221 protein-coding genes, 2 tRNA genes and 2 pseudogenes (1 of these 225 running past the window's edge) are annotated in these 223,874 nt (G+C 63.2%); 86 read left to right on the top strand and 139 right to left on the bottom strand.

Annotation, left to right across the window (positions count from 1 at the left end; all coding sequences use genetic code 11):
* Positions 1–354, top strand: the 3' end of a protein-coding gene (locus BLT50_RS01095) for a LysR family transcriptional regulator (protein WP_090025652.1). 552 nt of this gene lie to the left of the window's left edge; only the last 354 of its 906 coding nucleotides appear in the window; its start codon lies beyond the left edge, outside the window; it ends in the stop codon at positions 352–354.
* A gap of 179 nt (positions 355–533) precedes the next feature.
* Here the strand turns inward: BLT50_RS01095 and BLT50_RS01090 are convergent, their stop codons facing one another.
* Complete coding sequence (locus BLT50_RS01090) at positions 534–1,670, bottom strand: M24 family metallopeptidase (RefSeq protein ID WP_090025649.1); 1,137 nt, start codon at positions 1,668–1,670, stop codon at positions 534–536.
* Positions 1,667–2,680 carry a pyridoxal-phosphate dependent enzyme gene (locus BLT50_RS01085; protein WP_090025647.1) on the bottom strand — a complete coding sequence of 338 codons (1,014 nt, stop codon included), beginning with the start codon at positions 2,678–2,680 and terminating at the stop codon, positions 1,667–1,669. Before BLT50_RS01085 ends, BLT50_RS01090 begins: the two co-directional genes overlap by 4 nt.
* A gap of 153 nt (positions 2,681–2,833) precedes the next feature.
* On the opposite strand from BLT50_RS01085, the gene purL reads away from it, so the two are divergent.
* The 5 genes from purL to grxD all read left to right on the top strand — a co-directional run bounded on the left by purL (position 2,834) and on the right by grxD (position 6,349).
* On the top strand, positions 2,834–4,993 hold the full coding sequence (gene purL, locus BLT50_RS01080) for a phosphoribosylformylglycinamidine synthase subunit PurL (protein WP_090025645.1): 2,160 nt from the start codon (positions 2,834–2,836) through the stop codon (positions 4,991–4,993).
* Positions 4,994–5,066: 73 nt separating this feature from the next.
* A complete protein-coding gene (locus BLT50_RS01075) occupies positions 5,067–5,303 on the top strand; it encodes a BolA family protein (protein WP_090025643.1) in 237 nt (78 codons plus the stop codon).
* A 4-nt stretch (positions 5,304–5,307) separates the two neighbouring features.
* Positions 5,308–5,571, top strand: a complete 264-nt coding sequence (locus BLT50_RS01070) for a hypothetical protein (RefSeq protein ID WP_090025641.1) — start codon at positions 5,308–5,310, stop codon at positions 5,569–5,571.
* A gap of 117 nt (positions 5,572–5,688) precedes the next feature.
* Positions 5,689–5,946, top strand: coding sequence for a hypothetical protein (locus BLT50_RS01065; RefSeq protein ID WP_090025640.1), 258 nt, complete (start codon positions 5,689–5,691; stop codon positions 5,944–5,946).
* 40 nt (positions 5,947–5,986) lie between these two features.
* Positions 5,987–6,349 (top strand): Grx4 family monothiol glutaredoxin, encoded by a 363-nt coding sequence (gene grxD, locus BLT50_RS01060; RefSeq protein WP_090025638.1) that lies wholly within the window; start codon positions 5,987–5,989, stop codon positions 6,347–6,349.
* Between the two features lie 59 nt (positions 6,350–6,408).
* Here grxD and BLT50_RS01055 read toward each other — a convergent pair whose 3' ends face one another.
* The 3 genes from BLT50_RS01055 to BLT50_RS01045 all read right to left on the bottom strand — a co-directional run bounded on the left by BLT50_RS01055 (position 6,409) and on the right by BLT50_RS01045 (position 8,388).
* Complete coding sequence (locus BLT50_RS01055) at positions 6,409–7,434, bottom strand: NAD(P)H-dependent flavin oxidoreductase (RefSeq protein ID WP_217629216.1); 1,026 nt, start codon at positions 7,432–7,434, stop codon at positions 6,409–6,411.
* Between the two features lie 68 nt (positions 7,435–7,502).
* Complete coding sequence (locus tag BLT50_RS01050) at positions 7,503–7,898, bottom strand: cell division protein ZapA (RefSeq protein ID WP_090025633.1); 396 nt, start codon at positions 7,896–7,898, stop codon at positions 7,503–7,505.
* A complete protein-coding gene (locus tag BLT50_RS01045; protein ID WP_090025630.1) occupies positions 7,891–8,388 on the bottom strand; it encodes a hypothetical protein in 498 nt (165 codons plus the stop codon). The genes BLT50_RS01050 and BLT50_RS01045 overlap by 8 nt, the downstream gene beginning before the upstream one ends.
* Before the next feature lie 236 nt (positions 8,389–8,624).
* Between BLT50_RS01045 and tkt the strand changes: the two genes are divergently transcribed.
* Positions 8,625–10,646: a transketolase gene (tkt, locus tag BLT50_RS01040; RefSeq protein WP_090026959.1), complete on the top strand. Its 2,022-nt coding sequence runs from the start codon at positions 8,625–8,627 to the stop codon at positions 10,644–10,646.
* 92 nt (positions 10,647–10,738) lie between these two features.
* Here tkt and BLT50_RS01035 read toward each other — a convergent pair whose 3' ends face one another.
* Positions 10,739–11,710 carry a DUF808 domain-containing protein gene (locus BLT50_RS01035; protein WP_090025627.1) on the bottom strand — a complete coding sequence of 324 codons (972 nt, stop codon included), beginning with the start codon at positions 11,708–11,710 and terminating at the stop codon, positions 10,739–10,741.
* 199 nt (positions 11,711–11,909) lie between these two features.
* Between BLT50_RS01035 and gap the strand changes: the two genes are divergently transcribed.
* From gap to BLT50_RS01020, 3 genes are all read left to right on the top strand, one after another.
* Entirely contained in the window at positions 11,910–12,914 is a 1,005-nt protein-coding gene (gene gap / locus BLT50_RS01030) for a type I glyceraldehyde-3-phosphate dehydrogenase (RefSeq protein ID WP_090025624.1), read from the top strand.
* Between the two features lie 86 nt (positions 12,915–13,000).
* Positions 13,001–13,144 (top strand): hypothetical protein, encoded by a 144-nt coding sequence (locus BLT50_RS19535; protein WP_090026957.1) that lies wholly within the window; start codon positions 13,001–13,003, stop codon positions 13,142–13,144.
* A gap of 71 nt (positions 13,145–13,215) precedes the next feature.
* Positions 13,216–14,157, top strand: coding sequence for an alpha/beta fold hydrolase (locus BLT50_RS01020; protein WP_090025621.1), 942 nt, complete (start codon positions 13,216–13,218; stop codon positions 14,155–14,157).
* A gap of 68 nt (positions 14,158–14,225) precedes the next feature.
* Here BLT50_RS01020 and coaD read toward each other — a convergent pair whose 3' ends face one another.
* The 3 genes from coaD to BLT50_RS01005 all read right to left on the bottom strand — a co-directional run bounded on the left by coaD (position 14,226) and on the right by BLT50_RS01005 (position 16,221).
* Positions 14,226–14,723 (bottom strand): pantetheine-phosphate adenylyltransferase, encoded by a 498-nt coding sequence (coaD, locus tag BLT50_RS01015; RefSeq protein ID WP_090025618.1) that lies wholly within the window; start codon positions 14,721–14,723, stop codon positions 14,226–14,228.
* Positions 14,724–14,823: 100 nt separating this feature from the next.
* Complete coding sequence (locus tag BLT50_RS01010; RefSeq protein ID WP_090025615.1) at positions 14,824–15,258, bottom strand: CBS domain-containing protein; 435 nt, start codon at positions 15,256–15,258, stop codon at positions 14,824–14,826.
* 72 nt (positions 15,259–15,330) lie between these two features.
* Complete coding sequence (locus tag BLT50_RS01005; RefSeq protein ID WP_090026954.1) at positions 15,331–16,221, bottom strand: LysR family transcriptional regulator; 891 nt, start codon at positions 16,219–16,221, stop codon at positions 15,331–15,333.
* 125 nt (positions 16,222–16,346) lie between these two features.
* Here BLT50_RS01005 and BLT50_RS01000 point away from each other — a divergent pair, with 125 nt between their 5' ends.
* Positions 16,347–17,846 carry a CoA-acylating methylmalonate-semialdehyde dehydrogenase gene (locus BLT50_RS01000; protein ID WP_090025612.1) on the top strand — a complete coding sequence of 500 codons (1,500 nt, stop codon included), beginning with the start codon at positions 16,347–16,349 and terminating at the stop codon, positions 17,844–17,846.
* A 69-nt stretch (positions 17,847–17,915) separates the two neighbouring features.
* Here the strand turns inward: BLT50_RS01000 and BLT50_RS19755 are convergent, their stop codons facing one another.
* Together BLT50_RS19755 and BLT50_RS00990 are read right to left on the bottom strand one after the other, a co-directional pair.
* Positions 17,916–17,999: a VPLPA-CTERM sorting domain-containing protein gene (locus tag BLT50_RS19755; protein ID WP_425433931.1), complete on the bottom strand. Its 84-nt coding sequence runs from the start codon at positions 17,997–17,999 to the stop codon at positions 17,916–17,918.
* Positions 17,996–18,856 (bottom strand): hypothetical protein, encoded by an 861-nt coding sequence (locus BLT50_RS00990; protein WP_090025606.1) that lies wholly within the window; start codon positions 18,854–18,856, stop codon positions 17,996–17,998. The genes BLT50_RS19755 and BLT50_RS00990 overlap by 4 nt, the downstream gene beginning before the upstream one ends.
* Positions 18,857–19,043: 187 nt before the next feature.
* Here BLT50_RS00990 and BLT50_RS00985 point away from each other — a divergent pair, with 187 nt between their 5' ends.
* The 7 genes from BLT50_RS00985 (at position 19,044) to BLT50_RS00955 (ending at position 24,730) form a co-directional block, all read left to right on the top strand.
* The gene (locus BLT50_RS00985; RefSeq protein ID WP_090025603.1) at positions 19,044–20,177 is read left to right on the top strand and encodes a carboxylate-amine ligase; all 1,134 of its coding nucleotides are present in this window, start codon (positions 19,044–19,046) and stop codon (positions 20,175–20,177) included.
* Positions 20,178–20,259: 82 nt separating this feature from the next.
* Positions 20,260–21,405 carry an acyl-CoA dehydrogenase family protein gene (locus BLT50_RS00980; protein ID WP_090025600.1) on the top strand — a complete coding sequence of 382 codons (1,146 nt, stop codon included), beginning with the start codon at positions 20,260–20,262 and terminating at the stop codon, positions 21,403–21,405.
* Position 21,406: 1 nt separating this feature from the next.
* On the top strand, positions 21,407–22,447 hold the full coding sequence (locus BLT50_RS00975) for an enoyl-CoA hydratase/isomerase family protein (protein ID WP_090025598.1): 1,041 nt from the start codon (positions 21,407–21,409) through the stop codon (positions 22,445–22,447).
* 3 nt (positions 22,448–22,450) lie between these two features.
* On the top strand, positions 22,451–23,323 hold the full coding sequence (mmsB, locus tag BLT50_RS00970; RefSeq protein ID WP_090025595.1) for a 3-hydroxyisobutyrate dehydrogenase: 873 nt from the start codon (positions 22,451–22,453) through the stop codon (positions 23,321–23,323).
* A 39-nt stretch (positions 23,324–23,362) separates the two neighbouring features.
* A complete protein-coding gene (locus BLT50_RS00965; protein WP_090025593.1) occupies positions 23,363–24,019 on the top strand; it encodes a Crp/Fnr family transcriptional regulator in 657 nt (218 codons plus the stop codon).
* A 71-nt stretch (positions 24,020–24,090) separates the two neighbouring features.
* Complete coding sequence (locus BLT50_RS00960) at positions 24,091–24,288, top strand: YgaP family membrane protein (RefSeq protein ID WP_090025592.1); 198 nt, start codon at positions 24,091–24,093, stop codon at positions 24,286–24,288.
* Positions 24,289–24,409: 121 nt separating this feature from the next.
* Positions 24,410–24,730, top strand: a complete 321-nt coding sequence (locus tag BLT50_RS00955; protein WP_090025589.1) for an excinuclease ABC subunit A — start codon at positions 24,410–24,412, stop codon at positions 24,728–24,730.
* 7 nt (positions 24,731–24,737) lie between these two features.
* Here the strand turns inward: BLT50_RS00955 and uvrA are convergent, their stop codons facing one another.
* Positions 24,738–27,596 (bottom strand): excinuclease ABC subunit UvrA, encoded by a 2,859-nt coding sequence (gene uvrA, locus BLT50_RS00950; RefSeq protein WP_090025586.1) that lies wholly within the window; start codon positions 27,594–27,596, stop codon positions 24,738–24,740.
* A 252-nt stretch (positions 27,597–27,848) separates the two neighbouring features.
* On the opposite strand from uvrA, the gene BLT50_RS00945 reads away from it, so the two are divergent.
* The gene (locus tag BLT50_RS00945) at positions 27,849–28,202 is read left to right on the top strand and encodes a rhodanese-like domain-containing protein (RefSeq protein ID WP_090025583.1); all 354 of its coding nucleotides are present in this window, start codon (positions 27,849–27,851) and stop codon (positions 28,200–28,202) included.
* A gap of 15 nt (positions 28,203–28,217) precedes the next feature.
* On the opposite strand, the gene lpdA is transcribed toward BLT50_RS00945, so the two are convergent.
* From lpdA to BLT50_RS00920, 5 genes are all read right to left on the bottom strand, one after another.
* Positions 28,218–29,612, bottom strand: coding sequence for a dihydrolipoyl dehydrogenase (gene lpdA / locus BLT50_RS00940; RefSeq protein ID WP_090025581.1), 1,395 nt, complete (start codon positions 29,610–29,612; stop codon positions 28,218–28,220).
* 129 nt (positions 29,613–29,741) lie between these two features.
* Positions 29,742–30,329, bottom strand: a complete 588-nt coding sequence (locus BLT50_RS00935; RefSeq protein WP_090025578.1) for a DUF924 family protein — start codon at positions 30,327–30,329, stop codon at positions 29,742–29,744.
* A 95-nt stretch (positions 30,330–30,424) separates the two neighbouring features.
* The gene (locus BLT50_RS00930; protein ID WP_090025575.1) at positions 30,425–31,687 is read right to left on the bottom strand and encodes an MFS transporter; all 1,263 of its coding nucleotides are present in this window, start codon (positions 31,685–31,687) and stop codon (positions 30,425–30,427) included.
* 111 nt (positions 31,688–31,798) lie between these two features.
* The gene (queA, locus tag BLT50_RS00925) at positions 31,799–32,860 is read right to left on the bottom strand and encodes a tRNA preQ1(34) S-adenosylmethionine ribosyltransferase-isomerase QueA (protein WP_090025573.1); all 1,062 of its coding nucleotides are present in this window, start codon (positions 32,858–32,860) and stop codon (positions 31,799–31,801) included.
* Between the two features lie 3 nt (positions 32,861–32,863).
* The gene (locus tag BLT50_RS00920; protein ID WP_090025571.1) at positions 32,864–36,151 is read right to left on the bottom strand and encodes an AsmA-like C-terminal region-containing protein; all 3,288 of its coding nucleotides are present in this window, start codon (positions 36,149–36,151) and stop codon (positions 32,864–32,866) included.
* An 84-nt stretch (positions 36,152–36,235) separates the two neighbouring features.
* Between BLT50_RS00920 and BLT50_RS00915 the strand changes: the two genes are divergently transcribed.
* The 4 genes from BLT50_RS00915 to BLT50_RS00900 all read left to right on the top strand — a co-directional run bounded on the left by BLT50_RS00915 (position 36,236) and on the right by BLT50_RS00900 (position 39,532).
* Positions 36,236–36,697, top strand: coding sequence for a peroxiredoxin (locus BLT50_RS00915; protein ID WP_090025568.1), 462 nt, complete (start codon positions 36,236–36,238; stop codon positions 36,695–36,697).
* 17 nt (positions 36,698–36,714) lie between these two features.
* Positions 36,715–37,500, top strand: a complete 786-nt coding sequence (locus BLT50_RS00910) for a ferritin-like domain-containing protein (protein WP_090025565.1) — start codon at positions 36,715–36,717, stop codon at positions 37,498–37,500.
* 186 nt (positions 37,501–37,686) lie between these two features.
* Positions 37,687–39,027 (top strand): M23 family metallopeptidase, encoded by a 1,341-nt coding sequence (locus BLT50_RS00905; protein ID WP_090025563.1) that lies wholly within the window; start codon positions 37,687–37,689, stop codon positions 39,025–39,027.
* A complete protein-coding gene (locus tag BLT50_RS00900; RefSeq protein ID WP_090025560.1) occupies positions 39,017–39,532 on the top strand; it encodes a bactofilin family protein in 516 nt (171 codons plus the stop codon). The genes BLT50_RS00905 and BLT50_RS00900 overlap by 11 nt, the downstream gene beginning before the upstream one ends.
* A gap of 76 nt (positions 39,533–39,608) precedes the next feature.
* Here BLT50_RS00900 and BLT50_RS00895 read toward each other — a convergent pair whose 3' ends face one another.
* The 6 genes from BLT50_RS00895 to BLT50_RS00870 all read right to left on the bottom strand — a co-directional run bounded on the left by BLT50_RS00895 (position 39,609) and on the right by BLT50_RS00870 (position 43,591).
* Positions 39,609–40,193 carry an HNH endonuclease gene (locus BLT50_RS00895; protein WP_090025558.1) on the bottom strand — a complete coding sequence of 195 codons (585 nt, stop codon included), beginning with the start codon at positions 40,191–40,193 and terminating at the stop codon, positions 39,609–39,611.
* 295 nt (positions 40,194–40,488) lie between these two features.
* Complete coding sequence (locus tag BLT50_RS00890; RefSeq protein WP_090025555.1) at positions 40,489–41,154, bottom strand: alpha/beta hydrolase; 666 nt, start codon at positions 41,152–41,154, stop codon at positions 40,489–40,491.
* Positions 41,151–41,777 carry a DNA-3-methyladenine glycosylase family protein gene (locus BLT50_RS00885; RefSeq protein WP_245723246.1) on the bottom strand — a complete coding sequence of 209 codons (627 nt, stop codon included), beginning with the start codon at positions 41,775–41,777 and terminating at the stop codon, positions 41,151–41,153. The genes BLT50_RS00890 and BLT50_RS00885 overlap by 4 nt, the downstream gene beginning before the upstream one ends.
* A complete protein-coding gene (locus BLT50_RS00880) occupies positions 41,774–42,220 on the bottom strand; it encodes a YtoQ family protein (protein ID WP_090025553.1) in 447 nt (148 codons plus the stop codon). The genes BLT50_RS00885 and BLT50_RS00880 overlap by 4 nt, the downstream gene beginning before the upstream one ends.
* 13 nt (positions 42,221–42,233) lie before the next feature.
* Entirely contained in the window at positions 42,234–42,905 is a 672-nt protein-coding gene (locus BLT50_RS00875) for a phosphoribosyltransferase (protein ID WP_090026949.1), read from the bottom strand.
* A gap of 50 nt (positions 42,906–42,955) precedes the next feature.
* Positions 42,956–43,591 (bottom strand): class I SAM-dependent methyltransferase, encoded by a 636-nt coding sequence (locus BLT50_RS00870; RefSeq protein WP_090025550.1) that lies wholly within the window; start codon positions 43,589–43,591, stop codon positions 42,956–42,958.
* A gap of 85 nt (positions 43,592–43,676) precedes the next feature.
* On the opposite strand from BLT50_RS00870, the gene BLT50_RS00865 reads away from it, so the two are divergent.
* A complete protein-coding gene (locus BLT50_RS00865) occupies positions 43,677–44,561 on the top strand; it encodes a LysR family transcriptional regulator (protein ID WP_090026947.1) in 885 nt (294 codons plus the stop codon).
* Positions 44,562–44,567: 6 nt separating this feature from the next.
* Here the strand turns inward: BLT50_RS00865 and pheT are convergent, their stop codons facing one another.
* From pheT to pyk, 9 genes are all read right to left on the bottom strand, one after another.
* A complete protein-coding gene (pheT, locus tag BLT50_RS00860; RefSeq protein ID WP_090025547.1) occupies positions 44,568–46,967 on the bottom strand; it encodes a phenylalanine--tRNA ligase subunit beta in 2,400 nt (799 codons plus the stop codon).
* Entirely contained in the window at positions 46,912–47,811 is a 900-nt protein-coding gene (locus BLT50_RS00855; RefSeq protein WP_090025545.1) for a glutamine amidotransferase-related protein, read from the bottom strand. Before BLT50_RS00855 ends, pheT begins: the two co-directional genes overlap by 56 nt.
* Positions 47,812–47,913: 102 nt before the next feature.
* On the bottom strand, positions 47,914–48,195 hold the full coding sequence (locus BLT50_RS00850; protein ID WP_090025541.1) for a YrhK family protein: 282 nt from the start codon (positions 48,193–48,195) through the stop codon (positions 47,914–47,916).
* 64 nt (positions 48,196–48,259) lie between these two features.
* Entirely contained in the window at positions 48,260–49,330 is a 1,071-nt protein-coding gene (gene pheS / locus BLT50_RS00845; protein WP_090025538.1) for a phenylalanine--tRNA ligase subunit alpha, read from the bottom strand.
* A 68-nt stretch (positions 49,331–49,398) separates the two neighbouring features.
* Entirely contained in the window at positions 49,399–50,346 is a 948-nt protein-coding gene (locus tag BLT50_RS00840) for a 3-hydroxyacyl-CoA dehydrogenase NAD-binding domain-containing protein (protein ID WP_090026944.1), read from the bottom strand.
* A 136-nt stretch (positions 50,347–50,482) separates the two neighbouring features.
* Positions 50,483–50,848, bottom strand: a complete 366-nt coding sequence (rplT, locus tag BLT50_RS00835) for a 50S ribosomal protein L20 (RefSeq protein ID WP_090025535.1) — start codon at positions 50,846–50,848, stop codon at positions 50,483–50,485.
* A gap of 13 nt (positions 50,849–50,861) precedes the next feature.
* A complete protein-coding gene (gene rpmI, locus BLT50_RS00830; RefSeq protein ID WP_090025533.1) occupies positions 50,862–51,062 on the bottom strand; it encodes a 50S ribosomal protein L35 in 201 nt (66 codons plus the stop codon).
* A 118-nt stretch (positions 51,063–51,180) separates the two neighbouring features.
* Positions 51,181–51,408 carry a hypothetical protein gene (locus BLT50_RS00825; RefSeq protein ID WP_090025531.1) on the bottom strand — a complete coding sequence of 76 codons (228 nt, stop codon included), beginning with the start codon at positions 51,406–51,408 and terminating at the stop codon, positions 51,181–51,183.
* Between the two features lie 38 nt (positions 51,409–51,446).
* Complete coding sequence (pyk, locus tag BLT50_RS00820) at positions 51,447–52,892, bottom strand: pyruvate kinase (RefSeq protein WP_090026941.1); 1,446 nt, start codon at positions 52,890–52,892, stop codon at positions 51,447–51,449.
* 106 nt (positions 52,893–52,998) lie between these two features.
* Between pyk and BLT50_RS00815 the strand changes: the two genes are divergently transcribed.
* The 3 genes from BLT50_RS00815 (at position 52,999) to BLT50_RS00805 (ending at position 55,398) form a co-directional block, all read left to right on the top strand.
* Positions 52,999–53,739, top strand: coding sequence for an N-formylglutamate amidohydrolase (locus tag BLT50_RS00815; RefSeq protein WP_090025525.1), 741 nt, complete (start codon positions 52,999–53,001; stop codon positions 53,737–53,739).
* 50 nt (positions 53,740–53,789) lie between these two features.
* Positions 53,790–54,107, top strand: coding sequence for a DUF1244 domain-containing protein (locus tag BLT50_RS00810; protein WP_090025523.1), 318 nt, complete (start codon positions 53,790–53,792; stop codon positions 54,105–54,107).
* A 67-nt stretch (positions 54,108–54,174) separates the two neighbouring features.
* Complete coding sequence (locus BLT50_RS00805; protein WP_090025520.1) at positions 54,175–55,398, top strand: MFS transporter; 1,224 nt, start codon at positions 54,175–54,177, stop codon at positions 55,396–55,398.
* A 137-nt stretch (positions 55,399–55,535) separates the two neighbouring features.
* Here BLT50_RS00805 and BLT50_RS00800 read toward each other — a convergent pair whose 3' ends face one another.
* From BLT50_RS00800 to BLT50_RS00785, 4 genes are read right to left on the bottom strand one after another with little or no spacing between them, the layout of a single operon-like run.
* Positions 55,536–56,744 carry a beta-ketoacyl-[acyl-carrier-protein] synthase family protein gene (locus BLT50_RS00800; RefSeq protein WP_090025518.1) on the bottom strand — a complete coding sequence of 403 codons (1,209 nt, stop codon included), beginning with the start codon at positions 56,742–56,744 and terminating at the stop codon, positions 55,536–55,538.
* Positions 56,741–57,001, bottom strand: a complete 261-nt coding sequence (locus BLT50_RS00795; RefSeq protein ID WP_090025515.1) for an acyl carrier protein — start codon at positions 56,999–57,001, stop codon at positions 56,741–56,743. Before BLT50_RS00795 ends, BLT50_RS00800 begins: the two co-directional genes overlap by 4 nt.
* 30 nt (positions 57,002–57,031) lie before the next feature.
* Entirely contained in the window at positions 57,032–58,123 is a 1,092-nt protein-coding gene (gene lpxD / locus BLT50_RS00790) for a UDP-3-O-(3-hydroxymyristoyl)glucosamine N-acyltransferase (RefSeq protein ID WP_090025513.1), read from the bottom strand.
* A gap of 30 nt (positions 58,124–58,153) precedes the next feature.
* Positions 58,154–59,722 (bottom strand): L,D-transpeptidase family protein, encoded by a 1,569-nt coding sequence (locus BLT50_RS00785; protein ID WP_175491361.1) that lies wholly within the window; start codon positions 59,720–59,722, stop codon positions 58,154–58,156.
* A 371-nt stretch (positions 59,723–60,093) separates the two neighbouring features.
* Here BLT50_RS00785 and mepK point away from each other — a divergent pair, with 371 nt between their 5' ends.
* The 3 genes from mepK (at position 60,094) to BLT50_RS00770 (ending at position 63,109) form a co-directional block, all read left to right on the top strand.
* Positions 60,094–60,663 carry a peptidoglycan L,D-endopeptidase MepK gene (gene mepK / locus BLT50_RS00780; RefSeq protein ID WP_090025507.1) on the top strand — a complete coding sequence of 190 codons (570 nt, stop codon included), beginning with the start codon at positions 60,094–60,096 and terminating at the stop codon, positions 60,661–60,663.
* Between the two features lie 97 nt (positions 60,664–60,760).
* Positions 60,761–62,299: a fused MFS/spermidine synthase gene (locus BLT50_RS00775; protein WP_090025504.1), complete on the top strand. Its 1,539-nt coding sequence runs from the start codon at positions 60,761–60,763 to the stop codon at positions 62,297–62,299.
* A 72-nt stretch (positions 62,300–62,371) separates the two neighbouring features.
* Positions 62,372–63,109 carry a glutamine amidotransferase gene (locus BLT50_RS00770; RefSeq protein ID WP_090026938.1) on the top strand — a complete coding sequence of 246 codons (738 nt, stop codon included), beginning with the start codon at positions 62,372–62,374 and terminating at the stop codon, positions 63,107–63,109.
* A 3-nt stretch (positions 63,110–63,112) separates the two neighbouring features.
* Here the strand turns inward: BLT50_RS00770 and BLT50_RS00765 are convergent, their stop codons facing one another.
* The gene (locus BLT50_RS00765) at positions 63,113–64,279 is read right to left on the bottom strand and encodes a M20 aminoacylase family protein (RefSeq protein WP_090025501.1); all 1,167 of its coding nucleotides are present in this window, start codon (positions 64,277–64,279) and stop codon (positions 63,113–63,115) included.
* Between the two features lie 189 nt (positions 64,280–64,468).
* Between BLT50_RS00765 and BLT50_RS00760 the strand changes: the two genes are divergently transcribed.
* The gene (locus BLT50_RS00760; protein ID WP_090025499.1) at positions 64,469–65,866 is read left to right on the top strand and encodes an amidase; all 1,398 of its coding nucleotides are present in this window, start codon (positions 64,469–64,471) and stop codon (positions 65,864–65,866) included.
* A gap of 10 nt (positions 65,867–65,876) precedes the next feature.
* Here BLT50_RS00760 and BLT50_RS00755 read toward each other — a convergent pair whose 3' ends face one another.
* The 4 genes from BLT50_RS00755 to BLT50_RS00740 form a co-directional block, all read right to left on the bottom strand.
* A complete protein-coding gene (locus BLT50_RS00755) occupies positions 65,877–67,490 on the bottom strand; it encodes an ABC transporter ATP-binding protein (protein ID WP_090025496.1) in 1,614 nt (537 codons plus the stop codon).
* Positions 67,487–68,359 carry an ABC transporter permease gene (locus tag BLT50_RS00750; protein WP_090025493.1) on the bottom strand — a complete coding sequence of 291 codons (873 nt, stop codon included), beginning with the start codon at positions 68,357–68,359 and terminating at the stop codon, positions 67,487–67,489. Before BLT50_RS00750 ends, BLT50_RS00755 begins: the two co-directional genes overlap by 4 nt.
* Entirely contained in the window at positions 68,359–69,303 is a 945-nt protein-coding gene (locus BLT50_RS00745) for an ABC transporter permease (RefSeq protein WP_090025490.1), read from the bottom strand. The genes BLT50_RS00750 and BLT50_RS00745 overlap by 1 nt, the downstream gene beginning before the upstream one ends.
* A 73-nt stretch (positions 69,304–69,376) precedes the next feature.
* On the bottom strand, positions 69,377–70,951 hold the full coding sequence (locus tag BLT50_RS00740; protein WP_245723245.1) for an ABC transporter substrate-binding protein: 1,575 nt from the start codon (positions 70,949–70,951) through the stop codon (positions 69,377–69,379).
* A 311-nt stretch (positions 70,952–71,262) separates the two neighbouring features.
* On the opposite strand from BLT50_RS00740, the gene BLT50_RS00735 reads away from it, so the two are divergent.
* Entirely contained in the window at positions 71,263–72,702 is a 1,440-nt protein-coding gene (locus BLT50_RS00735; RefSeq protein ID WP_090025484.1) for a M81 family metallopeptidase, read from the top strand.
* A 26-nt stretch (positions 72,703–72,728) separates the two neighbouring features.
* Here BLT50_RS00735 and BLT50_RS00730 read toward each other — a convergent pair.
* From BLT50_RS00730 to iscR, 14 genes are all read right to left on the bottom strand, one after another.
* Positions 72,729–72,805: transfer RNA gene (locus BLT50_RS00730), tRNA-Arg, on the bottom strand.
* Between the two features lie 72 nt (positions 72,806–72,877).
* The gene (locus BLT50_RS00725) at positions 72,878–73,891 is read right to left on the bottom strand and encodes a methyltransferase (protein ID WP_090025481.1); all 1,014 of its coding nucleotides are present in this window, start codon (positions 73,889–73,891) and stop codon (positions 72,878–72,880) included.
* 125 nt (positions 73,892–74,016) lie between these two features.
* The gene (locus BLT50_RS19195; protein WP_175491360.1) at positions 74,017–74,157 is read right to left on the bottom strand and encodes a hypothetical protein; all 141 of its coding nucleotides are present in this window, start codon (positions 74,155–74,157) and stop codon (positions 74,017–74,019) included.
* 146 nt (positions 74,158–74,303) lie between these two features.
* On the bottom strand, positions 74,304–75,524 hold the full coding sequence (locus tag BLT50_RS00720) for a cysteine desulfurase (RefSeq protein WP_090025479.1): 1,221 nt from the start codon (positions 75,522–75,524) through the stop codon (positions 74,304–74,306).
* Positions 75,517–76,104 carry a Yip1 family protein gene (locus tag BLT50_RS00715; RefSeq protein ID WP_139170449.1) on the bottom strand — a complete coding sequence of 196 codons (588 nt, stop codon included), beginning with the start codon at positions 76,102–76,104 and terminating at the stop codon, positions 75,517–75,519. The genes BLT50_RS00720 and BLT50_RS00715 overlap by 8 nt, the downstream gene beginning before the upstream one ends.
* Positions 76,104–76,589: a YIP1 family protein gene (locus tag BLT50_RS00710; RefSeq protein WP_090025474.1), complete on the bottom strand. Its 486-nt coding sequence runs from the start codon at positions 76,587–76,589 to the stop codon at positions 76,104–76,106. The genes BLT50_RS00715 and BLT50_RS00710 overlap by 1 nt, the downstream gene beginning before the upstream one ends.
* Positions 76,589–77,875 (bottom strand): Fe-S cluster assembly protein SufD, encoded by a 1,287-nt coding sequence (sufD, locus tag BLT50_RS00705; RefSeq protein WP_090025471.1) that lies wholly within the window; start codon positions 77,873–77,875, stop codon positions 76,589–76,591. The genes BLT50_RS00710 and sufD overlap by 1 nt, the downstream gene beginning before the upstream one ends.
* Positions 77,875–78,630 (bottom strand): Fe-S cluster assembly ATPase SufC, encoded by a 756-nt coding sequence (gene sufC, locus BLT50_RS00700; protein WP_090025469.1) that lies wholly within the window; start codon positions 78,628–78,630, stop codon positions 77,875–77,877. Before sufC ends, sufD begins: the two co-directional genes overlap by 1 nt.
* 38 nt (positions 78,631–78,668) lie before the next feature.
* Entirely contained in the window at positions 78,669–79,205 is a 537-nt protein-coding gene (locus tag BLT50_RS00695) for a hypothetical protein (protein WP_245723277.1), read from the bottom strand.
* 59 nt (positions 79,206–79,264) lie between these two features.
* Complete coding sequence (locus tag BLT50_RS00690; RefSeq protein WP_090025467.1) at positions 79,265–79,579, bottom strand: heavy metal-binding domain-containing protein; 315 nt, start codon at positions 79,577–79,579, stop codon at positions 79,265–79,267.
* Positions 79,576–80,454 carry an FkbM family methyltransferase gene (locus BLT50_RS00685; RefSeq protein ID WP_090025464.1) on the bottom strand — a complete coding sequence of 293 codons (879 nt, stop codon included), beginning with the start codon at positions 80,452–80,454 and terminating at the stop codon, positions 79,576–79,578. The genes BLT50_RS00690 and BLT50_RS00685 overlap by 4 nt, the downstream gene beginning before the upstream one ends.
* A 21-nt stretch (positions 80,455–80,475) precedes the next feature.
* Positions 80,476–81,996 carry a Fe-S cluster assembly protein SufB gene (gene sufB / locus BLT50_RS00680; RefSeq protein WP_090025461.1) on the bottom strand — a complete coding sequence of 507 codons (1,521 nt, stop codon included), beginning with the start codon at positions 81,994–81,996 and terminating at the stop codon, positions 80,476–80,478.
* Positions 81,997–82,012: 16 nt separating this feature from the next.
* Positions 82,013–83,065, bottom strand: coding sequence for a cysteine desulfurase family protein (locus BLT50_RS00675; RefSeq protein WP_245723244.1), 1,053 nt, complete (start codon positions 83,063–83,065; stop codon positions 82,013–82,015).
* Between the two features lie 59 nt (positions 83,066–83,124).
* Positions 83,125–83,586 carry a Fe-S cluster assembly transcriptional regulator IscR gene (iscR, locus tag BLT50_RS00670; RefSeq protein WP_090025456.1) on the bottom strand — a complete coding sequence of 154 codons (462 nt, stop codon included), beginning with the start codon at positions 83,584–83,586 and terminating at the stop codon, positions 83,125–83,127.
* 154 nt (positions 83,587–83,740) lie between these two features.
* On the opposite strand from iscR, the gene BLT50_RS00665 reads away from it, so the two are divergent.
* From BLT50_RS00665 to BLT50_RS00655, 3 genes are read left to right on the top strand one after another with little or no spacing between them, the layout of a single operon-like run.
* The gene (locus BLT50_RS00665; RefSeq protein WP_090025454.1) at positions 83,741–84,394 is read left to right on the top strand and encodes an alpha/beta hydrolase; all 654 of its coding nucleotides are present in this window, start codon (positions 83,741–83,743) and stop codon (positions 84,392–84,394) included.
* A gap of 4 nt (positions 84,395–84,398) precedes the next feature.
* Positions 84,399–84,632: a hypothetical protein gene (locus tag BLT50_RS00660; protein WP_090025451.1), complete on the top strand. Its 234-nt coding sequence runs from the start codon at positions 84,399–84,401 to the stop codon at positions 84,630–84,632.
* Entirely contained in the window at positions 84,629–85,213 is a 585-nt protein-coding gene (locus BLT50_RS00655) for an HD domain-containing protein (protein ID WP_090025449.1), read from the top strand. Before BLT50_RS00660 ends, BLT50_RS00655 begins: the two co-directional genes overlap by 4 nt.
* Positions 85,214–85,226: 13 nt before the next feature.
* Here BLT50_RS00655 and mfd read toward each other — a convergent pair whose 3' ends face one another.
* Entirely contained in the window at positions 85,227–88,679 is a 3,453-nt protein-coding gene (mfd, locus tag BLT50_RS00650) for a transcription-repair coupling factor (protein WP_090025447.1), read from the bottom strand.
* Entirely contained in the window at positions 88,639–89,241 is a 603-nt protein-coding gene (locus BLT50_RS00645) for a component of SufBCD complex (protein ID WP_245723243.1), read from the bottom strand. Before BLT50_RS00645 ends, mfd begins: the two co-directional genes overlap by 41 nt.
* A 118-nt stretch (positions 89,242–89,359) precedes the next feature.
* Here BLT50_RS00645 and hemB point away from each other — a divergent pair, with 118 nt between their 5' ends.
* Positions 89,360–90,361, top strand: coding sequence for a porphobilinogen synthase (hemB, locus tag BLT50_RS00640; protein ID WP_090025444.1), 1,002 nt, complete (start codon positions 89,360–89,362; stop codon positions 90,359–90,361).
* A 246-nt stretch (positions 90,362–90,607) separates the two neighbouring features.
* Positions 90,608–91,168: a lipid-binding SYLF domain-containing protein gene (locus BLT50_RS00635; protein WP_090025438.1), complete on the top strand. Its 561-nt coding sequence runs from the start codon at positions 90,608–90,610 to the stop codon at positions 91,166–91,168.
* Between the two features lie 99 nt (positions 91,169–91,267).
* Here BLT50_RS00635 and BLT50_RS00630 read toward each other — a convergent pair whose 3' ends face one another.
* Entirely contained in the window at positions 91,268–91,537 is a 270-nt protein-coding gene (locus tag BLT50_RS00630) for an usg protein (RefSeq protein ID WP_090025436.1), read from the bottom strand.
* Between the two features lie 194 nt (positions 91,538–91,731).
* Here BLT50_RS00630 and gyrA point away from each other — a divergent pair, with 194 nt between their 5' ends.
* A complete protein-coding gene (gyrA, locus tag BLT50_RS00625; RefSeq protein WP_090025432.1) occupies positions 91,732–94,479 on the top strand; it encodes a DNA gyrase subunit A in 2,748 nt (915 codons plus the stop codon).
* A 127-nt stretch (positions 94,480–94,606) separates the two neighbouring features.
* Here the strand turns inward: gyrA and BLT50_RS00620 are convergent, their stop codons facing one another.
* The 3 genes from BLT50_RS00620 to BLT50_RS00610 form a co-directional block, all read right to left on the bottom strand.
* Positions 94,607–96,082 carry a carboxypeptidase M32 gene (locus BLT50_RS00620; protein WP_090025429.1) on the bottom strand — a complete coding sequence of 492 codons (1,476 nt, stop codon included), beginning with the start codon at positions 96,080–96,082 and terminating at the stop codon, positions 94,607–94,609.
* A gap of 6 nt (positions 96,083–96,088) precedes the next feature.
* Positions 96,089–97,228 (bottom strand): heme A synthase, encoded by a 1,140-nt coding sequence (ctaA, locus tag BLT50_RS00615; RefSeq protein WP_090025427.1) that lies wholly within the window; start codon positions 97,226–97,228, stop codon positions 96,089–96,091.
* 67 nt (positions 97,229–97,295) lie between these two features.
* Positions 97,296–98,039, bottom strand: a complete 744-nt coding sequence (locus BLT50_RS00610) for an RNA methyltransferase (RefSeq protein WP_090025425.1) — start codon at positions 98,037–98,039, stop codon at positions 97,296–97,298.
* Between the two features lie 155 nt (positions 98,040–98,194).
* Here BLT50_RS00610 and BLT50_RS00605 point away from each other — a divergent pair, with 155 nt between their 5' ends.
* Entirely contained in the window at positions 98,195–98,815 is a 621-nt protein-coding gene (locus BLT50_RS00605) for a thiamine phosphate synthase (protein WP_090026932.1), read from the top strand.
* A 182-nt stretch (positions 98,816–98,997) separates the two neighbouring features.
* On the opposite strand, the gene olsA is transcribed toward BLT50_RS00605, so the two are convergent.
* From olsA to BLT50_RS00590, 3 genes are all read right to left on the bottom strand, one after another.
* Complete coding sequence (gene olsA, locus BLT50_RS00600; protein WP_425433918.1) at positions 98,998–99,828, bottom strand: lyso-ornithine lipid O-acyltransferase; 831 nt, start codon at positions 99,826–99,828, stop codon at positions 98,998–99,000.
* The gene (gene olsB / locus BLT50_RS00595; protein WP_090025422.1) at positions 99,825–100,601 is read right to left on the bottom strand and encodes an L-ornithine N(alpha)-acyltransferase; all 777 of its coding nucleotides are present in this window, start codon (positions 100,599–100,601) and stop codon (positions 99,825–99,827) included. Before olsB ends, olsA begins: the two co-directional genes overlap by 4 nt.
* 119 nt (positions 100,602–100,720) lie before the next feature.
* Positions 100,721–100,903, bottom strand: coding sequence for a DUF3553 domain-containing protein (locus BLT50_RS00590; protein WP_090025420.1), 183 nt, complete (start codon positions 100,901–100,903; stop codon positions 100,721–100,723).
* On the opposite strand from BLT50_RS00590, the gene BLT50_RS00585 reads away from it, so the two are divergent.
* The gene (locus BLT50_RS00585) at positions 100,902–101,522 is read left to right on the top strand and encodes a histidine phosphotransferase family protein (protein ID WP_090025419.1); all 621 of its coding nucleotides are present in this window, start codon (positions 100,902–100,904) and stop codon (positions 101,520–101,522) included. The genes BLT50_RS00590 and BLT50_RS00585 overlap by 2 nt on opposite strands.
* A gap of 5 nt (positions 101,523–101,527) precedes the next feature.
* On the opposite strand, the gene BLT50_RS00580 is transcribed toward BLT50_RS00585, so the two are convergent.
* The 9 genes from BLT50_RS00580 to BLT50_RS00540 form a co-directional block, all read right to left on the bottom strand.
* Positions 101,528–102,784: a glutamate-5-semialdehyde dehydrogenase gene (locus tag BLT50_RS00580; protein ID WP_090025416.1), complete on the bottom strand. Its 1,257-nt coding sequence runs from the start codon at positions 102,782–102,784 to the stop codon at positions 101,528–101,530.
* Positions 102,785–102,836: 52 nt separating this feature from the next.
* Positions 102,837–103,943 carry a glutamate 5-kinase gene (gene proB / locus BLT50_RS00575; protein ID WP_090025413.1) on the bottom strand — a complete coding sequence of 369 codons (1,107 nt, stop codon included), beginning with the start codon at positions 103,941–103,943 and terminating at the stop codon, positions 102,837–102,839.
* On the bottom strand, positions 103,931–104,965 hold the full coding sequence (gene obgE, locus BLT50_RS00570; protein WP_090025411.1) for a GTPase ObgE: 1,035 nt from the start codon (positions 104,963–104,965) through the stop codon (positions 103,931–103,933). The genes proB and obgE overlap by 13 nt, the downstream gene beginning before the upstream one ends.
* A 47-nt stretch (positions 104,966–105,012) precedes the next feature.
* Positions 105,013–105,552 (bottom strand): GNAT family N-acetyltransferase, encoded by a 540-nt coding sequence (locus tag BLT50_RS00565; RefSeq protein ID WP_090025408.1) that lies wholly within the window; start codon positions 105,550–105,552, stop codon positions 105,013–105,015.
* Positions 105,549–106,154 (bottom strand): LysE family translocator, encoded by a 606-nt coding sequence (locus tag BLT50_RS00560; protein WP_090025404.1) that lies wholly within the window; start codon positions 106,152–106,154, stop codon positions 105,549–105,551. The genes BLT50_RS00565 and BLT50_RS00560 overlap by 4 nt, the downstream gene beginning before the upstream one ends.
* Before the next feature lie 79 nt (positions 106,155–106,233).
* On the bottom strand, positions 106,234–106,503 hold the full coding sequence (gene rpmA / locus BLT50_RS00555; protein ID WP_090025401.1) for a 50S ribosomal protein L27: 270 nt from the start codon (positions 106,501–106,503) through the stop codon (positions 106,234–106,236).
* A 12-nt stretch (positions 106,504–106,515) separates the two neighbouring features.
* Positions 106,516–107,160, bottom strand: coding sequence for a 50S ribosomal protein L21 (locus BLT50_RS00550; protein ID WP_090025398.1), 645 nt, complete (start codon positions 107,158–107,160; stop codon positions 106,516–106,518).
* A gap of 183 nt (positions 107,161–107,343) precedes the next feature.
* A complete protein-coding gene (locus BLT50_RS00545) occupies positions 107,344–108,165 on the bottom strand; it encodes a DUF2059 domain-containing protein (RefSeq protein ID WP_090025396.1) in 822 nt (273 codons plus the stop codon).
* Positions 108,165–109,010, bottom strand: coding sequence for a DUF2059 domain-containing protein (locus BLT50_RS00540; RefSeq protein WP_090025394.1), 846 nt, complete (start codon positions 109,008–109,010; stop codon positions 108,165–108,167). Before BLT50_RS00540 ends, BLT50_RS00545 begins: the two co-directional genes overlap by 1 nt.
* Positions 109,011–109,133: 123 nt before the next feature.
* On the opposite strand from BLT50_RS00540, the gene BLT50_RS00535 reads away from it, so the two are divergent.
* Together BLT50_RS00535 and BLT50_RS00530 are read left to right on the top strand one after the other, a co-directional pair.
* Positions 109,134–109,223 (top strand) — tRNA-Ser (locus BLT50_RS00535).
* Between the two features lie 278 nt (positions 109,224–109,501).
* Positions 109,502–110,416, top strand: coding sequence for a DUF2971 domain-containing protein (locus BLT50_RS00530; protein ID WP_090025392.1), 915 nt, complete (start codon positions 109,502–109,504; stop codon positions 110,414–110,416).
* Positions 110,417–110,618: 202 nt separating this feature from the next.
* On the opposite strand, the gene BLT50_RS19190 is transcribed toward BLT50_RS00530, so the two are convergent.
* Genes BLT50_RS19190 through BLT50_RS00520 form a run of 3 tightly spaced genes read right to left on the bottom strand, consistent with a single transcriptional unit; the run spans position 110,619 to position 113,916 of the window.
* On the bottom strand, positions 110,619–110,789 hold the full coding sequence (locus BLT50_RS19190; protein ID WP_175491359.1) for a hypothetical protein: 171 nt from the start codon (positions 110,787–110,789) through the stop codon (positions 110,619–110,621).
* A gap of 27 nt (positions 110,790–110,816) precedes the next feature.
* On the bottom strand, positions 110,817–113,324 hold the full coding sequence (locus BLT50_RS00525) for an ATP-binding protein (protein ID WP_175491358.1): 2,508 nt from the start codon (positions 113,322–113,324) through the stop codon (positions 110,817–110,819).
* Between the two features lie 19 nt (positions 113,325–113,343).
* Positions 113,344–113,916: a putative pterin-binding protein gene (locus tag BLT50_RS00520; protein ID WP_245723242.1), complete on the bottom strand. Its 573-nt coding sequence runs from the start codon at positions 113,914–113,916 to the stop codon at positions 113,344–113,346.
* A gap of 86 nt (positions 113,917–114,002) precedes the next feature.
* Between BLT50_RS00520 and BLT50_RS00515 the strand changes: the two genes are divergently transcribed.
* A complete protein-coding gene (locus BLT50_RS00515; protein WP_090025388.1) occupies positions 114,003–114,611 on the top strand; it encodes a response regulator transcription factor in 609 nt (202 codons plus the stop codon).
* A 16-nt stretch (positions 114,612–114,627) separates the two neighbouring features.
* Here BLT50_RS00515 and BLT50_RS00510 read toward each other — a convergent pair whose 3' ends face one another.
* From BLT50_RS00510 to BLT50_RS00495, 4 genes are all read right to left on the bottom strand, one after another.
* Positions 114,628–115,518, bottom strand: coding sequence for a glucokinase (locus tag BLT50_RS00510; protein WP_175491357.1), 891 nt, complete (start codon positions 115,516–115,518; stop codon positions 114,628–114,630).
* An 82-nt stretch (positions 115,519–115,600) separates the two neighbouring features.
* A complete protein-coding gene (locus tag BLT50_RS00505) occupies positions 115,601–116,659 on the bottom strand; it encodes a methyltetrahydrofolate cobalamin methyltransferase (RefSeq protein WP_090025386.1) in 1,059 nt (352 codons plus the stop codon).
* A 6-nt stretch (positions 116,660–116,665) separates the two neighbouring features.
* Positions 116,666–117,598 carry a methylenetetrahydrofolate reductase gene (locus tag BLT50_RS00500; RefSeq protein ID WP_090026922.1) on the bottom strand — a complete coding sequence of 311 codons (933 nt, stop codon included), beginning with the start codon at positions 117,596–117,598 and terminating at the stop codon, positions 116,666–116,668.
* 26 nt (positions 117,599–117,624) lie between these two features.
* On the bottom strand, positions 117,625–117,921 hold the full coding sequence (locus tag BLT50_RS00495; protein ID WP_090025384.1) for a virulence factor: 297 nt from the start codon (positions 117,919–117,921) through the stop codon (positions 117,625–117,627).
* Positions 117,922–118,162: 241 nt separating this feature from the next.
* Here BLT50_RS00495 and BLT50_RS00490 point away from each other — a divergent pair, with 241 nt between their 5' ends.
* On the top strand, positions 118,163–119,275 hold the full coding sequence (locus BLT50_RS00490; RefSeq protein WP_090025381.1) for a Ppx/GppA phosphatase family protein: 1,113 nt from the start codon (positions 118,163–118,165) through the stop codon (positions 119,273–119,275).
* A 15-nt stretch (positions 119,276–119,290) separates the two neighbouring features.
* Entirely contained in the window at positions 119,291–120,007 is a 717-nt protein-coding gene (locus BLT50_RS00485; RefSeq protein WP_090025378.1) for an RlmE family RNA methyltransferase, read from the top strand.
* 20 nt (positions 120,008–120,027) lie between these two features.
* On the opposite strand, the gene BLT50_RS18925 is transcribed toward BLT50_RS00485, so the two are convergent.
* Complete coding sequence (locus BLT50_RS18925) at positions 120,028–120,207, bottom strand: hypothetical protein (RefSeq protein ID WP_139170448.1); 180 nt, start codon at positions 120,205–120,207, stop codon at positions 120,028–120,030.
* Positions 120,208–120,373: 166 nt separating this feature from the next.
* Between BLT50_RS18925 and BLT50_RS00480 the strand changes: the two genes are divergently transcribed.
* Complete coding sequence (locus BLT50_RS00480) at positions 120,374–121,627, top strand: aminotransferase class V-fold PLP-dependent enzyme (RefSeq protein WP_090025375.1); 1,254 nt, start codon at positions 120,374–120,376, stop codon at positions 121,625–121,627.
* A 16-nt stretch (positions 121,628–121,643) separates the two neighbouring features.
* Here the strand turns inward: BLT50_RS00480 and BLT50_RS00475 are convergent, their stop codons facing one another.
* The 5 genes from BLT50_RS00475 to BLT50_RS00455 form a co-directional block, all read right to left on the bottom strand.
* Positions 121,644–122,609 carry an ABC transporter ATP-binding protein gene (locus tag BLT50_RS00475; protein WP_090025372.1) on the bottom strand — a complete coding sequence of 322 codons (966 nt, stop codon included), beginning with the start codon at positions 122,607–122,609 and terminating at the stop codon, positions 121,644–121,646.
* Entirely contained in the window at positions 122,606–123,601 is a 996-nt protein-coding gene (locus tag BLT50_RS00470) for an ABC transporter ATP-binding protein (RefSeq protein WP_090025370.1), read from the bottom strand. Before BLT50_RS00470 ends, BLT50_RS00475 begins: the two co-directional genes overlap by 4 nt.
* Positions 123,598–124,539: an ABC transporter permease gene (locus BLT50_RS00465; protein WP_090025368.1), complete on the bottom strand. Its 942-nt coding sequence runs from the start codon at positions 124,537–124,539 to the stop codon at positions 123,598–123,600. The genes BLT50_RS00470 and BLT50_RS00465 overlap by 4 nt, the downstream gene beginning before the upstream one ends.
* Before the next feature lies 1 nt (position 124,540).
* Complete coding sequence (locus BLT50_RS00460) at positions 124,541–125,524, bottom strand: ABC transporter permease (RefSeq protein WP_090025365.1); 984 nt, start codon at positions 125,522–125,524, stop codon at positions 124,541–124,543.
* An 87-nt stretch (positions 125,525–125,611) separates the two neighbouring features.
* A complete protein-coding gene (locus BLT50_RS00455; protein WP_090025363.1) occupies positions 125,612–127,189 on the bottom strand; it encodes an ABC transporter substrate-binding protein in 1,578 nt (525 codons plus the stop codon).
* A gap of 229 nt (positions 127,190–127,418) precedes the next feature.
* On the opposite strand from BLT50_RS00455, the gene BLT50_RS00450 reads away from it, so the two are divergent.
* The 3 genes from BLT50_RS00450 to BLT50_RS00440 all read left to right on the top strand — a co-directional run bounded on the left by BLT50_RS00450 (position 127,419) and on the right by BLT50_RS00440 (position 132,254).
* The gene (locus BLT50_RS00450; protein WP_090025360.1) at positions 127,419–129,677 is read left to right on the top strand and encodes a molybdopterin-dependent oxidoreductase; all 2,259 of its coding nucleotides are present in this window, start codon (positions 127,419–127,421) and stop codon (positions 129,675–129,677) included.
* Positions 129,678–129,743: 66 nt separating this feature from the next.
* Positions 129,744–131,063 carry a hydroxymethylglutaryl-CoA reductase, degradative gene (locus BLT50_RS00445; protein ID WP_090025356.1) on the top strand — a complete coding sequence of 440 codons (1,320 nt, stop codon included), beginning with the start codon at positions 129,744–129,746 and terminating at the stop codon, positions 131,061–131,063.
* A 12-nt stretch (positions 131,064–131,075) separates the two neighbouring features.
* Positions 131,076–132,254 carry a YbfB/YjiJ family MFS transporter gene (locus tag BLT50_RS00440; protein ID WP_090025353.1) on the top strand — a complete coding sequence of 393 codons (1,179 nt, stop codon included), beginning with the start codon at positions 131,076–131,078 and terminating at the stop codon, positions 132,252–132,254.
* A gap of 24 nt (positions 132,255–132,278) precedes the next feature.
* On the opposite strand, the gene BLT50_RS00435 is transcribed toward BLT50_RS00440, so the two are convergent.
* From BLT50_RS00435 to BLT50_RS00425, 3 genes are read right to left on the bottom strand one after another with little or no spacing between them, the layout of a single operon-like run.
* Positions 132,279–133,052, bottom strand: a complete 774-nt coding sequence (locus BLT50_RS00435) for an adenylate/guanylate cyclase domain-containing protein (protein WP_090025350.1) — start codon at positions 133,050–133,052, stop codon at positions 132,279–132,281.
* Positions 133,049–133,993 (bottom strand): hypothetical protein, encoded by a 945-nt coding sequence (locus BLT50_RS00430; protein ID WP_090025348.1) that lies wholly within the window; start codon positions 133,991–133,993, stop codon positions 133,049–133,051. Before BLT50_RS00430 ends, BLT50_RS00435 begins: the two co-directional genes overlap by 4 nt.
* A 2-nt stretch (positions 133,994–133,995) precedes the next feature.
* Positions 133,996–136,182 carry a pyridoxal phosphate-dependent decarboxylase family protein gene (locus BLT50_RS00425; protein WP_090025345.1) on the bottom strand — a complete coding sequence of 729 codons (2,187 nt, stop codon included), beginning with the start codon at positions 136,180–136,182 and terminating at the stop codon, positions 133,996–133,998.
* A gap of 117 nt (positions 136,183–136,299) precedes the next feature.
* Between BLT50_RS00425 and BLT50_RS00420 the strand changes: the two genes are divergently transcribed.
* On the top strand, positions 136,300–136,995 hold the full coding sequence (locus BLT50_RS00420) for a Crp/Fnr family transcriptional regulator (protein ID WP_175491356.1): 696 nt from the start codon (positions 136,300–136,302) through the stop codon (positions 136,993–136,995).
* On the opposite strand, the gene BLT50_RS00415 is transcribed toward BLT50_RS00420, so the two are convergent.
* The 8 genes from BLT50_RS00415 to dctP all read right to left on the bottom strand — a co-directional run bounded on the left by BLT50_RS00415 (position 136,992) and on the right by dctP (position 146,795).
* Positions 136,992–137,651, bottom strand: a complete 660-nt coding sequence (locus BLT50_RS00415; RefSeq protein WP_139170447.1) for a VPLPA-CTERM sorting domain-containing protein — start codon at positions 137,649–137,651, stop codon at positions 136,992–136,994. The two genes, BLT50_RS00420 and BLT50_RS00415, sit on opposite strands and share 4 nt — an antisense overlap.
* A 5-nt stretch (positions 137,652–137,656) precedes the next feature.
* Complete coding sequence (locus tag BLT50_RS00410) at positions 137,657–138,178, bottom strand: hypothetical protein (RefSeq protein ID WP_139170446.1); 522 nt, start codon at positions 138,176–138,178, stop codon at positions 137,657–137,659.
* The gene (locus tag BLT50_RS00405; RefSeq protein ID WP_090025335.1) at positions 138,165–139,451 is read right to left on the bottom strand and encodes a TULIP family P47-like protein; all 1,287 of its coding nucleotides are present in this window, start codon (positions 139,449–139,451) and stop codon (positions 138,165–138,167) included. The genes BLT50_RS00410 and BLT50_RS00405 overlap by 14 nt, the downstream gene beginning before the upstream one ends.
* Entirely contained in the window at positions 139,448–141,001 is a 1,554-nt protein-coding gene (locus BLT50_RS00400) for a TULIP family P47-like protein (protein WP_090025332.1), read from the bottom strand. The genes BLT50_RS00405 and BLT50_RS00400 overlap by 4 nt, the downstream gene beginning before the upstream one ends.
* A gap of 5 nt (positions 141,002–141,006) precedes the next feature.
* Positions 141,007–142,638 carry a TULIP family P47-like protein gene (locus BLT50_RS00395; RefSeq protein ID WP_175491355.1) on the bottom strand — a complete coding sequence of 544 codons (1,632 nt, stop codon included), beginning with the start codon at positions 142,636–142,638 and terminating at the stop codon, positions 141,007–141,009.
* A gap of 301 nt (positions 142,639–142,939) precedes the next feature.
* Positions 142,940–144,295, bottom strand: a complete 1,356-nt coding sequence (locus tag BLT50_RS00390) for a TRAP transporter large permease (RefSeq protein WP_090025327.1) — start codon at positions 144,293–144,295, stop codon at positions 142,940–142,942.
* A gap of 3 nt (positions 144,296–144,298) precedes the next feature.
* Positions 144,299–145,612 carry a TRAP transporter small permease subunit gene (locus BLT50_RS00385; RefSeq protein WP_090025325.1) on the bottom strand — a complete coding sequence of 438 codons (1,314 nt, stop codon included), beginning with the start codon at positions 145,610–145,612 and terminating at the stop codon, positions 144,299–144,301.
* Between the two features lie 82 nt (positions 145,613–145,694).
* Positions 145,695–146,795, bottom strand: a complete 1,101-nt coding sequence (gene dctP / locus BLT50_RS00380; protein WP_090025323.1) for a TRAP transporter substrate-binding protein DctP — start codon at positions 146,793–146,795, stop codon at positions 145,695–145,697.
* Between the two features lie 518 nt (positions 146,796–147,313).
* Here dctP and BLT50_RS00375 point away from each other — a divergent pair.
* Positions 147,314–147,862: a transglutaminase-like cysteine peptidase gene (locus BLT50_RS00375; RefSeq protein ID WP_245723241.1), complete on the top strand. Its 549-nt coding sequence runs from the start codon at positions 147,314–147,316 to the stop codon at positions 147,860–147,862.
* A gap of 66 nt (positions 147,863–147,928) precedes the next feature.
* Here BLT50_RS00375 and BLT50_RS00370 read toward each other — a convergent pair whose 3' ends face one another.
* From BLT50_RS00370 to BLT50_RS00365, 3 genes are all read right to left on the bottom strand, one after another.
* Positions 147,929–148,699, bottom strand: a complete 771-nt coding sequence (locus BLT50_RS00370) for a choice-of-anchor K domain-containing protein (protein ID WP_090025320.1) — start codon at positions 148,697–148,699, stop codon at positions 147,929–147,931.
* Between the two features lie 110 nt (positions 148,700–148,809).
* Entirely contained in the window at positions 148,810–149,397 is a 588-nt protein-coding gene (locus BLT50_RS18920) for a hypothetical protein (protein WP_139170445.1), read from the bottom strand.
* A 422-nt stretch (positions 149,398–149,819) separates the two neighbouring features.
* Positions 149,820–151,880 (bottom strand): TonB-dependent receptor domain-containing protein, encoded by a 2,061-nt coding sequence (locus BLT50_RS00365; protein ID WP_090025318.1) that lies wholly within the window; start codon positions 151,878–151,880, stop codon positions 149,820–149,822.
* 197 nt (positions 151,881–152,077) lie between these two features.
* Between BLT50_RS00365 and BLT50_RS00360 the strand changes: the two genes are divergently transcribed.
* From BLT50_RS00360 to BLT50_RS00315, 10 genes are all read left to right on the top strand, one after another.
* Entirely contained in the window at positions 152,078–153,130 is a 1,053-nt protein-coding gene (locus BLT50_RS00360) for a hemin-degrading factor (RefSeq protein WP_090025315.1), read from the top strand.
* Positions 153,127–154,032 carry a heme/hemin ABC transporter substrate-binding protein gene (locus tag BLT50_RS00355; RefSeq protein WP_090025312.1) on the top strand — a complete coding sequence of 302 codons (906 nt, stop codon included), beginning with the start codon at positions 153,127–153,129 and terminating at the stop codon, positions 154,030–154,032. Before BLT50_RS00360 ends, BLT50_RS00355 begins: the two co-directional genes overlap by 4 nt.
* A gap of 3 nt (positions 154,033–154,035) precedes the next feature.
* Positions 154,036–155,103: a FecCD family ABC transporter permease gene (locus BLT50_RS00350; RefSeq protein ID WP_090025310.1), complete on the top strand. Its 1,068-nt coding sequence runs from the start codon at positions 154,036–154,038 to the stop codon at positions 155,101–155,103.
* Positions 155,100–155,882, top strand: coding sequence for a heme ABC transporter ATP-binding protein (locus tag BLT50_RS00345; protein WP_090025308.1), 783 nt, complete (start codon positions 155,100–155,102; stop codon positions 155,880–155,882). The genes BLT50_RS00350 and BLT50_RS00345 overlap by 4 nt, the downstream gene beginning before the upstream one ends.
* Before the next feature lie 29 nt (positions 155,883–155,911).
* Positions 155,912–156,076 (top strand): hemin uptake protein HemP, encoded by a 165-nt coding sequence (gene hemP, locus BLT50_RS00340; protein WP_090025305.1) that lies wholly within the window; start codon positions 155,912–155,914, stop codon positions 156,074–156,076.
* Between the two features lie 132 nt (positions 156,077–156,208).
* On the top strand, positions 156,209–156,643 hold the full coding sequence (locus BLT50_RS00335; RefSeq protein ID WP_090025302.1) for a hypothetical protein: 435 nt from the start codon (positions 156,209–156,211) through the stop codon (positions 156,641–156,643).
* The gene (locus tag BLT50_RS00330; protein ID WP_090025300.1) at positions 156,640–157,290 is read left to right on the top strand and encodes a MotA/TolQ/ExbB proton channel family protein; all 651 of its coding nucleotides are present in this window, start codon (positions 156,640–156,642) and stop codon (positions 157,288–157,290) included. The genes BLT50_RS00335 and BLT50_RS00330 overlap by 4 nt, the downstream gene beginning before the upstream one ends.
* A 25-nt stretch (positions 157,291–157,315) precedes the next feature.
* On the top strand, positions 157,316–157,663 hold the full coding sequence (locus tag BLT50_RS00325; protein WP_090025298.1) for an ExbD/TolR family protein: 348 nt from the start codon (positions 157,316–157,318) through the stop codon (positions 157,661–157,663).
* Positions 157,660–158,046: an ExbD/TolR family protein gene (locus BLT50_RS00320; protein WP_090025295.1), complete on the top strand. Its 387-nt coding sequence runs from the start codon at positions 157,660–157,662 to the stop codon at positions 158,044–158,046. The genes BLT50_RS00325 and BLT50_RS00320 overlap by 4 nt, the downstream gene beginning before the upstream one ends.
* A complete protein-coding gene (locus tag BLT50_RS00315; RefSeq protein WP_090025293.1) occupies positions 158,043–158,969 on the top strand; it encodes an energy transducer TonB in 927 nt (308 codons plus the stop codon). Before BLT50_RS00320 ends, BLT50_RS00315 begins: the two co-directional genes overlap by 4 nt.
* 298 nt (positions 158,970–159,267) lie before the next feature.
* Here the strand turns inward: BLT50_RS00315 and BLT50_RS00310 are convergent, their stop codons facing one another.
* Genes BLT50_RS00310 through BLT50_RS00295 form a run of 4 tightly spaced genes read right to left on the bottom strand, consistent with a single transcriptional unit; the run spans position 159,268 to position 162,976 of the window.
* Positions 159,268–160,179, bottom strand: a complete 912-nt coding sequence (locus BLT50_RS00310; protein WP_090025290.1) for a LysR family transcriptional regulator — start codon at positions 160,177–160,179, stop codon at positions 159,268–159,270.
* Positions 160,180–160,183: 4 nt separating this feature from the next.
* The gene (locus tag BLT50_RS00305; RefSeq protein WP_090025287.1) at positions 160,184–161,464 is read right to left on the bottom strand and encodes a TRAP transporter large permease; all 1,281 of its coding nucleotides are present in this window, start codon (positions 161,462–161,464) and stop codon (positions 160,184–160,186) included.
* Positions 161,461–161,949, bottom strand: a complete 489-nt coding sequence (locus tag BLT50_RS00300) for a TRAP transporter small permease (RefSeq protein ID WP_245723240.1) — start codon at positions 161,947–161,949, stop codon at positions 161,461–161,463. Before BLT50_RS00300 ends, BLT50_RS00305 begins: the two co-directional genes overlap by 4 nt.
* 28 nt (positions 161,950–161,977) lie before the next feature.
* Positions 161,978–162,976: a TRAP transporter substrate-binding protein gene (locus BLT50_RS00295; RefSeq protein ID WP_090025282.1), complete on the bottom strand. Its 999-nt coding sequence runs from the start codon at positions 162,974–162,976 to the stop codon at positions 161,978–161,980.
* Positions 162,977–163,231: 255 nt separating this feature from the next.
* Here BLT50_RS00295 and BLT50_RS00290 point away from each other — a divergent pair, with 255 nt between their 5' ends.
* From BLT50_RS00290 to BLT50_RS00280, 3 genes are all read left to right on the top strand, one after another.
* Entirely contained in the window at positions 163,232–164,104 is an 873-nt protein-coding gene (locus BLT50_RS00290) for a polysaccharide deacetylase family protein (protein WP_090025279.1), read from the top strand.
* Between the two features lie 134 nt (positions 164,105–164,238).
* On the top strand, positions 164,239–165,222 hold the full coding sequence (locus BLT50_RS00285; protein WP_090025276.1) for an acetamidase/formamidase family protein: 984 nt from the start codon (positions 164,239–164,241) through the stop codon (positions 165,220–165,222).
* Positions 165,223–165,253: 31 nt separating this feature from the next.
* Positions 165,254–166,015, top strand: a complete 762-nt coding sequence (locus BLT50_RS00280; RefSeq protein ID WP_090025273.1) for an SDR family NAD(P)-dependent oxidoreductase — start codon at positions 165,254–165,256, stop codon at positions 166,013–166,015.
* A 4-nt stretch (positions 166,016–166,019) separates the two neighbouring features.
* On the opposite strand, the gene BLT50_RS00275 is transcribed toward BLT50_RS00280, so the two are convergent.
* The 11 genes from BLT50_RS00275 to BLT50_RS00225 form a co-directional block, all read right to left on the bottom strand.
* Positions 166,020–166,316, bottom strand: a complete 297-nt coding sequence (locus tag BLT50_RS00275; RefSeq protein WP_090025270.1) for a putative quinol monooxygenase — start codon at positions 166,314–166,316, stop codon at positions 166,020–166,022.
* Between the two features lie 21 nt (positions 166,317–166,337).
* Positions 166,338–168,050: an AMP-binding protein gene (locus BLT50_RS00270; protein WP_090025267.1), complete on the bottom strand. Its 1,713-nt coding sequence runs from the start codon at positions 168,048–168,050 to the stop codon at positions 166,338–166,340.
* Positions 168,051–168,073: 23 nt separating this feature from the next.
* A complete protein-coding gene (locus BLT50_RS00265; RefSeq protein WP_090025265.1) occupies positions 168,074–170,470 on the bottom strand; it encodes an amidase in 2,397 nt (798 codons plus the stop codon).
* Positions 170,467–171,195 (bottom strand): ATP-binding cassette domain-containing protein, encoded by a 729-nt coding sequence (locus BLT50_RS00260; protein WP_090025262.1) that lies wholly within the window; start codon positions 171,193–171,195, stop codon positions 170,467–170,469. The genes BLT50_RS00265 and BLT50_RS00260 overlap by 4 nt, the downstream gene beginning before the upstream one ends.
* Positions 171,192–172,238 (bottom strand): branched-chain amino acid ABC transporter permease, encoded by a 1,047-nt coding sequence (locus BLT50_RS00255; RefSeq protein ID WP_217629215.1) that lies wholly within the window; start codon positions 172,236–172,238, stop codon positions 171,192–171,194. The genes BLT50_RS00260 and BLT50_RS00255 overlap by 4 nt, the downstream gene beginning before the upstream one ends.
* The gene (locus tag BLT50_RS00250) at positions 172,235–173,104 is read right to left on the bottom strand and encodes a branched-chain amino acid ABC transporter permease (protein WP_090025260.1); all 870 of its coding nucleotides are present in this window, start codon (positions 173,102–173,104) and stop codon (positions 172,235–172,237) included. Before BLT50_RS00250 ends, BLT50_RS00255 begins: the two co-directional genes overlap by 4 nt.
* 53 nt (positions 173,105–173,157) lie before the next feature.
* Positions 173,158–174,405: an urea ABC transporter substrate-binding protein gene (locus BLT50_RS00245; protein WP_090025257.1), complete on the bottom strand. Its 1,248-nt coding sequence runs from the start codon at positions 174,403–174,405 to the stop codon at positions 173,158–173,160.
* A 59-nt stretch (positions 174,406–174,464) separates the two neighbouring features.
* The gene (locus BLT50_RS00240; RefSeq protein ID WP_090025255.1) at positions 174,465–176,102 is read right to left on the bottom strand and encodes a flotillin family protein; all 1,638 of its coding nucleotides are present in this window, start codon (positions 176,100–176,102) and stop codon (positions 174,465–174,467) included.
* Positions 176,103–176,394: 292 nt separating this feature from the next.
* Positions 176,395–177,048 (bottom strand): pyroglutamyl-peptidase I, encoded by a 654-nt coding sequence (locus BLT50_RS00235; protein ID WP_175491354.1) that lies wholly within the window; start codon positions 177,046–177,048, stop codon positions 176,395–176,397.
* Positions 177,049–177,297: 249 nt separating this feature from the next.
* The gene (locus tag BLT50_RS00230; RefSeq protein WP_090025250.1) at positions 177,298–178,107 is read right to left on the bottom strand and encodes a hypothetical protein; all 810 of its coding nucleotides are present in this window, start codon (positions 178,105–178,107) and stop codon (positions 177,298–177,300) included.
* A gap of 218 nt (positions 178,108–178,325) precedes the next feature.
* Positions 178,326–179,798: a ferredoxin reductase family protein gene (locus tag BLT50_RS00225; protein ID WP_090025248.1), complete on the bottom strand. Its 1,473-nt coding sequence runs from the start codon at positions 179,796–179,798 to the stop codon at positions 178,326–178,328.
* Between the two features lie 125 nt (positions 179,799–179,923).
* Between BLT50_RS00225 and BLT50_RS00220 the strand changes: the two genes are divergently transcribed.
* On the top strand, positions 179,924–181,006 hold the full coding sequence (locus BLT50_RS00220; RefSeq protein ID WP_090025245.1) for a polyheme membrane-associated cytochrome C: 1,083 nt from the start codon (positions 179,924–179,926) through the stop codon (positions 181,004–181,006).
* Positions 181,007–181,091: 85 nt separating this feature from the next.
* Here the strand turns inward: BLT50_RS00220 and kce are convergent, their stop codons facing one another.
* Entirely contained in the window at positions 181,092–182,024 is a 933-nt protein-coding gene (gene kce / locus BLT50_RS00215) for a 3,5-dioxohexanoate:acetyl-CoA acetone transferase (protein WP_090025243.1), read from the bottom strand.
* A 25-nt stretch (positions 182,025–182,049) separates the two neighbouring features.
* Positions 182,050–182,826 carry a transglutaminase-like domain-containing protein gene (locus tag BLT50_RS00210; RefSeq protein ID WP_090025241.1) on the bottom strand — a complete coding sequence of 259 codons (777 nt, stop codon included), beginning with the start codon at positions 182,824–182,826 and terminating at the stop codon, positions 182,050–182,052.
* 138 nt (positions 182,827–182,964) lie between these two features.
* Between BLT50_RS00210 and BLT50_RS00205 the strand changes: the two genes are divergently transcribed.
* Positions 182,965–183,252 carry a DUF1330 domain-containing protein gene (locus BLT50_RS00205; RefSeq protein WP_090025238.1) on the top strand — a complete coding sequence of 96 codons (288 nt, stop codon included), beginning with the start codon at positions 182,965–182,967 and terminating at the stop codon, positions 183,250–183,252.
* A gap of 48 nt (positions 183,253–183,300) precedes the next feature.
* On the opposite strand, the gene BLT50_RS00200 is transcribed toward BLT50_RS00205, so the two are convergent.
* The 6 genes from BLT50_RS00200 to BLT50_RS00175 all read right to left on the bottom strand — a co-directional run bounded on the left by BLT50_RS00200 (position 183,301) and on the right by BLT50_RS00175 (position 188,232).
* Positions 183,301–183,894 carry a hypothetical protein gene (locus BLT50_RS00200; protein WP_090025236.1) on the bottom strand — a complete coding sequence of 198 codons (594 nt, stop codon included), beginning with the start codon at positions 183,892–183,894 and terminating at the stop codon, positions 183,301–183,303.
* On the bottom strand, positions 183,894–184,232 hold the full coding sequence (locus BLT50_RS00195) for a hypothetical protein (protein ID WP_139170444.1): 339 nt from the start codon (positions 184,230–184,232) through the stop codon (positions 183,894–183,896). Before BLT50_RS00195 ends, BLT50_RS00200 begins: the two co-directional genes overlap by 1 nt.
* 303 nt (positions 184,233–184,535) lie before the next feature.
* A complete protein-coding gene (gene cynS, locus BLT50_RS00190) occupies positions 184,536–185,006 on the bottom strand; it encodes a cyanase (RefSeq protein ID WP_245723239.1) in 471 nt (156 codons plus the stop codon).
* A gap of 76 nt (positions 185,007–185,082) precedes the next feature.
* On the bottom strand, positions 185,083–185,991 hold the full coding sequence (locus tag BLT50_RS00185; protein WP_090025233.1) for an ABC transporter ATP-binding protein: 909 nt from the start codon (positions 185,989–185,991) through the stop codon (positions 185,083–185,085).
* A 12-nt stretch (positions 185,992–186,003) separates the two neighbouring features.
* Positions 186,004–186,840, bottom strand: coding sequence for a nitrate ABC transporter permease (ntrB, locus tag BLT50_RS00180; RefSeq protein ID WP_090025228.1), 837 nt, complete (start codon positions 186,838–186,840; stop codon positions 186,004–186,006).
* 3 nt (positions 186,841–186,843) lie between these two features.
* On the bottom strand, positions 186,844–188,232 hold the full coding sequence (locus tag BLT50_RS00175; RefSeq protein ID WP_090025224.1) for a CmpA/NrtA family ABC transporter substrate-binding protein: 1,389 nt from the start codon (positions 188,230–188,232) through the stop codon (positions 186,844–186,846).
* A gap of 202 nt (positions 188,233–188,434) precedes the next feature.
* On the opposite strand from BLT50_RS00175, the gene BLT50_RS00170 reads away from it, so the two are divergent.
* Together BLT50_RS00170 and BLT50_RS00165 are read left to right on the top strand one after the other, a co-directional pair.
* A complete protein-coding gene (locus tag BLT50_RS00170) occupies positions 188,435–190,324 on the top strand; it encodes a sigma 54-interacting transcriptional regulator (RefSeq protein WP_090025221.1) in 1,890 nt (629 codons plus the stop codon).
* Positions 190,325–190,431: 107 nt separating this feature from the next.
* Entirely contained in the window at positions 190,432–191,499 is a 1,068-nt protein-coding gene (locus BLT50_RS00165) for an LLM class flavin-dependent oxidoreductase (RefSeq protein ID WP_425433916.1), read from the top strand.
* A 29-nt stretch (positions 191,500–191,528) separates the two neighbouring features.
* Here the strand turns inward: BLT50_RS00165 and BLT50_RS00160 are convergent, their stop codons facing one another.
* On the bottom strand, positions 191,529–192,113 hold the full coding sequence (locus BLT50_RS00160; RefSeq protein ID WP_090025218.1) for a CIA30 family protein: 585 nt from the start codon (positions 192,111–192,113) through the stop codon (positions 191,529–191,531).
* 12 nt (positions 192,114–192,125) lie between these two features.
* The gene (locus BLT50_RS00155) at positions 192,126–193,187 is read right to left on the bottom strand and encodes a flavin monoamine oxidase family protein (RefSeq protein WP_245723276.1); all 1,062 of its coding nucleotides are present in this window, start codon (positions 193,185–193,187) and stop codon (positions 192,126–192,128) included.
* A gap of 216 nt (positions 193,188–193,403) precedes the next feature.
* Here BLT50_RS00155 and BLT50_RS00150 point away from each other — a divergent pair, with 216 nt between their 5' ends.
* A complete protein-coding gene (locus BLT50_RS00150; RefSeq protein ID WP_090025213.1) occupies positions 193,404–194,543 on the top strand; it encodes a M20/M25/M40 family metallo-hydrolase in 1,140 nt (379 codons plus the stop codon).
* A 78-nt stretch (positions 194,544–194,621) separates the two neighbouring features.
* Here the strand turns inward: BLT50_RS00150 and BLT50_RS00145 are convergent, their stop codons facing one another.
* Both BLT50_RS00145 and BLT50_RS18915 read right to left on the bottom strand, forming a co-directional pair.
* Positions 194,622–195,659 carry a sodium:calcium antiporter gene (locus tag BLT50_RS00145; RefSeq protein ID WP_090025210.1) on the bottom strand — a complete coding sequence of 346 codons (1,038 nt, stop codon included), beginning with the start codon at positions 195,657–195,659 and terminating at the stop codon, positions 194,622–194,624.
* 224 nt (positions 195,660–195,883) lie between these two features.
* The gene (locus BLT50_RS18915) at positions 195,884–196,300 is read right to left on the bottom strand and encodes a hypothetical protein (RefSeq protein ID WP_139170443.1); all 417 of its coding nucleotides are present in this window, start codon (positions 196,298–196,300) and stop codon (positions 195,884–195,886) included.
* A 22-nt stretch (positions 196,301–196,322) separates the two neighbouring features.
* On the opposite strand from BLT50_RS18915, the gene BLT50_RS00140 reads away from it, so the two are divergent.
* Together BLT50_RS00140 and BLT50_RS00135 are read left to right on the top strand one after the other, a co-directional pair.
* Positions 196,323–197,558 (top strand): sulfite oxidase, encoded by a 1,236-nt coding sequence (locus BLT50_RS00140; RefSeq protein WP_090025207.1) that lies wholly within the window; start codon positions 196,323–196,325, stop codon positions 197,556–197,558.
* 5 nt (positions 197,559–197,563) lie between these two features.
* A complete protein-coding gene (locus tag BLT50_RS00135) occupies positions 197,564–197,911 on the top strand; it encodes an aldehyde dehydrogenase (RefSeq protein ID WP_139170442.1) in 348 nt (115 codons plus the stop codon).
* 156 nt (positions 197,912–198,067) lie between these two features.
* On the opposite strand, the gene BLT50_RS00130 is transcribed toward BLT50_RS00135, so the two are convergent.
* On the bottom strand, positions 198,068–198,703 hold the full coding sequence (locus BLT50_RS00130) for a cytochrome b/b6 domain-containing protein (RefSeq protein ID WP_090025203.1): 636 nt from the start codon (positions 198,701–198,703) through the stop codon (positions 198,068–198,070).
* Positions 198,703–199,041, bottom strand: a complete 339-nt coding sequence (locus BLT50_RS00125; RefSeq protein ID WP_090025200.1) for a PepSY domain-containing protein — start codon at positions 199,039–199,041, stop codon at positions 198,703–198,705. The genes BLT50_RS00130 and BLT50_RS00125 overlap by 1 nt, the downstream gene beginning before the upstream one ends.
* Positions 199,042–199,169: 128 nt before the next feature.
* On the opposite strand from BLT50_RS00125, the gene BLT50_RS00120 reads away from it, so the two are divergent.
* From BLT50_RS00120 to BLT50_RS18910, 4 genes are read left to right on the top strand one after another with little or no spacing between them, the layout of a single operon-like run.
* Complete coding sequence (locus tag BLT50_RS00120) at positions 199,170–199,475, top strand: PepSY domain-containing protein (RefSeq protein ID WP_090025197.1); 306 nt, start codon at positions 199,170–199,172, stop codon at positions 199,473–199,475.
* Position 199,476: 1 nt separating this feature from the next.
* Positions 199,477–200,136, top strand: coding sequence for a response regulator transcription factor (locus BLT50_RS00115; protein ID WP_090025194.1), 660 nt, complete (start codon positions 199,477–199,479; stop codon positions 200,134–200,136).
* Complete coding sequence (locus BLT50_RS00110) at positions 200,133–201,485, top strand: sensor histidine kinase (protein WP_090025192.1); 1,353 nt, start codon at positions 200,133–200,135, stop codon at positions 201,483–201,485. Before BLT50_RS00115 ends, BLT50_RS00110 begins: the two co-directional genes overlap by 4 nt.
* Positions 201,482–202,078, top strand: a complete 597-nt coding sequence (locus tag BLT50_RS18910; protein WP_139170441.1) for a hypothetical protein — start codon at positions 201,482–201,484, stop codon at positions 202,076–202,078. The genes BLT50_RS00110 and BLT50_RS18910 overlap by 4 nt, the downstream gene beginning before the upstream one ends.
* 78 nt (positions 202,079–202,156) lie before the next feature.
* Here the strand turns inward: BLT50_RS18910 and BLT50_RS00100 are convergent, their stop codons facing one another.
* Positions 202,157–203,170, bottom strand: a complete 1,014-nt coding sequence (locus tag BLT50_RS00100) for a LysR substrate-binding domain-containing protein (protein ID WP_090025187.1) — start codon at positions 203,168–203,170, stop codon at positions 202,157–202,159.
* On the opposite strand from BLT50_RS00100, the gene BLT50_RS00095 reads away from it, so the two are divergent.
* Positions 203,169–203,675, top strand: coding sequence for a DUF6647 family protein (locus BLT50_RS00095; RefSeq protein ID WP_090025184.1), 507 nt, complete (start codon positions 203,169–203,171; stop codon positions 203,673–203,675). The genes BLT50_RS00100 and BLT50_RS00095 overlap by 2 nt on opposite strands.
* Before the next feature lie 31 nt (positions 203,676–203,706).
* On the opposite strand, the gene BLT50_RS00090 is transcribed toward BLT50_RS00095, so the two are convergent.
* From BLT50_RS00090 to BLT50_RS00065, 6 genes are all read right to left on the bottom strand, one after another.
* Positions 203,707–204,573, bottom strand: a complete 867-nt coding sequence (locus BLT50_RS00090) for a fumarylacetoacetate hydrolase family protein (protein WP_090025182.1) — start codon at positions 204,571–204,573, stop codon at positions 203,707–203,709.
* A 158-nt stretch (positions 204,574–204,731) separates the two neighbouring features.
* Positions 204,732–206,237 (bottom strand): sugar ABC transporter ATP-binding protein, encoded by a 1,506-nt coding sequence (locus BLT50_RS00085; RefSeq protein WP_090025180.1) that lies wholly within the window; start codon positions 206,235–206,237, stop codon positions 204,732–204,734.
* The gene (locus BLT50_RS00080; RefSeq protein WP_090025178.1) at positions 206,234–207,235 is read right to left on the bottom strand and encodes an ABC transporter permease; all 1,002 of its coding nucleotides are present in this window, start codon (positions 207,233–207,235) and stop codon (positions 206,234–206,236) included. The genes BLT50_RS00085 and BLT50_RS00080 overlap by 4 nt, the downstream gene beginning before the upstream one ends.
* Positions 207,236–207,248: 13 nt before the next feature.
* Positions 207,249–208,223 carry an ABC transporter permease gene (locus BLT50_RS00075; RefSeq protein WP_090025175.1) on the bottom strand — a complete coding sequence of 325 codons (975 nt, stop codon included), beginning with the start codon at positions 208,221–208,223 and terminating at the stop codon, positions 207,249–207,251.
* A 72-nt stretch (positions 208,224–208,295) separates the two neighbouring features.
* Complete coding sequence (locus BLT50_RS00070; protein WP_090025173.1) at positions 208,296–209,093, bottom strand: SDR family NAD(P)-dependent oxidoreductase; 798 nt, start codon at positions 209,091–209,093, stop codon at positions 208,296–208,298.
* A gap of 82 nt (positions 209,094–209,175) precedes the next feature.
* On the bottom strand, positions 209,176–210,123 hold the full coding sequence (locus BLT50_RS00065) for a sugar ABC transporter substrate-binding protein (protein WP_090025170.1): 948 nt from the start codon (positions 210,121–210,123) through the stop codon (positions 209,176–209,178).
* A gap of 302 nt (positions 210,124–210,425) precedes the next feature.
* Between BLT50_RS00065 and BLT50_RS00060 the strand changes: the two genes are divergently transcribed.
* The 6 genes from BLT50_RS00060 (at position 210,426) to BLT50_RS00035 (ending at position 217,025) form a co-directional block, all read left to right on the top strand.
* On the top strand, positions 210,426–212,171 hold the full coding sequence (locus BLT50_RS00060) for an ABC transporter substrate-binding protein (RefSeq protein WP_090025167.1): 1,746 nt from the start codon (positions 210,426–210,428) through the stop codon (positions 212,169–212,171).
* 20 nt (positions 212,172–212,191) lie between these two features.
* On the top strand, positions 212,192–213,001 hold the full coding sequence (locus BLT50_RS00055; protein ID WP_090025164.1) for an SDR family NAD(P)-dependent oxidoreductase: 810 nt from the start codon (positions 212,192–212,194) through the stop codon (positions 212,999–213,001).
* Positions 213,002–213,069: 68 nt separating this feature from the next.
* A complete protein-coding gene (locus BLT50_RS00050) occupies positions 213,070–214,368 on the top strand; it encodes a M24 family metallopeptidase (RefSeq protein WP_090025160.1) in 1,299 nt (432 codons plus the stop codon).
* A 3-nt stretch (positions 214,369–214,371) separates the two neighbouring features.
* Positions 214,372–215,136 carry a glucose 1-dehydrogenase gene (locus BLT50_RS00045; protein ID WP_090025158.1) on the top strand — a complete coding sequence of 255 codons (765 nt, stop codon included), beginning with the start codon at positions 214,372–214,374 and terminating at the stop codon, positions 215,134–215,136.
* A 12-nt stretch (positions 215,137–215,148) separates the two neighbouring features.
* A complete protein-coding gene (locus BLT50_RS00040; RefSeq protein ID WP_090025156.1) occupies positions 215,149–215,892 on the top strand; it encodes an SDR family oxidoreductase in 744 nt (247 codons plus the stop codon).
* Positions 215,892–217,025 carry an alpha-hydroxy acid oxidase gene (locus BLT50_RS00035; protein ID WP_245723238.1) on the top strand — a complete coding sequence of 378 codons (1,134 nt, stop codon included), beginning with the start codon at positions 215,892–215,894 and terminating at the stop codon, positions 217,023–217,025. The genes BLT50_RS00040 and BLT50_RS00035 overlap by 1 nt, the downstream gene beginning before the upstream one ends.
* Before the next feature lie 140 nt (positions 217,026–217,165).
* On the opposite strand, the gene BLT50_RS00030 is transcribed toward BLT50_RS00035, so the two are convergent.
* Entirely contained in the window at positions 217,166–218,164 is a 999-nt protein-coding gene (locus BLT50_RS00030; protein WP_090025149.1) for an AraC family transcriptional regulator, read from the bottom strand.
* A gap of 177 nt (positions 218,165–218,341) precedes the next feature.
* On the opposite strand from BLT50_RS00030, the gene BLT50_RS00025 reads away from it, so the two are divergent.
* A complete protein-coding gene (locus BLT50_RS00025; protein WP_090025147.1) occupies positions 218,342–219,169 on the top strand; it encodes a Rossmann-fold NAD(P)-binding domain-containing protein in 828 nt (275 codons plus the stop codon).
* 30 nt (positions 219,170–219,199) lie between these two features.
* On the top strand, positions 219,200–219,622 hold the full coding sequence (locus tag BLT50_RS00020) for a DUF4345 domain-containing protein (RefSeq protein WP_090025145.1): 423 nt from the start codon (positions 219,200–219,202) through the stop codon (positions 219,620–219,622).
* 131 nt (positions 219,623–219,753) lie between these two features.
* Here BLT50_RS00020 and BLT50_RS00015 read toward each other — a convergent pair.
* Together BLT50_RS00015 and BLT50_RS00010 are read right to left on the bottom strand one after the other, a co-directional pair.
* A pseudogene (locus tag BLT50_RS00015) lies at positions 219,754–220,458 on the bottom strand (IS6 family transposase); the annotation flags it as partial.
* A gap of 184 nt (positions 220,459–220,642) precedes the next feature.
* Complete coding sequence (locus BLT50_RS00010) at positions 220,643–222,229, bottom strand: ATP-grasp domain-containing protein (RefSeq protein WP_245723237.1); 1,587 nt, start codon at positions 222,227–222,229, stop codon at positions 220,643–220,645.
* A 405-nt stretch (positions 222,230–222,634) separates the two neighbouring features.
* On the opposite strand from BLT50_RS00010, the gene BLT50_RS00005 reads away from it, so the two are divergent.
* The gene (locus BLT50_RS00005; protein WP_245723236.1) at positions 222,635–223,525 is read left to right on the top strand and encodes a zinc-binding metallopeptidase family protein; all 891 of its coding nucleotides are present in this window, start codon (positions 222,635–222,637) and stop codon (positions 223,523–223,525) included.
* A gap of 101 nt (positions 223,526–223,626) precedes the next feature.
* Positions 223,627–223,707: pseudogene (locus BLT50_RS18905) on the top strand (IS6 family transposase); the annotation flags it as partial.
* Positions 223,708–223,874: the final 167 nt, after the last annotated feature.

Here is a 223,874-nt window from a genome sequence, read left to right as displayed (position 1 = left end):
GCGCATCGCCTGATCTGCCAGAACCCGTCATCGGCACAAGTCGGCGCGGGCGCCACGCTGGTGCAGGAACTGATGATGCAGGATCTTCGCTCGACCCTGACCGTAAACAACTATTTCGGCGTTCTGCAGGCGGTGCTGAACGATCTCGGAATCGGTGTGCTGCCCGACTACCTGACGCAGGACTTTCCGAATCTTGTGCGCGTGCTACCCGAGGTAGAATCAGTCGAAGTGCCGGTTTTCCTCGCCTACCCCGAAGAATTGCGCCATTCCAAGCGCGTCGCGGCCTTCCGGGATTTCGTTCAGGACGAGATCATAAGCTACCGCAAACAGCTTAGAGAACAGGCACTTAACTAACAAGTTAACCAAGCTATGCAGCGCACGCATAGCGGCCATGCTGCACATGCGGCATAATTATCCTTGATTGTACACAAACAGGTAATTAATTCCGCATTCGACGGTGATGACGATTAGTTTCTCATCATCTTCATACCTCCCTGTTGGACTTTGGCCGAGCTTAGTGCTCGGCCTTTTTTTTAGTCCAACACCGGAAGAGCGTCGGCCCAGGGTGACAATATCTCTGCCCTGCCCGGGCGGATCACGATATTCTCCTCATGGACGAGTATGCACCCATCGGCGGTGTCTATTCCCGGCTCCAACGTGATCACCATTCCCGGCACCAACTCGGTGCGGTCCTGCGCCGTCAGCGACAGCCCTTCGGTCAGTTGCATCCCCAGCCCATGGCCCAATCGCCCGGCCCCTTCGCCCGCACCGCAAATGTCGGCCATCGCGCGATGCACGTCACAGGCCATCGCACCGGGCCGTGCGGCTTCCAGTCCGGCTTGCGCGGCCTCGATCAGCCGCGTGTGCGATGCGGAAACACGCGGGTCGGGTGCGCCAATGGCGAAATTTCGGTCGTAGTCGCAAAAGTACCCGTCCCAAACCGCGCCGGTATCCAGCATCAGAACATCGCCCCGGGCCAGCGGCGTGTCGTCGGCGGGGGAAATCACGTCGGCATATCCCAGCGGACCGGCGCCACCGGCGAGATAGGGCACCCAGTCGGCGCCCTCATCCAGCAGCAAGGCCTGAAATCCACGGAACACCCGCGACAGCGGCACACCCGGTGCGGCGATCTCGGGCACGCGGGCAAAGGCGCGCGCGGCGATTTCGCAGGCGTGGCCGATCTTGGCGATCTCGACGTCGGACTTCACCGCCCTCAGTTGCGCCGTGATGCCCGCGTCATCGCGCAAGGACCGCGCGGTTTTGGCCTGAAACCGCGCGAAATCCGCCTGCGGCATGCGCAGGAAGGTTTCAGGCCCCGAAGGGATACCCACGGGCCCGTCCGCAACCTCGTCCAGCGTCGCGGCCAAGAGACTGATCCCGTCATCCTCGGGCCGTGGTGCGGGCCATGTGCGGATGTCGCTGATCCAGGTTTTCGCCATCAGCGCCGCGCCGATAGACGGGATCACCGCCACCGGCTGCCCCGATGCCGGCACGATCAGGAACCAGGGGCGCGACGGGCTTTCCCAGAACCGCGTCAGGAACCCCGTGAAATAGCGGATTTCAGGTTCTGTCGTCAGCAGCAGCGCGCCAAGGCCCGCGGCGTCCATCAATGCCTGCGCGCGTGCAAGCCGCCCCTCGTATTCGCTGCGTTCGAATCCGCGCGCGGTCATTCCGGCGCCTCGGACAGGAACGCCATGACACGCGCATCGCCCGGCAGCTCAAGCCCGGCCAGCAGGGCCGCCAGCCCCGCCCCGCCCGACGGCGTCGTTTCCAGCCCGGCCTGTGCCAGAACCGGCATGGCGTCCTGCGCCTCCGCCTCGGAGATCAGGGCAAAGGCATCCGCATCGCGCGACAGGCCGCGCAAAGCGATCCAACTTGCCGTCTTGCAATCGAGCCGCCCCATGCAGCTATCCGGCCCTTCGGTGTCCACGACCCCACCCGCCGCGATGGCGTGATGCAGCGCGGGCGCCGCGTCGGGTTCGACGACGATAATCTGCGGGTCATCGCCCCAAACGTGTCGCGCATAGGCCGCGACGGCGCCCGCCAACCCGCCAACACCGGCCTGCAACAGGATGTGGGTCGGCGGTTCGGGACTCTGCGCGGCAGCTTCGGCTGCGAGTTGCAGATACCCCTCCATCAGGCGGTGCGGGATGTCGGTGTAGCCCTGCCAGGAACTGTCGGACAGCAGTACCATGCATTCGTCTTGCGCGGCATGTTCAGCGGCGGCCATGCTGGCGGCGTAATCGGCCCCGGCGCGGCGCACCTCGGCGCCTTCGCCACGCAGGCGGGCGGCAAAGACCTCGGGAACCGTTTCGGCCAGATAGACGACCGCGCGCGCCCCGAACACCCGTGCACCAGCCGCCACGGACAGCCCGTGATTACCCGCGCTTGCGGTGACATAGCTGCGCCCGGCGGCCCGTCCGGCCTCGGCGTCGCAGGCGATCACATAGGCCGCACCAAGCGCCTTGAAGCTGCCCAGCCCCATCCGCCCGCCTTCGTCCTTGACCCAAAGCTTTGCGATGCCGCAGGTCCGTGCAAGGTCCGGCACGGACAGCAGCGGCGTTTCACCATGGGCGGGGCAACGCGCCAGCAGCGCGCCCGGGCGCGCGGCGTCGACGCTGGGAAAGGGCGCGTCGATCGTCAGCCCCGTGCCGCGATAGGGGTTTTGCAGGATATCCATGGCGCCTCCTTCGTGTCGCGCCCAGTCAAGTCGCTTGGGCCGTCCGGGTCAATGCCCGCACTGCGCCATACCGCCCCTTTCCCCTGCCCGCGCGATGCCGTAAAGGAGGCGCATCACAGACCAAGCCGCGCGCGACCCCGGGGGACATCGCAGATGGAAGAGCCAAAGATCACCCAAGACCTGATCGAAAGCCACGGGCTGAAGCCCGACGAATACGACCGCATTCTCGAAATCATCGGCCGCGAGCCGACATTCACCGAGCTTGGGATCTTTTCGGCGATGTGGAACGAGCATTGTTCCTACAAATCCTCGAAGAAATGGCTGCGCACGCTGCCAACGAGCGGCCCGCAGGTCATCTGCGGCCCCGGTGAAAACGCGGGCGTCGTGGATATCGGCGACGGCCAGGCGGTTGTCTTCAAGATGGAAAGCCATAACCACCCCAGCTACATCGAACCCTACCAGGGCGCGGCCACGGGCGTGGGCGGCATTCTGCGCGACGTGTTCACGATGGGCGCGCGCCCCATTGCCGCGATGAACAGCCTGTCCTTTGGCGAGGTGGGCCACCCCAAGACGCGCCAGCTGGTGCATGGTGTGGTCGAAGGGATCGGCGGCTATGGCAACTGTTTCGGCGTTCCCACCGTGGGCGGCGAGGTGCGGTTTCATCCCGCCTATAACGGCAACTGCCTGGTGAATGCCTTTGCGGCGGGCCTGGCCGATGCCGACAAGATTTTCTATTCCGCAGCGTCCGGCGTGGGCATGCCCGTCGTCTATCTGGGCGCCAAGACCGGCCGCGACGGCGTCGGCGGCGCGACCATGGCCAGCGCGGAATTCGACGAAACCATCGAGGAAAAGCGCCCAACCGTACAGGTCGGCGACCCGTTCACCGAAAAGCGCCTGATGGAAGCCTGTCTTGAGCTGATGCAGACCGGGGCGGTGATCTCGATTCAGGATATGGGTGCGGCGGGTCTGACATGTTCGGCGGTCGAAATGGGCGACAAGGGCGGTCTGGGCGTCAAGCTTCAGCTTGACGACGTGCCCCAGCGCGAGGCCGACATGACCGCCTACGAAATGATGCTGTCCGAAAGCCAGGAGCGTATGCTGATGGTGCTGCGCCCCGAAAAAGAGGCCGAGGCGCGCGCCGTTTTCGAAAAATGGGATCTCGATTTCGCCATCGTCGGCGAAACCATCGCGGATGACCGCTTTCTCATCCTGCATGGCAATGAGGTGAAGGCCGACCTGCCGCTGTCCAAGCTCAGTTCCTCGGCGCCCGAATACGACCGCCCATGGGTCGCGACGCCCGAGGCACAGGCGCTGGACGATCTGCCCGGCGTCGATCCGGTCGACGCGCTCAAGGCGCTGATCGGCAGCCCCAACTACGCCTCGAAGGCATGGGTATTCGAACAGTACGACACGATGGTCATGGCCGACACGGTGCAGACGCCGGGTCTGGGTGCGGGCGTGGTGCGCGTGCATGGCACCGACAAGCTGCTGGCCTTCACCTCGGACGTGACGCCGCGCTATGTCCGGGCCAACCCGGTCGAGGGCGGCAAGCAGGCCGTGGCCGAAGCGTTCCGCAACCTCTGCGCCGTGGGCGCGCGGCCGCTGGCCACGACCGACAACCTGAATTTCGGCAATCCCGAAAAGCCCGAGATCATGGGCCAGTTCGTGGGCGCGATCAAAGGCATCGGCGAGGCGTGCAGCGCGCTGGATACCCCGATCGTGTCGGGCAACGTGTCACTTTACAACGAAACCGACGGCCAGGCGATCCTGCCCACGCCGACGATCTGCGCGGTGGGCCTGATCGACACCGCCGAGCAGCTGATCGCGGGCCATGCCCGTGACGGGCATGTCGCGTTGCTGGTGGGGGAAACCGACGGCCATCTGGGCCAGTCCGCGCTGCTTTACGAGGTGTTCAACCGCGAAGACGGCGACGCGCCGCATGTCGATCTTGCCGCCGAGCGTCGCAACGGAGAATTCATCCGCGCCAACCACGAGATGATCAAGGCCTGCACCGACCTGTCGGATGGCGGGCTGGCGCTGGCCGCGTTCGAGATGGCCGAGGCCGGCGGCGTGGGTGTGCATATCGACGACGACGACATGGCGCAGTTGTTCGGCGAGGACCAGAGCCGCTACCTGATCGCGTGCAATTTCGACCAGGCCGAGGCGCTGATGATCGCGGCGGGCAAGGCCGGCGTTCCGATCCGAACAGTGGGCCGCTTTACCGGCGACACCGTGCGCTTTGGCGGTATCGAGGCACCCCTGGCCGAGCTTTCCGCCCTCTATCGCGGCAGCTTTGAAGAGGCGTTGGGCTAACCCCTTTCGATCCCTTGCGAAAATAGGGCATCGGGATTACATCTTTTACAGGCGACGACAGGAGAAGCAGCACATGCCGATGCATCCCCAGGAAATCGAGGACCTGCTGCGCGATACCTTCCCCAACGCCAAGATCATGGTCGAAGGGGACGACGGCGTGCACATGTCCGCCATGGTGATCGACGAAAGCTTTCGCGGGATGAACCGCGTGCAACAGCAGCGCGCCGTCTATGCCGCTCTCAAGGGCAAGATGGACGGGCCGAACGGCGAGTTGCATGCCCTTGCGCTGACCACGCGGGCCCCGGACTGAGTCGATGAGCGCAAGCCTGACCATACCGGTCCTGATCGTGCTGATCCTGGCGGTCGCACTCTTGATCGGTATACGTCGGCAGCGCGACTTCGAAGGCACCGAGCGCGGCAGCGAACCGGGCAAAGGGTATCACGAGCTGGAATCGAACTATTCATCGGGGCTTGGCGGTCACCAGACCACATGGCGCGTTCCGCGCGATCCGCAGGAATATGCCCGCCATTTCGTGCCAGCAGCCAAAAAGTCGAAAGATACCAGGCAACAAGACTAGGATCGTCCTGCGCCGCGCGTCCATGACGGGGCCGCCGCCCCCCTTGCGCAAGGTCTTGTCGGTGGCTACCTCTGGCGTGACAGGCATCGGCGCATATGCCGTTGCAAAGGAGGACTTATGGATGCCCGCCTACTTGCCTTTCTAATCCTGTTGCCCTTCGTGGTGGCATTCGTCTATGCCGGAATTCACGAGTATTTGCGTTACAAATCCCACGGCAAGTCCGACTACGGCTTGGCCTATGACGAGGAAACCGGCACAACGCATGTCAAGGCGCTGAGCGATGGAGAAGAGGTGTACGATCCCGAAGACTTCGACCCCAGCGACTACAACGACCCGGAATTGAAGGGTGAGTCCGAAGACACTCCAAAAGCCTGAACCACCCCAGATACCAAACCCGAACAGAAAGACGCAGCAGATGACCGACGCGAAAACCCAGATCGAAGACACCGTGAAATCCAACGACGTGGTGCTTTACATGAAAGGCACCAAAACCATGCCGCAATGCGGGTTCTCGCAGCGCGTGGCGGGCGTCCTGAATTACATGGGTGTCGATTATGCCGACGTGAACGTGCTGGCCGACGACGCGATCCGGCAGGGAATCAAGGATTACTCCGACTGGCCGACAATCCCCCAGCTTTACGTGAAGGGCGAATTCGTCGGCGGATGCGACATCATCACCGAGATGACGCTGTCGGGTGAGTTGGATCAGCTTTTCGACCAGCACGGCGTGGCCTACGACAAGGACGCCGCCGACAAGATCCGCGAAGCGAACGCCTGATCCTGACTGACGACCGAACCACGAAAGGCGGCTCTGAAGGGGCCGCCTTTTTCATTGGCCTATGCCAGGCCCGGCAGCACCTCCAGCGCCCCCGCCCAGATATCGCGCACGACCTGATCCGCAGATATCGCACGGGCGCGCCCTGCGGCCTGCCCGGCCCACATTTGCATAGCATCGGTATTTCCCGCAGCCGCAGCCGCATCGCGCATCGGCTGTGTCAGCGCCCGTTGCACGGGATAGGGCGCAGGCGCCGGCCCGGTTTGCGCGGCGATGACATAGGGGCTGGCGACCGCCCTGCCCGCGCGGCCGGAAAACGCGTGGGTCAGAACCGTGTTTTCCGGCGGCAGGCGGTCCAGCGTATCGGCCCATCCCGGGGCAAGGCCGGCTTCGGGTGTGCGCAACAGCGCCGTGCCTATCATGACGGCGCTTGCCCCCAGAACCAGGGCCGCCGCCATGGCGCGGCCATCCGCGATACCGCCCGCCGCGATCAGCGGCACGGTGGTCGCGTCGGCCACGGCCGGGATCAAGGCAAGGCCGCCAATCGCCCGCGCCTCGGCGCCTTCGGCGTCAAAGGCGCCCCGGTGCCCGCCCGCTTCGGCGCCCTGCACGATCAGCGCTTCGGCGCCCGCCGCTTCGGCGGCTCGGGCCTCGGCCAGGGTGGTCACGGTGGCGAACCAGCGGATACCGCGGGATTTCAGGGCGGCGGCCTGCTGCTGTGACAACAGGCCCATGATCGTCGAAAACACCGGCACACCCGCCGCCAGCACCGCCTCGAACTGGGCGTCGAAATCCTGCACGAACGGGCCGTCCCCAGGCAAGTCGGGCCCTGGTCCCCAGCCTGCCAGGAAACCGGCCAGCGCCGCCTCGTGCGCGGGGTCGCGCAGCGGGTCAGGGTCCGGCACCCAGAGGTTCATCTGAAAAGCGCCATTCGATTGCTTGCGAAATCCAGCAGCCCAGTCCGCGATCCCGTCCGGGCTCATCAGCAGCGCGCCACAGCCGCCCATCGCACCGGCATTCGCCACGGCAACCGACAGGCCGACCGGCGACGCGCCCGCCATGGGCGCCATCAGAACCGGCAGATCCAACCCATAATCAGAGCAAAAGGACCGTACGTTATCGGAGATCCCGGCCTGCCCCATCCGGCCGCCCAGCCCTAGCTTCCGGCCTGATCTTCAAGGCTGTCCGCGATCGACTCGGCGCGCGCGGCCAGTTCGGCAAGCGTTTCGGTCACCTGCGGCGGCACCACGGCGACCTCGATCCGCTCGGGTTCGGGTGCGGGGGCGCTGCGCATGCGGTCGAGTTCGGCCTGCAAGTTCGCCATTTTCGCTTCGGCTTCGCGCAGTCGGTCTTCGATACCGGCAGTCTTGTCGGCCAGCATGAGGCCGGCCATCAGCAGCATCCGCGCCTCTGGAAGGCGCCCGATCTGCTGGGTCAGAACGCTGGCTTCGGTGTCCAGCATGGCCGCAGCGGCCTGAAGATAATGCTCTTCGCCCTCCTGGCAGGACACTTCGAAGGCACGGCCGCCAATACGGATTTCCACCTCAGGCATCTTCGCCCTCCTCTTCGTTCGGGGCTTCGGCCAGAAGCGGCGCGATGGTCGCGATGATGGCATCCGCCTCGGCGACATCTGCCGCCCGTGCCGCGCGCAGAACCTCCAACTCGGCCAGCATGGCCTTGTTGATCAGGTGCGGTTCGGCCACGCCTTCGGCGTTGGCCTCGCGCAGTTTCGACACGGTGTCGCGCAACTGATCGCTGGCTTTGCGCAGCCGCTGCAATTCGCCGTCGAGCTGCGCCATGGCGGTGCGGGTCGTTTCCAATTCGGCCCTGATCGCGGCGGTTTCGTCTTCCTGACGCGCATGCAGCTTCTTGATCCGCTCTTCGAGCTGGGCGGTGACCAGCTTTTCATCCTCGAGCGCCTGCTTGAGCCCGGCCATCTCGTCCGGGTCCGCCGTTTTCGTGGCGCCGATGCCATCGACACCGCGCGCGATGCGGTCCATCGCAGCGGTCAGGCGCCGTTCAAGTTCAACGATATCGCTCATCGCCCCAAAGCCCCCATTTCTATCGGTGTGGGCCGCCTGTTGTCGTACCCGCACCTGCCTGCACATCGGCACGCCGGCGGAACGAATCGCTACGCGCCTGCTTTTGTCGCAGTTTAGCCAATGACCGGGGAAATTGCGCCCCCTTTGACCCCAAGCACTTAGCCCCCGCGCTTGATCTTGGCGGGTGGGCTGCTATTGAGCGCAGGAAGCTTGCTGCCATCGAAGGAATGCCACCCGTGGACATCTCAGCCCTCCGCACTGCCAACCCTGATCACTGGATGCGCGCCGCCGCGATCCGCGCCCTGACGCTCGATGCGGTGCATGCCGCCAATTCTGGCCATTCCGGTATGCCGATGGGTATGGCCGACGTCGCGACGGTGCTGTTCGAAAAGCACCTGAAATTCGATGCTTCAGCCCCGAAATGGCCAGATCGCGACCGATTCATCCTGTCGGCCGGGCATGGCTCGATGCTGATTTATTCGCTGCTCTACCTGACGGGATACGAGCAGGTCACGCTGGAAGAGCTGCGCAATTTCCGCCAGTGGGGCGCGCGCACGGCCGGGCACCCGGAAAACTTCCTGCTGGACGGCGTGGAAACAACGACCGGCCCGCTGGGCCAGGGCATCGCGAATTCCGTGGGCTTCGCAATGGCCGAGGAAATCCAGCGCGCCGAGTTCGGCCGCAAGATCGTCGATCACCACACCTATGTGATCGCAGGCGACGGCTGCCTGATGGAAGGTGTCAGCCAGGAAGCGATCACCCTGGCCGGGCGGCACAAGCTGGGCCGGCTGATCGTTTTCTGGGACAACAACAACATCACCATCGACGGCGAAGTCAGCCTGGCGGATTCGACCGACCAGGTGATGCGCTTCAAGTCGGCCGGCTGGCATGTCCAGGAAATCGACGGCCACGACCCGGCGGCCATCGACGCGGCGATCGAAGCCGCGAAAAAGACGGCCAAGCCGTCGATGATCGCCTGCAAGACGCATATCGCGCTGGGGCATGCGGCGCAGGACACCTCGAAGGGTCATGGCGCGCTGACCAACCCCGAACAACTGGCCGCAGCCAAGGCCGCCTATGGCTGGACCGGTGGTCCCTTCGACGTGCCCGCCGACATCAAGGCACAGTGGGAAGAGATCGGCCGCCGTGGCGCCACAGAACGCGCGGCGTGGGAAGAGCGGCTTGCCGCCCTGTCCGACCGCAAGCGCGCCGAGTTCGAACGCCGCTATGCCTTTGAAGCGCCCGCCAAGCTGTCTGCCGTGATCCGCGCCCTGAAAAAGCAGGTCAGCGAAAGCGCCCCTTCGGTCGCGACACGCAAATCCAGCGAAATGGTGCTGGAGGTCGTGAACCCGGTGATGGGCGAAACCGTGGGCGGCTCGGCCGACCTGTCGGGGTCGAACAACACCAAGACCGCCGATATGGGCGTGTTCGACGTGGACAACCGCAAGGGCCGGTACATCCACTGGGGCATCCGAGAACACGGCATGGCCGCGGCGATGAACGGCATGGCGCTGCATGGCGGCATCCGCCCCTATGGCGGCACCTTCATGGCCTTTACCGATTACGCCCGCCCCGCGATGCGCCTGGCCGCACTGATGAAGATCCCCAGCGTGTTCGTCATGACCCATGACAGCATCGGCCTGGGCGAGGACGGCCCGACCCACCAGCCGGTCGAACATCTTGCGATTTCGCGCGCGACGCCCAACACGATGGTGTTCCGCCCCTGCGACACGGTGGAAACCGCCGAAGCCTGGGAACTCGCGCTCAGCGCCAAGGCGACGCCCTCGGTCCTGTCGCTTACCCGGCAGAACCTGCCGACGCTGCGCACCGCGCACAAGACCAGGAACCTGACGGCGCAGGGCGCCTATGTGCTGGCCGATGCGCAGGCAGGCAAGCGCCAGGCGATCCTGATCGCCACCGGCTCGGAGGTCGAAATCGCGATGGCCGCGCGTGACATGCTCGAGGCCGAAGGCATCGGCACCCGTGTCGTTTCGATGCCCTGCATGGAGCTGTTCGCAGACCAGGACGAAGCGTATCGCCGCCGCGTGCTGCCCGCCGGCCCCGTGCGCGTGGGCGTCGAAGCCGCCGTGCGCCAGGGCTGGGACCGCTGGCTTCTGGGTGAGCGCGGCCGCGAGGCAAAGGCCGGGTTCGTGGGCATGTCGCGTTTTGGCGCCTCCGCCCCGGCCGAGGTGCTTTACGAGAAATTCGGCATAACCGCCGAGGCCGTCGCCGCCGAGGTCAAGCGCCTGCTGGGCTGATACGGATCGCAGGGCCGGCGCTGCGGCGTTCTACCCTGCCCGAATCCATCAAGACAAAGGGCCCCGCGGGGCCCTTTTTCATGGTCGCCGCGTCAATGCGCGGCCTTCTTGCCGGTGATGGCACCGATCAGCGGGCCGACGATCCGGGTGGCGATGGGGATCAGGATCATCCCCCAGACCAACCCCAGCACACCGTCGCAAAAGGCGGTCACGCCCCATTTAACCGCGCCAGACAAGCCGTCCTGAACCGACCCGGCGACGATTGCGGCCAGGTGCTTGATCTCTTCGTAAGGGGTGTGAACGCCCAGATCATGCAGCCCGTGCACCATGATCGACCCGCCCACCCAGAGCATCGCCGCAGTTCCGACAGTCGACAGTATCCTGAGCAGCACCGGCATGAATTTCACCATGCCGCGCCCGAACGCGCGCCCTGCGCCAGTGCGCCCGTTCTGCGCCACGTAAAGCCCGACATCGTCCATCTTCACGATCAGCCCGACCGAGCCGTAGACCGCGATCGTCACCATGACGCCCACCACGGCCAGCGTGGCCGCCTGCATCCAGACATTCGGCGCCTCGATCGCGGCCAGCGCGATTGTCATGATCTCGGCGGACAGGATGAAATCGGTCTTGATCGCGCCCTTGACCTTTTCCTCTTCGAGGTGGCCGGGATCCTTGACCGACATGTCCGCCTCGACATGCTTGTCGGCATGCGGGAAGAGCGCATGGAATATCTTTTCCGCCCCTTCGAAGCATAAGTACGAACCGCCCAGCATCAGCAGTGGCGTTATCATCCACGGCGCGAAATTGGCCAGCAGCATCGCAACCGGCAGCAGGATCACCAGCTTGTTGAAGAACGACCCGCGCGTGATCCGCCAGATGATCGGCAATTCGCGGGCCGGTGCAAAACCCTGGACGTATTTCGGGGTGACGGCCGCATCGTCGATGATGACGCCCGCGGTCTTGGTGCCGGCCTTGGTCGCGGCGGCGGCGATGTCATCCACGCTGGTCGCCGCGACCTTGGCAATCGCCGCAACATCATCGAGAAGCGCCAGAAGACCGCTCATTCACCCAACCTCCGGTTTACCGTCGTCGGCTCCACCCTAGCGGATGCGCGCACAGGGGCAAGCGCGCAGCACAGCGCATGTTAGCGCAACCGGCCCGCTTTTGCGCTAACAGGTAGATAAAACGCCGCTTTTGACCTTTCGGGCCCGAGTTGGGCACACTATACCGCGCGCAAATCCACTCGCGCAGGAGACCACGAACATGACCATCACGCTTGGCATCAACGGATTTGGCCGCATCGGGCGCTGCACCCTCATGCACATTGCTGAAACCGCACGCGAAGACGTGCGCGTGGTCAAGGTGAACGCCACCGGCCCGCTGGAAACCGCCGCGCACCTGATCCGCTATGACAGCGTGCATGGCCGTTTCCGCAACGAGGTCAAGATCGGCGACCGGATGATGGACCTGGGGCATGGCGAGATGGAGATGTTCTCGACCTACAACATGGACGAGTTGGACTGGTCCGGGGTCGATGTGGTTCTGGAATGCACCGGCAACTTCAACGATGGCGACAAATGCCAAAAGCATCTCGAGCGCGGCGCCAAGGCGGTTCTGATCTCGGCCCCCGCGAAGAACGTGCAAAAAACCATCGTGATGGGCGTGAATGACGACCAGCTGACCAAGGGCGACATCATGGTGTCCAACGGGTCGTGCACGACGAACTGCCTTGCCCCGCTGGCCAAGGTGCTGGACGCCGAGATCGGCATCGAGAGCGGCATCATGACCACGATCCACAGCTATACCGGCGACCAGCCGACGCTGGACCGCCGCCACAAGGATCTGTACCGCGCGCGCGCCGCAGCGATGAGCATGATTCCCACCTCGACCGGCGCCGCCAAGGCCCTGGGCGAGGTGCTGCCGCAGTTGAAGGGCAAGCTGGACGGTTCGGCCATCCGGGTGCCCACCCCGAACGTGTCCGCGGTTGACCTGACCTTTACCGCAGGCAAGGACGTAACGGTCGAGGACGTGAATGCCGTGGTGGCCGAAGCGGCCGCCGGCGCGCTGAAAGGCATCCTGGGCTATGACCCGGAGCCCAAGGTTTCGATCGATTTCAACCACACCGAAGAAAGCTCGATCTTCGCGCCGGACCAGACCAAGGTGATCGGCAAGCGCCTGGTGCGCGTGCTGGCATGGTACGACAACGAATGGGGCTTTTCCTGCCGGATGGCGGATGTGGCCGCCGCAATGGGACAGCGCGCCCTGTGAAAATGCCCGGGCGCGGCGGCTTGCGCTGCGCCCGCCGCTCGGCCATATCTGGGACAGCAGATCCCGAAACAGGCCGGACCTTGCCCATGACAAACCAGATCTCCATAGGCTTGGGAGTGGCCGTTCTTGTCGCTATCGGCATCGACGCCTACGCCATGGATGGCGCAAACCTGCTGTTTCTGGCCAAGAAAGGCATGGAATTGATCGAGTGGCTGGTATTCTGGCGGTGACGCCACGGATCTCTGGCCTGCACCGCGCGCCGCCCCTATCCTTCAGCCGCAAGGGATAGGAGAGTGTTACAATGATGACGATCATTTGGTTGTTGATCCTGCTGGTCGGCGCAACCATCGCGGGGCTGGTGTGGTTCACCTGGAAAACCAAGCGCCAGGTCGAAACCGCGGTGCCGCCACGCGGCCAGTTCATCGAGATCTCGACCGGACAGCTGCACTACGTCGACAAAGGGCATGGCCCTGCCATCGTCATGATCCACGGGCTGGGCGCGCAACTGGGCAATTTCGACTATGCGCTGGTCGACGCCCTGTCATCGACGCATCGCTGCATCGCCATAGACCGCCCCGGCATGGGCTATTCCGACCGTCCCGACGACGCGCCCGCCAACCCGCGCGCGCAGGCGGCCTATGTGGCCGAGGCGATCGACAAGCTGGGGCTGGACCGTCCGCTGATCGTCGGACACTCGCTCGGGGGCGCTATCGCGGTGTGCCTGGCGCGCGATTTTCCGCAGAAAACGCGCGGTCTTGCCCTGCTTGCACCTCTGACGCGCGGGGGCGATGCGCCCTCGCCCGCCTTTGCCAGTCTGGGCATCAAATCCGACATGATGCGCAAAGCGCTGGCCTGGACGCTGGCGACCCCCTTGGGGATGCGTAACGTGGACATGGTGTTCAACCTCGTCTTCGGCCCCGATCCGGTGCCGCGCGATTACAGCACCAGGGGCGGCGGATTGCTGGGGCTTCGGCCGGGATCGTTCTTCAACACCAGCCGGGATTACGTGTCGTCGATGGCCGATATCAAGTGGATGCGCGCAAGCTATGGCGAACTGCAGGTGCCTATGGCGGTGCTTTACGGGGAAGACGACCGCATCCTGTCGGTCGAAACGCAGGGGCGCAAGCTGGTGGCGGATCATCCCGAAATCGCGCTCGACGTCATCCCTGGCGGGCATATGCTGCCGCTGACGCATCCCGGCGCCTGCGTCGATTTCATCCGCCGGAACGATCCGGGGCTTTGATCGCCGCTCATTGGGCGCGATGCGCCCGCTTCGCGAAGAAAGCCCGGAGGGCTTGATAAGCGGATAGCCTAGGACTTTCCGAGCTTGGCGAGCAGCCGCTCCTTCACCATGGCAGGGACGAATTTCGTGACGTCGCCATCGAGCCGCGCGATTTCCTTGACCAGCTTGGAGGCGATCGCCTGGTGACGGGCATCCGCCATCAGGAACACGGTTTCGACCGAGCTGTCGAGCGCGCGGTTCATGCCGACCATCTGGAATTCGTATTCGAAGTCGGCAACAGCCCGCAGGCCGCGGACGATCACCTGGGCCCCCACATCGTGGGCGCAGTCGATCAACAGGTTCTCGAACGGATGCGCCACGATTTCGGTGCCGGTTTCCGAGCTGAGCATAGCGCATTCCGCCTCGATCATCTCGACCCGCTCTTCAAGCGAGAACAACGGCCCCTTGTCGCGGTTGATCGCGACGCCGATCACCAACCTGTCCACAAGGGTCGCAGCGCGACGGATGATATCTATATGCCCCAGGGTGATCGGATCGAACGTGCCGGGGTAAAGACCGATGCGCATGCTTGTCCCTCGCTTGACGGCTGTTTGGCTTTGAGCGCACGCAATAATATTGCGCCGCTGAATGCAACCCGATTTTCCGCTTGCTTTGCCAGACAGGCCGTCAATGGCCCATGATCATGCCTTCCAGGGCGTTGCGTTCCATCGCCAGCTCTTCGAGCCGCGCCTTGACCACGTCGCCGATGGTGACGATGCCGACCAGCTCGTTGTTTTCGGTCACTGGCATATGGCGAAAGCGCCCGTCCGTCATGCGTTGCAGCACGTCATCGGCGGTATCGTTGCGCCCGCAGCAGGACGGGTTGCGCGTCATCATGTCGTCGACCGCCTCGGACAGGCAGACCGCGCCCCGCAGGGCCAGGCTGCGCACGATGTCGCGTTCTGACAGGATGCCATCGACAGATTTTCCGTCCCGTGACACGACAAGGCCGCCGATCCTTCGTTCCGCCAGAACCTGCGCCGCATCGGAGACAAGCGTTCCGGGCTTGACCGTAAGAACGGCGCCATCGCCCTTGGATTTGAGGATCTGGTGGACCAGCATGACATGTCCCTCCCGTTGGGTATGCGTGGGATACCAGCGTCCACGGGATGCGACATTCTGTCAAGTCGCGCGTCAGCTTTGCGCTTCGAGCCGCTGAACTTCGGCTTTGAGCCCGTCGCACAGGGCAGCCGCAAACCTGTTGAGCCTCTCGAGCCGCCGGTCATCCGCGTGGCGGATCAGGTAGAAGCTGCGCGTCAGGCTGATCTTGTCGGGCAGCACCTTGCGGATGCCATGCCCCGACGGGATCGCAAAGTCATGCACCACCCCGATGCCCCCGGCCTGCCGGACCCAGTTGAACTGCACCGAAACCGAGTTCGACGCCATGGCGACACGCTCGACCCCGATTTCATGGAGATAGTCCAGTTCCTTGTCGAAAATCATGTCTGGGATGTACCCGATCACCCGGTGGCCGCGCAGATCGTCCAATTCGGTGATCGGCGGATGGTGTTTCAGATAGGCGCGCGAAGCGGCGAGATGCAGCCGGTAATCGGTGATCTTCTGAACCAGCAGCCGCCCGGCAGCCGGTGGGCTGACGGCGATGGCCATGTCGGCCTCGCGCTTGGACAGGTTCACGACGCGCGGCAGGGCGACGATCTGCAGCTCGAGGTCGGGATTGTCCTGCATGATCTGCGTGCACACCTGCGGCAACAGGTAATTCGCGCAGCCATCCGGCGCGCCGATGCGGATCTGGCCCGACAATGTGCCGGGCTGTCCCTGCACCTCTTCCAATGCGCCCGCCATCGCCTGTTCGGCGCGTTCGGCATGCGCCATGAGGCGCTGCCCCGCATCGGTCATGGCGTAGCCTTGCGGGGATTTGGCGAAAAGCGGCGTGCCAAGCCGTTCTTCCAGCCGGGCGATGCGGCGCCCGACGGTGGCCGGATCGACCCGCAGGATCTTGCCCGCGCCCGACAGGCTTTCGCTGCGCGCCACCGCCAGGAATATCCGCAGATCGTCCCAATGCATGTCATTGCTGGTCATGCGCGGCCCCTTCCCTGCATTTTCGCAATGCCTTTTTGGAAACTTGCCCCTATCGCCGGGAATTTTGCAAGCCTATCCTGCGCGCAATCTTTGAGAGGAGGAGTCCATCCATGCAGGAACTGACCCATTACATCAACGGCGCACATGTCAAAGGCACGTCCGGCCGTTTCACAGATGTCTATAACCCCGCGACCGGCGAAGTGCAGGCGAAATGCCCGCTGGCCAGCACCGAGGAACTGGCCCATGCGGTCGAGGTGGCCGCAGCGGCGCAACCCGCCTGGGGCGCCGTCAACCCGCAGCGCCGCGCGCGCGTGATGATGAAGTTCGTCGATCTGCTGAACCGCGACATGGACAAGCTGGCCGAGGCGCTGAGCCGCGAGCATGGCAAGACCTTCCCCGATGCCAAGGGCGACGTGCAGCGCGGGCTGGAAGTTGTCGAATACTGCATCGGTGCGCCGCAACTGCTGAAGGGCGAATTCACCGACAGCGCCGGCCCCGGCATCGACATGTATTCCATGCGCCAGCCGCTTGGCGTGACCGCGGGCATCACGCCCTTCAACTTCCCTGCCATGATCCCGATGTGGATGTTCGCGCCGGCCATCGCCTGCGGCAACGCCTTCATCCTCAAGCCGTCGGAGCGTGACCCGTCCGTGCCGCTGATGCTGGCCGAGCTGATGGAAGAGGCCGGTCTGCCCAAGGGCATCCTGCAGGTCGTCAACGGCGACAAGGAAGCGGTGGATGCGATCCTCGATCACCCGGTGATCCAGTCGATCGGCTTTGTCGGCTCGACCCCGATCGCCGAGTACATCTATGGCCGCGGCTGTTCCAACGGCAAGCGCGTGCAGTGTTTCGGCGGTGCCAAGAACCACATGATCATCATGCCCGACGCCGACATGGACCAGGCCGCCGACGCGCTGATCGGCGCTGGATACGGTGCGGCAGGCGAACGCTGCATGGCGATTTCGGTGGCTGTTCCGGTGGGCGACGAAACCGCCGACCGCCTGATCGAAAAGCTTGTGCCGCGCATCGAGGCGCTTAAGGTCGGTCCCTACACTGCGGGTGACGACGTGGATTACGGCCCCGTCGTGACGGCTGCCGCCAAGGAGAAAATCCTCGGCCTCGTGCAGTCGGGTGTCGATCAGGGCGCCGAACTGGTTGTCGACGGGCGCGATTTCAGCCTGCAGGGCTATGAGGACGGGTTCTTTGTCGGCCCGCATCTCTTTGACCGCGTGACGCCCGACATGGACATCTACAAGCAGGAAATCTTTGGCCCGGTGCTGTCCTGTGTCCGCGCCGCCAGCTACGAAGAGGCGATCGGCCTTGCGATGGACCACGAGTATGGCAACGGCACGGCGATCTTTACCCGTGACGGCGATGCCGCGCGCGACTTCGCCAACCGTATCAACATCGGCATGGTGGGCATCAACGTGCCGATCCCGGTGCCGCTGGCCTATCACACCTTCGGCGGCTGGAAGAAATCGGCCTTCGGCGACCTGAACCAGCATGGACCGGATGCGTTCAAGTTCTACACCCGCACCAAGACGGTGACTTCGCGTTGGCCGTCTGGGATCAAGGAAGGCGGCGAATTCAACTTCAAGGCCATGGATTGATCCAACACCAGGCAGAAACGAAAAAAGGCGCCGGAAACGGCGCCTTTTCATTTTGGGTTGTGGTCTGAGTCAGGCCGTTTTGCAGCGACGCAGGAACGCCAGGGCGCCAAGCCCGCCCAGCAGAAGCGGCGCGCCTGCCGGAACCGGGATCACGCCACCGGACCGATCTGCATCGCGTTTTCGATCATTTCGGCGACGGGACGCTGGAAATCCGCGTCTTTCCAGTAACCGTTATGTGACGCGGGGTTCCAGGACGTGAAGATATTGCCGGTGTTGATCCAGGCCTCACGCAGTTCCCCGGCCTCGTACAGCGCCTTGTAGCCGTCGCCCGCAAAACGCAGCGGCATGCCCAGCGGATCGTCGCGGTCATTGAAGCTCAGCCACCAGGGCGTCAATTCGCGCCCCTGCGGAATCCGCGCACCAGGACGGGCAATCGCTTTGATCGCATCGCGCGGATAGGCAAAGGTGAAGATCGGGATATTGCAGCCGAACGTGACCATGCCCGCCATGGTTTCGAGCCTTTGAAAGGGTGTCGGGGCGTCGGCGTGGCCGTGCTGAATGTCCCAGATGTAATTCGACATTATATGCCCGCCCAGCGAATGGGCCAGGACGATCAGGGGCGCCTCGCCGCCCGTCACGGTTTCCAGATGCGCGATGGCGGCGCGCACACGGGCATGGATCGCGGGATAGACAAAGGCGTTTGCGTTCGGCTCGAACCGGTACGCGGCGGCGTCGGCAAGGCGGTGCATCACGAATTCCCGCGTCTTCATCCAGCGCGCCTCGCCCGCAAGGGCATCGTCGATGTATTCCTGCTGGCGCGATTGCAGGATGTCGGCCCAGAAGATCTCGCGCCAGCCGACGAGGCGGTCGAACCGGGCCTCGCCGATGCGGCTGCGCAATCCGCGATAGAGATCGGCGGAAAAGCTGACTTCGTTCTCGCCCTGAGGCATGTCGCCCTGGCTGCCCATGCCATGGATGACCACCACGGCGACACTGTGTTCTTGGGGCATTTTCGTGCCCTCCCTTTGAAATGCATTCAACCAATGCAGAACAGATCAGCACGCGGCGTCCGATCCCGCAACCCTGACGTGCGCGCGGCCTTTGTTTTGGCGGTCTGCCGCCCGCTGCGCGGCTATTGTTTTTGCGGCCGATCCCTGTTGAACTGTCGGTCAATGCCGCCGCACGGAGGGACAGCCGATGGCCATCGCACAACCCGATTTCACCATCGGCGTGGAAGAGGAATACCTGCTCGTCGACCGTGACAGCCTGGCCCTGTCCCCTGCCCCGACCGAATTGATGGAGCGCTGCGCGGCCGCGCTGGAGGGCCAGTTCAGCCCCGAGTTCCTGGATTGCCAGGTGGAAATCGGCACCCGCGTCTGCGCCAATGTCGGCGAGGCGCGCGAAGATCTGCGCCGTCTGCGCAGCACGGTGGCGCGCATCGCGGCCGATTACAACCTGGCGCCCATCGCCGCGTCGTGCCATCCCTTTGCCGACTGGCGCGACCAGCATCACACCGACAAGGACCGTTACAACAACCTGCGGCAGGATCTTGCGGGGGTGGTGCGGCGGATGCTGATCTGCGGCATGCATGTGCATGTGGGCATCGAAGCGCAGGACCAGCGCGTCGACCTGATGAACCAGCTTGTCTATTTCCTGCCGCACCTGCTGGCGCTGTCGTGTTCGTCGCCTTACTGGCAGGGCGAGGACACGGGGCTGAGTTCCTACAGGCTGACCGTCTTCGACAACCTGCCGCGCACCGGGCTGCCGCCCCGGCTGGAGGGCTGGGGCAGTTTCGAACGCTCGGTTCAGGCGCTGACCGACCTTCAGGTGATCGAGGACGCCAGCAAGATCTGGTGGGATCTGCGCCCCTCGTCGCGGTTTCCAACGATCGAGGCACGTATTTGCGATGTCTCGCCCCGGCTGGAGACCACGCTGACGCTGGCCGCGCTTATCCAGTCGCTGACGCGGATGCTCTGGCGGCTGAGCCTGAAAAACCAGCGGTGGCGGATTTACGACGCGTTTCTGGTCAACGAAAACCGCTGGCGCGCGCAGCGTTACGGCATGACCGAGGGGCTGATAGATTTCGGCATCCGCGAAATCGTGCCCTATGAAACGCTTGCCGAGGAACTGATCGCGCTGGTTGCCGAGGATGCGCAGGCCTTGCAGGCGCTGGCCGAGGTGGAAAACATGCGCGGGATCGTGCAGACGGGCAATTCCGCCAGCCAGCAGCGCGGTGTCTATGCCCGCGCCCGCGAAACCGGACGCGACCACCAGGATGCGATGTGCGCGGTGGTGGCACATCTGATCGACGAGTTTCACGCCGATCTCTAGGCCGCTTTCCCCCCTTGCAAAACTGCTGTAAGGATTGGGAATTAAACAGTCGTTCAATTCGCCGCATGTCGGGAGGAGACAGATGGATTACGCGCTGAGCGAGGAACAGACCGCGATCTTCGATATGGCCTTTGCCTTTGGGCAGGAACATATCGCGCCCTACGCCCAGGACTGGGAAAAACAGGGCACGATCCCCAAGGATCTTTGGCCCAAGGTGGCCGAACTGGGGCTTGGCGGCATTTACGTGTCCGAGGATTGGGGCGGTTCGGGTCTCAGCCGTCTTGACGCCACGCTGGTGTTCGAGGCGTTGGCGATGGCCTGCCCGTCCGTCGGGTCGTTCCTGTCGATCCACAACATGTGCGGCGGCATGATCGACAAATTCGGCAGTGAAGAGACCAAGCAGAAATGGCTGCCTGACCTGTGTTCCATGTCCAAGGTGTTTTCCTACTGTCTGACCGAACCGGGGTCCGGTTCGGACGCGGCAGCGCTGCGCACGCGGGCGGAAAAGACCAACGAAGGCTACCGCCTGAACGGCACCAAGGCGTTCATCTCGGGCGGATCGTATTCGGATGCCTATGTCACCATGGTGCGCACGGGCGATGACGGACCCAAGGGCATTTCGACCGTGGTCGTGGAATCCGGCGCAGACGGGCTGAGCTATGGCGGGCTAGAAGACAAGATGGGCTGGCGCAGCCAACCCACCGCGCAGGTGCAATTCGACGACTGCATGGTGCCGCTCGACAATCTGATCGGCGAGGAAGGCCGCGGTTTCGCCTACGCGATGGCGGGCCTCGATGGCGGGCGCCTGAACATCGCGGCCAGCGCGCTCGGGGCCGCGCAGCAGGCGCTGAACCTGACGCTGGCCTATATGGGCGAGCGCAAGGCATTCGGCAAAACCATCGACCAGTTCCAGGCGCTGCAATTCCGCCTGGCCGAGATGGAGGTCAAGCTGGAATCGGCGCGCACCTTCCTGCGGCAGGCCGCGTGGAAGCTGGACAATGGTGCGCCCGACGCGACCAAGTTTTGCGCGATGGCGAAGCTGCTGGTCACGGACAACGCATTCGACGTGGCCAACCAGTGCCTTCAGCTTCATGGCGGCTATGGCTACCTGGCCGATTACGGCGTGGAAAAGATCGTGCGCGATCTGCGGGTGCACCAGATCCTGGAAGGCACGAACGAGATCATGCGCCTGATCGTCAGCCGTCAGATGCTGGCCGACCGGGGCTGACATGGCCGATATCGACATTCGCATCGAAGGCTGCGCCGGGCGCATCACACTGAACCGGCCCAAGGCGCTGAACGCGCTGACCTATGACATGGCGATGGGCATTCACGCCGCCCTGCGCGACTGGGCCGGGGGCGATGCCGTGCGCCTGATCGTGATCGACGCGGCGGGGGACAAGGCGTTTTGCGCGGGCGGCGACATTGCCGATCTGTATCGCACGGGGACCGAGGGCGATTTCGCCTATGGCCGCAAGTTCTGGGCCGACGAATACCGCATGAACGCGGCGTTGTTCGAGTTTCCCAAGCCCGTGGTCAGCCTGATGCAGGGGTTCACCATGGGCGGCGGCGTGGGCGTCGGCTGTCATGGCAGCCACCGGATCGTCGGAGACAGCAGCCGGATCGCCATGCCGGAATGCGGCATCGGGCTGGTGCCCGATGTGGGCGGTTCGATGATCCTGGCGCGGGCGCCGGGGCGGCTGGGTGAATACCTGGGCACCTCCGCCGCACGGCTGGGTGCGGCCGATGCGATCCTTGCGGGCTTTGCCGATACCTATGTCCCCGAGGGCGACTGGCCCGCCCTGATCGCCGAGCTGTGCCGGACAGGCGATGTCGCCGCGGTGGCGCGTGCCGCCCGATCGGCGCCCGACGGCGCCCTTGTCCCGCAGATGGCCGAAATCGACCGCCATTTCGCGGGCGCTTCGCTTAACGACGTCCTGGCCTCGCTGCGGAGAGAAGAGAGCGCATTCACCGCGGCCACGCTGAAATCGCTGTCGCGCAATTCGCCGCTGTCGATGGCCTGCACGGTCGCGATGGTGCAGCGCCTGCGCGGCACCGACGGGATTCGGCCAGCGCTGGACATGGAATACCGCTATACTTGGCGCGCGATGGAACAGGCCGATTTCTTGGAAGGCATCCGCGCCGCGATAATCGACAAAGACCGCAACCCGCGCTGGCGGCACGATCTGGACGGCGTGACACCCGCCGACGTTGACGCCATGCTTGCGCCGCTTGGGGCGGACGCCCTGACATTCGAGGAGGAGGAGTAAGCCATGAAGATCGGATTCATCGGACTGGGCAACATGGGCGCGCCGATGGCCGCCAACCTGGTGGCCGCCGGCCACGAGGTCACGGGGTTCGACACCGCCGGGGTCACGGTCGAGGGCGTGGCCCAGGCCAGCAGCGGCCCCGAGGCCGCCAAGGGCGCCGAGGTGGTGATCACCATGCTGCCCAACGGCCAGATCCTGCGCGCCGTCGCGGACGAGGTGATCCCCGCGATGGACAAGGGCGCGACGCTTGTCGATTGCTCGACCGTCGATGTTGAAAGCGCCCGCGCGGTGGCCGCTCAGGCGGCCGATGCCGGGCTGGGTTTCGTCGATGCGCCGGTTTCGGGCGGCGTCGGCGGCGCCACGGCCGGCACACTGACCTTCATGTGCGGCGGAACGGCGGATGCCTTTGCCAAGGCCGCGCCGCTGTTCGAGATCATGGGCCAGAAGGCCGTGCATTGCGGCGATGCCGGCGCGGGCCAGGCCGCCAAGATCTGCAACAACATGATCCTTGGCGTCACCATGATCGCCACCTGCGAGGCATTTGCCCTGGCCGACAAGCTGGGCCTCGACCGGCAAAAGATGTTCGACGTGGTCAGCACCTCGTCGGGCTATAGCTGGACGATGAACGCCTACTGCCCTGCGCCGGGCGTCGGGCCGCAATCGCCGGCGGACAACGATTACAAACCGGGATTCGCGGCAGAACTGATGCTCAAGGATCTGGGGTTGTCGCAACAGGCCGCCGAAGCCGCGGATGCCGACACGCCCATGGGCAAGGCCGCGCTGGACCTGTATCGCCGCTTTGTCGAGGACGAGGACGGACGCGGGCGCGACTTCTCGGCCATGCTGCCGCGGTTCGAAAAGCGCGGGCGCGGATAAACGCTTGGCCCCGCCCACGGGCGGGGCTATCCCTTGACCATGACATGGTCGCCCGAAACAACAGCGCTGGCTGCGCTGGATGACGCCGAAAAGGCCCGGCTGGGCGCCCTGCCCGCGCATCGTCTGCCCGCCGAAACGGTGCTGTTCCGCCCCGGAGACCCGGTTCAGGGCTATGCTTTCGTCCTGCAGGGCCGGATCGACGTCAGCCTGACAGGCGCGTCCGGGCGCGAGATGCTGCTCTATTCCGTCGAGCCGGGCCAATCCTGCGTGCAAACGACGATGGGCCTGCTGTCGGATGTGGATTACTCGGCCGAAGCGCAGACAACATGCCCGACCGACCTCGTGGTCATTCCGCGCGCGCTGTTTCTGGAACTGATGGACCGCTCGGCCCCGTTCCGGGCGCTGGTCTTCGGTGCCTTTGCGCAGCGGATGCAGACGATGATGACCCTGCTGGAAAAGGTGGCATTTACCCGTGTCGAATGCCGGTTGGCCGAACGGCTTCTGGTGCTGGCGGGCGATGGCGAAAGCGTGCAGGCGACGCAATCGGACCTGGCCACCCAGGTCGGCACCGCGCGCGAGGTGGTCACCCGGCGCCTTGACGCCTGGGCGCGGCGCGGGCTGGTCCAGACCGGGCGCGGCACCGTCACGCTCTGCGACAAACCCGCCCTGTCGGCCATCGCGTCGGGGCAATTGTGACGCCGTCACAGACAAGCCATTCGCAATGCTGTAGTTTTCTCCGTGATGATTGACGGGAAAGGAGTCGTCACATGACAAAGAACATCGGCAACATGGAGCGCGTTCTGCGCATCATCGTGGGTCTGGCCCTGATCGCGGGCTATTTCGTGAACGGCGATGGCGCCTATAGCTGGCTCTACCTGCTGGGCATCATCCCGCTGGCGACCGGCGTGATCGGCTGGTGCCCGCCCTACCAACTGCTGGGCATCAACACCTGCAAGACCAAGTAAGCGGCAAAGCGCCCAAAGCATTCCGGCAAGGCCGCCCATTGGGCGGCCTTTTGCCTGTCCCACTCTGCCCCGTGGCCCCAGGCCCTGCGATGCCCTAAATTTACTGGAAAAGGAGGCCACGATGACCCGCTTGACCTATCTCGCCGCCAGCGTTGCCGTCGCTATCGCGGCGGGCCTGCCCGCCGATGCCGCCGGACCCAAGGCCTGCCCGCCGGGACTGGCCAAGAAAAGCCCCGCCTGCATACCGCCGGGACAGGTCGGCAAGGCATACCGCGTGGGCGACCGTATCACCGGGGATTACGTCGTGATCCGCAATGCGGGCCGTTGGGGATTGGACCCCAACGAAACCTATTACCGCATCGGCGATCAGGTTCTTCGCGTGGACCGCGACACCAAGATGGTGCTGGACCTGATCGGGGCCGCGGCGGCGATTCTGAATTGAGACACGGCTATTCGGCGGCCACCTTGCCTGCCTGGAGCATCGGCTTGAGGTAACGGCCCGTGTGGCTGCGCTCGACCTCGGCCACATCCTCGGGGGTGCCGGTCGCCACGATCTCGCCGCCGCCATCTCCGCCTTCGGGGCCGATATCGATCAGCCAGTCGGCGGTCTTGATGACGTCGAGATTGTGTTCGATCACCACCACCGTGTTGCCCGCATCGACAAGTTCGTGCAGCACCTCGAGCAGCTTCCGCACGTCTTCGAAATGCAAACCTGTCGTCGGTTCATCCAGGATGTAAAGCGTGCGGCCCGTCGAGCGTTTGGCCAGTTCCTTCGACAGCTTGACGCGCTGCGCCTCGCCGCCCGACAGCGTCGTCGCCTGCTGGCCGACCTTGATATAGCCAAGCCCGACACGCACCAGCGCATCCATCTTTTCACGGATCGACGGCACGGCCTTGAAAAAGTCCTGCGCCTCTTCGACCGTCATATCAAGAACGTCCGCTATGCTTTTGCCCTTGAACCGAATTTCCAGGGTTTCGCGGTTATAGCGTGCGCCTTTGCAGGTTTCGCATTCGACATAGACGTCGGGCAGGAAATGCATCTCGATCTTGATGACCCCGTCGCCCTGGCAGGCCTCGCAGCGGCCGCCCTTGACGTTGAAGCTGAACCGCCCCGGCTTGTAGCCGCGCGCCTTGGCCTCGGGAAGGCCGGCGAACCAGTCGCGGATCGGTGTGAACGCGCCGGTATAGGTGGCCGGGTTAGACCGCGGCGTGCGGCCGATGGGGCGCTGGTCGATGTCGATCACCTTGTCGAGATGCTCCAATCCCTTGATCGTCTCGCAGGGCGCGGGTGTCTGCCGCGCGCCGTTCAGACGCATCGACGCGGTCTTGAACAGGGTCTCGATCGTCAGGGTCGACTTGCCGCCGCCCGACACGCCGGTGACGCAAACGAATTTGCCCAGCGGGAACTCGGCCGTCACGTCCTTGAGGTTGTTGCCCGTGGCCTTGACCACGGTCACCTTTTTCTTGTTGCCCTTGCGCCGGTCGGCAGGCACCGCGATCTCACGCGCGCCCGACAGGTATTGCCCCGTCAGGCTGGCGGCATCTGCCGCAACCTGCGAGGGCGTGCCCTGGCTGACGACCTGCCCGCCATGCACACCGGCGCCGGGGCCGATATCGAACACGTAGTCGGCCTCGCGGATCGCCTCTTCGTCATGTTCGACCACCAGCACCGTATTACCCTGGTCGCGCAGGTTTTTCAGCGTATCGAGCAGGCGCGAGTTGTCCCGCTGGTGCAGCCCGATGGAGGGTTCGTCCAGCACATAAAGGACGCCCGTCAGCCCGCTGCCGATCTGGCTGGCCAGGCGGATACGCTGGCTTTCGCCGCCCGACAACGTGCCCGCAGCACGGCTGAGCGTCAGGTATTCCAACCCTACATTGTTGAGAAAACCCAGCCGTTCACGAATTTCCTTGAGGATCGCGCGGGCGATCTCGTTTTTCTGGTTGGTCAGGTGCTCGGGCACCGAGGCGCACCAGTCATACGCATCCCGGATCGACATCTCGACCACCTGGCCCACATGCAGCCCCGCGATCTTGACGGCCAACGCCTCTTCGCGCAGGCGGTAGCCGCCACAGGCGCCACAGGGGCGGTTGTTCTGGTAGCGTTCGAATTCCTCGCGAATCCAGCTGCTGTCCGTTTCGCGATAGCGACGTTCCATGTTGGGGATCACGCCTTCGAAAACGCGGCTTACCTGGTAGACGCGCCCGCCTTCGTCATAGCGGAACTGGATTTCCTCGTCGCCCGAGCCGAACAGGAACACCTGCTGCACATGGGCCGGCAGATCCTTCCACTTGGCGTTCTTGTCGAATTCGTAGTGCTTGGCGATCGCCTCGATCGTCTGCAGGAAATACGGGCTCTTGCCCTTGCGCCACGGCGCCAGCGCACCATCGCTGATCTTCAGGTTCTGATCGGGCACGACAAGGCGTTCATCGAAGAACAGCTCCATCCCCAGACCGTCGCATTCCGGGCAGGCACCGAAGGGCGCGTTGAAGCTGAACAGCCGCGGTTCGATTTCGGGGATGGTAAAGCCGCTGACCGGACAGGCGAAATTCTCGCTGAAGGTGATGCGTTCGGGGTCGCCTTCGCGCGGCGCGGTTTCCAGCACCGCAATGCCGTCGGCCAGGTCCAGCGCCGTGCGGAAACTGTCGGCCAGACGCGTCTCGAGCCCCTCTTTCACCACGAGGCGGTCAACGACCACGTCGATGTCGTGGCGGAATTTCTTGTCCAAAGTGGGCGGCTCGTCCAATTCATAGAACTGGCCGTCGACCTTGACCCGCTGGAACCCCTGCTTGCGCAGCTCCAGGAACTCCTTGCGGTATTCGCCCTTGCGGTCGCGCACGATGGGCGCCAGCAGGTAGGCGCGCGTGCCTTCCTCCATCGCCATGACGCGGTCGACCATATCCTGCACCTGCTGCGCCTCGATCGGCAGGCCCGTGGCCGGGCTGTAGGGCGTGCCAACGCGCGCGAAAAGCAGGCGCATGTAGTCGTAGATTTCGGTGACAGTGCCGACGGTCGAGCGGGGGTTCTTGCTGGTCGTCTTCTGCTCGATCGAGATCGCCGGGCTGAGCCCCGAGATGTGATCGACATCGGGCTTTTCCATCATGTCGAGGAACTGCCGCGCATAGGCCGACAGGCTTTCGACATAGCGGCGCTGGCCTTCGGCATAGATCGTGTCGAAGGCGAGGCTGGACTTGCCAGACCCCGACAGCCCGGTGATCACCACCAGCTGGTCGCGCGGAATATCGACGTCGATATTCTTGAGATTGTGTTCGCGCGCGCCGCGCACTTCGATCTTCTTAAGCTCGGCCATCACCGCCCCCGGAAAAGCAACGGTTAACACATAGGCGAGCGGGGCCGAGTCTCCAACCAAAATTTAAGAACATTAACAGAACATTTCCGTCGGCACGCCATCCGTTTGCCCGGAAAACAGGCAAGATCAAAGGGTTTCGGCGGAAAACGGCATATAAACATTCACTTTATTGAATTTATCTGCCACAAGGGGCTTGATCCGGGGCGCAGGCCCCCCACATGCCTCGGCGTTACAGGCGAAAGGAATACACCCATGTTCGGTTTCATGCGCGCGGCCCCGGCTGCCGACTATTCCGATATCATGCCCCGCATCGCGGCAGGCGAAATCACCCTTGTCGACGTGCGCGAGCCCGACGAGCTGTCGATTACCGGCCGCGCGAAGGACGCGATCAATATCCCGCTGATGCGGCTGCAGATGATGGCCGACCCGCGCCACCCCGACTGCCATCCCGGGCTTGCCCCGGAAAAGCCCGTCGCGCTTTACTGCGCATCGGGCGCGCGGTCCGCACAGGGCAAGATGCTGCTGGAACGCCTTGGCTATTCCGAGGTGATGAACCTCGGCGGGCTGCATGACTGGGCCCGCGCAGGCGGCTCGCTGGAGCGATAACGCAGGCAGCGCGGTTCAGAAATGGATCGCGCGGCCCCAGGCGTCCAGAACGGATTCGTGCATCATCTCGGATAGCGTCGGATGCGGGAAGACGGTGTGCATCAGGTCTTCTTCGGTGGTTTCAAGCTGCCGGCCGACGACATAGCCCTGGATCAGCTCCGTCACCTCGGCGCCGACCATATGCGCACCAAGCAATTCGCCGGTCTTGGCGTCGAAGACGGTTTTTACCATGCCTTCGGGTTCGCCCAGGGCGATGGCCTTGCCATTGCCGATGAACGGGAAGCGGCCGACCTTGATGTCATACCCCGCCTCTTTTGCCTTGGCTTCGGTCAGGCCGACGCTGGCGACCTGCGGATGGCAGTATGTGCAGCCTGCGATGCTTTCGGGTTTGACCGGATGCACGTCCTGGCCGGCGATCATCTCGGCGACCATCACGCCCTCGTGGCTGGCCTTGTGCGCCAGCCACGGCGCCCCGGCGATGTCACCGATGGCATAAAGCCCGTCGACACCCGTGCGGCAATAGGCGTCCGTCACCACATGCGTGCGGTCGACCTTGACGCCCAGCTCTTCCAGGCCCAGCCCCTCGACATTGCCGACGATGCCAACGGCGGAAATCACGGTGTCGAACTCGACCTTTTCGATCTTGCCGTCCTGTTCGATATGCGCGGTGACCTTGCCCTTTGCCCGGTCAAGCTGTTTGACCATGGCCTTTTCGCGGATCTTCAGCCCCTGCTTTTCGAACTGCTTCTTGGCGAAGGCGCTGATTTCGGCGTCTTCGACCGGCAGGATGCGGTCCATCACCTCGACCACGGTCGTATCGGCCCCCAGCGTGTTGAAGAAGCTGGCGAACTCGATGCCGATCGCGCCCGAGCCGATCACCAGCAGTTTTTTCGGCATTCTGCCGGGCTGGAGTGCGTGCTTGTAGGTCCAGACCAGGTCGCCATCTGCCTCGAGCCCCGGCAGCTCGCGGGCGCGCGCGCCCGTCGCAAGGATGATGTGCTTGGCGGTCAGGTCTTCGGTGCCCTTGTCGGTCTTGACGCTCACCTTGCCCTTGGCCGGGATGGTCGCAGTCCCCATCACCACGGTGACCTTGTTCTTTTTCAGAAGATGCCCGACACCGCTGGTCAGTTGCTTGGCGACCCCACGCGAACGTTTCACCACAGCGTCGAGGTCGTATCCGATGCCTTCGGCCTTCAGCCCGAAATCCTTAGCGCGGTGCATCAGGTGGAACACCTCGGCCGAGCGCAACAGCGCCTTGGTCGGGATACAGCCCCAGTTCAGGCAGATGCCGCCAAGATGTTCGCGTTCGACCACGGCCACGCTCAGGCCCAGCTGCGCCGCGCGTATCGCGGCCACATATCCACCGGGGCCGGCCCCGATCACGACGACATCGAACGATTGTGCGGCCATTGCGCCCTCCGATTCCAGAATTAGTTAAACATTAAACTATTCCCCCGCACCTGACAACGGCGCAGGCACGTTTCCGCAGCCCGTGCGGAAACGCGGGATATCGGAGCGGCTTTCGCCCCGCGTCCGGGTTCAGCTGGCGCGCTGCAATTCCTGCATCTGCTGGACCGTGTGGCCATAGCCGCCGGCAGCCAGATACGCCTCTTCCGCCTGGTTGGTCGGCCTTTCCAGCGCCGCGCTGCGATACGGGAACCGGCCGAATTGGCGGATCACCTCGCGATGCGCCTTGGCATGCAGCAGGTTCGACGCACCGGATTCCGGCATGCGCTCGCACATGAGGCGAACGCAACGCTCCTGATCACACAGGTTTTCGGAATGCATCAGCGGCATGTAGAAAAACTGCCGCGCCGGTTCGTCTATGCGCAGATCCCACTTGCGGTCGATTGCCGTCTTGGCGGCGGCCAGGGCCACCGCATCCGTGGCGAAGCTCCTGGCGTCGCCGCGGAACATGTTACGCGGAAATTGATCAAGCAAAATGATATAAGCCAATGCGCCACTGGGATAGGTCAACCAAAGACCATATGCGCCTTCGTTCGCGTTCTCCCAGGCTCTGAGGAACCTGTCCCGGATTTCCTGGTCCAACGCTTCGCCACCTGCATACCAGCCGTCCGGTCCCACCTCGTCCAGCCAATAATTCAATACCTCGTCCACCGTTACCATAGGAGCCTCCTTACTCTCCTAATGCCCCTGCCGAAATCTTACACAGCAGGATTGCGAAATTAACAGTAAAGTTTTGCTTCAAATGCGACATTCCGTTACTGCCTGCCGTCGTTTTCAGCATCCTCGGCCATTTCCGCGCTGTATTCCTGCGCAGCCTCGACGGCCACGACGGATGCCGTCGGCATCACGGGGGTATAGGCGCTGGTTTCGTCCACGGTCGGCGACGGGCGCTGTGTCATGCGATATGCGGCATAGCCCGCAAGCGCCAGAAGAAGCGCCGCGATGATCGTGAAATAGCCGTAGGGGCCGATCACGCTCATCAGCCAACCGGTAACCAGCGGGCCCGCGATCGCGCCCAACCCGTTGACGAAGACCAGCCCGCCCGACGCCGCGGCCATGTCCTCGAAATCGAGGAAGTCGTTGGTATAGGCCAGGAGCAGCGAATAGAGCGGGTTCGACATGCCGCCGATCAGGAAGGCCCCGACCAGAAGAACGGTGAAATTCGTCCCGAAGGCAAAGGCCAGCAACGCCCCCGCCCCGCCAAGCGCGGAGGCCGCGCAGATCAGAACGCGCCGATCCATCCGGTCCGACAGCCAGCCCAGCGGGTATTGCAGCACGGTCGCGCCGATATAGAACGCCGAAACGAAGATCGAAATCTGCGCAAGGCTCAGCCCGGCTTCGGCGCCGAAAACCGCGGCCATCCCGAACTGGGCGGAAAACACGCTGCCCAACAGCAACATCCCCATGAATCCCAATGGGGAAATCTTGAATAGCTGGCGCAGCGTCAGCGGCTTGGTCGCCTCGAACGCGGGTGTGGGCGAGATCGACAAAAGGATAGGCGCAAAGGAAATCGACACCAGCACCGACGGGATGATGAACAGAAGAAACCCGCTGGCGTCGGGAATGTTCAGCAACCCCTGCGCCGCCACGATCCCGATCATCTGCACCATCATGTAAAGCGACAGCGCCTGACCGCGCTGGTCGTTGTTCACCGAATTGTTCAGCCAGCTCTCCGCGGTGACATACACGCCCGAGAAACAGAACCCGATCAGGACGCGGCCGGCGATCCACAGATACGGGTTCTGGAACGCCGGATAGAGGATCAGCACCGCCGAGATGAAACTGGCCAGCGCCGCAAAGACCCGCACATGCCCGACCCGGCGGATCAGTTCCGGGGTCAGGCGCGACCCGCCGAGAAAGCCTATGAAATAGGCCGACATGATCAGCGACAGCTCGAACGTGGTAAAGCCCGCGGCCTCGCCCCGGACACCCAGAAGCGAGCCCTGCAAGCCATTGCCCAGCATCAGGAGCGCCATGCCCAACAGCAACGCCCATGTATTCTTGAGAACCTGAAACACGTCACACTCCCTTGCCGCTCAACGCGTTTTTATCCGCTTTGGCCGCTGCCGGGTGGACCGATTGCGACTCATTCCAGTTGTTTAAACGCCTCTCACAGACAGGGGGGCGGATCAAGCTTGGGGATGCGGGAACAGAAGCGATGCGTCGCCGTAGGAAAAGAAACGATACTCTTCGCGGATCGCATGATCATAGATGCGGCTTATCCGGTCCTGCCCCATCAAGGCCGATACCAGCATCATCAGCGTCGATTTCGGCAGGTGGAAATTCGTCATCAGCGCGTCGGTCACACGGAAGGTGAAGCCGGGATAGATGAAGATGTCGGTATCGCCCTCCCAGGCGCGGATCGCCCCGGTATCACGCGCGGCGGTTTCGATCAGGCGCAGCGCCGTTGTCCCGACCGGTATGACACGGCCGCCGGCCGACTTGGTCGCGGCGATCTCGGACGCCGCCTCCGGGCTGACCTGCCCCCATTCCGAATGCATCTTGTGCGTGGTCACGTCATCGACCTTGACCGGCAAGAAGGTGCCCGCGCCGACGTGCAGGGTGACAAAGGTGAAGTCCACCCCACGCGCTTGCAACGCGTGCAGCAGCGGTTCGTCGAAATGCAACGACGCCGTGGGCGCCGCCACCGCCCCCGACCGCGCGGCCCAGACGGTCTGGTAATCGTTCTTGTCCTGCGCGTCGGCCGGGCGCTTGGCGGCGATGTAGGGCGGCAGCGGCATGGCGCCCGCCTGCGCAAGGGCCGCGTCGAAATCATCGCCCGTCAGGTTGAACCGCAAGACCCCCTGCCCGTCCTGCCGGGCCTCGAGGCGGGCCGACAGATCGGGCGAGAATACGATCTCTTCGCCCGGCTCGACCTTGCGCAGTGGTTTCAGGAGGGCCGTCCAGCCACCGTCGGCGCGCGGCTCCAGCAGCGTGACCTCGATCTTCGCCGACACTTGGCCCTGCGCGCTGTCGCGGTGCCGCTGGCCAGTCAGGCGCGCCGGGATCACCCGCGTGTCGTTCAGCACCAGCCGGTCGCCCGGGCGCAGGATGTCGGGCAGGTCGAACACATGCGCATCGCGGATCGTGTCGCCTTCGGCCACCAGCAACCGGGCAGAACTGCGCGGCCGCGCGGGCCGCGTCGCAATGAGGTTCTCGGGCAAATCGAAATCGAAATCGGCAAGTTTCATCGTCTACTGCGTCACCTTGGGTGCGGGCCTGCGGAATATTTCCCTGAACATGCCGGGCGTCAGGATCGACAGCGGGTTGACCTGGACGCGCGGCGCTTCGGCGGTTCCCGTAAGCAAGTAATTAAACCCGATCAACCCCTCGCCCTTGCGAGTCAGCACCGATCCGATCCCGTTTAGCAGGTAGAGCGGTGAAAACACGCCCTGCATGTCCATCTGGTCGCTCGCCATGTCATATGTGCCATCCATCGAGATGCCCAGCGATGCCCCGACAGCCGACGAACTTGTGACGATCACCCGGTCGGGGGTCAGGCGAAACTCGGCCTCGACCTCGTTGAACAGGATCCCGGTCCCGCTGAGCTGTTCCAGCAGGCCCACCACGCTGACGGCGTTCAGCAATTCGGCCAGCGCAGGCGCTTCGCGCAGGCGCACCTGGTTCACGGTCAGGAACCCGTCATAGCTGCCACTTTCGCCGGCGGGCAGCAGGGTCAAGTCCATCTTGCCTTGGCGCGCGCGTTTCAAAAGTCCGGCGGCGGCGAACACGGCGCCGGCATCGTCCGACAGGATGCGGAATGCGCTGCGCCCGTCGCGCGGCACCACCCGTCCGGTCACTTGCGCCGCGCCGTTGACCCGCCCGGTGAACGATCCGTCCATGCCGCGCGTGGCGCTGAACTCGCCCCGGAAATCGGTCAGCGCAATCCCTTGCGAGATTTGCAGGCGGTCCAGCGCAAGGGTGATCGGCCCGCCACCGCTGGCCCCTGACCCGCCACCCCCGACCGAGGTACGCCGCAAATCGACGGTGCCTCCGGTCACGGCAACGGCGGGCGGCGCACCGGCGCCGCGCCCCGTCAGCGTGACAGGTGCGTCCAGCCAATCACCGGCCTGGACACGGTCAAAGCGGGCTTCGGCCATCTGCCCATCCTCGGTCAGCCGGATCGTGCCGCCCGCACGCAGCCCCGGCGCGTCCAGAAACAGCCGGTCGACGCGCGGCGGCGTACCCAGCAGGCCCGCGACCTCCAGCGTGCCCGCGCGGTTCTGCGGCAGAGACCATCCGATCTGCGGCAATGCCAGGCCAAGCCCCTGCAAATCCGAGCGCAGCGAAAATACCGGTGCTTCGTCTTTCGGCAGTTCGATCGCAATGGTGGCGGGCGCCTGTCCCGAAAAGCTGCCATCGGGCAAGCCGATGTTGAATTCGTCGGCAAAGAGTTGCGACAGTTCGACCTCGCCGGTCACGCGGCTTCCGCCCGCATCCTTGCCCAGCGGGCTTTCCCATGCGGCGTCAAAGGGAACCTTGCCGATCCGCCCCGGCCCTTCGATCCGCAGCAGGTCGTTTTCAACCGTCACGTCCAGCGCCTTGGCCGCGATCACCCGGCCCGGAACGATCTTGTCGCTGCGGGTATCCAGAAGCCGCGCGCTTGCCGCCACCTGCACCTCGTCGGGCTTGAGCCCCTTTTTCAGGCGGATGTCGATCTTGCCGTCAATGTCGGCACGCCCGTCGGCCAGCGTCACCGGCTGGCCCGCGCGGGTCAGGAAATTGAACGGGTCGAGATCGAGCAGCGCAAGTGCGGCGGTGATCGTCGATTTCGCCCGCAGCATCACGGTGGCGGGGGCTTCGCGAATGCGCACATCGGGCACGACGAAGGTGGTGCCCGCAATATCGACGCGCCCGCCTTGCGGGGCGACCACCTGGCCGCCATCGGCAGTGACGACAAACCGGGAATCCCGCAGGCTTGCCTGCCCGGATGCGCCTGAGATGTGCGGAAATCCCTTGAGATACCTGAAATTTGCCTCTTCGAAACCCAGCCCGAGATACAGATCAGGGCCCTCACGCGGGACCGAACGATAGGCAAGTTCGATATCGCGCAGCGTGGCGCTGTCGATGTTTTCTGCAATCCAGCTTCGTGCCCGTGGGGCGGCCTCTTCGGGCCAGAGGGCAAGAACACGGTCCGGCTCGGCGGCGTCCATCGCACCACGCACCCCCAGAACCCAGCCGTCCGGGGTGGCTTGCAATCGGCCGCCAAGCTGCACGACATGTCCCTGATCGCGTACCGTCATTCGCCCGATCTCAAGATCGAAAGGATCCAGGCGCAGGCGCAGGTCGGCGTCAGCCCCTTCCAAGACCACGGCCTCGGGATATAGATCACCGGGATTTGCGCTGATTTCGGTCAGGGTCAGCTGGCTGATGAATTCGTTCGGCCAGCCGCTTTCGATCCCCTTCATGACCGACACGCCTTCGGCGCGGGCGGTGGCCCATTTGCTGACCAGCGTCAAATCGTCGAACACCAGCCGCTGCTCGGCAGGCACATAAGTCATGTAGGCGCGCAGGCTTTCGAACGGGATAGGGCGGGTTTCGTCGGTGGGCTGCAGTACACCGGCGTCGATCTGCAACGCGGCGCTGAGCGGGCCCAACTGGCCGTCGTCATCGACCGCGACGCGCATCGCGCCGGATATCGGCGCGCGCAGAACGTCCAGCCAGGCCAGGGCCGGAGAATGGACCGCGATATCCTGGGCCGACATGTCCGACACGTTCACGCCGAACTGCGCGGCGGTTTCACCGATCACGCTGTCGTAATTCAGCTCCAGCGTGGTCACGCTGTCGCCCCCGCCCAGCAGGGCGAAATCCGCGCTGAGATCCAGCACATCGCCCGAGCGTTGCAGTCTCAGCCGCCCGCCATCCACCGTCCACCCCCGGCCAAGGCGCATGTCCTCGTATCGCAGTGTCAGAGCCTCGGCTTCGATCCGCCGCAACGCCGCAAAGCCGGCGCGTTGCATCAGATCGTCGAGCCCCTTCATCAACTGGCCCAGCGTGGCACCCTGCCCGACCGGCGCCAGCGTGTCGCCGAACGCGATGTCGAAACTGCCATCCGCCTGGCGCCGCAGCCGCAGCGACGCCCCCGAAAACCGGATGCGCGCAGGCTGCACCTTGCCACGCAGGAGCGGCGCCATCGCAAGGCCCGCATCGACATTCGCCAGGCTGACAAGGGGCTGCCCGTCGGGCCGCGCGACATCCACGTCACGCAGGATCACGCGCGGGCGCCAACCTTCTTCGACACGGGCCACGATCTCGCCCACGCGCACCGACAGATCCCCGGCGCCCCGGTTGATCCGCGCCTCGGCCTCGTCCCGCAGCCAGGCAGGCGCCACGAAGTCGCGCCCGACCGACCATTGCAGCGCCCCCATCGTCGCGGCGAACAACACGAACGCCGCGCCCAGCGACCATAAAAGCCGGGGCAACCATTTGTGCCGGGGGCGCGCCCTTACCTGTGTGTCCGTTTGCGGCGTGTCGTCGTTCACGTGCTTTCTGCCTCACCGCCTTTATTCTTGCCTGCCCCGTCCTAATATGGAACTCACGATTTTCATACGAGGGAGAAATGGCCGATGGTCGCTGAAAACGATACCGCACCCGACTTTACACTGCCACGCGATGGCGGCGACAGCGTCAGCCTGTCGGCCCTGCGCCCGGCCCCGGTTGTCCTGTTTTTCTATCCGCGCGACGACACCTCGGGCTGCACCAAGGAAAACATCGCGTTTTCCGAACTTTACCAGCAGTTCCTGGATCTGGGCGTGCAGGTTTTCGGCATCTCCAAGGACAGCGTCGCCAGCCATGAGAAATTCATCGCCAAGAAGGATCTGACCGTGCCGCTGCTGTCGGACGAGAACGGCACCACATGCGAGGATTACGGCGTGTGGAAGGAAAAGAAGATGTATGGCAAGACCTTCATGGGGATCGAGCGGTCGACCTTCCTGATCGACAGCGCGGGCAAGATCGCCCGCGCCTGGCCCAAGGTAAAGGTCGACGGTCACGCCGAAGAGGTGCTGGAGGCCGCGAAAGCCCTGTGACCAAGACCCTGACTCAAATGGCCGTCGAGGTGCTGACCACCGCCGACGGACGCGAAAAGACTGCGCTGTCGCACGAACATGCGGCGGCGTGGTTCGCGGCGCGCAAGGCAGGCACGCCCATTCCCGTTGGCACGGCGACACCGCCGCTGCGCCCGGCGCGGCCAGAAAAACCCGAACTGCTCGACCCGCGCGACGTGCCGCGCCGCCGTCCCGGCAGCCCCGCGGGCCGTATCGCCATCCTGCACGCGGTCGCGCATATCGAACTGAACGCCGTCGATCTGCACTGGGACATCATTGCCCGCTTTGGCCATGTGCCCATGCCACCCGGCTTTTACGACGACTGGGTGAAATCGGCGGACGAAGAATCAAAGCATTTCAACCTGATATGCGACTGTCTTGAAGCGATGGGCAGCCATTACGGCGCCCTTCCCGCACACGCCGGGATGTGGCGTGCGGCCGAAGACACCCGCGACGACATCCTGGGGCGGCTCGCGGTCGTGCCCATGGTGCTCGAGGCGCGCGGGCTCGACGTGACGCCGGGGATGATCGACATCTTCGAAAAAGCGGGCGAGGACGGCGCGGTCGCCGCACTCAGGACCATCTATGCCGAAGAGGTCGGGCACGTCGCCTATGGCTCCAAGTGGTTCCACTTTCTGTGCGGCCGCGACAACCTCGATCCCAAGGACGTGTTCCACGACCTCGTGCGCACCTATTTCCACGGCGCGCTGAAGCCGCCTTTCAACGAGGAAAAGCGCGCCGAGGCCGGACTGCCGCCCGACTTCTACTGGCCGCTTGCCGATTAAACGCCGCCGCGCGCAATCTGACCCGAACGACCCAGCCTGTTGAATATCGGCGGTTTTCTGCCGAATCGGGAACCCTGCCCCCCATCCACCCCAAAGGTGTTGCGCCACGGTAAACCTCTGGTTAAGCACCTTCTGGGCGTCCCCGAAAGGGTGCGCCCTTACCGCAATGGGACAAGGGATGGTTTGTTGAGAACTCGGCTGGCTATACGCACCCACGCATTCCTGGAACGCTGGTTTCCCGAAAAACGGCTTTTCCTGCGTTCGGACAATGACACACGGTTCATTCGCCTGCGCCCGCACACCCAGCTTCTTGCCTTTTCCGGCAGCGCCCTGCTGGTGGCCTGGGCCACGATCGCGACAGCCATCCTGCTGATGGATTCGATCGGGGCCGGCAATTTCCGCGAACAGGCCAAGCGCGACCAGCGCATGTACGAAGAGCGCCTGAACGTCCTGGCCGAACAGCGTGACACACGCGCCAATGAGGCCCACGCCGCGCAAGAGCGGTTCAACTCGGCCCTGCAACAGATTTCCGTCATGCAGTCGCAACTGCTTGAGTCCGAGAACCGCCGCCGCGAACTGGAAACCGGCATCGAAGTGATCCAGACCACGCTGCGGCGCACCATGCGCGAACGCGACGCCGCGCGCACGGAACTGACGGCCCTCAAGAACGAAAGCGCCGATGACGCAACCGGCGGCAGCGTCCTGGCCAATGCCGGCCCGACCGCCGAAAGCACGCTCGACATGCTGTCGATGGCGCTGGCACAGACCGCCGCCGAACGCGACCAGATCGTGGCCGATGCACAGGACGCCCTGCTGCAGGCGGATGAACTGTCGCTCAAGCTCAAGCTGATGCAGGACCAGAACGACCAGATCTTCCGCCAGTTGGAAGAGGCGATGGCGATTTCGGTCAAGCCGCTGGACAAGATGTTCCGCGCGGCAGGCATGAACACCGACAGCCTGATCAACCAGGTGCGGCGCGGCTATTCCGGCCAGGGCGGCCCGCTGACGCCGATCAGCTTTTCGACCAAGGGCGAAATGCCCGCCTATGGCGCCGACCGCGCGAACCGCCTGCTCGACCAGATGGACCGGCTCAACCTCTATCGCATTGCCGCGGAATCGGCACCGTTCGCCATCCCGGTCAAGGCAGGATACCGTTTCACCAGCGGGTTCGGCTATCGCCGCGACCCCAAGACCGGCGGGCGCCGCCTGCACAAGGGCGTGGATTTCGCCGGGCCTGTCGGCACACCGCTTTATGCCACGGCCGATGGCGTCGTGACCCATGCCGGCTGGCTGTCCGGCTATGGCCGGCTGGTCAAGATCCAGCACCAGTTCGGGATCGAAACCCGCTACGCCCACATGTCCAGACTTAACGTTAAAGTTGGTCAAAGGGTCTCGCGCGGGGAACGTATTGGTGATATGGGGGCGTCTGGACGTGTGACCGGCCCCCACCTGCACTACGAAGTGCGCGTCGGCGGCAAGGCCGTCAATCCGATGATCTATATCAAGGCTGCAAACGATGTTTTCTAAAAGCAAAATCAACGAGCCCGGCCCCAAGGCCGCAGACGCTGCAAAACCCGCAGCCCCCGAAACTTCGGCGCCGAAACCGACCGCCGATTTCAAGTCGCAATCCGCGCCCAAGCCCAAGCCGCCGGCTTCGGTGCTGTCGGCCGACCTGCACATCACCGGCAACATCAAGACCACCGGTGACATCCAGGTCGAAGGCAATGTCGAAGGCGATATTCGCGCGCATCTGCTGACCATCGGCGAAACCGCGACGATCCGCGGCGAAGTGATCGCGGATGACGTGGTGATCAACGGCCGCATCGTGGGCCGTGTGCGCGGCCTCAAGGTGCGGCTCAGTTCGACCGCGCGGGTCGAAGGCGACATCATCCACAAGACCATCGCAATCGAAAGCGGTGCGCATTTCGAAGGTTCCGTGCAGCGCCAGGACGATCCGCTGTCCGGCAAGCCGGGCTCCAAGCCCGCGCCGGGTGCGGCGGCTGCAGCACCTGCCGACGACAGCAAGGCCTGATCGCCGCGCGACACATGAATCGGAACGGGCGCCCCGGAATACGGCGGCGCCCGTTTCTTTTTTCGGCCTGGTCCCGTCAGGTATCCAGTTCGGCATCCCAGTAAAGAAAATCGATCCAGCTTTCGTGCAGGTGCCCGGGCGGAAACTTGCGGCCAAGGTTGCGCAGTTCCTCGGCGCCGGGCGCGCGCGGCGGCTTGCGCAGGTGAAGCCCCGCCTGCCGCAGCGTCTTGGAGCCCTTACGCAGGTTGCAGGGCGCGCAGGCGGCCACCACGTTTTCCCAGCTTGTCACCCCGCCCGCCGCGCGCGGCACGACGTGGTCGAAGGTCAGTTCGCCCCTCGACCCGCAATACTGGCAGCGGAATTCGTCCCTCAGAAAAAGATTGAAGCGCGTGAATGCCACGCGCTTCTGGGGTTTGACGTAATCTTTCAGCACCACGACCGAGGGTATCCTGATCCGGGTCGACGGGCTGCGGACCACCTCGTCATACTCGGCCACGATATCCACCCGGTCCAGCCAGACCGCCTTGACCGCCTCCTGCCAAGGCCACAGCGACAGCGGATAGTAGGATAGCGGCCGGTAATCCGCGTTCAGCACAAGGGCCGGATGCCGCCTGAGCCCCGAAGGCTCCCTTACAAACTCGCTTCTGAAATCGCCATCCATGGGGACTCGTCCTCCACCCTGCCTGCCTCGATTCTCGGCACCAAGGCGGGACGACCCGCCCCAGCTTGTTTACACTATATATCGCGTTTCGCACCGGGCAAGCCCTACGATATAGAGTGTGTCACACAGCACCTAGCCTGCCTTTGAAACAGGCAAATGACAGCAGGCGGCCGCCGTTCACTCGACAAGACATAGCGTGATGGCTCAAATTTGCCCGGCCGGGGTCACGCAGGCCGCTTTTTCGCGGGCGACGACCAGGCTAAAGGCCACGGACAGCGGCGTTATCGTGCCCTGATCACAGCCCGCATTTGTCGCGCATGAAGGCCAGCGCCACCGACAGACCATCAGGGGCGATGCCATGCGCCGTGCCCTTCATGATATGGGCATAGACCTCCTGCCAGCCGGCCTTTTGCAAGGCTTCGGCCGCTTCGGGAAGGGATTGCACCGGCACCACGTCATCGGCGTCGCCATGCACCAGCAGAACCGGCGGACGGCTTTGGACCTCGTCGATCAGCAACTCGGGGTTCAGAAGACGGCCGGAAAACCCGACGACGCCCGCGATCTCGTCTTCGCGGCGCGGGGCGACATGCAGGCTCATCATCGTGCCCTGACTGAAGCCGAACAGAACCATCTGTTCCGGCAGCAAGTCCTCGTCCACCAGCAACGCATCGAGAAAGGCGTTCAGGTCATCGACAGCCGCCGCCATGCCTCGGGCGGCCTCTTCCTCGGACGAACCGTCCAGCCACGGGATCGGAAACCACTGGTAGCCGAAGGGCATGCCGGGGATCGATTCCGGCGCATCGGGCGCCACGAACAGCGTGTCGGGCAGATGATCGCCCAGCACGTCGGCCAGGCCCAGCAGATCGGCACCGTTCGCGCCATATCCATGCAGGAACACCACGACCGACCGTGTGCTGCCGGAAACCGGTTCCTTGCGCCCGGCTGTCAAAACCCGTGTCATCTGATCCCCTCGCGTTGTTTTCTGACATGGTAGTAGGCCCAAAGCATGCGCGCCGCAACAGAGCGCCAGGGCGACCACGCCTCGGCCATGCGGCGCACTTCGCGTTCGCCCGGGCGTTCTGGCAGGTCATAGAGCATCCGCGCCCCTTCCTGCAGGGCCAGGTCGCCTGCCGCGAACACGTCGGCATGACCCAGGCTGAACTTGGCATAGATCTCGGCCGTCCAGACGCCGATGCCCTTGACCGCGGTCAGGGTCTCGATCACCTCGGCGGTCGGCGCCTTGCGCAGTGCATCGTAGTCGATGCCCGCCCCCGCCAGCGCGCGGGCATAGGCGGCTTTCTGGCGGCTCAGCCCATGGGCCCGAAGCTCGTCCTCGGACAGCGCCAGGATCGACTGCGGATCGGTCAGACCCGCGTTTTCCAGTTTCGCCCAGATCGCGTTGGCCGAGGCGACGCTGACCTGCTGGCTGACGATCGCGCTCAGAAGCTGCGCGAACCCGTCGGGGCGGCGCCGCAACGGCAGCGGCGCACATAGTTCGTGGGCATGGGCCATGCGCGGACAACGCGCCGCAAGCCAGGCCGCACCCTCGGCCACATCCGCGTCGGTTTCGATGATCCGCGTCACGCGGGCAGCTTGCCGGTCAGCACGTATTGCAGAATCTGAACCACCTGCACGGGGTCGCGCGCCACGGCAAGCGCTGCGGCATCGACCTCTTTCAACGCGTGGTCATGCTCGGGCTGTTGCAGGATGATCAGCGATTTGCCCAACGCGGCGGCATAGCCCGCATCGAAGGCCGCGTTCCACTGCTTGTACTTCTCGCCAAAGCGGACGACCACGACATCGGCATCTGCAATACCCTTTCGGGTGCGGATCGCGTTGACCATCGCCCCCTTGTGGTCGTGCCAGTACTTGTTCTCTTCGCCCCCCAGGATCGCCACGCCGCAATCGTCGCTGGCCGCGTGGTCCGTAACGGGCGACGAAAATTCAACGTCCAGCCCCTTGGCGCCTTCGACGATCTGTTCGCGCCAGTCGGTATGGATTTCGCCTGACAGGTAAACCTTCAGCATGTGTCGCGCTCCCTTATCCTTTGTCGCGCTCAGGCTTACCTGTCCCGTCCCGGCCCTGCAACAGCGCCACCACCTCGTCATCCGGGGTCTGGCCGAAATCCTCGTATCCCTGCCCGACACCGAAAAAGGGCTGCGGATGCAGCAGGCAGATCACATGATCGGCCAGCCGCGCAAAATCCCGTGCCGTGTCGGGCGCGCCTACGGGCACCGCCACCGTCACGCTGTTTGGTGCCTGGTCGCGGACCGCCATCAAGGCCACGCGCATCGTGGCGCCGGTCGCGATGCCATCATCGACAACCACCACGTCCCGCCCGGTCAGGGCCACGGGCGCGCGGTTTTGCAGGTAAACCGCGCGGCGCTTGGCGATGACGGACAGCTCGTGCGCGATCGTCGGGGCTAGGTCATCCTCGGTCAACCGGGCCGATGCCATGATGCCGCGGTTGAAATGGGTGTAGGGCGCCGGTCCGTCGACCACCGCACCCGCCGCCAGTTCGGGATTTCCCGGCATCCCGATCTTGCGCACCATCACCAGATCCAGCGCCGCACCCAGCCTGTCGGCCACGGGCGCCGCGACCGGCACGCCCCCGCGCGGCAGCGCAAGGACAACCGGGGCAGGCAAATCCAGGGCAACCACAGCATCGGCCAATGCCTGGCCCGCCTCTTCTCGATTGCGAAACCGCGCCATGATCACCCCCAGTTTTCGCCGGGCAATGCTGGCAGGCGGCCCAGCAGCGGTCAAGCGATGCGGCGCGCGACGATGTAGCGGCTGGGCGGGTTTGCCGGATAGTTGCCGCTTTCGACGATTTCGAACCCGGCTTGCGTGATCATGGTTTCCAGCTCATCCACGGAAAGGAATCGCACCGCCGGCGCCTTGCCAACCATTTGCAGCAGCGGCAGCACCTTGAGCATAAGGCGGATTTTCAGGCTTATCCCGTTATGTCCAAGGCAGGGCGTCTTGGAAATGAAAAGCCCGCCCGGACGCACCCGGTCATGCAGCGCACCGATGGCGGCCTCGGTTTCCGGCACCAGGTGCAGAACGTTATGGGCCAGAACCGCATCGAACGGACCCACCGGCGATCCGGCAATGTCGGCGGCTTCGAAGGCCGCGTTCGCCACGCCTTCTTCGCCGCAGCGTTCCCGCGCGATGCGGATCATGGCGGGCGCGATATCGGTGCCGGTGATGTGGGTCAGGTGCGGGGCCAGCTTTCTTGCGGTCCCACCCGTGCCGCAGCCGACCTCCAGCGCGATGTCGGCCTGGCTCAGGTACGATCGTGTCCGCGCCAATGTGTATTCATAGGATTCGGTGTCGCGGATCGGCATTTTCGCATAGCGCGGGGCCGCTTTGTCCCAGAAATTTCTTGCAGATATCATGTGATGTCTCCTTTGCCCCTGCCTCTAGCCGCTGCCCGCAGGGTTGGAAATTGCCGAAACCCGCATCCATGATATACAAATTTGCATGAAACCTGCGCCCCCAAGTTTTGACTGGTCCCACGCCCGCGCCTTTCTGGCGACTGCGGACATGGGGACGTTCTCGGCCGCTGCCCGTCAGTTGGGACTGACCCAACCCACGCTCGGCCGCCAGGTGGCCGCGCTCGAGGACGAGTTGGGCGTGCTGCTTTTCGAACGGCTGGGCCGCTCTCTCGCCCTGACCGAGGCGGGGCGCGATCTTGCCGAACATATCCGCGACATGCAGGCCGCCGCAGATCGCGCCGCCCTGATGGCGCAGGGTCATTCGCAGGCAATCGAAGGAAATGTGCGCATCACCGCCAGCGACGTGATGTCGGCGTTCGTCCTGCCGCCGTTGCTTTCGGATTTGCGCAAACAGGCCCCGAAACTGGGCGTGGAGCTGATCGCGGCCAACGACATTCGCGACCTGATGCGCCGCGAGGCCGATATCGCGATCCGCCACGTTCAACCCGACCAGCCCGACCTGATCGCCCGAAAGCTGAAAGACGGGGCCGCCCGTTTCTATGCCTCCCGCGATTTCCTGGCATCAAGAGGACGACCCGAGGATGCCGCCGGGCTGACCGCATACGATCATATCCATTTCGGCCAGCCCGGCTGGATGGTCGATCACCTGCGGCCCCTGGGCATTCCCGTCGAAGACAGCAACTTTCCGTTCGGGTCCGAGAATGGGGTGGTCGCGTGGGAACTGGCCCGGCAGGGCCTTGGAATTGCGATCATGTGGGACAGGGTCGGCGATTCCTACGAGGACATGGAGCGCGTCTTGCCCGACATGGCCCCCCTCGCCTTTCCGGTCTGGCTGACGACGCACCGGGAACTGCACACCAGCCGGCGCATCCGGCTGGTGTTCGACGCACTGGCGGCGTTTCTGGCCTGACGGGCGTTACCCGCGCAACACGCCGCCCGTGGCCTTGGTCACCTTTTCCACGATCTTCTGGCTGACCGCTTCGATTTCAGCCTCTTTCAGCGTCTTGTCGGTCGGTTGCAGACGCACGGTGATGGCCAGCGATTTCTTGCCCTCGCCAAGGCTGCCGCCGATGAACTCGTCAAAGACGCGCACACTGTCGATCAGCGCCTTGTCGGCACCCGCAGCCGCATTCACCAGGGTCAGCGCCTCGACATCGGCATCGACGACAAACGCGAAGTCGCGTTCGACCGCCTGCAGGTCATGCAGGGTCAGCGCGCCACGGCTGGCTGTCTTGTTCTTGGGCTCGGGGATCTCGGCGGGCCAGATGGTAAAGGCCACGGCGGGGCCTTTGACATCCATCTCGCGCAGCACCTTGGGGTGCAGTTCGCCAAAGACGGCCAGTTGTTTCTTGGGTCCAAGGCAGATCACGCCGTGGCGGCCCGGGTGGAACCAATCCGGCCCGTTGCGCATGATCTGCGCCTTTTCCGGTGCGCCAAGCGCGGACAGGATCGCCTCGACATCGGCCTTGGCATCGTAAAGGTCCACCGCGCGCGCCGCACCATGCACATCCTTCGGTGCGGTCCGTCCGATCAGAACGCCGCTGACGGCAACCGCCTGTTCGCCCGGTTCGCCACCCGAAAAGGCGGGGCCGACCTCGAACAGGGCCAAATCCACGATCCCGCGCGCCTGGTTGCGTGCGGCGGCCTGCAAAAGGCCCGGCAACAGATCGGGGCGCATGTGGCTCATCTCCGAGCTGATCGGGTTGGCCAGCATGGTCGCGTCATCGCCGCCACCGAACAGCGTGGCCGACGCCTTGTCGATGAAGCTGTAGGTGACGCATTCGTTATACCCCAGCGCCGCCGCCGTGCGCCGCGCGATCTGTTCGCGCTTCTGGCTGCTTGTCATCACCGGCGCAGGCACGCCGACATTCGCCCGCGGCATCGGCTTGCCTTCCAGCTTGGTGAGGGACGCGACGCGCGCCACCTCTTCCACGAGGTCGGCCTCACCCATGACATCCGGCCGCCAGCTCGGCACCCAGGCCATGTTGCCCTCGAGCCGGAAACCAAGCGCCTCGAGCGTTGCACGCTGCTGCGCCTCGGGAATGTCCATGCCGACAAGGCTTTGCACACGGGCGGGTTTCAGTTCGTAGGCGCGCGCGGTGTCCGGCACCTCACCTGCGACGACAACCTCGGACGGCTCGCCGCCGCAGAGGTCCAGGATCATCGCAGTCGCGTCTTCGATGGCCTGCATGTTGTATTGCGGGTCGATGCCGCGTTCGTTGCGGTAGCGCGCATCGGAATTGATCTTGAGCGCGCGGCCGGTGTGGGCAATCTGCACGCGGTCCCAGACAGCGGCTTCGAGGAACACGTTCACCGTGCCTTCGGTGCAGCCGGTTTCCAGCCCGCCCATGATCCCGGCGATGGATTCGATGGCCTTGTCGTCGGAGATCACCACCTGGCCTTCGGAGAAGGTGTATTCCTTTTCATCCAGACCGATCAGCGTCTCGCCGCCCTTGGCGCGGTGAATGCGCAGGTTGCCCTGCACCTTGTCGGCGTCGAACACATGCAGCGGGCGGTTCCGGTCGAAGGTGAAATAGTTCGTCACGTCCACCAGCGCGCTGATCGGGCGCAGGCCGATGGCGCGCAGTTGATCCTGCAGCCATTTCGGGCTGGGGCCGTTCTTGACGCCCCGGATCAGGCGGCCGGCGAAAACCTCGCATCCGTTCTGCCGCGTGTCCTCGTCAATCGAGACAGTGATGGGCGACGGAAACGTGCCGGCGATCTTGTGCTCTTCGACGGGTTTCATTGTGCCAAGGCCACGGGCCGCCAGGTCACGCGCGATGCCGCGTACGCCCAGGGCATCCTGGCGGTTCGGCGTGATCGCGATCTCGATTACCGGGTCGACCTTGTCGGGTGCGTTCTGCGCCAGCCAGTCCGTGAATTTCTGACCCACCTCGCCTGAAGGAAGTTCGATGATGCCGTCATGTTCGTCCGACAGTTCAAGTTCGCGCTCGGACGCCATCATGCCATGGCTTTCCACGCCGCGGATCTTGCCCACCGACAGGGTCACGTCGATGCCCGGCACGTAGTCGCCCGGCTTGGCCAGAACCACGGTGATGCCTGCACGCGCATTGGGTGCGCCGCAGACGATCTGCTTGATGCCTTCGTCGGTTTCGACCATGCACACGCGCAGCCTGTCGGCATCCGGGTGCTGCTCGGCCGATTGCACGCGGGCCAGCGTAAAGGCGCCAAGGCGTGCGGCCGGGTCGGTTACCCCCTCGACCTCGAGCCCGAGATCGGTCAGGGCGTAAAGGATGTCATCAAGCGTCGCGGTCGTGTCCAGGTGGCGTTTCAGCCAGGAAAGCGTGAATTTCATGGGCCTGCTGCGGGTTATGTGGCGTGTTGGCCTGCTCATAGCCCATCCCGGCCACGGGTGAAAGGGCCTGCGCGGGGGCGATCATGTCAATCCATGCCAGGAATTCCGAGGCCCGCACCGCAGGAGAAAGATCGCGCGCATCGGCACCAAGATGCAGCCCCAGCGCCGGGTTGCCGTCGATTGCTTGAAGAAGTTCGACAAGGCGGGACTGCTCGGTAAAAATCCCGTCCGCATCGCTCAGGTAGGCGGCGATACCCCCGGCACCCAGTTCCGGGTGGTATTGCGTGCCCCAGATGCGCATGCCGCCGGTTTCGCAGGCCACCGCCTGCACTGCGGAATGATCGTTTCCCGCCAGCAGGTTCATGCAGTCGGGCAGCACGGTCACCTCGTCGCGATGAACGGAGGGCGCCGCATAGCCGGGCATGCGCGCGGCCAGCATCGGGTGGTATTGCCCCACCCCGGTCAGCCAGATATCGCGCGCCATCCCGACCTCCAGCCCGTTCGGCGATGCCCCGACTGCGCCGCCCAGCACGACAGCGGCCAGCTGCATGCCGTTGCAACTGCCCCAGACCGGCAGACCCGCGTTCAGCACCACCTCGAACGCGGCACGTTGCGGCGCGGCCTCGGTTGCGTCGACCGACCAGGGCTCGGCCGCGCCGGTAAAGATCACCGCGTCGATATCCTCGAGATCGCAAAGCGACAAAGGCATCGCATAGGGCGCGGCAATGCGCGTGTGCAGATCGGGACGAACGCCGGCCAGCGTATCGACGAACGCGGTGGCGCCCGCGCGTCCGCGCGCGACGGTTGCGGGGGTGTTTCCTTCGACGATCAGGATGGTGGTCATCGGCGCAGCTCCGGCAGAACGTTGCAAAACTGCGCGGTTATCGCCCGAAATCGCGCGGTTTTCGCAGCCGATTGCGACAGGCGCCTTGCCGATTGCGGCGCGTCAATCGCCGACGCGATCGGCCAGCTGGTCGATCCGCCCCATGCGCCAAAGCTGGATTTCGCGCGCAAGCCGCAGTGTCGGCTTCATGCAGAAAAACACCGACCCCACGATGAAAAGCCAGACCGCCGGGCGTTCATAATCGGGAAATAGGAACAGGACGGAGCCAACGAGAAACGAGATCGCCGCCAGGAAGTCGACGGCCGTATGCGCAATCTCATAGGCGGCATAGACCCGGCGCGTGGCTGCGTTGCGTTCGCGGTTTTCATGGGAAAACAGGGGCATGGGCACTCCAACGTTGGGATGCCCCTACCCTGCGCGCCATGCCCCCGAGGGGCAAGCCCCCGGTTTAGCGGCTCAGACCGCCACGGATCGTCGGCACGTCCAGCGCCGAAAAGCCGTAGTGGCGCAGCCAGCGCAGGTCGCTGTCGAAGAACGCGCGCAGGTCGGGGATGCCGTATTTCAGCATCGCGATCCGGTCGATGCCCATGCCGAAGGCGAAACCCTGCCATTCGTCGGGGTCGATCCCGCCGGCGCGCAGCACATGGGGATGCACCATGCCGCTGCCCAGCACCTCGAGCCAGTCGTCGCCTTCGCCCACCTTGACGGTACCGTCCTGCCACGAACACTGGATGTCGACCTCGGCCGAAGGTTCGGTAAAGGGGAAATGCGATGCGCGGAAACGGGTTTTCACGCTGGTTCCGAAATAGGCGGAAAAGAACTCTTCCAGCACCCATTTCAGGTTCGCCATCGAAATGTCGCGGTCGATGGCCAGCCCTTCGACCTGGTGGAACATGGGCGTGTGCGTCTGGTCATAGTCGGCACGGTACACACCGCCCGGGCAGATGATGCGGATGGGCGCGCCCTGCGCCTCCATCGAGCGGATCTGCACCGGCGAGGTATGCGTGCGCAGCACGTAAGGCGGACGGTCATCGCCGTCTTCGCGGTGCATGTAGAACGTGTCCATCTCGGCGCGGGCGGGATGGTGGCCGGGGATGTTCAGCGCGTCGAAATTGTACCAGTCGCTTTCGATGCGCGGACCTTCGGCCACGGCAAATCCCATGTCGGCGAAGATCGCCGTCACCTCTTCGGTCACCTGGCTGACCGGGTGGATGGTGCCCTGGCGGCGGTCGCGCGCGGGCAGCGTCACATCCAGCCATTCTGTTTTCAGCCGTTCGTTCAGTGCGGCATCTTCCAGCGCCACCTTCTTGGCGGCGATGGCGCTGTTGATCTCGTCCTTGAGCGCATTGAGAGCGGGACCGGCGGCTTTGCGCTCTTCGGGGTCCATCTTGCCCAGTTCCCGCATCTTCAGGCTGATTTCACCCTTCTTGCCAAGGGCCTGAAGGCGCACGTCCTCCAGCGTGGCCTCGTCGGCCGCCTTGGCGATAAGGTCGATATAGGTGTTGCGCAGGTCGTCCATCTTGGCCTCGTTCCGCAGGGTCGGCGCCTGACTAGCCGCCCCCGGCTGAAAGCGCAAGCGCCGCGCGCCTATCCGCCGAATCCGAGGCGCTGTTTCAACTGCAAAAGCCCCACCAGCGCGGCATCGCGCCGTTCGGGCAATGTATCGGCATCCAGTGCCGCCAGTTCGTCCTCGACCCCGGCGATCAGCGCGTCGATCGTGGCGGTGTCGAGTGTCGGGCTGCCCAGTTCGGCCCAACGCGCCTGCTGCGCCGGGCCGAGATGGGTGATGTAGTGGCGAAACCCGCCCGCGCCCCCGCCCAGGTGATAGGTCAGGTGCGGGCCCATCAACGCCCACCGCAGGCCCGGCCCCGCCGATACGGCGCGGTCGACATCCGCCACGCTGGCCACACCTTCGGCGACAAGGTGAACCGCCTCGCGGTAAAGCGCGGCGGTCAGGCGGTTGGCCACATGCCCACGCAATTCGCGTTGCGGCACGATCACCTCGCGGCCGAGGTTTTCATAGAACGCGCGCGCGGCTTCCACCGCCTGCGGTGTTGTCGCCTGCCCGGCCACCAGTTCGACCAGCGGGATCAGGTGCGGCGGGTTGAAGGGATGGCCGACAAGGATACGGCCGGGATGGGACGCCCGCGCCTGAATTTCGCTGGGCAACAGCGCCGAGCTGGACGAGGCGATCACGGTTTCGGGCGCTATGCAGGATTCCACACGGGCAATGATGGCGTGTTTCACCTCGAGGCGATCGGGGCCACATTCCTGCACGAAATCAATATCCTGGCAGGCCAAGCTCATGTCCGGCGTCACGACCAGCCGGGCAAGTGCCTTATCGACATCCAGATCGGTCAGGCCAAGCGCCTGCAGATCGGGCCAGGCCGCGCGCACACGGGCAGCGACCTGATCCGCGGTGTTCCCATCGGGCTCATGCACCCGCACCGACAGCCCCTGCGCCACGAACAGCGCCGCCCAGGATGCCCCGATCAGCCCGCCGCCGATCACTGCCACGTTGCGTATGTCGGCCATCGCTGTCCCCTGCTGCTTCATCTTGCCAGAAATACTTGGCCCCGCCCGAAATCAAAAGCGTGAGCGCCAGGCAAAAAAGAAAAACGCCGCCAGTTTGACCCGGCGGCGTTCGCAATGCTTGGATGCGGCGGGCCGATCAGGCGGCCAGCGCGCCTTTCGCCTGGTCGACGATGGCACCGAATGCTTCGGGCTCGTGCACGGCGAGATCGGCCAGAACCTTGCGGTCCACCTCGATGCCGGCCAGCGTCAGGCCGTTGATGAAGCGCGAATAGGTCAGCGATTCATCGTGGGCGCGCACGGCGGCGTTGATCCGCTGAATCCACAGCGCACGGAAATTGCGCTTGCGGTTCTTGCGGTCGCGGGTGGCGTACTGGTTTGCTTTGTCGACCGCCTGGCGGGCGACCTTGAAGGTGTTCTTGCGGCGGCCGTAATAGCCTTTGGCTGCCTTGATGACCTTCTTGTGACGGGCGTGGGTGGTGGTTCCGCCTTTGACTCGGGACATGGTTCAGGCCTCCTTAGCGCGCGTAGGGCATCATCGGCTTGATGATCTGCTCATCAGCCTTGGACAGCGTGGTGGTTCCCCGCGCATCGCGGATGAACTTGTTGGTGCGCTTGATCATGCCGTGGCGTTTGCCGGCCTGGCCTGCCTTGATCCGGCCCTTGGCCGTCACCTTGAACCGCTTCTTGCAGCTCGACTTCGTCTTCAACTTGGGCATTTCCGTCTCCTTTTTTAGGTCGGTTCACGCACGACTCGGCATGCCACTCCGGCCGGCCGCGCGAGGTAGAGAGCGCCGTATAGAAGCCAAAGGCCCGGTTGGCAAGACCGAATTGCCGTCAGATGAACCGCGCCAGGACGCGTACGAACACCTCGGGAATTTCCTCGAGCCGGTAACCGCCCGGTTCGTTGACGATCCCCCAGACCAGGAACGCGCCCCCCACCATCAGCACGAGCGTCGCGACACGGGGCGCGCGGCGGTCGGAAAAGGCGCTGACGATCGACGGTATCGAAAACACGCACAAGACAAGCCCGAAGATAAAGGCCAGATCGCTGTCGAAGACCATGGTACTGCCCTGCTTGTTTTTATTGACGTGACGGCAGGTTACTCTGGATCGGTGGCGAAAATCAAATGTTCCGCACAGGGTGCCACGCGCAGGATGTTGGTCGTGCCGGGCACGTTGAACGGCACGCCGGCGATGACGAGGATCTGATCCTCTTCGCTGGCATAGCCCTGTGCCCGCGCGGCCCGGGCGGCGTTGACGACGGCCATCTTGAAGCGCGTAAGCTCGCCGGTCATGACGCAGTTGACCCCCCAGGTCAGGGCCATGCGCCGCGCGGTGCCGCGGATCGAGGTCATGCCGATGATCGGCACGCGCGGCCGTTCGCGCGCGGTCAGCGCGGCGGTGGTGCCGCTTTCGGTGTAGCAGCAGATCGCCTTGATGTCGGTGGTCTCGGCGATCTCGCGGGCGGCGGCGACGATTCCGTCGGCCACGGTGTGGCGTTCGGCGCGGCGGCTGGCCTCGATCACCTCGATGTAGGTGGGGTCGTTCTCTACCTCGATGGCGACGTTGTCCATCGTCGTTACGGCCTCGACCGGGTAGTCGCCCGCGGCCGATTCCGCGCTCAGCATGATGGCGTCGGCACCTTCGTATATGGCGGTGGCCACGTCCGACACCTCGGCGCGGGTCGGCATGGGGGATTCGATCATCGATTCCAGCATCTGCGTCGCCACGATCACAGGCTTGGCCGCCGCGCGGCACTTGCGCACCAGCCGCTTCTGGATCGGCGGCACGTTCTGCACCGGCAATTCGACGCCAAGATCGCCGCGCGCGACCATGATCCCGTCGCTGACCGCAAGGATGTCGTCGAACGCTTTGACCGCGGCCGGTTTCTCGATCTTGGACAGGATCGCGGCGCGGCCGTCGGCCAGGCTACGGGCCTCTTCGACATCGGCGGGTCGCTGCACGAAGGACAGCGCCAGCCAGTCCACGCCAAGCTGGCAGACGAATTCCAGATCGGCCCGGTCCTTTTCCGACAAGGCCGCCAGCGGCAGCACCACGTCGGGCACGTTCACGCCCTTGCGGTTCGAGATCGTGCCGCCCACCGTGACGGTGCAATCGGCGAAATCCTTACCGCAATCGCGCACCGTCAGGCGGATCTTGCCGTCATTGACCAACAGCCGCGCGCCTGGTTCCAGCACGGCGAAAATCTCGGGATGCGGCAGGCAGACGCGGGCCGCATCGCCCGGCGCGGTATCGAGATCGAGGCGGAAGGACGCGCCCTCGACCAGCTCTTCTTCGCCATTGGCAAACTCGCCCACGCGCAGTTTCGGCCCCTGCAGGTCGGCCAGAATCGCGATCGGGCTGTCGAGGTCGCGTTCGACCTGACGGATCATGGCGTGGCGCGCACGGATTTCGTCGTGGCTGCCATGGCTCATGTTCAGGCGAAACACATCGGCGCCCGCCTCGTGCAGGGCGCGGATCATGTCATAATCGTTCGAAGCTGGCCCCAGCGTTGCGACGATTTTCACGTTGCGGTGGCGTCTCATCCTGCCCCTTTCTTTTTCTTGCACGCAGCAGCGCGTTTTTCGGCCGGCGGCAATTCCATTCCGGCTGTTTCTGTCCTAGAGCGTGCGCAAAGGAAATGACAGCCCGATGACATACGAACCCTTTGAAATCGTCAATGGCGAGGCGCGCTCGCGCTGGCTGATCACCTGCGATCATGCTGCCAACACAGTGCCGCCCTTCGTGAATGGCGGGCAGCTGGGTCTGGCCGCGGGCGACATGCAGCGCCACATCGCCTATGATGTGGGCGCCGCGGGTGTCGCGCGCGAACTGGCGCGTCTGCTCGATGCCCCGGCGGTCCTGTCGAATTTCTCGCGCCTGGTGATCGATCCTAACCGCGGCGAGGACGACCCGACCCTGTTGATGAAGCTTTATGACGGCACGATCATTCCGGGCAACCGCCATGCCGGCCCGGACGCGCTGCAAGAGCGGCTGAACCGCTGCTACCGGCCCTATCACGATGCCGTCGCGCGCCTTGCCGCGCGGCAGGACGACACGGTGATCGTGTCGATCCATTCCTACACCAGGCAGCTTCAGGGGCGTGCACCCCGGCCCTGGCATGTCGGCATCCTCTATGCCGCAGACACCCGGTTTTCCAAACCCTTGCTGGACCTGCTGCGGGCCGAATCCGATTTGTGCGTGGGCGAAAACGAACCCTATGGCGGGCACCTGCCAGGCGACGCGATCGCGCGCCACGCCATCGCCCACCAGCGCCACAACACGCTGATCGAAATCCGCAACGACCTGATCGAAACGGATGACGATCAAATCGCATGGGCCGCGCGCCTGGCCCCCCTGCTGCGGCGGGCGCTGGCGCATGTGGGCGATTGACCTGCCCGAACGCAGCCGCCACATTCCGCCCAGGCACGAAGGAGGGCACCATGGACGACCAGACCCGCATCGAGATCGAAGCCGCCGCATTCCGTCGGCTGCGTCAGCACCTGATGGAAGACCGCAAGGACGTGCAGAACATCGACCTGATGAACCTGGCCGGGTTCTGCCGCAACTGCCTGGCGCGCTGGTATCAGGAAGCTGCCGCAGAGCGCGGCATCGAGATGTCGAAGGACGCCGCGCGCGAGGTGTATTACGGCATGCCCTACGACCAGTGGAAATCCGAGAACCAGGCCGAGGCAAGCGCCGAAAAACAGGCCGCCTTCAAGGTCGCTTTTGCCGAGAATGTAGGAAAGGATCAGGGCTGAGCGCGCGGCGCCTGTTTGATCATATTCAACCTTGCGCAGGTTGCGCGCGCGGTCTAGCAACTTGCGCATGACAGATATCGCCCAGACTCAGACCAGTGACTCGCGCGCCAGGCGCAACGTGATCGTGCTTGTGCTGGCGCAGGCCATTCTGGGCGCGCAGATGCCGATGATTTTCACCATTGGCGGTCTGGCAGGGCAATCCCTGGCCAGCAATCCGTGCTGGGCGACGCTGCCCATCTCGCTCATCGTGCTCGGCTCGATGATGGCGGCGACGCCGGTGTCGCACCTGATGCAGAAATACGGCCGGCGCGCGGGGTTCTGGATCGGAACGACCTGCGGTGCGCTTGGCGGCGCGATCGGCGCCTACGGCCTTTACCTGGCCTCTTTCCCGGTGTTCCTGCTGGGCAGCCTGATCACCGGCGTCTACATGTCGGCGCAGGGGTTCTACCGCTTTGCGGCCGCCGACACGGCCTCGGACGATTTCCGCCCCAAGGCGATCTCCTATGTCATGGCGGGCGGGCTGGCCTCGGCGATTATCGGGCCGCAACTGGTCAAGGTGACCAGCCAGGCGATGGTGATCCCGTTCATGGGCACATACCTGGCGGTGATCGCGGTCAATGTCATCGGGTCGCTGCTGTTTCTGTTCCTGGACATTCCCAAACCCCCGGTCCCGAGCGAGGACGCCCCCCGTGGCCGGACCCGCTGGGAGCTGATCACGACACCCGTGATCACCGTGGCGGTGATCTGCGCCATGGTGTCCTATGCGCTGATGAACCTTGTCATGACCTCGACGCCACTGGCGGTGGTGGGCTGCGGGTTCGAAGAAGGCACCGCCGCCGATGTCGTGACCGCCCATGTTCTGGCGATGTATGTGCCCAGCTTCTTCACAGGCCACCTGATCGCCCGGTTCGGCGTGACCAAAATCGTCGCTGCGGGCCTGACCATCCTTGCCGCGGCTGGCGTGGTCGCGCTGCAGGGTGTCGAGTTGGAAAACTTCTTCATCGCGCTGATCCTGCTGGGCGTCGGCTGGAATTTCGGCTTCATCGGCGCGACCACGATGCTGGCCGGCGCGCATGAGGCCCATGAACGCGGCCGCATGCAGGGCATGAACGACCTGATCGTGTTCGGCGGCGTGACGTTCGCCTCGCTGTCGTCGGGCGGGCTGATGAACTGCTCTGGCGGCAATGCGGTGGAAGGCTGGGCCAGCGTCAACCTGGCCATGGCGCCCTTCCTGATGCTGGCGGGCGGCGCGCTGATCTGGCTCGCGCTGCGCCCGAAGGAAGACATGTGACGCGGTCCCGCCGCGCAGCTGGCCCCTGCCGTTTTCTCTTTCCCGAAATATCCCGGGGGTGAATTGGGCCGCAGGCCCAAGAGGGGGGAGCGCCCCCTGCCCGGTCGGATCGGCATAGCCGATCCGATCCAAAAAAATCAAACCTTGCGCAGCGCCAGCACGGCGTTCAGGCCGCCGAACGCAAAGGCGTTGGACAAGGCGACCCCGACCTTGGCCTCGCGCGCCTCGTTCGGCACCACGTCCAGCGCGCATTCGGGATCGAACTCTTCATATCCGATCGTGGGCGCGATCACCCCGTCCCGCAGTGCCATGATACAGGCCAGCAACTCGACCGCCCCGGTGGCGCCGATCAGGTGGCCGTGCATCGATTTCGTGGACGATATCATAAGCTCGTCGGCATGACGCCCGAACACGTCCGCCACCGCCGCGCATTCCGTCTTGTCGTTCGCCGCGGTCCCGGTGCCGTGGGCGTTGATGTAACGCACATCTTCAGGGTTCAGCCGTGCATCCGCCAGCGCCCCCGCGATCGCGCGTGCCGCCCCCTGTTTCGAGGGCATCACGATGTCCGAGGCATCCGACGACATCGCATAGCCTACCACCTCGGCCAGGATTTCGGCGCCGCGTTTCTTGGCGTGCTCGTATTCCTCGAACACGAAGATGCCCGCGCCTTCGCCCTGCACCATCCCGTTGCGATTGGCGGAAAACGGGCGGCAGGCGTCCTTGGACATGACGCGCAACCCTTCCCAGGCCTTCACGCCGCCAAAGCACAGCATCGATTCCGATCCGCCTGTCACCATCGCGGGCGCCATGCCCGAACGCACCATCTGGAATGCCTGGGCCATCGCGTGGTTCGAAGATGCGCAGGCGGTCGACACGGTAAAGGACGGGCCCTTGAGGTTATACTCCATGCTGATATGCGAGCAGGCTGCGTTGTTCATTAGCTTTGGCACGACAAAGGGGTGTACGCGGTTCTTCCCCTCTTCGTAAACGGCGCGGTAGTTGTCGTCCCAGGTGCTGACCCCGCCGCCCGCAGTGCCCAGAACGACACCGGCACGCGCGGCCAGTTCCCCGGTGAATTCCAGGCCGGCCTGGCCGATCGCCTCTTTCGCGGCCACCAGCGTGAACTGGGTGAACCGGTCGTAAAGCGTCATTTGCTGGCGGTTGAAGCGGCCCTCGGCCTCGAATCCCTTCACCTGGCCGCCGATGGCGATGGACAGGCGGTCGACGTCACGGAACTCCAGCGGGCCAATGCCGCAGCGGCCTTCGCGCATGGCCTCGAGCGTTTCGGGCACATCATGTCCAAGCGCGTTGATCGTGCCCGCGCCCGTGATGACGACGCGTTTCATCCGTGTTGCTCGGCCACGAGTTTTTCGATGCCTTCGACGATCTTCGCCACCGACGAGATGTCGAAATCGCTTTGATCGGGTTCGTTCGCGTTGAAGGGCACCGAGATGTCGAAGGCCTCTTCGATGGCGAAGATGGATTCGACCAGCCCAAGGCTGTCGATGCCCAGATCCTCGAGCGTGCTGTCCATCGTGACATCCGACGGTTCAAGCACCGCCTGCTCGGCGATGATCCCGATCACCTTGTCCTTGACGCTCATACCCGAACCTCCTGGTTTTCTGGCGCTGATTTAGTCACTCTGGCCCGGCTTGAAAACCGCTTTCTGCAAAGCAGCCACCTGTCCGATCAGGCGCGGCAGGCGGCGCAGCGCCTTGTAGGTTTCGATATGTGTGTCCATCTTCATCGCCGGATACCCCAGCATCACGCGGCCCGCGGGCACATTGGCCAGCACCTTGGTCGCGCCTCCGGTGATCACGTTGTCACCGATGAACAGATTGTCGCTGACGCCCGTCTGTCCGCCCAGGACCACGTTGTTGCCCACGCGGGTCGAGCCCGCGACGCCGACCTGTGCGCAGATCAGGCAATCGTTACCGATCACGACGTTGTGGCCGATCTGGGCAAGGTTGTCGAACTTCACGCCGTTGCCGATTTCGGTGTCGCGCACGGTGCCGCGGTCGATGCAGCTGTTCGCGCCCAACTCCACATCGTCGCCGATCCTGACCGAGCCCAACGAATGAATCCGCGCATAGGACTGGCTGGCGATTTCACCCTGATCCCCAAGGCTGTCGCGGACCCGTTCGATATTGCTTTCCTCGGGGGTAACAAAGGAAAACCCGTCCCCGCCGACGACCGCCCCGGGCTGCGCGATGAACCGTGCGCCGATCCGCACACGCGCCCCGATCCGCACGGCTTCGCGCAGATAGGCGCCGGGCCCGATATGCGCATCCGCACCGATGAAACACTGCGGCCCGATCACCGATCCCGCGCCGATCCTTGCACCCGCCGAGATCACGGCCAGCGGGCCTACGCTGACGCCCTCGCCCAGATCGGCGGCCGGGTCGATCACGGCCGAGGGGTGAATCCCTTCGGCAAAGCCCTGCCCCGGGTCCATCATCGCGCTGAGACCCGCCATCGCGAAACGCGGGCGCGGCGCGACGATGGCGGCCTTTAGCCCCATGGCCTGCCAGTCGGCCCCGTCCCAGACCAGCGCGGCGCGCGCCTGTCCCTGCGGCAGGGTTTCGGCAAAAGCCGGCTTCATCGCCAGCGCCAGGTCGTCCGGGCCCGCCACCGCGGGCTCGGCCACGCCAGTGACGCGCAAGTCGGACGCACCTAGGGCAACAGCCCCGAGCGCATCGGCGATTTCCCTGATCGTGTGGCTCATCTCTCGGACCCCGAATTCTTCGGGGCAGACTTATCCCCGAACCGCGCGCAGCGCCACCCCTGCGTCGCTGAGCGCATTCCAGATCCGCGCGTCACGTCCATAGACATCGCGGCGATACTGCATGTGCCCCTTGGCCTTGGTGAAGGCCGTGCGATAGATCAGATGGACCGGCACGGGTTCATCCAGCGGAACGACGGTTTCCACACCGGTGTTCAGCTTGGACCTGAAGAACCCTTCGGGATCGTTCGTCTGCTTCGCCAGCAGCGTGTAGGCGAATTCGAAGGGCTGCTGCAGACGGATGCAGCCATGCGAATAGGCGCGCACCTCGCGGGCAAAGAGGTTCTTTGCCGGCGTGTCGTGCAGGTAGATGTTGTACTTGTTCGGGAACATGAACTTCACCAGGCCGAGCGCGTTGCGCTGACCCGGGGGCTGCTTAATGTTGAACGGAAAATTCCGCGCCGTGTAGGCGCCGAAATTCACCGCCGAGCGGCTGACCGTGCGACCGCGCGAATCCACCAGCCGCAGGTGCCCCGCGGCGTTCGGGTTGCGCTGGAACATCGGCAGATATTCCTTGACCGCGATGGAACGCGGCACGTTCCAGGTGGGGTTGATCACCATGAATTCCATCACGTCCGAAAACTCGGGGCTGCGGCGGTCCGAGGCGGTTGCCCCCACGACCGAGCGCGTCTCGAAGGTCAGCGTGTCGTTATCCATGACCTTTGCGGTGAAATCCGTCAGGTTGACCAGGATGTGGCGTTTGCCGCGCGGCATGTTCATCCACCGCTCGCGCTCCATCGCGACAAGAACGGACCGCAGGCGATCGTCCACGCCCTTGTTGATCTCTTCCATGGTCGATGCGCCCGCCACGCCATCGGGTTCGAGCCCGTGGGCAAGCTGGAACTGCTGCACCGCTTTCTGGATGTTGGCATCAAAGGTCTGCGTCGTGGTGCGGCGCAGGAAACCCATTGCGATCAATCGGTTGCGCAGCGCCACCACGGCAGCGCCGGTTTCCGCGGGCTTGAGCGATTTCGATGGCACGACAGCACCCCAGCCGCCCGACCCGAGAAGCGATTCAAGCTTGGCCTTTTCCTTGACCAGCCGCGCATATTCGTTGCTTTTCGGCGGCAAGGCGCGGAAGAAACTGCGCGGGTTCGACTTGGCGAAATTCACCAGATAGGACAGCCGGTCGCGGTATGGCACCTCGCGCTTGATGTCATTGTCGACGCGGCCCGGCACCAGGACACCCGTCTGGATGTCGCGTGCGAATTGCAGGAAAACGCGGCTCATCTCGACCTCGACGACGCCGCGCGCCTTGGGCGTCTTGGCGGCTTCGAGTTGGGCAAGCAGGCCATCGACGTCGTAGCGCGCGGCCGGCAACCCGTGTTCGGGCGCTTCGCGCAGGGCCTCGATCAGGGCGCGCCGCTTGGAATTGGCGTTGGCCGCTGTCCAGAAAGGCTTGTAATCGCGGGCCTGGTAGAAGGCGGCGATGTGCTGATCGCGGGCCGCCGAACTGGCGACGGCCTGCTTGAATGCCGTCATCTCGGCCTGCGCGGGCGCGGTCAGGGAAAGCGAAACAAAAAGGGCAAAAACCCCGGCCATGAACCGGAGAAATCCGGGTCGGGTCGGTGAAAGCAGCATTGTCGTCCTCTCGGGTCAAATGGCGGGTGCGGGCGAACAGATGCATCCTTGATGCGTAAACGGCGCCGCCCTGTCCATTCACAATCCCGAACAGGGTGAAAGCTTTTTAAGATTGATGCAGCGGCACCGCGGGATTCGGGGTTTTGCGCCACAGGCGCGACGCATTGCGCAGAAAATTGCCGAAAACTCTTGATAATCCGCATTGTAATGAATCCGCGCTTGGACCGCGATTCGAGATGTGCAATAAAACCCGTGCATCTGGGGATGAGATGGCAGAAGCCGTGCAACGCCACGGCGTGAAACAGGTAAGCGACGGGACGGGCGCTAGAGACATGACGGAACAGCGTGACGCGGGCATTTCCCGCCGGGCACTTTTGGGCGCATTCGCAGCAACGACCATATCGGCAGCGCCAACATTCTCACACGCAGCAGGCTTTCTTCGCGGATCGGGCGACATCCGACGCATCAAGATGTATAGCGGGCGCACAGGCGAACGGCTGGACATGATCTATTGGATCGAAGGCGAATACATCGGCGACGCGATCCGGGAAATCACCCATTTCATGCGGGACTGGCGCAACAACAAGACCATGGATATCGATCTTCGCACGGTCGACATCATGGCGGCGGCGCATAACCTGATGGACGTGAACGAACCCTACATGTTGCTGTCGGGCTACCGCAGCCCCGAAACCAACGCCATGCTGCGCAGCCGTTCGTCGGGCGTGGCCAAGAATTCGCGCCACATGCGCGGCCAGGCCGCCGACCTGCGGCTGGCGTCGCGCTCGGTGAACCAGATGGCCCGCGCCGCGGCCGCCTGCCGTGCCGGCGGTGTCGGACGCTATTCGCGCTCGAACTTCGTCCACATGGATTGCGGCCCGGTACGCAGCTGGGGCAGCTGACCCACCCGCAATTCCGCCAAGTTCAAAATCGTGTCGACCGTCCCGCTTCGGGGCGGTTTTTTGTTGCGCACCACCGCTTTGCAGCGAATATCACCACATGACAAACGCATCCCATTCCACCCTGGGCGTTCTGCCCTCCGTTCCTTTGCTTGTGATCGTACAGGCCGTGGTTTCCGCGGCATCCCTGGTCGTTGAGATCGTGGCGGGACGGATGCTTGCACCCTATGTCGGCATGTCGCTTTACACCTGGACGTCGATCATCGCGGTCGTGCTGGCCGGGTTCTCGGCGGGGCATTGGGCCGGTGGCCGGATCGCCGAAATGGACAGTGGCCGCGCGCTGCGCTGGACGGGATGGAGCATGGTCGGCGCTGCGCTGACGACCGCGGCCGCCCTGTTTCTTTTACGCTGGGGGGCAAGCATTGTCCTGCCGATGACCGAGAACCAGATCGTCGCTATCGTGGCTTTGTGTTCGATCGCGTTCTTCACGCCCTCGTTTTTCGCGGGCATCCCTGCACCGGTGCTGGCGCAGATCAGCGTGGCCGCGAATCCCGATGCCTCGGGGCGCGCGCTGGGGGCGATGTTCGCCGCCGGTGCGATTGGCGCCATCGCCGGCACTTTGCTGGCGGGTTTCGTCTTTATCTCGTGGCTGGGGTCGGTGGGCACCCTGGTGGCGGTCACGCTGTGCTATCTCGTGGCGGCCGGGCTGCTGTTGGTCTGGGCGCGGCGCGCGGGCGTGGCCGTCGCATGGCTTTGGGCCGGAGTATCGCTGGTGGCGGGCCTGGGCCTTGCCGGTGCGGCGCTGTCGCAACCCAGCCCCTGCACCCGCGAAAGCGATTATTTCTGCATCCGCACGGTGGATATCAGCGCCGATCCCAACAGCCCCGTGCACATGATGGTGCTGGATCACCTCGTGCATGGGCGCGGCGCGCGCGACCTGCCCCAGGTGATCTTTTACGACAGCGCGGCACTGTTTGACCTGCTGGCGCAGGCGCGGGTCGACGCTCCCGGGTTTTCAGCCTTCTTCATCGGAGGCGGTACGTATTCCGTTCCGCGAAAATGGGCACTTGCCACCCCGCCCGCGCGCATGACCGTGGCCGAAATCGACCCCGCCGTGACCGAAACTGCGGTCGAGGATTTCTGGTTCGATCCGGCCAGCGCCACCGTGCTGACCGAAGACGCGCGCGCCGCGCTGCGCACCCGGCCCGACCGGTATGACGTGATCGTGGGCGATGCCTTTACCGACATCGCCGTGCCGCCCCATCTGATCACGCGCGAGTTTTTCGAGCTGGTGCGCGACCGGCTTGAGCCCGGCGGCTCTTACCTGATGAACGTGGTCGACCATGCCGACAACCTGCGTGCGCTGGCATCAACCATCGCCACGCTGCGGCAGGTCTTTCCGGTCGTCGAAGTCTGGACCGAGGCGCGCCGCCCGGCCCCCGGCGAACGGCTGGTTTTCATCCTCGCCGCTGGGCAGACGGAAACGCCGGTCAGCCGCCTGAACGGCCGGACCCCCAATCCGATCCAGTTCGCGCGACTGGCCGACGACACTGTCGAGGCAATCGTGATAACACGCGCGCCCATCGTGCTGACCGACGATTTCGCCCCGATCGACCGTTTGATGGGCACACGGTTCTGACCGGCGGCGCGGCGGGGGTTGCATGCGGCCCCGGCGCGGGTGAAAAACGCCCCGACCCTGCCGGAGACAGCCATGCGCCCCTTTTTGATCCTGCAACTGCGCCCCGAAACAGAAGCGTCCGACGATGAATACGCGGCGTTTCTGGCCAAGGGCGGCATGTCGTCGGCCGAAACGCATCGCATCAGGCTCGACCAGGAGAACCTGCCCGGCGACATCGACCTGTCGGATTATTCCGGCGTGATCGTCGGCGGTGGCCCCGGTTGCGTCAGTGACGCGCCCGAAGACAAAGACCCGGTCGAGGCGCGGATCGAGGAACAGATACTGGCGCTGATGCCGGCGATCACCGAAAGCGACACGCCGTTCCTGGGATGCTGTTACGGGATCGGTATTCTTGCGCATCATCTGGGCGCGCGCGTCAGCAAGGACAATTACGGCGAACCGGTCGGCCCGGTCGACTGCACAATGACCCAAGCCGCCAAGGACGACCCGGTGATGGCGGGCCTGCCCGACCGCTTTGCCGCTTTCGTCGGTCACAAGGAGGCGGTCCAGCACCTGCCGGACGGTGCGGTTCACCTGCTGTCGTCGGCGCCCTGCCCGTTCCAGATGATCCGGGTCAGGCGTAACATCTATGCCACGCAGTTCCACCCGGAGGCCGATGGCGCGGTGTTCGAAACCCGCATCCGGCTATACCGCAACAAGGGGTATTTCCGCCCAGACGAGGCAGACGACCTGATCGCCACGTGCCGCGCGGCGCATGTGGACCAGCCCGAAAAGATCCTGCGCAATTTCGTGGCACGCTATCGCAGCTAGGGATCAGCCCAGCGGCAGGCGCTTTTCCACGATCCGCGAAAGGAGCGACGCGCCGACGGGCAGGATTTCCTTGCCCAGAACGAAACCGGGATTGTGCAGCGGCATATCGCCGGAATGGCCGACCATGCAATAGGCCCCCGGCACAACCTTTAGCATGTCGGCGAAATCCTCGGAGCCGGTCAGCGGCGTGGTGCGCTCGGACACCTTGTCGCCCCCCACCACCTCGCGCGCGGCGTCAAGATAGGCGTCAGAGAGGTCGGCATCGTTCAGCAGCACGTCAAAGACGTTGTGGCTGTCGAAATCGATTTCGACCCCATAGGCCAGCGCCGCGCCCTTGCACAGATCGGCCATGCGCGATTCCGCAAGATCGCGCATCTCGTCGCTGAAATAGCGGATCGTCCCGGCCAGACGCGCCTCGGCGGGCACGACATTGTAGGCCGCGCCGGAATGGATCTGCGTCACCGACACGACGCAGGTTTCGGTGGCGGGCACGTTGCGGCTGACCACGGTCTGGATCTGGCCCACCAGCGACGAGGCGATCACCAGCGCATCGCGCGACTGGTGCGGCATGGCGGCGTGGCTGCCCTGCCCGCGCACGGTAATGTCAAAGAACTGCGCGCCCGCCATGGCCGCCCCCTTGACCAGCGACACCTCGCCCGGTGCGGCCATAGGGTTGTTGTGCAGCCCGTAGATCTCGTCGCAGGGGAACCGTTCGAACAGCCCTTCGGCCAGCATTCGGCGCGCGCCGCCCAACCCCTCTTCGGCGGGTTGGAAGACGACCATCGCGGTGCCGTCGAAATTGCGGGTTTCGGCAAGGTAGCGGGCCGCGCCCAGCAGCATCGTGGTATGCCCGTCATGCCCGCAGGCATGCATCTTGCCCGCGCTTTGCGAGGCATAGGGCAGCCCGGTCGCCTCGTCGATGGGCAGCGCATCCATATCGGCCCGCAGCCCCACGCAGCGATTGCCCGTTCCCTTGCCCCGGATCAGCCCCACGACGCCCGTGCCGCCGATGCCGGTATGCACCTCGTCCACACCGTAGGCGCGCAGCTTTTCGGCCACGATCTGCGCGGTGCGGTTTTCCTCGAACCCGATTTCGGGATGGGCGTGCAGGTCTTCGAAGATATCGACCAGCTCGGCTTCGGCGGCGGCGATTTCGGGCATGACGGTCATGGCGGGCTCCGTTTGACTAGGCTTGGTGACGAATGTTGCCGCAACGGTAGCCGTGCCTGCCGCGGGTGTCGAGCGCGGGGCGCACCGGAAAGATGCCCGAACGGTCAAATGCCGGTTTTCCCTGCACGCATCTTGGGTCTAAGCTGGCCACGCGGCGCAGTCTGCCGCGGCAAATCCCGGACATGGCCCATGACACTCGACCCGCTTTCTCTTTCCGCCCGCAACCTTGCCAACCACATCGCCCGCGGTACGCTGAGCCCGGTCGATGTCACCCGCGCCACGCTGGATCGGGTGGCCGCGCTGAACCCGCAGATAAACGCCATCGTGCAGGATTGCGGTGACGAGGCAATGGAAGCCGCCGAGGCGCTGGACAAGCGCATCAAGGCGGGCGGGCGCGTGGGCAAACTGGCGGGCGTTCCGGTGACGATCAAGGTGATCACGGATCAGGCCGGCCACGCCACGACCAATGGCACGAAGCTGGCCGCCGATCTTGTCGCTGACGAAGACAGCCCCTTCGTCGCGCGGATGCGGGCCGAGGATGCGCTGATCATCGGGCGCACCAACACGCCGGCCTTTTCCTATCGCTGGTTCACGTCGAACGCGCAGCACGGCACCACGCTGAACCCGCGCAACGCCGATCTGACACCGGGCGGATCGTCAGGCGGGGCCGGCGCGGCGACGGCGGCGGGCCTCGGACATATCGCGCATGGCACCGATATCGCGGGCTCGATCCGCTATCCGGCCTATGCCTGCGGGGTGCAGGGTCTGCGCCCCTCGGTCGGCCGCGTGCCCAGCTACAACATGACAGGCGGGGCACGCCCGATCGGGCCGCAACTGATGGCGGTCAGCGGGCCGCTTGCCCTGCGCGTCGATGACCTGCGCCTTGCGCTCGAGGTGATGTCGGGCGAAGAACCGGGCGATCCGCTGAGCTATCCCGTGCTCCTGACCGGCCCCGACCTGCCGCGCCGCGCCGCGCTGGTGCGGCGGCCGGACGGAATGGCGGTCGATCCCCGGATTCTGGACGACCTCGACCGCGCCGCCGCCATGCTGCGCGCCGCCGGCTGGGAGGTCGAGGAACCTGCCTCGGTGCCGCCCCTGACCGAGGCCAAGGAGCTGCAGATCGATTTGTGGCTGATGGACGGGTTCGCCGAAAAGGCCGCCGCAGCCGAGGCCGAGGGCGATCCCGGCGCGCTGGCGCTGATCGGGCGGTTCGCGGCGCGGGCGGCGGAATTCCAACCCAATCAACTGAGCGCGGCACTGCAACGCCGCCTGGCGCTGATGCGCGAATGGCGGATGTTCCTGTCGGATTACCCGGTTGTTCTGATGCCGGTCTCGGGGGAACTGCCCTTTAAGGCTGACGAAGATCTGACAGGCGCGGACGCGCTGAACCGCATTTGGGATGCGCAGCTAAGCCAGATCGCGCTGCCCCTGTTGGCCCTGCCCGGCCTGTCGGTTTGCAGCGGGATAATAGATGGCGTGCCATCGGGTGTGCAGATCGTCACCCCACCCTGGCGCGAGGATATCGCGCTGATGGCGGGCGAGGTTCTGGAACAGGGGTTCGGCACGCCCCAGCCCTGGCAGGGCTAAGGCGGATCGCTCAGGCGGATTCCTTGTCGAAGGTTCCGTGCCCCGGCGCTGCCGCAAGCAACGCCTTCGTGTATTCGTGCTGCGGGTTGGAAAACACCTCGGCCGTGGGGCCGTTTTCCACGACCACGCCCTTGCGCATCACCATGATCCGGTCGCAGATCTGCGCGGCCACGCGCAGGTCGTGGGTGATGAACAGCATGGCCAGGTCGAACTCGTCGCGGACGTCTTCGAGCAGATCGAGAACCTGCGCCTGCACCGACACGTCCAGAGCCGACACGGCCTCGTCCGCGATCAGCACCATCGGCTCCATCGCAAGGGCGCGCGCGATACAGATGCGCTGCCTCTGCCCACCCGAGAACTGGTGCGGGAACCGGTCCAGCGCCTCGGGCGCCAGACCCACGATCGACATAAGCCGCTTGGCGCGGTCCAGGGCCTCGGCCTGGCTCACGCCGAAATTCACGGGGCCTTCGGTGATGGATTGCCCAACGGTGCGGCGCGGATTGAGTGAACGGTAGGGATCCTGGAACACGATCTGGATGTCGCGGCGATGCGGGCGCAGCTTGTCCTCGCGCAGGGTGGCGATATCGGTATCGCCGATCAGCACCTCGCCCGAGGTCGGGTCGATCAGGCGCATGACGCAGCGCGCCACGGTCGACTTGCCCGACCCGGATTCGCCCACGATGCCCAGCGTTTCGCCCCGGCGCACGATGAAGTTCACGTCATTGGCCGCATCGACGACCCGGCCCCCGCCGAACAGCCCCTTGTGGCCGTATTGCTTGTTCAGCCGCGTGGCGGACAGGGCGGTTTCGCCGGTCACCTCTTCGCGTTCGGGCGGCGTCATCGACGGCACCGCCGCGATCAGCATCTTGGTATAAGGATGTTCCGGCGCACCCAGCACCTGATCGACCGGACCCTGTTCCACGATTTCGCCGTTCTGCATGACGACCACGCGGTCGGCGATGTCCGCCACCACCCCGAAATCGTGGGTGATGAACAACACGCCCATGCCGCGCCGTTCCTGCAGTTCCTTGATCAGCGACAGAATCTGCGCCTGCGTCGTCACGTCCAGTGCGGTCGTCGGTTCGTCGGCGATCAGCAGCACGGGTTCCAGCACCAGCGACATGGCGATCACGATGCGCTGACGTTGTCCGCCCGACAACTGGTGCGGATAGGAATGATACATCTTCTCCGGGTCCGGCAGATGCACGTCGCGCATCGCCTGCAACACCTTTGCCTTGCGCTTGGACGCCGACAGGTTGGTGTGGATTTCCAGCATCTCGCCGATCTGGTCGCCGACCGGCGCCACCGGATTGAGCGCGGTCATCGGCTCCTGAAAGATCATGGCCATCTTTTCCCCGCGCATCCGGCGGATCTTGGCGTCCGAGGCGTTCAGGATGTTTTCGCCCTGCAGCAGGATTTCACCTGCCACGGGCGTCAGCGCGCGTTTGTCGTGCAGCCCCATCACCGTGAACGAGGTGACGGACTTGCCCGAACCGGATTCCCCCACGACACAGACGATTTCGCCCGCATTCACGCTGAAGGTGATGTCCTTGATCGCATAGGGCCGGTCGGCCTGCTTGGGCAGGCTGACGGTCAGGCCGCGAATGTCCAGAATGGGGCTCATCGCATGGTCCTCGCGATACGTGGATCAAGAGAGTCGCGCAGCCCGTCGCCCACGATGTTGACCGCAAGAACGGTCACCGCAAGCGCCGCGCCGGGGAAAAAGATGATCCACGGTGTCAATTGGAAGAAGGTTCTGCCCTCGGACATGATGTTGCCCCAGGACGGGATTTCCGGCGGAATGCCCGCGCCAAGAAAGCCCAGGATCGCCTCGGTCAGCATGGCCGACCCGCAGACATAGGTCGCCTGCACGATCAGCGGCGCGATGGTGTTGGGCAGAACGTGGCGCAGCATGATCAGCCATGTCCGCGTACCAGCGGCAATCGCGGCCTCGACATAAGGCTCCTCGCGCACGGTCAGCACGACCGAGCGCACAAGGCGCACGACGCGAGGGATTTCGGGAATGACGATGGCGGTGACCACGGTCAGCAGCGTTGCCCCCGACAGCGAGATCAGCGCGATGGCCAGCAGGATCGCAGGGATCGACATCAGCCCGTCCATCACCCGCATGATCACCGCGTCCATGTAGCGGAAATACCCCGCCACCAGCCCCAGGAACAGGCCGATCACGATCGAGATCACGGCGACGGCCGTGCCCACGGTCAGCGAAATGCGCGCGCCGTTCACCACCCGGCTGAACACGTCACGGCCGAGCTGGTCGGTGCCGAACAGGCCGAAGTCTCCCGGCGGTTTCAGCCGGCCCATCGGGTTGATGTCCATCGGATCGGCGGTGAAAAAGCTGCCGAACGCCGCGATCAGCGCGATGATCACAAGGATCAGGCCACCCCAGAAGACCGACCGGTTCCTGAGAGCGATGCGCCAGATGCTTGGCTGCGCGGCGGCCTGCGGTGCGGGGGATGCTGTTTCGGCCATCAGTAACGGATCCTCGGGTCCAGAAGCGAATAGCTGAGGTCGATCAGCAGGTTCAGAACGATGTAGATGAAGCTGAAGAACAGGATCAGCCCCTGGATGATCGGGTAGTCCCGCGCCAGCACCGCATCCAGCACCAGACGGCCAAGGCCGGGAATGTTGAAGACGCTTTCCGTCACCACCACGCCACCGATCAGCAGCGCGATGCCGATCCCGATCACCGTGATGATCGGCACGGCCGCATTGCGCAGTGCGTGGCGCATCAGCACCTTGAATTCGCTTTGTCCCTTGGCGCGGGCGGTGCGCACGTAATCCTCTTCCAGCACCTCGATCACCGAGGCGCGCGTCATGCGCGCGATCAGCGCGATGAAAATCACGCTCAGCGTCAGGGTCGGCAGGGTTATATGTGCGAAGAACGGCCCGATCCCTTCGGTGAACGGAGATCGGTAGCCCTGCACCGGCAGAAGTTTGAGGTTGAGCGACAGGATGTAGATCAGCACATAGCCCAGAACGAACACGGGGACCGAAAAGCCCCCGACCGAAAACAGCATCACGACCCGGTCGATCCAGCTTCCCGCGCGATAGGCGGCCAGTGTGCCCAGCGGAACGGCCACGAGCACGGAAAAGATGATCGTCGTCAGCGCCAGCAGCATCGTCGGCTCGATCCGCTGCGCGATCAGTTCGGCCACCGGTTTGTTGGAAAAGATCGAGGTGCCCAGATCACCCTGGGCAAGCTGGCCCAGCCACTTGGTGAACTGAACCACGATAGGTTCGGACAGGCCCAGCTGTTCGCGGATACGCGCCACATCCTCGGCGGTGGCATAATCGCCCGCGATCACCGCGGCCGGATCGCCCGGAGACAATCGCAGCATCAGAAATACGAAAAGTGCAACGATGACCATCACCGGAATGGTCATCAAGACACGTTTGAAGATGTAGTAAAGCATGTGCCCCCGTGCGCCCCGTTTTTATTGTGAGCCGGCGCGGGTTTGGCCCCGCGCCGGACAGGTTTCATGGGTCTTATTCGACCGACATGTTCCAGAAGAACATCACCGGCGACTTGATCAGGCCCTTGACGTTGTTGCGATAGGCAACAGGCGTGAAGAACTGGCCCAGCTCACCCGAGGCACCGATCGCCCACAGGCGTTCCTGCACCTTGCGGCCGATCTCCTGCTTTTCTTCCAGGCTGCCGGCCTTGGCAAAGGCGGCGCGCGCCTCTTCCAGCTCGGCGTCTTCGGCCCAGCCGAACCAGCCCTTTTCGGGGTTGCCCGAGAAGGCAATCGCCATCGGGTCGATCACGTCGGCACCGATCCACCAGGTGTGGAACATGTTCCAGCCGCCCTCGCCCACCGGATCCTTGAGCGCCCGGCGCGACGTCAGGGTCGACCAGTCCATCGCCTCGAGCTGCACGGTAAAGCCCGCATCACGCAGCTTTTCCGCCGTCACCAGCGAAAATGCCGACAAAACCGCGATGTCGGTCGGCTGCATGATCACAACCGGCGTTCCGTCATAGCCTGCCGCCTCGAGCGCGGCCTTGGCTTTTTCGGTATCGCCCGTCGCCATCACTTCGGACCCGACGTCGTTTTCAAGCGGCGTTCCGCACGGGAAGACCGAGTAGCAGGTTTTCCAGAACTGCGGGTCACCGATACCGGCGGCCAGGTAGTCCTCCTGCTTCATCGCCATGATCGCCGCACGCCGGATATCCGCATTGTCGAACGGTGGCAGCAGGTGGTTGAAGCGCGCGAAACCGATGCTGCCCAGCGGGTCGTTCACTTCGACGGTGATGTCGGGGTTCGACGCAAGGATCGGCGCAAGGTCCGGCGCGGGTGCCTCGTAGAAATCGACCTCGCCGGCCATCAGCGCGTTCATCGCCGTGGTGGCATCCGGGAAGTACTGCCAGATCACCTTGTCGACCTTGGCGATCTTTCCGCCGGCTGCGGCCGAAACCGGTTCGTCGCGGGGAATGTAATCCTCGAACTTGGTGTAGACGACCTTAGAGCCGGGCACCCATTCGTCCGCCTGGAACACGAACGGGCCGGAACCCACATATTCGCTGATCTGTTCGAACGGATCGGTTTCCGCGATGCGCTTGGGCATGATGAAGGGCACGTTCGACGAAATCTTGCCGATCGATTCCAACACCAGGCCATAAGGCTCTGTCAGGGTCATGACGATGGTTTTCGCGTCCGGCGATTCGAGCGTGTCGATCACGCCGAAAAGCTGCTGCCCCATACCGTCGCGTGCGCCCCAGCGGGTCAGCGAAGCCACGACATCCTCACCGGTCACCGGTGCGCCGTCGTGGAATTTCAGCCCGTCGCGCAGAACGAATGTCCAAACCAGCCCGTCATCCGACGTGGTCCAGGTATCGACCATCTGCGGCCGCGGCACGAAGTTCTCGTCCATCGCGAACAGCGTGTCATAGATCATGTAGCCGTGGTTGCGCGAGATGTAGGCGGTGGTCCAGATCGGATCGAGGTTTTTGAGATCCGCATGCGGGATGACCCGCATCACCGTTTCCGCATTTGCCTGCAAGGCAAATGGCGATGCAGCCAGCGGCACCGCAAGCGCGGCGGCCATGACGGCGCGACGCGACATTTTTCCGATTTGTGAAAGCATTGACGACTCCCTGTCTTGTTTGCCGGTCTTAAGGGCCGGCGTCCTTTCGTTTTTCAAACATTCGGTTGACGTTGCGTGATCTGTCAAGCTCTCCTTGGGATAGCAGGAGCCCGGAGCGGCCCTGCACTGCAATCAGCAAACAACACGTTTGTATGCAAATAAAGTAGGCAATTGAGGAATCGGCCCGCGGGCATATCGGGAAAAAATATGCCCCACTTTTTCGAAATGACCGACGATTCGGTCCGGCAAACCCGAATCGGACACCACCCCACCAGACGCAAGGACAGGACATGACCCGCATCGCCATCGCCGGCTTTCAGCACGAAACGAATACCTTTGCCCCGGATGAAACAACGCTGGACGATTTCATCCAGCAGGGCGCGTGGCCGGCACTTACACGGGGGGACGACGTTTTCCAGGTCTTCGACGGGCTGAACATTCCGATCGCGGGATTCATGTCGGCCTGCCGGCACCAGATGGTGCCGATCCTCTGGGCGATGGCCGAACCCGGCGGCTACGTCACCGACAAGGCGTTCGACACCATCACCGGCGAGATCGTCGATGGCATCACCCGCGCATCGCCGGATGCTGTCTATCTCGATTTGCATGGCGCGATGGTGACCCGCGCCTATCCCGACGCCGAAGCCGAAATCCTGCGCCGTATCCGCGCCAGGATGGGACCGGACATGCCGATCGCGGTCAGCCTCGATCTGCACGGCAACCTGAGCCCTGCATTCTTCGACCTTGCCAGCGTCGTCACGATCTACCGCACCTACCCGCACACGGATTTCGCAGAAACCGGCGCGCGCGCCGCCGCCCTGCTGGACCGCGCGATGGCGGCGCCGCTGTTCAAGGCTTACAGGCAGGGCGATTTCCTGACGCCGATCACGGCGCAGACGACCGATCACAGCCCCGCGAAAGAGCTTTACGCCGCCCTGCCCGGCGCCGACGCGGTGTCCGTCGACATGGCGATCGGGTTCCCGCCGGCCGACATCCCCGATTGCGGGCCGTCGATCTTTGCCTATGCCGATACGCAGGAGGCGGCCGAAGCCGCCGCCGATGCCGCTCTGGCACGGCTGAAGGCGGCCGAGCCGGAGTTCGACGCGCGCCTGGTGCCGGCGGCCGAAGCCGTCCGGCAGGCGATGGCGATGACCGGGCCGGTTCTGATTGCCGATCCACAGGACAACCCCGGCGCGGGTGGCACTTCGGACACGACCGGAGTGCTGCAGGCACTGATGGACGCAAGCGCACCCGATGCCGTTCTGTCCATGCTGCACGATCCGGCAGCGGCGCAAGCCGCGCACGCGGCCGGTGTCGGCGCCCGGATCGAGATCGAGCTTGGCGGCGGGCATCGGCAATATTCAGACCCCGTCCGCGCCACGGTGGTGGTCGAGGTGCTGTCGGATGGCAAATTCACCTGCTCGGGTCCGATGTTCGGCGGGGCGCATGCCGATCTCGGCCCCATCGCCGGGCTGCGCATCGACGGCACCGGCATCCGCGTGGTCGTCGGCAGCGTCCGCTGTCAGAACCTTGACCAGGAATTCTTCCGGGTGGCCGGGATAGAACCTGGGGATCATGCCATCATCTGCGTGAAAAGCGCGGTGCATTTCATGGCCGACTACAAGCGCATCACGCCAACGGTCCTGTTCGCCGTCGCCCCCGGCGCCAACCCCTGCGATCTGACGGCCATACCCTACACGAAGCTAAGGCCGGGCATCCGCCTGGATTGACGGGGAAAATCGAAGATTTGCGGATATGGCGGACCCAAGAGGATTCGAACCTCTGGCCTCTGCCTTCGGAGGGCAGCGCTCTATCCAGCTGAGCTATGGGTCCGCTGTGCCCGCGTCTATAGGCCATCGGTTTGCGCGCCGCAACGGGTATGGGCGATGCAACGGCGAAAAATCCTCAGGCCGGTTTCACGGCCTGGGCCAGCATCGTCATTTCCGGGATCATCGGGCCGATCTCGACCGACCCGAAACCGGCCTGTTCCAACGCGCGGTGAAGCCACGCGGCATCGAGCGAACGGGCCCGCGGGGTGAACGCCGTGTGCTGCAACTGCCAGAGCGCGGCCAGAACAGGGCCGCTGCGATCCTCACGCACCACGAAATCATGCACAAGGAACCGGCCCCCCGGCTTCAGAACGTCGCGGGCACGGTCGATCAACCCGTCATGGGTGGCCCCGGGCACACCGGAGAACAGGTAGGACATCAGCACGACGTCCTGCCCGTCCGGCCAGTCGGTTTCCAGCGCGTTGCCCGGCACGTACCTGATCCGGTCGGACAGCCCGGCCTTTTCCACGTATCCCTGCCCCAACTCCGCGACATTCGGGAAATCGACGATGGTCGCCTGCAGGTTCGGGTTGGCCTTGCACAAGGTGATCGCAAATGCGCCCGTGCCGCCGCCCACATCCAGCATGTGCCGCGCGCCCGACAGATCCAGACTGCGGGCCAGTTGCCGCGCCGGGCCGAGCGAGCCGGCATGCTGGCTTTCAGAGTAAAGCCGCGCCTCTTCGGGATCGGCGAACCATTCGGCATAGGATTTCGTTGCCTCCTCGCCCAGGCTGCCGTCCAGCGCCCCGTCGATCTGGTCAAGCAGCCCGTACATCTGCTGCCCCACCTGCAGGCGCAGGTAATCGCCGAAATCGTATTTCGCACCCTTGACCAGGAACGCTTCGGCCGCGGGTGAGTTGGCAAAACGCCCGCCTTCGACCGAGACAAGCCCAAGGCCCGCCAGCGCCGTCAGCAGGGTTTCGGCGCGGTCGGGATGGATGCCCGCGCGCTTTGCCAGCGCCTCGGCCGTCAGAGGCCCCTGCTCCAGATGGGTGAAGACCTTGAACTCCAGCGCCGCAAACAGCGCCTTCGACCCCATGAATCCGAATGCGATCTGCGAAATTTCGTCAGCTTCGGTCAAAAGGGTCATTCATGCCTCCATCCATATTGAAATCGGGAGGACCATAGGGCGGCCCTCCCGATCATGGAAGGCATGAAGGCTCAAAAACGACTTTTCATGTCGCTTTTGCGTAGTATTGAGGCAGTCTTGCGGCTTCAGCCGACCTGATTGCCGTACTTGTCATAAACCGGCTCCGGCATCACGGGTTGCGGCGTCGGCTCGGGATCGGGCCGTCCGCAAGCGCTCAGCGCGGTCAGGGTGATCATCAATACGGCAGTCATCTTGAGTTTCATCATGTCAGCGTCCCCTCGTTCACGGTGGTTCTACGCTGCCATGCTAGGCACAGTTTCCGGCATCGCGCGCGCCTTCTGCCCGGCAGTCCGCCAATAAGCGCAAGTTTGCCGGAAATCGAGACGCCCCCCGGCAAAGCCTTGCCGATCCGTCAGCCAAACAGTTCGTGAGCGAGTTCCAGGGCATCGATCAGCACATCGACCTCGGCCTCGGTATTATACAGCCCAAACGATGCACGGCAGGTCGCCGGCGTGCCCAGGTGTTCCATCAGCGGCCCGGCACAGTGATGGCCCGCGCGCACCGCGACGCCCTTCTTGTCGAGGATCGTGCTGATGTCGTGCGCATGGGCCGCACCCTGCATCGTAAACGAAAAGATCGCGGCCTTGCCCGGCGCCGTGCCCTGCACGTTCAACCAGTTCAGCCCCGAAAGACGCTCAGCCGCATACCGCGCCAGGCTCGCCTCATGGGCGGCGATGTTATCCATCCCCAACCCCATCATGTAGTCGAGCGCCACACCCAGGCCGATCATCTGGACAATGCCCGGCGTGCCCGCTTCGAATTTCATCGGCGGGTCGTTGTAGGTGACGCTGTCCTTGGTCACCTCGCGGATCATGTCGCCCCCACCCAGGAAGGGGCGCATCTCTTCCATGCGCTCCTTGCGCGCATAGATCGCGCCCGACCCGGAAGGTCCATAAAGCTTGTGGCCCGTCACGGCGTAGAAATCGCAGCCGATGTCGGACACATCCACCGGCATGTGAACCGCCGCCTGGCTGCCATCGACCAGAACGGGCACGCCCTTTTCGCGCGCGGCCTGGCAGATCGCCTTGACGTCCACCACGGTGCCCAGAACGTTGGACAGATGGGTGATGGCAATCAGTTTCGTCCTCGGTCCGATCGCGTCGATCACTTTCTGCGGGTCCAGTACGCCGCGGCTGTCGACATCCACCCATTTAAGCTGGACGCCCTGCCGTTCGCGCAGGAAATGCCAGGGCACGATATTGGCGTGATGTTCCATCACCGACAGGACGATCTCGTCCCCCGCCTCCATCCGCGGCATCGCCCAGCCATAGGCAACCATGTTGATGCCCTCGGTGGTGCCCGAGTTCAGAACGATCTCGTTCTCGTCGGCCGCACCGAGAAAACGCGCCACGGTGCCGCGCACGGATTCGTATTTCTCGGTCGCAAGGTTCGACAGGTAATGCAGCCCGCGATGCACGTTGGCGTATTCGTGGCTGTAGGCGCGGGTGATCGCGTCGATCACCACCTGCGGCTTTTGCGCACTGGCGCCATTGTCGAGATACACAAGCGGCTTGCCGTTCACCTCGCGCGACAGGATCGGGAAATCGGCGCGGATTTTTGCGACATCATACATTCGGAGAGATCCCCACGATTGCCCCCCCGATGAGGGACAGGATTAATGTCAAACCAAAGCTGATACCAAGCCCGGTCATCAAGAGAACGAGGAACGCGCGGCCCAGCGAATTGAACCGGTGCGCGACGTTGATGAAGTGCAGCAGGATCCAGAAGCTGATCACGAGGATCGCAAGCGACACGATGCCGCCCAGCACGGGCAGTGTCACGCCGATGAAGACGATGACAAGCTGCGCCAGCACGCGCATGAACTGCAACCAGACGATGGCGCGCAGCAGGTCGCCCAGCCGCCCCGTGCCGCCCAGCATGTTGCCCACCCAGGTCAGCACGAAGATGGTGATGACAAGCCCCCCACCCTGCGCGATGGCATACAGCATCGGGTTCTCGAAGATGCGCGAGAACGGCAAGGGCGACGGGTACAGGTAATTCGACAGGCTGAACAGGATCGCGTTCAGCGCCGTGGCAAGCAGCAGGGCCATCCACAACGCGTTGCGCCCGATGTCGAAATCCAGCACACGTTCGGCCGCGCGGCGCGGATCGAACACGGTTTCCCTGGCGAGATCGGCAAACCCGTACGGCATCACGCGCCCCCCCACCCGGCCCGGCGCAGCCCGGCGATGGCAAACCAGGCGAAAACGACGACCCAAAGAAATCCGACCAGTTGCAATTGCGCACCCGGCCCGATGAAGCCGGCGACAAGCCCGTTCAACAGGATCAGCGGCGCCGAGGCAAGAAGCGCCCAGAACAGCGCCAGACGCACGGAATAGGCATCCCCCCGGCCGCCAAGGACACGCGTCACGAGGTAAGCCAGGTAAGCCAGGGCATAGAGCAGCAACGGCGCGATGAAGACCCAGGCCAGCAGCGACCCGCCCAACAGCATCTGGAGGTCCATCTCCTCCATATGGGCGCGACGCGCCAGAACCGGCCACTGGCTGATGAAAACCAGAATGCAGGCCCCCATCAACAGCGCCAGCGCCCGCCCTTCATGGGCGGGCGCCGCCAGCAGACGCCCGATCACGCGACCTGGGCCGCGATAGGTGGCCACGATGTCGGTGACCAGCGCCATCAGTGCGAATGCCGTTCCAGCCAGCCCTGCAGGCGTATGGTGATGTGATCGCGCAGGGGTTCATCCTCGATCTCTTCGACCGCCTCGGCCAGGAACGCAAGAACCAGCAGATCCTGCGCCTTTTTCAGGGGCACGCCCCGGGCCCGCAGGTAGAACAGCATGTCCTCGTCGATCGCACCCGTGGTCGAGCCGTGCGAACAGGCCACGTCGTCGGCGTAGATCTCAAGCTCGGGCTTGGCCAGGAAGTTGCTGTCGTCATCCAGCAGCAGCGACTGGCTGATCTGGTAGCCGTCGGTCTTCTGTGCGCCGGGCTGGACCAGGATCTTGCCCTGGAAGACGCCCGTTGCGCCGTTGCGCAGCACCTTCTTGAACACCTGGCGGCTTTCGCAGTTCACGGCGTCATGGGTGATGAACACCGTGTCATCATGATGGAAATCGCCATCCCCCAGCGCCGCGCCCGCGACATGCGCCACGGCGTCGTCGCCGGTCAGTTCGATCACGCACTCGTTGCGCGTCAGCACACCGTTCACCGTCATGGTAAAGCTCTTGAACACGCTCTCGGTGCCCAGGCGGGCAAAGATATGCGTGGCCGCACGGCGTTCATGGTCGCGCCCCTGGGTGCGGACATGGTGGAACTTCGCGTTGTCCGCGACCTCGACCTCCATCACCTTGTTGAACCGCGCCGCGGCGGGGCCGTTTTCCAGCACGGTCAGTTCCGCGCCTTCCTCGAGCTTGATGACGTGATGCAGGATCGCGTCCGAGGTTTCCGATGCGTGGCGATAGATCAGGCTGACCGGCTTTTCGGCCTTGCCCGTCACCCGGATCACCACACCGTCGGTGGCATAGGCGGTGTTCAGCGCCGCCAACGGGCGCATCACCGGGTACTGGCCTTTTTCTTCCAGCACGCCGTAAAGATCGCGCGCCCAGTGAATGTCCTGCGCGGCGGCAGTCTCAAGGCGTTCGATCTCGATGCCCGCGGCGGTCAGGTCGTCGCTTGCAGCGGCGTCGAAGACGCCGTCCACGAACACGACGCGCACACGGTCCATATCGTCGAAGGGCATGCCCTCGTCATGGCTGAACAGCGCGGCTTTGGGCGCCTGCGGTTCGACCAGCGTGTCGGGGCGGGTGAATTTCCAGTATTCGTCACGGCGCCCCGGCAGACCCATCTCGCGCACGCGGGCCAGCGCCGCATCGCGCGCGGCGGTGATCCATGCGCCGCCGGACGGCAATGCCATCGCCGCCAACCGCGTCTCGGTCGCGTCAAGTTTCGCCTGCGGCAATGCCATCACGCCACCTCCCCGAGGATATCGGCATAGCCGTTTTCCTCGACCTCGAGGGCCAGTTCGGGACCGCCGGTCTTGACGATTCGGCCATCCGACATGATGTGCACCACGTCCGGCTTGATATGATTCAAAAGGCGCTGGTAGTGGGTGATCACCAGGAACCCGCGGCCCGCATCGCGCAGCGCGTTCACGCCGTCGCTGACCAGCTTCATCGCGTCCACGTCCAGCCCGCTGTCGGTTTCGTCCAGGATGCACATCCTGGGTTCCAGCATGGCCATCTGCAGGATTTCGTTGCGCTTTTTCTCACCGCCCGAAAAGCCCACATTGACCGGACGCTTGAGCATTTCGGCGTCGATCTTCAGCTCCTTGGCCTTTTCGCGGATTACCTTGAGAAACTCGGTCGAGGACATCTCTTCCTGGCCGCGCGCCTTGCGCTGTGCATTCACAGCGGTCCGCAGGAAGGTCATGTTGCCGACGCCCGGAATTTCCACCGGGTACTGGAACGCCAGGAAAAGGCCGGCTGCGGCGCGCTCTTCGGGTTCCATCTCCAGCAGGTCTTCGCCGTCCAGCGTGGCGGTGCCATCGGTCACTTCATAACCATCGCGGCCAGACAGGACATAGGACAGGGTCGACTTGCCCGATCCGTTCGGCCCCATGATCGCGTGGACCTTGCCGGGCTCGACGACCAGGTCGACGCCCTTGAGGATTTTCTTGTCCTCTTCTTCCAGCTGCACGTGCAGGTTCTTGATTTCCAGCATTTCGTCGTTCCTTTCCAATTCGCGTTTCGGGCGGCCCGTCAGGGCCGTGTCATCAGTTCCACCATCCGCAACAGATGCGCGGGTGGCACCGGCTGCGGGGCAATTTCAAAGCGCGCCATGCGGCCCGCGATCTCGGCCGGGGGGCCGATGAATTCTTCGACTTCGTGAAACCGCTTTCGCGGCACGTAGTCGTCGAAGAACAGGCTCACCGGCCGTTCGATCCGGTAAGCCGTGGCCAGCACGCAGCCGACGCGGAACCGGCCATCGACCAGCACCACCTCCGGGTGGGTGAATTCCGGCAGATCCCACACCTCCAGAGGATAGCGCGCAAAGCGCTTCCAGCCGCGGTCGTCCACCGGGTGGCCCCATTCCCTGGTCGGCCCGATATCGGACCAGATGATGTCCACCTCGCCGGGGCACGGATTTTCGGCGAACCAGCCCCGCATCATCTGTGCCCAGGCCTTGTCGCTTTCCACCGACATGACGCGCTTGCCCAGTTCGGCCGCCAGAACGGTCGACCCGCCCGAGCCGTACTCCAGGATGACGCCGGCCCGCTCGTAGGCCGCGCGGATCATCGCGGCCTCGGCCTCGGGCAGCGTCAGTTCGGGACGCGCGATATGAGCGGCGGTTTGCGTCACTCGATCACCACCGCCGTGCCCGACGCCGACACCATGAGCATCGACTGGCCCACCACCTCGTAATCCAGGTCGACGCCCACCACGGCGTTGCCGCCGGCCGCGACCGCACGCTGTTCGAGTTCGCGCAGCGCGGTTTCGCGGGCATCCTGCAACTTGGATTCATAGGCACCCGACCGGCCGCCGATGATGTCGGTCACATTGGCAAAGATATCGCGCACGATATTGGCGCCCATGATCGCCTCGCCCACGACGATGCCGCGGTAATCGACAATGCGGTGCCCTTCGATGGTGTTGGTTGTCGTTATGATCATGCCTCGATCCTCTCGGCTTTCAGCCCTTCGGGCAGTTTGTCCACGTATTTCGCGGCGACCTTGCCCGGCACCACGCCGCGCGAGGCCAGTTCATCCAGGCACCACAGAACAAGATCGTGGCTGCCGAACACCCCATCCGCCAGCAACGCCAGATGCGCCAGTTGCGTGTCCGTGACGGCGGAACGGTCTTCCGGGTTGCGGATATAGACCGCGTCGCCGTCGATCAGCTGGCTGCCGATCGCGCGGCGGTTCAGGCGCGCGGCCTGGCTGTTGCCCAGCATCCGCGATTTCTGATGCAGGAACCGGTGCAGGACAAAGCCCTGGTCGCGCAAGCTGCGGTCAAGGTCATGCAGCGCCGGCTCACCATCATAAAGCCGGTAAAACCGCATCTCGGCCACCACCGCGACCGCGCCCGACAGCTTGCTGCGCGCGCCGTCGATGACGTCGACCTCGGCGCCTTGCGCATCGACCTTGAGACAGTCGATAGCGGGCAGCTCGGGCATGGAATCGAGACTGTCCAGCGTCAGATCAACCTCGACTTCACTGTTCAAATGCCGACGGAAATGCCCCAAGTATCCGGTCGATTGTGTCGAAATCTTATACAAAGACGACATTTCCGATGCCGGATAGGCATTGAACACCGCTTGACCCGGCCGCCCTACCGCACGTTCAAGAACATGCACGTTTTCAGGCGCAGCGGCGCGCAGTTTCGCGGCGGCTTCGGGGTGTGGCTCGAACGCCCAGACCTCGGCCAGATCGCGGCGCAGCAACCCGGCATAGACCGGCGCTTCGATGGGGTTGGCGCCCACATCGACGATGCGCACGGGGCGCAACGGCGCCAGCGTCCGCGCCAGATATCCAAGCGAGTTGCTCATGCCCCTGCCCGGCGGCGGACCTCAGCCCACCGACCCTTCCAGCGAGATCGCGACCAGTTGCTGCGCTTCCATCGCGAATTCCATCGGCAGCGCCTGTAGCACTTCCTTGGCAAATCCGTTGACGATCAGGGCCACCGCCTCTTCCTCGTCCATGCCGCGCTGACGGCAATAGAACATCTGGTCGTCATCCACCTTGGATGTCGTGGCCTCGTGTTCCACGCGGGACGAGTTGTTGCGCACCTCGATGTAAGGCACGGTGTGCGCGCCGCACTTGTCACCGATCAGCAGGCTGTCGCACTGGGTGTAGTTGCGGCTGTTCTTGGCCTTCGGATGCATCGACACCAGCCCGCGATAGGTGTTCTGCGCATAACCGGCGCTGATGCCCTTGGACACGATGCGCGACTTGGTGTTCTTGCCCAGGTGCACCATCTTGGTGCCGGTATCGGCCTGCTGGTGGTTGTTGGTGATGGCGATCGAATAGAACTCGCCCTGGCTGTCGTCGCCGCGCAGGATGCAGGACGGGTATTTCCACGTCACAGCACTGCCGGTTTCCACCTGCGTCCACATCACCTTGGACCGGTCGCCGCGGCAATCGGCACGCTTGGTGACGAAGTTGTAGATGCCGCCCTTGCCTTCCTCGTCGCCGGGGAACCAGTTCTGCACGGTCGAGTATTTCACCTCGGCGTCTTCTTCGACGATGATTTCCACCACCGCGGCATGCAGCTGTGCCACGTCACGCTGCGGCGCGGTGCAGCCTTCGAGGTAGCTGACGTAAGATCCCTTGTCGGCGATGATCAGCGTGCGTTCGAACTGGCCGGTATTCTCGGCGTTGATGCGGAAATAGGTGCTCAGTTCCATCGGGCACCGAACTCCGGGCGGCACGTAGACGAACGAGCCGTCCGAAAACACCGCGCTGTTCAGCGTGGCATAGAAATTGTCCGACACCGGAACGACCGAACCGAGGTATTTCTTGACCAGTTCGGGATGCTCGCGGATCGCCTCCGAGATCGAGCAGAAGATAACGCCGGCCTTCTGCAGCTCTTTCTGGAAGGTCGTGCCGACCGACACGCTGTCGAACACCGCGTCCACGGCCACCTTGCGGCCTTCGGCCGGGGCGTCCTCGGCCCCTTCGACGCCGGCAAGGATCATCTGTTCCTTCAGCGGAATGCCCAGCTTTTCATAGGTCGCCAGCAGCTTGGGATCGACCTCGTCCAGCGACTTGGGCTTGGTCTCCATGCTTTTCGGGCGGGCATAGTAATACTGGTCCTGGAAATCGATTTCCGGGTAATCCACCATCGCCCAATCGGGTTCCTTCATGTTGACCCAACGCTCCAGCGCCTGAAGCCGCCATTCGGTCATCCATTCGGGTTCTTCGTTCTTTTCGGAAATCAGCCGCACGATATCCGGCGTCAGCCCCTTGGGGGCGTATTCCATCTCGATCTCGGTTTCCCAGCCATGCTTGTACTTGCCAAGGGATTTGACCGCATCGACCGTTTCCTGATCGACGCCTTCCTTCACCTCTACCTTGTCGAGTGCCATCATCGGCTTTCCTTTCCTGTTACGCCGCGCTGCGGGCGCGGTGCCGTTCCATCTTGTCCAACCAGACGTCCACGAACCGCAGAACGTCCTCTTCTCTCGTGTCCGGGCCCAGCGATACGCGCATCGCGCAGGCCGCCTGCCCTTCGTCGTATCCCATCGCGGTCAGCACCTTGCTTGCGCGGACCTTGCCGCTGGAACAGGCGCTGCCCGCGCTGACGGCGAACCCGGCAAGGTCCATCGTCATCACCTGGGTCTCGCCTTTCCATCCTGGCGTGACAAAGCAACAGGTGTTCGGCAACCGCCCGACAGCTTTCCCGACCAAAATAGTCTCTTTTGATCCAGCCTCAATGCCCTTTTCTAGAATTTTTCTAAATCCAGCCACGCGTTCCCAGACGCCATCCGCCAGATCGCGGGCCGCTGCCTCGGCCGCGGCTCCGAAACCGGCAATCGCGGCCACGTTTTCGGTGCCGGCACGGCGGCCCATTTCCTGTCCGCCGCCGCGCAATTGCGCCGCAATGTCCGTGCCACGCCGCACCACCAACGCACCGATTCCCTTGGGCCCGCCCAGCTTGTGGGCAGAAATCAGCGCCATCTCGCAACCCATCCAGTTGAACGCGACCGGCAGCTTGCCAAAGGCCTGTGTGGCATCGACCACGGCCAGTCCCTGCGGCAAGTCCTGCACAACGCCGGTTTCGGAATTGGCGGCCTGCAGAACCGAATTCGCAGGGTCCGTGACCGTCACGCGGCCATCAGCATCGACGGCCAGGCTGTCGTCCACCCAGGCGCCCACCGCGTCATGTTCGATCCCCGACCCGTGCAATCCGCGCCCCGCGCAGGCCAGAGCCGCCGCTTCGGTCGCGCCCGAGGTAAAGATCACGTCCGCCCCCTCGGCCCCGAAGGCCGCGGCGATCTGACCGCGCGCGCGTTCGATCAGACCCTTGGCGGCGCGCCCTTCGGTATGAACGCTCGATGGGTTGCCGACCAGATCGAAGGCCGCAACCATCGCATCGCGCGCCTCGGCGCGCAGCGGCGCAGTGGCGTTGTAATCGAGGTATACGCGGCGCTTCGGCACTTGATCGGCTCTCCTCGTTGCATGGCGCCCGTCGGGCATTTCGGCGGCTTCGCCGCGCTTCAGGCTTCGTCGACGACCGAGAACAGCGACGGCACGGCGGGACATGGGGCGAGGTCGTTTTCGACAACGTCGGACAGGCGCGTCTGATGCAGGAACACATAGACATGCGCGCTCAGCCCCTCCCACAAGCGGTTGGTCAGCGATTGCGCGCGGCTTCCCGAAAGGCCGCCGCTGGCACCCGCCCCCTTGTGCATCGCGTCCACGGTTTCGTCCACCGCGCCCAGAACATCGACGATCCGAATGTCGCTGGCAGGTTTCGCCAACCTGTAACCACCGCCCGGCCCGCGCACGGATTCGACCAGTCCCGCACGGCGCAGTTTGACGAATAGCTGCTCCAGGTAAGGCAGCGACACGTCCTGCCGTCGGGAAATATCGCCCAGCGTGACAAGATCGCCCGCGGGCTGAAGTGCAATATCGGCAAGCGCAACCATCGCGTACCGCCCCTTGGTGCTCAGTTTCATGGGTGCGCCCCTCGCCAACACATTGACCTGACAGGGCGAAACGCTTATCTCGCGTTAAGCCCCGGCCGGCCCGAGCCGGCGTTTAGAACGGTTCTAAAGAGCTTGAGCGAATTCGTCAAGATTACGCGCCAGGCCAAAGCTGACAAGGAAACCCATGCCCGAGGTCATTTTCCCAGGCCCCGAAGGCCGACTCGAAGGCCGCTACCATCCGCAGAAGGAACGCGACGCTCCGATCGCGATCGTGCTGCACCCGCACCCGCAATTCGGCGGCACGATGAACAACAAGGTCGTGTTTAACCTGCACTATGCCTTTTATAACATGGGCTTCACCGTTCTGCGCTTCAATTTCCGCGGCGTCGGCCGCAGCCAGGGCGAATACGACCAAGGCGTCGGCGAATTGTCCGATGCCGCGTCGGCGCTCGATTACCTGCAGTCGATGAACAGCAATTCCAAGCATTGCTGGGTCGCGGGCTTCAGCTTTGGTGCCTGGATCGGGATGCAGCTCTTGATGCGCCGCCCGGAAATCACCGGGTTCGTTTCGGTTGCACCGCCCGCAAACATGTATGACTTCTCGTTCCTGGCACCCTGCCCGGCTTCGGGCCTGATCATCAACGGCACCGCCGACCGCGTGGCGCCGCCCGCCGACACCGTCAGCCTTGTGAACAAGCTGCACGAGCAAAAGGGCATCACGATCACCCACGAAGAAGTCGAGGGCGCAGGCCATTTCTTTGAAGAGCCGCACATGGACACGATGATCGGCACGGTCACCGAATACGTGAAGCGGCGTCTGACGGAAACGACACGGTAATCCCATGGGCGTCACCGAGGATCTGGCAGACGAACTGGCGCGCGACACCATCAAGGTGATGGAAGCGACGGGTGACGAAGACCTCGTGGCCGAAGTGTCGAAACTGCTGCAAGCCTCGTCCACCCCCACGCAAGAGGCGTTCATGGCCGCCGTGCGCGTCCGCCTTGCCGTGGGCCGCGCGCGCAAGTTCCTGAAACAAAAGGCGCTTGCCGCCAAGAAGGCGCAAGACGGGGAATGACAGGCCCTGCCCGTCTTGACGCCCAGATGGCCTTTCTGACCGAGGCCTGCCGCCTGAAATCCGTCACCCGCGCGACCACGCTCTGCGATGCGTCGCGGCCCGAAAATTCGGCAGAACACAGCTGGCACCTTGCGCTCTATGCGCTGGTTCTGGGCGAACATGCGCCCGGCGATGTCGACATCGCGCGCGTGATCAAGATGCTTTTGCTGCATGACCTGGTGGAAATCGACGCGGGCGACAATCCGATCTACGGCCAGGTCGACCACGCCGCCGTCGCCGCCAGCGAACAAGAAGCCGCCGACCGCATTTTCGGCCTGCTTCCCGCCGATCAGGCGACCGACCTGCGCGCGCTCTGGGACGAATTCGAAGCGGCACAGACCCCGGACGCTCAATTCGCCAAGGCGCTCGACCGGTTCCAGCCCCCGAACCAGAACCTTGCATCGGGCGGGATAAGCTGGCTGGAGCACGACGCCACGCTCGACAAGGTCGAAACCCGTGTCGGCACACCGATTGCCCGTGGCGCGCCTGCGCTGTGGGATTGGGTCGCGCCGCGCATCCGCGCCTGGTTCGCCGCGCGCTGACGCTTGCGTCGCGCTACGCCTTCGATTTCTTGCGCTTTTCCTCGGCGATGACCTTTTCCGCCAGGTCGCGCGCGATGGCGAAGGCACCCTTGATCTTGTCGGCCTCGTTCTTCCAGTCGCGCCGCACGACGATCTTGTTGTCCTTGACCTTGGCCAGCCCCTTCTGGCCCTGGATAAACTCGACCAGACCCTGCGGCGAGGCGAACTTGTCGTTGTGGAACTGGATCGTCGCGCCCTTCGGCCCGCCATCGAGCTTGGCAATACCTGCCCGCTTGCACATCGCCTTGATGCGCACGACCAGCAGCAGTGTGTTCACTTCCTTGGGCAATTTTCCGAAGCGGTCGATCAGCTCGGCGGCAAAGCCTTCCAGTTCAACTTTGCTGTGCAACCCACTGAGGCGGCGATACAATCCAAGCCGCACGTCCAGGTCGGGCACGTAATCTTCGGGGATCAGAACCGGCACGCCCAGATTGATCTGCGGGGCCCATTGCTCATCCGGCCCGGTCAGGCCTTCCATTTCGCCCGCGCGGATCTTGGCGATCGCCTCTTCCAGCATCTGCTGGTAAAGCTCGTATCCCACGTCGCGCATCTGGCCGGACTGCTCTTCGCCCAGCAGGTTGCCCGCACCGCGAATATCCAGATCCTGACTGGCCAGCGTAAAGCCCGCGCCCAGACTGTCGAGACTGCCCAGAACGCGCAGGCGCTTTTCGGCCGCCGGCGTCAGCGGTGTGCGCGGCTTGGTCGTCAGATAGGCATAGGCCCGCGTCTTCGAGCGCCCCACCCGTCCGCGTATCTGGTAAAGCTGCGACAGCCCGAACATGTCGGCGCGATGCACGACCATCGTATTGGCGGTCGGGATATCCAGCCCCGATTCCACGATGGTCGTGGCCAGCAGCACGTCATACTTGCCGTCGTAAAAGGCGTTCATGCGGTCGTCCAACTCGCCCGCCGCCATCTGGCCATGCGCCACGACATACGAAACCTCGGGCACCTGGGACTGAAGGAAGTCTTCGATCTCGCGCAGGTCGCTGATGCGCGGCACGACATAGAACGACTGTCCGCCCCGGTAATGTTCGCGCAACAGCGCCTCGCGGATGGTCACACCGTCGAATTCGCTTACATAGGTGCGGATCGCCAGGCGGTCGACGGGCGGCGTGCCGATGATCGACAGGTCGCGCACGCCCGACAGCGACAATTGCAGCGTGCGCGGGATCGGCGTCGCCGTAAGCGTCAACACATGCACATCGCTGCGCATCTGCTTCAGCCGCTCCTTGTGGGCCACGCCGAAATGCTGCTCCTCGTCGATCACCAGCAGGCCAAGGTTCTGGAATTTTACGCCTTTCGCCAGCAACGCATGGGTGCCCACGACAATATCGACAGTGCCGTTGGCCAGCCCTTCGCGGGTCTTTGCGGCCTCCTTGGCGGAAACGAAACGCGACAGCGCCCGCACCTGCAGAGGAAAGCCCCGGAACCTGTCGGCAAAGCTTTTGAAATGCTGTCGCGCCAGCAACGTCGTGGGCGCGATCACGGCGACCTGCACCCCCGACATCGCCGCGACAAAGGCCGCGCGCATCGCGACTTCGGTCTTGCCGAACCCCACGTCGCCACAGATCAGCCGGTCCATCGGCTGCCCGCTCGTCATGTCGGCAAGCACGTCCTCGATCGCGCGCAGCTGGTCGTCGGTTTCGGTATAGGGAAAGCGCGCGCTGAACTCTTCCCAGGCGTGGGGCGGCGGCTCCATCACCGGCGCGCGGCGCAGCGCGCGCTCGGCCGCGATGCGGATCAGCCGGTCGGCCATCTCGCGGATGCGTTCCTTGAGCCGGGCCTTCTTGGCCTGCCAGGCGCCCCCGCCCAACCGGTCCAACAGCCCCTCTTCGTGGCCGAATTTCGACAGCAGTTCGATATTCTCGACCGGAAGGTACAGCTTGGCGCCCTCGGCATATTCCAGCAAAAGGCATTCATGCGCGGCGCCTGCGGCCGTCACCACTTCCAGCCCCTGATAGCGCCCGACCCCGTGATCGACATGCACCACCAGATCGCCCGGCGACAGCGATTGCGCCTCGGTCAGGAAGTTCTCGGCCCGCCGCCGGCGCTTGGGCGCGCGGATCAGCCGGTCGCCCAGCACATCCTGCTCGGAAATGACGGTCAGCCCTTCGGCCTCGAACCCCTGTTCCAGCGCCCAGACCGCCAGATGCAGCCCGTGCCGGCCCACGCCGCCCATGTCGCGCACATGCACCGCACCGATCAGCCCTTCGTCCGCGATCAACCCGTCCAGACGTTCGCGCGCACCTTCCGAATAAGACGCGATCACCACCGGCCCCACGTCCAGCCGCGCTTTGACATGATCCGCCAAGGCCCCGAAAAGGCTCAGGGATTCGGCCTGCCGCTCGGGCGCGAAACTGCGCCCGACACGCCCGCCCGCGTCGATCACGTTCGGCCCCGAGGCCTGCGGCAACGGGCTGAACTGCAGCACGCGCCGGTCCTTCAGCGCCGCGTCCCAGCCGCCATCGTCGAGATAAAGCAGCCCCGGCGGCACCGGTTTATAGACGGTATCGCCGCGCCCCTTCTGGGTCATCGCGTGGCGGCGGGTTTCGTACTGATCGACGATCCCCTCCCAGCGGCTGATGCGCGTGGGCGCCACCTGGTCGTCCAGCGTCACGCTCGCGCCGGGAAGGTAATCGAACAGAACCTCCAGCCGGTCGTGGAAGAACGGCAGCCAATGCTCCACGCCCTGGTGCTTGCGCCCCGCGCTCACCGCCTCGTAGAGCGGGTCGTCCGTGCCCGCCGCACCGAACTCGATCCGGTAATTCTGCCGGAACCGCAGGATCGCGGCCTCGTCCAGGATCACTTCGCTGACCGGGGCCAGCTCCACCACATCCAGCTTTTCCGTGGTGCGCTGGCTGACCGGGTCGAACCGCCGCGCGCCATCCAGCGTGTCACCGAAGAAATCCAGCCGCACCGGCCCCGCCTCACCGGGCGGGTAGATGTCGATGATGCCGCCGCGAATGGCGTAATCGCCTGGCTCGGTCACCGTGGGTGCCTGCACAAACCCCATGCGCACCAGAAAGGCACGCAACGCCGCCTCGTCCACCCGCTCGCCCACATGGGCGGTGAACGCCGCCTCGCGCAGGACATCGCGCGCCGGCAGGCGCTGCATCGCCGCACTCAGCGTGGTCAGCAGCACGAACTGGCCCGGCGCACCATGCACCAGCCCCGCCAGCGTCGCCATCCGCGCAGCCGAGATATCGGCATGCGGGCTGACCCGGTCGTAAGGCAGGCAATCCCAGCCGGGAAAGCGCAACACCGGCATGCCCGGCGCAAAAAAGCGCAGCGCAGCCTCCATCGCCGCCATACGCTTGTCATCGCGCGCGACATGGATCACGGGCGCGTCGCTGCGCGCCACCTCGTTCAGGATCAGGCGGGCGTCAAACCCCTCCGGGGCGCCCCCAACCGTTATTCGGGTCATCGTCTACCTGTTGTTCGATCGCGCCCATCGGGCCGAAATGGTTGCCCATGCCGGCCTTGAGGTTCTGGTACATACCCCACATGGCGGTGATGAAAATGGCGATCATGCCCACCACCTGCACCATGATCCGGTGCCGCCACAGGATCTTGCGCAACTCCGGGCCATGCGCGCGGCGCAGCTGGATCAGGCGCGCGGTGTTCAGGCTCAATACCCCCACGATCGCCATGGGAAAGGCCATCAGGAACACCGCCTGCGCCATCTGGATGCCGTACAGGAACCCGATCAGCGCCAGCGAGGTCAGGAAAAAGCAGGTCAGCCCCAGCAGCCACAACCCCGCGATGCGCGAAATGCCCAGCAGGCGGTTCGTCATCACGCGCGCCATGTCTTCCAGGTCGGCCTCGGCCTGCCCGCCCCGGCTGCCCGCGCGGCTGACCATGTCAAAGGGAATGCCCAACACCCAATGGCTGGCCGTCGACCACAGAACCGCAAGCGCAATCCAGTACCAGACGCTGGAGAAAGAGCGCAGATCGATCAGCGCGGTGAGATTTTCGAACCAGTCCAACGGCGTGCCTCACTAGGATACGGCGCTTCCTTATCGCCCCTTTGCGGCAATTCCTACCCTTGAGATGCGCGAATTTCCATGCCAGTGCTTTGCAACGCCGAAGCCAAGGAAGAAAACCATGAAACCCAGCCAGGCCCCTTTTCCCGCCACAAGGTTCCGCCGCACGCGGCAAAACGCGCAAATCCGCGCACTGGTCCAGGAAAACACGCTGACGACGGGCGATCTGATCTGGCCGGTCTTCCTGCGCGACGGTGCGGACGTGTGCGAACCGGTGTCCTCGATGCCCGGCGTCAACCGCCTGTCCGTCGACAACGTGGTCAAGGCCGCGCGCGAGGCGGCCGATCTCGGCATCCCCGCGATCTGCCTCTTTCCCTATACCGATCCCGCGAAAAAGACCGAGGATTGCGCCGAGGCCTGGAACCCCGACAACCTGTCCAACACCGCCACCCGCGCCATCAAGGACGCCGGGATCGAGATCGCGGTGATGACCGATGTCGCGCTCGACCCCTATAACAGCCTTGGCCATGACGGCTTCGTGGTGGACGGCAAGATCCCCAATGACGAAACCGTCGAGGCGCTTGTGAAACAGGCGCTTTCCCAGGCCCGCGCGGGCGCCGACATCATCGGCCCCAGCGACATGATGGACAGCCGCATCGGCTCGATCCGCACGGCGCTGGAATCCGAAGGGTTCAAGGACGTTATGCTGCTGTCCTACGCCGCGAAATACGCCAGCGCCTTCTACGGCCCGTTCCGCGACGCGGTGGGCGCGTCGGGCGCGCTCAAGGGCGACAAGACCACCTACCAGATGAACCCCGCCAACTCGAACGAGGCGCTGCGCCTCGTCGAACGCGACCTGCGCGAAGGCGCCGACATGGTGATGGTGAAACCCGGCATGCCCTATCTCGACATCTGCCGCCGGGTAAAGGATGCGTTCGGCGCGCCGACCTATGCCTACCAGGTGTCGGGCGAATACGCGATGATCGCGGGCGCGGCGCAGAACGGCTGGATCGACGGGCAAAAGGCGATGCTGGAAAGCCTGATGTGCTTCAAGCGCGCGGGCTGCGACGGGGTGCTGACCTATTTCGCCCCCCAGGTCGCCCGCATCCTGAACGGGGCATAGCCCCCCCTGCTTCATCTTGCCCCAAATACCTCCGGGGGGTGAATTGGGCCGCAGGCCCAAGAGGGGGGCAGCGCCCCCCTTTCCGGTCGGATCGGCGCAGCCGGTCCGAAACCGGGCGCGGCTTCCCGCGCATGGCCACAACTGATAGTGACAGACGTCCCATCTACCCCTATACTCAGCGCCAGACCGGCGTCCCAAGCCGGCAGAGCAGTTCGTAAAATCAACAACCAGAATACAGGCACCGCCATGACGAATTTTACCCGACGCAGTTTCACGCTGGCAGCCCTTGCCGGTGCGGGTGCGACCGCCGCTTGCGGCAACGGCATCGGCAGCACCGGCCCCGCGACGATCGACGCGCGCGTCGACTCGACGCTGAACTATCTCTTCAGCTCCTACCCGGCCACGCGCGACATCGCGCAAAAGTCGACCGGCCAGCTTGTCATGCCGCTGGTGACCGAGGCCGGCCTCGGCATCGGCGCGGGCTATGGCCGCGGCGCACTGCGCGTGGGTGGATCGACGGTCGATTACTACTCGGCCACCAAGGGCAGCTTCGGGCTCCAGATCGGGGCGCAGCAATACGCCCATGTCCTGTTCTTCATGACCGACGAGGCGCTGATGCGCTTCCGGCGCTCCTCGGGCTGGGCCGCGGGCGCCGATATCGAATATGTCTTCAACGACAAGGGCGACAACATCCGCGCCGAGACCACCACTTCGACAGCCCCTGTGCTGGCGGTGATCTTCGGCCAGGCAGGGTTGCTGCTGGGCGCCACGCTGGAAGGCGTGAAATACACCCGCATCATCCCCTGACGCGAGACAAAGACCCCGGGTGGCCCACTCCCCCCGCCCGGGCCAATCTCCGGCGACGCATCCCGTCGCCGGTTTTTTTGGTGCCGGTCCTTTCCAGCCTCAATGCAGCGTGAACTCCCCCACCACGTTGCGCCACTCGCCGGGTGCGATCATCTTGCGGTGGGTAAAGCGCACCGAATGAAGCGGGCCCTCGATCTCGTCCTGCCAGAATTCGATGAACTTGAAGAGCCGCGGATGATCCGGGGCCAGGTCGTAGTCCTGCCAGATGAAAGTGTTCAGCACATGCGCGTAATCGGGCATGTGGTAAAAGAATTCCGCCGTGGTCAGGCCATAGCCCTTGAGCAGCAATTCGGTTTCCCTGTTTTCCATCCTCAACCTCGAAAAACTGTTGTTATGGAAAAATCATGCCCGATCAAATTTAATTTTCAACAAAAACAGTATGTTATCAGTCGCCAACGCTGGCTGCCAATATAGTGGGCGGTCTTTGATTGCACCCCATATCGTGGCTCTGATATAGTTGTGGCAACTATATGTAGAGCGCCAGAAAAGAACGGGCAGAGCACGTGAACGACACGCCGGAAACCCCTGAAAACGATGAAGAAAAAGGCCCCGAACGCCCCGCGTATGATGGCCCCACGATCTCGATCACGGACGAACTGAAATCGTCCTATCTCGACTATGCGATGTCGGTGATCGTCAGCCGTGCGATTCCCGATCTGCGCGACGGGCTGAAACCGGTGCACCGCCGCATCCTTTACGCGATGCACGAAAGCGGCAACACGCATGACAAGTCCTATCGCAAATCGGCCCGGCCCGTGGGCGACGTGATGGGCAAATACCACCCCCATGGCGACAGTGCGATCTACGACGCTCTGGTGCGCATGGCGCAGGATTTCTCGATGTCGCTGCCGTTGCTCGACGGCCAGGGCAACTTCGGCTCGATGGACGGCGATAGCCCCGCCGCCATGCGCTACACCGAGGTGCGCATGGACAAGCCCGCCGCCTCCCTTCTTGCGGATATCGAGAAGGAGACCGTGGACTTCCAGGACAACTACGACGGCAAGGACCGCGAGCCGACCGTCCTGCCCGCGCGCTTTCCCAACATGCTGGTCAACGGCGCGGGCGGCATTGCCGTCGGCATGGCCACCAACATCCCGCCCCACAACCTGGGTGAGGTGGTGGATGCCACGCTTGCGCTGATCGACGACCCCGATCTCAGCTCGGAACAGCTGATCGAATACATCCCCGGCCCCGATTTCCCCACCGGCGGCATCCTTCTGGGCCGGTCGGGCGCGCGCAAGGCTTATCTCGAAGGGCGCGGCAGCGTCATCATCCGCTCCAAGACCCGCGTGGAAGAGATCCGAAAGGACCGCTACGCCATCATCATCGACGAAATCCCCTACCAGGTGAACAAGTCGACGATGATCGAAAAGATCGCCGAACAGGTGCGCGAGAAAAAGATCGACGGCATCGCCCATGTGCAGGACGAATCCGACCGCGACGGTGTGCGCGTGGTGGTCGAACTGAAGCGCGACGCCACCCCTGACGTGGTGCTGAACCAGCTGTTCCGCTTCACCCCGATGCAGACCTATTTCGGCTGCAACATGCTGGCGCTCAATGGCGGCCGCCCCGAAACGCTGACGCTGCGGCGGTTCCTGACCTCGTTCATTTCCTTCCGCGAAGAGGTGGTCGCCCGCCGCACCGCCTATGACCTGCGCAAGGCCCGCGAACGCAGCCACATCCTGTGTGGCCTGGCCGTCGCCGTCAGCAACGTGGACGAGGTCGTGGCCACGATCCGCGCCTCGGCCGATGCCGCCGAAGCCCGCGAAAAGCTGATGACCCGCCGCTGGCCCGCGCAGGACATCCTGCCCTATATCGCGCTGATCGACGATCCGACCCATACCGCGAACGAGGACGGCACCTACAACCTGTCCGAGGCGCAGGCCCGCGCGATCCTCGACCTGCGGCTCCAGCGCCTGACGCAACTCGGCGTCAAGGAAGTCACCGACGAGCTCGAAGAGCTGGCCGGCAAGATCAAGGAATACCTGGAAATCCTGGGCTCGCGTGAACGGATCATGGGCATCATCGCCGATGAACTGCGCGACGTGAAAGACCAGTTCGCCGTCCCCCGCCGGACCGAAATCGTCGACTGGTCGGGCGACATGGACGACGAGGACCTGATCGAACGCGAAGACATGGTCGTCACGATCACCCAGGGCGGCTATATCAAGCGCACGCCGCTGGCCGATTTCCGCGCGCAGAAACGCGGTGGCAAGGGCCTTTCGGGCGGCGCTCTCAAAGACGACGACGTGGTGACCAACCTCTTTGTCGCCAACACGCATACCCAACTGCTCGTCTTCACGACCGACGGCATGGTCTACAAGCTGAAAACCTGGCGGCTGCCGCTGGGCGGGCGGACCTCCAAGGGCAAGGCCATCGTCAACATCCTGCCGATCCAGCCCGGCGTGTCCATCGCGGCCATCATGCCCGTCGACCGCCCCGAGGACGAATGGCAGGATCTGCAGATCTTTTTTGCCACCACCGCCGGTGATGTGCGGCGCAACGCGCTGTCCGATTTCACCAACGTCAAATCCAACGGCAAGATCGCGATGAAACTGCCCGAGGGCGTGGAAATGGTGAATGCGCGCATCTGCTCGGAAGACGATGACGTGATGCTCGTCACCGATTCCGGCCGCGCGATCCGCTTCCCCACCACCGAGGTGCGGGTCTTCAAGGGCCGCGATTCCACCGGTGTGCGCGGCATCCGCCTGTCGGGCGACGACAAGGTGGTGTCGATGTCGGTGATCCGGCATTTCGAGGCCACGGCCGAGGAACGCGCCGCCTATCTCAAGATGCGCCGCGCGGTGGCCGGGCTGACGGACGATGCGGAAACGGATGACGACGATGTCGCCGTGGCGGGCGAACTGAGCGCCGACCGCTATGCCGAAATGTCGGCTGCCGAAAACCTGATCCTCACGATCAGCGCCGGCGGCACCGGCAAGCTGTCCTCCAGCCACGACTACCCCGTGCGCGGGCGTGGCGGCATGGGCGTCGCCGCGATGGACAAGGCGATGCGGGGCGGCCCGCTCGTGGCGTCCTTCCCGGTGGAACTGGACGACCAGATCATGCTCGCCACATCCAAGGGCCAGTCGATCCGCGTGCCTGTCGAGGGGATTTCCTTCCGCTCGCGCAGTGCCGGCGGCGTCAAGGTATTCAACACCGGCAAGGGCGAAGAGGTGGTTTCCGTCGCATGGATCGCCGATCAGGGCGACGAGGACGAGGGCGAAGCCGAAGGCGGCACCGAGGAATAAACCACTCGGTGCAGTCTACCCGCCCGGAACAGCCGCAGAGCAGCCCGGGCGTCGCACGCCTTCGAAACCGCTTTCGAGGTTCCAAGAGCAGGCAATGGTCAGGCAAAGGCGCGGCCAATGCCTGATCTTATACCCCGTAAAGCGCGCCGAATTTCGCCTCGAGATACTCCAGCAACGGTCCCTCGCTCGGCTCTTGTCCGCAAGCCCGCGTTATCACCTCGCGCGGCTCGTAAAGCCCGCCGTGTCGCTGCACGTTCTCGCGCAGCCACCCGGTCACGCCCGACAGATCGCCCTCGGCCAGTTGCGCCTCCCAATCGGGCACGGCCGCGCGGAGCGCCTGCATCAGGCAACCGGCATAGACATTGCCCAGCGTGTAGGTCGGGAAATAGCCGAACAGCCCCTCGGACCAATGCACATCCTGCAGGCAGCCATTCGACGGCTTGTCCACCGCATAGCCGAAATCGGCCTCGAACCGGGCGTTCCACGCCTCTTCAAGGTCCGCCGCCTCCAGCTTTCCGGCGATCAGGTCGCGCTCAAGGTCGAACCGCAGCAGGACATGCAGGTTATACTGCACCTCGTCGGCCTCGGTGCGGATATAGCCGGGTTTCAGCGCGTTGACGGCGGCATAGAACGCATCCGGCCCCGCCAGCCCCAGATCGCCGAACGCCTCGCGCATCCGCTCATACAGCCAGCCGGTGAACGCACGCGACCGTCCAAGCTGGTTTTCGTAGATGCGCGACTGGCTTTCATGCACGCCCATCGACACGCCCTGCCCCAACGGCGTCAGCCCATAGGCCGGGTCGATCCCCTGCTCATAGGCGGCGTGACCGACCTCGTGGATGGTGGAGTAGAAGCAGTTGAACGGGTCGGCAGGATTGGTGCGCGTGGTAATGCGCACATCGTCGCCCGAGCCTGAACTGAACGGATGCACCGCCTTGTCCACGCGCCCGCGCGCCATGTCATAGCCGAATGTCTTCGCCAGCACCCGCGACAGGCGCATCTGCGCGGATTCGTCATAATCGCCGCTCAGCGCCTCCGGGGCGGGCTTTTCCAGACAGGCCGCCCGAAGCGCCACAAGCCGCGGGCGCAGCGCGCCGAACATCGCCTCCAGCCCGGCGGCGGTCGCGCCCGGTTCGTAATCCTGCAACAGCGCGTCATAGGGATCGCCGCCATCGGCCAGCGCCGCGCCTTCCTGCCGCTTCAGCTCGATCATCCGCTCCAGCATCGGCAGGAAATGGGCCACGTCCTCGGCCCCGCGCGCCTCGGCCCAGCGTTGATGGGCGAGGCTCCGGGTACGTGCGATCTCGGCCGCAAGCGCGGCAGGCAGGCGCGTCGCACGGGCGTAGTCGCGGCGGATATGGCGCATCTGCGCCTGCCCCACCGCATCCAGCGCGGCATCGTCGATCGCGGCCAGCCAGTCGCCCACGGCAGGGCTGGTGCGGCGCTCGTGCAGGATGGCGGCCACGGCGGCCATCTCTTCGGCCCGCTGTGCGCCCGCCCCGCGCGGCATCACGGTTTCCTGGTCCCAGCCCAGCCGGCCGGCGACCTGGGAAAGGGCCTGGGTCTGGCGCTCATGCGCCATCAGATCGTCAAAGGCACTCATACCTGCTTACCCCCGAATGGATTGTGCGACGGGATAGCCCGACAGGAACCGCGCCCGCAGGATCAGCACCCAGACGATGACGGCCAGCACCTGGTGCACGATCGCCACCTGCCACGGTGCGCCGGTGATCACGGTGAAAATGCCCAGCACCACCTGCGCCACCAGCGCGATGAACGCGGCGGTAAAGGCGGTGCGCGTGACGCCATGCGCGCTCTTGCGGCCGCGCAGCCAGACCACCACCGCAAACGCCAGCAGCAGGTAACCTGTCACCCGGTGGATGAATTGCACCAGCCCCGGATTTTCAAAGAAATTGCGCCAGGCCGGTTCGAACAGGAACGGATCGGGCGGGATGATCTGCCCGCCCATCAGCGGCCAGTCGGTATAGCTGCGCCCGGCGTCGATCCCGGCGACCAGAGCGCCCAGCAGGATTTGCAGGAACGCGAAATGCAGCCAGCCCGTCGACATCCCCCAAAGCTTGCCCTCTTTCAGACGCCGCGCCTGCATCAGCTCGCGCTCTTCGCGGCCCAGCAGGAACACGTACCAGGCGATGAACCCCAGGATCACGAAGGCCAGCCCCAGATGCGTCGCCAGCCGGTAGCTGGCCACATCGGTCATCGACCCGGTCAGACCGGACGACACCATCCACCAGCCGATCGCCCCCTGCAGGCCACCCAGCACGCCCAGGAAAAAAAGCCGCCCCGTCCAGCCGGCGGGGATCTTGCGGGTCACGAGAAAGCCAAGGAACCCCAGCGCCCAGACCAGGCCGATCACGCGGCCAAGCTGGCGATGGCCCCATTCCCACCAGTAGATTACCTTGAAATCGTGCAGTTCCATCCACTGGTTCTGGATCTGGAATTCCGGGATGGCCTTGTATTTCTCGAACTCGGCCATCCAATGGGCCTCGGTCATCGGCGGGATCGCGCCCCGGATCGGCGCCCATTCGGTGATCGACAATCCGCTGTCGGTCAGTCGCGTCAGCCCACCCACGGCGATCATCACCATGACCAGCGCGAACAAGAGCATCAGCCAGACCCGAATTGCCCCGCGCGCCCCGCGCCGTCCTGCCTTGTCGATGAACCCGCCCTGCGGTTCGGCCACCGCCTCGCGGCTTTCAACCTCTTCGAAAATGCTGCGTTTTCCGCTCATTCCCTGCCTCCGAATGACTTGCGCGAAAGGTAAGACGCGCGCCCCGCGCCGTCCAGTCAGATACGGGTTATCCGCGCTCTTTCCAGCGCACCATTTGACGCATGATACCGTGGAGCATCTGCACATCTGCGCGGGTCATGCGCATCCGCGACCACAGATTGCGCAGGTTCGTCTTCATGCCCTCGGCCTTTGCCTCGGGGAAAAAGAACCCGGCCTCCTGCAGGCGTTCCTCGTAATGTGCGGCCAGCTTTTCCACTTCCAGCCCGGTGGCCCATTCGGTGCGGCCCATATCGTCGCTTTCATGGGCGGTCTCGGCCACCTGGCGGCGCCATTCATAGCCCGTCAGCAACACGCATTGCGCCAGGTTCAGCGACGGAAATTCGGGGTTCACGGGAACCGAGATGATCGCGTTGGCCTGGGCGATGTCCTCGTTTTCCAGGCCCGCGCGTTCGGGGCCGAAAATCACCGCCACCTTTTCGCCCGCGGCGATGCGCGCGGCGGCATCCTTCATCGCGGCCTCGGGGCTGAACACCGGCTTGGTCAGCCCCCGCGGGCGCGCCGTGGTGGCATAGGTGTAGGTGCGGTCGGCCAAAGCCTCGGGCAGGTCGGCACACAGCATCGCCTCATCCAGCAGGCGGCCCGCGCCGCTCGCCATGGCCACGGCCCGCTGGTTGGGCCAGCCGTCGCGCGGGGCCACGACGCGCATCCGGTCCAGTCCGAAATTCCACATCGCCCGCGCCGCGCCCCCGATATTCTCGCCCATCTGCGGGCGCACGAGGACAAAGGCCGGCTGCTGTCGATCTGTTGGCATGGGTCGCTCCGTTTCGGGTCACGCGCCGTGTTAGGGGAAAGCCGGGCGGGTGAAAAGACCCCGCCGGCGCGCAGGCCGGGCATCTTGGGCCTAACCCCCTTGGCGCACAGGCCTTTTCCGCGCTATAGGGGCCAGACCAAGTGCAGGAGCGCATCATGGCCCAAGCCGAGCAGCCGCAAATCTACCTCGTCACCCCGCCCGAATTCGAACTCAGCCGGTTTCCCGACGCGCTGGCCGGGGTGCTGGACAGCCATGATGTGGCGTGCGTGCGCCTCAGCCTCGCCACCCGCGACGAGGATCGCATCGCGCGTGCGGCCGACGCCCTGCGCGAGGTCACCCATGCCCGCGACGTGGCGCTGGTGATCGACAGCCATATCCTGATGGTCGAACGTCTGGGCCTCGATGGGGTCCACCTGCCCGACGGCGCGCGCAACGTGCGCAAGGCGCGCAAGGAACTGGGCGAGGACGCCATCGTCGGCGCGTTCTGCGGCGCATCGCGCCATGACGGCATGAACGCGGGCGAAGCCGGCGCCGATTACGTCAGCTTCGGCCCGCTGTCCGGCGCCAGCCTGGGCGACGGCACGCTGGCCGACCGCGAAATGTTCGAATGGTGGTCGCTGATGATCGAACTGCCGGTCGTGGCCGAAGGCGGCCTGACACCCGAGATCATCCGCGACCTTGCCCCGGTGACCGATTTCTTCGCCATCGGGTCCGAGATCTGGGGCGCCGGCGATCCGGCGTCGGAACTGGCCGCACTCAAGGCGGCGATGGGCTGATCCGCCCGCGCGGTTTCCGTTAACAATCGCGCGGTTTTGCCCGGGACTACGTAAAATCGCGACGGGACGGCAGAAAATCCCCTGCGCCGACGGCAAAATCAGCGCGGTATCTCCGTCAAACCGCGCGATTTCCGGTCGTCATTTGTCAGGAACTGCGCGGTTTCGGCCTCGAACCGCGCGGATTAACGCCTTTCGGGCGGCATTCCGGCCCTGACTGCATCCTCCAGATGGGCCGCCAGCGACTTGCGGTTTGGAAAGTCATCCACCCGCACAGGTTCGTGATAAATCACTTCGACCGCGCCTTGTTTCGGGGCTGCCAGCACCTTCAGAAGATGCGGCCCGAACTCCATATCGCCCCACCATCCGTAAAACCGCGGATCGGCCCCTTCAGGCGCGCGGTAGACAACGGTGCAAGGCTGGATGTGCATTTCGTGGCGCAGATGATCCGAAAAGAACGCCTGGAAAAGCGTTGTTTTAAAAGGCAAAACCACCATCCCGTCAGTGGAGGTGCCTTCAGGGAAAAACAGCAGCTTGTGGCCCGCCAGCAGACGATCCTCGAAGATGTCCTGCTGTTTGCGCGCATCGCGGCGGTCGCGGTTGATGAACACCGTGCCGGTCGCCTTGGCCAACGTGCCGATCCCCGGCCAGCCCGCCACCTCGGCCTTGGAGACGAAATAGATCCGTTTGCCCGCGTTCAGCGTGAAGATATCCAGCCACGAGGAATGGTTCGCCACCACCGCCCCCCGCTGATCCATCCGCGCCCCCCTGCGGCTGTATTTCATGCCGAGGATGATAAAGGCGGATCGGCAAACAAACACGGTAAGATAAGGGGTTAGCGGCCGTTTCTTACCATAGAATGGCCGCTCGATCAGGTAATGGCCGACGAACATCAGCCCCAGGCACACGCCGATCACGGCGATCAGCGCCAGACCGCGCAGAAAGACCCTGACCCAGCCCATGACCGGTATCCGTTCGTGCGCCGGCTCCGGCGGCATGTCCCATTCGGGCATCATCCACCCGTGCCCCTGGTATAGATCGCCCGCTGCCGGTCGCTCATCCTCGCGGTGTCGAGGATCAGGCAGACATCGGTCGTGTTGAACGCACGGTCGATCCACGCGCCTTCGCCCACGAAGCCGCCAAGACGCAGGTACGCCTTGATCAGGGCGGGGATTTCCAGCACCGCGGCCTTGCGGTCCAGCGCGTCGGCGGCGATCCGGTCCATCGCGGCGAAATGATCGGGCCGCGCGCGCACGCGCAGGTCAGGCGGGGCCAGATGCCCGTGATGCAACAGCGACAGCGGCGCTGCAAGCGCATCGGGATCGGTGCCGTGGAACGAGGCGACGCCGAAAAGAATTTCCACTTTATGGTCAGCCACATACGTGGCAAGGCTATTCCAGAGATGAAACATCGCCATGCCGCCGCGGTAATCGCGATGGAGGCACGACCGCCCAAGCTCCAGCAACCGGCGTCCCGACGATTTCAGCACCGAAAGATCGTATTCGTCCTCGGAATAGAACTGGCCGATCCGTCCGGCCTGATCGCCGCGCAGCAGGCGGTAAACGCCCACCACCCGATCGCCGGCATCCCGCGCTTCGTCGCGCAGGATCAGATGGTCGAAAAAGGGGTCGAAGCGGTCCCTCTCTAGGCGGTTTTCGTGGTCCACCATCGCACCGCCGCCGCCCAGTTCGTCCACGAACACATCATAGCGCAGACGTTGCGCGGCACGCAGGTCTGCCTCGCTTTCGGCCAGCCGGACGGTGAAGATGGGATCATGCGTAAGCGGCATGTGATATGCGGATCCTGCGGAAAAACCTGCGCGTGTTTAGGGCAAGAGCGCGCCCAAAGGCAACATGAACCGGGAATCCGCGCTGATGGCGGTCCGCGCTAACCCTTTGTTAACCCGGTTCAGTCATCAAAGACGGGTTCGAGAGCGATCCGGGCCCCGTCGATGACCACCTTGCCCGTGTCCGGAAAGTTTACGGTTATGCGTGTGCCGATCCGTGACTGCACCTGCCCCACACCCCATTCCGGGCATTGTGGGTGCCGGACAAGCATTCCCGGTTCAAGAAATCCATTGAGGTCGTCCATGGCCCATACCTTTTGCGGGGGGTTCGATTTGCCGAAACATAGTGCGCAACTGGCCGCCTTGGTAGGGTCGCGTATCTGCCATGACCTGATCAGCCCCGTCGGCGCCATCGGAAACGGATTGGAACTGATGGAGATGGATGGCCAGTCCGGCCCGGAAATGGCGCTGGTCCATGACAGCCTTGCCAACGCGCAGGCGCGTATCCGGTTTTTCCGCGTGGCCTTTGGCGCGGCGGATGCCGGGCAGTCCGTCGCCGCGTCCGAGATACGGGGCATCCTGTCCGGCCTCGAAGGCGCAGGGCGGCAGGAATTGCGCTGGCAGCCCGACGGCGACGTGGCACGCCGGGATGCGCGGTTGGCGTTCCTCGCGATCATGTGCCTGGAAACCGCCCTGCCCTTTGGCGGTTCGATCACGGCCAGCCACGATGGTGCGTCATGGCAGATCGCCGGACGCTCGAAAAAACTGCTGATCGACGAAAAGCTGTGGGAGGCGCTCAATCGGCCCGGCGCGGATGTCGCGCCGTCCGAGGTGCAATTCGCTTTGCTGCCGCTGCTTCTTGAGGAATGCGGAACGCGTCCCCGCACCCGCATCGGGCCCGAGGAAATCACGATCCGGTTCTGATCCGGTCAGGCGCGGGTCGTTCCGTCGCCTTCGACAAGATACTTGAAGCTGGTCAGCTGCGCCGCACCCACCGGGCCGCGGGCGTGCATCTTGCCCGTTGCGATCCCGATTTCGGCCCCCATGCCGAATTCACCGCCATCGGCGAACTGGGTCGAGGCGTTGTGCATCAGGATCGCGCTGTCGATGCGTTCAAAGAACCGCGCGACGGCAGCAGGATCTTCGGCGATGATGCATTCGGTGTGGTGCGAACTGTAGCGGCGGATATGGTCGATCGCGCCATCCACGTCATCGACGATCTTGGCGGCGATATCCATATCCAGGTATTCGCGGCCCCAGTCGTCGTCGGTGGCGAGGTCGGTTCCCGGCAGCCCCTCGCCCGCGTGGACGCGGACACCCGCCTCCATCAACGCGCGGCTCAGATCGGCGCCCAGGCCATCAGCGATGTCGCGGTGGATCAGCAGGCATTCGGCCGCGCCGCAGATCCCCGTGCGGCGTGTCTTGGCGTTCATCACTACGCGCAGCGCCTTTTCCGGGTCTGCGGATTTGTCGATATAGACGTGCACGATGCCTTCGAGATGGGCAAAGACAGGCACGCGCGCCTCGCGCTGGACAAGCCCCACCAGCCCCTTGCCGCCACGCGGCACGATCACGTCGATATAGTCGGTCATCGTCAGCATTTCGGCCACCGCCGCGCGGTCGCGGGTGGGAACGCGCTGAATGGCGTCTTCGGGAAGGCCCGCGGCGCGCAGCCCCTGCACGAGGCAGGCATGGATCGCGCCGGAGGAGTGAAAGCTTTCAGAGCCCCCCCGCAGGATCACCGCATTGCCGGCCTTGAGGCAGAGCGCGCCGGCATCCGCCGTCACGTTGGGGCGGCTTTCATAGATCACGCCGACGACACCCAGGGGGGTGCGCACGCGGCGGATATGCAGCCCGCTGGGCATGTCCCATTCGGCCAGAACAGCGCCGACGGGATCGTCCTGCGCCGCGACCGAGCGCAGCGCGTCGCAAATGCCGGAAACCCGCCCCTCGTCCAGCATCAGGCGGTCCATCATCGCGTCCGACAGCCCCTTTTCGCGGCCATAATCCATGTCGCGGCCATTGGCGGCGATGATGTCGGCACGGTTTTCCCAGACCGCATCGGCGGCGGCCATCAGGGCGTTGCGCTTTGCGTCGGCGCTGGCAAAGGCCAGTTCGGCTGCCGCCGCGCGGGCGCGCTGGCCGATCTCGGCCATCAGGGCGGGGATGTTTTCAAGGTCTTTCATGGCGTCTGCCCTTGTATCTGGCGTCTGTTTGCGGCGTGGCGGTTGCGGCGCGTTAAAGTGCCATATCGTCGCGATGAATCAAAGCGGCGCGGGCCGGATAGCCAAGAACCGGCTCGATCGCGTCCGAGCGCAGGCCCTTGATCGCGACCGCTTCGGCGGCGGTGTAGCGGCTCAGCCCCTGGCCCAGCTTGCGCCCCGAGGCATCGCAGATCGCGACCGGATCGCCGCGGCCAAACGCGCCCGTCACCTGCGCGACACCCGCGGGCAACAGGCTTTTGCCTTGGGCCAGGGCGCGCGCGGCTCCTGCATCGACCGTGATCTGGCCGCGCGGCTTCATCGCCGCGATCCAGCGCTTGCGGGCGGCCTGCGGGTCGCCTTGCGGGCGGAACCAGGTGGCGTTGGCGCCGTTTTCAAGCGCCGTCAGCGGGCGCGTGACCGACCCTTCGGTGATCGCCATGGCGCAGCCTGCGGCCGTCGCCATCTTGGCCGCCATCAACTTGGTCACCATGCCGCCCTTGGACAGGCCCGACACGCCTTCGCCGGCCATTGCCTCGATCTCGGGGGTGATGGTGTCGATCACGTCGAAACGGCGGGCGGCCGGATCGGTCTGGGGGTTGGCAGAGTAAAACCCGTCGACATCCGACAGCAGGATCAGTTGATCGGCCTCCACCGTGACGGCGACCTGCGCGGCCAGCCGGTCATTGTCGCCATAGCGGATTTCATCCGTCGCCACGGTGTCGTTTTCATTGACGATCGGGATGACGCCCAGCGACAGAAGGGTTTCCATCGTCGCGCGGCTGTTCAGGTACCGGCGGCGGTCGGCGCTGTCTTCGAGCGTGACCAGAACCTGCGCCGTGGTCAGACCGTGCGGGGCCAGCGCCTCTTCGTAGGCGCGCGCCAGGCGGATCTGACCCACCGCGGCGGCGGCCTGGCTTTGTTCAAGCGGCAGGTCGCGGGAGGTCAGCCCCAGCACACCCCGCCCCAGCGCGATCGACCCGGACGACACAAGCACGACATCGGCGCCAAGCGATTTCAACCACACCACATCCAGCGCCAGCGCATGCAGCCATTCGGCGCGCAGGCTGCCTGTGGCCCGGTCGACCAGCAGGGCCGAACCGATTTTTATCACGATGCGGCGGGCGTCGGTCAGGGTTGCCAAGGCGCGTCCTCTTCGGCGGGTTTTTCACGCAGGCGGCCCGCGTCGATATGGGCACGCAGCGCGCGAAGCACGTCATCGACACCCTCGCCCGACACGCCCGACATAAGCATCACGTCGCGTGCGCCTGCGGCCTGCAATTCGTCGCGCAGGAAGGCGCGCTCCTCGTCATCAAGCGTGTCGATCTTGTTCAAGACGGTCACGCGCGGTTTTTCCGCAAGGCCGCCACCATAGGCGGCCAGTTCGTCCAGGATGGTCTGGTAATCCTCGACCAGAGTGCCCGAGCTGCCATCGACAAGGTGCAGCAGCACCGCGCAGCGTTCGACATGGCCCAGGAACAGGTCGCCCAGGCCACGGCCTTCGCTGGCGCCTTCGATCAGGCCGGGAATGTCCGCGACGACGAATTCCACCCCGTCGATACCAACGACGCCCAGATTGGGATGCAGGGTGGTAAAGGGATAATCGGCCACCTTGGGCCGTGCGTTCGACGTGGCGGCCAGGAAGGTCGATTTGCCCGCGTTGGGCAGCCCGACAAGGCCCACATCGGCAATCAGCTTGAGCCGCAGCCACAACGTGCGTTCGACGCCTTCCTGGCCCGGATTGGCGCGGCGCGGGGCCTGGTTGGTCGACGTCTTGAAATGCAGGTTGCCCCAACCACCATTGCCACCCTTTGCCAGCAGCACGCGCTCGCCCACCTCGGTCAGGTCCGCGATCAGGGTTTCCTGGTCTTCGTCGAGGATTTCGGTGCCGACCGGCACGCGCAGAACGATGTCCTTGCCATCCGCGCCTGTGCGCTGACGCCCCATGCCGGGGCGGCCGTTGTCGGCAAAGAAATGCTGCTGATAGCGGAAGTCGATCAGCGTGTTGAGGCCATCCACGGCCTCGACCCAGACCGAGCCGCCATCGCCGCCGTCACCGCCATCGGGTCCGCCGAATTCGATGTACTTTTCCCGCCGGAACGACACGCAGCCGTTCCCGCCTGCGCCTGAGCGGATATAGACCTTTGCGAGATCGAGGAACTTCATGGACCACTCCTTCGTGATCGGCGTCTATCGCAAAGGCCATGCCCTGCTCAACTGAGTTTTCGTGTATAGGTCCAGGTGGGCACCTTCGCCCCCCGTGCGACCGAGAAGTTTTCGGCGTCGCCCAGATAGGCGAAACCGGCGTTTGTCAGCACCCGTGCCGAGGCCGGGTTGTCCTGGAAGACCTCGGCGAACATCGTCTGCGCTGCATGGGGATTGGAGACCAGCATCGCCCCAAGCGCCGCCGACGCGACGCCGGTGTTCCAGAACGCGGGCGCGACCCAGAACGACACCTGGCTTTGTGCGCGGTCCAGCCGTTCCAGCCCCATCAGGCCCATCACCTCGGTTCCGCCAGCGGCGCTGGAATCCATCGCCCAGATATCTTCGGTCCGGTCCGGCGCCTGCGCCCGCGCGATCATCGCCTCGGCGGCGCCGGGCGGCAGCGGGTGCGGGATCGACCGCGTCATGCAGGCCACGCGCGAATCCCCGGCATAGAGCGAGATAAGACCCGCATCCGAAATGCGCAGCGGGCGCAGCACGAATCCATCGGCCTCGATCCGGGGCTGGTTTGGACTAAACTCGACATTCATGCGCTTTCTCCTCCGAAAAGCACGAGAAGGACGGACGCGACGGTCAGCGCCGCAAGCGTCCACATAAGGTAACGTTCCGCAGGCGTGCCCGCGACCGTGTGTGCAATCCGGTCGCCTGCGAAGGTCCAGATCGGGTGCAGGATAATCTGCAACGATAACAGGCAGATGGCGATCGTTGCCGTGGCCTGCAAGGTTGGTGTGCCCGGTGTCACGAAATTGGTAAATCCCGTCACGATCATCGCCCAGGCCTTGGGGTTGAGCGGATGAACGGCCAGTCCGGCCAGGAAACCGGGGGCTTTTTCCGCCTCGGCACCCGGGGAAAGGCGCAGGTTCGCGACCTTCCAGGCCAGCCAGCAGATATAGACGAGCGAGGCCCATTTCAGCGCCGTGAACGCCCATGGGTAGCGCACCGCGACCTCCATCAGGCCAAAGCCGATGGGCCAGATGATGATCTGCTTTCCCAGTGCGACGCCAGCCACGAATGGCAGCGCCGCGCGCAAGCCAAAGCGCGCGCCGGTCGCCATCAGCGCCATGTTGGCGGGCCCCGGTGTGCCGACCTGGCTGGCACCGAAGACCAGAAAATTCATCACGGCAACGCCCATCGGTCGCTTGCCTCCTGCAACGAAAAAGGGGATCGGCCCGTTCGCCGATCCCCTTACTGATTTAACCGTTAAGGTCGGCTTACTCTGCGGCCTCCACTTCCGGGAGAACGGAAATGAACGTGCGGCCCTTCAGGCCCTTGTGGAATTTCACACGGCCTTCGGAGGTTGCGAAAATGGTGTGGTCCTTGCCTTGGCCCACGCCTTCGCCCGGCCACCACTTGTTGCCGCGCTGACGTGCGATGATGTTGCCGGGGATCACTTCCTGACCACCGAATTTCTTGATGCCGAGGCGGCGACCGGCTGAGTCGCGACCGTTACGGGACGAACCGCCTGCTTTTTTGTGTGCCATGGGTTGGTCTCCTTATTTCCCAGCCAGTTCCTTGGCCTGATCGATCCAGCCTTCGCGCTCGATCCGGCCCTTGAACGACAGTTTCTCGTCCATCGCTGCCACGTCCTCTTCGGTCCAGGCTGCGATCTGGGCAAAGGTGGTGACCCCTGCCTCGTTCAGTTTCTTTTCCAGCGCGGGGCCGACGCCCGACAGCTTTTTCAGGTCGTCAGCGCCAGTTGCAGCAGCTTTCGCGGCAGGCTTGTCCGCCTTCTTGGCTGCGGCTTTCTTCGGGGCCGCGGCAGCGGCGGCAACGCCTGCGACCGAGCCTGCACCGATAGCGGCCTTGACGCCGGTCTTGTCCGCGCCCGATGCCAGGATCTCGGTGATCCGCAGCAGGGTCAGCTTCTGGCGGTGACCGACGGTGCGCTTGGACGAATGCTTACGGCGGCGACGGACGAAGTTGATAACCTTGTCACCCTTGACCTGGTCGATCACCTCGGCCTGCACGGCCGCGCCGTTGACCAGCGGAGCGCCGACAACGGTCTTGTCGCCACCAAGCATCAGAATTTCATTGAACTGGACGGTTTCTCCAGCATCGGCGGCCAGTTTTTCAACGCGCAGCACGTCGCCCGACTGGACCTTGTACTGTTTGCCACCGGTTTTCATAACCGCAAACATCGGTTTGTTCCTTTCATTGCCGCGTCCTGGGGCCCCCTTGCGGGCGTTCTTGGCATAAATGCCGCCGCGGACAGCGTGCCCTTTCGGGCAATATCAAACGATTGCCGGGCAGAGTCGCCCCTGCCCGGATGCGCGCTTTTCCCTTATCGGGATGTGCAAGTCAAGGGCAATCGCGGGGCGTGGTCACAACTCTTCGCCCGATGCCATGCGGCTGGCCACGGCAAGCCCCATCGACAGCGAAAGATCGCCGTACATGCTGTCGAACCCCGCGAAAAGCGCCCGGTTGAGCGCGCGGCCCGCATCGCTGCGCGACAGGGCGATATAGGCCGCCAGCGTTTCGACCGGCAGGTCGTCATAGGCCATGGTCAGGTAGGAAAACAGCCATTCGCGCGTATCCGCGCGGGTTTCGGCCTCCTGCCCCCAGACATCGGCCAGGATGTCGTCTTCGGTCATGTCGATGGCGCCGCCCTGGACCAGGCCGGCGAAGAACAGGTAATTCGCGTTCATGGTGCCGGCGACATTGTATTCGATCAGGTCGTTGATATCGACGTAATCGGCGATCAGGCGCCGGCGGTTCGTGGATTTGTCCGCCTCGCGCCACAGCGCGCGCGCGGCCTCTTCGATGCCGGGCGACATGAACGCGCGGCGGGTTTCGATTTCGGCCTCGACCAGGGCCCGGCCCGCCTCGCTTTCGAAGAACGCGACAAGCGGCGCAGGGTCGACATCACCGAACGCGGCGGTGAAATGCGCGCGCACGACGGTGCGCATTTTGCCGGTATCGTAGATGCGTTCGACCAGCGCACGCCAGCCGGGCCCTTCGTCGCCCTGCAACATGTCGCGGGCCAGGCTGTCGCCATAGGCCAGCCCCTCGTCGCGCATCACGTCGATCAGACGATCCAGTTGCATGGCCGCGAACAGACGGTCGATTTCGGCGGCCGACTCGCGCATCGGCAGCACGAGCAGCACCACCAGGGCCAGCAATCGAAACAGGGCGATACGGGGCATCAAAGCTCCTGCCCCGGTGTCAGGTCGGCCATCGCGACGGCCAGAACTTCGAACCGGTTTGCCATGATCTCGTGCTGGACGGCATTGAGCAGCTCATAGACCCGGCGCATCTGCGGATGTTCAAGCGCCTCGGTATAAAGCCGCAGGTCTTCGTCGGAAAAGTCGCGATAGGTAAAGGCGGCGCTGGCCAGAGAATTGGCACGCAGCTCCACCCGCAATTCGTCGCGCCCGTCGGCCAGAACGGCGCGCAGGGCGTCTTCGTCCAGCGGCCGGTCCAGCACCCCGGCCACCGACGCCGCCATCAGGAACCGGACCTGGATTTCCTCGATCGCGCGCACGGCGCTGTCGTCGCTGCTGATCGCGTCGTTCATGCGCTGGAAATAGGCGACGCGCGGGCTGCCTTCGGCGACGAGCGCGGCAAAGATCTCCTTGCCCTGCTCCAGCTTGCCGGCATCGTCCGGCATCATGTGCGAGGCATTTTCCGCCGCGACCAGCCGTTGCCCAAGGTCGCTGGCGTAGAAATCGACCGCATGCATCAGGTCGTCCTGATCCAGCGTTTCCTGCAGGATGGCGACCGCCATGTCATGCATCGTGCCGGTGTCGAATATCCGGTCGGCCAACTGCGTCCATTGCGCGCCGAAATCCCCGGCCTCGCGTCCCAGCATGCGGGGCGCGCTTTCGGCCGACAGCGCGATGGAGTCGAGCGCCACGTCAAAGCCGGTGGTCGTCAGGAATGCCTCGATCCGGTCGCGGTCCGCCGCGCGCAGGGGCAAGGCAAACGCCGACACCGCCAGCAGAAGGGCCATGATGAAGGCGGGCATACGCGAAAGAAAGCTTGGTGTCATGGGGCGTCCGTCACAGGTTCGAGCCATGAGGACAAGGGTAAGCCATTTGAATTCGCAAGCAATGTCAAAACGCCCCTTGAACCCCGCCGCAAAGCCGATTAAACGCACCCACCAGACCCCCGCGGAGAGGTGCCGGAGTGGTCGAACGGGGCGGTCTCGAAAACCGTTGTGGGTGCAAGCCCACCCAGGGTTCGAATCCCTGTCTCTCCGCCACTTATTCCGGCAAGCGATTGTTTTGAAAGAAACTCAAGGTGAAGGCGCCTACAAGCCTTCCAGCATGCCATCTTAAATGTCTTACTAGGCGAAGAGTTTGCTGCAGCTTCTCGCGCGGGGAACACCTCATCAATAGCTTTCCTTTTGCGTGCACCAGAGGACGCCGGTTTTGCAGCCAGCGACTCTTAGTTAAGGGTTGAATCAAGTACTTGATCCAAGTTCGCTAGGCATCATTGATAAAGTAGAAGTCTCTTTCGCGGCAATGAGAGGAGTGGCGCGTGGATGAAGGTTTTGAATGGCTCGTCGAAGGCTTGCAATACGATCCGCCAAGGACCGTTCACAAGTTTATTAGCGCAGACGCCCCGCATTTTTGGGATGCTATAGAAAAGGCGGTATTAGAGAACAAAATATTCTTCTCCCCTGTCGCTAACCTCAATGACCCTTTTGAGGCACGGCCTGTATACAAAGAAGATAGTGTGGCTCAGGTCCAAGAATATCTAAAAAAATGGGAGCGGACCTTTGGCAAGGGGACGACCATTACAGGCGGAAATGCTTATGAACTTGCAAAAGAAAATGGCTTGTCTGGATTCGACCTTGCCGTGAATGCCGAGAAAAACAGCGGATACTCAGCGGAGTATGCGAAGTTCCTTATCTCAAAGGCAAAGGCAATACTTGAAGACTCAAGAAATTGGACGTCAGTTACGAGCTTCACTCTGGGGTGGTCCTCTCCGTTGTTCTGGGCGCATTACGCTAACAGTCACAATGGCGTTTGTTTGGAATACAAGGTCGATCCGGAGTCGATGCTACAAGGAAGGCTCAGACTGGTACCGGTAACTTACTCAGAGGAAAGGCCGGTCGTTTCTACGATTGAGTTGTTAAAACGAGCGGGCGCTGGCACCGGTGGGCGCGCGAAAGAGTTAATAACACCGCAAGATCTCGGAGAGACTGTCACGAAGCTTGCGCTCACAAAGCCCGCTGAGTGGAGCTATGAACAAGAGTTTCGGTTGGTTGACACCAAGGGATCAAATGCTCGCACCTACCAAGCGGTTCCATCGCTGGCAGTCAATCGAATTTACATCGGCACAAATGTTGCCTCAGAAACCCGGGAAAAGATTAGGGCATCGTTTGGGAAATCAGTTGAAGTAGTACAAGTGGGTTTGTGCGACAGGGCTTTTTCGCTGAAGTACTCATAACGGGCAAACTTTCAGGCACGTCACCCGGTTGGGCAAAGCGATGGGCCGGGGCGTTGGATGCCACCCCAGCCCGACCAGCCTCGCCGTGGTAAGCAATCTGGCCCTGCGCCGCGCCCTCCGGAGTTACCAGAAAGGCAGAGGGCAGCGCTCTGTCGGGGTTTATTGCGACACTCGCCGACTTGCCGGATCGCTTTTGGCCAGCTTACCGGCCCGGCAGCACGCCGAAGGCCAAAAAGATGCCATTGCGCGCCGCGTCTAGGCTTTCCTTTGTCATCGACTTTGGCAGGTCCGGCGAAACGTCTGCAGGTCGCCAATCGGTTTGAGGCGTCGGCCCACCATTTGCAGAGACATTCACGCTTTCTACCAGCAGCACCTTGCTCCTCGATCCCCGGAACCCACGCTATTCCGAGGCAAGCTGCGCTGGTGTGAACTCGGCATCCAGTGCCGCGAGCGTGGCGCGGAACAGGGGCTCCAGCCCTTCCGGGGCCGGGCTGACCTGGCCGGAATCGATGGCGGTCTCCATGTCGGACAGCGCCGTGTGCAGCCGCCGCGCCCCAAGGATCGCGGCAGAGCCTGCCAGCCAGTGGACCTTGTCGCGCAGCACATCGGGCGCGGTGTCGCCCGCATCGAGCCTCTGCAGCAGCTCTTCGCCCAGCGTTCGGAAATCCCTCAAGAGCGCGGCGCGCTTTTCCGGGCCGAGGGCGACCGAAAGGGCCGCAAGCACCGCGGCGTCGATCAGCGGATCGGATGCGCCGGGCACAGGCGCGGCAGGTACCTGCCCGCGCAGCACCGCGCGCAGCATCGGCCATGTCACAGGTTTGGTCAGCACTTGGTCGAACCCGGCCTCGAGTGTCCTGGGGCTTTCGGCGGCCTGGACATGCGCGGTGAAGGCCACGATCCGGGTCTTGGCATTCGGCCCCTGCCCGGCCCTTATTTTCCGCGTCGCCGCTGCCCCGTCCATTCCCGGCATCGCGATATCCATCAGGATCAGGTCGAACTGGCGTTTTTCGGCCAGGCCAAGTCCGTCGTTGCCATTCGCCGCTTCGTCGACGAGATGGCCGTCCTTTTCCAGCATTTCGCGCAGGATGAAGCGGTTGACTGGGTTATCCTCGACCACCAGCACACGCATCGGTGCGACCTGGCTTGCGACGAACAGCTCTTCGCCTTGCGCGTCGGGGTCGGTGTCGGCGGCCAGCGCCGGCAGCGGCAGGCGGACCCAGAAAAGGCTGCCCTCGCCCGGTTCGCTTTCAACGCCGATCTCGCCGCCCATCGCCTCGGCCAGACGGCGGGTGATCCCGAGCCCGAGGCCGGTGCCCCCCGGATCAATCCCGTCCTGACGTTCGATGCGCACGAAATCCTCGAATATGCGCGTGCGGTCGGTCGGCGCGATGCCCGTGCCGGTGTCCGAGACCTGGATTTCGACCAGCGGATCGCCATCATGCCCCGTGCCCGTCAGTTCAAGCGCCACCGTGCCGGACGTCGTATGTTTGATCGCATTGTCGACCAGATTGTTCATGATCTGGCGCAGCCGTGCCCTGTCACCGCGCACCAGACGCGAACCAGGCAGGTGCACGATCCGCTCCAGCCGGATGTTGCGCGCCCTTGCCGCGGGCTCGAAGCCGCGCATGATGGAATGGCTGAGCGCGTCCAGATCGACGACCTGCTGGGACAGCGTCACCTGCACGGCCTCGAGTTCCGCGATATCGAGAACGTCGTTGATATGCGACAGCAGCGTTTCGCCCGAGCTTTCGAGGATTTCCAGGTACTGGCGAAGCCGCGGGGTATCCAGCTCGTCGCGCAGCAGGTCGATCACCCCGATGATCCCGTTCAGCGGCGTGCGCATCTCGTGGCTCATCACGGCAAGGAAACGCGCCTTCGCCCGCTCGCCGGCCAGTGCCTGATCGCGGCTCTGGCGCAGATCCTCTTCGATGGCAAGACGATGGGTGATGTCACGGAAGACGTAGACCCGCACGCAGCCGAAAGGCGTTTCCTCGGAGCCCAGCGATGCCTCGAGCGGCAATTCGCCCCCCTCGCACCGGAACCCGGTGACGCGCTGGCGCCGCGTCTGGCCATCCAGTTCCGAGGGCTCGCACAAACGCGTGATCGGCTGCCCCAACGCCTCGGCGCGGGTAAGGCCGAACAGGGATTCGGCGGCGGCGTTGAACTCGGTGATCCGGTCGTCGCCATCGGTGACCACGATCGCATCGCGCGAAGTCGTGACGATCGTCGAAAGCCGTGTCGTGGTCTGGCGCAACTCGCGTGCGCGGGACCGGATGGACCTGACCAGACGCCAGACCAGCAGGCTGAGCGCGGCCATCAGTACGAGAAGCGCCACCACGACATAGGCAAGGTTGCGGAGCGCCTTGAAGATGTCGGTGCGCATGGCTTCGTGCCGCTCTGCCACGGTTTGCGTCACGCGCGATGCAAGGGCACGCAGTTCCCCGCGCGACTCTTCGAGCGCGGCAAGAAGCTGAGGCGCAGAATCCAGCAGGATGTAATCGTCGGAATCGATCAGCGGCAACAACGAGTCGATGCGCGCGGAGAACCGTTCGAGGCGGTCGATCTCACCGGCTGCCGAAATGTGTTCCTGGTAAAGCGGTGACACGCGCAGTGTCGCCAGCCGGCTGTAGAACACATCGAACACTTCGCGCAGATCGGCTGCCGTCCCCGTGCCTTCCAGCATCTGCATCTGGACGGCGTTTTCGAGCTGTAGGAATTCAACCTCGGTCTGCGTCACCGTCCAGACCAGGTTGTCGCTGCGGCTGCTGGCGAGCGTCCGCATTTCCTGTGTGCCGCGCCAGGCGATGCTGGCCCCGATCACCATCAACAGACCGATACCGGTCAGCAAAACGGTAATGGGCAGCCAATCGTACCGCCAGCGCCAAAGCCTTTTCACGAAATTCGGCATCATGGCCTCCGAAGGCAGATTACGGCGTCACCTCGATACGGTCCAGTTGCCAGATGCTTTGCGCGTAGATCGTTTCAGTTTGAAAGTCGGTGTGCGAGTCGTAAGGATACACCAGCCAGAGCGGGCCCTTGTCCCGTGTGGCCATTGGCTTGCCGTTGCGTTCATAGGCCACCAGCGCCCCGTCGGGGCGCAAGTCCTCGACGGGAATTTCGATCAGGTATTCGTTCTTTGCGGTCAGCGTCAAAAGCCCGTTTTCGATGCCAAGGCAGCGCACCAGCGTTAGCAGCCGCACCCCGCGGAAATGCTGCACACCGTCGGTCCAGATCGTCGTGGTCGAAAAATCCTCGGCCGGAAGCGCACGAAGCATGGCGTCGTCGAGCATCACCTCGCGCACCTTGGCCTGTTCGGCCTGGGCCAAGCCCATGTGAATCTCCAAAAGCGGCCGCCCCTGTGGCGGGGGCATGTGGCAGTCGGCCATGCCCTGGGCCGTGCCCGCCAAAAGATGAAGCGCGGCACAAGCCACCATGAAAAGAGACCGGTTTTCACGCACCATCGCCACAGAACCCATTGTCGCCCAAAAACTAATCTGCATTACGGATACTCTAGAGTGTTGCGGCGTTCGTCCAGATACCTATGCTAAGGTGTAGGGGGCCGTATGATGGCAGGGAAAGGACGGGCATGGCGACGGTTCTGATCGCGGATGACCACGAACTCGTGCGTGCGGCATTGGTAAGCTACCTGCACGACGCGACAGGCTATGACGTGGTCGAGGCCGCGACGCTGGAAGAGGCGCTCAAGGCCATTGCCGACAAGGGCGGGTTCGACCTTGTGCTGCTGGATTACACGATGCCGGGAATGAGCCTGCCCGCGGGCCTGGCCAAGGCGATCGAGGCCAACGCCCCGCACCCCGTCGCAATCCTGTCGGGCACCGCCCCGCCCGAGGTCGCGCGCCGCGCCCTTTCGGCAGGCGCGCGCGGCTTCCTGCCCAAGTCGATAGACCCGGACACGATGATCAGCGCGGTGCGTCACATGATCGCCGGGCATGTGTACCGGCCGCAGGATTTCCTGGATGCCGAACAGAAGGGGCTTGGACCGATCCACATCACCCCGCGCGAGATGGACGTCCTGCGCGGCGTGATGGAAGGCAAATCGAACAAGGAAATCGCCCGCGACCTGAGCATTCAGGAAGTCACGATCAAGCTGCATGTGAAAACCATTTGCCGCAAATTGCAGGCGCGTAACCGCACACATGCGGCCATGCTGGCGCGCGATCTGCAACTGGTCTAACCGCCATTCGCGGCGGTCAGGTCTGCGCCCCGGCAATCGCGGCGCAGCCCCGCAGCGCAACATGGGGGTCGGTCACCAGCGTGACCGGAACCCGTGCAAGCAGATCGGCATACGCCCTGCCGCCCACCATGGCGGCGTGGACTTCGGTCCAGTCCAGCACATCGGCCAGCGCCATCGACACGCCACCGGTCAGGAAGATGCCGCCGGTCGCCATGTGGCACAGCACCATGTCGCGCATATATGCGGCAAGCGCATCCGCGATGACCCGCTGAACGGCCGCATGGGCCAGGGCATCGGCCCCCTGCTGGTTGTCTCTTTCCGCAAGCACTTTCGCCAGCCACGGCAGGGCGCGCCCGGAAATCACGTCTTCGGCCACGACCTCGCCGCCATGGAGCCCGGCAAGCGCGCGGAGGCTGTCGGTCACCTGGGGCAGCGTGACGTTGCCCGCCTCGGAGGGTGGCACGAACGTGCCCGCGGGGCCTTCATGCACCACGCAGGCGTTCAGACCGGTTCCGATATTGACGACAAGGCGCGCGCCCTGCCCCGTTTGCGGCCCCGCCAGATGACGCAGCCCGTCAGGGCCGAGCCGCGACAGGCCATAGCCCTGCCCGACCATGTCGTTGAACAGCGTCACGGGCACCTGCCCCAGCTCGGCGCGGATCTCTTCGGGGTCGAGAACCATCGCGCGGTTGGTGAGAGGCAAAAGACCATCGCGCGGCGCACCCGCCGCCGCGATCGCCACCCCTTCGATGTCGCCAGATGCGTAAACCGCGCGGTATTGCGCCAGGATCGCGCGGAAATCTTCGGTTCCTGCGGGCGCACGCCACAGCGTATCCGGCAGGATCTGTCCCGCCTGCGCCAGCGCAAGGCGCACCGAGGTGCCGCCGATATCTCCGATCAGGTACATGCGCGGATAAAGATCACACCGCGCGCCAAATGCAAAGCGGCCCCGCGCATTGCCGGGGCCGCCTCGTCGCAGTTGTGGCAAATCAGGCGCGGCGGCGGCGGCCCCCGGCGCGGCGGCCTCCGCGGCCTCCGGCTGCATCTTCACCCGGTGCCTTGTTGAAGCGGATCCAGTCCCCGCCATGCGGGTCGTTGTTGGTCAGCAGGTTGGCGGCGCGGATGGCCTCCATTTCCTTGCCGGGGCGGAACTGGGTGCTGCCAAGCCCGAAAAGCTGGCAGAAGGTTTCGTCGTCCATGTCCGCAGGCAGGATGATCCCCGCCGCTTCGACTTCGGCGCGCTTTTCGGCGATCTTGGCCGCGCCGACGGGCAATGCGCAGGGGTTCATGATGGCGCTGGTCATGCCCGCGCCCATCGCCATCGGCAGGAAGGCGTTGTTGATGCCATGACGGTTGGGCAGACCGAACGAGATGTTTGACGCGCCGCAAGTGGTGTTGACGCCCAGCTCTTCGCGCAGGCGGCGCACCAGGGTAAAGACCTGGTGGCCCGCCGTCGCCATCGCGCCGATCGGCATCACCAGCGGATCGACCACGATGTCATGCGCGGGGATGCCGAAATCGGCGGCGCGTTCGACGATCTTCTTGGCCACGGCGAAACGCACGTCGGGATCTTCGGAAATGCCGGTGTCGTCATTCGAGATCGCGACCACGGGAACGTTGTATTTCTTGACGAGCGGCAGGATCGCCTCGAGCCGCTCTTCCTCGCCGGTGACCGAGTTCAGCAGCGGGCGGCCTTCGGCTGCGGCAAGCCCGGCCTCGAGCGCGCCGGGAACCGAGCTGTCGATGCACAGAGGCACGTCTACCAGCCCCTGCACCAGTTCGACGATCTTGGTCATCAGGGGCGGTTCGGTCTCGTTCGGGTTGGGGTTGGAGTTGTAGACCACGCCGGCGTTGATATCGAGAACCGTCGCGCCTGCGGCAACCTGTGCCACGGCATCCCTTTCCACGGTCGAAAAATCGCCCGCTTCAAGCTCGGCGGCCAATTTCTTGCGGCCAGTCGGGTTGATGCGTTCACCAATCACGCAAAAGGGCTGATCGAAGCCGATAATGGCGGTCTTGGTTTTCGACTCAACGATGGTGCGGGTCATATGCGGTTATCCTTGGGTTTGTGCGGCGGGCACGGCTGCGGTGCCGCCATTGTCGATGGCCCATTGGGCGTTGGTCTTGATGCCGCCCAGCGGGAAGAAGTGGACATGCTCGATGTTGAAATCGGGATTGGCGGCCTTGTGGGCGGCCAGTTTCGCGATCACGTCGTTCGGTTCGTAGGGCAGAAGCAGCTTGGAGACATCCATCGCGCGCTTTTGCAGAACCTTGAGCGAGGGGCCCACGCCGCAAGCGATGGCGAACTTGATCAGCGTCTGCAGTTTGGCCGGACCGGCAATGCCGATATGGATCGGCAGCTCGATGCCTTCGGCGGCCAGGCGGTCTGCCCAGGCGATGATCGGATCGGCGTCAAAGGCGAACTGCGTGGCAAGCGCCATCTTCGCGTCGCTGCGTTCGGAAAACGCCTGTTTCCAGCGCAGAGCGTCCATCACGGCGGCGTCGCCGCCATCGGGGTCGATGTCACGGTTGCCTTCGGGATGGCCCGCGACGTGCAGGCGTTCGAACCCGGCCTTGTCGAACAGGCCGGTTTCCATCAACTGCATCGAGCAGTGGAAATCGCCATGCGGCTGGGCCACGCCGCCCGCCAGCAGCAGCGCCTGTTTCACATCGGCCTCGCCCTGATACATGGCAATCCAGTTTTCCAGCATGGCCGCGTCCTTGATGATGCGAGCCGGGAAGTGCGGCATCACCTTGTAGCCTTCGGCGTTCAGCCGTTTCGCGGTCGCGACCATGTCGGCGATGGGGGTGCCCTCGATATGGGCGATGTAGACGCGTGTGCCTTCGGGCAGGATTTCGCGGAAATCTTCGACCTTTTCGGCGGTGCGCGGCATCACCTCGATCGAATAGCCCTGCAAGAAGGCTTCGACCTCGGGGTTGACGGTTTTGACGCTGTCATCGCGTTTCTTGAAATTCAGCAGAGCCATCATGGCCTCCCACACGCCCTTGGGGTTCATGCCCAACCATCGTTCGCGATCAGGGCCTTGATGCGGTCCTGATCAAACTCGGCCTCAAGGCGCGCGGCCTCGGCCTCGGCGATCTCAGCGGGATCGCCTTCGACGGTGTACGGGGGTGCCTTGCGCCATTCGGCCAGGTAGGCATCGGTATCCGCTGCGCCCACTTTCATGGCGGCGCGGTCGATGGCCTGTTCGAACCGTTCGGGCAAGGGTTTCTTGGCACCGCGACGCCCCTTGCCGACGATGACCTGCGCCGGGATATCCCGCCAGTAAACGATCGTGACATCGGGCATTGCTTGATTCCCCTGTTACCGTGATCCGCTTGTAGGACAGCGCGTTTGCGACAAGAGGGCGGTTTTCGACATTCCCGCCGCACTCTGCGACCATTTGGACATAGCAGCGGCACCCCATGACTGACCACAGCGGGGCATCGTCAAAATCACCAACATCTTTATGAGTCCCGCATGGCAGAGCTTGCGCGGGACGCGGCAAGTCACTAGTTTGAAAGCAACTCGAAATGGAGGGCGTGAAATCATGGCGCCCAAGCGTCCCAAAGGTGCGGGCGCGTTCCCGAAACCGGTTGCAACCCCCGCGCCGAAACCGCCGGATCCGGCCGAGCTCTATGCCGCGCTGGATCTTGGCACCAACAGTTGCCGGATGCTGATCGCCCAGCCCAAGGGCAGTCAGTTCCACGTTGTCGACAGTTTTTCCAAATCGGTGCAACTGGGCGCCGGGCTGGAACAGACCGGTCGGCTGAGCCGGGCGTCGATGCGGCGCACGGTTCAGGCGTTGCGCATCTGTCAGCAAAAGTTGAAGCGCCACAGGGTGCGCCGGATGCGTCTTGTCGCGACCGAAGCCTGCCGTCGCGCCAAGAACGCGGCCGATTTCATCCGCCATGTGCAGCGCGAAACCGGGCTGAAGCTGGAAATCATCCAGCCCGAGGAAGAGGCGCGGCTGGCGGTGATTTCCTGCGCGCCGCTGGTCAGCACCAAGACCGAACAATTGCTGGTGGTCGATATCGGCGGCGGCTCGACCGAGCTGGTGTGGATCGACATCAGTTCTGTCCCGCATCGCGAACGTCCGCGCGCGATCATGCGGCTGCATGCCGGGTTTCACCCCACCGACAGCCCGTTTCCCGCGGCCAAGGTGGTGGACTGGATCAGCGTGCCGCTTGGCGTGGCCACGCTGCGCGACCAGTTCAACGACGTAGAGGACGATGCCGCGCGGTTCGCCCTCATGAGCTGGTTCTTCGAAGAGAACCTGGCCGAGTTCGCCCCCTACAAGGACGAGCAGACCCGCGACGGGTTCCAGATCGTCGGCACGTCGGGCACGGTCACGACGGTGGCGGCCTCGCATCTTGGGCTGAAGCGCTATGACCGGACCAAGGTGGACGGGCTGCGCATGACCAGCGACCAGATCGACCTGGTGATCCGCGACTACCTGGCGCTTGGCCCCGAAGGGCGCCGCCGCGACCCGCGCATTGGGCAGGACCGGCACGCACTGATCATGTCGGGCGCGGCGATCCTGCAGGCGCTGCTGCGCTGCTGGCCGACCGACCGGCTGAGCGTGGCGGACCGCGGGCTGCGCGAGGGGCTGCTTTACGCGCAGATGAGCGCGGACGGCGTATTGGAAGACGGACCTTTCTAGGAAACGGCAGGGACGATGGCGAAGAAACCGACCGGCAAGAACACATCCGGGCGCGGGCAGCGCGACCTCAAGGTCAAGGTCAAGACGGCGCGCGGGCGCAAGCTGAGCTCGACCCGCTGGCTGCAGCGGCAGTTGAACGACCCCTATGTCGCGCGGGCCCGCAAGGAAGGCTATCGCGGGCGCGCGGCCTTCAAGATCATGGAGCTGGACGACAAGTTCCGCTTTCTCGTGCCGGGCGCGCGCGTGGTCGATCTGGGTTGTGCGCCGGGCGGCTGGATCCAGGTCGCCGTGCCGCGCATAAATGCGCTGGGTGAAAAATCCGGCAAGGCGCAGGGGCGCATCATCGGCATCGACCTGCAGGAGGTCGAACCGATCGCCGGCGCCGAAATCCACCAGCTCGATTTCCTGGATGAGGATGCCGACGACAAGGTCAAGGAATGGCTGGGCGGCAAGGCCGACGTGGTGATGTCGGACATGGCCGCCGCGTCCTCGGGGCACAAGCAGACGGACCATCTGCGCATCATGGCGCTGTGCGAGGCGGCGGCCTATTTCGCCTTCGACGTGCTGGAAGAGGGTGGCACATTCGTGGCCAAGGTGCTGGCTGGCGGCGCCGAGGGCGACCTGCAAAAGCTGCTGAAACAGAAATTCGCCAAGGTCGCGAATGTCAAACCGCCCGCAAGCCGGGCCGACAGTTCGGAAAAATTCGTGGTGGCCACCGGGTTCCGGGGCTGAGTTCGGGGGCTGAGCCGCGTTCAGGCCGCCGACAGCGTCGCCGCCAGCACCTCGGGGGACCAGCCCGCCCCGATCGACGAAGCCTCGACCCCGCCGTCACGCCGCGCGATGCGCAACCGCGCCCGCGCGGCCAGGTCACCCTGCCGCAGCAATTCGAACAGCCGCGCGTGGCGGGGGGCGTCATCCATGCTCTCACCCATGGGACACTCCTTTTCTTGTTTCCGGGTCTGACGCTGCAGGCGAATTGCGGCGTTTTTGGCGCAAGTGCGGCACCATTGCGGGGAATTTCCGTGCCGACGCGGGTGATTGCGCCGCCCTGCATCTCGCGCCACTGTGCGCGCAAACGAGAATCGAAAGGCCTGTTTCATGTTCGCCCCTGACCTGCTTGGCGCCATCCGCGCGCGTTTTGCCCATGTCGATGAATGCCCGCTGACGGGGCCACGGATCTTCTTTGAAAACGCGGGTGGGGCGCTGACGCTCAATTCCGTGGTCGACACGTCGGCCCGGTTCGCCGCGATCCCGGACAACCAGGGCCGGACCAACGCCATGAGCAAGCACTTGATGGAGGTCATCGCCAAGGCGCGCGCCGACATGGCGCTGTTGCTGAACGCGCCGGGCGGACAAGTGATCCTGGGCGAAAGCGGCACCGAAATGCTGTACCGGATGATCCGCAACGCCTGCAGTGGCGCAGGCCCCGGCCCGGTGATCGGATCGACGCTGGAACACCCCGCCTCGCGCAGTGCGGCGCAGCACTGGGCCGGCCTGTCGGGGCGCGATTACATCGCGGTGCCCCATGACGACGCGACCGGGACGGTGACGGCCGATGACTACCGCCCGCATCTGCGCCCCGATCTGGCCGTGGCCACGATCATCCATACCAGCCCGGTGACCGGCATGGGCGTGGATGTCGCGGGGATCGCGGCCGAAATTCGCAAGGTCGCGCCCGGATGCCTGATCATCGTCGACGGCATCCAGCATGCGGCCCACGGGCATATCGACTTGACGGAGGCCGGGGTCGATGGCTATGCGATCTCACCCTACAAGATGTTTTCGCGGCATGGCTATGGCGTGGCCTGGGTTTCGGACCGGCTGACCGCCCTGCCCCACGAGGCGCTGATCGGCGGCCCGAAGGAGAACTGGGAACTGGGCACGCGCGATACCGGTGCCTATGCCACGCTGTCGGACGTGGTGGCCTATCTCGACTGGCTGGGCGGCGAGGTGAGCGACGAAATCGCCCCGCGCGCCCGGATCGAGGCCGCGGCGGCCGCGATCCACGATCACGAACACGCGCTGACAGAGGCGATGCTGCACGGCACAGGCAACCACGCGGGGCTGACCACCCTGCCCGGCGTTCACGTCATCGGCGGCGTGGACAACCCGGCGCGCGAAGGGCTGGTGAGCTTTTGGCTGGACGGGATGACGTCGGCCGACATCGTGACCGGCCTCGAGGCGCGCGGCGTGCGGGTGCATATCCGCAAGGCGGATCACTATTCCGGCAACATCCTGGCACCGCTGGGCCAACCCGATTGCGTGCGCGTGTCGCTTGCGCATTACAATAGCGTGGACGAGGTCGCGCGGTTCCTCGACGCGATGCAGGAGATGGCCGGCGCGCCCGCCTAGGCGCGCCTGTTCCGTCCTATTCCGCCAGGTGGCAGGCGACCCTCGTCTGTCCGATCTGGCGCATTTCCGGGCGTTCGCGGCTGCACCGCTCCACCGCCAGCGGACAGCGCGGGTGAAAGGCGCAGCCGGTGGGTGGGTTGATCGCATCGGGGATTTCGCCCTTTGGCGGCTCGACCTCGCGGCCGAAGGCATCCATGCGCGGCGCGGCGTCGAACAGCATCCGCGTATAGGGATGCTTGGGATCGTCGAACAGCGTGTCGCGCGGCGCCTCTTCGACCAGGCGGCCGAGGTAGAGAACCCCGATCTTGTCGGCCATGTGATGAACGACCGTCAGGTCGTGGCTGATGAAGAGATAGGTCAGCCCCAGCTCTTCGCGCAGGTCGGACATCAGGTTCAGCACCTGCGCCTGCACCGACACGTCCAGCGCCGATGTCGGTTCGTCGCACACGATGATCTTGGGCCCCGAGGCCAGAGCCCGGGCGATACAGATGCGCTGTCGCTGACCGCCGGAAAACTCATGCGGGTACTTGTCGGCGTCCTTAGCCGAAAGGCCGACCTGTTCCAGCAGCCTTTCCGCAAGGCCCTTGGTGTCGCCACCCTTGGCGGCCACCGGTTCGGCGATGATGTCCCGCACCCGCCAGCGCGGATTGAGCGAGGCATAGGGATCCTGGAAAATCATCTGGATGTCGGCGCGCACCGCCTCGACCTTGGCCGCGTCGGTTTCGGTGGCAAGGTCCACGCCCTCGACCTCGACCGCGCCCTTGCTGGGCGGCACCAGCCCCACGACAATCTTGCCGATGGTGGATTTGCCCGACCCGGATTCCCCCACGAGTGCGTAGACGCTGTTTTCCTCGATCTCGAAGCTCACGTCCGACACGGCGGTCAGCAGCGCCTTGGGCAGGCGTTCGATCACGCGGTTGAGCCAGGGCTTGGACACGTCAAAGATGCGGGTCAGGTGATCGACCTTGATCAAAGCGCTCATGCGCCCACCTCCTGTTTTCTGTCCGCGCCCAGCGGGAACCAGCAGGCCGCCCGCCCATCGCAGGTATCGAGTGTCGGGCCCGGGTTCTGGCGGCAGCGATCCTGTGCGAATTCGCAGCGCGGATGGAACGCGCAGCCATCCGGCAGGTTGCCCAGACGCGGCATGGCGCCGGGGATCTGGCGCAGCCGTTCGTGGCCCTGGCTGGCCAGCGGGGTCGAGGCCATCAGCCCCGATGTATAGGGGTGGCGCGCCTCGGTCAGAACCTCGCGCACGGGGCCAAGCTCGGCCAGGCGCCCGGCATACATGACCGCCACGCGGTCGGCGGCCTCGGCGATCACGCCCATGTCATGGGTGACCAGCATCACCGCCACGCCGCGTTCGCGGCACAACCGCTTGAGCAGCGCCACGATCTGCGCCTGCACCGACACGTCGAGCGCGGTGGTCGGTTCGTCCGCGATGATCAGGTCGGGTTCGGCGCAGAGCGCCAAAGCGATCACTACGCGCTGCCGCATGCCGCCGGAAAACTCGTGCGGGTAGCTGTCGATACGCGACCGCGCGGCAGGAATGCCGACCTCTTCGAGCGCGGCAACGGCGCGTTCGCGGGCCTGTTGCTGGCTGACACCCAGATGTTCGAGGATCGTTTCGGTCAGCTGGTCGCCCACCGTCAGCAGCGGGTTGAGAGAGGTCAGCGGATCCTGAAAGATCATGCCCATCTTCTTGCCGCGCAGGCGGCGCAGTGCCTCGCCCTTGAGGGTGTGGATGGGCTGGCCCGACAGCAGGATTTCCCCCGATGTGATGCGTGCGGGACGGTCCAGCAGGCCCACGACGGCATTGCCCGTCATGGATTTGCCGGCGCCGGATTCGCCCACGACGCCCAGGATTTCGCCGGCGCGGATGTCATAGCTGACATTGTCCACCGGGCGCAGGACACCGTGTCGCGTGGGGATTTCCACGACGAGGTTGCGGACGGAAAGAACAGGTGTGTCTGTCATCTGAGCCTCGGGTTCAAGGCGTCGCGCAGCCAGTCGCCCAGCAGGTTGATCGACAGCGCCAGCGCCAGAAGGGTTGCGGCGGGGAAGAACAGGATCCACCACTCGCCGGAGAACATGAACTCCTGCCCGATGCGGATCAGCGTGCCCAGCGAGGGCTTGGTCGGCGGCGCGCCCACCCCGAGAAACGACAGCGTCGCCTCGGCGATGATCGCAAGTGCCAGGCTGATCGTCGCGATCACAAGCACCGGGTTCAGCACGTTGGGCAGGATGTGGCGCAGCATGATGGCGAAGGGCGAGCGCCCGATCAGCCGCGCGGCCTGGACGTATTCCTTGTTCTTTTCGACCAGCGTCGCGCCGCGCACGACGCGCGCGAACTGCACCCAGTCGCTCAGCCCGATCGCGAGGATCAGCACCCAGATCGCCATCTGGTCGCGGTATTCCGGCGGGGTGATGCCCTTGGCGATGCCGAAGATCAGCATCGCGACCAGGATCGCCGGAAAGGTGAGCTGCACGTCGGCCACACGCATGATGATGGTTTCGGTCCAGCCGCCCACGTATCCCGCAAGCAGCCCCAGGATCACGCCCAGGACCATCGCCAGAAGGACGGCGGAAAAGCCCACGAAAAGCGAGATGCGCATCCCGTAGAGGATGGTCGAAAACACGTCACGCCCCTGGTCGTCGGTGCCCAGCAGGAACAGATCGCCGGTGAACTGGTTGGCCTGGCCCGGCGGGGTAAAGCCGTTCATCAGGTTCAGCGTGGCGGGGTTGAACGGATCATGCGGCGCGATCAGCGGTGCCAGCAGCGCGCCGGCGATCAGGATCAGCACAACGACGGCCGACACAACGGCCACCGGCGCATGGCGGAACGACCAGGCCAGGTCGCTGTCCCATGCGCGGCGCAGGCGCGAGGGACGGATTTCGGATTGGATATCGGCCATGTCAGTGCCCCCCTGCCGTGCGGTCGACGCGCAGACGCGGGTCGATCGCGAAATAGAGCATGTCGACGATCAGGTTGATGCCCACGAACATCACCGAGATCATCATCAGATACGCGGCCATGACCGGGATATCGACGAACTGGATCGCATTGATGAACAGCAGCCCCACCCCCGGCCACTGGAACACCGTTTCAGTGATGATGGCGAAGGCGATGATGCTGCCCAGTTGAAGGCCGGTGATGGTGATGACCGGAACGAGCGTGTTCTTCAATGCGTGGCGGAAATTGATCGACTTCTCTCGGATGCCACGGGCACGGGCAAAGCGGATGTAATCCATCCGCAGCACTTCGAGCATTTCGGTGCGCACCAGGCGCATGATCAGCGTCATCTGGTAAAGCCCGAGCGTGATCGCCGGCAGGATCAGCGCCTTGAGCCCGCTTTCGGTCAGGAATCCGGTGGTCCAGCCGCCGATGCGCGTGACCTCGCCGCGCCCGAAACTGGGCAGCCAGCCAAGTTCGACGGAAAAGACATAGATCAGAAGGATGCCGATAAGGAAGGTCGGCAGCGACACCCCGATCAGCGAGACGGTCATGATCACGTTGGCCGACACACCCCGCCTTCGGATGGCGGTGAAAATGCCGAGCGCGATGCCGCCGAAAAGCGCCAGAAGCCCCGAAACGAAGGCGAGTTCAAGCGTGGCGGGCAGACGTTCGATCAGGATTTCTGCAACCGGGCGGCCCTGGCGGTAGCTGAGCCCGAAATTGCCCTGTGCAGCCTGTTCCAGAAAGCGCCAGTATTGCACGATGAATGGCTGGTCGAGCCCAAGCTGTTCGCGCAGGCGTTCGATGTCGGCCTGTGTACGCTCCTGCCCCAGCATGTTGTCGACGGGATCGCCGACAAAGCGGAACATCGCGAAGGCGACAAGCCCCACGACAAGTAGAACCAGCACCGACTGAAAGACGCGGCGGATGATGTATGCGAGCATCGAACGCTCCGTTCAAAGCGGAAAGCCGCGCCCGCTGGGTGCGGGCGCGGCCGATGCGGGCGGGGCCAAGGCCCGCCCGGGTTCAGCTTAGTTCAGGTTGAAGAACTTGAACTTGGGGTCGTCCTCGGGGCTGACCTCGATGCCGACGCTTTCCTTCATGCCCCAGTTCAGCACCTGGTGGTGGATGGGGATGTAAAGCTGTTCGGCCTGGACCACGTCCCAGATCGACTGGATCGTCGCGTTACGCTTGTCCAGATCGGTTTCGGACGCCAGCGACTGGATCATCTGGTCGACTTCGGGGTTCGAAAAGCCGGTGCCGTTCCAGCTGCCACGGTCGCTGCCGCGGGTGTGGACGAGGAAGTTGAAGATGTATTCCGAGTCATAAGTCGGAACACCCCAGCCCAGCATGTAGAAATCCGTCTGGTTGTTGGTGATCAGCGGGAAATGCTGCGCCTTGGGCTTGGCATCCAGGTTCACGGTGACGCCGATCTGCGCCAGCATGCCGACGGCGGCCTGGCAGATCGCTTCGTCGTTGATGTAGCGATCGTTCGGGCAGTCCAGCTGGATCGAGAACCCGTCGCCGTATCCGGCATCCGACATCAGCGCCTTGGCGGCGTCGATATCGGTCTTGGACGCGCTATCCATCGCCTCGGTCCAGCCGTTCACGAAGGGCGGTGCGATCATGCCGGCAGGCTGGCTCTGGCCTCGCATCACGACCTGCTTGATCGCATCGCGGTTGATCGCCATCGACATGGCCTGGCGCACGCGCACGTCAGCCAGCGGGTTCTTGCCTTCGACATTGTCGTTGGCGATGTCGTCGGCGCCCTGGTTCATCCCGAAAAAGATGACGCGGTTTTGAGGCGCGGTCTTGACCACGAGGCCGGCGGTATCCGCCACGCGGCCCAGATCCTGCACGGGGACGTCCTGGATGAAATCAACCTCACCCGACAGCAGCGCGGCAACGCGGGTCGCGGCGTTCTGGATCGGGGTGTAGACGATTTCGGTCACGTCCAGCGGGAACTGGTCCTTGCCCCAGTAGTTCTCGTTCAGCGACAGAACCGTCTTCACGTCGGGTTCGCGGCTGACCAGCTGGTAGGGGCCGGTACCGTTGGTGTTGGTGGTGGCAAAGGTCTTTTCCCCGCCCTCCACGTCCTGCACGTCGACCGCGCCGTTCGCCTCGGCCCAGCCCTTGTCCATCATGAACAGGTTGGTCAGGTTCGACGGCAGAATCGGGTTCGGGCCGTCGGTGACGAATTCGACCGTATGATCGTCGACAGCGCGTACCTCGGTGATCGAGTTCAGAAGTTCCTTCATGTCCGAGTTTTCGGACTTTGCACGGTTGATCGAGAACACCACGTCTTCGGCGGTGAAATCAGCACCGTCATGGAAGGTAACGCCCTGGCGCAGGTTGAACACCCATACGTTGGGATCGCCCTCTTTCGGGGCCCAGTCGGTTGCAAGTGCGGCCTGGAAGGCACCGGTCATGTCACGGATGATCAGCGGTTCGTACATCTGATGGGCCAGCGTATGCGTCGGCCCTTCGTTCTGTGCATGTGGATCGAGGGTGAGCGAGTCGCCCGCCCGCGCCCAACGCAGCGTTTCGGCAGATGCACCGATTGCGGTGCCAGCCAGCAAAGCGGCTGCCAGAAATGCAGTCTTTTTCATGATTAACTCCCTGTTTTTTTCCGGGCGTTTGCCCGGCGCGATGATGACTAGTTTAGTCAAGTTTGTCGCACCTTCAACAGATTCAGGTGCGAAATCCGGTGCGCGGCGACCGGACGTGGCGTAAACGGTCGTGGCAACGCCTGTATGGCGTGCAGATGGATTTTCGCCGTTGATCGGCATAGGCTTCTGACCGACAACAGCGGAATGATCAGCACGCGCGGGGGATCCGATGGCAGATGGCAGCGGCATTGAAACGAAAGTGACCTCGAGCCACTGGGGGGCGTTCGAGGTCGATGTCGAGAACGGGCGGATCGTGGCGACGCGCCCCTTTGCGCACGACCCCAACCCGCCGCGTATCCCCGACATCATCCCACAGGCGGTCTATCATCATACGCGGGTGGCCCGCCCTTCGGTCAGGCGCGGGTGGCTGACGTCGCGCGACCGCACGGGGCGCGGCTCGGACGCGTTCGTCGAACTGCCCTGGGACGAGGCGCTGGACATCGCCGCGAAGGAACTCGACCGGGTGCGCAAGGCCTATGGCAACGAGGCGATTTTCGGCGGCTCCTATGGCTGGAGTTCGGCCGGGCGGTTCCACCATGCCCAAAGCCAGGTGCACCGGTTTCTCAACAGCATAGGCGGCTATGTCGCATCCTTCGGCAGCTATTCGACTGGTTGCGCGCAAGCGATCATGCCGCATGTGTTCGGCGTCGATTTCCTGAAGCTGCTCTACGAGCATCAGGACGGCTGGCACACGATCAACGAGCATACCGACACGCTGGTCATGTTCGGCGGGATCAACCCCAAGAACGCACAGGTCAGCATGGGCGGCATCACCGAGCATGAAACCGCCACATGGTTCGACCGGTTCGCCGCCAAGGGCATGCGTTGCGTCAACATCGCGCCGCAGAGGGTGGATGCGCCCGAAGGCTGCGAATGGCTACCGGTACGCCCCGGGTCGGACACGGCACTGATGCTGGCGCTGGCCCATGTGCTGGAAAGCGAGGGGCTGACCGATCACGACTTTATCGACCGCTGCACAACCGGGTTCGAACGGTTCCGCCCCTACCTGATGGGCGAAACCGACGGCCAACCCAAGAGCCCGGACTGGGCCGCGCCGATCTGCGGTGTGCCGGCCGGCACGATACGCGAGCTGGCCCGGCGCATGGCCGCGACCCGCACACTGATCACGGTGGCCTGGTCGCTGCAGCGCGCCGAGCATGGCGAACAGCCCTATTGGATGTCTGCAGTGCTGGCCGCGATGCTGGGACAGATCGGATTGCCGGGCGGCGGCGTCGGCTATGGCTATGGCGCAATCGGCGGTGTCGGGAAATCGCTGATCGGGTTGCGCGGGATGACATTTTCCCAGTTCGAAAACCCGGTGAAAAAGGTGATCCCGGTCGCGCGGATCGGCGATATGCTGCGCCATCCCGGCCAGCCCTACGATTTCAACGGCCGGCGCGAGACCTATCCCGATATCCGCCTGATCTATTGGGCGGGGGGCAACCCTTATCACCACCACCAGGATCTGAACGCCCTGCACGAAGCCTGGCAGCAGCCCGAATGCGTGATCGTGAACGAGCCGTGGTGGACTGCCACCGCCAAACGCGCGGATATCGTCTTTCCGGCGACCACCCCATACGAGCGCGAGGATATCGGGCGTTCGAACATGGACGATTACCTGTTCCACATGCCGCAGCTTATCCCACCCGTGGGCGAAGCGCGCGACGATTACGCGATCTTCGCGGCGCTGGCCGAGCGGATGGATGCCGGTGAGACCTTTACCGGCGGGCTGACAGCGCAAGAGTGGATTCCGCGCCTGTACGAGGACTACCGCAGACTGGCCGCCGAAGCCGGCGTCGAGGTGCCGGATTTCGAAGGGTTGAAGCACCAGAACTGGGTGCGCCTGCCGATCCGCGACAATACCCCAAACCGCACATTGTTTGCGCCCTTCCGCGAAAACCCCGACGACGCGGCCCTGGGTACGCCTTCGGGCCGGATCGAGATATTCTCGGACAGGATCGACGGGTTCGGATACGACGATTGCCCGGGGCATCCGGTGTGGCTGCCGCCGACGGAATGGCTGGGCACGGCCACGCCCCAAGCGCCGCTTCACCTGGTGTCGCCGCAACCCGGGGACAAGCTGCACAGCCAGTTGGAAAGTGCGCTGGCCGATCAGCCGGGCGCAAGGCCCGAGCGGGTCGTGATCCACCCCGACGATGCGGTCGCGCGCGGCATTGCGGATGGCGATCTGGTGCGCGTGTTCAACGCGCGCGGCGCGGCCCGTGCCCGTGCATTGGTGTCGGACGGAATCACGCCGGGTGTCGTCGCCCTGCCCACGGGCGCATGGTATGGCGATCCGGGCAGCAATATCGACCCGCATGGCAACCCGAACGTTCTGACCCGCGACAAGGGCACCTCGCGGCTGGGGCAAGGCTGCAGCGCGCATACCGCGCTGGTCGAGGTGTCGCGGGCCGACGCCGCAGGGTAACGACTCGCAGGTGCTGACAAACCGGTTTTATGCCCCTAACCATTGTTCCATCAGTGGGAGGAGCCGATGACCGAAGACACCAGCCGCGCACCCAATTCGCGCATCCCGAACATGCGCAGCATGACGCCCGAAGAGCGCCTGCAAGCCGTGTCTGCCGAGGCGGCTCTGTCCAATGACGACGCCCGCGTTCTTTCCGGGCGCGACGTTCTGCCCCCGGCGCTGGCCGACGGGATGATCGAAAACGTCATCGGCAAGTTCGAACTTCCCATGGGGGTCGCCACGAATTTCACCGTGAACGGGCGTGACTACCTTGTGCCGATGGCGGTCGAGGAACCGTCCGTCGTGGCGGCTGCGTCCTACATGGCGCGGATCGCCCGTGACAACGGCGGCTTTCAGGCAAGCAGCGACCGGCCCGTGATGCGTGCGCAGATCCAGGTGCTGGGCGTTGGCGACACGGCCGGTGCGCGCCACCGAATCCTGCAGAACGCCGAGGCGCTGATCGCGCTGGCCAATTCCCGTGACAAGGTGCTGATCGGGCTGGGCGGCGGCTGCAAGGATATCGAGGTTCATGTCTTCGACGACACACCCGCCGGACCGATGGTGGTGCTGCACCTGATCGTCGACGTGCGCGATGCGATGGGCGCCAACACGGTCAACACCATGGCCGAGATGCTGGCCCCAGAGGTCGAAAAGATAACCGGCGGCAAGGTGCGGCTGCGCATCCTGTCGAACCTTGCCGATCTGCGTCTGGCGCGCGCGCGGGTGGAACTGCGCCCGGATACCCTTTCGACCGACACGCTGGAAGGCGCCGAGGTCGCGCGCGGCATGGTCGAGGCCTCCGCGCTGGCTATCGTCGACCCCTACCGCGCCGCCACGCATAACAAGGGGATCATGAACGGGATCGACCCCGTTGTGATCGCCACCGGCAACGACTGGCGCGCGATCGAGGCCGGCGCCCATGCCTTCGCCGCGCGCTCGGGGCGCTACACCTCGCTCACGCGGTGGGAACTGGCGGGCGATGGCCGGCTGGTGGGCACGATCGAATTGCCGATGGCGCTGGGGCTTGTCGGCGGGGCCACGAAAACGCATCCGGCCGCGCAGGCCGCATTGCGCCTGATGAAGGTGCAATCGGCCAGCGAACTGGCGCAAGTGACCGCCGCTGTGGGGCTGGCGCAGAACATGGCGGCCATCCGCGCGCTGGCGACCGAGGGCATCCAGCGCGGGCATATGGCGCTGCATGCCCGCAACATCGCGATCACGGCGGGGGCAAGCGGCGCGGATATCGACCGGGTGGCCCGCGCGATCGTCGCGGCGGGCGATATCAGCGTCGATGCGGCGCGGGCGCTTCTGGCGGATACGCCGGGCGGGGCTGGCAACGATGTCTGATCCCTGCGCCCGATGAGCGACGGACCTTCCCGCCCCTGGCTGGTGCTGACCGGCCTCGCCCTCGGGCTGACCGTGACCAACGGGTTCGCGCGGTTTGCCTATGGGTTGATGCTGCCGGCGATGAAATCGGAAATGGGCTGGAACTATGCGCAGGCGGGTTGGCTGAACACGGCCAACGCGTTGGGATATATCGTGGGTGCGGTGCTGACGATGATCCTTATCCGCAGGATCTCGCCCGTGATGCTGTTCAATTTCGGTTTCGTGACGACCACGCTGGCGCTGCTGGCGACGGGTCTGAACGCCGAGCTGTGGTGGCAGACGCTGTGGCGCATCCTGGCGGGAATATTCGGGGCGATGTCGTTTTCGACTGCGGGGACGCTGACGGCCGGCCTGTTCCGGGGCGATCCCCGGCGCAACGCGCTGGCCATCGCCATCCTTTACGGCTCAGGCGGCGGGTTGGGGATCGTGCTTGCCGGCGCCGCGCTGCCGCTGATGCTGGATGCCTGGGGGCCCGGCGCCTGGCCGATGGGATGGGTCGGGATCGGCACGGCCAGCCTGTGTTTCCTGCCGCTGGGGATTTGGGCGGCGCTGCAACTGCGCGTCCCGAAATCGGCAGCGGTCACCCCTGCCCCGGTGCCATGGCTGCGCATGCTGCCAGAGCTTGCGGGCTATGCCGGGTTCGGCCTGGGATACATCGTCTACCTCACGTTCCTGTCCGCATGGATGACCGAGCAGCAGGCCAGTGCCGGGTTCATCGCGTTGACATGGGTCATCCTGGGGGGCTGCATATCGCTGTCTCCGCTGGTCTGGCGCCCGGTATTGGCGCGCCATGCCTCGGGCCTTCCGCTGGCGATGATCCTGGGATGCATCGCCTTGGGGTCTGCCCTGCCCGTCCTAGTGCCCAGCAATGGGGTGCTTGTGATCTCGGCCATCGTGTTCGGGCTTTCGGTTTTCATGGCACCCGGAGCCGTCACCAGCTTTTCGCGGCAAAACCTACCACCGGAGTCCTGGGGGCGTGCGATCAGCGTCTTCACCGTCGTCTTCGCGCTGGCACAGACGCTTGGCCCCTATGGCGCGGGGTTCATCGGCGATCTGTTCGGCAATATCGGCGTCAGCCTGCTTGCGGCGGCAATGCTGTTGCTGGCGGGCGCGCTGGCCGCTTTGCTGCAGCGTCCGCTGTCCGGCGATTGATCGCAGGCACCCGCAGCCCAGCGATCAAAGCGCGACAGCCGGCACCGGATCCTGCATCCCCTTCAGGCGCAGGGGCCGCGCCTCACCCGCAAGGCCGCCCGCCGCATCCGCCGAGGCCAGTGCCTGACCCGCCTGCGCAACCGAGGCAAGCCGGGCCGTGACGTTGACCGTATGGCCAAAAATGGAAACATCGCGAAACGTGCCCGCGCCGGCGGCAACGGTGCAGATATAGACCGGGCCGGTATGCACGCCGGTGCCGGCGGGGATATGCGTGCCGGCATCGAAAGCGCGCGACAGCGCCCGCGCGGCATTCGTCGCCTTGGCCGCGTGATCCGGCCCGACGAACCCGGGCGGCCAGACGGCCACGACGCAGTCGCCATAGAACGCCATGATGAACCCGTCATGCCGCGTGATGATGTCGGTTGCGGTCTTGAGAAACCTGTTGATCCGGCGCGCCACGTCCGAGCTGGGGGATTCGTAGGCCGCCCTGACGGAATTGCGGAGATCGACGTAAAGCACCGACATTTCGACCTCGGCACCGCCGGGGTTGCCTTCTATGAAGGCATCGCAGGCCGAGCAGTAATACGGGTTGCGCTTGCAGGGCGCTTTGCCGCGCCGCCCCATGATCCACCCGCCGACACTGCCGAAGGGCACCCGGCAAAGCCGGCACCGCGGTGCCGCCGGCAGCCAGCGATACATCTTGTGCATACTGGTCAGTGCCGGATGGCCGCCGGGGCCAAAGATCTGCGCCCAAAGCTCGGTATTGCCGTCTTCGGGTTCAAAGGCGGTTTGGGTCATGGCGCGGACCCCCAATATTTCTTGGGCATTTCGTAGATCCCCCAGATGTCATGTGCATCCGGCGGCAGGTTCGGGATACGGCCGGGTGAATTGATCACCGCAGTGCAATACATGAAGACAGGCCCCATCATGATCGGCCGCGCCGGCGTGACCCCGCGATAGAGCGCGCCGTAAACCTCGCCCTCGGTTACCCAAGGGTCGGGCGGGATCGTGATGGCGCCGGTTTCCGCATCGCGGATGCGGATCGACGGGATCGTGACCACCGCCCCGGCCTTGAGGATCGTGTCCTGCAACCAGTCGGCGGGCGCGCGCGGAGGCGCGCCTTCTTCCGACGGAAGAGCGGCAAGCGACGCCAGGAAATCCACGCCGGGGCCGAAGGCACGGTCTTCGAAGGGCGAGCTGTCCATGACGGCAATCTGCTTGTTGGTGATATGTGCCTCGCCGCCTTCGCCCCAGACAAAGAAGGTCGCGAAATCCGGCAGGCTTTCGTGATGCACGAAGGGCCGGAACAGAACCACGCGCTCGACCGTAACGGTGACATCGGCGATGGCCGGACGCGCCCGGTCGAGCGACCAGGGAAAGAAATCCTTTTTCGGCTTTTCGGGCGGGCGGCGCAGTCCGACGAAGATATTGCCACGCAACGTGGTGCGATCACCGCTGCCGATTTCAGGGATCGAGAACCAGCAGCTTTCCTTGTCGTCCCCATTGCAAAAGAACAGCGCCTCGCGCGGGTATGTCTTGCGCAGGTGGCGCAGTTCATCGTCCTTGCCGTTCAGCGTGATCTTGAAGATCAGCTGGTACTTGTGCAGCTCGCAATGAAATTGCGTCTGGTGCACGGCGAAAAAGGTCTTGTCGCCCACCAGCAGAAAGGCGTGCTGATGCGGGATGTTGCGCACATCGGGATCGGGCATATGCGCCTCGAACGCGTTCAGGGTAACCATGGTCAGCCTTTCTTTTCTTGCAGGGGCGGCAGGCCGTGCCGGTGGACAAGCGCCTGCACCTCGCGCGTGACGATCCCGCGCAGTGCGTCGATCAGTTCGGGGATGAAGTTGCCGACCGATGTGTTGGTGATCCACGCGTTCTGCATCGTGGAAATGAGGTAATCCACCGGAACTCCGTCTTGCGGATCGACGCCAAGGCGGCGTGCGAAGATGTTGCAGAACTCCTGGCCGTAGACCTCTGGATCAAAGGCGGCCTGGGTCAGAATCAGCTCTTGGCGGGGCACTTCGTAGGTTTCGTTCTCTTCGATGGAACACGCCCGGAAGATCGCGAGGTTCAGCTCGTTCATCAGGGCCGGATCGGTATTCAGCCCATCCGCCGTGCGGAAGTTGAACGCATAGTTGATGACCGTGAGGTCCGGCCCGAGCGCCTCGAAAAGCGCGGCAAGATCGGGGTCGTGGTCAAGCTGTTCCTTCAGCACTTCCTCGCTCAGCCCGACGATCCGTTCCTCGATCAGCGCAAGTTCCTCGCGCTGTTCGACGGCCGTCTTGCCCGCGGCTTCGGCGGGGATGCGTTTGAACGGCACTATGACGAACGGATCGTCCGCCCGCGCCATCGTGACCAGCGCCGCATAAAACCGTTTGGCGTTGTGCACACAGCGCCCCAGCAGCTTGCCATATCCGCTTTTGTCCGGCGGAATGCACAGGTGCGACAGGTACACGGCCGTGGTCGACGCGCCGGGGCTGGAGCCGGCCAGCGCGCAGGCCCCCATCGTCATGGCCGAGCCGCCGTGATAGACGACATCGGCGACGACGGTGATCAGACCGGGCATCGCCCCGTTGCGGTAACAGAGCGCCCCTGCCGGATACGGAATGAACCCCGCCTTGTGCGGATCGACTGTGATGCTGTCGGCCCTGGGCAAGGCGGCGAACTGATGCTCGACATAGTCGCTGAGCCGCGATTGCGGGCTGTCGGCCCCAAGAAACTTGGGCGGCTTGACCATCGACCGGAAATACCCGCCCCAGGCCGCGTCGGCATGGATCACGAAATCCAGGCCCATCTCGCGGTATTCGTCGCGGATGTCGGCAATCTCGCCGATCGGGTCCACCGCACTTTCACGGGTCGAACCGATGACAGCCACGACCATGACCACCGGGCGCTTTTCGGAAAGGCAATTATCCAGCACATGGCGCAGCGCCACCATGTCCATCCGACCATCGAGGTCAACGGCAACGGGCAGCATGTGCCGGATGCCAAGGCCGGATATCCCGGCCCCCCGCGGCCAGGAATAATGGGCCGTTGCCGGAACGATCATCGCGGGCGCAGGCGTTTCGGGCAGCATCGTGCGATAGAAATCGAGCAAGCCCATCTGCTGGACCGAAAAGCGGTCGAGCGCGGCCTTGACCGCCTGTTCGGGGATGCCGCAGGTCCGGGTGAACCTTTGCGGCAGATCCAGCGCGTCATCGACGGGGATGTTCAGCAGATCCCAATCCGAAAGCGACGCCATGCGCTCCCGGCGCCCGTCGGCGGTGCGCAGCGTGATGTTCGCGGCATCGGCGAATGCCGGATCGACCCGCAGCGCATGGGCAAGGGCCACGGCCTGAAAACGCAGGTTGCGCGCGGCCCACACCGCCTCGACATTGGCGATCGTGCCGCCCACGGTGATGTGGCCCCAGGGCTTTGTCGCGCCCGTCACATCATAGCCCAGCATATCGCAAAGCTGCTGACCCACGGCGTATTCCAGGGCCGTCGTCACAGGCGAGCCTTCGGCGGCGGCCTGGTTCTGGTTGTGCAACATGCCCGCGATGTAACCGGCGACGCCAGGCAATGTGACATCCCAATACATGTGCGACTGGTTGCGATAGCTGGCGACCGGGATCGACCCCTTGAGCTTGTCGTTCAGCCCGCGCAGGTTTTGCAGCAGCAGGTCTTTCGTCCTGGCGAACTCTTCGCTGTCGTAATCGTCCTCGTAGAGAAAATCGGGATCGTCCCGGGCATAGGCGCGGCGGTTGCTGACATGACCGTCGATCACCTCGGAAAGGAGCGCCCGAAGAAGCGCCTCGTTTTCCGCGTGCCCACCCAGAAACCAGGCATCGGGGGACAGGGGCCGCGTTGTCGGTTGGTCGAACCGGTCCTGAACGTCCTTGACGATGGCACCGAGGCGGGCTTCGAGCCGGGAATGACTTTTCACAATAACACCTTTCAAGCGAAAAATACGCAGGCAAGTTAACCTTACGTTAACATGATCGCAGCTGTCTACGTGCGACGTTTGCGCGATTGCTTGACTGCGCACACAACCAGCCGTTTAATGCCGCGCGTGACATTCCAGATACCTGACGCCTCGACCAGTATCCTGCTGTCCGCGATGACCCCCGCGGACCACCGGGACAGGTTCGCGCAGGCCCGGACAAAAACGTTCAGTGCCGGACAATCCATTTTCGTCGAAGGCGAACCCGGGCTTGACGTCATCCTGATCACCGAAGGCCGTGCCGAGGTGTCGGTCATGTCGGCCTCGGGGCGGAAATCGGTGATCGCCCAGATGGGCCCGGGCGAGGTGCTGGGCGAGATCGCCGCGCTGGATGGCGGGCCGCGGCCGGCCTCGGTGGTGGCGGTCGGCGACGTGTCGGGGCTGGTGCTGTCCCGCGCGAACATCATGAGCTTTGTCGCGGAACGCCCCGATATTGCGCGCGCCGTGATCGCCGAACTCTGCCGGAAAGTGCGCAACGCGTCCGAAATGTTCGTGACACGCTCGGTCGTGGAAGGTGGTCCGAGACTGGCCATGGCGCTGCTGCGCCTTTTCGACAAGTGGGGCGCACCGGATGGCGACGCGCTGGTGCTGACGCAGCGGTTCTCGCAATCCGAGATTGGGGAATTCAGCGGTCTGGCGCGCGAGAATGTCAACCGCTACGTCAAGACATGGACTGATCAGGGCATTCTCGGCCAGGGCGACGGCGCGCTCGTCCTGCTGGATCGCGCGCGCCTTGCACGGATCGCCGACGGCTAGGCCGCGCGCACCCTGCCCCGCCTGACCAGTCCAAGCCCCGCGATGGCCGCAAAGAGTAGCGGCAGCGATGCCGGCAACGGAATCGTGCCGCCGACGACATTTCCGGTCACAGTGAATTTCAGTGTCGCGCCGGAAACGGGACGGGTCGAAGACCATGGCACGAAATTCGGATCGATGCTGCTCAGCACGCTGTATCCGCTTTCCGCCGCGATCACATTGCCCGTGATCGTGGGGGCCGTCGTTCCCTGCCACCCGCCGTTGCCCGTGGTCATGGTCAGGATCAACGTATAGGTGTCGGGCACAAGTGTCAGGCCGGACAGCGCCGATTGCGCCCCGGACCAGCCAGAGTAGCTTGCACTGGCAACCTGCTGGAAGATCGTGGCCGTCGGGCTCATGCGGCCCGATATCAGCCACAGTTCGCCCTCGCAGGAAAAGCATGTGAGATCGACGGCAAACCCCACGTTCTCGATGGTCTGGGCGACTTCGAATGTTTGCGCCGCGCCCTTGTCGGGGGCTCCGCTGCCAATCGGTGCGGTGCTGCTTCGGTCTCCGTCCACCTGGAACAGCGTCGAGGCCTGGCCAGGCCCGGCCGCGAACGCAAGCCCCATGATCAATGGCTTTAGTCGCATGGCAATGTCCGATCGATGAATATGCATTTGAATTATCCTTTCACGCTAGAGTCGTGGTTGCGTTCTGTCAATTCGCTTACCGGAAGGGTTGATTTCTCGCCAAGCTTCAGGCTGGCCAGAACCTTTTGCCAGAAGAGGCCGTTCTGGAACGACAGGATCGACAGGCTGACCAGTTGCAGCGGCTGGAGTTCACCGTTGTCGAGCGTGCCGATCAGCGGCAACAGCAACAGCGGTGCGACGACCAGTGGGCACAGAAGCGCGAACATGTCGAAATCGCGCTCGGCATCGAAGACATAGCGCGCCACGATCCCCAGGCTGATCGAGATCAGCATCGCCGCCACGGCAACCATCACCGGAAAGCCCTGTTCGGCTGCGCCGAACACCGCCCTGTCCGGTGCGGGTTCGGGTATCCACAGCCAGACCACCACCGCCAGCGCCCCCAGCAGAAGCAGGGCGCCGATGCTTCGTGCGCCATTGCGGTGCTTGAGATACGCGGCGGCCTCGAAAAAGGCCGCCGACGCAAGGGCGATCAGCATCGCGCTATGCAGGTTCATTTGTCTTCTCCCTATCCGCGGGGACCGGTGCGGGCGGTTCGACCGCACGGGTATCGGCAAGCCACAGCCCGTTGTCCCAGCGGGCCTGCGCCGCGTGGAAATCGCGCACACCGTTCCACACCACGGGCTTGGTCGTGGGGTTGTTGACCGCCTGCATGCCGTTGGCGATCTGCGCCACGGATTTCAGGATCGGATCGCGGGCCAGCGCCACGATCAATTCGATGATCAGGCCCAGCGTGTTGCCGATGATGCCGCTCTTGTTCAGCTTGTGGCGGACCACCGGCTTGCCGGGCTTGAACGACATCGAACCGGTCTTGGGGTCGTGGTGGAACGGCAGTTTCATATCGACCGTCAGATCCAGCCGCGTGCTGAGCGGCAGGTCGGCATGAGCCACCGCATGCACGGCCAGCGCGCCCTTGACCGGCTTTATGCTGACCTGCCGCAGAACCGGGGCGACATCGAACAGCGCGACCTTCTTGTGGCCCAGCCCAATCGCCTTGGTCGAGACGACGGCATCGCCCTTGATCGCGAAACTCGTGCGCGGCCGGAACGAAGATTGCAGGATCGGCAACAGCGCCCGCAAAATGAAAAGCCGCTGCGACACCGCGAAATATGCCGGTGCCGCCGGTGTGATCAGCTCCGGGTCGATGCGGATCGGCCCATCGGGCCGCTTGGCATCCAGCGAGCCGAGTATGGCCAGGTAGTGCCGCCCGTCGCCGGGATCGACAAAGCCCCAGTCATTGCCCGGACAGGCCAGCCCGGCGGCCTGGGCGGTGCTGCGCGCATCGACCGACGCGAAAACGAAACTGGCATCGGCTGCGTGTTTCGACAGGCAGGCGGTCAGCGCCTCCTTGACCATGTCGAGGTCGAACCGCGCCAGCCGTCCCGAGGGGTCGTCGATTTCGACGATCTTGATCGGCTCGGCGCTGCCTTCGCCTTCGCCTAAGGACGTGTCGAAAGCCAGGTTCCGGGTGTCGGGCGTGTCGCCGCCGATAAGGCCAAGCTTCATCTGGGCGGTCAGAACGATACCGGATATGTCGGTCTCGCCCTCGCCCCTTGCGCGGATCACGCCGCCGGCGATCGGCATCTTGACCGATACCAGCCGCAGCGACCCGCCCGGCGCAAGTGCCCATGCACCGAATGAGCCGCTGATTTCCAGGTCGTCTTCGGTGTAGGAAAACGTTCGGATCGTGCGGTCCCCGGCCTTTGCAAGCGCCTGGTTCACAAGGTCGACCGAAACGATCGAGCAGGTATCCCATCCATCGAGGTTCATTGGTCTTTCCTTTCCTTCATGATGTCTGCAAATTCGTTCTGGAACGCGCCATGGAAGAGCGGCCCGGCATCGGGTGCAGCCCCCAGAAGACCGGTGTCGGCCTTGATGAAGCGGCCACCGATCTGCAGCCCGTTGTTCAGCGCGGCGAATGTCGGATCGAACGTGCGCCCGGTGGACCAGCGCACGGCACCGGTGGCATTGGCCATCAGCAGATCGATCGGGGGCGCATCGCCCTCCTTCGTCATCTCGATCAGCTTGATCGAGATGGTCCCGGCCAATGAGCCAAGGACAATTCCGAGCACCACGTAATAGGCGACGCTGGCGGTACCGAAGGATACGAAGGTGATCACAAGCCCGCCGATCACGCCGAGGATGGTCAGGATCGTGTCGATGATCGTCACTTCCTTGGTCTTTTCGGTGCTTTCGACGGTCTTGATCGGACGGGTTTCGACAAAGCCGATCGTCTTGGCCCCGTCCGAACGCGTCGTCAGCCCGAACGCATATGCGGCCGTGGCGCTGCACACCGAAAATATCCCCGGCGACACCTCGGTCTTGGTCAGGCTTTTCAGTTCCATCTCGGTGTCGCGCAGCGACACGTCGAGCTGGTGAATGACCGGATCGTATGACTTGCCGTCATGTTCGACCCGCTGTGCCTTGACCGGTTTGGCAAGGTGCAGTCCGGTGTCCTTTTCCTTGTAGCGGATATCCTTGTCCGCCAGCCCCTTGAACGCTTTGGGAAGGGATTTGCCCACCATGTTGCGCAGAAAGCGGGACCGCGAGATTACGACACCGGCATCGCAGCCTTCGGGGATCAGTCCGGGATCGGCCTGATGAACCAGGCCCTTGGGACTACGCCCCTCGGTCTGGCACAGGATCGCGAGAACGCTGGCGTCCGGGTCTGTGCCGCTTGCGCCGAACGCATAGGACACATCCGTCGGCTTGAGCCAGGCAAAGGCCTCGCCCTCGGTTTCCTCGCTCATGCGTTCGCTGACATTCACCGCAGCGAAGACATGGGTGAAATTGTCGAGATTGTCGTTCATCCAGGTCTCGATCCCGCTGAGCAACGTGCTTTTCAGCCGCAACCCCAGGTCATCGAGGCCGGTATGCCCGACCAGCGTGGCCGCACGCTGCGATCCGTCCGCCCCCAAAAGCAAGGGGCTGGGGCGCTTGGCAATGACGAGCAGCTTTTCCACGATGCCGTCCTGCGGTGCGTTCCGTCCCGACGGGATCAACTCCATGCGGACCTGGATCTCGATCACGATCTGATCGAGCGTGGCCCGCCTGTCGCCGCGTTCTACGGTGACGTCACGCATCGGTATTTCCAGGTTGATCAACGGGCCGTCCCCACCCGGCGATACGCGCCAGCTGTCGAAATCGCCCTGGACATGACTGTTTTCGTCGGGACTAATTTCCATTCGGCCGGGCGATGTGCCCGCGTTGCGGATCGCATCGTTGATCTCGGTGATACGGACGCAATTGACCGCGTCCCATCCACCCGTGTCGGCCCGGTACTGCGTTGCCGTGGCCAGGGTTATCGGAAAATCCTTCATGGCCTTCACTCCTGTTCGAAATTCGGGGTGCCGGTGATGTGGAATCCACCGTTGAAGGCGACATCCTCGACCGACAGCCCGGCACCATCCGGCCAGACGATCGGGGCCATCACCTGTTGGGCAAAGTCCTGCATGTCGGGCTTGATGTTTTCGGGATCTTCCTCGCGGTCGTTTTCCCACTTGTCCTTGATAAGCCCGACCGCGATGCCGCCGGCGCCGACGGCGACGGAAAACGCCAGCCCGACCACCGGACGCGCAAGAAACCCCTGCAGGGTGTTGACGACAGTACCCAGGCGTTGCGAGCCCAAGATCGCCCGCGCGCCTTCGGTGGTGTCGGCCACGGCCTCGACGCCGCGCACGACCTGGATGCCTTTGAAAAGCGTGCCGACGACAGCGGCGATGTCGGCCACCAGAAGTGCGATGTCGATGGCCTTGCCGAAGCCGGACTTTTCCAGCGCCGCACGGTAGGACACGATCGGTTCACCGTCTTCGGCCTCGTAGGGGGCCAACCCGAACTGCCGGGTGGCGGGGTCGAACTCGGCCTGGGTCTGGATCGTGTAGTAGTGATGCGCCTCGTAGAGGTAATCGATCATCTTGTAGTAGGGGTGGTGCAGACCGTTGATGTTCACCACCAGACGGGTATCGAGCAGCGTGATGCTGAAGCTTCGCTTCGGGATGCGGGCGGTCACGCTGTCGGGATTGTTCTCGGACTGCTGAACGGTGAAATCGTTCAGCACCAGTTCCTGCTTGTTGTTAATCGCATCGCTTTCGATGATGAAGTTGTCATCGAAGAACTGCATGTCATCGGGATCGCGCCCGAACATCGCGGCGATCCCCGGCTTGATCATGTGCTTCAGAAAAACCGGCTTGTTCAGCAGGAAACCCGCGCGCCGGTCCCCGATGATCGCGGGGCTGACCATGTGATGATCCGGCGGCGCGTTGCCTTCGATCATGCACAAAACGGCAAAGGTGCCGCCGCCGCCCGCACCGTTGTCGATCACGCCATAGGACGTGTCGGTCGGCGCAATCCAGGAAAAGTCGCCGGACTTGCTTTCCAGCCGGCTGTTGAGGTTCACGGTCGCAAAGGTGTGGTCGAATGCGGCCTGCGTGCTGGCCTCGCTGAAATAGCTGGCCATCAGAATGCGGCAATCGCTGACCAGCTGCGGATCGCTTTCCGAGCCGGGCCAGCCGAAATCCGTGACGACGACACCGTAATCCCCTGCATTGGCCAGCAGGTCGGCAGGTTTGCGGGTGCGGAAAGATACGGGCGTGCCACCGCCGATCCCCGAACCTTCTGCACCTACGTCGGTGTGCAGATCCATCTGGATCGTGCACCACGCATCGGTGTGGGATTTGTCGGCCTCGCCGGTCATCTGGAAAGTGAATTGGCCGATGGACAGGCGCATTTCCAGGATGTGCCCCGACCCGCCTACAAGCTCCCATGCGGTGAAAGTTCCGAAGATGCGCGCCGTATCGGGGCCCGAGCTTTGTTGATGGTCGAACGTGTCAGGGAACCGGCCCTGCGCAAGGATGCCGGCATTGACCGCATCGAAATCCAGCGCGAAGACGGTGTCCCAGTTGTTGGTCGTGGCGATCTGTTCAGACAGCGCGCCGGTAAAAGTCTGTTTATCAAGCATCTGTTTGTCCTTCCTTTCCGAAACAACCCGCCACGCCCGGCCGTCCTGATCGCAGGTGAATGACCGCAAGGGCCGTGGGGACGCCGATTGCCCGACGCAGGACAAGTCTGGCCGGCGCACCGCCTGCCGCGCTGTGTCGCGCGTCACATGGGAAAGGAAAAAACTGCCGCGGGCGGTCATGCCCGCCCTGCCCGCGCACGCGCCATCGCCCGTGCCGGCAAAGAAAAAGGGCGCTGGCGGTCACGCTTTGCGCGACACCCCAGCGCCCCTGTTCAGGCCACCGAAAGGCGGCGTTCGGGCCTTAGCCGTAGACCAGTCTCGGCAACCAAGTGATGATCTGCGGGAAGAGCATACAAAGCACCAGCCCGGTGATCTGCAACGCCAGGAACGGCAGTGCGGACTTGAAGATATCCGTCATCGGGATGTCGTCCGGCGCCACGCCGCGCAGGTAGAACAGCGCATAGCCGAAAGGCGGCGACAGGAACGACATCTGCATGTTCACGAGGTAGAGAACCCCGAACCACAGAACCAGATCTTCGGGGCTGTCGAGCCCGAAGGCCGCCGCCCCCAACGCCTTGATGATCGGAACGAAGATCGGCACGCAGAGCAGCAGGATGCCCACCCAGTCCAGGAACATGCCCAGGATCACCAGCAGAATCTGCATCAGGATCAGGATGCCCCAGGGGCCAAGCCCCGTTGCCGCCAGCGCATCCTGCACGAATTGCTGACCACCCTCGAGAACGTAGAGCCCGACAAAGATCGTCGCACCGAACATGATCCAGATCACCATCGCGCTGGCCTTGAGCGTGGTTGTGCAGGCCTCGCGCACGGTGGGCCAGTCCAGCTTGCGGTGGATGGCGGCCACGATGAAGGCCCCGAAGGTGCCGATGCCCGCCGCCTCGACCGGGGTGGCCACGCCGGAAAAGATGATGCCCAGCACCACCACGACCAGCGTGATCGGCGCGGCCATCTTGCTGATCAGGCGCAGCTTTTCGGCGCTGCTGACGCGCTCTTCGACCGGAATGGCCGGCCCCAGCGCGGGGTTGATGTAGGACCGGATCACCACATAGGCGATGTACATGCCCGACAGAAGAAGGCCGGGAATGACCGCGCCGATGAACAGCTCACCCACCGACTGTTCGGCCACCACCGCGTAGATGATCGCAAGGATCGACGGCGGGATCAGGATGCCCAACGTGCCGCCAGCCATGATCGAGCCCATTGCGATCTTGGGGTCGTATTGCCGCTTGAGCATTGCGGGCAGCGCGATGATGCCCATCGTCACCACCGCCGCGCCGATCACGCCGACCATCGCGGCAAGGATCGTCGATGCGATGATCGTCGCCGCCGCCAGCCCGCCTTTCAGCCCGCCCATGACCTTGTAGATCACGTCGAACATGTCGTTGATGATACCGGCCCTTTCCAGCATCGCCGCCATGAAGATGAATAGCGGGATCGCCGATAGCTGATAGTTGGTCATCAGCGGGAAAATCCGGCTGGGCACGATGTTCAGCGCCTGCGCGTCGCCCAGGATGAACAGGAAGACGCAGGCCAGACCGCCGGTGACAAAGGCAAGCGGAAGCCCCGCCATGAGCAAGGCCAGCAGCGAGCCGAACATGATGAGTGTCAGCCACTCGATTCCGATTTCGATACCCATGCCTCAGTTCCCCCGCGCGATTTCACGGATGTCTTTCGACAGTTTCGATATGCCCTGCAGAACCAGCAGGACGCCGCCCATGACCATCACCCATTTCATCGGCCAAAGCGGAACTTCCCATTCGTTGAAGCTGATTTCGCCCCAGCGGATGTTCGGATCGGTCCACTGGTTCATACCGAAGCCGGCGATCATCTCGCCAAAGCCGATCTGGCCGCGCGCCCAGTCGGATAGGACCGAGTTGCCGGACGGAACGGCGATTGCGTCCATGGCGAAAATCCAGGACGTCACCAGCAGGGTGCCCGCGAAGATAAAGAAGAAGATCGAGGTCAGAAGATCGACCCACGCCTTGTTCTTGCGTGTCAGCGGCGAATAGAAAATGTCGACGCGCACATGGCTTTCGGTCAGCATCGCATAGGCGCCCGCGATCAGGTACTGCATCCCGAACATCAGGTACATCGCCTCATGCGCCCAGTTCGTCGGGCTGCCGAAGACATAGCGCGCGATCACCTCGTAATAGTAGACAAAGACCGCGATCACCGCCCAGTAGGCCACGAATTCACCGCAGAACAGCGACAAGCGATCGATCCAGTTCTCGGCGTATTCGCTGTCGTGTTTCGGGCCTTCATCGGCTTCGGCGGCCCTCAGGGCGCGCTCGGCCTCGGTGATTTCCTCTTTTGCAGGCAACGCGGCGTTCGCCTTTTTCACAAGGCCAGGCAAAAGAACGAGGTCCAGCAGGACAAGCGCAAGGATCAGGTAGAACGCATAGCCGGCCGCGTTGTCCCAGAAGGCGCGTGTCTGTGCTGCCTCATCACGCAGCGGTCCGATATCGGTCACGGTCTGGCGCGCTTCGTTCAGGCGCTCTTCGCCTTTGGAGATCGTGTCCTGCGCACGCTGCAGGCGGCGCTCGGCGCCCCGTTTCGCGAAACTGCCCTCTTCGGCCTCGTCAAAGGCTTGTTGAAGCTCGGTCAGCCCGGCGCGTGCTTCGGCGACGCGGGTTTCTTCGCGTTCGAGCGTCCGTTCGGCCACGCGTATCTGGTTGGCGTAGTCCGAAAGGATGGTCCGGGCGTCGTGGGTCTGGCTGTTGGCGAACAGCACGAAAAGGAAGATCGGGATGAAGGCCAGCCCCCACATGCTTTTCAGGTAAAAGCGATGCAGGCCGATGATCCCGCCAGTGACGGCGATCATGTAGGCCAGCGGCAGGGTATAGCGTTTTTCCTCGGGCTGTGGACGGCGCGAAAGCACCATCGCGACGATCGGAAAGACAATCAGTCCGACCCAGTACAGCCAGTGCGGCAGCGTAAAGCTGAGACCCGGCATTGCGGTCCTCGTTCATTGGGGTTTGAAGAAAGCCGCCCGGCGCATGGGCGCCGGGCGGGATGCGTGTCAGGCGCCAGTCAACTCAGAGTTTGAGTTCCAGGCCCTGCGTGAGCGCCGGATCCACGTAGCCCAAAGAACCGGACATCATGTAGTCGAGCTGGATCTTGAACACGCGCGCAGCCTGCGGGTCGCGGTTTGCGTAATCGAACCAGATCGGCACGGCGACCTCGGTCATCAGTTCCACATCGTCCTGGGTAAGACGCGTGACCTCGGTGCCATCGGCTTCGAACTTGGTCCAGGCTTCCTGGTCGGCGGCCTGAATGGCAGCATGGTGCATGTCGGAATAGACGTGAGTTTCCATCTCGACGAACTGCTGCATCTGGGGGCTGAGCGCGTCCCACGCGGCCTTGCCCACGGTGATGTCCATGATGTCGACCGGCTGGTACAGCGACATGAAACCCGGAGGGCCCATGACGATGTAATCGGTCACCTGGCTGAAGCCGAGCGCATAGTTCACCGCCGGACCCACGTAGTCGGCCACGTCGATCGTGCCCTTTTCCAGCGCCGGGAAGATTTCCGAGCCGGGCAGAACCGTGGTTTCTGCACCGATGGCGGTGAAGACTTCGGCCACCATGCCGCCGGGAAGGCGCATCTTGCGGCCTGCGAAGTCGTCGATCGACCGGATCGGCACTTTCGAGTGGATGATGTTCGGGCCGTGATGCACCGGGCCGACGAAATGCAGACCCTGCGCCGCGTAAAGTTCGCGCGCGATGTCGATACCGCCGAGACCATAGTAGAACACGTCGAATTCATGCGGGTTACGCAGACCCAGCGGGATCGAGGTAAGGAACGTCGCCGCCGGAATGATGCCCTGGGCGTAAATGGTGAACGGGTTCACCGCCTCCAGAACGCCGTTTTTCACCGCGTCGTAAAGTTGGAAATCGCCCACGACGTCGTTTGCACCGAACGGTTGGAACGCCAACTCACCACCGGTTTTTTCGACGATGGTGGCACACCAGTCCTTGAATATCTGAAGGCCGGCGCCGCCGGGCCAGCTGGTCTGGATTTTCCAGGTCGTGGTCTGACCTTGTGCCGTCGCAAGGCTGGGCGCCGCAAGGGTTGCAGCACCTGCACCGGCAAAGGCACGCAACGCGCCACGGCGCGTGGTGATCTTATTGCTCATGATTTTCCTCCCAAGTTTGACGATAAATCCCGGAATCCTGAGAGCCGGGCACACCGTCCGCTGCAAGGCTAACGCGATTTGCCGGAATTGGTAAGAAAATTTTGCCGATCCCGGCATTTTTGTTTACGCAGTCAATCATGCCGCGCTGACCGCCGAAGGCATAACCCCTCTGAAACCGTTTGTTTTTTGATTATTCGCAGCGTCCGATCAGGTCGTTCTGCCCTGTCGGCGAGGTCCGGCAAGGCGTCCCAACCTTCCAACTTGGTCAGATCGGCTTACCACCTTCCTGGGCATCGAACAGCCGGGGCGTAAAACGACCGCGATGCCGGCACAAGAATTGTCCCCGGATCAGCGGGTAGTCCACAAAATGAACGGTCTTTGTCGACATTCTGACATGATCGTCGCTATGCTCCATTCACAAGGACGAAGAACTGGGGACTTCCCGGCTGAGGATGGGCAAGGTGATGAAGGAATACACTGAATTTTTCCGCATTTCAGCGACTTCGGCAGGCCGGCATTTGACGGCCTTTTTTGTTGCACTCTTCCTGATCGCGCCGCAAGGCGCGTCGGCAGCCGATGCCTATTTGCAGGCAGGGATGGCGATGCCTGCCCCAAGCGGGGCGCAAAAGATCTGCCAGACCTATGCCTGGGCCTGTGCCAAACAAAGCACCCGCAGGCTGGGATCCGAGGCCGAGATGGCCATCGTCCGAGATGTCAATCGGCGTGTGAACACCACCACGCCCGCATTGTCCGACGAAAAGCAATACAGCCGATCCGAGCTTTGGTCGTTGCCGACAAGGGCCGGCGGCGATTGCGAGGATTTCGCCCTGCTGAAAAAGCGTGAACTCGTGCGGCTTGGCGTTGATCCGCGCCGGCTGCTCTTGGCGACGGTGCTCGATCGTCGGCGCGTTCCCCATGCCGTTCTGGTCTACCGCTCGCCCAAGGGCGATCTTCTTCTGGACAACCTGACCGACAAGGTCGTGGGCTGGCGCTCGTCCGGCTATGTCTTTCTCAGGATGCAGAACCCTGACCGCCCCGATCAATGGGTCGGCGGCTTCCGCGCATAAAAAAGCCGGTGGTCGGAACCACCGGCTTTCGCATCATTTGGACCATGCCCCGGCAACGGGGTCGCGTCAGGCCGCCTTGCGCTTGCGGCGTGACAGGTAACCAACCGCACCCACCGCACCGAGCAACAGCGGCAAAGATGCAGGAACCGGGACGACAGCAGGAGTGATCCGCGCATAGACATCTGCGCGGGCCGGATCCACATCGTGCCATTGGCCGCCCTGCCAGGCCTCGTAGACGGTGAACTCGTTTGCGAAAGTGCTTCCGCCATCCGTGGACAAGCCAAGAATCTCGAGCATGTAACGCTGCCCGCCGACGGTGAAGTATTTCGCAGACGGTGCCTGCTTTGCCACCAGCGTATCGGCATCGTCCGGCACGGACACACCGTTATTCGTGGTCGTCAGCACGTCAAAGGCATACTCGAACGACAGAAGACCGCCAAACGACGGATCGGAAAGGCCGACATCGATCGTAAGGCTCGCCCCTTCGAAATCGTGGCTTGTGGCATAGCTTGTGCCGTTCTCGTATTCGAGTGTTCCAAGCGAAAAGATATCGCCAGCAGAGCTCGACCAGCCCGATCCGTACGAGAACTTCATGTAGTTGCTGTCGGGCGCGGTCTGGTTGACATACTCGGCGATCGCCGTCGTGGTTTCGGGGACGGTGGATACCCACTCGACACCCCAGGTAACGGTCGCGCTGTCACTTGCGGTGGATGTGGCGTAGCCAAAGGTGCCATCGACCGATGTCCAGGCACCCTGAGCAGAGCCGGTAAATGTCGCGGCGTTGGATGCAACCGCCGTGGACACCAGGAATGCGCAGGTCAGAATGGACGTTTTCATAATTCAACTCCTGTCGTCGTCCCCGGTTTCCCCGACATGGGGTTGGGTGCCGGGGCGACACCCTTGGTCGGCCTTTTGCGGATACGCGCCCCGCAAAAGGCCGGATAATTCTAGTTTGTAATCCCGGCACCAGGGCCGCCCGATCCGGGGCCGCCAGGACCGCCGTCACCGGGACCGCCTTCACCGGGGCCACCATCGCCGGGACCACCATCGCCAGGGCCACCATCACCGGGGCCACCATCGCCGGGGCCACCGTCACCGGGGCCACCATCGCCAGGGCCGCCATCACCGGGGCCACCTTCACCAGGGCCGCCATCGCCGGGACCATCGTCACCGGGTCCATCGTCACCGGGGCCATTCCCGCCGGGACCACCATCTCCGGGACCGCCTTCACCGGCCACGCCATCGGCGTAACCGTACCCTCCGACGGCCCCACCGCCTGTAGCTGCAGCAGATGTCGAGAATGTCGTCACTTCGGTCAGTGCCACTGTAAGCCCAGAGCACGACTGCTGTGTTTCCTCCAGAATCCGCCCGAAATCCGCACGTTTCTGGATTTGTGCAATAAAGCCGATGGACAGACGGTCACATTCGCACAGCTCTTCGGTCGAAGACGCGAACACTGCCGTCCAGGCTGTGCAGCGCTTGGCCAGAGCTGGCGAAGAAAGAACCGGAACCACCGCCAGTGAGCACACTGCCACCGAGAGGATGTTTTTCGATCTTGCAATCATTTTTTGGCCTTTCCGTCTGCACGGTTAGGCCCCCACCACGATGCTGAACGTGGGACATTTCTCACCGCTTTCCAAACACAAAGTTGCCGCATTTGGTGGAAACTGGGGCAAAATGATGGCAAGTGTGGCGATTTTGGGAGGTCGCATGCACAATATATTGATTTTTCCGCAGACGCGGCGCCAAATATAGACATTGCGTTAACAAAGTATGAACAGATTGCACAGCTTCTGGAAACGGCCCAAACATCGCCAATCACGACTGATTGAACTGACTGATGCGAATGCCGCAACAGAGGGTGCCGGCGCCCGTTGAATGACGCCCCCTCAACCGCGGAAATGCCCGTGCCGATCATGCGAAAGAAGGCCGGGGCGCCCTGCCCCGGCCAGAAGCTTCAGAACGATTTCGTCAGTGACAGTTTGACCGTTCGTCCCGGGGCCTTGCGGCTGGATGAGGACAGATGCCCGACATAGTCCTGGTCGAACAGGTTCTCGATGCCCAAACGCACTTCGCTGCCATCCAGCCAGCCTTGCCCGGGACGCCAGCTGGCGCGCAGGTTGTGGATCGTGCTGTCGGGCAGAGCATCCCCCAGCGCATCGCGCCTGTCGGCGGCATGAACGACCTCCCAGCTCAGATCGAAGTCGTCGCCCCATTTTTTGCCCAGCGTCATCTGAATGCGGTCTGCGGCGCTGTTGCGCCAAACCACCGTGCTGCCATCGGGGTTGAATTCGGTTCCGTTCCCGACATGGCCGGCCAGATCGACATAGACGCCGCTTGCCATGCCATATGACGCCTCAAGCTCGAACCCGTGTGACTCGACCTTGTCCAGATCCGTCGCCGTCGACCCCGACACCGTGTAGCTGGTGATGTCCCACAGCCGCGTCCGATACGCGTTGCCCCGGATGGTAAGGTTGTCCCCCGGCGCGAACACGTCCATCCCGGTGTATTCGACGCCGATTTCGAATGTGTGGGATTTTTCGGACATGCCCAGCCGGGCCTGCGACACCGCGCTTGCGCTCAGGTCGTCGATGATGGGCAGACCTTCGGTGTAGGCGGCGCTGCCGAATACCGACAGACCGTTGCCGAAATCGTACGCCAGGGAAACCCCGCCCATTAGGGCATCAGACGCATAGCTGTCGGGCACACCAGCCAGGGGCACCGCGCTTTGCAAGTCCGAGCTTTCATATCTGATGGCCGGCGTCAGCGTGACAGGCCCCATGGCCATCTCGTTGACCACGAAAGCGGCAAAGCGGCGGTCCTGCCCGCCCGGTGCGCTCGGCGCATCGAGGCGCACCCTGCGCATGAATTCCACCCCTGCCAGCATGTCATGACCGATCCCGCCAGTGGTAAAGACCGCGCGGTTCGATACGGTAAGCTTGGTGGTTTCGTACCGGTTGTCCGCGCAAATCACCCCGAAGAACGGATTGGCGCAAAACACCGTGACCGGCGCGCCCATCTGGAACGGCGAGCTTCCGTCGATATAGGTCGTATCGATGGACTGGTCGGCATAGGACAGGGTGGCGCGCAGGTCGATCAGGTCGCTTGCCGGGTTGTAACCGTATTCCAACGTTGTCTGGCGGGTGTCGGTCACCCGGTCGACACGGCCAAAGCTGCCTGCTGTCGTTTCGAACTGGTCATAGGGGACATCCCTGTCGTCCGCGACCGTGCGCGAATGTCCAAAGCTCAGCGTATGCGCGTTGTCCTGCCCGAAGGTGAACCGCCCCTTGGCAAGATAGGATGGCGTGCGAAAAGCGCTGTTGCCGATGATCGTTCCATCCCCCGCCGCAAGATCCCCCTGATCCCTGAGCGAATAGTTCAACAGGAACTCGGCCCCGTCTGCCGGCATCCATGCAAGGTTTGTCGAAGTGACCCAGGCATTGCCGTTCGACCCGTATTCAAACGTCTGGGAACCGCCGAAACCGGGAAGGCCGCCGGTGAAATCCGACGCATTCCTGGTTTCCAGTTTCACGACACCGCCGACGATGCCCGACCCGTATGCAAAGCTGCCGATGGTGCCGCGCAGAACCTCGACCTCGCGGTAAAGCAGCGGGTCGGTGAACAGTTGCGTGCCGATCCGGTACAGCTCTTCCGAGCCGACGCTGGCACCATCGACCTGAACCGCGATCTTCTGATCCGAGCCATAGGTGGTGTTCGCGCCGAAGCCGCGGATATTTATCCCGGACCCTTGCGGCGTCGTTCCGTTGACCAGCGTCACACCGGGAACGGAGTCGATCAGCTGGGCCACCGTGCTGGCTTGCCGATCCTCGATCTCTTCGGCCTCGACCACGGTGCGCGGCAGGGCCGTGCCAAAGCTGAGGTCGCGTTTGCCACCGGTCAGGACCAGCGTGCCGAGATAGCCCGGGTCATCGAAAGATGGTGAGTCCTGCGCTGCCGCCGGCATCGCCAGTGACAGGCAGATCAGCGCGGTCGTCCCGCGTAGTGTCGTTTTCAGCATGAGCGCCTTCCTATGTGTCCAATGCCGGGGCTTGCGACAGGCTGGCGCGGCTATTTGCTTAACATGCGATGTTTTTGATCGCAGCGGGTTGCAGGGGTATTATAAACTTACTAAAACAGTCAAGTTAAATAACGCAGCCACGCTCCTGACATGGGGGACGCAGCCACCGAACCGCAGATTCAACGCACAGGTGGCACATGTCTGACCTATCTCATCCCGGCCCGGAACGGATTCGCGCGGCCGCACAGGACCATCCGAAGCTTCGCGCCCGCGATCTGGCCGACAAGATCGGCATATCCGAGGCGCAACTGGTCGCAGCTCAAGTCGGGCGCGGCGCCACACGTATCGTGGCCCATCCCGACCGGTTGATTCCGGCCGCCGAAAGGCTTGGCGAAGTCATGGCATTGACGCGCGTCGATGCCTGCGTGCACGAAAAGGTCGGGGTTTATGGCAACTATCACCCCGGCGAACACGCCGCGATGACGCTGACCGACGAGATCGACCTGAGACTCTTTCCGGCGCATTGGGTCCATGCATTTGCCGTCGAATCCGAAACCGGCCACGGCCTGCGGCGGTCGCTGCAGGTATTCGACGCGGCGGGCGATGCGGTTCATAAGATCCACCTGCGGGACACATCCGACCACACCGCCTGGGCGCAGGCGGTGGCGGATCTGGCCCTGGACGACCAGAGCGACAGGCAGGACGTTGCGCCGCGCATCGCGACAGAGCCCGCAAGATCGCGGCCCGAAAAAGCGGAACAGCTGCGCGATGCGTGGATGAAGCTTACCGACACCCACCAGTTCCTGCGGCTGTGTTCCAGGCTGAAAATGAACAGGCTTGGCGCCTACCGGATCGCCGGCGCGCCTTTCGTGCGCCAGCTGGCCCCGACCGAGGCAGACACGATGCTGCAAAAGGTGCGCGATGCGGAAATCGAGGTCATGATTTTCGTCGGCAATCGCGGCTGCATCCAGATCCATAGCGGCCCTGTTCGTGACCTTGTCCCGATGGGGCCATGGCAGAACGTGATGGACCCGCGGTTCAACCTGCATCTGCGGCGCGACAAGGTGGCCGAACTCTGGGCTGTCGAAAAGCCCACCCAGCGGGGGCCGGCAGTGTCGGTCGAGGCTTTCGATGCCGAGGGTGGCCTGATCTTTCAGGTCTTTGGCGTCGGCAAGGAAGGCCGCGACTCGCGCCCGGAATGGGGGCGTATCGTGGACAGCCTGGACAGCGTGATGGAGGTCGCCGAATGAAACGTCCTTCGACACCCCGGAACGGGTTTTCCCTGTTTGCCCAGTTGTGGCTGGCCGCCCTTCTGGCTGTGACGACTTATGCCGCGCAGGCCAGTTCTTCGCCCCGTATCGGCAGCGAGACCGCCGATGTCCTGTCTCTGGGCGGCGCGGTCACCGAGATCGTCGTGGCGCTGGACCAGGGGCACCGCCTGCTTGGGCGCGACAGCACGTCGAGCTATCCGCCCAGCGTGCGGGATCTGCCGGATGTCGGCTATGTGCGCGCGCTGTCCCCCGAAGGCGTGCTGTCGGTCGGGCCGGCGCTGATCCTGTCGGAGGAAGGTGCCGGCCCGCCTGAGGCGATCGAGGTCATCCGCGCGGCGGATGTCGATTTCGTCACCGTACCGGACGGCGCGACGGTCGAGGGCATTCTGCGCAAGATCGCAGTGGTGGGCGATGCTCTGGGGGTGCCACAAAGGGCTGCGGACCTTGCACGCGAGGTCGAGCATGATCTGCGCCGCGCAACCGCCGACGCGGACCGCCCCGAGACGGAAAAGAAACGTGTCATGTTCGTGATCTCGACCGAGGGCGGCAAGATCAACGCCAGCGGCACGGGAACGGCGGCGGATGCGCTGATCCGCCTGTCAGGCGGCATCAACGCGGTCACCGGATACCAGGGATACAAGCAGATCACGGACGAGGCCGTTGGCCTGGACGCCCCGGACGTGATCCTGATGATGGACCGGGACGGGGATCACGCAATCGCCGATGATACCCTGTTTTCCATGCCCTCGATCAAACTGACGCCGGCGGCGCAATCGCGCGCGGTGATCCGCATGGACGGTTTGCTGATGCTGGGTTTCGGCCCACGCACCGCCGAGGCCATCGAACGGCTGAACGCGGCACTCTATGGCGATGGGGCCTGACATATGGCGATGCTGAGCGACACACACGCGCGACCGCGGGACAGGTTGTCATGCGCCCGCCTGTTGCATCCGGTTCTGGCCGCGGTTCTGGTGGTGGCCTGCGTTGCAAGCCTCGAGGTCGGGGCGACGGATGTGACCCTGTCGTCCGTTCTGGGCAAGCTTGCCCAAGGGAAACTGCCGGACGGGATCGAGCGGGTCGTTCTGTTCGATATCCGCCTGCCCCGCCTGGTTCTGGGCGTTCTGGTCGGCGCGGCGCTCGCGGTGTCCGGCGCAGCGATGCAGGGGCTGTTCCGCAACCCGCTGGCCGATCCCGGCATTGTCGGTGTCGGTGCGGGTGCGGGCCTTGGGGCGATACTGGCGATCGTATTGGGCGGGGTCTTGCCGGCATCGCTGACCGCGCTGACGGGCAACCACCTCGTCCCGTTCGCGGCGTTCCTTGGCGGCTGGGGATCGACGATCTTGCTTTACCGCGTTGCGACGCGGCATGGGCGCACATCCGTCGCGACGATGCTGCTTGCGGGGATCGCCCTCGGCGCACTGGCTGGTGCGCTGTCGGGCGTCCTTGTCTACATCGCCGACGACCGGCAATTGCGCGATCTGACATTCTGGGGCCTGGGATCGCTTGCAGGGGCAAGCTGGGCCAAGGTCGTGGCCGCCGGACCGATGATCGTTATCGCCGTCGGCGTGGCGGCGACGCTGGGCCGCGGACTGAACGGGCTGGCCCTTGGCGAGGCGACAGCCGCCCATATCGGCATCGACGTGCAAAGGATGAAAGCGCTGGCCATCCTGGCGGTCGCTGCGGCAACCGGCGCTGCGGTCGCGGTTTCGGGTGGGATCGGGTTCATCGGGATCGTCGTCCCGCATCTGCTGCGGCTGGCATCGGGGCCGGACCATCGTGCGCTTTTGGTGAACGCCGCCTTGTTGGGGGCCACCCTGCTGGTGCTGGCCGATCTCTTGGCGCGTGTCGTCATCGCACCTGCCGAATTGCCCATCGGCATCGTGACCGCCGTTCTTGGCGCGCCGGTGTTCCTGTGGATTCTCTTGAAACGCCGGGGGCTGGTGGAGCTATGACCCTTATCGCCGAAGACATACGCGTGGTTCACGGCCGCCATGAGGCCCTGAGCGGCGTCAGCCTGCATGCCGCAGCAGGTGAGGTCACCGCGATCGTGGGCCCGAACGGGTCGGGCAAGTCGACCCTGCTGGGCGCCATGACGGCGTCCCTGCCCTATCGTGGCCGGGTGATCCTGAACGGCAGCGACATCGCCACGGCAAAAGCATGGGAGTTGGCCGCGCAACGCGCAGTGCTGCCGCAGACATCACGGCTGGCCTTTCCGTTCTCGGTGATCGAGGTCGTGCGCCTTGGCCTGCAGGCCGGCACCGCAGGCGACCGGCCCGACGTGCCGATCAGGGCGCTTGAACGTGTCGGCCTGGCGCACCATGCCGACCGGCGGTTTCAGGAATTGTCCGGCGGCGAGGCGCAGCGGGTGATGCTGGCCCGTGTGCTGGCGCAGGTCTGGGAACCGGTCGAAGACGGGCAGCCGCGCTGGCTGCTGCTGGACGAGCCTGTCTCGAGCCTCGATATCGCGCATCAGTTGCAAGTCATGGACATCGCGCGGAGCTTTGCGCGGACGGGCGGTGGCGTGATTGCCGTCATGCACGACCTGAACCTGACCGCGCTCTATGCGGACCGTTTGGCGGTTTTGTCGAAAGGCCAATGCCTGTCCTTCGGACGCACGGCCGACGTTCTGACCGACAAGATACTTTCGCGCGCCTATGGCTGCTCGTTGCGTGTCTCCACACCTCCCCCGGCCGGCGATCCGTATATCCTGCCGCATGCGGCATCGCCCTGACGGCAGCGCAAACCCCCAAGGAAACGGCGATGCAGGACCAACCGAAACCAAGCCAGACTTCAGGCGCTGATGGCACAGCGCGGTATGACGCGCGCGATCTGGTCGTCAACGGCATCAAGGCCGAGATCGTTCTGGACGGCCAGACCTACACGTTGCGAATAACCCGAGCGGGCAAGCTGATCCTGACGAAATGAAATGATCCCCCTGTATTCCGACTCTTTCAATAAGGTATTGAACCGGAAAGGACGAAATGGTAAGCCGCACTCACTCCAGCGAGGGGCGTCGCCCCAGCCAGATGTCCTTTTGGAACTTCACAGGCTGGAGCCATGCACAAATTTTCGGGAATTCTTTCGGTCCTTCTGACCGTTGCCTGCATTCTACCGGGTCATGCAACCGCTGAGGCCGCGGACAGCCCGCATGTCGCGATCGAGCTCAACGCTGTCGATGCGGTCGAGGGGTCGTGCCGTTTGAGCTTTCTGATTCAGAACGGACATGACGCGGACATAACGCAAGCGGTCTACGAGGCGGTGCTGTTCGACACGGACGGTCGGGTGGCCTTGCTGACGCTTTTCGATTTCGGCACCCTCCCGGCCGGACGGCCGCGCGTCCGGCAATTTGTAGTGCCGGGGCAGGATTGTGCAGGGCTCGGGCGGTTGCTGATCAACGGTGCGGAAACATGCGCCGGGGCCGGCGTACCGGTCGACGCATGCACCACGGGACTGCGTCTTCGCAGCCGCACGAAGCTGGAGGTGCAGGGATGATCGCTCGCCTTACGGAGACCATCCATCACATTGCCGAACTGGGCGGGCCAGTCGTTCTGATACTCGGCGTATTGTCGATCCTGGTCATGGCCGTGATCCTTTACAAGCTTTGGCAGTTCATGGTCGCCGGTGTCGGCCGGCATTCCACGCTGCAGGCGGCAATCGCCGAGTGGGACGCCGGTGACCGGGCGGCGGCGCGCGAACATCTTGCACGTTGCCGCAGCTATCTTGGACCGGTCGCGGTCATGGCCGCCAATGGCCAAACCGATGCCGCCCGACTGGAAGCAGAAGCCGAAGCCCGTTTCGCCGAGTTGGAAAGCGGATTCCGGCTGCTCGACTCGGTCGCGCAATTGGCCCCGCTGCTTGGTCTTTTCGGGACGGTTCTGGGCATGATCTCGGCGTTCCGCGCCTTGCAGGATGCCGGGACGCAGGTGGACCCGTCGATACTGGCCGGGGGCATCTGGGTCGCGTTGCTGACGACGGCTGCGGGACTGGCCGTGGCCATGCCCACCGCGCTCGCGCTGAGCTGGTTCGAGGCGCGCATGGATGCGGACCGCGTGCTGGCGCAGAAAACCCTGAGGACGATCCTTGCCCCGGCAGGTGTCCGTCACGCGACCAAGGCGACGGCGGCGCCCGTTCATGCGTAGACCAAGATACCGGCGCAGGCTGTCCATGACATCGCTGATCGATGTCATCTTTCTGTTGCTGTTGTTTTTCATGCTTTCCTCGACCTTCACGCGTTTTGCCGAAGTCGAATTGGTCGCGGCGAACGCAGGCGGTGCGACGGGGACGGAACCGCCCGTGTTCGTGTCTCTTGCCGAGGATACGCTGCGGCTGAACGGAACACAGCTTTCGCTGGCCGACCTGCCAGGCGCTCTTGACCCGTTCAGGTCCGGTGCAGAACCGCTGGCCGTGCTGATCTCTGCCGGCAACGATGTGACGGCGCAAAGGCTGACCGACCTTCTGGCGGTTCTGCGCCAGGTTCCTCGGCTGACGGCGACTGTGCTGGGGGCCGCATGACCCGCAAATGTACCCGGACCGAGCGTGAGCCCACCATCGCGCTGATCAACATCGTTTTCCTGATGCTGGTCTTCTTCATGGTGGTCGGAACACTGGCTGCTCCGCTGGACGGGAAACTGGCGCTGGTTCGAACCGACGGGATCGAGGCAACCGCCCCATCCGATGCGCTGGTTATCCATCCCGATGGCCGCATGAGCCATATGGGTGCGCCTGTCGGGTCGGCCATCGCGTTCTTCGATACCTTGCCGCATGAGGCCCGGTCGCGCGTTCGGATCGTTCCTGATCGCGATCTGCCAGCGCATCAGCTTGTGACCCTGGGCCGGACGCTGCGCGAGGCAGGTGCCGGAACCGTGGTCATCGTCACCGAACGGGGGCTGCAATGACGCGATCGCCCGCACCCGCGAAACTGGCCGCGCTCGCATTGGCCGTCGCGGTCCATGGCGCTGCGGCTTTCTCTCTGGCCGGACCCGTGCCGGTGACGCTTGAGGGCGCATCGGGAACGGCCGAGCTGCGCCTTGGGACCGCGTTCCAGGATATGGCCGCAGGCACATTGGCCGCAGAACCGCCTGCAACCGCGCTGAACACGGCACCACCCCAAACGGCAACGGTTCGGCAACCTGCCGAAGCGTCACCGGAAAAGCCCGACCGCCAAAGGGCCTTGGACAGCATGGCAGAGCCTGCCGCCGAGCGCCGACCCGCCGAAACGCTGGCGGCATTGTCGCCAGACATCGCAAGCCGCCCTGCGCCGAAGCCCGCGCCGCTGTCGGCTGAAGCGTCGCAAGCCGTCGCCAAACCGGACCGTTCCACATCAAGGCTGACGGGCACAGACCCCGCAAGCGCCGCAATCGACCGTTCGGTGCGGCCGAAGCCGCGCAGTAGCGCCATGGCGAAGGACCGGGAACCGAAGCCAAATCAGCCCAGGCAACGAGCGCAATCCAACGCGGGCAATGCCCCCACCAACGCCCGCGCAGGCGAAGCCAGCGGAAAACAGACCGCAACCGCCAGCCAAAGCGGCGATACGGGGAGGCAGCGCACGGCAGGGAACGCGGCGGCCAGCAATTATGCAGGTTTGGTCATGCGTCAGCTTTCACGGGCGGGCAAGCCGCGTGTCAATGCGCGCGGGTCGGCCATGATCGCCTTTACCATCGGCGGAAATGGCGGCGTTGCCTCGGTGTCCGTGGCCCAAAGCTCCGGGTCCGCCGCACTGGATCAGGCGGCGCTTCGGCTTGTGCGAGGGGCCGGACCGTTCCCGAAACCACCGGATCGCGCACGGCGCAGTTTTACCGTCCAGGTCAAGGGACGATAAGCTGGCAGAAACATCCGGCCGCGACCAAAGCGCAAGCACCCGGGTTCAGCGGTGTTTTTTGCGGTGATGCAATCGCTGTGGCATTGGTGCGCCCGCAGGCAACGTGGCAAAGACTGCGGCTTACCTATCCGGGGCGGTTCCTTGCCGCACAAACCGGCGCTTTCAGCGGAACACGGCTTCAGGACCATTGAGCAGCCGTCTTTGGGAAGGCTTTAACTGCGTGGAAAAACCGCCGGTCTAAACTGTGGAAGCGACCCCATGATCCATGCGGGCGATAGCGCCACGACGACATTGCCTGTCACGCGCGCACTTCTTCGAAGACGTCCGAGATCAGCTTGCGCAGCCATTTCTGGCCCGGCTCCCGTTCTGTCCTGAGATCCCAGCAAAGATCGAAGGAAAACACCACCTCTTCGAGCGGTAGCGGCACCCAGCAAAGCTTGCTCAGCCGGGGATCGAGCGAAAACAACCGCTTGGGCGCGATGGCGATCAGGTCGGAATTGGCGACGATATCGGGGATTTCGAACCAGCTTGCCACAGTCATCGCCATATGCCGCTTCAGTCCGCGCGCAGCCAGCGCATCTTCGATCACGGTGGTACCCGTGGCCGATTGCGACAGTTTCACGTGGGGAAGCTCGGCATAAAGCTCGGCTGTCATGGGAACATTGGCGCGGGGATGGTCGCGGCGCATCAGCACGACGATCTCATCCGCCAACAGACGCTGCGAACGAACCATCTCGGGCTGCAGGCGGCCGGGTGTCAGCCGCACCTGCATGTCGACGCGGTCCCAGACGCTTTCGGGAGAAATCGAAAAGGGCAGGATTTCAATCGAGATACCCGGTGCTTCGACCTGCAGCCGTTCGGCAAGACGCGGCAGGAGGAAACCTGAAACGTAGTCAGCCACCTGCATTGTGAAAACGCGTTCGGCCTTGGCGGGGACGAAATGGTGCTGCAGCGAAATCGCGGTCGAGATGAAGCCAAGGCCGCGCTCGATATCGGCGTTGAGTTCTCGGGCGCGCTCGGTCGGGCTGACCCCGTCGGCGGTACGAAAGAACAGCTCGTCATTCAGCATCACGCGCAGCCGGGCCAATGCATGGCTGACCGCGGAAGGTGACAATCCGACCTCGTCCGCGGCCCCCGCGATCGAACCGCGGTTCATGATCGCGCGGAATATGACCAGAAGGTTGAGGTCGAAATTGCGCAGGTTCACCATGGCGTCACCTCAGCAGATCGACGATGGACAGGGTGACAGGCGGCACGAAGGCCACCAGAAGCAACACGGCGATCATCACACCCAGCATCGGCAAGAGCGGCCTTGCGATCTGGCCGATCTTCAGCCCGCTGATCGCGGCGCCGACAAAGATCGTGTATCCGAAAGGCGGCGTGGCCATGCCGATGGTGAAATTGATCGCCACCATTGCCCCGAACTGTACCGGGTCCATGCCCAGTTGTTCACCGATGGGCACAAGGAACGACGCCAGGATGATCATTGCTGCAAGGTTGTCCATCACGCACCCGATCACCAGAAGCATGAGATTGATCATCAACAGGTAGAGAACGGGCGTATCCGCGAAGCGTTCTAGCGACTGGGTCACCTGTCCGGGAATGCGTTCAAAAGCCATCACCCAGCCAAAGCCGTTGGCCAGCGCGATGATGAACATGACGATGGTCATCGTCTTGAGCGCGCCCAAGGTGACGGGCACGATGTTGGAAAACGATAGTTCCCGGTAGACACCGAAGCCGAGGACTAGCGCGAAAACGGCCGCGACGATCGCCGCCTCCGTCGGGGTGACGATGCCGCCATATATTCCGCCCAGCACGATCACAGGGCCGCACAGGGCCCATTTGGCCGAGTTGAACGCAGCCCAGATCTCTTGACGGCTCGCCTTGGGCTGCGGTGCGATTTCATGCTTGCGGGCGTGATGCCAGCACAGCGCCATCAGCCCCAGCGCAAGCAGGATGCCGGGCATGACACCCGCAAGGAAAAGCTGGCTGATCGAGGTTTCGGACATGACACCCCAGACAACCATCGGGATCGACGGCGGGAGCATCGGCCCGATGATGCCGCCTGCCACGGCCAGCGCGGTCGCGAAGGGCCGCGAATACCCGCGCCGTTCCATTTCGGGGATCATGATCGCGCCGATGGCCGCCGTGGTCGCCGGGGCCGAGCCCGAAAGCGCGGCGAAAAAGGCCGCGGCCAGCACCGCGACCATGCCAAGCCCCCCGGTGCGGTGACGCACCAGCACATCCGCAAACCCCACCAGCCGGCGCGAAATGCCGCCTGCCGTCATCAGGTCGCCCGCCAGGATGAAGAACGGTATCGCAAGCAGCGAAAAGGATTGCGTACCCGAAACCATCCGTTGGGCAAAGATCATCATGTCGATGTCCGCAGTCCAAAGCGCCCCGATCGTGGCCAGGCCGATCGCAAAGGCCAAGGGCACCCGCAACAGCAGCATCAGGGGCAAACCCAGCGCCAGAACGAAAAGGGTTGCACTCATGAGGTGGCCTCTTCCGGGGCCGGTTCGGCCGGGCCGATCAGGCGCGAAACCCCATGCAGGATAAAGAGCGCCCCGCTGACCGGTACGCAGAGATACAGCACCTCGATGGGTATCTGCAGCGCGGCGGTCTTCTGGCCGACCGTGCGGTCCACATAGGCGATACCGGACGTGAGGGTGATCCAGCCGAACAGGATCGTCAGCGCCGCGACCCACCGGTCAGCCCATCGGTGCAGGCGTTCGAACCGGGCGGGGATCGACTCGATCGCGACGTGAAATCCTTCGTACAGGCCGACTGTCGCGTAGAGCAGCACCAGCCAGGCGAACAGAATGATCGCCAGTTCCTCGGTCCAGCTGGGCGGCGCGCCAAGAAAATAGCGCATCAGAACCTGTGTCACCAACAGCCCGAGGATCAGGTAGATCAGCCCGACGCAGAAATAGGCCACAAGCCGCGACAACACGCGGCTTGTGGTGGTGATCAGGGACACGACCTGTCGCAAGACCAAGCTCCGGCGATCAGTTGGACGACACGGCCTGAAGCGCGCGATCAAGCAGCTCGGTGCCGATCGTCGGTTCGAACCGCTCGTAAACCGGCCCGACCTTGGCACGGAACGCGCCCACATCATCGATCTCGTTGATCTGCATGCCCTTGTCCTTGAGCGCGGCGACCACGTCGGCTTCGGCTGCGGCGACGGCCTGCCGCTGTTCGGCGATGGCGGCATGACCCGCGTCAAGCACGGCCTGCTGCACGTCTTCGGGCAGCCGGTCGAAGCTGCGTTCGGACATCAGAAGATGGATCGCGGAATAGGTGTGGCGCGTAAAGCTGAGATACTTCGTCACCTCGGCATAGTTGTTTGAATTGACCACCGATGCTGGAATTTCCAGCCCGTCCACGGTGCCCTGCTGCATGGCGGTGAAAACCTCGCCCCAGGCCATCGGCACCGGGCTGCCACCCAGCGCCGAGAACATCTCGATGAACACGGGGTTCTGCATGGTCCGGTACTTCACGCCTTCCACGTCTTCGGGTTTGCGCACGGGACGGGTGTTGTTGATCATGTTGCGGAACCCGCCTTCGGCCGCACCGAGGGATACGACCCCGTCATCGCGCAGGTTGGCGGCCAGTTCCTGCCCGACCGGACCGTCAAGCACCTCGTGCGCCTGTCCCGCGCTGCCGAACAGGAACGGAAGGTCGACAAGCTGGTAGGTCGGTTCGAGGTTCGCAACCACGGCGTTGGTGATCACGCCCATGTCGATCGTGCCGAATTGCAGACCTTCGAGGATCTCCTTGTCGTCGCCAAGCTGGCGGTTCGGGAAAAGCTGCACTTCGACACGCCCCGGAAGCGCGGCTTCGAGCTCCTTCTTGAACGCATGCGCGGTGATTGCGTAGGGGTCCGTGGGGCTGTCCGCTGTCAGCCACGCGAGCTTGAGCTCGATTTCGGCGGCATGTGCGGCACCGGTCAAAGCAGCCGTTGTCAGCAATGCGCCAAACAGCCTGCGGGTAAACTTCATGGTCATCAGGTGTCCTCCCTTTGATGCGTGCCCGGGGCCGGAAACTGCCGACACCCGAACATATGGGCGAAGCCTACACACAGGATGTGTAATGCAAACAGTGCATAAACCGCATCATAACATGCACGTGGTGCATGATGCGACGTGAAAATGGTGCAGCATCGTGTGAAAGGAATGAAGTTCCCTCAGCCAGATGTGCGCCTTAGACTGTTCGAAACCCGGGTTTCCACATCTGAATCCACACACTGCGAAGGACTGCGCATGGCCAAAGAGGCGTTCGAGATACAACACCTGTCACCGGACCTGACCTGGCCCGATGATCGCCGGATCGCCGTGGTCTTCAATCTCGCCTACGAAATGTGGTCTCCGGGCGTGACCTCCGGCGTGGGCCCGATGGGCAACGTGCTGCGCGACGGGCTGTTCGACCCCAATGCGGACAGCTATGGGCAGTATAACGCGACCCACGGAATTCCGCGCCTGGTGGACATCCTGGAACGCCGGGGGATTGCCGCGACGCTGATGACGTCGGGGCGGGTTGCCGAAACACATCCCGCGCAGTTGCGCCAGTTTTCCGCGCGGGGGCATGAGATCGTCGCCCATGGCATGGCACAGGACATGGTTTTTCCGACGCTGACAGCGGAAGAAGCAAGACATTCGATCCGCCGCAGCACCTCTCTGATCGAGGGCGCGACGGGGCACAGGCCCAAGGGGTGGATAAGCCCGCGCGTGACATCCGGGCCGGACATCCAGCGCATGTTCGCCGAAGAGGGTTATGCCTGGCATGGGGACGTGATCGACGCCGATCTGCCCTATCTGCAACGGTTCGGAGAGGCCGAGATACTCGCGATCCCAATGTCGGTCGAATTCAACGACCTTCCGCACGCGATGCGCTTTGGCCGCACCCCCGGCCAGTTCGTCGAAATGTTCCGCGAATCGCTGGACGGGATCAGGCGGCAACCGCCCGAAACGATCATCCTGGACATCTTTGCCCATGGCCATTGCTATGGCCGTCCGGCGGCCGCCTGGGCGATCGACGAGATCGCCGCGCTTTGCAAGGCCGACCCGTCGCTGTGGCTGACCACACGCTCGCAGATCGCGGCCCATTGCGCGCAGGCGCGCAAGCACGCGGCCTGACCGCATTACGCACCCTTCACCGCGTCTGATGAATGGTTTCGCTGCGCCATCGGGCCATCGGAGCACAAGCCACGCTGGCCTTTTGCCGATTGCGGTATATCATCCATTCACATCATTCAGACAGGGGGTTCACGATGACCTGGCTTGCATCCTCCGTGATGGGGCAACGCGGTGTGGCAAAGGCCAATGCCGGCGCGCACCATCACCTCAGCGAAGACGCGCAAGGTGCCTACCATTACGTTTACGGGCCATATGCCGACCCGGTGCTGACCATTGACCCGGGCGACGTGATCGCGGTCGAAACGCTCGATGCCTTTGGCGGTGCGGTCAAGACCGAGGATGACCTGCCGTCGAAAGTGCTGAACATGCCCTTCGTGAACCCGCAAAACGGCCCCATTGCCGTAAAGGGCGCGAAGAAGGGCGATGTCTTGGCGGTCTATATCCACAGCCTGCTGCCAAGGGGGCCGCAGCCTGCGGGCACCACCGCGCTGATCCCCGATTTCGGCGGGCTGGTGGCCACGGGCCTGACGCATCTGAACGCGCCGATCGCCGAACGCGTCAAGAAGATGGAAGTGACGCCCGATGGCGTGAAATTCTCGGACAGGATCACCCTGCCCTACGAACCCTTCGTCGGCACGATGGGCGTCAGCCCCGAGATCGAGGCGATCTCGTCGCTGGTGCCCGATTTCTATGGCGGCAACATGGACCTGCCTGACGTGGCACCGGGTGCGGTGATCTATTTCCCGGTGCAGCGCGACGAAGCGTTTTTCTACATCGGCGATTGCCACGGACGGCAGGGCGATGGCGAGCTTTGCGGCGTTGCGGTGGAAATACCGGCCACCGTGACCGTGCAGATCGACGTGATCAAGGATTGGGCGATCCCGGGCGTTCGGCTGGAAACCGAGGATTTCATCATGTCGGTGGGATCTGCCCGCCCGATGGAAGACGCCGCGCGCATGGCCTATCGCGATCTGATCCGCTGGATGGTCGACGACTACGGGTTTGAGGAATCCGAGGCCTATTTCCTGGCCACGCAGGCCGGCAAGATGCGCGTCGGAAACATGGTGGACCCGAAATATTCGCTGGGCGCTTCGATGCTCAAGACATACCTCGGCTAACAGATCGGGACACGAGACAAGGAGATTCGGCATGGATCTGGGATTGAACGGACTGCGTGTTCTGGTCACGGGCGGCACCAAGGGGATCGGGCTGCATTGCGCCCGGATTTTCGCGGAAGAAGGTGCTGCGGTATCGGTTTGCGCGCGCGACGCCACGGGCGTCACCGAAACGGTTGAGCAGCTCAAGACAAAGGGCGTTCCGGTCTTCGGCCGCGCGGTGGACGTGTCGAACGCGCATGCGCTGAAATCCTGGGTGCAGGACAGCGCGGCCGCCCTTGGCGGGATCGACATGGTGGTCGGCAATGTCTCGGCGCTGGCCGTGGCCGATGACGAGGCCGCATGGAAATCGGGGTTCGAGACGGACATGATGCATTCCGTCCGCCTGGTGAATGCGGCGATGCCCTGGTTGGAGAAATCCAGCGCGGCGTCGATCACGCTGATCTCGTCCGTTTCGGGGCGCGAGGTCGATTTCACCGGACCGGCCTATGGCGCGTTCAAGGCGGCGCTGGTGCATTACGCGCAGGGTCTGGCGATGAAGCTGGCACCGATGGGCATCCGCGCCAACACCGTGTCGCCCGGAAACACCTATTTCGAGGGCGGCATCTGGCAGTCGATCGAACAGAACAACCCCGACCTGTTCAAGGGGGCGCTGGCGATGAACCCGATGGGCCGCATGGCCCGCCCCGAGGAAATCGCCCGCGGCGTCGTTTTCCTGGCCTCGCCTGCATCCAGCTTTACCAGCGGCACGAACCTTGTGATCGACGGGGCGCTGACGAAGGGCGTGCAGCTTTAAGAGGTCACTTTTCGAAAATCTCGGGGCCGGTTACCACGGTGACCGGGCCGTCCAAAAGATCGCCCGCCTCGGCGAAGAACCCCTTCGATCCGGCGCCTTGGTTGTGGCGGTCCATCGCGGCCTGATCGGCGAAGCGTTCATGCGTGACGAAAACGCGTGCATCTTCGGCCGATTGCGAGACAAAGAAACCGGCCGTGTCCGGCTCCTGTTCGCGCGCGAAAGCGCCGACCTTCAACAGCGCGGCTTTCACCTTGTCCTCGTGACCGGGCTTGGCGCGCAGGATCGCGGTAAGGGTGAACATCGGCTGCTCCTTTGCGGCGGCTCAGCCCGTCAGGCCAAGCTCTTTTGTCATCTGGTCGCGCATCACGAATTTCTGCGGTTTTCCGGTGACGGTCATCGGCATCTCGGCAACAAACCGGACATGTCGCGGGATCTTGTAATGGGCGATCTTGCCCCGGCACCAGTCGCGCAGGGCGTCTTCGGTCATGGCCGCGCCGGGACGCAGTATGATCCAGGCGGCGACCTCTTCCCCGTATTTCGGATCGGGCAGCCCGAAAACCTGCGCCTGCGCGATGTCGGGATGGCCTGACAGGAACTCTTCGATTTCGGCGGGATAGATGTTTTCCCCGCCCCGGATCAGCATATCCTTGGACCGGCCCGTGATCCGGCAATAGCCGTCGGCGTCGATGGTGGCGAGATCGCCGGTATGCATCCAGCCGCCCTGGATTGCCTCGGCCGTGCGTTCGGGGTCGTTCCAGTAGCCCTTCATCACCAGATAGCCGCGCGTCAGCAATTCACCCTGCTGGCCGATAGGAACCGTGCGCCCCTCTTCATCCACCACCTTGCATTCGGCGTGGGGCTGGATGCGCCCCACGGTGGATACGCGCCGGTCGATAGGGTCGTCCACCGCCGACTGGAACGAGATCGGGCTGGTTTCCGTCATGCCGTAGCCGATGGTGATCTGGCGGCAATGCATCTGGGTCATGACGCGGCGCATCAGCGGCTCGGGGCATGGCGCGCCCGCCATGATGCCGGTGCGCAGGCTGCGCATGTCGAACCGGTCGAACTCCGGGTGATCCAGCATGGCCTGGAACATCGTCGGCACCCCATGCACGGCGGCGCAGCCTTCGGCGTCTATGGCGGCCAGCGTGTCGCGGGCGTCGAAGGCCTCGCCGGGGATCACCATCGTTGCGCCATAAGCGCAGGCCGCCAGATTGCCCAGGACCATGCCGAAACAGTGATAGAAAGGCACGGGAATGCACAGCCCCTCGCCCGGGCGCAGCCGCATCGCACGGGCGGTGGAGATCGCGTTGTTGACAATGTTCTTGTGGCTGAGCGTCGCGCCCTTGGGCGCGCCCGTGGTGCCACTGGTGAACTGGATGTTGATCGCGTCGTCCGGGCGCAGACCCGCGCCGATGGCATCGAGCCGCGCCCGCATCGTGCGCCCGCCCCGCGCCATCACCGCGTCGAACGACATCGCGCCTGCGCGCGGGTTCGGCCCCAGCTGCACCACGCTGCGCAGCGACGGCAGTCTGGCGATATTCAGCCGCTCGGGCGGGCCGCTTGCCATTTCCGGGGCAAGCTCGGCCAGCATGGCCATGTAGTCCGAAGTCTTGAACTGCGGCGCGACGATCAGGCAGGACACGCCTGCCTTGTTCAGCGCATATTCCAGCTCCGAGGTGCGGTAGGCCGGGTTGATGTTCACAAGGATCGCGCCGATCCGCGCGGTCGCGAATTGCGCCAGCAGCCATTCGGGGCGGTTGGGCGACCATATGCCCACCCGGTCCCCCTTGTAGATGCCGATCGACAAAAGCCCCGCGGCCAACCGGTCGACCAGCCGGGCGAATTCGGCATAGCTCCAGCGGTCGCCTGTCTGGCGGAAAACGGCCGCAGTGCGGTCGCCGTGACGCCGGACGACCTCGGCCAGAAAGGCGGGGATCGTAGCGTCGACCAAGGGGCGTTCGGTCGATCCCGCCACATGGGACAGGCCGTTTGCCGGGCGTATACCCGGCTGCGATGAAACCCGTGCCGACATGGGCATGCGGTCCTTTCCCGGTCTTACATCTGGCGCCAGTCGCCGGCTTGTTCAAACGCGCCCGCCGCGCGGTATATCGTGCTTTCCTCGTAGCGGCGGCCGATCAGTTGCAACCCGACCGGCAAGCCATCCGACATCCCGCAGGGGATTGACATTGCCGGGTGCCCGGTCACGTCGAACGGCGCGGTGTTGGGCAGCATCTCGAACGCGCGCTGCGTCCAGAGCGCAAGCGAGCTGTCGGGCGGCGGCAGCGGGGTGGCCTTCATCGGCGTGGTCGGCATCAGCAACAGGTCGTAGGAGGCCAGCACCTTGTTGTATTCCTCGCGCAGTTGCCGCGCGAGGTTCTGCGCCTTTGCATAATAGCGCCCGCGCGTGTGCTTGAGGTGATACTGCCCCACGAACATCGAGATTTTCAGCGTGTCCGACAGCTCGTCCGCGCGCGACCGCCAGTTCGAGTGATAATCCAGCAGCGACGTTGTATAGAGCCCTTCCCATCCGGTGCCAAAACCGTTGCCGATCATCATCTGGTTGGTCAGCCCTTCCAGCCCGATTGGCGTCCAGATCGCGGGGCCATGGAGGTGCCACGGGATCGAGATGTCATCGACCGTCGCGCCCAGCTTGCGGAACAGCTCGGCACCGGCACGGACCTTGGCATCGACATCGGCCTCGGATTGTTCGTGGCCAAAGCCCTCCTTGACCACGCCGATCCGCAGCCCCGAAGCGCCACGATTGACCGAGGCGGTGTATCGGTCGGTGCGCACATCGTACTGGCGCGGGTCCAGCCCGTCCGCGCCCGCGATCACCTCGAGCATCAGGGCATTGTCCATCACCGTCTGGGTCATCGGCCCGGCGTGGTCGATGGTGTTTTCGATTGGCATGATCCCCGAATAGGGCACCAGACCGTGGGTCGGCTTCATCCCGTAGACCCCGCAGAAGGACGCGGGCATGCGGATCGACCCGCCCTGGTCGCCGCCGATGGCCATGTCGACCAGCCCCGCCCCCACCAGCGCCCCCGACCCCGAGGACGAACCGCCCGCCGAATACCCCTGCTTGTGCGGGTTGTGCACGGCGCCGGTGGCGTTGGTGTGGCTGCCGCCCGACAGGCAGAAATATTCGCAATGCGCCTTGCCGACGATCGTCGCGCCTGCATCCAGAAGGCGGGTGACGATGGTGGCGTCGATATCGGGCGTATAGCCCTTGAGCGTGGAGGCCCCGTTCATCATCGGAACGCCGGCCAGGCACACGTTGTCTTTGAGAGCGACGGTCCGACCCAGCAGCGGCCCTCGCGGCGCGCCCTTGATCTCGGTCTTGACGTACCAGGCGTTCATCGGGTTTTCGTCCGGCGTGGGCCGGTGGCCCGAGGTGCGCGGATAAAGGACCGGCGGAAGGTAATCGGGCAGAGAGTCGACGATGTCGTAGGCATCGAGCGTGCCCTGCATCACGTCCAGGAACTCCTGGATACGCGCATCCGACATGTGCATGCCCAGTTCGGCGACGATTTCCTTCATCTGCGCGTGTGTGGGGCGTTGGACGGTCATGTAGGACATCCTTTCTTGCAACGGGGCCGGAGCAGCGGCCTTGTGCGGCGTGGCCGAGGGCAACGCGTGCCGCACGGCGGGACTGTGAGATGGGGCAGCAGGCGCAGCGGATGCATCTCTTTTGAGTGCGTCCAGAGCGCCGGAGGCAGGCATTGCGGTTTTCCCGCCGCCTGCGCCAAGGCCGGTGAATTCTTCGATCAGGGCAGGATCGGCGGCTTCCGAGCCCGACACCTCGCCCATGATCTTGCCCTTCTGGATCAGCAGGATGCGGTCGGACAGGGCCGTGATGAAATCGAGGCTCTGTTCGACCAGGACGATGCTCAACCCTTCGCGGCGGTTCAGTTCCTTCAGAAGGTCGATGATCTCGTCGATGATCGACGGCTGGATGCCCTCCGTCGGTTCGTCCAGCAGGATCATGTCCGGGTCGGACACAAGGCAGCGGGCAAGCGCCAGCAATTGTTGTTCGCCCCCCGAAAGCGCGCCGCCTTCGCGATCCATCAGGCGTTCCAGGCGGGGAAAGTCGGCAAGCACGCGGTCTATCGCCTCGTCCTCGTCCATGTCATGCGCGGCGATGCCCATGCGCAGGTTGTCGCGAACGCTGAGGTTGGGAAAGATCCCCCTGCCCTGCGGCACGTAACCGATGCCAAGCTGTGCCCGCCCCGAGGACCGAAGCCGCCCGATGTCCTGCCCGTCGAACATCATGCTGCCGCCCTTGGCGGGAATGATGCCCATAAGCGCCTTGAGCAGCGTGGACTTGCCCATGCCGTTATGGCCCAGGATGCCGAGGATCTCGCCGTCCTCGACCGACAGGTCGACCCCGTGCAGAACCGGCACCCGGCCATAGCCCGCCCTGAGACCGGAAACTTTCAACAGCGCGCTCATGCCCGGTGCCCCAGATAGACTTCGCGCGCGCGGGGGTCGGCGGATATCGCCTCCATCGTGTCCTGCATCAGGATGCGCCCTTCGTGAAACAATGTGACCGTGCGCGAGATCATGCGGATGAACTGCATGTCATGCTCGACCACGATCAGGGCCGAGGTCTTGTTGATCTCTTCGATCAGCTCGACGGTTCTGTAGGTTTCTTCATGGGTCATGCCGGCGGCGGGTTCATCGAGTAGGACAAGCCAGGGTTCGGCCGCGACGACCATGCCAAGTTCGACCCACTGGCGCTGCCCGTGTGCCAACTGCCCGACAAGGGTGCGCCGTATGTCACCCAGCTTCAGACGTTCGATCGTTTCGGCCGTCAGGCTGCGGGATCGTGCGTCGCCATGCCAGCGCCGCGCGGCGAGCCATATGTTTTCCTCGGCGGTCAATCCGTCAAAGACGTTCGGCACCTGCGTCTTGATCCCGACGCCCAGGCTGGCCACTTCGAACGGCTCGGCCCCGGTCATCGGCTGGCCGCGGATGATCACCTCGCCGGATGTCGGCGTCAGCTGGCCAGTCAGGCATTTGAAAAAGGTGGATTTGCCAGCGCCGTTCGGCCCGATCAGGCAGCGCAATTCCTTGTCGAAGAGCGAAAAATCCACCTGATCGACGGCGCGCACGCCACCGAAATGCATGCAAAGATCCCGGGTTTCGACGACGACCTCACCACGTTGACGTGTCATTGCGCGCCCTCCGTGCGGTTACCACGGCGGCGGCGGCGGACGCGCCCGGGCTTTTTCCTGCGGCGCGCGCCGAACCAGTCGACCACCGTCGGCGCGACGCCCTTGGGCACCAGCAGCACGAAGATGATCAGGATAACCCCAAGAACGAGGTTGTTGTTCAGCACGGTTTGCCCACCCAGCGCCGAGGTCAGGTAGAACAGCGCGAAGGTCGCGCCGATCGGCCCGATCAGCGTGCCGCGCCCGCCCACGATCACCCAGATGATCGTCAGCGCCGCGTTATAGAGGTTGAACACGTCAGGCGTGATCCGCCCCACGCCGTTGCAGAACATGACCCCACCGATTGCGGCGATCCCTGCCCCGATGGTGAAGATACCCAGCTTGTAGAGCCGGATGTCATAGCCGAGCAGTTCGGCGCGCAGCTCGTTCTCGCGGATCGATACGCAGACACGGCCGAACTTGGTGTTCACAAGCCACCCGACAAAGACGTAGCACAGGATCAGCGCGGCCATCGCGACATAGAAAACCTGCTCGGGGAACAGGAAGGTGCGCGTATCCCATGGCAGGTTTATGGGCGGTGAAGACACCCCGTTGAACCCGCCCAGCAGCGCATTGCCGATCTTGTACTCAGGCCCGGAGGTGCGCCGGATCAGCGAAAAGAAGATCAGCGTGACGGTCAGGGTGATCACGCCCAGATACACGTCGGACACGCGCCCGAAGAAAATGAAATATCCCAGCGCAGCCGCGAAAGCCGCGGTGATCAGGATCGCCAGCAGGATCGCCCACGTCGAGCCGCCGAAATTTATCGCGGAAATCGTGTAGACATAGGCGCCAAGACCGAAGAACGCGACCTGCCCGAAACACAGGATTCCGCCATATCCCCAGATCAACGCCAGGCTGAGAGCAAGGATCGCCAGCGCGATCGCGGTTGTCAGGTTGATGATCGTGAAAAGCTGCAGCACCTGCGGCGCCACGAACATGAACAGGATGCCAAGCACGGCATAAACCAGCGTCGGGCGCATCTGGCGAAGCATGCTGCTGCTCATAGCGATTTCCGAAAGAAGCGGCCTGTAATGCCGCGCGGCATCAGGCGGAGAAGAACGATTGCCGCCAGAAGCAGCGCGATTTCACCAAAGGTCGACCCCGCGATGAAGGAAAATATCCCGTTGATGCCGCCCAGCAGCACCGATCCCGCGGTGGTCCCCGCCAGGATTGCGGCACCGCCGGAAATGACGGTGATAAAGGCCTTGGCGATATAGGTCGCACCGATCGTCGGCAGAACGCCCGTCATCGGCGCCAGCAGACCGCCGGCAAGCCCTGAAACAGCGGCGCCCAGGCCGAAGGTGATCATGTAGATCCGGCTGGTCGACACCCCCAGGGACGAGGCCATTTCCGCGTTCTGCATCGTGCCCCGCGCCAGCAGCCCCAGCTTGGTGAAGCGCAGTGTCAGCCAGACGGCGAAAAGCAGAATGGCGGTGATGACGATAAGGAAAAGCTCGTAGCCCGAGGCCGAGTAGTCGCCGATCCGCACGGCTCCCAGCGGCGGCGACACGGTTGTGGCGGTCGAGGCCCCGAAGATCGAGGTGACGATCCCGACCAGCAACAGCGACAGCCCCCATGTTGCCAGCAGCGTGTCGACCATCCGGCCATAGAGCCAGCGGATCAGAACGCGTTCAACGATCACGCCGATGATACCGACCACCAGCGGGGCCAGTATCAGCATCGACACCCAGATGTTGACGCCAAGGTTCGTGGCGACGACGACGGTATACCCGCCCAGCATCAGGAACTCGCCATGGGCAAGGTTGATGACCCGCATCATCCCGAAGATGATGGCAAGCCCGAGGCTGATCAGCGCCAGGTTGGCGATGACATAGGTCAGCTGAAAAAGGACGGCGACGACAAGATCCACGCGCAGGCTCCAAGTCAGATGGGTCCGGCCCGAAGGCCGGACCCGCAAGGGCGTTACTCGATCCCGGCCGCGGCGAGACCGTTTTCGAACATGAAGGTCGACTGGTTGGGGTTGGCCACCAGGTCACAGACCAGCTGCGTATCCGCCGGCGGCTGATCCGCGTAGGATTCGACGATGTTCCATTTCTGGTCCTTCAGCTCGCCGATATAGACGTTCATGTTGCAGTGGTTCGTCTTGGGATCGATCGTCACCGCGCCGGACGGACCGTTGTAGGTCAGGCCGGAACGCAGCGCCTCGATCACCGGGCCGCGATCGGGGGTGCCGGCCATCTTGACCGCTTCGGCCCACAGCATCGCGCCTTCGTAGGACCGCACCGCCAGTTCGTTCATGACCGGACGGTCGGCACCAAGACGCGCCTCGAGACGGGAGAGGAATTCGGTATTGGTGGCGTTGTCCGCCCCTTCGAAATACCCGTACGAGGCAAGGATGCCATCGCCTTCTTCGGCCGAGATCAGCGTTTGCTCGTTGCCGACGCCGAAGGTGGTCGAGGCGATCGGGATTTCCTTGTTCATGCCCGCCGCCGCATACTGGCGGTAGAACGACACATGCGCGCCGCCGACAAGCGCCGAAATCACGAAATCCGGCTTGGCGGTCTGGATCTTGTTGATCGTCGGGCCAAAGTTCGTGACGTCCAGCGGGAAAAACTCGACATCCAGTGTCTCGCCGCCGTTTTCCTTGACGAAACGCTGCATCCACTGCGCCGTGATCTGACCGTAGTTATAGTCGGCCGCCACGATATAGACCTTCTTTCCCCACTTGTTCATTGCGTAGGGCACGACCTTTGCCACCGTCTGTGCCGGCGTCGAACCGGTGCAGAAGTTGTTGAAGTCGCACACGCCGCCTTCGTACTGGACGTTGTAGAAATACAGCGTCTGGAACCGCGACAGCGTCGGGCGGATTGCCTCGCGGCTGGCCGAGGTGATGCCGGCATGCACGGTATGCGCGCGGTCGCCCGCCGCGGCCTGCGTGGCATATTGCGTGTAGAACTGGATAGTCGACTGGGCGTCGTAGAGTTTCAGCTCTACCTCGCGCCCGAGCAGCCCCCCGGCGGCGTTGATGTCGTCGATGGCCATCTTGGTGGTTTCGGCCATCGGTGCGCCGTAGATATCCAGCCCCCCCGAAAGGTCGAGGATCGAGGCAAAGATGATCTTGTCGCTTCCCTGTGCCCGGCCGATGATCGGCGCGGATGACAGGGCCAGCGCCGAGGATCCGGCAAGAAAGCTCCTACGCGAAAAAGTCATGACAGTCTCTCCTGTTGGAATGGTGACGGATGCGGTTGGCATTTTGCCTTTCGGCCGCATCAGTCCTTGGTTTCAGACGTTTTGCCGCCTGTTTCTTCTGATTTCGTCGTCCCGCTGCTGCGCTGGTCAAGCTGAGAGGTCACGCCGCGAACACCGTTGCCGATATTCATCCCGACCTCTTCGCCCAGCCGCTGAACCGCGGGCAGTTGCAGTGCCATGGACAGAACGCCATCGACCAGCTGGTTCACCGTGCCCCCGTCCCCGCCATCGGCGCCATCGCCGCCGGACCCGCCGCCACGGCCCATGCCCGTGATGTGGTTGATGCGGATGCTTTCGATCTTTTCCGCGGGCTTGAGCATGCGTTCGACGACCTCTGGCAGGGTCTTGATACGTGCCTCGTCGAGCTTCATCGCCATGAGTTCCGCACTTTGCGCGTTCTCGGCCTCGATGACGGCGGCGCGGCCCTTGGCCTCGGCCATCAGGCGGGCCTTCTGGGCCTCGGCGCGTTCCAGCATGGCCTTTGCCTCGGCCTCGGCCATAGCGAGCATCGATTCCACCTCGGAGCGGACGCGGGTGTCGTCGACCTCGGCCTGCTCGGCCGCACGGATCAGGGCAAGCGCCTTTTCGCGGTCGGCCTTGGCCTGTTCGCGGATCGTGCGGACCTTTTCCTCGGCTTCTGCGCCAGCTGCGGTTGCTGCGATGGCTTCGGCCTCGGCATGGGCCTCTTCCACACGCTTGGCGGCCAGCCGCACGGCGTTTTCGGTCTTGGCCAACGCGGTGGCAAGCTCGGCGGCAAGACTTTGCTCGCGCAGTTCGCGCTCTTTCTCGATCTCGGTCAGGCGCACTTCTCGTTCGCGGGCGATCCGTGCCGCCTCGCGCCGCTTTTCGGACGCGGCCTGCTCTTCGGCGGTTTCCGCCATCGACCGTGATCGCGCGATCTCGATCTCGCGCTGCTGGGTTATCATCGCCTCTTCTTCCTCGCGCGAGATGGTCAACTTGCGCTTGGTGGCGTCCAGCTGGCTTTGGCGCACGGCAACGTCCGCATCAGCCTCGATCACGGCGCGTTCCTTCTTGTTCACTGCGATGATTTCGGCCAGGCGCCGCATCCCCAGCGCGTTGAAGGCGTTGTTTTCATCAAGCGCATGGAACGGGGTCTGGTCGATCCGCGTGAGCGAGACAGATTCAAGCAAGAGACCGTTCTGAGCGAGGTTCTCGGTCAGGATTTCCGAAACCTCGCGGGCGTAACCGGCCCTGTTGTCCTGCAATTCGTCCATCGTATAGCGCGCGGCGACGGAAAGCATGGCATCGACCAGCTTGCCTTCGAGTGTTTCGGCCAGGTCGGCCGAGCGGAACGATTTGCCTGCCAGCGCCTGTGCAGCCGTGGCCACGCCTTCGTTCGTCGCGCGGACCCGCACGTAGAATTCTGCGCCGACATCCACGCGCAGACGATCCTTGGTGATGATGGATTTCGGCCCCAACCGCTCGATCTCGAGCTTGGTGGTGCGCATGTTGACCTCGGACACCTTGTGCAGGAAGGGCAATGCAATGCAGCCACCGTCAAGAACGACGCGCTGGCCGCCCGCACCGGTCCTAACCAGGCTGATTTCACGCGTGGCTTTCCGGTAATAGCGATTCAGGAAAAGTATGATCAGAACCGCGACGACCAGCAGAACGATCACAGTAATAAACACCGTCATCTCACCGACTCCCCTGTTCTAGAAAAGAAACGCATTGATCTGCACTTCCTTTTCTTGGTCCGGTCACCACCAGGGGGCCGCCAAGTTTTTATCTTTACCCAGCGTAAGCGCCGACTCGAAAATCTGTCAACGGACTTGATCGGTAAATTCGCATGTGCACCAACGATAATGCCCGCGAAAACGGGTCATTTACGCCAGAGATGCCAAAATATTGTGCGCCGAACCCGCGTGTGCCAACGCGCCGCCAGGTCGAAAGGACGACGCGCTGAGGCATGCGCGACAGCCCGCGCCTTCAGGCGGAATGCGCCTGCGCGACTTCCAGCGCGATGCGCATCGCGCGCACCATGTCGTCCAGCGCCATCGACGCCAGATCGGCGCGCTGATGCAGCTCGAGTACCGATTCCGCGGCAACCTGGTCCAGCAATTCGGCCACCTGTGCAGGAAGGTATGGCAGATGCACGAACCCCGCGATCGTTGCGGGATGGTGTTTCGAACAATGATCGAGCGCAACATAGGCCGTCGCGTTGCAAAGATAGGTTCCCGCGCTGCCGGATTGCCTGCATGGCAGCCCTGCCCCGCGAATAGCGGCCTGCATCTCATCGCACGGCAAGGTCGTCAGATATCCGTCGGGGCCGTCTTGGATCACCTTGCCATTCTGCCGGTGTCCGGCATTGTCGGGAAGCTCGAACCAGGACCAGTTTGCCGCGACCCGTTCCAGGCGGATCATCGGCTCGCCCGGCCAAAGCCCCATCGAAACCACGATCCGGGGTTTCAGCTCGTCGATCAGCGCAGGCAAGCTTTGGCGCATCTCGTGAAAATCCACCGGAAGGCCGACCCCGTGAACGTCCATTTCGCCGACGCGCGTGCCGTTCAGTATCCGCGCGACCTCTTCCGAGGGGTTCGCGCTGCGCCCGGCGTAACTTTGAAATCCTGTCAAAAGGATCATTTTTCGCATCCCGTTCTCATGCCGGACCGAAAGCGCCTGTCCATAAAACCACCTGCAACGTGGCTCGGGAACGGGCTGCTTCGTGTCGGGGCGGTGCCCGGACGCGAAGCGCCCCGGCCAATCGGTCACAGGCGTATCATGCACTATCGTTCGCGCCGGACAAGACAGCGAAAGCTGCGTTGCCGCCTTTGAGTTCGGCATCGCCGGGCCTGCGCAAGGCGTGGATGTCCGGGCCTGGACCGTCGGTCCCTACCCTCTGCAATAGTCCACGGGATCGGGAGTTGCGTTCCATGGCGGCACGAACCCTTGCCCGATCAGCCCGACGCCGTGTCCGATGCGGGATGCGCCTGGCTGCTCTTGCGGCGGTCGATGTGCGGGCCCGCGGGTATAACGCATGGACCGGAAGATCGCGGTCGCCATGGGGTCGAATCCGACCAGCGGAACGTGGCCGGCACTGCCGCAATACCGTTCGCTTAAATGCACCTCGACGAAATCAATCGGTGCCTGCCCGCTATCGACATAATCGAAGCAGAAAACCGTGCGTCCGCGCAGGGTAAAGGGTCTCCCGTCCTGACCTTCGACACCGGTATCGGTGGCCGTCCAGGCGTGCCCCCCGCAAAAGCTGGCGACCGGCAACTCGGCAGGTGAAAGCCGCCGGATCGAAACGCCCGAAATGCGGTCTGAATTGCCGCGCAAAAGGCTCTGGGACTGATAGGCAATCCCAAGCTCGGTCAATTGCGCCAACTCCATACGCTTTTCGTCGGGTGTGGGCTCGGGCCGCACGTCACCGTCCGGCCGCCAATTCAGCGCGAAACTGCGCGCCACGGCGAACACGACCGTGTGCAGCGGGTCGACAACGGTCGCATGATAAACCCCTGCCCCCGTGAACACGTCGGAATGCAACGCGGCGGGTATCTCGATCTCCCACGCGCCGGCGGCAACGATATTGCGGTCTTGTCCCGGCTCCCAGATGCCGGCGCTTGCCAGTCTGAGATCTGCCCGCGCCGGTTGGCTCATCGACAAGGATGCGATGAACAGGAGTGAAAGGATGCGTTTCATTTCCACCTCCCCCTTGCCTCGCGAAGTAACCGATCCGCATGGCTTGTGCCGCGTTCCCGGGCCTGGTGCCGGGCATTCCTGCGACCGGACCGGCAGCAGCGTTCAGGACCACGCAATGCTAGACGGAACAGGTCCATTTGCCTTGATTTGCATCAAGTGCCCTGCAGGTGCTCTTCCTTGCGACGTTCGGTCGGCAGTGATTCACCCGGACAGCGGTTTCAAGCCTGCACCGCAACGAAGGCCGCGACACCCAGACCGAGGCCGGCGGCAAGACCGAGAAAGCGCCGGCGCATGCGCCTGTCGAGGCGCGACGCGCCTTCGGAATAGTCGAAACGTTCGTACATTATCCGGTCGGCAGGCAACCCGAGGTCGATCAGATCGTCCGCAACGGCCGTCACCATCGGCCCCGGGCCGCAGATCATCGCGACCGTTTGCTTCGGGTTAAGCCCGCGCAGCAGGTCAGAAAGCCTGGCCCGGTCGAGCAGCCCGATTTCACTCGTCCAGTCAGTTGCATCGGTCTCGCTCAACAGCAGGGTCGTAAGGTCGAGTTTCGATGCGGCTGCGCCGATTTCGTCAAGACAGGCAAAGTTCCGGGGCATCCCGGCTGCATAGGCCAACCGGACGGGTCGGCTGTGCCCCCGCGCCACGAGGTCACGCAGAATCCCCATGACCGGCGCAATCCCGACGCCCCCGGCAATCAGCAGCACGGCATCCCCTCCGCGCCCTTTCAAAGTGAAATTGCCATATGGGCCGTCGATTCCGATGGGAGTTCCTTTCGCAAGCGTCCCGATGCGGTTCGTGAAATCGCCGGCCTCCTTGACGATCAGGCTCAGACCCTGGCGCGCGGGGCTGTCGGCGATGGAAAACGGATGGTCGAACAACGGAAAGCGCCTTGTACCTTCTGTCAGCCAGACAAACTGGCCGGCCCGGTAGACAAGTGGCCGGGTGCCCGGCACCGGTTGGATATCAAGTTCCCACAACCGGTCGGCAACCTTCGTGACCGAGGCAAGGCGCCACTGACGCGTATGCAGCCGCGCCCAGCGCCACCCGTAAAGGATAAGAACCACACCGGCGACCAACGCCCCCATCACCCACCAGAAACCGGACAGGGAGGCCGACGCACTGAAACGGCCGACCGTCAAGGCGTGATGCAGCCCCGCACCGGTCGCAACGAGTGCCAGCACGATATGCGTCGCGCGCCAAAGTTCGTAGGGCAGTGGCAGGTGCCTGTGGAGCGCCGCGACGGACACGAGAAGACCCAGCGCAAACAGCGCGATCACACCGCTACGATAATGCGGCAACGTGTAATAGGCCCAAAGCCGTTCGATCGCCAACGCGGGATCGGCAATATAGGTGGGCACGATGTAGATCACCGGATGGATCAGCGCGACCAGAAAGACCCACCATGCGGCCGTCTTGTGGAAGGCCATGACGCGATCGATCCCCAACCCACCGGATATGATCTGGAATCGCCCGGACGTCACGAACTGCGCCGTCATCGCAGCAAGCCCGACAAGACCAAGCCCCGCGGCAGCCATGCCCCAGGCAACCATCGGAGCAACGCTTTGCAAATAGGCCAGCACCAGCGGCGCAAGGCAAACGGCAAGATAGAGGCCCGCAACGGCGACCGGGGGCAGATGTGGCGACGGCCTTGCACCCCGTGCTCCCTGATCGGTCCCGATATCTGGCATGTGGCCACTCCTTCGCTTGCCCATGCGAGTCAGCCTCGTGCCGCGCCGGGCGTCCTTGATCTCGATTAAGGATTTCAATCGAATCTGCGGGATAATTTCGGGGATCACGGACAGGAGAGACCGCCATGAGGTCAGCCGCTACCCTCTTTCATCTGATGTCAGCCGCGCTGTTGGTCGTCGCATCGCCCGTGTCTGCAGAAGAATTCAACCTGTCCGCTGTAACCGAAGCCTGGCTTTCCGGGCCGCATGGCGATTACCAGTCGCCTTCGTTCACGCATTGGAACACCGAAGGGAAAGTTCCCGAGGCATGCGCGGCCTGCCACTCTGAAACGGGGATGCTGGATTGGCTGGGCGCCGACGGGACCGCCCCCCTTTCCGTCGAGCATCCAGGTACCATCAACACCGTTATTGGCTGTGCCTCGTGCCACGTGTCCGAGGCAACCGTGCTCGATGCCGTGCCGTTTCCGTCCGGGGTTACCATCGGTGGGCTTGGCAGTTCGGCCACCTGCACCGTCTGCCACCAGGGGCGCGCGTCGACAGATGCAGTGCGTTCGGCCACGAATGGCACCGAAATGGACACGGTGAACCCCGATCTCGGGTTTATCAATGTCCATTACGGTATCGCGGCGGCGGTTATGCATGGCGCCGAAGCACGTGGCGGGTTTCAATATCCGGGCCGCAATTACGCCGGGCGTTTCTCTCATGTCCCGAGCGCGGGAACATGCGTTGCTTGCCACGATCCGCACACGACCCGGGTGGAAACCGAGAGCTGCATGGCCTGCCACCAGGGAACATCCGATATCCGGCAGATCCGCACGCGCCACGCCGATTTCGATGGGGACGGATCGACCAGTTCAGGCATTCGGAGCGAAATTCAAGGCTTGCACGCCCTTTTGGGTAAAGCCATCGCTGTCTATGCGCATGAGATTGTCGGGCAACCTATCGGATACTCCGCCGTCAGCTATCCGTATTTCTTCAATGACAGCGATGGTGACGGACAGATCGCGGCGGAGGAAGCGGGTTTTCCAAACCGATACGTGACCTGGACGCCCCGGCTGCTGATGGCGGCCTATAACTACCAGGTGGTTGCCAAGGATGGCGGCGCTTGGGTGCACAATCCGGGCTACACGATTCAATTGCTCCACGACAGCATCGAAAGCCTTGCCGAGCGCGCGGATATCGAAACCGGGCGGCTGAAACGGCCGTGAAGCCGCAAATCTGCGCGTTCAATTATGCCCGGTTCAGCAACCTTGCCTGCGAAACCCGGAATGGGTCGACGGTTTTCGGCCGTCTTCAGAAGTTGACCTGATCCCCGCCCTTGAGCGCCAGCATTTCGCGCGCCTCGTCCGGGGTGGCGACCTCCAGCCCAAGACCTTCGACCAGACGGCGGGCCTTTTCGACCTGCTGCGCGTTCGAGGATGCAAGTTCGCCGCGCGCGATCCATATGCTGTCTTCCAGACCGACCCGGATATTGCCCCCCATGGACAAAGCCTGCGTGGCGACGCGGAACTGATCCTTGCCTGCGCCCAGCACCGACCACCGGAAATCCTTGCCGAACAGACGGTCGGCGGTGCGCTTCATGTGCATAACGTCTTCGGGGTGCGTGCCGATGCCGCCCAGCAGGCCGAAAACCGATTGAATGAAGAATGGCGGCTTTACCAAACCCCGATCCGCGAAATGCGCGAGGTTGTAGAGATGCGAGATGTCGTAGCACTCGAACTCGAACCGGGTGCCGTTGCCGTAACAGGTTTCCAGAACATACTCGATATCCTGGAACGAATTGCGGAAGACGAGATCGCGCGAACCTTCGAGGTGATCCCTTTCCCAGTCGTGCTTGAACTCCTTGTATTTCGCAAGAAGCGGGAAGAAACCGAAATTCATCGACCCCATGTTCAGCGATGCGACCTCGGGCTGGTATTTCGCGGCCGGTGCGGCACGTTCCGCGACAGTCATGTAGGGCGAGCCACCGGTGGTGATGTTCACGACGGCATTCGTCGCCTGTTTGATCCTCGGCAGGAAAGGCGCGAAGGCTTCGGGGGATTGATCGGGCTTTCCGGTCAGCGGATCACGGGCATGCAGGTGAATGATCGCGGCCCCGGCCTCGGCCGCCCCGATCGCCGCTGCCGCGATCTCATCCGCCGTGATCGGCAGATAAGGCGTCATCGAAGGCGTGTGAATGGCCCCGGTGACTGCGCATGTGATGATGACCTTGTCACTTCCCGGCATATCCAAATCCCCCCTGCACGGTATTCTATCCGACCGTAACCCGGACATTCTGTTCTAGAAACCTGGCTTCATCCGGGGTTTCCATGAAAGGAACATCGGCTGCGTCCCGGCCCACGGCGATCATTGCGATCTCGTCCGGGCGGCACATCCCGGTAGGATCGACCATATGCCACGCGTTTTCCAGCCACACCTGAACCACGGCGTGAAAATCCGGCGGGTCGACCGACAGCCCATAGCCCGAAACATACCGCGCCGGAATATGGGACGCGCGCGCCAATGCGCACAGCAGGTGCGCATAATCACGGCATACGCCTCTCTGCGCGGCAAACGTTTCCATCGCGGTTGTCTCAGCCGTGGAATGGAAAGGGTCATAGGTCATGCCGGCCTCTATCCATTCAAGAATAGCAGCGATCTTTGCGCCACCCGTCAGATGGCCAAAGTGATCAGCCGCGAAACGTTCCAGCAGATCGGACTGGCAATAGCGCGATGGGCGCAGGAACGTGACCAGTTCGGATGACAATTCGGTCACATCCGCCTGCGAAAGGCCAGACAGGGATGTCGGGTTTCTCGTTACGCTGACGGTCGCGCGGTAGTTAAGGCGCATTGTCTTTTCGCGAAGGCTTATCCAGCTTCGCCGCCCCACGCCCCATTCGCCTTCGAGGGACGAAACCTCGGCATCTGCGATATGAAGATGATCTTCGAGGACGTTCTGCCCATCTGTCCTTGCTGCCTCCAAGGCAAGCAGCGCCGTTCTCTGCGCTCCGAGCAGATAGGCGAGTGAGACATGGATATCGAGCTTCATCGGCGTCGCTGCTTTCCCGGTTGTTCCCTCATGATTGGCCACGGTTTGGCGAAATGGGGTTCTCGTGCATTATGGGCGCGCAATGCAAGGGAGGAAGACCCCGAACCTTGAACAAATTGACATCCGGGAGCAACGAAAATGCCAAAAGGTTATCTTATCGCTCATATTCGCGTTCACGACAAAGACGCATTCGAAGAGTTCAAGCAGCTTTCCGGCGCTGCGATCAAAGCGCATAACGGAAAGGTTCTGGTCAGGAACCCGTCCCCCGATCATCGCGAAGGAGGCGCGGAGGGGCTCGCGATCGTCATCGAATTCGAAAGCATCGATACAGCGCGCGCGTTCTACGAGTCCGAGGCGTATTCGCTGGCACGGTCTGTGAGGGAAAAGATATCGGACACCGACCTGATCCTTGTCGAAGGGCTCTGATCTGCGGCGCCAAGGCGCTGATTTCGCGAAACACCGTTCAACGGGCACTCAGGCCCTGTCCAGCCACGAGAACAACCATTCGTTTGCCTCTGACGCATCCCCTTCGACAAGGGCGATGCGAATGTACTCTTTGAAAAGCTTGGCCAGACGGGCACTGTCCGCGATGATCTGTCGGAAATCGTCTTCGTGGTAAACGTAAATGTCGTCGAAGTTCTCGGTTTCGACGCCATCGATTGTCGGCTTGCAAAGCAGCAATGCGTCGGGCAGCGCCTCTGAATGGGCCCAAGACCAATCGACAAGCCGGTCCCGCCTTAGTTTGGATTTCCGCGTGACATTCAACAGCTTCATGAAGTTGAGCAACCGCTTACCCGGAATGGCATCTTTCGCGGCCGCCAAGAGAAGAGAGCTTTGCGCGTCGATCCCCTTGAGCGCCATGAAGGACGCGGCGGCGCGGTGGTCGTTTCCCTTCAACAGGAACGCATAGAGATGGACCATGGATTGTTCGACACGCTGCCATGACGCAACGGCCTCAAGCGCCTGCATGGCGAGTTCGGGGTTCTGTGCCAGCGGCCTTTCGTAGGTGTTGATGTCATCCGGCTGGATGTCGGTCAGCGCGCAGTAATGCGACAACGTTCGTGGCATTACGCGTGTGTCCGTGGCAGTTTTTCCAAAGATCCAAGTTTCACCACGGGTTGGAGACGCATCTTGGTTCGCCCCTCAGATGCGCGCCCACCATCCAGAGTATCGGTCTTGCGCCGTTTGATCGCCTCGAGCGCGGCAAGCCGCCGCTTTCGAGCCAAGGCGAGATAATAGGATTCCGGTTCAAATCTGGTCCGGACCACAGCGATATAATCCGTTTTCATAATGCCAGCTTTCAAAAAATTCCGCACGTTACAGTTTGCGGCAAAAATATGGCACACAGAAAGGGCAAAACTCAAAACGGACTGTTTCTGCAATTGCAAAGGCCAGGCTGAAGTCATGAGCGAAAAATCACGCCAGAACAGACACTTGTTCAATTGCTCCGCTTTTCCAACGTGGAAATAGCCTGCAATCTAGATGTGTATCGAGGGGAAATCCCTCGCTCTGGCATTCTGAACGGCCGCATTTTGCGGCGGAAATGTGGCGGCGGAGGGAACGTCAGATACGATGCTTTTTCACCGCAGCAGTGTCGGCCCTGACCGCAGGTCGCCCGGGAAGCGAAAACAGGCTTCCGCGAATGCGAAAGCCTGCAATTTCGGTCAGTTCCTGCGCACTCTTGTTTCAGTGCCTACTCAAAGCCACGCTCACCAGGAGTTATAGGCCAGGTATTTGCCCGACATTTCGATTTTAACCCGGTCGCCCTTGGGGTGCGGGACGCGCACAACCTGCATGTCGAAATCGATCGCCGACATGATGCCCGTGCCGAATTTCTCTTCGATCAGGGCCTTGATGGTCGGCCCGTAGACGCCCACGATCTCGTACAGGCGATAGATGCAGGGATCGGTCGGCACGCTTTGTTCCCACACCTTGGTGGGCGGCTCTTCGAGAACGCTCACCGCTTCCTGGGGCAGCCCCATCACGGAAACCAGCGCCTCCGCCTTGTCCTTGGGAAAGCCGTTCATGCCCATGCATGCCGAGTGGGTCCAGACCGGCGACATGCCGATGCGCTCGGCGATTTCTTCCCATGTCAGCCCGGCCTGTTTCTTGGCCGAGAGTATCATCATCGTCACGTCGTCCTTGGTCATCATCGATGGAACCTCGAAGTTGTCTTTCATTGTGCTTCTCCTTTTCGGGTCTTGGCCGTAATCGCCGGCGTTGGTGTGTGTCACGCACCGCTTTGGCTGCGCGCCATCATTCGTTGACAGCGCGCAGCCGCGGGCTGGTTTCCGGGTTCTCGACCGCTTCGGCGTCGGTATGGTCGATCCTGACGGTGTCCGGGCGCAGTTCGGTGCTGTCGGATTTCTGGCCGGCAAGCTCTTTGGAACGCTGCCCAAGGAACTGCACCAGGTGGTTGCGGATCGCATAGTAATTGGGATGTTCCACGATCTCGGTTCGGCTGCGCGGGCGGGGAATGGTGATCTCGACCGACTCGGCCACGCGGGCGAAGGGGCCATTCGTCATCAGCAGGATCCGATCCGCGAGCAGAATGGCCTCGTCGATGTCGTGGGTGATCATGAACACCGTCTGGCCGGTTCCGCTCCAGATTTTCAGAAGCTCGTCCTGGATGGTGCCGCGCGTCAACGCGTCCAGCGCCCCGAACGGTTCGTCGAGCAGCAAAAGCTTGGGGTGATTGGCAAACGCACGGGCGATCGAAACGCGCTGGCGCATACCCCCTGAAAGCTGGCTTGGCTTGCGATAGACGACATCGCCCTCGAGACCGACCATGGCCAGATACTGCCGCGCGTGTTCCTCGACCTTGGCCTTGGACCAGCCGGGTTCACGCGCCTTCACGCCGAAAGTCACGTTCTTCAACGCAGACAGCCAGGGCAGGAGCGAGTAGTTCTGGAACACGACGCCCCGGTCCAGCGACGGGCCCGAAACCTCGTAGCCGTCCATCTTGACCACGCCCGATGTCGGTTCCGCAAGGCCGGCGAGGATGTTCATGATCGTCGACTTGCCGCAGCCGGAATGGCCGAGGATGCAGACGAACTCTCCTTTCTCGATGCCGAAGGTCGCGTTTTCGAAAACGGTCAGGGTGCCCCCCTGCCCGTCGGGGAATTTCTGGGTCAGTCTTTCGATGCTGAGAAACGGTTTGGACATGACGCTACTCCCTTATTCCGCGTAGGCGACGGCGCGCTGCAGGAACCCGAAGGCCGAGTCCAGCAGCATGCCCACCACACCAATCATGAGGATGGAGAAGATCACCGATGTCAGGTCGAGGTTGTTCCACTCGTTCCAGACGTAGTATCCGATCCCGGTTCCCCCGACGAGCATCTCGGCCGCCACGATCACCAGCCAGGCGATCCCGATCGAAATCCGCATACCGGTGATGATCGTCGGCGCGGCGGCCGGCAAAATGACGGTAAAGGCGGTGCGGAATGCCCCCAGTTCATGAGTGCGCGCCACATTAACCCAGTCCTGCCGGACGCCTGCGACCCCGAATGCGGTGTTGATCAGCATCGGCCAGATGGAACAGATGAAGATGACGAAAATCGCCGAAGCCTCGCTGTCCTGGATCACGAACAGCGCAAGCGGCATCCAAGCAAGCGGGGAAATCGGCCGCAGAACCTGGATGAACGGATTGAACGCCTTGTAGGCGACCTGGCTCATCCCGATCAGGAACCCCAGGGGGATGGCAACCAAGGCGGCCATGAAATACCCCGTAAGAACCCGGTAGATCGAATATCCGATCTGGATGCCGATCCCCTTGTCATTCGGACCGGCGTCATAGAACGGGTTCGACAGTTGCTCCCAGGCCTTGGTCAAGACGTCACTGGGCGGCGGAACGCCGGCCTTGGGCGCGCCCCCACCTGTGAGGCGCTCGTATTCGGTGAGCTCTCCAGCCGCCTTCTGGGCGGGGATGGCGGCCTCCCATATCAGGAGGCCCACCACCAGCATCGCCACGGATAAAAGCGCAGCACGTTGGTTGACTGTAAGATTGTCGAACATCGGTCAACCCCGGCCGATTGCAAAGCTGGAGACATATCCCTCGGGGTCGGCCGGATCGAAGGTCTTGCCCATGATCGTGTGCGACTTGTAGGTGACATCCGGCGCGTCATAGCCAAGATCGTTCATGACCTTCTTGGCATCGGCGGCAAGATAGACCTGCTCGGCCACTGCCTTGTAATCGACGTCGCCTTCGATATAGCCCCAACGCTTCATCTGGGTCAGGATCCAGACCCCCATCGAATGCCAGGGGAACGGATCGAAATCGATCCGGTCGGGCACGCGCTGCACGTTACCCAGACCGTCGGCATAGGTGCCCGTCAGAACCTGCTCGATCACGGGCACGGGCTGGTTGAGGTAGTTGGTCGGCGCAATCGCTTCGGAGATTTCCTTGCGATTGTCGGGGTTCGACGCGTATTGCGTGGCGTCGATGATCGATTTCAAAAGCGCGCCATAAGTGTTGGGCAGCTCTTCGGCAAAGGACAGCGGCGCGGCGAATGCACAGCAGGGGTGCCCTTCCCAGATGTCCTTCGTCAATGTGTGGATAAACCCGATGCCTTCCCAGACAGCACGCTGATTGAACGGGTCGGGCGAAAGATAGCCGTCAAGGTTCCCGGCGCGCAGGTTGGCGACCATCTCGGGCGGCGGAACCACGCGGATCTGGATGTCTACGTCGGGGTCGAGGCCATATTCCGCAACATAATAGCGCAGCAGGAAGTTGTGCATCGAGTATTCGAACGGCACGCCGAAGGTAAAGCCCTTCCACTGTGCCGGGTCGCGCTTGTCGAGATGCTCGTTCGACAGAACGATCGCCTGTCCGTTGATGTTTTCGACTGCCGGCATGATGTAGGGCGTCGCGACAGAACCCGCGCCAAGCGTCATCGCCAGCGGCATGGGCGTCAGCATGTGGCTGGCGTCGTATTCACCCGACAGCGATTTGTCGCGCGCCACGGCCCATCCGGCTGTCTTGATGACCTGGGCGTTCAAGCCGTAGCGTTCGTAAAAGCCCATCGGCTGCGCCATGATGATCGGCGTTGCGCAGGTGATCGGTACAAACCCGATGTTCAGGTCGGTTTTCTCGGGCGGGCCAAGCTCGTCGAGTATGGCGGCTTTGGCCTTGTCCAGCGGAAAGACCGACGCAAGAGCAGCGGCAAAGGTCGTCCCCCCAAGCATCCCCATGAAAGAACGGCGGCTGACATCGTTCTGACCGAACATGGAGCGCACCACCGCACTTTCGACTGCGCGTTCCAGCATCTGCTCGGACGACATCTCTGCCGGCTCTGCGTGGTTCTTGTCATGACCGTGACCGGCAAGGCAGCTATCACAACCACAATCCGCCCCGTGGCGCAGATCGGTTTTTTCAGAGAACGGATTTCCCAGGGTTTTGATCGTCATCGGCTTTCCTTTCGAGGTTTCTTGCCCTCATCGTTCCAAGGAAACGCCTGCCTGGAAAGTGGCGACCAAATTTTAGGCAGCTTTAAAAAATATTTATAAATCAGATTATTACGCTATGATTTGAAAGTAAAAATTTTACGATTTTTCGTGATTTACGAAATTTCGTTAGGGCCTGGTCGGAAACCTTTCTAAGCTTGCCTTCATGCCACAGACGATCGAACAGATTGATTCCTTTCTCGCGGCATTGCCCGAGCCTGCCCTTGTTCTTGACACAGCAACCGATCAGGTCGTTGCCTGGAACTGCGGGGCGGCCGCTCTCTTGTCGGGTGCGCCCGATACGCCGGCGCCTGTGCGGTTTTCGGATTTCGCAGGCACGTCATTGCCGCGCTTCATCGTGTTCATGGAAGAGGTCGATCATCGCGGCGAAAGCTGGACACGCGATGTGGCTCTGTTTTCGACCGACAAGCGAGAGCTTCGTTGCGAAATTCGCGCCCGGCCGCTGCCGGACCCACCGGCGCGGGTATTGCTGCTGCTGACGGACCTGGACGATTTCGAAAAGCGCACGGCGCTTGTTGAAACCGCGCAGATGTATCGCAGCGGCCTGACGGAGTGGAAACGCGCTGAACGCTTCTTTGCCGAGCTTGAGCGCGAAAACCAGCTGATCCTGAACGCGGCTGGCGAAGGAATTTATGGCGTCAACGCCGAGGGAAAAACGACCTTCGTCAATCGCGCGGCCCGCGAGATGCTGGGATGGACGGCCGAAGACCTTCTGGGCCGAAACATTCACGGGCTCATTCACCACCATCACCTGAACGGCGACATCTACCCGGCCCACGAATGCAAGATTTACCAGTCGTTCAGGTTCGAAAAGATCAACCGCATCGACGACGAGGTGTTTTGGCGCAAGGACGGCAAGCCCATCCGCGTCGAATATGTCTCGACCCCGATCTACGATCAGCAGGTGCTGGTCGGCGCCGTGGTGATTTTCCGCGACATTTCCGAACGAAAGGAAAACGAACGAAAACTGCACGAGGCGCTGCAGGAGGTGGCCTCGCTCCGCGACCAGCTCGAACAAGAGAACGCCTATCTGCAAGAGGCCATCACATCCGAGCGGGCACACCACGACATTGTCGGCACATCCGCCGCGATCAAGCAGATCCGCAGCCGGATCGACCTTGTGGCGCCGACCGACGCAACCGTTCTTGTCACCGGCGAAACCGGTACCGGAAAAGCGCTGGTTGCCAATGCCATTCACAAGGCCAGCCCGCGATCGCGCAGGGCCATGATCACGTTCAAATGCGGCGCCGTTTCGGCCGAGGAAGTGGAAGCCGAACTGTTCGGACAGGTGCGCGGAGCATATCCCGGATCGACCCGCGACAAGCCGGGCAAACTGGAACTGGCGCATGGCGGCACGCTTTTTCTGGATGACGTGTCGGAACTACCGCTCGAAACGCAGGGACGGCTGCTCCAGACGCTTCAGACCGGCACCGTTACGCGACTTGGCGACACACGCGCCAAGGCGCTTGACCTTCATGTGATCGCGGCAATGACCGACAGCCCGGAACGCACGGTCAAATCGGGCAAGCTGCGCGAGGATCTGCTTTTCTTTCTCAATGTCTTTCCGATCGCCTGCGCGCCGCTGAGAGAGCGCACCGAAGACATTCCCCTGCTTGCGTCGCATCTGCTTGATATCACCTGCCGTCGGCTGAACCTTACCCGCCCCACCATCACCGAGCGCGCAGTGCAGCAGATGATGGACTACCCCTGGCCAGGGAATGTCCGCGAATTGCGCAACGTCGTGGAACGTGCCGCGATCGTGTCGGGCGGCGGCAAGATCATTCTTGAACTCGGCACCGCGCAACCGGGGGCGCGACGGGCCGCAATGCCCATCCGATCAGAGGCCGAAATGGAAACCATGATCCGCGACAACCTTATAAGCTGTCTGCGCGAAACCGGGGGCAAGGTGTCCGGCCCGGGCGGCGCAGCCGATCTTTTGGGGATCAGGCCGACCACGCTATATTCACGGATACGCCGCTTCGGGATCGACGAAAGCGAATGGAAAGACACGGCGGGGTTGGAAGCCGGCATCTGAAGTATTCCGCGCTTTCTTTGGTGGTTGCTTATCTTCCATCGACACCGGGAAGGACAAGAAGAAGGCACGTTTTACCGCTCGCAGACTCCTGCTAGGCTCTCTGAAAGATGGGCCCGCCGCCTACAAAGACGCCACCAGCCAAAGAGGACGCAAACTTGCATCATTTCTCCTTGCTTGACCTTTCCCCTGTCGCGGAAGGCCAGACCGCCAACGATGCACTGCGCAACACGATCGACCTGGCGCGCCATGCCGAGGCAAACGGGTATCACCGTTACTGGCTGGCCGAGCATCACAACATGCCCGGCATCGCAAGCGCCGCAACCTCGGTCGTCATCGGAGCGGTCGCCGCGGCGACCCGGACCATCCGCGTCGGCGCCGGAGGCATAATGCTGCCGAACCATTCGCCGCTTGTCATTGCCGAACAGTTCGGCACGCTTGCAACGCTCTATCCGGGGCGTATCGATCTGGGGCTTGGGCGCGCGCCGGGCACGGACGGCGCAACCGCCTATGCGCTAAGACGCAACAAGGAGGCCAATGACAACTTTCCACAGGATGTCGTTGAACTGCTGGGCTATTTCGACGAGGCGGCGGATGACGCGCCTATTCGTGCCATCCCCGGCCAGGGCACCCATGTTCCGGTCTGGATACTCGGCTCCAGCCTGTATGGTGCGCAGCTTGCGGCATATCTTGGGCTTCCTTACGCGTTCGCATCGCATTTCGCCCCCCAGATGCTGGAGGAGGCTATCGCAATCTACAGATCGACATTCCAGCCGTCCAAATGGTTGGCAAGGCCCTATTTCATGATGGCTGCCGGGGTTTGCGCGGCGGAAACGGACGAAGAGGCATGGTACCTGCGGTCCTCGCAAATCCTGTCTTTCGCGCGCCTGCGGACGGGCCGTCCCGGCAAGCTGCCGTACCCCGTCTCGGATCTTTCGTCGGAAATTCCCGGGCCAGTGATGGCACAGGTGCAGCAGGCGCTTGCCTGCTCGGCAACAGGCAGCGCCAGCACGATAGAACGCGAGCTTGCGGGCCTCGTGGAACGTTACAAACCCGACGAATTGATCGTGACGGGCATGATCCACGACCATGCTGCGCGCATCAGATCCTTTGCAATCGCGGCCGAGGTGCTGCAGGGCTTCGTGGCGGCATCGAACCTTCAAACCGGAACCCGATGAGCCAAGGGGGCTCAAGTCGCCCTTGGCCCTCAGTAAAAGCCGATTTCGCGAATATCGATCAAGGCCTCGTGGTCCCGGCCAAAAGCGACAACCGCGACTGATTTCAGGCCGGCCGGTCTGGGCGTCGGGCGAAGCAGGCGGCCGGATGCCTTGAAGCTGTCGAATGGCAGGCGGATTTCCGTCCACTCACCTGTCACCGCAAAACCCGCCTGATAATACTGCCACGGCAGCATGGTGCCGCCCGTGCGCAGATGCACGAAGTATCTCTGGTCATTGCCGCGCGCGACAAGTCGTACACCGCTGGAGCCTTTGGGCGCGGGGTGGGTCAGGTCCATCCGCATCTGGATGAAACCGCCATTATTGGCTGTACTGACCTCGCCGGTCATGCGGGCGTAGGTCTGACCCGTCTCGCCAAGGAAAACCACCTGCCCGGACGACGCGCCGCCCATCACACCATCGGTGAAAAAACGCCAACGGGTTTCCGGCTGCATGTCGAAGGTTTCGATCATCATATCGTCGGCCTTTGCCGCCATGGGAATGCCAAGCAACTGGCCCGACAAAAGCGCAAAAGCAAGGAAAGCCCGTATGCGTCCCGCAAGTGATTTTCCGGCCATCGCATCCTCCGATCATATCTGCGCATCGATCATGTCCCTTGCCGCTCGTTCCCCTGCAGCCAAAGCGCCTTCGATAAGGCCGGGGCTGATCTCGGACGTTTCCGACACGGCAAAACGCACACGCCCATCGAGAAAGGACTGCCTCAGAACTTCCGGTCCGACATCGGGATGGTGCGCCGGACCCGAAATGTCGAGATCGGTCGCAATGTGTCGATCGGTCGACCAGTCCTGCACCACCAGAGCCTTCGGCGCGGCGGCGGCAGGACCGAAACACCTGACCAGCTGCGCAAGGATGGCCTGTCTTAGCGTTTCGGGGTCATTCTGCCGCTGGTCCGTCGGCAATCCAACGAAGCCGAATATCGCAGCGGGCGCACCATCCGGCCCTGAATGATCATGCGCCTCGACCAGCGGGCCTGTGCGGCTGGCGATACGCCCCGAAAGCCCGTGCTCTCTCCAGAATGGCCGATCGTATATGGCAACCGCCTTGGCGTGCGAACTCATCCATGTCGGCGTCCGCTTCATCACGTCCAGCAGCGCAGGCGGCGCCCACGGCATGTCAAGCGTTTCGGCCGCCACGCGAAGCGGGATACACAGGACGACCTGCCCGGCCCGCACCACATCGCCTGAGGCAAGCCGGACGGCGATCTGCCTGGGACCGTCAGGGGCAATGCCGGCGACAGGCGCCGATCTGCGTATCCTCGATGGATCAAGTCTTTGATACATCGCATCGACGAACGCAGTCGGTCCACCCACGATGCGCACCATCCCGTCCTGGCCGGGCAAAGGTTGCCGGATGGGTCCGGGCCCGTATCCTTCGATCACGGCATCGCCATCGTTGAATTGCTGGAAAGTCTGCAGTTGCAGCCGCTCGATCCATTTCCGGGCGACGGGCTGATATTTGGGCCAGACCCAGGTCGGGCCCAGATCGGCAAGGGGCGCATTGGTTTCGGGGTCACGATGGGCGCGGATGCGACCACCGATCCCGGCGCCTGCTTCAATCAGCAGGACATCGGCGCCCGCCTCACGAAGGACAGTGGCCGCCGTCAGCCCCGATAAGCCTGCCCCGATGACCACTATGTCCAAAGCCGTCCCCCTCATTTCCGTGCCGCCCTGTTCGGCCGTTGGAATAGCAGGCCCGCCCCCCGGTTGGAATCCGCACCGCTTTCCGAAACCCTGTCGATTGGCAGCGGGCTTGACGGATTGCCCAGCGCTTTGTGTCGATTGTGTGTGTCACCGAAGGGTGGTTTCTGCATATGCTGGAAATGAAACCCGCAAAGAGGATGTAAAGGGATGGACCCACTCAAGCTGCCTTTCGACGCCGACGACATGCTGTCCGGGCTGCGCCCGTGGATCGAATGCGAAAGCCCAACGCACGACGCCGCGGCGGTGGACCGGATGATGGACCTCGCCGCCCATGACCTGGCCCAGATGGCCGAGATCGAGCGCATCCCCGGCAGGATGGGTTTTGGTGGGTCTTTGCGTGCGCGCTTTCCCCACCCAAGGCAGGGCGCGCCGGGTATCCTGATCCTCGGCCACATGGATACGGTCCACCCCGTTGGCACGCTGTCCAAGCTGCCTTTCCGGCGCGAGGGCGATATCTGCTTTGGCCCCGGCATCATGGACATGAAAGGCGGCAACTACGCCGCCGTCGAGGCACTGCGGCAGTTGCAGCGCGCCGGTCTGGAAACGCCGCTGCCCGTGACGGTTCTGTTCACGCCCGACGAAGAGGTTGGCACCCCGTCGACCCGTGAGTTGATCGAGGCCGAAGCCGCGCGCCACAAATACGTGCTTGTGCCCGAGCCCGCGCGCGACGATGGTGGCGCTGTCATTGGACGCTATGCGATCGCGCGCTTCAACCTGATCGCCGAAGGGCAGCCCAGCCATGCTGGTGCGCGCCTGTCCGAGGGGCGCAGCGCGATTGCCATGATGGCGCGGAAGCTTCTGGAAATCGAAGCGATGACGGGCGAGGATTGCACCTTTTCCGTAGGTGTCATCCGTGGCGGGGAATGGGTGAATTGCGTGTCATCGCTGTGCAAGGCCGAAGCGTTGAGCATGGCCAAGACGCAGGAAGACCTTGACCGCGGCGTCGCGCGGATGATGGCGTTGGCCGGCGACGAAAACGGCGTCGAGTTCCGCATCACACGCGGCGTCACGCGTCCGGTCTGGGCACCCGATCAGTCCGGCACGATGGCGATGTATGACATTGCCAAGGATATCGCGCGCGATCTCGGGTTCGACCTGACAGCGGGCAGTGCCGGCGGCGGCTCGGACGGCAATTTCACCGGCGCCATGGGTATCCCGACGCTCGACTCACTGGGGGTGCGCGGCAAGGGCCTGCATACTTTGACCGAACATATCGAAGTGGCGAGCCTTGCTGAAAGGGGACGGCTGCTGGCGGCGCTGATGATGCGGCTTGGCGGCCAGGGCTGAATTTGCGTGCAGGATGATCCGCAGGCCGGCTTGCGCGCCGTTTTCGATGCGCCCCCCCTGCGGGTGGCAATTTCCGCTTCAGGAACTTGCCGAGACCGCCTGCACCGCGATTGCAAGCGCGTAGATACATAGCAGCACGACGCTTTCCAGCCCTATGCTGCCGGGGCCCTTCTTCTGACGGAAGATAAGGCCCAGCATCAGGATCGTCGTCATCAGCATCCCGGTCGCGAGCCAGAACAGATCCTGAGGTCCGACCGCATGATAGATCGAGCCATCCCGATACCCGATGTCAGAGATGGTCAGAAACAAAGTATCGAACGTGTTGCCGCCGATAATGCCGCCTATGGCGAGTTGAAGTGCGCCGCGACGGATGGCGGCAATCGTCGTGACGAGTTCGGGCAACGAGGTGATGACCGCCGTGACAAGCGCACCGACAAGCGACGCCGATATTTCCAGCCGGTCGACAAGTTGCGCGCCGACCTGGCTGATGACCCAGCCCGCCGCGCCCAGAACCGCCATCAGAAACAGGAACCCGAGGATCAGCCAGCGTGCAGGATTGTCCGGCGTGTCACCGTCTTCGGGTTCGTCGGCGCGGGTCTCATCGGTTTGTACCGGATGCCACATCGGTTTTTCGCGGATGCGGGCGGTCGCGGCGACACCGAAGGCATAGACGACAACCAACAGGAACGAAGCGGGATGAACCCCGAAAACCGCAATTTCGGGCGCGGTGACAGCCGCAATCGGGATCGCAAGAAGCACCAGAAGCACACCACATTGAAAAACGTTGGCAAGCTCTGCCGCCGCATGTTCCAGATTGGCGCGGCGATAGACGATATCGGCAATGGCAAGGAAAGCGGTCTGCGCCGCGATGCCACCAATGCCGTTCGAAAAGGCAAGCGATGCCCGCCCGTCCAAGGCCGCCGTGAAGGATACGGCCGTACCGGAAAACGAGGTCGCAGCTCCGAGCAGCACACCGCCGACCACCGCTTCCCCAAGGCCCGTGCGGTCTGCGATCCTATCGGCGAGAGCTGTCATTTGCAGACCAACGACCAGAATGACCATTGCCGCGCCACCGCCGAGCAAAAGGAGGATGGCAAGTGCGAGTTCGTCGAACATGCCACCAGAACGACATCTTCGGAGCGTCGCGTAAAGAAGAAATGCGGGCCGTCGCCTATTGGATCGGAAAGGCTTGGTGACGCGCATGGAACGGCGGTGATTACCGTCTTTCGGTGTGATCGGTTGGCCGCCCTGCCCTGAATGCGCCACCGGAATGGACAGACGGCAATCGGCGTGAACGCGCCGTAACCCCTGCCCGGATTTGATCCGCGGTTCCCGGGTTGTTACGGTGCGTGCATGAGCGACTCGAGGCCCATGGTGCGTGCATGAGCGACTCGAGGCCCATAACGGGCATTGGCGCCCTCGCCGACAGTTCTGCGGCGCTTGAAGCCTTTGTGCAATTCTTCGCGAATGTTCCCGGCATTGCCATCGCGATGGCACATTCGGTAACGCGAAAATTCCGCGACGATAATCACAGCATCGGTCTGCGACACGCTTTCCAATCTACGACCAGACACACGACGCCCGCGCCACGCACGAAGGCGTTCGGGCCGGAAAGGCACGGAAAGAAAAACACATAGCGAACGCTGGTCGGCACAGCCCGACAGCGTCTTGAAGGGTGGAACGGTCCAAGGGCCGGTCTGCCGGCACGGGTATTTTTCAAAGGTAACGCGTAGCCCGTTTTCAAAGACCTTTTTCATTTACTGGGAGGAGAACCGAAAGATGAAACATGACGAAAGCAATGCGAACGAGGAGCTTCCTCAAGACATGAAACGCCGCGGCTTTCTTGGCATCAGCGGACTTGGGCTAGCGGGGGGCGTTCTGGGTGTTGGACTGCCTCTCCAGATGACGGCGACGCGCTCGCTGGCGCAGGGCGGCGCCCTCGACGGCAAGGATGGGCTGGATTTGCTGAACGACAGACCTGTCAATGCGCAAACGCCCGCACATCTGCTGGACGACGCGATCACGCCGAAGGCGCGGCACTTCGTGCGCAACAACGGGATCGTTCCCGACGACACATCCGCCGAAGGCTGGATGCTGACGGTCGACGGCCTAGTCGACCAACCGATGAAAATGAGCATCGACGATCTTCGTGACCAGTTCGAGGTGGTGACTATGGCGCTGACGTTGGAGTGCGGCGGCAACGGCCGCGGGTTCTTCGATCCGCCGGCGTCGGGCAACCAATGGACATATGGCGCCGTCGCCTGCTCCGAATGGACGGGTGTCATGTTGCGTGACGTGCTGGAGGCAGCCGGCGTACAGGACAGCGTGGTTTATACCGGCCATTACGGGGCTGATGCGCATCTTTCGGGCGACCCCGAGAAATCGCCACTTTCACGCGGCCTGCCGATTGAAAAGGCGATGACCGACAATGTGCTGATCGCCTTCGAGATGAACGGCGAACCCTTGCATCGGCTGAATGGCGCACCTCTGCGGCTGGTCGTTCCGGGGTGGCCGGGTTCGTGTTCGCAGAAATGGCTCACGCGGATCGAACTGCTGGACCACAAGCATGACGGTACCAAGATGGCCGCGCCGTCTTACAGCGTGCCAAGTTACCCGGTCGCGCCCGGAACCGATGTCCCGCTTGAAGATTTCGAAACCATCCACGCGATGCCGGTGAAGTCGTTGATCACGCATCCGCAGGACGGGGCCGATGTCGGCTCGGAATTCGAGGTGCGCGGCCACGCATGGGCCGGAGATCGTACCGTGCAGAAAATGGAGGTTTCCTCAGACTACGGGGAAAGCTGGCAGCGGGCCGAACTGGACGACCCGGTCAATGCAGGGGCATGGCAGAATTGGCGCACGACCGTATCGTTGCCGCAGTCCGGGTATTTCGAGATCTGGGCCCGCGCGACGGACAGCGAAGGAGTGATGCAACCCTTTGCGATCAAGTGGAATCCCAAGGGATATCTCAACAACTCATTCCACAAGGTCGCCGTTCAGGCCAAGGTGGCGTGATCGACATGCGTTGGAAAACAAGGATTTTGGTGGCGGCCCTGGCCGCCGCCTTCCCGTTTGCCGTCACCGCCGCCGAAGATGGGCATGACGACACCGAAGCCGCGGCGGATGTCGGGGATGTTGGCGCGCTCTACCCCGCCAAAGGGGCTGACATAACGTATTCCTACTGTGCAGGCTGCCATTCGGAAATGCTTGTGGCGCAGCAAGGGCAGACCCGAAAGGGTTGGAACGACTTGCTGAAATGGATGGTCGAAAAACAGGGAATGCAGCCGATCCCGGACGACGATCGCGAGAAAATCCTCGATTACCTGTCCGAACACTACAACACCGACCGGCCCCATTTCCCTAGATAGGCGCCGCGAACGGGTGACATTCGGGCAAGCGATCAAAGCGTCATGCCCGGTCCAACCTGCGCGGCAATTATCCGCTAACCTGCCTTGGCCTGCGCGGGTTGGATGGAACTTTCCACTGCGCCGCCGGGTCCACATTCCGAACCCGGCGGCATTGGATTATTCTGTGCTTCGCTTGCGCCCGCTGATCATGGCACGGGCGAGGTTCTCGCCATGCACGCGGCTGGCCCAGAGCACGCCGAGCAGATGCAGGACGATCAGCAGCAATGTCGCGTTTGCCGCAAATTCGTGGATTTCCTCGAACGCTTCACCGCCTTCGCCTTGCTCGCCGTATTCATCGTGGTCGTCGTCCTCTTCCATCGCCCAAGCCGGCAGGGACTGCGCCGTGACTATTCCGGCCAGGGGGCCCTGGCCTTCCTCGACGGCCAGGGTGGCCATTCCCGACAAAGCCGTAAGCGCCAGCGCGAACAAGAGCGCCACGGTCATCGCCCCGCCCGCCGGGCTGTGCCCCAGATGCCGTTCCGCACGGCCGGAGACCAGATCCCGCAGGTATTGCAGAACGCGACCCGGACCTGTGACGAAATCCGTAAACCGGGCGCGGCGCGGTCCGACAAAACCCCACAGGATGCGGACGGCCACCGTCACCGCGATGGCATAACCGGCATAGCTATGCAGCCATTGCGGCTCTCCCTCGCTAAGGTAGGCGGTGGCAAACGCCACCACCAGCACCCAGTGGCCGACCCGGATCAGGGGATCCCAGACCCGAACCATGCCCGTTTCCGAACGGTCCGCCATCAATCGTCGTCCCGTTCGCCACGGTCGTCGTCGTCGCGCTTGTTGCGGTAATCGTCATCGTCGTCGCGATAGGGCAGAACGGCGCCCGTGGCTGGATCAAGATACGCCTCGACACGCATGCCCTTGCTGTCGATCATTTCCACATCGTACCGGCCGCGTTCCAGCTCGACCTCGACTACGGTATAGCCCTGCTCTTCGAGCATGGTGGCGATCTGAGCGACACTCATGCGCTGCTGTTGTTGCTGCGCCTGTGCGCCCTGCTGCTGCGCATTGGCCCCGAGCGCGAAAAGCCCGACGGCGGCTGCAAGCGATGCTGTAAAGAGGATGGTGCGTTTCATGGTGTTTCTCCTTTTGCCGTGGCAGCCGTCATGGCCGCCGATGCCCCCTTCTGCACCGACTCGCCTGACACCGGCCTGACCCGCTGTGTCAGCTTGCTGTCAGGTTGCCGAAGGTAGAGAGTGACGCCATGACACACCGCATCCTGATACTCGTCCTGTCGCTGCTTGCCGCACCCGTCCTGGCGGATCGCGACGACCACGACCGCGCCCGCCATGCGCTCGAGGCCGGTGAAATCCTGCCGCTGTCGGCCATCCTTGAGGCCGCGACCCAGGTACGGCCGGGCCGTGTGATCGAGATCGACCTCGAACGCGACGACGGCCGATGGGTGTACGAGCTGGAACTGGTGTCACCCGAGGGGCACCTTTACGAGATGGAAATCGATGCGGCGTCGGGTGCGGTGCTGGACGTCGAACGCGAGGAGGACGACGACTGAAATGCGCGCGCTCGCTGTCGAAGACGATCCCCGCATCGCCGGTGACCTGCAGTCCGCCCTGACGGCGGCGGGGTTCCGCGTCGAGGTGACGGGCGATGGCGAGGATGCATGGTTTCTCGGGGATACGGAAGATTACGATCTCGTCGTGCTTGATCTGGGGCTGCCATCGCTCGACGGTCTGGCAGTGCTCAAGCGATGGCGGGCGAACGGCAGGACAATGCCGGTACTGGTGCTGACCGCGCGCGGCACCTGGCAGGAGCGGGTCGAGGGCATCGAAGCCGGCGCCGACGATTACCTTCCGAAACCCTTTCGCATGGAAGAGCTGATCGCACGGGCCCGCGCGCTTGTCCGCCGAACCGGTGGCCACGCCGCGGCGTTCCAGGAGGCCGGAGACCTGAGCCTCGACACCAACCGGATGGGTGTCGCGATACGAGGCGTTCAAGTGCAGGTCACGGCGCTGGAGTATCGTCTTTTGGCCTATCTCATGCTGCATCGGGACCGACCCGTCCCACCGAGCGAATTGCTGGAACACCTGTATGGGGACGATGATGCCCGCGAGGCGAATGCGCTCGAAGCCGTGATCGCGCGCCTGCGTCGAAAGCTCGGGGCCGGCATCATCGGAACGCGGCGCGGCTTCGGCTACTTCCTGGAGGCGACATGAGCCTGCGCCTGCGATTGGCCCTGGCAGGCGCCATCGCCATCTTCGTGGCAATGGGACTTGCGGCACTGGGTCTCGCACAACTCTTTGCAGCGCATGTCGAACGCCGAGCCGTGGCCGAGATGAGCGTGCAGCTCGACCAGGTTCTTGCCGGCCTGGAGCGTGGGCCGCAGGGGTTGGAACTGACCCGGCCACCCGCCGACCCGCGCTTTACCCAACCCTATGGCGGGCTCTACTGGCAGATCGAGGAAGCGGGGAGCATCCAGCGGTCCCGCTCGCTGTGGGATACCGTGCTCGATCTGCCCGTCGACACGCTGGGCGACGGCGCGGTGCATGTGCACTGGTTGCCAGGCCCCGACGATAAAGACCTGCTTGTCCTGGAACGTTCAATCACGTTGCCGGCGCGGCTCGGCGGAGGGGCTGTGCGGGCAGCGGTCGGGATGACCGCCTCGGAGTTGATCGAGGCCCGCCGCGATTTCATGGCCGATCTGGCACCTTACCTCGGCTTGCTGGCCATGGCGCTGATTGCAGCAGGCTGGGCGCAATTGACCGTGGGCCTGCGCCCGCTGCGGGCGCTCGGCGCGCGGATCGCCGCCCTGCGTACCGGCCGGGCCACACGAATGGGCGACGACTGGCCGGTAGAGCTACGCCCGGTGGCGACCGAAATCGACGACCTTCTGGCAGCCCGGGACGCGGAAACCGAGCGCGCCCGCGCCCGCGCAGCGGATCTGGCGCACGGGCTCAAGACGCCGCTGCAAGCCCTTATGGGAGAAGCCGCACGTTTGCGCCGCGAAGGCGCCGCCGAACAGGCCGAAGGGATCGAGGACACGGCCCGCGCCATGCGCCGGACGGTCGACCGCGAACTTGTGCGCGCCCGCAGCGCGGCCCGCGCGCTGGATGCCCGCGCAGATCCCGCCCTGGTCGCCGACCGCCTGATCGCGGTTCTGCGCCGGACACCGGATGGGGAAGACCTGGATTGGCGGCAATCGATTTCGCCGGGGCTTGCGGTCGCTCTTGATGATGCCGACCTGGCCGAGGCGATGGGCGCGCTATTGGAAAACGCCGCCCGCCATGCGCGCGGGCGGGTCGTTCTTTCGGCCAGGGAGGACGGCGCGCGGCTTCTTTTGAGCGTCGCGGACGACGGACCCGGCATACCCGAGACAAAGCGCGAAGCACTGATGCGCCGCCATGTCCGGGCGGATGAAGCCGGCACAGGGCTTGGTCTGTCCATTGCGTCAGAGATCGCGCAAGCCGCGGGCGGGATGCTGTTGCTCGACAATGCCGAACCGGGTTTGAAAGCCACGCTCGCCCTGCCCCGCGCACGGGATACGGGGCATCGCGTGGCTGATTGAAACCAAACACTCGGAAAAAACGCGGACACGCGCATCTTTTCGGGAACCCGACTTTCACGTGGTTTCAAGCGGCATCTTCCGACTATAAACTGTTCCCGAGGGCCCATGACCACGATGTGCGTTCGGCTCCTGACGCGGCAGCAAACGCTTTGAGAGGTGCGGCCCTGGACACGCTTGACCGTTTTCTTCCCAAGGGTCTTTTCGTTTTGTCAGCCGGCTTGCTGTGCTGGGGGCTTTGGGGGCTGTTCGAGTATGCGTTTCCAGCCTGGCATCTCGGGTTGCAAGACAGCAACTTTCCTGCCGGACTTCAGTTCATACACTTCCTCGCAATCTCGCTGACGGGATCGATCTTTGTTTTCGGCTATCTGAAGCGCTGGCCACATACGCGTCACGCCACGATCACCATGTATGCGGTGTTGGCTACCATCTGCTTCATTGAAACAATGGATTTCGGGGCGTTTGGAGGAGGCACGACCGGTGTGATGATCATGCTCGCCGAGTTCGCCCTTTATATCGGGCTCTCGACTTATCTGCTGCGGTCAGACGCGATACGAAAGCATTTCCAAATCGCATCGCCCCGGCCCGAGCGTTAGGCAGATCTGTATTCTTTGGTCATCCGCCCCCGGGGAACCATCACGAGGGGCAGTCCATGGCTTGGCCGCTCGGCTGTATCAGTGTCTTATCGGGCAGGTGTTGTCGGATAGGGATTCACTCAACGCCCATTCCAGAAAACCACGTATCAAGGGCTCGTCCTTGCGGCCCGTTTCGCAGGCCAGACCGTAGATGCTGAATGGGGTGGTCCCGACTTCGAAAAGCTTGATAAGCCGCCCTTCATCCAGCGTGTCACGCAACACGGCTTCGTATCCAAGTGTCACCCCAAGCCCCGCTTCAGCCGCCGACGTCGCATATTCGCAATTCGGATAGGCCGGCCCATCAATCATGGCATCGGCATCCGCATCTATGCCCAGCTTCCTGAACCAGGCAGACCACAGATCATCCGTCTGATCGCGCAACAAAGGTACCGTCAACAGGTCGCTCGGTTCGCTCAGGCGTTTCTCCTTCACGAAATCCGGGGCCGCCATCGGGTATCGGGCGGATTCCAGAAACGGCATCACTTCAAGGCCGGGTGCGGACTGATCGCGCCACTGCACAACGACATCGGCATCGTTGGAAGCAAAATCCGTCGAAGGCGCGGCATCCGCCACCCGGAGCTTGATTGCATGCGCATGTGAAAAGCGCGAAAGCCGGGGCACAAGCCAGCGGGCAGCGAATCCGGGCGTTGAGAGTATCCTGAGCTCTTGCGAGTTGCCGCCCCTCGCCTTTTCCGTCGTGTCGGCAAGATTATCGAGCAAATCCGTCAGGCGCCCTGCATAGGCACGGCCCGTTTTCGTAAGAGAGACCCGACCGCCTTCGCGACGAAAAAGCATTGTTGCGAGGTAGGTCTCAAGAGCGCGGATCTGATGAGAGACAGCAGAGGGCGACAGGCACAATTCCCTGGCGGCCAGCTTGAAACTCGCGTGCCGCGCGGCGGCCTCGAATGCCTTTACCGCCGTGAATGGCGGGAGATTTCTTTTTCGAGTGGATGAAATTTTTTCATCTCCTCGTGAAAATTGATCTTTTGTTTCGCGCCACCTCGTGCCGCTAGCCTGATCTCCAGGGATCGAAGCAATCGAGGAGCAAGCCATGCAGACCTCGCAACTTGCGGCCGCTGTCACAACCGCACTTGTTATTACTACAGTATTTCTCTTCCCGGCGCCAGTCGCGGCCCAACCGCAGCGGGAACTTGTCGAGAAACTCGAAGCCTGGCTTGACCGGAACTCAAATCTGCAAAGAGCGCCAACCGCACCGACGATAGTCCTTGCGGACAGGTCTGACGCGGATGACGAACGCTTAATATCTCGGATGGCTGTCGGCACGCGCACCCGTGGGCTTTACGACAAGAGCGGAAGGAAAATAACGCTGTTCCGCCCGTGGAGTGCGACGGACACCGAAGACGTTTCCGTCTTGCTGCATGAACTTGTTCATCACCGCCAGGCCGCGGCAGGACATGGCTGCCGGGCAAGTTGGGAATACCAAGCCTACAAATTGCAGCAGAAGTGGTTGAGCGCGAAAAAGGTTCTTCTGGATGTAAATTGGACGGTCCTCGGCCTTGCCACCACCTGCAAGCTGCAAAACGTACATCCCGATTGACGCGGGCCGCTGGCGCGACCCGCGTCACCGATCATGCGATGGACGCCGACGGCCGGACGAAAGAGCGCTGTTCCCCAAGGCCCGCGATGCCAAGCGTCACGACCTCGCCGCCTGCCAGGTATCTGATCGGGCTATGCCCCATGCCCACACCTGGCGGCGTTCCGGTCGAGATCACGTCACCGGACTGAAGGCTCATGAAACGGCTGCAATACGAAATCAGCTCGGGTATCTTGAAGATGAGTGTCGCCGTGGAGCCGCTCTGCATCCGCTCGCCATCCACATCAAGCCACATATCGAGATCGTCGACATTCTCCACCTCGTCCGGGGTCACGAGCCAAGGTCCGGTCGGGCCGAACGTGTCGCACCCCTTGCCCTTGTCCCAAGTCCCCGCGCGTTCCAACTGGAACTCGCGTTCGGACACATCGTTGACCACGCAATACCCTGCCACATGGGCCATGGCGTCGGCCTCGTCGATATAAACTCCGGGTTTGCCAATCACGACGCCCAGTTCCACCTCCCAGTCGGTTTTGACCGAACCTCGGGGTATCTGGATGTCATCGTTGGGTCCGACGACGGCCGAGGTCCACTTGTTGAAGATGATCGGCTCTTCCGGGATCGGCATTCCGGCCTCTTCTGCATGATCGGCGTAGTTCAGGCCGATGCAGACGAACTTGCCGATACCGCCCACGCAAGGGCCGAGCCGCAAGTCATCCTGCGGCTTGCCGTCGATGATGGGCAGGCTTTCGATATCCAGTTCCCTGAGCGCCGCAAGGCTTTCGGGTAGCAGCGTATCGCCGCCGATATCCGGCACGATCGCCGAAAGGTCGCGAACCCGCCCCATGTCATCCAAAAGTCCCGGTTTTTCGGCACCGTGAGGTCCGAAACGCAGCAGTTTCATTTCTTTGTCCTTTCGCTATAGATCAGGTTGACTCCACGCGGCAATTCAAAAGCCGCGCCGTCCAAGGGGATCGGTTTTGCAGGGTGTTTGCAGCCTTTTCACCGCTTGCGCGATCAGGCATTCGAATACGGGCCTTGCTGGCGCAATGGCAACGCACATCATGCGGCCTCGTTGCTTCCCAGACCCGAAATGGCCTGAATGAGGTTGTCTTCGTTCACTTCATCCGAGGTGAAGGTCCGCATGATCCGGCCCGAATACATCGCAATGATCCGGTCGGACACATGGAGGACTTCGGGCATCTCCGAAGAGATGACGATCACCGCGTATCCCTGCGCCGCCAGCTTGCGCAACAGCTTGTGAATCTCGGATTTCGAGCCGACGTCGATGCCGCGCGTGGGTTCGTCGACGATCAGGACATTGGGATGCATAGACAGCCATTTGCCGATCACGATCTTCTGCTGGTTGCCGCCTGACAGGTTGCCGGCCTTTTGCTTCCAGCCGGGCGTGCGAATGTCCAACTGGTCGCGGTACTGGTCGAATATCGCGACTTCTGCGCCCTCGGCCACGAATGGCCCGGCCTTGAGATCGTCGACCTGCGGCAGGGTCATGTTGTCCCGGCAGTTCATTTCCAGCACAAGCCCCTGCCCCTTTCGGTCTTCGGGCACCAGCGAAATACCCTTTGCAATCGCATCGGCCGGTGAATGGATGCGCACCTCTTCCCCGTCCAGCAGTATCTGCCCGGCCGACGGATCGCGCAGGCCGAAAAGTGTCTCGGCGATCTCGGTGCGGCCGGCTCCGACCAGACCGTAAAAGCCCAACACCTCGCCGCGGCGCAGTTCGAAACTGACATCCTGGTAAAGCTTGCCGCAACTTAACCCGCGGACCTCCAGGGCCACATCGCCCAATTCGTGGTGCGATGCGTTGCGGGTCAGATCGAGCTTGCGACCGATCATCAGTTGCGTGACGGCTTCCTCGTCCGTCTCGGCGGTGTTGACCGTTCCCTGGTACTGCCCGTCACGCAGCACCGTGATCCGATCGGTGATCTTGAAGATCTCTTCCATCCGGTGCGAGATGTAGATGATCCCGACGCCCTCATTTTTCAGATCCGAGATCACGTCGAACAGCACAACCTTCTCCGCATCGGTAAGTGACGCCGTCGGCTCATCGAAGATGACTGCCTTGGCGTTCACCGTCAAAGCACGGGCGATTTCCACCATTTGCTGGTTGGCAATCGAAAGATCCCCGACACGGGTCTTGGCGTCGAAGCCGACATTCAACTTTTCGAGGATCGCATTGGTCTGCTCGGACAGCTTGGCCCAGTCGACCCGTCCCAGGGATTTGCGCGGCAGTTCGCCAAGATAGATGTTTTCGGCGACCGACAATTCCTCGGCCAGGCTAAGCTCCTGGTGGATGAAAACGATACCCTTGGACTTGGCGTCCAGCGGGCCGGACATGACGGCCTTGTCCTCACCCATGAGGATGTTGCCGCTGTCGGGTTGGTAGATCCCCCCGAGCACCTTCATCAAGGTCGATTTGCCAGCGCCATTTTCCCCCATCAGCGCGTGGACCTCTCCGGGCAAGACCGAGAAAGATACTCCGTCCAATGCCCGCACACCGGGGAATGTCTTGACGATGTTTTCAAGTCGAAGAACCGGATGGGTCATATCTTAAGCTCCTCTTTGCCTTTGACATTGAGCTGCTTGTCGAGGAACAGCACCGCGATCAGGATCAAGCCGATCACCAGGTTCACCGTCGACGTGTCGGCCCCGATATGCCCAAGCCCCTTGCGCAAAAGCTGGATCGCGACAACGCCGCCGAAGGTGCCGATGACATTGCCCGCGCCCCCGGTGATCTTGGTGCCGCCAAGCACCACTGCGGTGATCACCCACAATTCGTAAAGCTGTCCGTCGTTGGGGTTCACCGACCCGCTTTCCGAGTAGAAGACCACAGCCGAAAGCGCGGCAAGAAACCCGATGATCGCAAAGTTCACCATCATGTGCGGCCCCACACGGATGCCCGCGTTGACGGCCGCCTCGCGGTTGTCGCCGATGGCATAGGCATTGCGGCCATGCACCGTCCGGGTCATCAGGAACCAGATCGCAAATGTCACGCCCAGCAGGAACCATGTGGCGGTGTGCAGCCCGAGGAATTGCGCTTCGGCGAAGTCCACCAATGTCCAGTTGAGATGACTTGTGGGATTCTCACCATTGAACATGAAGACGATGCCGCGATAGCCAAGCATCGATCCGAGCGTCACGATGAACGCATCGACGCCCGTTTTCCACACGATCAGACCGTTGAGAGCCCCCAGCAGGGCGCCGGCCATCAGGGCCAGAAGCCAGGCCACCGGGATCACCCAGTCACCAAGGCCGGCAAAGATTGGCCATGTCATGCTGTCCAGAAGAACGATGGCCGCGATGGCGAACGTGGCGCCGACACTCAGGTCGATATTGCCGTTCACCATGACGATTGTCATGCCCATCGCGATGATACCGATCGGGGCCGATTGCTTCAGCAGAAGCAGCATGTTTTCCCAGTCCATGAACGCCTTGTCGGAAAGCGACAGGAACTCTCCTGCCACGCTGAAGAAAATCAGCTCGAGCAGGATAAAGCCCCAGATGGCCCCGCTTTTCAGCGCCTTGGCCAGTGCACCCGGTTGCATGATACGTTCTCCCCTACGCAATCGGCGACCAGAGCTTGCCGCGCTTGGCCGCGATATCGAGCCAGACAGCAAGGATGATGATGACCCAGGTCACCACGAACTGGACGTAGAATTGCAGCCCCAAAAGCAGCAGGCCGTTCTGGATGAAGCCCAGGATCAGCACACCGATCACGGTCTTGAAGATCGTGCCGGACCCACCCAGAAGCGATGCCCCCCCAAGAATGACAGCCGCCAGAACCTCAAGCTCCAGCCCCTGCCCCACGGTGTTCTGCGAACCGAGACTACGGCTTGCCTGGATCAGGCCGGCGGTGGCGACACATGCCGCCGAGATCAGGTAGCAATTGAACACGGTCCGCGCCCGGCGCACGCCCGAAAAGGTCGCCGCCGTGTCGTTTCCGCCCACCGCATAGATCTTGCGGCCGAACGCGGTCTTGCCCAGAACGAGGCCAAGAAACGCAGCAAGCGCTGCGAATATCAGGATCGGCACCGGAATGCCCAACGCGGTGCCCTGCCCGAAAACGCTGAACCACGTACCTTCCTTGTCAGCGATATCCATGTTCTGCCCGCCTGAATAGGTCAGCGTCAGGCCGTGTATGGCCGAAAGCATGCCAAGCGTGACGATCAGGGAATTGAGCCTCAAGTATCCTACGAGGAAACCGATGATCGCCCCCAGTGCAAGCGTCATGGCGAACATGGCAGGGATCGCCAGAAAAGGGCCGATCTTGTCATGCAGGTCCAGCACCACGATGGTGGAAAAGGACATCATTGAGCCGACGGACAAATCCAGATTGCCACTGATCACCACGAAGGTGACGCCTAGGGCCATGACCCCGAGGATTGCCGAGGACCGCACCACGCTGAACACGTTGTCAACACTAAGAAATTTCGGACTGGCAATGGTAAAGGCGATCATGAAGACCGCGAAGGCGATCAGGATGCCCTGCTTCGCCAGGATCGGCCCGATCTGCGCTTTGCTGAGTGCTGCCATCTTCCCCCTCCCTCGGGTCGTTAGCGCTGTCTGCGATATCCGGCACCGGCGCTTGCCGCCGACGCGGGCCTGTCAAACGAGTGTCATCCCCCCGTCGATCATAACGATTTGCCCCGTCATGTAATCGCTTTCGGCAGAGGCGAGGAACGTTGTGGTCCCGGTAATGTCGGCCGGGGTGGCCACACGGCCCTTCAGAATCTCTGCCGAGAACTCCTCCATCGCTTGGCCCGGACGATCGGCAGCGCCGATCTCCATGAGATCCCGATCGACCTGCTCCCACATTTCGGTGGCGACCACACCCGGAGCGAACCCGGTGACGGTGATGTTGTGCCTCGCCAGGTCGCGCGCCCCGGATTGGGTCAACGAGACAACAGCCCATTTCGATGCGCAATACGGAGCGACGTTGTCAAATCCCTGGCGGCTGGCGACCGAGGCCGTGTTGACGATCTTGCCCCCACCGCCCTGCGCAATCATCTGGCGGGCTGCTTCCTGCATGCCAATCATGCACCCCAACCCGTTGATACCCATTATGAAATTCCAGTTCGCCTCGGTGACGTCCATGAAGTTCATGGGCTTGTTCACTCCGGCGTTGTTGAATTTGACATCAAGCCGCCCGAAAGTTTCGACCGTGTGGGCGATCATGGCACGTACCTGTTCGCGGTCGGTCACATCGACAACATGGGCGGTCACGTTGCCCGCCCGGCCATTAAGGCGGCTGCGATTGGCTTCTGCGACCTCGGCTACCTTCTGACCATTGATATCCGCGAAGCAGACCATCGCCCCTTCATCGAGAAGCGCCTCACCAATTGCGCGGCCAATACCCTGCGCGGCGCCTGTCACAATGCAGACACGATCAGACACACGTCCCATTTGCGTGTCCCTCCTGAACGAAACATTTTGGGTGGGTTGCGGGGCGCGTTTCTTGCCGCGCCCCGCACTGCACAAGACGGTATCAGAACACCGGCTTCGTGAAATCACCCATATTGTCCTGGGTGATCTTGGGAGTATCGAAGTAGTTCAGGAAGGGTACGTCCTTGCCCGACAGGATATCGATAGCCGTCTGCAGCGCGGCCTCGGCGTCATCGACCGGCGACTGGTAAATCGAGCCCCAGTACTCGCCTGCCGCCATCGCCTCGTAGCCGACTGCAAAATTCGTGGCGCCCACGAAGATGATGCCATCGCGACCTGCGGCCTTGGCGGCGTTCAAAGCACCCACGCCCATGTTGTCATCACCGGCATAGACGCCGTCGATATCGTCGTACTTTACCAGGAACGCTTCCATCACCTGCTGTGACTTTTCGCGGTTCCAGTCGCCCGGCTGGGTGTCGATGATCGTCACGTCGGGACAGACCTCGGGCAGACGATCCTCAAAACCCTTCGCACGCTCGATGGCGGTGGTGTATCCAGGCTGACCGGTGATGTGCACGACCTTTGCTTCGTTTTCGATACCCATGTCCTTGAACTTGTCGCACATGATTTCTGCCGAGCGCGCACCTTGGGTGATGTTGTCCGGGCCAGAAAACGACTTCACGAAATCAAAGCCTTGCTCGGCGATGTTCGAGTTGGTGACGATGACCGGGATACCGGCCTTGTGCGCCTTGCGGACCGCCGGGATCACGGCTTCGCCGTTGGTCGGCCAGATGATGATGGCATCGACTTCCTGTTGGATCAGGTCTTCCATTTGCGCGATCTGGCGCGCGACGTCCCCACCGGCATCCAGAACGACGGTTTCCACCGCGTCGTTGGCGTCCGCGGCGGCAATGAACGCTTTTTCATAGGTGGTCTGGTAGCTGTCCACGCCGACGTTGTTTTGCGTGATGCCGATCTTCATGGTTTCAGCGGATGCAACACCAGCCAGCAGGATTGCCGTGGTTGCTGCAAGAGCAGTGCGAATCTTCATTGTGAATCTCCTCCCGGTCGTTGCCGGCATGTTATCTCTCCCGAGCGTCCCTCCCGGACGCCAGCCATCATCCGTCACTGCGAATGATGTTCCTAAGACTGCCGTTTTCCACCTTTTCAAAATGCAACAACATTATCCATTTTGGATAATTTTATATCCGTAATGGATTCATTTCCCGGTACGGTGGAGCTTCATTTTGGACATTTTGAAAGGGAAAGCGCGTGAGTGAGTTCAAATCATCTGATCCGAATAAACCCGAACCGTCGGGTCAGGCGCAGCACCGGAAGAGGCCCGCAAGGCAAATGAACGTTCGAAGGACACATGATCACGCCAGCCCGGTCTCGCCGCAGACGAAGACCGAGTCGCTCGAGGTTCTGTCCTTCCTCGAAGACCTGAGCGACGAGCTTGAAGATGCGCTGGATATCATCGCGCCGAATGCACATCTGCGCATGGCTTTGCATTTGCTGCTTGGCCATTTCGAGGCGAAGACAGTGACCCCGACGTCGCTGATAGATGCCAGTCGCGTGCCCTACGCCACCGCCAATCGCCGCATGAAAGAGATGATCGAGGCCGGCCTGATCGAACAGCGCCCGCGCACCAAATCCGGCAAGAGCTTTTCCATGCACCCCAGCGACAGGTTGCTGGATCAGTGGATGCAGCTTTCAGGCCGTGTGCGCCGCATGACCGAAGCCCGCTTTGGCGGGCGCAAGCGCGCGCAGGACACCAAGGACTACTATTTCGGCGGAAGCTACGCCGCTGCTCAGTCCATTCCCCCGCTGCGTGTGCGCAGCCAGCCACTGAAAGTCCCCGGCGGCATCCGTGTCCTGGTGCATGGCGACCCGACCTTCATGGTTATGGAAAATCTGAAATGCCAATTCGAACAGGTCATTGGCACCCAGATCAGTCAACGTGCCTTTTCGATCGACCGACTGCGCGAAGAAGCGCTGCGGAATGCAGAACGGTCCGCCAGCCGCTACGATATCATCGCCGTCGATCTGCCCTGGATCGGAGAGTTCGCCGAAAAGAACGTGCTGATGCCGCTTGATCAGGTGATGGACCTCGCGCGGCTCGATCCTGCGGATTTCCACACCGCCGGCTGGAAGGCTGCACATTGGGGTGGGCGCGCATACGGCGTGCCGGCCCAGACCACGCCGGAATTGCTGTTTTATCGCCGCGACCTCTTTGCCGAGGCCGGGCTTGAGCCGCCCGGAACCACAGATGCCCTGCTGGAAGCCGCGCGCGTCCTTCATGACCCGCGGCAGGGCCGCTACGGCATCGCCTGGAACGCTGCGCGCGGAACGGCCTTGGGGCACACGGTTTTGATGACGATGGCGGATTTCGGTCAGCCCGTCCTGGACCTTGCCGAAATCGCCGGCGGGTTCGACACCGACGATCTGGCACAAGGAGATTACCGCCCCACGATCGACACCGAGGCCGGCTTGCGGGCCGCTGAGTTCCTGCTGGAAATGTTGAATTACTCGCCGCCCGGCATCCTTTCGATGTCGTGGTACGAGCGTGTCCGCCCCTATGCGGCGGGCAATATCGCGATGGCGTACGGCTACACGCTGCTGGCCCCGTATTTCGAGCTGGACGAGAACTCGCCCGCCCGTGGGCAGACCGGCTACCTGCCCCACCCCCACGGGCCCGGCGCCAACCCGATTGCGCCGGTGGGCGGTTACGTGATGGGCATACCGGCAAACCTGGCGCCCGAGCGCGTGCCCGCCGCAGTCGAGGCATTGACGGTCTTTACCTCGCCCGAGGCACAGAAACTCTATGTCCAGAACGGCAGCCGCACCAACCCGCGCTATTCTGTCGGAGCCGACCCCGAGGTGCGTCAGACCTCGCAAATCTTCGAAGCGATAGACGCCATGTCATGGCACGACGAGCTTCAGTTCTGGCCGCGCCCGCCCGTGCCCGAGATCGTGCCGATCATCCGCATTTGCGGCGAAGAATTCCACGACATGCTGCGAGGTATCAAATCCCCCCGCGAGGCATTGCGCAATGCACAAACCCAGGCAGACGCGCTGATAGACAAAAACGGGACATAGTGACTTTAGGAGGAGAGCCCATGGACCCCAATCGCCTTAAAGGCAAGAACATCCTGATAACCGGTGCCGCCCGCGGCATGGGGGCCGCCAATGCCGAGGCCTTTGCCGCGCAGGGCGCCAATGTCTGTATCGGAGATCTCGATGGGGACGAAGCGCAGAAAGTGGCCGACAAGATCAATTCCGCCGGCAACGGCAAGGCGATCGCCGTCAAGATGGACGTGACCAAGCGCGAAGACAACGCCGCCGCCGTCGCGGCCACGGTCGAAGCTTTCGGGTCGATCAACGTAGGGCTGTTCAACGCGGGCCTGAACAAGCCCCGGTTCTTCATGGATATCGATGAAGACAACTGGGACATGATCATGAACGTTAACACCAAGGCGATGTGGCTGGGCATGCAGGAAACGGCCAGGCAGATGATCGCGCAGGGCCCGATGGAGAACCATCCCTACAAGCTGATCAACGTAGGCAGCATCGCGTCGCGCAAGCCCCTCGTCGATGTGACGGTCTACTGCACGTCGAAATACGGCTGCCTGGCCCTGACCCATTGCGGCGCAATCGGCCTGGCCGAACACAACATCACCGTCAACGGATATGCGCCAGGTGTGGTCGTCACCCCCTTGTGGGAACAACTGGACAAGGATCTTGTCGATATCGGATTCAAAGAGCGTGAAGGCCAAGCCTATGACGACATCGTCCGCGACGCGCTGCAGATCAAGCGGGTCAGCTATCCCGAAGACATAACCGGAACCGCGTCCTTCCTGGCCAGCGACGACAGCGACTACATGACAGGCCAGATGATCCATATCGATGGCGGCTGGTGCATCCAGTAACCACTTGATTTCCATCAATTACCACTCAGAAACCGGGCGTCATTCACGGCACCCGAAAGGAGCCCTTCATGTCACGCGCACTCATGCCCAACATGCTTACACCGCAGGATCTGGAGCCCAACTGGGAATGGCGTGACCGCCTGCCCGCCTGGGGACACACCTCGGTCGATTTCGAGCGCCGTATCGACCACGACCGCCTGCGCCGCTATCGCCTGGCGCGGACGCGTCAGGCCCTGCAGAACTCCAACGCAGGCACGCTGCTTTTGTTCGACGTGAACAACATCCGCTATGTCTCGGCCACGAAGATCGGAGAATGGGAACGGGACAAGATGTGCCGTTTCTGCCTGCTGACCGGGGATGACAGCCCCTACGTCTGGGATTTCGGTTCCGCCGCGGTGCACCACCAGATGTATTCCGACTGGCTGGAGCCCAGCCATTGCCTGGCCGGCGTGGTCGGTATGCGCGGAACGATTCCGCCCGAATTCGGCCTGATGAAGAAATACGCAAAGCAGATCGCTGGGCTGATCCGCGACGCGGGTATGGGCGACATGCCCGTCGGCGTCGATTATGCCGAAACCGCGATGTTCCACGCCCTGCGGGAAGAAGGTCTCGAGGTGGTCGACGGCCAGCAGATCATGCTGGCGGCACGCGAAATCAAGAACTGGGACGAAATCCAGTTGCTGACCCAGGCGGCCAGCATGGTCGATGGCGTCTACCACATGATCTATGAAGAGCTGAAACCGGGCGTGCGTGAGAACGACATCGTCGCCCTCTCAAACAAGATGCTCTATGAGATGGGGTCGGACGATGTCGAGGCAATCAACGCCATTTCGGGCGAACGTTGCAACCCGCATCCGCACAACTTCACCGACCGGTTGTTCCGCCCCGGCGACCAGGCGTTCTTTGATATTCTCCAGTCATATCAGGGGTATCGCACCTGCTATTACCGGACCTTCAACATCGGCAAGGCGACCTCGGCGCAGAACGACGCCTATGTGAAGGCCCGCGAATGGATAGATGCGTCGATCGACCTTATCCGGCCCGGCGTGACGACGGATGTCGTGGCACAGGCCTGGCCAAAGGCGGAGGAGTTCGGCTTTCCCAACGAGGATGCGGCATTCGGCCTTCAATTCGGCCATGGGCTTGGGCTGGCTCTACACGAACGTCCGATCATCAGCCGTGCGGTGTCGCTTGACCACCCGATGGAGATTCAGACCGGCATGGTCTTCGCGTTGGAGACCTACTGCCCCGCCGCCGACGGCTATTCGGCCGCGCGGATCGAGGAGGAAGTCGTCGTAACCGAAACGGGTTGCGAGGTCATATCCCTTTTCCCGGCCGAAGAACTTCCCATCGCGAACCGGTACTGAACGATGAGCGATCCATTCGATCTGAACGGCCGCAAGGCACTGGTCACAGGCGGCGCAACCGGGATCGGCAAGGGTATCGCCCTTGGACTTGCCGCAGCCGGCGCCGATGTGGCCCTGACCTATCGCAGTCACGCGCCTCAACAGGTGCTGGACGAAATCCGAGCCATGGGGCGCAACGCTGCCGCGATCAAGGCGGACTTCACCTCCATGGACGAGGCCGCTGCGGAAGAGGTGATCGGCTTTGCGGTCGATGCGCTTGGTGGTCTCGACATTCTGGTGAACAACGCCGGGATCATACATCGCGAGGACTCGGCCGAAATGCCACTTGAAGACTGGCGGCGCGTGCTGTCGGTGAACCTGGACAGCGTCTGGCTGCTGTCCCAGGCCGCCGGGCGCAGGATGATCGCGCAGAACGCGGGCAAGATCATCATCGTGGCATCGGTGCTCGGGTCGCAAGGCGGGCTGCGCGTACCGGCCTATGCCTCCAGCAAGCACGCCGTTATCGGACTGACGCGGGCATTGTGCAACGAATGGGCCCCTCTGGGGATCAACGTCAACGCCCTGGCCCCGGGTTACACCGCAACGGACAACACGCAGGCCCTGCGCGACGACCCCGAACGATCCAAAGCCTTGCTGGACCGCATCCCGGCAGGACGTTTCGCTGAACCATCCGAAATCGCCGGCGCCGCCGTTTTCCTAGCCTCGGATGCCGCCACCTACTGCCACGGCAGCGTCGTGACGGTCGATGGCGGTTGGCTGGCCCGATAGTAGAGAAAGATCATGGAACAAACACTTGCAGGAAAAACCGCCTTCGTCACGGCAGCCGCGAATGGAATAGGTCGCGCATCCGCCGAGGCGCTGGCCGCGCGCGGGGCCGCTGTCGTGGCAACCGATATCGACGGCGCCGCGGTCGAGACCCTTGCCGCACAGGTGGATGGGATCTCTGCGCAACGCCTTGACGTGCTGGACGCAGACGCGGTCGATGCGCTGATCACATCCTTGCCGCCGCTGCAAATCCTGGTGAATTGCGCGGGCTGGGTGCATGACGGCACGATCCTCGATTGTGACGACGATGCATGGGACAGGTCGTTCGACCTGAACGCCAAGGCGCTTTTCCGTGTCACGAAAGCCGCCCTGCCGGGAATGCTGGAACAGGGGAACGGGTCTATCGTCAACATCGCTTCGATCGTTTCCAGTGAAAAGGGCGCGCCGCGGCGCTTTGCCTATGGCGCATCCAAGGCGGCGATCATCGGCATGACCAAGGCCATCGCCGCAGATTACGTGACTGCCGGCATCCGCTGCAACGCGATCTGCCCCGGTACGGTGCAAAGCCCCTCGCTCGAGGATCGGCTGAAGGCCACCGGCGATTTCGACAAGGCGTTGGCCGCTTTCAAGGACCGCCAGCCCATGGGGCGACTCGGCAAGCCCGAGGAAATCGCCGAAATGGTCTGTTATCTTGCGGGCGATCTGTCGGCATTCACTACGGGGCAAGCCTTTGCCGTGGATGGCGGCTGGTCGATCTGATGCGACTGGAACGCGCAGCCTCGATCGACGATCTGCGTCTGATGGCCAGGCGCAGGATTCCCCGCTTCGCCTTCGACCTTGTCGACGGCGGAGCCGAAAACGAGCGCAACATGCGGCGCAACAGCCAGGCATTCCAGGAGGTGGAGTTAACGCCGCGCTACATGGTGGATGTGTCGGCCATAGACACGCGCGCGCGGCTGTTCGGAAAGACCTATGACCTGCCTTTCGGCATGGCCCCGATCGGGATGCTCAATGCATTCTGGCCGAATGCCGACCTGACGCTCGCCAGGCTCTGCGCGAAAGAGAACGTTCCGTATGTCGCCAGTTCCGCAGCCTCCACGACCCTGGAAGAGTTGGCCGAGGCCGCAGACGGCAATGGCTGGTTCCAGCTATATGTTTCCAGCGATGACACCGTAACCGAAGGATTGATCGCGCGGGCTGAGGCGGCGGGATACGACACGATGGTCGTCACCGCCGATGTGCCTGCCGCAGGGAAGCGTGATCGCGACATTCGCAACCAACTGGCTGTCCCGTTCCGCATCACACCCGAGGTTCTTCTGCACCTTGCGCTGAACCCGCGCTGGTCGCTGGAAACCTTGCGCCACGGCAAACCGAACGTCGCAAATTACGCCGACCTGCTGCAAAGCGCCACGTCTTATGCGGATGTGCAGAAAACGCTGATCACACCCGGCTTTACCTGGGACGCTCTGGAACGATTGCGGGACCGGTGGAAAGGCAAGCTTCTGGTGAAGGGTATCCTTCACCCGCAAGACGCCGTGTCATGTGCCGATATGGGATGTGACGGGATCGTCGTGTCCAACCATGGCGGCCGCCAGGTGGCTTTCGGTCCGCCAACGATCGAAGCCCTGCCAGCCATCGCGGATGCCGTTACCGGAAAGATCGGTATCGCCATCGACAGCGGCGTCCGCCGCGGTGCCGACGTTCTGCGCGCCAAGGCATTGGGCGCGGATTTCGTTTTCGCCGGTAGGGCCTTCGCCTATGGGGTCGGTGCCGGCGGTACGCCCGGTGGTCAACGCGCCATGGACATCCTAAAGCTCGAACTCGTCCGCGCGCTCGGCCAGTTGGGCGCAGCATCCTTCGAAGGGGTCGGATCTTCGGCTTTGGCTCGCTAAGCCGCCGCGGGGTACTTTCGGGAGGATTCAGTCTGTAGACTGACCCTGCCCCCCCCTGCGGGCCAGACTGCGCATTAACCGGGTGCGAGAAGGCAGGATTGAAAGCCCCTCAAGCTGCCCAAACGAGGCGGCGGAAAAGATCACATTTGCGCCTTGCGATAGATTGCCGGGGTCGTTCCGATCCACCGCTTGAACGCACGCGTAAAGGAGCTTTGCTCGGAGAAGCCGGTCAGGAAGGCGACTTCGGCCAGAGAATACCGCTCGTCCCTGAGAAGACCCTCGGCAAGCTCGCGCCGCGTTTGCTCGGTGAGCGCCTGAAAGGTCAATCCGTGTTCCGACAATCGACGGTGAAAGGATCGGACGCTCAACCCAAGACCCTTGGCAATGTCCGCCATCCGCGGTGTGCCTTCGCTAAGACCACGGGCGATCAAGTCTTTCGCCTGCCCGACGATCGGCGGCGAGGTTGGAACTTCGGCGAGTTCCTCGTCCAGATGGGATATCAGGTAGCGCGAGATCCCTTCATCCCCGAGGATGTTGGGCCGCGTCATCGCTTCGTGCGAAATCAAAACCGCGTCGAGTTTCGCATCGAACGTGACAGGGCACCCGAACCAAGCCTCGTGGAATGCCTTTGACCTCGGTTCCTTGTGTTGGACGAAAACTTCGATAGGAGAAAACGGAACCGGGCAGACCTGCCGCGATATCGAAACCGCGCTCGCCAAAGTCGCCTCGTTCGACAGGCGCATTCCAAGCCGCCGTTCGCCCGGCCGGTGCAGGACGAAAAGAACGCCCCTTGGATCCGGCCTGAGTTCATAGGTCACGACGCCAGTCCAGATCCGCGCATATCGTTCGATCCGTGAACAGGACGCCATCAGATTGGGCGCGGCCTTCCAGGCAAGGCCCAGGGCCCCGTAGTCGTCGCATCTCATGGAGGCGCCGACATGCACGGGCAGATCGGTCATGTCGATCGTCCGGGCCATCTTTTCCAGCAGGTCGTAGTAGTCTTCGGCCGCGATCATGACCTTCGGATCCCACGGCGCATCATGATCGATGCCGACCCCGGCAAGGGCCTCTTTGGGATCGATGGCGGCGCCCACGGCCGCCACCATCTTCCGCGCGAAAAGCGAGGTTACATAGCCCATGGCCGCAGTGTTCTGACTGATGCAAAGACGCGCATGGCGTGATCATAGCCGGGCCGTGACCGCGTGTCACCGCGCCCGCCTGGCGGGCTGGGTCAAAACCTTGGCGGCTCCGGTCAATATTTGCGCGGATCTGGGCGGCTATCCCGTGGTCATCGAACTCTAGCAAGGAGACAGACCATGAAAGACCAACCCATCCTCGTCGTCGGCGCCACCGGCAAGACCGGCTCCCGCGTTGCAAGAAAGCTTGAAGAAAAGGGCTTTGCCGTCCGCCGCGGCGCGCGGCGTTCCGACATTCCCTTCGACTGGGAAGACCCGTCCACCTGGGCCCCCGCCCTGAGCGGCGTCGCGAAGGCATATGTCACCTATTTTCCCGATCTCGCCTTTCCGGGCGCCGTGGAAAAGCTCCAGGCCTTCACCAGGGTCGCCGCGGCAAGCGGATTGCGGCACATCGTGCTGCTTTCGGGACGCGGAGAGCATCACGCGCGCCTCGGCGAAGAGGTCGTCCGCGCGTCCGGCATTCCGTTCACGATCGTTCGCGCCGCCTGGTTCGCACAGAACTTTAGCGAAGGCTACCTGCGCGATCCGATCCTGGCCGGCATCCTGCCCATGCCCGGAGGAGACATCGCCGAACCGATTATCGACATCGACGATATTGCAGACGTCGTCGTCGCGTCGCTGACCACCGCCGGCCATACCGGCGAAACCTACGAGGTGACGGGACCGCGATTGATGACATTCGCCGAAATGGCCGACGTCCTGACACAAAGCGTTGGGCGCCCCATCCTGCATGTTCCCATCACCTTCGAAGACTTCCACGCCAATCTCGCGGAGTCCGCCGATGACTTCGTCGCCGATGTCTTCACGGCCATCGCGCGGGAAACGCTGGACGGGCGCAACGCGCAAACGACCGATGGTGTCGAGCGTGCTCTTGGCCGGAAACCGCGCGACTTTACGGTTTTCGCGTCTGCCGCCGCAACCGCCGGAGCCTGGTCCGTTGCCGCCTGATGGCGGTCTGACTTCATGAAAGGAAACCCCATGTCACTGACAACCTTGGAAAAGATCGCGCTAGGCATCTCCGGGCTGACGGCTTTCGGCATCGGTGCCGCCATTCTGGCCGCCCCGCACGCCTTCTACGCCAGCTATGGCATTACGCTCGACGGCAACGCCAGTCTTCTCAGCGAACTGCGCGCACCGGCCGCGGGTCTCGCGGCATTCGGCCTTCTGATGCTTATGGGCATCTTGCGGCCAGCAATGGCAGCGGTATCGAAAGCCGCGTCCTTGACCGTCTTTCTCGCGTTTCCGGCGGGACGTTTGATTGGGCTCGCGATCGAGGGGCTGCCGTCAACCGGCATCCTCGCCGCGCTTGTCCTGGAGTTGGGTGTGGCGATGCTGTGTCTGGTCGCATTCAAGCGCCGTGTCGGACGCTCACAGTTGGCTGCGGCCCGCTCCAAGAGCTGACGGACCAGCGGCGGCAAGGCTGACATGCCATGCCGCCGCTTCGTTCAAGCTCTTCCAACCAAACACCGCTCTGCGGGTGCTGTCAGACTATTTCGAACTCGTCTCTGCAAGGACAGTGAGGCTGCCGCTTTTGCCGCGCAGAGAGCGCGCCACTCGGCCAGAGCAGCGGTTCGGTTCTGTTTGGAGTGGCCCCGTTTGGAGAGGCTGCGATCCTGGTTGAAGTGGTTGAAGACGGAGGAATGGTCGGCGACGAATTTCTGCAAACTTCGCATTCGCCGAAAGCGCTGCATCGCGCGCTCTCGTCGTCGGAATGGAAGGTGTGAATTCTCAACGCGGTTGTTCAGCCAACGACCGCAAGCTTGCCGATCCTCGCACCCCATGTCGCGAAGCGGCGCTTTTTATGAAGCAAACCGATCCGTGACCAACACCTCTGGCTGGCCATATCGCCGCATTAATTTCCTGAGCATTTTCAATGCAGCGCGCTTGTTTCTTCGCTTGGTGACGACGCTTTCCAGCACCTCGCCTTCATGATCGACAGCTCGCCAGAGGTAGTGCCGCTCACCGTTGATCTTCACGAAAACCTCGTCCACGTGCCATTGCCATGGCGAAAAAGCGCGTAGCTGCTGAACACGCCGCCGCCGGATCTCCGACGCAAACATCGGGCCGAACCTGTTCCACCAGAACCGGATGGTTTCATGGCTGACGTCGATGCCGCGTTCGTGGAGCAGATCTTCGACGTTTCTCAGCGATAGCGGAAACCGGACATAGAGCATTACCGCCAGGCGGATGATCTCGGGGCTGGTTTTGAAATACTTGAAAGGCGAGCGCTTGGTCATCGTCAAAGGCTACGAAAGCCCCCTGCCCGCCTCAAGCCAAGTTCCTCTGACAAAGCCTCCAAGACACTCAGGACACTGAAGAAAATCGATTTTTTGGCCTTAAACTATGCGAACATCTAAACGGCCGTCGATCGATTGAGGTTGGTAGAAGACACACCGGACGCGAACGTTTGATCACGCTGCTTTACACGTAAAAATCCAAATCCTCCTGCGCTTTGAGCAGATCTCGCATCTTAATCGGATCGTCACCAACAAAGAACACGAGCCCCCAATGGGTGCCGAAAGCGGATCTTTCGGGAACCGTCTCTTGCGCGGGTTCGACCAGTTCATGTGTGTCGAAGTATGGATGCCCAACCGTTTCCTCAGGCATCTCTAGTTTGCTGACCACGCGACGGCGCGGATATACGCCAAAACAACCAGCATAGCCTTTGGCGTCATCGACCTCGCGGGGAAAAAAGGCCTCAACTTCTTGCTTGGTACTCTTGGGGTCAAAGACCAGAATGGAGGCTTGGTAAGCATTGAAACCGTAAGCTTTTTCGATCAGTTCGAATGCCTTGAAACCCGGTGGGCGATAGGCGACCTCGCCAAAGTACATTTCACCATCGGATGTCAGGAAATATTCCGGGTGAATCTGGCCGAACTTGATATCGAACGTTTTGATCAGTTTTTCAATTTGCTGTGTGATTGCCTCACGCCATTGCTCCAGCTCTTTCGTGGCGGGCACGAAGACGGAGTAACCGAGCGTCACATATTCCGATATGTTTAGAAACTTGATTTCTCCATCGTGGATCCATGCTTCGACCGCGAATTCCCACCCATCGAGATGGCTTTCCATCAACAGGGGATACTCTTCGTCCGGAATTTTATCGATATCCTCGATGTCTCTGATCATGCGGTGCCCGAGGCAACCAGCCTTGTCGAAAGCCTTGACATGGATCGGGTCATCCGGGTCGCCGTCGAGTTTCAGCAGGGTTTGGTTCACGCGTTTCATAAAGCGCACGATGTCGTCCTTTTCGTAGGCTTCTTCGAAAATGCCGACGCGGATACCACCCAACTGGGCGCGCCGCTTCATCAAGGCTTTGTCGCGGAACAGAATAGATTGGCCATACATGCGCGGTTGATCCATCAGAACGGCGTTGATCGCGCCGGCCCATTCAACCGTCTCTTCGAAAAGTGGAATCGCAACATCGACACCGTCATCTTTCAGACGGCGGGCAATCTCGAACGACCTGTCGTTTAGTCGCGAAAAATCCCACGGCATGAAAGGAATGTTGTTCGCTTCGCAAAAGTCCGCGGCCCAATCCGGCGCTACTACAATATAGCGGCGGTCGAAATTCTGTGCCGCTTTGATGGCGTTGATGCTCCACCCCAGCAGCGCTACATAACCCTTACTGGGGTCTTTAGGCGTTTCCGTCCCGCGCACCGAGTCCAGATTGGTATCGACCCAGCCCGAAACATCCTTTGGTGCCGGCATTTCAAGCGTGTCTTTCAGTGTCGAGAATTTCGTCGATCTAGAGATGTCGTGCCCTCCAATTTCTATGCTGTAGCGCGCGACCCATCGGTTGGGTTGGCCACGGCGCTCTGATATTTCGTTAAGAAAATCTAACATTTTTTCCGCGAATTTCCAATGCCTGGCATCTGAAGGATGGGTGTAGGCATCCTTTTCCAAAATCATTTTTCGCAATAAAAAATAAAAATTATAATGCTTTACTATCTGGCTGGCCTGATTTTCCGGGGCCTGCTGAAGGACGTCTGATAGCGTAAGAGTCAAGGCATATTTATTAGCATATCAAACTAGTTTAAGGTCATGCGCCCGCATCGCGTGCACAAGGCGTATCGGACAGGCGTAGAGCGCCGCCCTTACTGGCCGCGTGTCGGGGTAACGACGTCGCGCGCTTTATGCCGATATGCGCCAATGAAAGCGACCCGATCCGGGCATTGGTGCTCCGCGCCCGCAATTACCGAAGTCTGAGGCGGCCAAACGGTTTCCAAGCCGGTGAAAAACGTGCAGAAAGCGGGTCGATACCCGTTGCAAACTTGATCGTGAGATTTCAGCCTGACGATCCGAGGTGATCGAGAACACGTCTGGAGAGCACCCTACATGTATGTTTTTTCTAACCCGGTCGGTTTCGGATCGCTTTGGTTTCATAACCTAACGACGGCGGATGGCACGCAGGTGGGCTATGACCCGCAGGCCCGTGCGTTTATCCCGACTCCGCCGTTCTGCGCGAACCGTGCCCTGATCGGCTGCAATTGGATTGCACCCGAGGAGGGGGCGCTTTGCAGATCATGCGCCATGACCGCGGTATCGCCGGATCATGCTGCCGCCAATGCGCTGAACAATTGGGCGTTCACCGAGGCGGCGAAACGCTGGACGCTGGACAATCTGGGCCGCTGGCATTGGTTCCGTCCCGAAGATCCCGGCGCGCCCCCTGTATTTCACATGCTTGCTGACGGACCAACCCCGGTTGCGATGGGCCATGTCGACGGTGTGGTCACTATCAGCGTGGCTGAGGCCGATCCGGTGCTCAGCACCACACGGCGCCAGGCGCTGGAAGAACCGTACCGGACAATGATTGGTCACATGCGCCATGAAATCGCCCACATGCTTTGGTGGCGTCTTAGCCTACGTGCGGATTTCCTGGATGCATTTCGCGTCGAGTTCGGGGACGAGCGCGAAGATTATTCGGCAGCCTTGCAACGTCACTATAGAAATGGTCCGCCCGCGGATTGGAGCCAAAGCTACCTGACAGCCTATGCCTCTGCGCACCCGCATGAGGATTGGGCCGAGACAGCGGCACATCTGCTGCATCTTACCGACATAACAGACAGTTTCGTGTCGTCAGGGTTTTCGTCACCGGACATTCCCTATCCAGGCTGGGACGCTTATTCAGAGCCTGATGCCACAACACTGATACGGGTCGCGGTATCGGTCGTCATGGGGATCAACCACGTCAATCGCTCCATGGGTTTAGACGATATATATCCATTCTTTGTGTCTCATGCAGCGCAGCGCAAGCTCGCTTTCGTCCATGAATGGCTGCGCAGGGGCGCACAGGGTAGATGACCATCGACACGTTTTGAACTATTGCCTTCTTATTACGCTAGGATGGTCTTGTCAGATTAACTTGGCTTGAGGCAGGCAGGGGGCTTTCGTAGCCTCTAAGGATGACCAAGCGCTCGCCTTTCAAGTACTTCAAAACCGATCCCGAAATCATCCGCCTGGCGGTGATGCTCTATGTCCGGTTTGTCCGCAAAGAAGACGTTGGCACATACCGCGGCGAACGGCAGCTAGGAGCCCAAAGCGGACCTAGGTATGAAGGCTAGGGACGCCTTCGTCCAATTTTCAGGCAGCTTTGGCCCGGCACAGGCAGCTTGCCCGAATTGGGATGTCGGCACGCGCGACAGCTTGGTCA

Source organism: Lutimaribacter saemankumensis, assembly GCF_900100005.1.
In the GTDB taxonomy this organism is placed as follows: Bacteria; Pseudomonadota; Alphaproteobacteria; order Rhodobacterales; family Rhodobacteraceae; genus Lutimaribacter; species Lutimaribacter saemankumensis.
The sequence above is the reverse complement of the archived record's forward strand: the minus strand, read 5'-3'. Positions and strand labels throughout refer to the sequence as shown.

Bases quoted from the DNA above. Each gene is read 5' to 3' on its own strand.
- BLT50_RS01090 (WP_090025649.1), bottom strand. From the start codon at position 1,670: ATGACCGCGCGCGGATTCGAACGCAGCGAATACGAGGGGCGGCTTGCA.
- BLT50_RS01085 (WP_090025647.1), bottom strand. From the start codon at position 2,680: ATGGATATCCTGCAAAACCCCTATCGCGGCACGGGGCTGACGATCGAC.
- purL (WP_090025645.1), top strand. From the start codon at position 2,834: ATGGAAGAGCCAAAGATCACCCAAGACCTGATCGAAAGCCACGGGCTG.
- BLT50_RS01075 (WP_090025643.1), top strand. From the start codon at position 5,067: ATGCCGATGCATCCCCAGGAAATCGAGGACCTGCTGCGCGATACCTTC.
- BLT50_RS01070 (WP_090025641.1), top strand. From the start codon at position 5,308: ATGAGCGCAAGCCTGACCATACCGGTCCTGATCGTGCTGATCCTGGCG.
- BLT50_RS01065 (WP_090025640.1), top strand. From the start codon at position 5,689: ATGGATGCCCGCCTACTTGCCTTTCTAATCCTGTTGCCCTTCGTGGTG.
- grxD (WP_090025638.1), top strand. From the start codon at position 5,987: ATGACCGACGCGAAAACCCAGATCGAAGACACCGTGAAATCCAACGAC.
- BLT50_RS01050 (WP_090025633.1), bottom strand. From the start codon at position 7,898: ATGCCTGAGGTGGAAATCCGTATTGGCGGCCGTGCCTTCGAAGTGTCC.
- BLT50_RS01045 (WP_090025630.1), bottom strand. From the start codon at position 8,388: ATGAGCGATATCGTTGAACTTGAACGGCGCCTGACCGCTGCGATGGAC.
- BLT50_RS01035 (WP_090025627.1), bottom strand. From the start codon at position 11,710: ATGAGCGGTCTTCTGGCGCTTCTCGATGATGTTGCGGCGATTGCCAAG.
- gap (WP_090025624.1), top strand. From the start codon at position 11,910: ATGACCATCACGCTTGGCATCAACGGATTTGGCCGCATCGGGCGCTGC.
- BLT50_RS19535 (WP_090026957.1), top strand. From the start codon at position 13,001: ATGACAAACCAGATCTCCATAGGCTTGGGAGTGGCCGTTCTTGTCGCT.
- BLT50_RS01020 (WP_090025621.1), top strand. From the start codon at position 13,216: ATGATGACGATCATTTGGTTGTTGATCCTGCTGGTCGGCGCAACCATC.
- coaD (WP_090025618.1), bottom strand. From the start codon at position 14,723: ATGCGCATCGGTCTTTACCCCGGCACGTTCGATCCGATCACCCTGGGG.
- BLT50_RS01010 (WP_090025615.1), bottom strand. From the start codon at position 15,258: ATGCTGGTCCACCAGATCCTCAAATCCAAGGGCGATGGCGCCGTTCTT.
- BLT50_RS01005 (WP_090026954.1), bottom strand. From the start codon at position 16,221: ATGCATTGGGACGATCTGCGGATATTCCTGGCGGTGGCGCGCAGCGAA.
- BLT50_RS01000 (WP_090025612.1), top strand. From the start codon at position 16,347: ATGCAGGAACTGACCCATTACATCAACGGCGCACATGTCAAAGGCACG.
- BLT50_RS00990 (WP_090025606.1), bottom strand. From the start codon at position 18,856: ATGCCCCAAGAACACAGTGTCGCCGTGGTGGTCATCCATGGCATGGGC.
- BLT50_RS00985 (WP_090025603.1), top strand. From the start codon at position 19,044: ATGGCCATCGCACAACCCGATTTCACCATCGGCGTGGAAGAGGAATAC.
- BLT50_RS00980 (WP_090025600.1), top strand. From the start codon at position 20,260: ATGGATTACGCGCTGAGCGAGGAACAGACCGCGATCTTCGATATGGCC.
- BLT50_RS00975 (WP_090025598.1), top strand. From the start codon at position 21,407: ATGGCCGATATCGACATTCGCATCGAAGGCTGCGCCGGGCGCATCACA.
- mmsB (WP_090025595.1), top strand. From the start codon at position 22,451: ATGAAGATCGGATTCATCGGACTGGGCAACATGGGCGCGCCGATGGCC.
- BLT50_RS00965 (WP_090025593.1), top strand. From the start codon at position 23,363: ATGACATGGTCGCCCGAAACAACAGCGCTGGCTGCGCTGGATGACGCC.
- BLT50_RS00960 (WP_090025592.1), top strand. From the start codon at position 24,091: ATGACAAAGAACATCGGCAACATGGAGCGCGTTCTGCGCATCATCGTG.
- BLT50_RS00955 (WP_090025589.1), top strand. From the start codon at position 24,410: ATGACCCGCTTGACCTATCTCGCCGCCAGCGTTGCCGTCGCTATCGCG.
- uvrA (WP_090025586.1), bottom strand. From the start codon at position 27,596: ATGGCCGAGCTTAAGAAGATCGAAGTGCGCGGCGCGCGCGAACACAAT.
- BLT50_RS00945 (WP_090025583.1), top strand. From the start codon at position 27,849: ATGTTCGGTTTCATGCGCGCGGCCCCGGCTGCCGACTATTCCGATATC.
- lpdA (WP_090025581.1), bottom strand. From the start codon at position 29,612: ATGGCCGCACAATCGTTCGATGTCGTCGTGATCGGGGCCGGCCCCGGT.
- BLT50_RS00935 (WP_090025578.1), bottom strand. From the start codon at position 30,329: ATGGTAACGGTGGACGAGGTATTGAATTATTGGCTGGACGAGGTGGGA.
- queA (WP_090025573.1), bottom strand. From the start codon at position 32,860: ATGAAACTTGCCGATTTCGATTTCGATTTGCCCGAGAACCTCATTGCG.
- BLT50_RS00915 (WP_090025568.1), top strand. From the start codon at position 36,236: ATGGTCGCTGAAAACGATACCGCACCCGACTTTACACTGCCACGCGAT.
- BLT50_RS00910 (WP_090025565.1), top strand. From the start codon at position 36,715: ATGGCCGTCGAGGTGCTGACCACCGCCGACGGACGCGAAAAGACTGCG.
- BLT50_RS00900 (WP_090025560.1), top strand. From the start codon at position 39,017: ATGTTTTCTAAAAGCAAAATCAACGAGCCCGGCCCCAAGGCCGCAGAC.
- BLT50_RS00895 (WP_090025558.1), bottom strand. From the start codon at position 40,193: ATGGATGGCGATTTCAGAAGCGAGTTTGTAAGGGAGCCTTCGGGGCTC.
- BLT50_RS00890 (WP_090025555.1), bottom strand. From the start codon at position 41,154: ATGACACGGGTTTTGACAGCCGGGCGCAAGGAACCGGTTTCCGGCAGC.
- BLT50_RS00880 (WP_090025553.1), bottom strand. From the start codon at position 42,220: ATGCTGAAGGTTTACCTGTCAGGCGAAATCCATACCGACTGGCGCGAA.
- BLT50_RS00875 (WP_090026949.1), bottom strand. From the start codon at position 42,905: ATGGCGCGGTTTCGCAATCGAGAAGAGGCGGGCCAGGCATTGGCCGAT.
- BLT50_RS00870 (WP_090025550.1), bottom strand. From the start codon at position 43,591: ATGATATCTGCAAGAAATTTCTGGGACAAAGCGGCCCCGCGCTATGCG.
- BLT50_RS00865 (WP_090026947.1), top strand. From the start codon at position 43,677: ATGAAACCTGCGCCCCCAAGTTTTGACTGGTCCCACGCCCGCGCCTTT.
- pheT (WP_090025547.1), bottom strand. From the start codon at position 46,967: ATGAAATTCACGCTTTCCTGGCTGAAACGCCACCTGGACACGACCGCG.
- BLT50_RS00855 (WP_090025545.1), bottom strand. From the start codon at position 47,811: ATGACCACCATCCTGATCGTCGAAGGAAACACCCCCGCAACCGTCGCG.
- BLT50_RS00850 (WP_090025541.1), bottom strand. From the start codon at position 48,195: ATGCCCCTGTTTTCCCATGAAAACCGCGAACGCAACGCAGCCACGCGC.
- pheS (WP_090025538.1), bottom strand. From the start codon at position 49,330: ATGGACGACCTGCGCAACACCTATATCGACCTTATCGCCAAGGCGGCC.
- BLT50_RS00840 (WP_090026944.1), bottom strand. From the start codon at position 50,346: ATGGCCGACATACGCAACGTGGCAGTGATCGGCGGCGGGCTGATCGGG.
- rplT (WP_090025535.1), bottom strand. From the start codon at position 50,848: ATGTCCCGAGTCAAAGGCGGAACCACCACCCACGCCCGTCACAAGAAG.
- rpmI (WP_090025533.1), bottom strand. From the start codon at position 51,062: ATGCCCAAGTTGAAGACGAAGTCGAGCTGCAAGAAGCGGTTCAAGGTG.
- BLT50_RS00825 (WP_090025531.1), bottom strand. From the start codon at position 51,408: ATGGTCTTCGACAGCGATCTGGCCTTTATCTTCGGGCTTGTCTTGTGC.
- pyk (WP_090026941.1), bottom strand. From the start codon at position 52,892: ATGAGACGCCACCGCAACGTGAAAATCGTCGCAACGCTGGGGCCAGCT.
- BLT50_RS00815 (WP_090025525.1), top strand. From the start codon at position 52,999: ATGACATACGAACCCTTTGAAATCGTCAATGGCGAGGCGCGCTCGCGC.
- BLT50_RS00810 (WP_090025523.1), top strand. From the start codon at position 53,790: ATGGACGACCAGACCCGCATCGAGATCGAAGCCGCCGCATTCCGTCGG.
- BLT50_RS00805 (WP_090025520.1), top strand. From the start codon at position 54,175: ATGACAGATATCGCCCAGACTCAGACCAGTGACTCGCGCGCCAGGCGC.
- BLT50_RS00800 (WP_090025518.1), bottom strand. From the start codon at position 56,744: ATGAAACGCGTCGTCATCACGGGCGCGGGCACGATCAACGCGCTTGGA.
- BLT50_RS00795 (WP_090025515.1), bottom strand. From the start codon at position 57,001: ATGAGCGTCAAGGACAAGGTGATCGGGATCATCGCCGAGCAGGCGGTG.
- lpxD (WP_090025513.1), bottom strand. From the start codon at position 58,123: ATGAGCCACACGATCAGGGAAATCGCCGATGCGCTCGGGGCTGTTGCC.
- BLT50_RS00785 (WP_175491361.1), bottom strand. From the start codon at position 59,722: ATGGCCGGGGTTTTTGCCCTTTTTGTTTCGCTTTCCCTGACCGCGCCC.
- mepK (WP_090025507.1), top strand. From the start codon at position 60,094: ATGACGGAACAGCGTGACGCGGGCATTTCCCGCCGGGCACTTTTGGGC.
- BLT50_RS00775 (WP_090025504.1), top strand. From the start codon at position 60,761: ATGACAAACGCATCCCATTCCACCCTGGGCGTTCTGCCCTCCGTTCCT.
- BLT50_RS00770 (WP_090026938.1), top strand. From the start codon at position 62,372: ATGCGCCCCTTTTTGATCCTGCAACTGCGCCCCGAAACAGAAGCGTCC.
- BLT50_RS00765 (WP_090025501.1), bottom strand. From the start codon at position 64,279: ATGACCGTCATGCCCGAAATCGCCGCCGCCGAAGCCGAGCTGGTCGAT.
- BLT50_RS00760 (WP_090025499.1), top strand. From the start codon at position 64,469: ATGACACTCGACCCGCTTTCTCTTTCCGCCCGCAACCTTGCCAACCAC.
- BLT50_RS00755 (WP_090025496.1), bottom strand. From the start codon at position 67,490: ATGAGCCCCATTCTGGACATTCGCGGCCTGACCGTCAGCCTGCCCAAG.
- BLT50_RS00750 (WP_090025493.1), bottom strand. From the start codon at position 68,359: ATGGCCGAAACAGCATCCCCCGCACCGCAGGCCGCCGCGCAGCCAAGC.
- BLT50_RS00745 (WP_090025490.1), bottom strand. From the start codon at position 69,303: ATGCTTTACTACATCTTCAAACGTGTCTTGATGACCATTCCGGTGATG.
- BLT50_RS00740 (WP_245723245.1), bottom strand. From the start codon at position 70,951: ATGTCGCGTCGCGCCGTCATGGCCGCCGCGCTTGCGGTGCCGCTGGCT.
- BLT50_RS00735 (WP_090025484.1), top strand. From the start codon at position 71,263: ATGACCCGCATCGCCATCGCCGGCTTTCAGCACGAAACGAATACCTTT.
- BLT50_RS00725 (WP_090025481.1), bottom strand. From the start codon at position 73,891: ATGACCCTTTTGACCGAAGCTGACGAAATTTCGCAGATCGCATTCGGA.
- BLT50_RS19195 (WP_175491360.1), bottom strand. From the start codon at position 74,157: ATGATGAAACTCAAGATGACTGCCGTATTGATGATCACCCTGACCGCG.
- BLT50_RS00720 (WP_090025479.1), bottom strand. From the start codon at position 75,524: ATGTATGATGTCGCAAAAATCCGCGCCGATTTCCCGATCCTGTCGCGC.
- BLT50_RS00715 (WP_139170449.1), bottom strand. From the start codon at position 76,104: ATGCCGTACGGGTTTGCCGATCTCGCCAGGGAAACCGTGTTCGATCCG.
- BLT50_RS00710 (WP_090025474.1), bottom strand. From the start codon at position 76,589: ATGGCGCTGGTCACCGACATCGTGGCCACCTATCGCGGCCCAGGTCGC.
- sufD (WP_090025471.1), bottom strand. From the start codon at position 77,875: ATGGCATTGCCGCAGGCGAAACTTGACGCGACCGAGACGCGGTTGGCG.
- sufC (WP_090025469.1), bottom strand. From the start codon at position 78,630: ATGCTGGAAATCAAGAACCTGCACGTGCAGCTGGAAGAAGAGGACAAG.
- BLT50_RS00695 (WP_245723277.1), bottom strand. From the start codon at position 79,205: ATGATCCGCGCGGCCTACGAGCGGGCCGGCGTCATCCTGGAGTACGGC.
- BLT50_RS00690 (WP_090025467.1), bottom strand. From the start codon at position 79,579: ATGATCATAACGACAACCAACACCATCGAAGGGCACCGCATTGTCGAT.
- BLT50_RS00685 (WP_090025464.1), bottom strand. From the start codon at position 80,454: ATGAGCAACTCGCTTGGATATCTGGCGCGGACGCTGGCGCCGTTGCGC.
- sufB (WP_090025461.1), bottom strand. From the start codon at position 81,996: ATGATGGCACTCGACAAGGTAGAGGTGAAGGAAGGCGTCGATCAGGAA.
- iscR (WP_090025456.1), bottom strand. From the start codon at position 83,586: ATGAAACTGAGCACCAAGGGGCGGTACGCGATGGTTGCGCTTGCCGAT.
- BLT50_RS00665 (WP_090025454.1), top strand. From the start codon at position 83,741: ATGCCCGAGGTCATTTTCCCAGGCCCCGAAGGCCGACTCGAAGGCCGC.
- BLT50_RS00660 (WP_090025451.1), top strand. From the start codon at position 84,399: ATGGGCGTCACCGAGGATCTGGCAGACGAACTGGCGCGCGACACCATC.
- BLT50_RS00655 (WP_090025449.1), top strand. From the start codon at position 84,629: ATGACAGGCCCTGCCCGTCTTGACGCCCAGATGGCCTTTCTGACCGAG.
- mfd (WP_090025447.1), bottom strand. From the start codon at position 88,679: ATGACCCGAATAACGGTTGGGGGCGCCCCGGAGGGGTTTGACGCCCGC.
- hemB (WP_090025444.1), top strand. From the start codon at position 89,360: ATGAAACCCAGCCAGGCCCCTTTTCCCGCCACAAGGTTCCGCCGCACG.
- BLT50_RS00635 (WP_090025438.1), top strand. From the start codon at position 90,608: ATGACGAATTTTACCCGACGCAGTTTCACGCTGGCAGCCCTTGCCGGT.
- BLT50_RS00630 (WP_090025436.1), bottom strand. From the start codon at position 91,537: ATGGAAAACAGGGAAACCGAATTGCTGCTCAAGGGCTATGGCCTGACC.
- BLT50_RS00620 (WP_090025429.1), bottom strand. From the start codon at position 96,082: ATGAGTGCCTTTGACGATCTGATGGCGCATGAGCGCCAGACCCAGGCC.
- ctaA (WP_090025427.1), bottom strand. From the start codon at position 97,228: ATGAGCGGAAAACGCAGCATTTTCGAAGAGGTTGAAAGCCGCGAGGCG.
- BLT50_RS00610 (WP_090025425.1), bottom strand. From the start codon at position 98,039: ATGCCAACAGATCGACAGCAGCCGGCCTTTGTCCTCGTGCGCCCGCAG.
- BLT50_RS00605 (WP_090026932.1), top strand. From the start codon at position 98,195: ATGGCCCAAGCCGAGCAGCCGCAAATCTACCTCGTCACCCCGCCCGAA.
- olsA (WP_425433918.1), bottom strand. From the start codon at position 99,828: ATGATGCCCGAATGGGACATGCCGCCGGAGCCGGCGCACGAACGGATA.
- olsB (WP_090025422.1), bottom strand. From the start codon at position 100,601: ATGCCGCTTACGCATGATCCCATCTTCACCGTCCGGCTGGCCGAAAGC.
- BLT50_RS00585 (WP_090025419.1), top strand. From the start codon at position 100,902: ATGGCCCATACCTTTTGCGGGGGGTTCGATTTGCCGAAACATAGTGCG.
- BLT50_RS00590 (WP_090025420.1), bottom strand. From the start codon at position 100,903: ATGGACGACCTCAATGGATTTCTTGAACCGGGAATGCTTGTCCGGCAC.
- BLT50_RS00580 (WP_090025416.1), bottom strand. From the start codon at position 102,784: ATGAAAGACCTTGAAAACATCCCCGCCCTGATGGCCGAGATCGGCCAG.
- obgE (WP_090025411.1), bottom strand. From the start codon at position 104,965: ATGAAGTTCCTCGATCTCGCAAAGGTCTATATCCGCTCAGGCGCAGGC.
- BLT50_RS00565 (WP_090025408.1), bottom strand. From the start codon at position 105,552: ATGAATGTCGAGTTTAGTCCAAACCAGCCCCGGATCGAGGCCGATGGA.
- BLT50_RS00560 (WP_090025404.1), bottom strand. From the start codon at position 106,154: ATGGGCGTTGCCGTGATGAATTTTCTGGTCTTCGGTGCCAGCCAGGTC.
- rpmA (WP_090025401.1), bottom strand. From the start codon at position 106,503: ATGGCACACAAAAAAGCAGGCGGTTCGTCCCGTAACGGTCGCGACTCA.
- BLT50_RS00550 (WP_090025398.1), bottom strand. From the start codon at position 107,160: ATGTTTGCGGTTATGAAAACCGGTGGCAAACAGTACAAGGTCCAGTCG.
- BLT50_RS00545 (WP_090025396.1), bottom strand. From the start codon at position 108,165: ATGCCCCGTATCGCCCTGTTTCGATTGCTGGCCCTGGTGGTGCTGCTC.
- BLT50_RS00540 (WP_090025394.1), bottom strand. From the start codon at position 109,010: ATGACACCAAGCTTTCTTTCGCGTATGCCCGCCTTCATCATGGCCCTT.
- BLT50_RS00525 (WP_175491358.1), bottom strand. From the start codon at position 113,324: ATGCCGAATTTCGTGAAAAGGCTTTGGCGCTGGCGGTACGATTGGCTG.
- BLT50_RS00520 (WP_245723242.1), bottom strand. From the start codon at position 113,916: ATGCAGATTAGTTTTTGGGCGACAATGGGTTCTGTGGCGATGGTGCGT.
- BLT50_RS00515 (WP_090025388.1), top strand. From the start codon at position 114,003: ATGGCGACGGTTCTGATCGCGGATGACCACGAACTCGTGCGTGCGGCA.
- BLT50_RS00510 (WP_175491357.1), bottom strand. From the start codon at position 115,518: ATGTACCTGATCGGAGATATCGGCGGCACCTCGGTGCGCCTTGCGCTG.
- BLT50_RS00505 (WP_090025386.1), bottom strand. From the start codon at position 116,659: ATGACCCGCACCATCGTTGAGTCGAAAACCAAGACCGCCATTATCGGC.
- BLT50_RS00500 (WP_090026922.1), bottom strand. From the start codon at position 117,598: ATGGCTCTGCTGAATTTCAAGAAACGCGATGACAGCGTCAAAACCGTC.
- BLT50_RS00495 (WP_090025384.1), bottom strand. From the start codon at position 117,921: ATGCCCGATGTCACGATCGTTTACTGGCGGGATATCCCGGCGCAGGTC.
- BLT50_RS00490 (WP_090025381.1), top strand. From the start codon at position 118,163: ATGGCGCCCAAGCGTCCCAAAGGTGCGGGCGCGTTCCCGAAACCGGTT.
- BLT50_RS00485 (WP_090025378.1), top strand. From the start codon at position 119,291: ATGGCGAAGAAACCGACCGGCAAGAACACATCCGGGCGCGGGCAGCGC.
- BLT50_RS18925 (WP_139170448.1), bottom strand. From the start codon at position 120,207: ATGGGTGAGAGCATGGATGACGCCCCCCGCCACGCGCGGCTGTTCGAA.
- BLT50_RS00480 (WP_090025375.1), top strand. From the start codon at position 120,374: ATGTTCGCCCCTGACCTGCTTGGCGCCATCCGCGCGCGTTTTGCCCAT.
- BLT50_RS00475 (WP_090025372.1), bottom strand. From the start codon at position 122,609: ATGAGCGCTTTGATCAAGGTCGATCACCTGACCCGCATCTTTGACGTG.
- BLT50_RS00470 (WP_090025370.1), bottom strand. From the start codon at position 123,601: ATGACAGACACACCTGTTCTTTCCGTCCGCAACCTCGTCGTGGAAATC.
- BLT50_RS00465 (WP_090025368.1), bottom strand. From the start codon at position 124,539: ATGGCCGATATCCAATCCGAAATCCGTCCCTCGCGCCTGCGCCGCGCA.
- BLT50_RS00460 (WP_090025365.1), bottom strand. From the start codon at position 125,524: ATGCTCGCATACATCATCCGCCGCGTCTTTCAGTCGGTGCTGGTTCTA.
- BLT50_RS00455 (WP_090025363.1), bottom strand. From the start codon at position 127,189: ATGAAAAAGACTGCATTTCTGGCAGCCGCTTTGCTGGCTGGCACCGCA.
- BLT50_RS00450 (WP_090025360.1), top strand. From the start codon at position 127,419: ATGGCAGATGGCAGCGGCATTGAAACGAAAGTGACCTCGAGCCACTGG.
- BLT50_RS00445 (WP_090025356.1), top strand. From the start codon at position 129,744: ATGACCGAAGACACCAGCCGCGCACCCAATTCGCGCATCCCGAACATG.
- BLT50_RS00440 (WP_090025353.1), top strand. From the start codon at position 131,076: ATGAGCGACGGACCTTCCCGCCCCTGGCTGGTGCTGACCGGCCTCGCC.
- BLT50_RS00435 (WP_090025350.1), bottom strand. From the start codon at position 133,052: ATGACCCAAACCGCCTTTGAACCCGAAGACGGCAATACCGAGCTTTGG.
- BLT50_RS00430 (WP_090025348.1), bottom strand. From the start codon at position 133,993: ATGGTTACCCTGAACGCGTTCGAGGCGCATATGCCCGATCCCGATGTG.
- BLT50_RS00420 (WP_175491356.1), top strand. From the start codon at position 136,300: ATGCCGCGCGTGACATTCCAGATACCTGACGCCTCGACCAGTATCCTG.
- BLT50_RS00415 (WP_139170447.1), bottom strand. From the start codon at position 137,651: ATGCATATTCATCGATCGGACATTGCCATGCGACTAAAGCCATTGATC.
- BLT50_RS00410 (WP_139170446.1), bottom strand. From the start codon at position 138,178: ATGAACCTGCATAGCGCGATGCTGATCGCCCTTGCGTCGGCGGCCTTT.
- BLT50_RS00405 (WP_090025335.1), bottom strand. From the start codon at position 139,451: ATGAACCTCGATGGATGGGATACCTGCTCGATCGTTTCGGTCGACCTT.
- BLT50_RS00400 (WP_090025332.1), bottom strand. From the start codon at position 141,001: ATGAAGGATTTTCCGATAACCCTGGCCACGGCAACGCAGTACCGGGCC.
- BLT50_RS00395 (WP_175491355.1), bottom strand. From the start codon at position 142,638: ATGCTTGATAAACAGACTTTTACCGGCGCGCTGTCTGAACAGATCGCC.
- BLT50_RS00390 (WP_090025327.1), bottom strand. From the start codon at position 144,295: ATGGGTATCGAAATCGGAATCGAGTGGCTGACACTCATCATGTTCGGC.
- BLT50_RS00385 (WP_090025325.1), bottom strand. From the start codon at position 145,612: ATGCCGGGTCTCAGCTTTACGCTGCCGCACTGGCTGTACTGGGTCGGA.
- dctP (WP_090025323.1), bottom strand. From the start codon at position 146,795: ATGAGCAATAAGATCACCACGCGCCGTGGCGCGTTGCGTGCCTTTGCC.
- BLT50_RS00370 (WP_090025320.1), bottom strand. From the start codon at position 148,699: ATGAAAACGTCCATTCTGACCTGCGCATTCCTGGTGTCCACGGCGGTT.
- BLT50_RS00365 (WP_090025318.1), bottom strand. From the start codon at position 151,880: ATGCTGAAAACGACACTACGCGGGACGACCGCGCTGATCTGCCTGTCA.
- BLT50_RS00360 (WP_090025315.1), top strand. From the start codon at position 152,078: ATGTCTGACCTATCTCATCCCGGCCCGGAACGGATTCGCGCGGCCGCA.
- BLT50_RS00355 (WP_090025312.1), top strand. From the start codon at position 153,127: ATGAAACGTCCTTCGACACCCCGGAACGGGTTTTCCCTGTTTGCCCAG.
- BLT50_RS00350 (WP_090025310.1), top strand. From the start codon at position 154,036: ATGGCGATGCTGAGCGACACACACGCGCGACCGCGGGACAGGTTGTCA.
- BLT50_RS00345 (WP_090025308.1), top strand. From the start codon at position 155,100: ATGACCCTTATCGCCGAAGACATACGCGTGGTTCACGGCCGCCATGAG.
- hemP (WP_090025305.1), top strand. From the start codon at position 155,912: ATGCAGGACCAACCGAAACCAAGCCAGACTTCAGGCGCTGATGGCACA.
- BLT50_RS00335 (WP_090025302.1), top strand. From the start codon at position 156,209: ATGCACAAATTTTCGGGAATTCTTTCGGTCCTTCTGACCGTTGCCTGC.
- BLT50_RS00330 (WP_090025300.1), top strand. From the start codon at position 156,640: ATGATCGCTCGCCTTACGGAGACCATCCATCACATTGCCGAACTGGGC.
- BLT50_RS00325 (WP_090025298.1), top strand. From the start codon at position 157,316: ATGACATCGCTGATCGATGTCATCTTTCTGTTGCTGTTGTTTTTCATG.
- BLT50_RS00320 (WP_090025295.1), top strand. From the start codon at position 157,660: ATGACCCGCAAATGTACCCGGACCGAGCGTGAGCCCACCATCGCGCTG.
- BLT50_RS00315 (WP_090025293.1), top strand. From the start codon at position 158,043: ATGACGCGATCGCCCGCACCCGCGAAACTGGCCGCGCTCGCATTGGCC.
- BLT50_RS00310 (WP_090025290.1), bottom strand. From the start codon at position 160,179: ATGGTGAACCTGCGCAATTTCGACCTCAACCTTCTGGTCATATTCCGC.
- BLT50_RS00305 (WP_090025287.1), bottom strand. From the start codon at position 161,464: ATGAGTGCAACCCTTTTCGTTCTGGCGCTGGGTTTGCCCCTGATGCTG.
- BLT50_RS00295 (WP_090025282.1), bottom strand. From the start codon at position 162,976: ATGACCATGAAGTTTACCCGCAGGCTGTTTGGCGCATTGCTGACAACG.
- BLT50_RS00290 (WP_090025279.1), top strand. From the start codon at position 163,232: ATGGCCAAAGAGGCGTTCGAGATACAACACCTGTCACCGGACCTGACC.
- BLT50_RS00285 (WP_090025276.1), top strand. From the start codon at position 164,239: ATGACCTGGCTTGCATCCTCCGTGATGGGGCAACGCGGTGTGGCAAAG.
- BLT50_RS00280 (WP_090025273.1), top strand. From the start codon at position 165,254: ATGGATCTGGGATTGAACGGACTGCGTGTTCTGGTCACGGGCGGCACC.
- BLT50_RS00275 (WP_090025270.1), bottom strand. From the start codon at position 166,316: ATGTTCACCCTTACCGCGATCCTGCGCGCCAAGCCCGGTCACGAGGAC.
- BLT50_RS00270 (WP_090025267.1), bottom strand. From the start codon at position 168,050: ATGTCGGCACGGGTTTCATCGCAGCCGGGTATACGCCCGGCAAACGGC.
- BLT50_RS00265 (WP_090025265.1), bottom strand. From the start codon at position 170,470: ATGAGCGCGCTGTTGAAAGTTTCCGGTCTCAGGGCGGGCTATGGCCGG.
- BLT50_RS00260 (WP_090025262.1), bottom strand. From the start codon at position 171,195: ATGACACGTCAACGTGGTGAGGTCGTCGTCGAAACCCGGGATCTTTGC.
- BLT50_RS00255 (WP_217629215.1), bottom strand. From the start codon at position 172,238: ATGAGCAGCAGCATGCTTCGCCAGATGCGCCCGACGCTGGTTTATGCC.
- BLT50_RS00245 (WP_090025257.1), bottom strand. From the start codon at position 174,405: ATGACTTTTTCGCGTAGGAGCTTTCTTGCCGGATCCTCGGCGCTGGCC.
- BLT50_RS00240 (WP_090025255.1), bottom strand. From the start codon at position 176,102: ATGACGGTGTTTATTACTGTGATCGTTCTGCTGGTCGTCGCGGTTCTG.
- BLT50_RS00235 (WP_175491354.1), bottom strand. From the start codon at position 177,048: ATGATCCTTTTGACAGGATTTCAAAGTTACGCCGGGCGCAGCGCGAAC.
- BLT50_RS00230 (WP_090025250.1), bottom strand. From the start codon at position 178,107: ATGAAACGCATCCTTTCACTCCTGTTCATCGCATCCTTGTCGATGAGC.
- BLT50_RS00225 (WP_090025248.1), bottom strand. From the start codon at position 179,798: ATGCCAGATATCGGGACCGATCAGGGAGCACGGGGTGCAAGGCCGTCG.
- BLT50_RS00220 (WP_090025245.1), top strand. From the start codon at position 179,924: ATGAGGTCAGCCGCTACCCTCTTTCATCTGATGTCAGCCGCGCTGTTG.
- kce (WP_090025243.1), bottom strand. From the start codon at position 182,024: ATGCCGGGAAGTGACAAGGTCATCATCACATGCGCAGTCACCGGGGCC.
- BLT50_RS00210 (WP_090025241.1), bottom strand. From the start codon at position 182,826: ATGAAGCTCGATATCCATGTCTCACTCGCCTATCTGCTCGGAGCGCAG.
- BLT50_RS00205 (WP_090025238.1), top strand. From the start codon at position 182,965: ATGCCAAAAGGTTATCTTATCGCTCATATTCGCGTTCACGACAAAGAC.
- BLT50_RS00200 (WP_090025236.1), bottom strand. From the start codon at position 183,894: ATGCCACGAACGTTGTCGCATTACTGCGCGCTGACCGACATCCAGCCG.
- BLT50_RS00195 (WP_139170444.1), bottom strand. From the start codon at position 184,232: ATGACTTCAGCCTGGCCTTTGCAATTGCAGAAACAGTCCGTTTTGAGT.
- cynS (WP_245723239.1), bottom strand. From the start codon at position 185,006: ATGAAAGACAACTTCGAGGTTCCATCGATGATGACCAAGGACGACGTG.
- BLT50_RS00185 (WP_090025233.1), bottom strand. From the start codon at position 185,991: ATGTCCAAACCGTTTCTCAGCATCGAAAGACTGACCCAGAAATTCCCC.
- ntrB (WP_090025228.1), bottom strand. From the start codon at position 186,840: ATGTTCGACAATCTTACAGTCAACCAACGTGCTGCGCTTTTATCCGTG.
- BLT50_RS00175 (WP_090025224.1), bottom strand. From the start codon at position 188,232: ATGACGATCAAAACCCTGGGAAATCCGTTCTCTGAAAAAACCGATCTG.
- BLT50_RS00170 (WP_090025221.1), top strand. From the start codon at position 188,435: ATGCCACAGACGATCGAACAGATTGATTCCTTTCTCGCGGCATTGCCC.
- BLT50_RS00165 (WP_425433916.1), top strand. From the start codon at position 190,432: ATGGGCCCGCCGCCTACAAAGACGCCACCAGCCAAAGAGGACGCAAAC.
- BLT50_RS00160 (WP_090025218.1), bottom strand. From the start codon at position 192,113: ATGGCCGGAAAATCACTTGCGGGACGCATACGGGCTTTCCTTGCTTTT.
- BLT50_RS00150 (WP_090025213.1), top strand. From the start codon at position 193,404: ATGGACCCACTCAAGCTGCCTTTCGACGCCGACGACATGCTGTCCGGG.
- BLT50_RS00145 (WP_090025210.1), bottom strand. From the start codon at position 195,659: ATGTTCGACGAACTCGCACTTGCCATCCTCCTTTTGCTCGGCGGTGGC.
- BLT50_RS18915 (WP_139170443.1), bottom strand. From the start codon at position 196,300: ATGAAAAAGGTCTTTGAAAACGGGCTACGCGTTACCTTTGAAAAATAC.
- BLT50_RS00140 (WP_090025207.1), top strand. From the start codon at position 196,323: ATGAAACATGACGAAAGCAATGCGAACGAGGAGCTTCCTCAAGACATG.
- BLT50_RS00135 (WP_139170442.1), top strand. From the start codon at position 197,564: ATGCGTTGGAAAACAAGGATTTTGGTGGCGGCCCTGGCCGCCGCCTTC.
- BLT50_RS00130 (WP_090025203.1), bottom strand. From the start codon at position 198,703: ATGGCGGACCGTTCGGAAACGGGCATGGTTCGGGTCTGGGATCCCCTG.
- BLT50_RS00125 (WP_090025200.1), bottom strand. From the start codon at position 199,041: ATGAAACGCACCATCCTCTTTACAGCATCGCTTGCAGCCGCCGTCGGG.
- BLT50_RS00120 (WP_090025197.1), top strand. From the start codon at position 199,170: ATGACACACCGCATCCTGATACTCGTCCTGTCGCTGCTTGCCGCACCC.
- BLT50_RS00115 (WP_090025194.1), top strand. From the start codon at position 199,477: ATGCGCGCGCTCGCTGTCGAAGACGATCCCCGCATCGCCGGTGACCTG.
- BLT50_RS00110 (WP_090025192.1), top strand. From the start codon at position 200,133: ATGAGCCTGCGCCTGCGATTGGCCCTGGCAGGCGCCATCGCCATCTTC.
- BLT50_RS00095 (WP_090025184.1), top strand. From the start codon at position 203,169: ATGCAGACCTCGCAACTTGCGGCCGCTGTCACAACCGCACTTGTTATT.
- BLT50_RS00100 (WP_090025187.1), bottom strand. From the start codon at position 203,170: ATGGCTTGCTCCTCGATTGCTTCGATCCCTGGAGATCAGGCTAGCGGC.
- BLT50_RS00090 (WP_090025182.1), bottom strand. From the start codon at position 204,573: ATGAAACTGCTGCGTTTCGGACCTCACGGTGCCGAAAAACCGGGACTT.
- BLT50_RS00085 (WP_090025180.1), bottom strand. From the start codon at position 206,237: ATGACCCATCCGGTTCTTCGACTTGAAAACATCGTCAAGACATTCCCC.
- BLT50_RS00080 (WP_090025178.1), bottom strand. From the start codon at position 207,235: ATGCAACCGGGTGCACTGGCCAAGGCGCTGAAAAGCGGGGCCATCTGG.
- BLT50_RS00075 (WP_090025175.1), bottom strand. From the start codon at position 208,223: ATGGCAGCACTCAGCAAAGCGCAGATCGGGCCGATCCTGGCGAAGCAG.
- BLT50_RS00070 (WP_090025173.1), bottom strand. From the start codon at position 209,093: ATGGGACGTGTGTCTGATCGTGTCTGCATTGTGACAGGCGCCGCGCAG.
- BLT50_RS00065 (WP_090025170.1), bottom strand. From the start codon at position 210,123: ATGAAGATTCGCACTGCTCTTGCAGCAACCACGGCAATCCTGCTGGCT.
- BLT50_RS00060 (WP_090025167.1), top strand. From the start codon at position 210,426: ATGAACGTTCGAAGGACACATGATCACGCCAGCCCGGTCTCGCCGCAG.
- BLT50_RS00055 (WP_090025164.1), top strand. From the start codon at position 212,192: ATGGACCCCAATCGCCTTAAAGGCAAGAACATCCTGATAACCGGTGCC.
- BLT50_RS00050 (WP_090025160.1), top strand. From the start codon at position 213,070: ATGTCACGCGCACTCATGCCCAACATGCTTACACCGCAGGATCTGGAG.
- BLT50_RS00045 (WP_090025158.1), top strand. From the start codon at position 214,372: ATGAGCGATCCATTCGATCTGAACGGCCGCAAGGCACTGGTCACAGGC.
- BLT50_RS00040 (WP_090025156.1), top strand. From the start codon at position 215,149: ATGGAACAAACACTTGCAGGAAAAACCGCCTTCGTCACGGCAGCCGCG.
- BLT50_RS00035 (WP_245723238.1), top strand. From the start codon at position 215,892: ATGCGACTGGAACGCGCAGCCTCGATCGACGATCTGCGTCTGATGGCC.
- BLT50_RS00030 (WP_090025149.1), bottom strand. From the start codon at position 218,164: ATGGGCTATGTAACCTCGCTTTTCGCGCGGAAGATGGTGGCGGCCGTG.
- BLT50_RS00025 (WP_090025147.1), top strand. From the start codon at position 218,342: ATGAAAGACCAACCCATCCTCGTCGTCGGCGCCACCGGCAAGACCGGC.
- BLT50_RS00020 (WP_090025145.1), top strand. From the start codon at position 219,200: ATGTCACTGACAACCTTGGAAAAGATCGCGCTAGGCATCTCCGGGCTG.